Origin of the sequence: Candidatus Pelagibacter sp. HIMB1495, from assembly GCF_052047955.1 — a bacterium.
Classification (GTDB): domain Bacteria; phylum Pseudomonadota; class Alphaproteobacteria; order Pelagibacterales; family Pelagibacteraceae; genus Pelagibacter.
Map to the genome: position 1 here is coordinate 1,204,392 of NZ_JBNAIQ010000001.1, position 220,545 is coordinate 1,424,936.

Genomic DNA, 220,545 nt, shown 5'->3' on the forward strand with positions numbered 1-220,545 from the left:
AAATGGGACTATATTACTGTTATCTAGTTTACCTTCTTTATCTATTTCATTTTGCTCTCTTAAATCTATCAGAACTGTGTTCTCCTCTTTTTTAATCTTGTTAAACTCCTCTGGCTCAATTCCATTGTTTACTTTTTGACGGTTTAAATCAATGCCCAACTTAAGATTACTTGGAACTGCAACATCCATCATTTTGGGATCTGGTAAATTTAAATTATTCATAATATCCACGTACTCTTCTACTGATTTTACCTGTAATCTTGGATTGAATTGTCTTTCTTCTATAATAGTACTTACCATTTCTCCTTTGTAATCATGCGCAGGATAAACTAGAGTTTGATCAGGTAGTTTTAATAATTTGTTAAATATTGAATTATAAGAGTCTTTAGGATCTCCGTTTTGAAAATCTGTTCTACCAGTACCTCTAATTAATAATGTATCTCCTGTAAACACTCTATCACCCATCAAAAAACTAAAGCTCTCAGAAGTATGGCCAGGAGTGTATAAAGCTTGTAGATCAATTCCATCTATTTTGATTATCTCTTCATCTGATACTCTCATTGCAACTACATCGGCAGGAGTTTTATTACCCATAACAGTTACACAATTAGTTTTATCTCTTAGTTCAGCAATTCCAGAGATATGATCTGCGTGAATATGGGTATCTATCACCTTTACTAATTTTAAATCTAATTGATTTAACAAATTAATATACTGATCAACTTTTTCTAAGACTGGGTCTATTATTAAAGCTTCACGTCCCCTTCCAGATGCAATTAAATAAGTATAAGTGCTAGAAACACTATCGAATATTTGTCTAAAGATCATTTTAGATAAATATCAAAAACCAATAAGAAATTAAACCAGACAAAATAGTTGCGATTATATTTCTTGAAAAATAACCAACAATCACAGCAACAATTGCAGCAAATATTTTAGGGTCATCCATTTCAATGAACTGACCGTAGTCATTTATAAAAATTCCTGGAAATATTATTGCAGGAAACACGGCTGATGGAACATAAGCTAACACAGCTTTTATTTTATCTCCCAACATGTCTCGACTTACTAGAGCTACCATCGTCATTCTCGTAAAGTAAGTTAATATTCCTGCAACAATAATTGATAACCAGGTCATTTTATTTTTTTAACCTCAATATTAAAGCCGCAACAAACAAAGCGAGTATAGGTGAAATAATTATATAAGATCTAAATGGAGCATCATAAAATAATAACGAACTCAATCCACATACAATCATTACAATTAAGTGATCAAGTTTTTTTAAATCTTGTATTACAATAGCTATAAAAGTAAGTGGTATTGCAAATTTTAATCCAAGTTCCTCTGGAACAAATGAACCTAAAATGATTCCTGACAATGTAGCAATTTGCCAACAAACCCACATCGTGCAACCTGTACCAATCAAATGATAATGTAAGTATTGCTCTGATTTGTTTTTTTTAAAAAATTTATTAGATTCTGCAAAACCTTGATCTACAATAATATAAGAGATTAGTAATTTTTTTATTAATGATAATTTTTCTAAGTACTCTGATAAAACTGCCCCATATAAAAGATGTCTTGAATTTATAACGCCTACTGATGTTGCTGCTACCAATCCAGATGCACCACCTGATAATAATTGTAAAAAAACAATTTGTGATGCACCACCAAAGATAATAATAGACATCGCATAAACTAATAATGGGTCAAATCCTAATTCAACACCGATAGCTCCACAAATTATTCCAAATGGGATCACAGACAACATATGTGGAGAAATATCCAGCATACCCCTAGTAAATAATTGTTTTTTTGTAAGCATTTATTTGGGTTCTATTAAAAACAAACTATGTGATCAATATTTATCGGACGTTTAATCCCAAATTTTTCATCAATTTCATGTTGGTGGACGTGATGCGAATGAACAAAAACAGGAATTAATAAATCACTACTAGTTTTTAGAGTATATATAAAATTTGTCCCCCTAAACTTTCTATCAACCACTTCTAATTTTAAATTGCTTTTATCATCATGTTCTAGATCTTCTGGCTGTAACAATAACTGTACATTAGATCCTTTTGGATAATGTTTTGTAAAATTACCTTTGATTGTACCTAAATCATCATTTTCTAAAGTATTTTCATCAGTAACTTTTGCTGGAATTAATATTCCTCTGTTTAAAAAATTAACTACATCAACAGAATTTGGGAAGTGATAAACATTATAAGGATCATCAAATTGTTTAAGTTCTCCGTCTAAAATAATTCCACATTTGTTACCTAGATAGAATGCTTCGTAAGAGTCGTGAGTAACAATTATTGTTGTAATTTTTAAGTCTTTTAAGATTTGCTTTAACTTTACCTGTATTTCTTCTTTGAAACTTTGATCTATATTCGACAAAGGTTCATCTAGTAGTAACAAATCAGGATTTGATAACAAAGATCTAGCTAAGGAGGCTCTTTGAGCTTCTCCAGAGCTAATTTCATGTGGATATTTTTCTAAGATTTTTTCTAAATGAAGAAATTTAACTATTTCTTTAAAATTTAGACCTTTCTTCTTTTTTTTATTTCTCTCAGCTCCAAAATTAATATTTTCCAAAACATTGTAATGAGGAAATAGAGAGTTGTCTTGAAAAGCCAAAGATATATTTCTATCCTCAGGTTCAACATGGCTTTCTTTAGATGAAATTATTTTATTTTTTAAAATAATTTTACCAGACTGAATTTTTTCAAGGCCAGCTATTGTTCTTAATATTGTAGTTTTTCCAATTCCAGAGGGGCCTAACAAACAAACTATGTCTCCTTCATTTTCAATATTAAATGAAACATTGGTTACTTTATTTTTAGAGCTTGCAGCAAAAGTAACATTCTCGATTTCTAAAAAATTATTTCTCATTTTATTTATCTTTAAACATATACTTAGATGTAATTAAAATAAAAATACTTGCAATCATAATTAGTAATAATGAAGGTGCGGCGGCAGCTTCTAGTAAATCTTGTGAAGCAAATATATAGGCTTGGGTGGCAAATGTTTCAAAATTAAAAGGACGCATAATTAATGTAATTGGTAATTCTTTGATTATTTCGATTGATAATAATATAGCAATCAATAAGACTGAGTTTTTAAGATAAGGGATATGAATATTTAAAAAAGTTTTTAATTTTGAATAACCTAATAGATATGCACTTTCATCAATTGAATAATTAATTTTTAAATATCCAGATTTAATACCGTTGTTAGCTAAAGAATAAAATCTTACAAAATAAACAATTACTAAACCAATTATAGATCCAATAAAAATTTGTTTTATATCAAAAAAATAAAAAACATTTTCATCAAACCAAGAAATAAAAGTTATGAAAGCTACAGCTAATATTATTCCTGGTACTGCATAACCAGTAATTGAAAAAGTTGTTAAAATATTTAAAAACTTATTTTTACTAATTCTATTTCCATAATTTGATACAAAAGATAAAAATATTAAAATAAAACCTGATAAGAAAACTAAAATCAACGTGTTTGATAATAATTCAATAATATTTAGATCTATAAAATGTTTTGGAAATTTAATTGTCCAGTAAAGCATTTGCAAAACTGGAAATATAAAGCTTGCAAAAAATACAAATGAACAAAAAATAATTGCCATTAAAGATTTATAACCACTTAATTGTTTCAAAGTTTTAGTTTTAATATTTCCTTTAGCAGGAGAATGGTACTGTGCTTTTTTTCTGGATAAGTTCTCTAAATAAAATAATCCAAATATAAAAATTAGTAGAAAAAAAGATATTCTATTTGCTAAAGCCAAATCATCAAAAGATATCCAAGCATCATAAATTCCAGTGGTTAAAGTCGATATTCCAAAAAAAGATACTGCACCAAAATCTGATAAAGTTTCCATAGCAACCAAAGATAATCCAGCAATAATTGCTGGTCTTGCCGATGGTAAAATAATGTTAAAAAATGTTTTTTTTGTCGAAAAACTAAGGTTTTTACCTAGTTCTAGCAAATTTTGAGACTGATAATGAAATGAAGTTCTTGTTAAAACATAAACATAACCGAATAATGAAAATGAAATTGAAATTATAGCTCCTAGCATTCCATCAAATTTAGGTAAAACAGCATTATAATTTCTATCACCTAATAAGTTTTTCATAATTGAAAAAGCTGTTCCATAATTTTCAAAAAAAGCGGTTAATGAATATGCATAGATATAAGCTGGAACTGCAAAAGATAAAATCAACACCCATTTAAAAAAATTAACTCCAGGAAATTTATAAAACGAAACTAAATAAGCAGATCCTACACCGATTATAAAAGTTGTAATTAAAACTCCAATTACAAGAATTATTGAATTAGAAATATATTCAAACAAAAATGTGTTTTTAACTATTGATAAATACTCACTTGTTGGTTCAAAAAAACTAGTAAATACAGTTACAATTGGTATCGCAACTATCATAGAAATGAGCAAAGAGCTCAAAAACCAAATATTAATTTTATTACCCATTTTTAACGAAGTACTAATGATATAAAGTAGGGTAATAAACTTTATACCAAAAGTACTTAGTGTTAACCTCTTTTATTTCCAACCAGACATCAACATTACCTCCAATGCATCAGCCTGATTTTTTTTATAGTCTTCAACTTTTGTTTTTAAATCCTGTTTAAAATTTTCACCCATTTTTTTTATAAGAGGGTGTGGTTCAACACCTTCTATCATTGGGTATTCAAATGTATTGTTTACTATGTGTTGTTGTGCTTCTTTTGTTAAAAGAAATTCTAGTAATTTTTTTGCATTTTCAGGATTAGGAGAATTTTTTAAAATACCTCCACCACTTATATTCATATGTGTCCCTCTATCATTTTGATTTGGGAAATAAGGTAATACCTTTTGAGCAGCTCCTTTTTGATCTTCTCCTTTTTGACCGGATAACATCAAAGCATAGTAATAAGTGTTTGCTATAGCCAAATCAGCTTCACCAGCAGCAACAGCTAAAATTTGAGCTCTATCATTTCCTTTAGGATTTCTTGCAAAATTTGAAACTAATTTTTTTGCCCATTCTAAAGTTTGTTCTTTACCATTATTTTCAATTAATGATGCAACAAGAGATTGATTGTAAATATTATTAGATTTTCTAATTACAATTTTCCCTTTCCATTTTGAATCTGACAAACTTTCATAAGTTATCCCTTTTAAATCTTCTAAACTTACTCTTTCTGGTGAGTAGTAAATTATTCTTGCTCTTTTAGCGATACCTGTCCAATTGTCAGATCTAAAGTTTGCTGGCACTAAAGCTTCAATCTGCACTGACATAGAGTTCTGAAACATACCTTTTTCGTCAAACGCACCTAGTCTTCCAGCATCTGCTGTAATATATAAATCAGCTTTAGAGTCTTTTCCTTCTTCAGTAATTCTTTTTTGCAACGCTTTGTCTTTACCTGAAACTACGTTAACTTTTATACCTGTTTTGTTCGTAAACTTTTCATACAACTGAATGTCAGAGTCGTAATGTCTTGCACTAAAAACATTTACTTCACCTGCTATACTCATTTTGGCAAAGAAAAATAAAATTAATCCTAATAATGTTATTTTTTTCATTTATATCCTTTTCTTTACCCTAGTTTATTTGCGAATGAGAATTATTATCAATGCGAATGATTATCAATCGCATAAATTGACACATATTTCAATACTTTTTTTATTATTGTTAAATGTAGGAAATTTTTATTTCCAGTCGCCGATTTTGCTAAATAAGAAATTTCTAAATGCTTGAACTCTAGCAGTATTTTTTAATGACTGAGGGTAAACAAAGTGCGCTTCTGTTATAGGCCCTTCTACTTTCGGAAGTACTTTAATTACGTTGTTTGAGTTTGTTACTAGATATTCAGGAAGTGCCGCCAATCCTACCCCTGACTCTACAGCTAACAAAAGACCCATTACACTATTTACCTTCATGATTGATTTTCTTTTTTTACCATCATGCATTCCAATTTTTAATGCCCAATCTGGATTATAAACTGGAGAAGGTGCTCCTTTTCCAAACGAAATAAATTTATGTTTATTTAGATCATTTATTGTCTTTGGCATTCCATTTTTTTCTAAGTACTTATTTGATCCATAAATATAATATTTAATATCAACTAGCTTTTTTTGAATATAATTAAGCTGTTTTGGCCTTCTCATGAAAATTCCAATATCAGCCTGTCTTGTGCTTAAATCTAATTCTTTATCATCAAAGACTAATTCAATCTCAATCTCTGGATTAAGTCTCATAAATTCTTGAATTCTAGGGGTTAACCAGTGAGTACCAAAACTTCTTACTGTTGTTATAGTTAATTTTCCTGTTGGTTTATTTTTTTGATCACCTAGAGATGTTTCGACTTCTTTTAACTTGCTTATTACTTCATGTGCCGTTTTGAAAACATATTCACCGTTTTCTGTAAGAGTTAATCCTCTTGCATGTCTTTCAAATAGTTGTACTTTCAAATCTTGTTCTAGGGACTGTATCTGTCTACTGATTGCAGATTGGCTAAGGTTTAAATTTACAGTAGCATTTGTAAAACTTCCAGCTTCTGCGACTGCATGAAAAATTTTTAATTTATCCCAATCCATTATTTATTTACATCCACTAATACTCTTCCAGAAATTTCACCCTTTAAAATTTTAGGATAAGTTTCAATTAGCTCCTCTAAACCTACTATTTGAACTGATTTTTCGAGCAATTCAAAATCAATTAACTTCGAGGCTTCACCCCACATAAATTCTCTTCTTTTTATACTGCAATTTGCAGAATCCATTCCCCAAACCTTAATTCCTCTTAACATAAATGGAAGTAAATTGGTGTTAAGTTCGTTACTATTTGCATTACCACATACAGCTATAATTCCATTGGGCTTTGTTTGAGCAATTGCGTTTGCTAAAATTTTTCCTCCAACAGTGTCTACCACTCCATCCCATAAACCTTTATCTATTGGTCTTGGATCTTTATCAAATTCAGCTCTATTTATAATGTTTTTTGCTCCTAAAGATTTTAAATAATCTGACTTACTTTCTTTTCCAGATACTGCAGTTACATTGTATCCTAATTTTGTTAAAACCATTATTGCAACACTGCCAACGCCTCCAGTTGCTCCTGTTACCAAAACATCATTTACTTTTTCTCCAAGCAAAATACTTTCTCTTGCTTGAATTGCAAAAGCACTCATTAAAGAAGTTAAGCCTGCTGTCCCTAAAATCATTGCCTGCTTGCTGCTTAAGTTATCAGGTTTTTTTACTAAGAAGTCTGCATTAACTTTTACTATCTGAGAATAACCACCAAAAAATACTTCTCCAACTCTAAAACCAGTTAATATTACTTCGTCACCTGATTTAAATTTTGAATTTTCACTTTCAATTACTTTTCCTGAAAAATCTATTCCTGGTATATGTGGATACTCTTTTACTAATCTTCCACCATTCTTTAGAATCATTCCATCTTTAAAATTTAAATCTGAATATTCTACCTGAACAGTTACATCCCCGTGTTTTAAAAAACTTCTATCTAAAGATTTTACTTCTCTAGAAAAATTTTCACCTTCTTGATTAAGAACTATTGCTTTGAATTGATCAGACACTTTAATCTTTTAGCGTAGTGCTAATAAATCGTAAATATCTATTTTGAAAACTTAAATCTTCTTTAAATTGACCTAAATAATAATTTGTTACCGTAGTTGCTTGTTCTTTTTTAATTCCTCTCATAGTCATACACTGATGAGTTGAATCAATTGTTACTGCAACACCTTTTGCATCTAATGATTCCATTAAAGTATTTGCAATTTGCATTGTAAGTCTTTCTTGAGTTTGAAGTCTTTTAGAAAATACCTCAACTACTCTTGCGAGTTTACTTAAGCCTACAACTCTTTCTTTTGGAATATAGGCAACATGAGCTTTTCCAATAATTGGTGCCATGTGATGTTCGCAATGACTTTGAACAGAAATATTTTTTTGAACAACCATGTCATCATATCCCTCTACATCACCAAAAGTTTTATCCAAAATTTTATCTGGATCTTCTTTGTAACCTTTAAAATATTCTTTAAATGCTTTAACAACTCTTTTTGGAGTTTCTAATAAACCTTCTCTATTTGGGTCTTCACCCATCCATGTTAAAATTGTTTTAAAAGCTTCTTCAGCATCTTTGTCTGAAACTTGCTTATTTTCATTTAACTTGTTGTCAGTGTCTTTTACTAATTTCATAGCGCCTTTTTATACAGTAATTACCTAATTTTAAAATATTTATTATATCTAGATATGTGCTACATAATCACATTCTATGTTCAAAAAAAGAGAAAATATCTACGATATCGAGGAAGGAAATCTTCTTTCACCAAAATTTGATAATGATGGCTTAATACCTGTCATTACAATGTGTTCAAAAACCAAAGATATTTTAATGCACGGCTATATGAATGTTGAAGCATTAAAAAAAACAATTGAAACCAAAGAAGCTCACTACTTTAGTAGATCTAGAAAAGCAATCTGGCACAAAGGTAAAACAAGTGGCTTTACTCAAAAAGTAACTGAGATCAGAATAGATGACGATCAAGACTCAATTTGGTTAACAGTTGATATAGGAGACGGTGCTAGTTGCCATGTTGGATACAGATCATGCTTTTATAGATCTATTCCTATGGGACCAATTGATAATGGACGTAAAGTAGAAATGGAATTTCTTGAAAAAGAAAAAAAATTTGATCCTGAAGAAGTTTATAAAGGACAACCAAATCCTACTAAGATTTAATGAGTGAAAAACAAAAAAATGTTCTAGGCGAAGATCTAGAAGAATGCTCCAATGATCCATTAACAGGTTGGTTTCGTGATGGTTGTTGTAACACAGACGAGAATGATCATGGACTTCATACAGTTTGTGCTAAAGTTACTACCGAATGCTTAGAGTGGATGAAAGAAGCAGGTAACGATTTAATTACTCCACATCCTGAATTTGGGTTTCCAGGTTTAAAAGATGGGGATGGATGGTGTTTGTGTGCTAGTTGGTATGCAAGAGCAGTTGAAGCTGGTAAAGGATGTCCAATATTTCTGAAAAGAACCCACGAAAACACTCTTAAATATGTACCTATTGAAACTTTAAAAAAGTTTGCAATAGATTTGTCCTAATTTACATATTTCCATATCTTGGTCCACCACCACCTTCTGGTGTCACCCAAGTTATGTTTTGTGAAGGCTCTTTAATATCGCAAGTTTTACAGTGAATACAATTTTGCGAATTAATTACAAACTTATTAACATCATTTTCTTTCTGCACTTCGTATACTCCAGCAGGACAATATCTTTGTGCAGGTTCATCGAATTTTTCTAAAGTGTATTTAATTGGTAAATCAGGATCTTTAAGTTGTAAGTGGACAGGTTGATTATCAGCATGGTTAGTTCCTGTAAGATAAACTGAACTAGTTTTGTCAAAAGTTATAACATTGTCATATTTTGGATAATCTATTTTGGGCATTTGACTAGCAGGTTTTAATGTTTCATGATCTGCATGTTTATGTTTAAGAGTGAAAGGAAGTTTTCCTCTAAACAATATTTGATCAATACCCGTAAAGATAATCCCCAAAATTAATCCCCAACTAAAACTAGGTTTTACATTTCGGGCCTCAAATAATTCTTTATATAACCAGCTATTTTTAAATTTATCTTCATAAATAGATAAATCCTTATTTTCTTTTAAGTGTTCATTAATAGTTTCAGCTGCAATCATTCCACTTTTCATTGCGGTATGAGAGCCTTTAATTTTAGGCATATTTAATGTACCGGCATCACATCCTACTAATAATGCACCTGGCATAAACATTTTAGGTAAACTTTGAAATCCTCCCTCGATTAATGCTCTTGCGCCATATGAAATTCTTTTTCCTCCTTCTATTATTTTTTTAATTGCTGGATGAGTTTTAAATCTTTGAAATTCATCATATGGAGATAAATGTGGATTTTTGTAATCCAATCCTATTACATAGCCTAAAAACACTTGTTTATTTTCAGCGTGATACATAAAGCTTCCACCGTAAGTATTATTATCAAGTGGCCATCCAGCTGTATGCATTACTAGTCCTTCTTCATGATTTTTTTCCTCTATTTCCCAAATTTCCTTAAAACCAATTCCATATTGCTGGGGATCTTTTCCTTTACTCAGTTCAAATTTTTGAATTAATTGTTTTCCTAGATGACCTCTGCAACCTTCAGCAAATACTGTTACTTTTCCTAAAAGCTCAATGCCTGGTTCAAAACTATCTTTTTTGTTGCCCTCTTTATCTATACCCATATCTTGGGTAGCTACTCCTTTAACAGAACCGTCATCGTTATATAAAATTTCACTTGCTGGGAAACCTGGAAAAATTTCTACACCCAAAGCTTCTGCTTGTTCAGCTAACCATCTACATAAGTTAGCTAAACTAATAATATAATTTTTATGATTTTGTTGAACTGCTGGCAAAAGCCAAGTTGGCCAACTTAAAGATTTTGTTTTTCCTAAAAATAAAAATTTTTCTTTTGTTACTTTTGTTTTAATTGGCGAGTTAAGTTCTCTCCAATTAGGTAATAACTCATCTAGAGCTCTTGTTTCAAAAACATTCCCACTCAAAATATGAGCTCCTATTTCTGAAGCTTTTTCAAGCAAACAAACATTCAAATTTGAATCTAATTGTTTTAATTTAATTGCAGTCGCTAATCCTGATGGGCCACCACCAATGATTACAACATCATATTCCATAGATTCTCTAGACATAATCTAATTTTTAACTGTAAGGATTATTTTTGTATAGTGTTTAATTTGTTCAGCTCTTCCATGAACTGAGGCAAAGCTTCAAAGAGATCTGCTTCAAGACCATAATCAGCAACGCTAAAAATTGGGGCCTCACCATCTTTATTAATTGCAACTATAACTTTACTTTCTTTCATGCCTGCTAAATGCTGAATTGCTCCTGATATTCCAACAGCTATGTATAAATCTGGTACAACAACTTTTCCGGTTTGCCCAACTTGATGGTCATTGCTTATATAACCTGCATCAACTGCGGCTCTTGATGCTCCAATAGCTGCTCCAAGCTTATCAGCAATTTCAGTAATTAATTTAAAGTTATCTCCACTTTGCATTCCTCTTCCACCTGATACAACAATTCTAGCTGTACCAAGTTCAGGTCTATCAGATTTAATTTCTTCTCTTTTTATAAATTTTGTATTTGAAAATTCTTCACCAGCATCAATTTTCTCAATTGGTGCTGAGCCTCCTGAGCTTTCACAAGGTTCAAATGAAGTTGGTCTAATAGTTACACATTTTTTTGCATCATTACTTTTAACTGTTGCAAAAGCATTCCCAGCATAAATTGGTCTAACAAAAGTATCAGATGATATTACTTTTATAATGTCACTAACTTGTGAGGTATCAAGATGAGCTGCAATTCTTGGCATTAAATTTTTACCAAATGTATTTGCTGAACAAATGATATGAGAATAATTTTCTGCTAACTTAACCACAACCGGAGCAAAATTTTCTGCAGTGAAATTTTCATAGTGTGGTGCTTCAACGCTTAATACTTTTTTAATTACTGGAAGTTCTGATAATTGTTTTGATGCCTCTGCACTATCATTTCCAATTATCACAGCATGAACTTCACTATCAATTTGTGAAGCAGCTGTAGCCGCATTTAGTGTAAATGGTCTTAACTCTTTATTATTATGCTCTGCTATAAGTAAAACTGCCATTATATTACCTTTGCCTCATTTTTTAATTTTTGAACTAATTCTGCTACATTAGCCACTTTAATGCCCGCTTTTCTTTTTGGTGGCTCCTCTACTTTAATTTGCTCTACTCTTGGAGAAGTATCAATACCTAGATCAGATGCAGAAATTTCTTCAATTGGTTTTTTCTTTGCCTTCATAATGTTTGGAAGAGAAGCGTATCTTGGTTCATTTAATCTTAAATCGCAAGTTACAATAGCAGGAACATTTATTTCAATTGTTTCAAGTCCCTCATCTATTTCTCTAGTAACTTCTAGCTTATTATCTTTTACATCAATCTTTGATGCAAAAGTTGCTTGTGGCCAATTTAATAATGCACTCAACATTTGACCTGTTTGATTACAATCATCATCAATTGCTTGTTTTCCCATAAAAACTAAATCTGGATTTTCTTTTTCAACAATCTTTTGTAAAATTTTTGAAACAGCTAATGGCTCTAGTATTCCATCAGCTTTAACATGAATTCCTCTATCTGCTCCAACTGCTAAAGCCTTTCTAACAGTTTCTTGAGCTTTTTCTTCACCTACAGTTATTGCAACTACTTCAGTTGCCTTTCCTGTTTCTTTAATTTTTACTGCCTCTTCGATTGCATTGTCATCTGGTGGATTGGTTGACATTTTTACATTGTCTGTAACTACACCAGTGCCATCCTCTTTAACTCTGATTTGAACGTTGTAATCAATAACTCTTTTTACTGCTACTAAGATTTTCATTAAGCTCTCAACAAATTATTTTCTGAATCGTATGGACTTTCATCTAGAACGGTAGCGTCATACATTTCACCCAATATATCAACTTGTAATTTGTCGCCCACATTAGAACAATCAGGTTTTACCATTGCAAGAGCAATTGATTTATCTAATCTAAATCCAAACTCACCACCTGTTGCTCTTCCAACCACCTTGCCGTTTTTAAATATAGGATTATTTCCTAAAACATCAGCATCTTTAGTATTGTGAACTTCTAAAGTTACTAATTTATTATCAAAACCTTTTTCTCTCCATTTATTAAGTGCATCTAAACCAATAAAGTTTCCTTTATTTGGGTGAATAAATCTATCTAGTCCTGATTCATATGGAGAATATTCAATCGACAATTCTGTTCCAACTAATTTGTAAGATTTTTCAACTCTTAAACTATTCATTGCTCTGATACCGAATGGTTTAATTCCTAAATCTTTACCAGCTTCCATTAATTTATCAAAAATATGATTTTGATACTCGATTGGATGATGAAGTTCCCATCCAAGTTCACCAACGAAATTTACTCTCATGGCGTTAACTGGTGCATATCCTACATTCACATTTTTTGCTGTTAACCATTTAAAGTTATCATTAGAAAAATCATCTGTTGAAACTTTTTGCATTAGTTGTCTTGCTTTAGGTCCAGCTACTACCAGTACACCTGTACTATTTGTTAAATCCTCAAAAATTACAGATCCATCATCTGGCATCCATTTTTGAATCCAATCATGATCTAATCTTAAATTTGCTCCAGCTGATACTAAATAGTAACTATTCTCAGCTTCTTTCATAATTGTAAATTCTGAATGCACACCACCTTTGGTATTTAATGCATGGCATAGATTTATTCTTCCAATTTTTTTTGGCAGTTTGTTTGCAACTAAATAATCTAAAAATTCCTCTGCTTTAGGTCCTCTTATTCTGCATTTTGCAAAAGCAGTCATATCTAAAAGACCAACATTTTCTTTTACGTTTTGACATTCCTTTTTAATTGCATCAAACCATTTTGATCTTCTAAACGACCAATCATCTTTTTGTTCCATTCCATCCGTTGCAAAAAAATTAGGTCTTTCCCATCCAAATTTTTGACCGAAGACTGCTCCTAAATTTTTCATTCTTTCATAACATGGAGCTGTTCTTAAAGGTCTTGCTGCAGGTCTTTCTTCATCTGGATAGTGAACTATAAAAACATGACTATAAGCCTCTTCATTCTTGGCTTTTAAATATGATTTCGTTGCATAGTTTCCATATCGTCTTGGCTCAACTCCCAACATATCAATTGTTGGTTCACCATCTACAATCCATTCAGCAAGTTGCCAACCTGCACCACCTGCTGCTGTTATTCCAAAACTATGACCTTCATTAATCCAAAAATTTTTTAATCCCCAAGCAGGTCCAACAATTGGATTTCCATCAGGTGTATAACAAATTGCTCCATTATAAACTTTCTTAACTCCAACTTCTCCAAAAGCTGGAACTCTATGTATTGCTCCTTCAATATGTGGGGCTAATCTATCTAAATCTTCTTGAAATAATTCGTATTCAGAATTCTTTGATGGTCCTTCTACATAACATGCTGGTGCACCATCTTCATAAGGTCCTAAAATTAATCCACCCGCTTCTTCTCTCATATACCATCTACTATCGCTATCTCTTAAAACTCCCATTTCTGGTAAACCGTCTTTTTTTCTTTGTTGAATTAAAGGATGAGGTTCAGTCACGATATATTGATGTTCAACAGGGATAACTGGGATATCTAATCCAACCATTTCACCAGTTTGTCTTGCAAAATTTCCAGAACAAGAGATTACATGTTCACACTCTATTGATCCTTTATCTGTTTCAACAATCCATCCATCTTTTGTTTGTCTCATTGATAGAACAGTTGTGTTTCTATAAATCTCTGCTCCCCTATTTCTTGCACCAGTAGCTAAAGCTTGTGTTAAATCTGCTGGTTGAATGTATCCATCTTCTGGGTGTTGAATTGCTCCAACTAAATCATCTGTATGACATAGAGGCCAAATTTCTTTTACTTGTTGTGGAGTTAAAAATTTTACATCTACCCCAATTGTTCGAGCTACACCTGCGTACTGATGGTATTCATCCATTCTATCTTTTGTACTTGCCAAACGAATATTTGAAACAACACTAAAGCCAACATTTTTTCCAGTTTCTTCCTCTAAAGTTTTATAAAGATTTACTGCATACTTATGTAGCTGACCTACAGAGTAACTCATATTAAATAACGGCAATAAACCTGCTGCATGCCAAGTTGAACCTGAGGTTAATTCTTTTCTCTCAACAAGGACTACATCAGACCAACCTTTTTTTGCTAAATGATAAAGAGCACTGACACCAACTACTCCGCCACCAACTACTACTACTTTAGTTTTTGTTTTCATTTCGTGATTCCTACTAAATTTTTATTAGTAACGAAACAAAAATGTATCTGTGGATAATCAAATTGAGCTACCAAGTGGAATTGGACTTGAGACCATTGTGGTCAACCAGCAACCTTTTAAAACTCCTTCGTCTGTATATTTTTCAACCTGCCAATTGAACTTGTGATAAATTTTGTCCTTATCTAAAATGATGACCTCAAATTGGGCCCATTTGTCACTACTGCCAAGCTCTGTAATAGTGTGGCTTAGATGATTAATCATCATTTTATAGGAGTCTCCTTTGATCATTCGCTTAAAATTACCTAGGGGACCTGTTACTCTTTTGTTATTCGGGTGAGCAAAGGTCCAGGTTTGCTCTATCCCTCTATCTTTATATTCTAAATCATTTTGTTTGAGACCATTAAGTTGAATTTCAACAACTTCTTTTGGAGTAATATTTTTGCTTGGGTTTATCAACTCTGAATATGAATAAACAGTAGTTAATAATAGAATTAATAAAGTGCTAAATATTATTCGCAGTTTTTCTAACATCTTCTAAGAACTCTTGTCTTTTTGAGTCGCTTACAAAAGGTACTGCAAAATATCTTCGATAGGTAATGTTATATATGCCACACATATGAAATACCCCTCTTTTAAGTCTTCTAATCGGTAAATTTAAAAAAAATGTAGTGATAGCTAGTCTTGGTGAACCATATGTGCAAAAAATTACCGCTTTCTTTTTTCTTAAATTACCAATTGGATAACCATAGTTTCCAACTAGTTGCTTAAATCTAAATGCCCATGGTGGTGCCAACACTTTATCAATCCATCCTTCAACAATTGCTGGCATTCTAAAATTCCATATTGGTGCAACTAATACAATTGTATCACTCTCTTCTATTCTCTTACGATGATCTAAGACTTCAGCACTTGGGTCTTCTCCAGCAAATACAGGATCAAATTTTTCTTTGTATAAATCTACAACGTCTACTTTGTTACCTTTTAATTCAGAGTGTTTGATAAATTCATTTTTAATTGCTGCGTTAAATGAATTTTCATTATAATGACCGTAAACTAGGAAAATTTTTTTCATAATTTTTAATTAACAAAAAAAACCAAAAAAACTATAAAATTATTGTTTATTCTGAGGTTTTGTACTTGCTATTGTTAATTATATAGACAAATAAAATAGGCAAAATAAGTGTAAGTAAAGTTACAACAATTAACAATATCCCAAGCTCTGAGTAATCAGCAGTAGTTTGAATTTCTCCTGAAACTTTATCTTTTACTTCTCTAGTAACTGTAAAAATTTGATTTAAATATTTTGTCCCTAAAGCACTTGCTGAAAGAGCTAAATTTGTAAATGAAGCAAATACTGCAAAAAAAGTTGCTTTAAGATGTGAAGGGGCATTTTTAGCAATCCAAGCTAATAAAGGTATCATTGATACCTGACCTAATGGAGACTCTAAAGCTGTATTTAGTATCGCTATAAATTTAGCATCAACTACACCACCTGTTATTGAAGCGGTCCAATTATGAAATCCATAATACATTCCAACACTTGGCAAAAATAAAATTGCACCAGCTATACTTAATACAACAATAATTTTTGCAATTGAATTATTAGCCATAAACGGTCTCAATAAAACAATTCCAGCCAATGTTAAAATTGAAGCCAATAAAGACAAAATTGAAAAAAATTGTTCATTAAAACCAAGTTCATCAATTTCAAACCACGTTAGACCGGGACCAGGACCAGGCATTGCTCTAAATATAAATATAATTACTGCAGTACCAACAATTGTTAACCTTAAATTTTCTGGCAACTCTTTAATTAGCTTAAACATCAAAAATAAAATTATTACAACTGAACCGATAAAGACTATCTCTTGTGCAAAAGGAACTTTGAAGGATCCTATAGATAAAGTGAAAATAACAAATATTAGACTTCCTCCAAGTATCCACCAATTAATTTTAGTTTTCTTAGATCCTTTTTCCTCTTTAAATTCAAGTCCTTTAGATTTTAAATTTTGAATTTTCTTATTCCTTAAATATTTTGCTAAAAATACTCCTAAGATTGAAACAACTGGAATAACTAAAGCATACAAATAAATTTTACCGTATAGAGCAATTTTAGCAGCCTGTTCTAGGCTATCTACATCTCTAAATAAAATTACATTCACCAACGCAACTAAAACAGTACCTCCAATAATTGCAAAACGACCAAGGGTTTGCATTGTTGTATGCATAATTTTAACTTGATCTTTACTGTAATCATTTCCACTCTCATCAGTTAGTGGGACAGCTTCAACAGTCATAGCATCAGCAACAACATCTTGAATTACATAACCAACAGGTGCTAAAATTACGCTAATCACAAACCAAGTTTCAACTGTGAAAATTTCAGACATGTCTTCTGTATGAATTATAAGTCCATACATAATCAGCAAACTTAAAGCGATTAAAGAAGCGCCAAAATAAACCATATAATTTTTTCTATTCCATATAAGATCAACAAGGTGTCCTAAAGGCATTTTTAATGCCCATGGAATTCCAGCCCAAAACCCAAGTCCAGCTAAAAATGCTGCAGATAAATTTAAGTAGTCTTTAACAAAAAAAGTTCCAACTATTCCAGTTAATCCAGAAATACCAGCCGCAACATAAACCATCAAAGGAGGCAAATAAGTCCATTTAAATTGTCGACCCAAATCTAAAAAAGTGCTGTCTAAAAATTTTAAAATTTTATTCATTTAATTCATAAATATAAGCTAATTGTATAGATCCATCATTCAAATAAACATTGGTTGTAGATCTTCTGTATTCTTTTCCTTCAAAATCATCCAACATTTTTAAATTATTTTGAAGATTATCTGATTCAAGTAACCAGCCACTAACTTTTTCTCCTGATTTATCCAGTTGAATCACAGGAAAACCAATTTTATTTCCCCATCCTTTTTTAAATAGATTGCCTAAAACAAATCCCTGTTTCCAAGTACCTTCCAAATGTTTTAAATAATTTTCATTTGCTTCACCAGGTTGTAATGAACCATAGACAAATAAAGAATTGATGATCACGGTTAATTTAAGTTTTATAGTTACTTAACTTTATTTAAATTCAAAGTTTTCACAAAATAAAAACCAACTAACATTGAAACAACAAAAGTTATTGAGTAAATATTCAATAAAGCAACAGAAGTTATAGCAGGACCAGGACATAATCCACCTAATCCCCATCCAGCACCAAATAAAGCTGAACCTAATATTAATTGATTATTAATTGTTTTGTTATTTGAATAATTAAATTTCTCTGCAAGTAGTGGTTTTTCTTTTTTCTTAATTATATGAAACAAAGGAGACGAAACAACCAAAGCTCCCATCATCACAAATGCAAGAGAAGGATCCCAATTTCCAAATAAATCTAAAAAGCCTAATACTTTTGCTGGATTAACCATTTCAGATATCACTAAACCGATACCAAATATTATACCTGAAAGGAGGGAAGCTAATTTGTTCATAATAAATTTTTTATAAATACAGTTAATATTCCAACAATCATAAATGTAATTGTTGCAACAATTGATCTTAAAGAAAATCTTCCAATACCACTTATACCGTGGCCACTTGTACAACCACCACTGATCCGTGTTCCGATTCCAACCAACAAACCAGCTGCTATCATCAAGACATAAGAATTAGAAATACTAATGTTTATTCCTCCATTAGAAAATAAGGAATAAATAAATGGTGCAATAATTAATCCCAATAAGAATAATAAATTATCAAATTTATTTTCTTTCTCTGTTAACGCATTACTTGCAATACCACTTATTCCTACTAAACGACCGTTCAGTAAAAAAAATACCACTACTGCTAATCCAATTATCAATCCACCAGTAAAAGCCGGTATTGGTGTAAAATTTACTATGTTCATAAAATTAATTACTCAAAACAGGAAAAGCCTGTCTTACTTTTAAAAAAAATTTTTGATATTCCATTTTGGTACATTTGTTTTCTATATATTCTATATTATTTTTTTCTACAAGTGACTTGGCATTTTCATCTCTTATTCCAAGTTGTAACCATAATACCTTAGCACCAATTTTCACTGTATCTTCAGCTATACCAAAGGCTTCTTTAGAAGGTCTAAAAACATCTACAATGTCTATAGGATCTTTAATCTCTGTTATCGAAGCATACACTTCCTCACCTAAAATTTTTTTACCCTTAGCTGATGGGTTAACTGGATAAACTTTATAACCATATTCTTGCATATATTTCATTACAATAGTTGAGGGTTTTTTTAAATCATTACTGACACCAATCATTGCTATAGATTTAGAATTTTCTAAAATCCTCTTTATGTCGCTCATTTTATTATTTGTTTTCTTTTTTAATTTGTTCCTCGCAGAATTTTCTTGCTTCTTCCAAATCAGTAATTTTAGTCTCAGATAATTTTTGACTTCCGGCAATACAAGCATCCACTGCTCTTTTTAAATTATGATCTTTAAAATTTAATACAAAGTACATTCCAAAAATAACAAATAAAATAATGAGTATATTTTTTTTGTTCTTCATTGTTATTTATGTTTCCAATTTGGTTGTCTTTTTTCTAAAAAGGCCGAAATACCCTCTTTGGCATCCATTGCCATCATATTGACTGTCATCATTTTGCTAGTGTACGCATAGGCTTTTCTTAAAGGCATTTCTAATTGCTTATAAAAAGCCTGTTTTCCGATTTTAATGGTCAAATTAGATTTCGATGCAATTTTTTTTGCTACTTTTAAAACTTCATCGTTTAATTTTGATTTAGAAAAATGATCATTTATTAAACCAATTTCTTTTGCATAATTTGCTTTGATAGGCTCTCCTGTTAAAAGCATCTGCATCATTGGTTTACGATTAATTTTTCTACTAACAGCCACCATTGGTGTGCTACAAAACAATCCAATATTTACACCTGGTGTCGCGAATAAAGAGTCTTTAGTACTATATGCAAGATCACAACTTGCAACTAACTGACAGCCTGCTGCAAAAGCTGCGCCATGAACCTTAGCAATAACTGGTTTTTTTCCCTCAACAATTTGCAACATAACCTTGGAGCAAAGATTAAATAACTTTTGGTATTTGTCTTTATTTTTAAGACTTCTAACTTCTTTTAAATTGTGGCCAGCACTAAATCCTTTACCTCCACCCTCTATGATTATTACTTTAGTTTTTTTATCAGCATCTAATTTTTTTAATAATTTTAATAAATCGGAAAGATTTTTAAATGAAAGAGAATTATATGTTTTTGGTTCATCAATTATAATTGATGAAATCTCTGAATTAATTCTCTTTATTTTAATATTACTAATCATTTAATCAGTTAATCCATCGGATCTAGCCTGATTTCTTTCTATATGAATTGGTAAAACTTTACCATAAATTGCTTTTGAGTGTTCTGGTGTATTTACCCTATAAGGATCTAAGACATAAGCAGGAATACACATATACCTAGATTTTTGACCTTCTATTTTTGTAACTCTATGCAGAGTAAATCTTCCTTTAAAAATTTGAAGATCTCCAGGTTCTAATTTAAGTTGTCTAACTCTTGATCTATCTCCTTCTAATACTTTTTTAACCTCATCAAAATTTTCATTACCTGGTGCTCTAATATTTGGACAATATTCAAAAACACCTCCTTTTTCAGGTTTCTGGATCATCAAGCTTAAAGTGAATTCACAACTATCAAAATGCCAAGGAAGAATTCCATCTGGTTTCATAACATTGTACGCATGACAAGCTAAAGGGTCTGCCCATCTATAAATAGGAGAAATTCCTAAACATGCAGAAACAAATTTTAAAAGTTCTTCTGTTTCATAAAGATATTTCATTTCTGAATTTTTTGGAAAGCAATCTGAATTTAAATATCCATTATACCTTTCCATAAAATTTCTTTTTGGATGTTTTGCAGGTAAACTTGGATCATCTTTAGCATAAAGATATGCATTGATGCTTTCTTTTGACATATAAACTTCATCAAGTTGTTTTTCCAATTCTATATTCATTACCTCTAAAGATTTAGGCAAAATAAAATTTGGGATAGTTGAACAACTATATTGGTCTAATTCTTCCTTACATTTTTTAACTAAATTTTTAATGATTGGAGAATTTAAATCGTGAATAGGATATCTTTTTAAATCGACAATAGTACTTAATCTATCGTTCATTAAAAATTATTTTAATTTACCCTCTTCTCTCATTTGAGCTCTAATTTTAGTTGCCGAGATTTTTTGAGTTTCTTCATCTAAAACTATTTCCTCAATTTTATATCCAACACCTCTTCCGTAACAAATATTTGTAATATTAGGAACCAACATAATTTTAAATTGACCTTCAAACTCAGGATTTAATCTTTCTTCAATATTTTTTTTTACAGTTTCAAAATCAAATGGATTATCATCAACACCTTGTACATCTCTTATTTGAATACAAACTTGTCCTGTTTTTTTTATTATCTCTTTAAACAGTTTATAGTGCCCATCATGAAAGGGTTGCCATCTTCCTAACATTTGCGCTGTAGGTTTTTTATTATCCCATTGATATGTCATTTTTTTATCTCCTCAATTATTAAAGGTGCCCATTTCTTAGCATCCTGAGTTGTTACATGGTAGTCAAAGTTTTTTGGATTAACAAACATTTGGTTAGTATCTTCAAATCTACCTTTCTTTATTGTATCTACCCAAATTCTAAAATCTGCTGGAAACAAGCTTCTTGCCTCCGGTGTAGGAGCAACAAAATCTGCAATTACATAATGACCCTCAGCTTTTAATTTTAGAGCAAATTCAGCCATTCTTTTAGCTTGTCTTACTCTACCTTCCTCTGAAAAATCCCAATCATCAGCTGCTTTTCTAACTTCATCAGCATTTAATCTTTTTGCATTTAAATGAGGCGCCATTTCATTTGCTAAAGTTGTTTTACCTGCACCAGGTAAACCCATAACCAAAATAATTTTCATTAAATATCTTCTAACGGATGATGGGACATTAATTCAAGTGCATTTTCACCAATTAAGTATTGTTGCTCAAGCTTAACACCTTCTTTACCACCTACTTTTCCAATATAACTTTCTACTGTAATAGTCATATTTTTCTCAAAACAACCTTCCTTTTGACCACCATCTGTTGGGTATCTTATGAATGGCCATTCATCACAGAGTCCAATTCCATGAACCATACAAGAATATCTATTTCCATAATAGTCATCAGGCAAATTCCATGATTTTTTAATAAATTCCTTAAACGATAATCCTGGTTTAATTAAATTAGAATTGTAATCAATTTGTTCAACTGCCATTGAATATAGTTTTTTTTGATCATCATTAAATTTGTTTCCAACAACAAATGCACGAGATATATCTGCGCAATAACCATAGGGGCCAACCATGTCAGTATCAAAAGAAACAATTTCTTTATCTTGGATAATTTTATTACTGCATTCTTGCATCCATGGATTAGTTCTTTCTCCTGAAGCTAACAATCTACATTCAATCCACTCACCATAATTTTCTATATTCGTTTGATGGAGTATTGACCATAATTCATTCTCAGTCATTCCTGGTTTTAATTGTTCCTTCATCTTAACAATACCCATCTCAGCGACATCAATCGCTGATCTCATACATTTAATTTCATCATTTGATTTTATTACTCTTGCTTGTTCTAAAATTAATTTAGCATCAACCACTTGGATATTCTCTTTATTTAATGCTGAAACCGCAGGACCATTTAAAACATCAATAGCAATTTTTTTAGATTTAAAATATGAGTTTGATAAATCTTTAACTTCATTAACCCATTTTTTTAATTGTTGCTCTGATTGATCACCGTTACTAAAATAATCCCAAGTAATTACAGGTCTTAATTCATCAATAAGATTTAAATGCTCTGTTAATTTCTCACAATTGAAATACTCATAAAGTATTGTAGGACCATTAACTGGAATAAAGCAATATCTTGTTAAGTTATGCATATTATAAACACTCATGTTTACACTATCTAATGCATATCGAACATTTACCGGATCGAATAAAATACACGCTTCTAAATTATTTTTTTCTAATTCTTTTTTAACTCTATCTAAACGATAAGATCTTAGCTTATCAAAATCAATCTCGTCTTCTCTTAATCTTTTTTTGATAATAAAATTCTGTTTAGGTTTAAATTCTGGAACTATTTTTCTCTTAAATCTCATTTTGTAATTTTATAAATTCCTAACCATGCATTTACATTTTTACTAGCTATGTAATCTGATTTAAAGAAATCTTTTTCTTCCCATAATTCTTTGTTTTTAAATTCCTCTATTTTTGTATCAAAACTGTATTTCTTAAAAATACCCTCATTTATGGTGAAACCAATATAGCCACCTGGTTTGGTAATTCTTAAAAATTCATCTAAAGCATTATTTTTGACATGACCAAATGTGAAAGTTCCAACGCATAACACGCTATCATAAGTATTATCTGCTTCAGGAATTTCTTTGTTTAAGTCTAATTTACTTAATTTTTTGTAAAGGTTTTTTGGAGCTGAATTTAAAAGATCTTGAGATAAGTCTATTCCATGAAAATTATTAAATCCAAATTTCTCTAATTCTTGAGCAACTAACCCTGTACCACAACCCGCATCGAGTATTAATGCATTTTTATTTTGCTGATGTTTATTAAAAGCTGCGGCTGTTTCTTTTGGACCGGTATAGTTCCAATCAATCATGTCTTTATTATATTTGTTATTTTCTGCCCAATCTGCGTAATAACTCATCACGTCTTCTGTTTTGTCTAATTTATAAATGTTTAAATTTTTAGATACGTCTTTATCCTGATCAGACATTAACTTCTCATTTTTTGACCACTTGGATCATAAAGTGGTTCTTTAATAATTGAGCAATTAAATAAATCTCCATTTATCTCTACTTGAACTTTATTTTCGGATTTAATTTTATCCTGATCAACAAAAGTAAAAGCAACACTCTTATTTACAAAATGTGCAAAACCACCTGAAGTAACATAACCTATACTTTGATCTCCATTCATAACGGCTTCATTATTTGTTACATCAATATCATTGGTTTCAACAATTAAAGGTGTAAGTTTGTGTGAGGAGTTTTCCTTTTGTGCACTCTCTTTACCTATAAATTCTTTATCCCAATTTATAAAAGCATCTAATCCTGTTTCTTTAGCAGTAAAATCTGGCCTATAATCTAATGTCCAAGCTCCCCAATTTTTCTCAAGCCTCATCGACATTAATGCTCTTCCACCAAAGGGTTTAATGTTAAATTCTTTTCCAGCTTCAATTAGTTCTTCGTATAATTTTAGTTGATAATGAGGAGCTACATAAATTTCGTAACCAAGCTCTCCAGTAAATGAAATTCTATTTACTAATGCAGGAACTCCTCCAATAAACATTCTTCTAGAATCTCTAAATTTAAATTTTTCATTTGAAACATCGTCTCTTACAATTTTTTCTAAAACTTTCCTTGAGTTAGGTCCTGCAATAGACAAACCATGATACTCATCAGATCTATTAGAATAATTTAAATTAAATTTATCTAAATGACTTTCAAACCAACGTCTATGCATTTCTTGGGCAACACCAGATCCAAATACCATAAATTCATTTTCATCCAAGCAAGCAACTGTTAAATCTCCACACAATTTCCCCCTATAAGATAACATTGGTGATAAAGATATTCTTCCAGGTTTAGGAAGTTTCCCAGCCATTATGTGATCTAAAAATTTTCTAGCATCTGGGCCTTTGAACTCATGTTTTGAAAAATTTGCAACTTCTATCAAACCAACATTCTCTCTTACATTAATAACTTCTTTTGAAACATAGTCATGTGATCTTGATCTTTTAATTGTAGGTTCTTCATGAGCATCTTCTTTATTATTTGCAAACCACAAAACATTCTCTAATCCAAAACTATCTCCCATCACAGCTCCTTGATTAACAAATCGATCATAAAGTGCTGTTGTTTTTTGTTTTCTTCCTTTTGGTAAAGTTTCATTAGGAAATGTCATAATAAATCTTCGCTCATAATTTTCTGAAGATTTTATTGTTCCATATTGAGGGGATGCATAATCTCCAAAACGAGCAACATCCATTGCCCAAACATCAATTGAAGGTTCACCATCAATAATCCATTCAGCAATACATTTTCCAACTCCACCCCCTTGGCAAAAACCAGCCATCACACCAACTGCAACCCAATAATTTTTCATTCCAGGTACAGGACCAATCAATGGACTTCCGTCTGGACCAAAAGTAAAAGGTCCATTCACAATGTTTTTTATTCCTGCACGCTCTAATGCTGGCATTCTCTCAAAACCAATTGCTAATCGATCTTCAATATTATCTAATTTTGGCTCAAGTAATTCATGTCCAAAATTCATTGGAGTTCCTTCTACTTTCCAAGGAGTTGATTTTGGCTCGTAAGTTCCAAGCAACATACCTTTTCCTTCTTGTCTAAAATAAATATTTCCCTCAAAATCTGTTCCTATAGGTAATCGTTGATCTCCCATTGCTTCAATTTCTGGAATAGGTTCGGTGATTAAATAGTGGTGTTCCATTGGCTGAACTGGAAGATTTATTCCTGCTAATTGACCAACTTCTCTTGCCCATAAACCACCTGCATTAATTACTATTTCAGCATTAATGTTTCCTTTCTCAGTAAAGACATCCCAAGTTCCATCTTCTTTTTGCTTCGTGTCTTTAACAACTGTATGAGTGTAATATTTTCCACCATGAACTTTTGCGGCTTTTGCAAAAGCATAAGTAACTCCTGATGGATCAACTTCACCATCAATAGGATCCCATAATGCTAGCAAGTATCTAGACGGATCAATTAACGGATGTTTCTTTTTCACTTCTTCTAAAGAAATAAATTCTTGGTCAAGTCCCATGTATCTTGCTTTTGATCTTTCTCTCTTTAAATAATCAGCCCATACTTCATTTGATGCTAAGTAAAAACCTCCACTAGGTTTAAATCCTGTTGAATGACCGGACTCTTTTTCAATCTCTTTATATAAACCAATTGTGTAAGCCATCATCCGAGAGATATTTGGGTCAGAAGAAATTACATGAACATTTCCAGCAGCATGCCACGAAGAACCTGATGTTAATTCATTTCTTTCAAGTAAAATACAATCTTTTAATCCAAATTTAGATAAATGGTAAAGAATAGAACACCCAACTACACCACCACCTATGATTACAACTTTGGCATGCTTTTCCATTAATATTTAATTTCTTTATTTACTTTTTTTAAAGATTTATCAGTACCATGATGAAAATGTTTGCTCATGTCTGGCATGTATTTCATTGAAATTGGTTTTTTACCAATTGCAACAGACATTTCTCTAACATGATGAGCTTCAGCACCACAACATATACCAATAAAATTTATTTTGTTCTGAACACAATCTTTTGCAAATTCTGCCATTTCAAATCTGTTGCAAAATAAATTATCTAAAGCTACAGGAAATGCATTTCCACCAGGAATACAATCGCAACCATGATCAGTAATATTTAAAAAACCAGGTTCTTCCTCAGTAGTTCTGTAAGGGACTGGAAGCCCTGATACATGACAAGAAACTTTGTCTCTAACTTTTTTTAAAAGTTTCATCGTCATCTCTGGTCCTCTATAACAATTTAGACCAACTACATCGGCACCTAAATCTTCCATCATCTTACATGCATCTTCAGCACTGTGTCCTTCTCTAGTTTTATCTCCTCTGGGAATTGCAAAATTACAAACTGCTATTAGCCCAGCGTCCTTAATTGCTTTCAAAGCAATTTTCATTTCATCAGTCCAACTAATTGTTTCAGCAATAACAAAATCAACTCCAGCCTCTTTTGCCCAAGCAACTTGCTCCTCGTACATTTGTTGGCACTGCTTATGAGTATTTGCATCACCAGGATCAAACACGTTTGTGTTTGCAACATCTCCACAAACCATCAAATCTAAATCTTTAAATTCAGCTGCAGCATCTTTTGCAATTTTAAGAGCGCCTTTTTGCATTGGTTCTAACAAATGTTCTTTACCAATTATTCTTAGTTTTTCTCTATGACCATAATAAGTAAATGCTTGAACTACATCTGAACCAGCTCTGATAAACTCTCTATGTAATTGAGTTACTACTTCAGGATGCTCCAACACAACCTCAGGAACAAATGGACCTGCTGAAAGATAACCTCTTCTTTCCATTGCAAAAAGGTATCCTTCTGCACACATGATAGGACCCTCATTTAACCTTGTAATTAAATCTTTTTTCATAATTTATCCTTTCATTTTGTTAAATTTGTTGCAACCCATTTGTGAAACATCAAAGTAGGTGTATCCATTACAGGTGAAAAATTTCCACCATTGTAAGCTGGTGAACTTCGCCCTTTTTGCATTCCTTCAATTGCAGTTACATCTTCGTTCATAACTTCTTGCCAAAATGCAAAATTTTTTTCTCTAATCCTTTTAAACTCATCGCTCGAAGCGCTTTCATCTCCGATATAATATAATTCAAAGTGTTCTTTTGTCTGATTGTTTGAAATTGGTTCTAACCAAAATGCATAAAAATGATCTATGTGAATTCCCAACATTACATTTGGGTATAATGATACATATTCAGATTTTTCAGATACTTCACTTGGCCAATTAGGAAAACATTTAAATTTTATATTTCCATCGAACTGTTGTGAATATTTACCACTTCCTTGTCCAGAGAAATTAAAATTTTCATCTTCTATATGATAATGATCTGCAATATTTGAAACTCTATTCAGCTCTGGATGTATCCATGGCAAATGATAGCTTTCGCAATAATTCTCTATAGCAAATTTCCAATTACTATTTACGGTCATATTAAAGTAACCATTGTCAGAAGCATGTCTTATTAGTTGTTGATCTTTTTTAGAAATAAACTTAGACCATCTATCTTCTAAAGGTTTAATAAATTCCTCAAATGGTTTTGCGTTAAAATTTATGTTGATGAAAATTAAATCCATCCAAACTTTTGATCTTATTTCTTTAAGGTTGCTATTATTTTTATCAAATCCTTCTACATCATGTTTTCCTAATCCTCCTATATGAGGAGTAACAGTTAATTTACCATTAAAATCATAAGACCAGGAATGATAAGGACATCTTATTACATTTTTTAATTTACATTCTTGGTCAACTAATTTGAAACCTCTGTGACTACAAACGTTATGAAAAACTTTTATCTCATTATCTTTGTTTCTGACTATTAATATTGGAATATCTAAAAGATTAAATGGCTTTGCATCACCAGGATTTGGAACCGAGCTTGCAACACCAACCATCGTCCAATTATTTTTAAAAACTTTTTCTTTTTCAAATTCTAAATAATCGTCATTCAAATAACACTCATTAGGTAATCCATGAGCTTTCTCTATAGGATTTTTAACCACTTCTATTTTTTTAGGATCTAAGATTTCTGATAATTTTTTATTTAAATTCATAAACCTCCTTTAATTAATTAATTAAAAAATTAAATTAGGTTTAAAAATTACGACTCTCTAATAATGATTTGCTGAAAAACTGTTTTACAATTTAAAATATAAACAAACTCTTTGAAAAAAAAATTTGCTGAAAATTTCATTTAAAAACCATAACTAAATTTAATGAGTATTTAAAGACAATTTGACTTCAACTTATAATTGAATTTAATTTGCAATATTTCTCTCAATATGTTCAATTTAATTTTTAAATGAATCAAATATTGGGAGATATAATGAAAATTAAAAGAATACTTCTTTCCCTAGCAGTTGTTTTTGGTCTTACTTCTTTTGGAAGTGTAGCTAATGCTGCTTGTGGAAATATAACTATCGCTAATATGAACTGGGCCTCAGCAAACTTTATGGCTGAAGTTGATAAAATTATATTAGAAGAAGGTTATGGATGTTCTGTAGAATTGGTTCCAGGTGCAACAATGCCTACATTTACATCTATGCAAGAAAAAGGTGAGCCAGATGTTGCTCCAGAATTTTGGGCTAACGCTGCAATAGTTGCTTTGAATAAAGCTGTTGATGAAGGCAAAATGCATTCAATTAATACAGCTCCAATCACTGGTTTAGGTGAAGGTTGGTGGGTATTACCTGCTACTCTAGAAAAGCATCCTGAGCTAACAAGTGCTGCTGCAATTTTAGAAAGACCTGATCTGTTTCCTCACCCTGAGGATCCATCAAAAGGTGGTTTCCACATTTGTCCTCCAGGTTGGGCTTGTGAATTAATTAACAAGCAACACTTTAAAGCTTGGGGCATGGAAGAAAAAGGTTGGGCAATTGTTGAAACTGGTTCTGCTGCAGGACTTGATGGTTCAATTGCTAAAGCTGCTGAAAGAGGAGAAAACTGGTTTGGTTATTACTGGTCACCAACTTCTTTAGTAGGAAAATACAATCTTCAGTCTGTTGACATGGGAGAATGGGGTGGAAAAGAGAATTGGGATAATTGTCTTGTAAAACCTGAACAAGAATGTGGTACTCCTAAAAAATCTTCATGGGTAAAATCTGAAGTATTTACTATCGCTACTGACAACTACAAAAAAACTGCTGGTGCAGAAGGTATGAGTTACTTAGAGAAAAGAACATACCCAGGCCCAGTTATGAACTCAATGTTAGTATGGATGGGAGAAAACCAAGCTGAGGGTGCAGATGCTGCAATTGAATTCCTAAAAACACAAGAAGGTGTTTGGTCTAAATGGGTTTCAAGCGATGCTGCTGCAAAAATCAAAAAAGCACTTTAATTAAATAAACTTATCGAACCCGTTGTCAAACGGGTTCGATTTTAATAAAAAGATTTATGGATTTCTTTACTAAAATTCCAGTAATGGATAGAACAGCTCTTAGAGAGTTTAAGAAAGGAATCGACTTTAGTTTTAAAGAATTTTCAAGAGCCTATGGCGAAGGTATAGAAAGTTTTTTTGATCCACTTTTATATTTTTTAATCTGGTTAGAAAAGTTACTAATCAATAGTCCTTGGCCTGTAGTAATCGGTGTCTTTGCATTATTAGCTTGGATAGGTTCTAGAAGTATAAAATTAACTATAGGTACGGTGGTATGCTTTTTGATTATCGGTTATTTTGGAATGTGGAAAAATTGTATGGCAACTGTAGCCATAATATCTGTATCCACTCTTGTTTGTATAGCGGTAGGAATCCCAATTGGTGTTGTTATGTCTAAATCTCAAAGAGCAGAAAAAGCAATTTTACCAATACTTGATATGATGCAAACTATTCCAAGTTTTGTTTATTTAATTCCTATAATTATGCTTCTAGGTATCGGTAAAGTTCCAGGACTTTTAGCTGTTTGTATTTATGCCTTGCCTCCAATTGTAAGGCTAACCAATCTGGGGATCAGAGAAGTAGACAAAGAAACTTTAGAAGCGAGTGAGGCATTTGGAGCAACTCCAATGCAGAAACTTAAAACTGTTCAAATTCCATTGTCACTTCCAACAATCTTTGCTGGAATTAACCAAACAATTATGATGGCTTTAGCAATGGTTGTGATTGCATCTATGATAGGTGTAAAAGGTCTTGGAGTGCCTATTTTACAAGCAATTTCTAACCAATATTTAGCATTAGGAATGATGAATGGTTTAGCAATTGTAGCCTTAGCAATTATCTTCGACAGGGTCACTCAGCAGTACGGTCAAAGAATTCAAAAGCACAGAGGTCAGCTGAAGAAGTAACTTTGGCTCAAACGAATTTTCTAGACTCATATTTCAAAATCAATAAAGATCCGAATTATGAATTTTTCTTTGGAGATTGGTCCAAAAACAGATCTTGAAACTTTACCTCCATTAAGTGATGTCTATATCACTATGCTCCCAGGAGGAGATTATAAAGAAACAGCAGACAAAGCAGTGGAACTTGTAAAAAAAGGATTTAATCCAGTTCCTCATTTTCCAGCAAGATCAATGCATGATGATAGTGAGCTAAAAGATTATGTTACAAGATGCAAAGATGGAGGAGTGAAGCAAGCACTAATTATTGGGGGAGGAAGAGAGCCACTTGGAAAATTTGATAGTTCATTTCAACTTTTAGAAACAGGTTATTTTGAAAAAATGAAAATAGGAATAGCTGGACATCCTGAAGGGAGTCCTGATATATCCGATACAGATTTAGAAAAAGCAATGATAGATAAAAAGCCTTACGCTGATTATATAGTAACACAGTGGTTATTAGATCCTCAGCCTATCATTGATTTTATTTCTAAACAAAGCGTACCAGTGCATGTTGGAATCACTGGGCCTTTAAAAATATCTAGCTTAATTAAATTTGCTAATATTGTTGGGGCAAAAAATTCCTTAAACTTTCTTAAATCTAATTTTAGTAAGGCGTTAGATTTATTGAAACCTAAAGACCCTAATGATTTAATTGGGAAAGTTAAATCGCACACTGATAACTTCCACATTTATACATTCGGCGGCTTGAAGGAAACTAACAAGTGGTTGAGGGAGAATAGTTATGTCTAATGAATTTGACTATACTAAATTAAAACATGTTACTTCTGTTGATCAGTCAGACAGAGAAGTACCATACAACTTAAGACAAAGTGGACCAACAAAAGTTGAAATGTTAATTTCAACAAGGGTAAGAAAATCACCTTATTGGCATTTATCAATGCAGGCAGGTTGTTGGAGAGCAACTGTATACAATCGTATTTATCACCCAAGAGGTTATGTAAAACCTGAAGATGGTGGTGCTATGGTTGAATACGATGCTATCGTAAACCATGTAACAATGTGGAACGTTGCTGTTGAAAGGCAAATAAGAGTTAAAGGTCCAGATGCAGAAAAATTTACTGATTATGTGATCACTAGAGATGCAACTAAAATTTCACCAATGAGAGCAAGATATGTAATTTTATGTAATGCTTATGGTGGAGTTTTAAATGATCCAATTCTTTTAAGAATTTCTGAAGATGAATTTTGGTTTTCATTATCAGACTCTGATATTGGTTTATATCTTCAAGGTGTAAATGCAGATGGAAGATTTGATTGTAAAATTGAAGAAATTGATGTCAGTCCAGTTCAAATTCAAGGTCCTAAATCAAAAGCATTAATGAAAGATTTATGTGGAGATCAAGTAGATTTCGATAATATGCCTTTCTACGGATTAGCTGAAGCAAAAGTTGGTGGAAGAGATGTTGTGATTTCACAATCTGGTTTCTCAGGAGAAGCTGGTTATGAAATTTATCTAAGAAACTCTACTTTATATGCTGAGGATATGTGGAATGCTGTACTTGAAGCTGGAAAAAAACACAGCTTAATGGTTATTGCTCCTGCTCACCACAGAAGAATTCAAGCAGGAATTCTTTCATGGGGACAAGACATGGATCAACAACACAATCCGTTCCAATGTAATTTAGGTTATCAAGTTTCTTTGTCTGGAAAAGGAGAATGGAACAAAACCGCTGATTATGTTGGTAAGGCTGCGCTAGAAAAGATGAAAGAGGAATTAAAAGCAGGTAAAAAACCATACAAACTCCAACTAGTTGGTATGGAATTAGGTGGTAAACCTATTGATAATTATGCGCCTGACTTTTGGTTAGTTTCTCCTGAAAGTGGTGGAGATCCAGTTGGATTTTTAACATCACCATGGTGGCATCCTGAAAAGAAAACAAACATTGCAATGGGATATGTTCCTTTTGATGGAACATTAAATGCAAATGGTTTTCCAAAAGGAAAAGTAGGAACTAAATATAAAGTTCATCTACCTGCAGAATATTCAGAAACTCCAGGAACGCCTGTTGATGCTGTAGTAGTGGATATTCCATTCAAAGAGTCTTTCAACGCAAACACAAGAGAAGTTGTAAAAGGCTAAATTTATTTAGGGGGAGTTATTTAAACTCCCCCAAATTTCAATGACAAAAGGGTTTTTAATAGCAATTTGCATTATTATTGCGATTGCTTTAATAGTATTTCCATTAATTGTTTCATATAAAGCTCAAAAAAATAAAAGAGATAAAAATTAATGTTTGGTGAATTTTTAAATATAGTTTTCAAATCAATAAAATTAGATAAAACACTTTATTCTGATAACAGAAATTTTGGTGAAGCTTCCATATATTTTGCAGGCTTAATAATGATTTTAGATGGAGTTGCTGGCGCAGTAGCAGCTAACACTGTCATTAAAACAGCAATAGGAATGTCGGGTCTAACAGCAATTGTCACTTGGTTGATATGGGCGATCTTTATTTTTGTAATAGGTGTTAAACTTTTTCCAGATAAACAAACCAAAGTATCATTTAAAAAAGTTTTAACCGCAGTTGGTTTTGCTCATGCTCCTGGTTTACTAAGATTTTTTGCAGTAACTCCAGATTTAATGATACCTATAATTTTTCTTACTCAATTTTGGATTTTTGCAGGTTTAATCATTTCAACAAAAGAAATTTTAAATTTAAAATCTAATTTTAAATCTTTTGGTATAGTCTTATTATCTTTTTTGATAATAGCTTTTCTATCAATCACGTTCGTGATGAGTAGAATGAATATGCTTCCAACCAATCAGATTAGCTAGATTGGAAAAATAGTCTTTGAAACTCTACAAGATTTACAAATTTTAAAACCAGTTAAGATTAAATTTTGAGATACACTCTCATCCTCTTCTTTACACTCATCACAAATATTATTTAAATCTTCACTGTTATCTTGATCCTTAATTTCATCAAAATTATCAGTCATTATCTGTTAGGCCTGCACCTGCCCCACCTTGTTTTAAACTCTCAGATTCTTCAACAAAAGTATCTTCAGATAATTTATACAAATTCTTCCACTCTTCCTCCGTAAAGTTATCAATATTTTCTAGAAAACTGATCTCTAAATGATTTGCAATAGACGGAAATTCGTTATTAGGAATATTAGAATAGATATTTAAATTTAGATTTAAAATAATTTCTTTTTTATCAAGATTTATATGAATTTTTTTACCAATAATTTCTGATGCTCTACTTACAAAAGCTAAAAATATTGAAGGGTAAGCAACATTATTTAATTCAATTTTTTTTAAGAATTCTAGAGATTTTGATTGATCTAAAAAACTAACTCCAAGAATAATTGGACAATAAGATTTTGCTGGAGGTTGATTTTTTTCTAATATTAAATTTAAATTTTGAAAACTATTTTCTTTCCTTTGAGAAAAATATTTATTTATATGTTTAATACCTGGAAGACCAAAGGACTCTAATAGTCTTACGCACTTTGCTGTTTCTTCAGCAATTCCCCATGAATATCCGCTAGCTTTAGCTGCTCTTTTAACAGTGGTTTCGATTTCACTTAATGATTTCATGTTAAATGTTGGTTTTATAAACCCACTGCTCATCATAATTTTTTAATTCATGAGGTAATGGTGCTCCTTGAAACATACAAATTCTTAACCACTTGTCAGATCTTGGGTCAAATTTTAACGCCCCAAAGAAAGATAGCTTCAATCTCAACATATCTATAGGCATTATGTTTTTACCAATTGTATTATCTTGAATTTCTGAATAAGGAAATTTTTCAACTATAAAAACCCTTCTAATAACATGTCTTAAATCAGAGTTTTTTATTAAAAAGTCAGATACGGTTTGACTATTTTTAGAAATCAATAATATTTCGTAAAGTTTTTTTATATCCCTAGCTATGGCTAAAGGTTGTTCTAATTCAGAACCATGTTCTTCAAATCTATCAGCTAATCTTGGCTCTTCTTTATTTTTTGAGATAAACCAAAAATTTTGATTATTTTCTTTTTTTTCAAAATTTATTTCTAATACATTTGGATATTTTTTCTCAATTATATTTCTTAAATCTTCAACAGTCCGATGAGTTGGTATGTTAAAATATTTTTCTTCATCAGAGCTCATTTCTTTTACTAAAGGTTCAGTTATTTCACTATATGGTTCCATCATAATGGATACTATGTATTCAATACATTCTTCACATGTTTCTTTATCAAGCCACTTATAAATACTGTTGAAAGGATATTCTCTTGTAAAATCAAAATCATTCTCAATGAATTTCAAAAATTTTTGAACATCTTTTAGTAAATTATTAATTTTTTTTTTTTGATATTCACTATCAGTGTTCCAACTTGTAATGTTTGTTAGTGATTTTTTTACACAATCAATAAAAAGTTCACTATCCTTTTTATTTACATTTTGAATTTCTCTAATTTTTTTTAAAGCTATTTCTCTACTTAAGATCCAGTTATTTAAAAGTGTTGGATGATTAACAATAAAAGGTGCCATTCCTAATCCAGTAGAATTTCCAATACCTAGATTTTTAGAGATTCGCTCGTCTAGTTTGACTGCTTTTTTTGGATTCTTATGATAAGCAACATGATTTACTTGGTCAAAAGTGAACTGTCTTACAAGATAAACCAGCATCATTTCTAATCTAAATGGTCCGTTAATTTCCTCACGATTTTTTATTCTAAACCTATCTGCTAAACCAAATTTACCAGATCCATAAACAGCAGTAGTTCTGTATAAATAACCGACTTTTGACAATAAATTTAAATCTGGTTGTAATCCTTGACTTAAACTCTCTGTTACATGATTAAATAATCGTACAGATTTATTCGCTCTTGATAATGTAAGTTCTTTATAAGAAAGTCTTCCAACTTCTTGTTTGGGAACTTCATTTTTCAATCTTTCAATATCTTTTTTACCTGGTACTCCATCATGAAGAGTAAAAGCCGCATCCCATTTAGTAGCTATAACTCTGTCTGATCTTTCCTCATCTTTAATATGATTTGCAAAACAAACTAAAGAATAAACTCTTTTGTCTTTTTTAAACGAATATACTGCTTCACCATAACCATTTTCATCTAAATTAAACAAATCTTGTTTATATTCCCAGTCTTTAAATTCATTCAAAAAACTTCTTAAAAAAGATAATTTAGATTGATGAAAAGATCCCAAACGAGATAACTTCATAATAGTATTTGGATCTCTTAGTTCTACTTGCATAACTTAAATTGATTTATAAAAATTGTACCAATTATTTCCTAGTATCCCATGTGTCTCATCATCTGAAAATCCAATCTTTTTGAGACCTTTTTCTATATTTGCAAATCCTCTTGTGTCTTCAAACCAATTAGGTTGTTTTGGAAAGCCTGGTTTATTTTTTGATCCTTCTCCGTAATTTTTAGTTTTGGTCCAAGTGCCATTTCTCATCCACTCAACTACGCTGTCGGGTTGATCAAGACAAAGATCTGACCCTATACCAATTTTACTTGCTCCCATAATTTCTGCAGTCTTTGCAACCATTTCACAAAAACTATCAAGAGTACAATTAGTATTTTCTTTCAAGTGATGTGGATATAAAGATAAACCTAACATTCCTCCACTATCACTGAGCATCTTAAGCAAATCTGAAGACTTGTTTCTTTTTGCAGCATGCCAAAAAGAAGGGTTTGCATGTGTAATCGCAATTGGTTTTTCACTTATTTCAATTGCATCCATTGTACTTTTTTCTGCAGAATGAGACATATCAACAACGATGCCTACTCTATTCATTTCTTTTATTGCTTCTCTTCCAAAATTAGTTACTCCGCTATCAATTTTTTCATAGCAACCAGTAGCAAGAAGAGATTGATTGTTGTAGGTTAGTTGCATAAATCTGCATCCAAGTTCGTGAACTTTTTCAACCAAACCTATGTCATCCTCAATTGGTGAACAATTTTGAAAACCAAAAAATATTGCAGTTTTGTTTTCAAGTTTTGCTTTTTCAATATCTTTAAAATCTTTTCCCAGAAATATAAGATCAGAATTAGCTTCGAAAATTTTTTCCCACTTATTTAATTCTATTAGTAGTTCATCATAATCTTCATGATAAACTATGGTTACATGAACTGCATCTAAACCTGCAGCTCTGTTTGTTTCAAAAATTTTTCTAGACCAATTGCAATATTGCAAATTATCGATTTTAAAATTCATAACGAAATAAGATTAATCAATCTAAATTGAAATACTATTAATTTTATTGAAATTTTTGATTAATTTTGAAATAAACAAGAGAGCCATTTTCATGAAAAAAAATACTAATAAAAAAGTTTCAATAGTTATGGGTAGTCAATCAGACTACAAAACTATGCAATTAGCAGAAAAAACTCTTAAACAATTAGGTGTCTCGTTTGAAACTAAAATTGTTTCTGCTCATCGTACCCCAAAGAGAATGTACGATTTTGCATTAAAGGCAGAAAAAAATAATATTGGGGTAATTATTGCTGGAGCTGGTGGATCAGCACATTTGCCAGGAATGATTTCTGCATTAACTCAAATTCCAGTTTTGGGTGTACCGATTGAAAGTAAAAAATTAAAAGGTTTAGATAGTTTGCTTTCGATTGCTCAAATGCCAAAAGGGATTCCTGTCGGTACTTTAGCAATTGGAGAAGATGGCGCTATTAATGCTGCATTACTTGCAGCTGAAATAATGGCTATTAATAATTCTTCGATCAAAAATAAGTTAAAAAGTTGGAGATCAAACCAAACTAAATCTGTTAAAAGAGCTCCAAAATAAAATGTCTAATATTACTCTTGGGATCATTGGGGGCGGCCAATTAGGAAGTATGCTTGCAATTGCTGCAAAAAAATTAGGGATAAAGATAATAATTTTTTGTGATGATTTGGAAGCACCAGCTCAAAATTTTTGTGACGAATTTATTGGTGCAAATTATGACGATAAAGAAAAAATAAATGAATTTGTAAACAAAGTTGATATCGTAACTTATGAATTTGAAAACATTCCATATGAAACGTTAAATGATATCAACAAGTTAAAACCAGTTTTACCAAAACCTTCAGTAAATAGATTAATTCAACATAGGTTAGCAGAAAAAGATTTTGTAAATAAATTAAATATAAGAACAACTAGATACGTCTCAGTTGAAAATCAATCTGATATTGATGTCCTTGAAGATTTTTTACCAGGTATAATTAAAACTACAACATTAGGTTATGACGGTAAAGGGCAACACCCTGTCTCATCATCAGAAGAATTAAAAAATCTTAAATTAGATTTATCAAGAGGATATATTTTAGAAAAATTAGTCAAACTTAAAAAAGAGATATCAATTATTATAACTAGGTTTAGTAATAATAAATATGAAATCTATGAACCTATAGAAAATACCCATGAAGATCAGATCTTAAAACATTCTAAGATACCTGCAGATATAAATGAAAAAATATTTTATCAATCTAAAGATTGGGCAATACTTATTGCTGAAGAACTTAAATATGTTGGCACTCTATGTGTGGAATTTTTTATAGATAGAAATGATAATCTTTATGTAAATGAAATTGCTCCAAGGGTTCATAATTCTGGACATTTAACAATTAATGCTTTTAATGTAAGTCAATTTGAAAATCACATCAGAGCTGTTTGTGGACTTGAACAGATACCTTTAAAAAAATTATCAAATGCAAAAATGATAAATTTACTAGGAGATCAAATATCTCACTATAGAAATTCTCCAAAACTTAAAGATAATGAATTCTTTTTTGATTATTTAAAAAAAGAAATTAAACATAAAAGAAAAATGGGTCATATCACTATTCTGGAATAATATGTTAAAATCAATTGAAGGAAATTTTGATGATCCAGAAGTTCACAAACTTTTAACTAAGCATTTTGTTGAGCTTAGAGCTGCCTCACCAGAGGGAAGTGCTCATGTTTTAGACATCCCTGGTCTTAAAGTTCCATCGATTAAATTCTGGAGTTTATATAACAATGATCAATTAATGGGATGTGGTGCATTAAAATTTTTAGATGAGGGTCATGGAGAATTTAAATCAATTAGAATTCATGACAATTTTAGAAAAAAAGGTCACGGTGTTATTGTTATTAATCATCTAATAAGTGAGGCAAAAAAATTAGATATTAAAAGATTAAGTATTGAAACAGGTGCTGGAAATTTTTTTATTCCTGCTAGAAAACTCTTTAAATCTTGTGGTTTTGAGCCTTGTGAACCTTTTGCTCATTATAAAGAAGATGTTAATTCTGTTTATTTGACTAAATTGATTGCTACAGATTGACAATAAGATCGAATAATTTCTCTATTTTGTTGACAAAACCCATTAAAATCTAAACAAAGCCAAAATTACTTAATTATAATTTTTAAGTAATAATTAATATAACAAAAAGTAAGAAGAAATAATATGAGTCTAACAGGTAAAGTAAAATGGTTCAATCCAACCAAAGGTTTTGGTTTTATTGAAAGAGAAGACAAAGAAAAAGATGTGTTTGTACATGTTTCAGCAGTAAGAGATGCTGGTATGAACGGTTTAGATGAGGGTCAAGCTTTGACTTTCGATGTTGAAGATGGTCCTAAAGGTCCTTCAGCAGTTAACTTAAAAACTGCATAATTTCACACTTCCTATTGGCTGAAAAAATTTTATTTTTTAGTAAATAATTTTATTCAGCCAGTACCAAATCTTATAAAAAACAACTTTTAGTCAAAAAATTTAATTATATAAGTTGTATTTAAAATAATAAAAAATTTATGATCGGAATTTTAGGTGGAATGGGTACTCAAGCTGGTCTTGATTTTTGTAATAAGCTTGCAGTATTAAATAGAGGGAAAATTGATCAAGAGTATCCTTTATTTGTTTTGTATAATAAATCAAATATTCCTGGAAGACCAGAATCTATAGGAACTCAAACAAAAAACTTATCAAATCTAAATACAAACAAATCTAATAAAACAAAATATAATAAAGTATTAAAAAGTCTTCTTGAAGGATGTAAGTTATTAGAAAAGAATAAATGCAAATTTATTGTTATTCCATGTAACACAGCACATTATTGGTTTGATGATCTACAAAAAAAAATCAATATTCCAATTATAAATATGCCAAAAGAAGTTTTTAAATTTACAAAAAAGAACTGTAAAAAAAAATCAAAAGTTGGTTTATTGGCCACTGAAGGTACTTTAAAAACTGGAGTTTATAATAAGTTTTTTGATCAGAGCTATCAATTAGTTAATCCATCTGAAAATCTTCAAAAAAATTCAGTAAATAAGGCAATCAAGTTTGTAAAAATGGGCAATGTTAGAGCTGCCGAAAAAGCTATCAAACCAGCTATAAAATATTTGCTAAAAATGAAATGTAAAAAAATAATTTTAGGTTGTACTGAGTTGCCAATTGCAATATTCGCTTTTAAATCATTCAAGAATATTAAATCTTCAAAGATATTTTTAGATCCAAATTTAATTCTTGCGCACTCTGCAATGCAGAAACACAAAAGATAAACAGTGACATCTAAAATTGATAAGCCCTACGTTTTAAGAGTTGCAGAACTAATATATTCTAAAATTATTGAGATAAAAAACCAAAATCCTGAAGTTAATAACATCCAAGCATTTGAGATTTTCATGACAACAAAAGATTATGATTTTATTAGCTCAGGAGAATTTCATGAAAATTGGATATCAGAATTAAAAGATAACAATTTTATTGATAAAATTACTGGTAAGAAAATTAATGAAGAAACATTAAGACTTTTAGATATTCAAAAGGATTCTATGGTTAAATTTTTGCTTAAAATACCAAAATTATACTACACAAAAACCCATTTCCCTCTGGAATTATCTCAAAGAGCCTTTAATCATCTTTGGAGAGTTTGTGAAAGTTACGAAATGTGGTGTAAAGAAACTAAGCAAAAAAATTTGATTAAATTAAATTTAATTGATTAAATTTAAAATTAATAACTACAGTGATTAAGGTATTCCCATTTATATTTATTTTACTTTGGTCATCAGCATTCATAACTACAAAACCAATCATTGATTACAGCGATCCTTTTGCTGCATTAGCCTTTAGATTTGCACTAGTAGCATTTGGTTTTTTAATTTATTCTATTTATTCAAAGCAGAAAATAATTGTAAGTAAAAAAAATTTTTTACAATCTTTTTTTAGTGGAGTTCTTTTTCATGGGTTTTATTTAGGAGGTGTTTTTTATTCAATTTCTATTGGAATGCCCACTGGCCTTGCTGCTTTAATTGTAACTCTTCAGCCAATACTAACTAATGCATTAAGTGGACCAATACTTAAAGAAAAGGTTTCTATTAAACAATGGATAGGTGTTTTACTAGGATTTATTGGAGCATCATTGGTTCTCGGTTTTGAAATTGGGTCAAAAATTCCAACTGCTGGATTAATTGCAACCATTATAGCTTTGATAGCAATAACAAGTTCAACTCTTTGGCAAAAAACAATAAGCAACAACCTACCCTTGTCAGTAAGTAATATGAACCAAGCACTTGGGGGTTTTTCATTTCATTTAATAATTATAATTTTTTTTGCTGATCCTTACATTGAATTTTCAAAAACATTTATAATTGCAATGAGTCATCAAATTTTTTTAGTGTCCTTTGGAGCATTCACAATACTTATGTTCTTAATTAAAAAAAATTCCGCAAGCAAAACAGTTTCGATATTTTTTTTAATTCCTCCCACATCTGCGTTCATGGCATGGTTATTTTTAAATGAGAAATTATCTAATTTAGATCTTTTAGGATTTTTTATAGCTACTATTGGTGTTTATATTGCTACTAGAGATAAATAATTACTTTGCAATATATCCAAATTCTAAAGATGCGTCTGTTATTGAGTGATAAAGAGATTCACCAAAGCTTCTTAATCCAAATATTCTAAATTTATCTGGATCATCATCAAGCATATCAATAGTTACAGACATTCCGTTATAAGTAGAATTTAAACATTGATTTTTTTCTAACTCGCCAAAATTAAATGGGCATCCTTTTTTTAAAACTTCTTTAGCCTCCTTACCTTCAATTTCAATTATTGCTTTTGAATGAGATATGTCTGTTATTGCAAATTCATTATCATTAAATTTTTGCTCTATTTCATTTAAAGTGTCCTTTTTCTTAGAAACTAAAATCCAATTTCTTGGACCGTTCCAAAGTATTCTTGTGTTATCATTGGAGCTAACTAAAGATGGATTGTCTCTTAAATTTAGACCATCTACCTGTATATTGTCTAATGATGAGTTTGAACTTTTATACTGAACTATCTGTACAATTAATAAATTAGTAGTTTCAGATATTGAAAGTAAATTTTTTTCATCTTTACCTTCAAAATCTCCAAATTGACCTTTTGTATGCACATTATTTAAAGCTGAAATTAAACTCATGATCTAACTCTTTCTCCTTTTGGATCAACATAATGTGATGAAACTATTTCTACTGGAATAACTTTGTTTTTTAATGGAGACATTACAAATAATTTTTCTCCAATCATATTTTTTCCATCTTTTAATATTGCTAGTGAAAATGGATTATCATGCTCAACACTCCAACATGAGGCTGAGATATGACCTAATTTTTTATTCGGCAAAGGAGCGTTAGCGTCTTTAACTAAGTGTGAACCTTCTGGAATACTAGTTTTTTTATCCAATGGAATAACACCTACAATTCGCTGTCTATCTTCAGCCACAAAAGCTGATCTTTGTAGTGATCTTTTTCCAATAAAATCTTTCTTTTTACTCAATAACCCTTCTAAAGCATTGTCGTAAGGAATTGTTCTTCCATCTAATTCAGAACCTGCAACATGCCCCATTTCAATTCTAAGTGTAGACAATGCTTCAGTTCCATATGGTTGAATTTGAAAATCTTCTCCAAGTTCAATTATTTTTTCCCACATAAATCTTCCGTTATCAGACTCAACATTAACTTCGTAAGCTAATTCACCTGAGAATGAAATTCTGAATATTCTTGCTTTAATTCCAAATAAATCACCCTCGACATACCCCATAAATGGAAGACCTTCATTAGATACATCTGTTTTAGGAAACAATTTCTGTAATAAATCTCTTGATTTAGGACCAGCTATGGCAGCTCCTGCCCATTGCTCAGTTGTTGAAACTACATTTACATTAAGTTCAGGCCAAACAAGTTGCAAATAATACTCTAAATGCGAAAGCACATTTGCTGCTTGAGCAGTAGTTGTTGTCATGTGATAGTGGTTTTCTGAAATTCTAGTAGTTGTACCATCATCCATCACTATCCCATCTTCTCTTAACATCACTCCATATCTTGCTTTTCCAACAGGTAACTTTAACCATGCATTTGTGTATACTCTGTTTAAAAATTCAGCAGCATCAGGACCCTTAACGTCGATCTTACCAAGTGTTGTTACATCACAAACACCAACATTTGTTCTTACATTTTTCGCTTCTCTTTTTGAAGCTTCGAACAAAGTTTCGTTTCCTCTTTTGTAGTATCTTGGTCTTAACCAAACTCCTGCATCAACAAAAACAGCGTTATGCTCTTCATGCCAATTGTGAATTGGAGATTTTCTTATTGGTTTTGAGTGCTTTCCTACTTCTCTACCAACAATAGCACCTATGGAAATAGGTGTATAAGGAGGTCTAAAAGTTGTGTGGCCAACGGACGGAACAACTTTATTTTCAATCTCAGATACTAATTGTAATCCATTTAAATTACTTGTTTTTCCTTGGTCTGTTGCCATACCTAAAGTGGTATATCTTTTTACATGTTCGATTGATCTATAACCTTCTCTTAATGCAATTTCTACATCAGAAACAGCAACATCATTCTGAAAGTCTAAAAATCTTTTATAACTTTTACCTTTTGGTAACGGAACACACCAAAACTTATCGTGTTTAGAATATTTTTTTTCAACTACATTTGGAATAGATATTTCATTATCTTTCTCAGTAATTTTTTTTGATAATTCTTTTCCTTTTTCAAAGGATGTTTTTAAAGTTTCTTCTAGTGTAAATACACCATTAGCAGCTCCCAAAGTTGTTTCATTTTGTTTTGAAACTCCTGGAACAAACGCGTCTATCTCTTCATTAAATTTAGTTTTATTTCCTGATTGTGATGCCAAATGAATTGTAGGTGTCCAAAATCCAGAAACACATATACAATCACAAACTATATTTTCTATTTTGCCAAGTGTTTTCTTATCTTCAGAAATAGTTGCTACATCAGCTGATTTTACTTTTTTATAACCTTGTGCTGCAACTACTACATATGAATTTTTAATATTAATTCCTAAATTTTTTGCTTCATCTATAATTTCTGATTGTGGATTTGATCTTGAATCTAAAACTATAGGCTCAACTCCATGTTTTTTAAATTCAATTGCAGTTTCATAGCCACTATCATTGTTTGTAAATACTAAAGGTTTTTTTCCAACCAAGACACCATAAACTTTTAAATATTCTTTAGCTGCAGATGAAAGCATCACTCCAGGAGTATCATTATTTCCAAAAACAATTGGTCTTTCAATTGAACCAGATGAAATTAGAACTTCTTTTGCTCTAATATACCAAAGTCTTTTGTTTGGATGATATTTTTTAGTTTTGGGTAAATGATCACTAACTTTTTCAGACATTACTAACATGTTGTGATCATAGTATCCAAAAACTTGAGATCTATTTTTTACGGTTACATTTGGCATCTCTTTCAATTCTGAGATGATACCGTCTGCCCAATCTTTTCCAGATTGGTTACCGATATTCACATCACTCGTTAATAGTGAGCCACCATATCTTGGTTTATCTTCAGCTAAAATAACTTTGGCTCCATTTTTGGCAGCAGAATAAGCACTCGCTAAACCTGATGGTCCAGATCCAGCAATTAAAAGATCGCAATACTCATATTTATGCTCATATCTCTCTTTATCGTGTTTTGTTGATGCTACTCCTAATCCAGCTGCTTTTCTTATAAATGGCTCATAAATTTTATACCAAAAGCTTTTTGGCCACATAAAAGTTTTGTAATAAAATCCTGCGGGTAAAAATATTTTTAAAAAATTATTTATTGCTCCAATATCAAAGTTAACACTTGGCCAACAATTAACACTGTTTGCCTCTAATCCTTCAAATAATTCTTGTTCAGTTGCTTTAATATTTGGCTCCGTTTCACCATTTCTATAAAGTTGAACAACTGCATAAGGTTCATCAACTCCTGCACCAAAAAACCCTCTGGGTCTGTGATATTTAAAACTTCTACCAACTAAATGAACACCATTTGCGAGTAAAGCTGAAGCTAATGTATCACCCTCATAACCAAAATAAGATGTACCGTTGAACTTAAAAGAAATTTTTTTATTTCTATTTATTAAGCCACCTGTTTCTATTCGATAACTCTGATTCATTAAGCAATTTCTTCGTTAGCTTTGTAAGTTTTAAAAATTTCGTGTGTTGCAGTATCTCTTTCAACTTTAATCCATTGTCTGCAACCAGATAAATGCTGCCAAAGTTCTAAATGTTTTCCTCTGGGACTAACTCTATTGTATACGAAATTATCCCATTCTTGATCTGTAACTTCTTTATTTAGTTCTGGTCTTTTAACAGTAGCATCTCCACCATAAGAAAATTCATTTTGAGATCTCATTCCACAATGTGGGCATTTAATATGTAACATTTATGAAATCCAAGTTTTTGTACCAAGACCTTTTTCATCGATAAGATGACCAGTACTAAATCTATTCAAACTGTATCCTGCATTTAATTCATGAACTCTATCTTGAGCAATAGTATGTGCAAATGTCCATCCTGATGCTGGAGTTGCTTTAAAGCCTCCGTAACACCATCCACAATTTAAATACAAACCATCAATGTGTGTTTTATCAATTATTGGTGAACCATCCATTGACATGTCCATGATCCCACCCCAAGTTCTTAGCATTTTTAATTTACTTAAAAATGGCATCATCGCAATTCCTTCAGTTAAAACGTGTTGTAATGTTGGAAGATTACCTCTTTGAGCGTAACTATTGTAACCATCGAGGTCTCCACCCATTACCATTTCACCTTTGTCTGATTGACTAATATAAAAGTGACCTGCACCAAAAGTTACAACTTTATCTAAAACTGGTTTCACTGGTTCAGAAACACAAGCTTGTAAAAGATGAGTTTCAATTGGCAAAGTCATATTTAATTTTTCTGCTAAAATATTTGTGCTACCAGCAACGCATAGACCTACTTTTTTTGCTTTTATATTTCCTCTAGATGTTCTAATCCCTTTTATTTTTCCTGCAGAAACATCAAAACCTGTAACTTCACAATTTTGAATTATATCTACTCCCATCGAGTCTGCTTGACGAGCGTACCCCCAAGCAACTGCATCATGACGAGCAGTTCCAGCACTTGGTTGCATCAATCCACCAAAGATAGGAAATCTTACGTTGTCTGAAAAGTCAGCCATTGGAATTAATTCTTTTACTTCTTCTCTGTTTAAAAGAACCGCATCAATTCCGTTTAATCTCATCGAATTTCCTCTTCTTGCGTATGCATTCATTTGTGCATCTGAGTGTGCAAGATTAATTATTCCTCTTGGAGAAAACATTACATTGTAATTTAAGTCCTGACTCATCTTCCTCCATAGATCCATTCCAAACTCACTGAAAAGACCATTCTCATCATGCATGTAGTTTGATCTGATAATTGTAGTGTTACGTCCAACGTTTCCACCGCCAATCCATCCTTTTTCAATGATGGCTACTTTTGTAATTTGATGTTCTTTAGCTAGATAATATGCGGTAGCTAAACCATGACCACCACCCCCGATGATAACAACATCGTACTCTTCTTTGGGATTTGGATCTTTCCAAGCTAAATCCCAATTTTGATGGCCTGTTAATGCATTTTTAACCAAGCTAAAAATAGAATACTTTTGCATATTAGAATTTTATATTAATGAATTTAAATAGTTCTTATTTTTTTTATATATATATTTTAGAAGTTTCGAAAAATCTCAAATAAGATAATTATTATGCAAAAAAATTTACAATAAAGGATAACGAATGAGCGAAGTAAAATCAGATATACAGATAGCTAGAGAAGCTAAAATGCAACCAATAAATGATATTTTAGCAAAGATAAATGTACCTGATGAAAGCTCTGCGTTTAGTCCTATGGGCAGACATATTGCAAAAATAAATTTAGAATATTTAGAGCAACTAAAAGACAAGCCGGATGGAAAATTAATTTTAGTAACTGCTATTACTCCAACTCCAGCAGGAGAAGGAAAAACTACAACTTCGGTTGGATTAAATGATGGTTTAAATAAAATTGGAAAAAAATCTATCGTATGTCTTAGAGAACCAAGCTTAGGTCCTTCTTTTGGTATGAAAGGTGGAGCAGCTGGTGGAGGTTATGCTCAAGTCGTTCCAATGGAACAAATAAATTTACATTTCACAGGTGACTTTCATGCAATTACTTCAGCTCATAATTTATTATCAGCGTTAATCGATAATCATATTTATTGGGGAAATAAACTGGATATCGATGTTAGAAGAATTGTTTGGAAAAGAGTTATGGACATGAATGATAGATCGTTAAGATCCATAAATATAAACTTAGGTGGTGTAGCAAATGGTTTTCCAAGAGAAGATGGTTTTGATATTACAGTTGCATCAGAAATAATGGCAATCTTTTGCTTATCAAATGATTTGGAAGATTTAGAAAAAAGAATTGGAAATATAACTATTGGTTATACTAGAGATAAAAAACCAGTTTATGCGAAAGACTTAAATGCTCAAGGTCCTATGACAGTTCTTTTAAAAGAAGCTATCAGACCTAATGTTACACAAACCTTAGAAAACAATCCTGCAATTATTCATGGTGGTCCATTTGCGAATATTGCTCATGGTTGTAACTCCGTTATCGCAACTAAGACTGGTTTAAAATTAGCAGACTATGTTGTAACTGAAGCGGGATTTGGTGCTGACCTTGGTGCAGAAAAATTCTTAGATATTAAATGTAGAAAATCAAATTTAAAACCAAGCTGTGTTGTAATTGTTGCAACTATAAGAGCTTTAAAAATGCACGGTGGTGTTGCTAAAGATGATTTAAAAAATGAAAATGTTGAAGCTTTAAAAAAAGGGTTAGTAAATTTAGAAAGACATATTCAAAATGTTAAAAAATTTGGTTTACCTGTAGCTGTAGCAGTTAATCATTTTATAAAAGATACTGATAATGAAGTGAAAGCACTTATAGATTTTTGTGATAATTTAGGTGTTAAAGCTAGTCTGTGTACTCATTGGGCAAATGGTGGTGAAGGTACAAAAGAATTAGCAGCTCATGTTTCAGAATTATGTGAAAAAGATGAAGCTAAATTTCAATTTTTATACGAAAGCAAAACACCTTTGTTTAAAAAAATAGAGACTATTGCAAAAGAAATATATAGAGCAGATGAAGTAATCGCTGATACAAAAATTAGAGATCAACTTAAGAATTTTGAAGAAGCTGGATATGGTGATTTGCCAATTTGTGTTGCTAAAACTCAATACAGTTTTTCAACAGATCCAAATCTTAAAGGAGCGCCGACAGGTCATGCTTTACCAGTAAGAGAAGTAAGGCTATCATCAGGTGCAGAGTTCATTGTGGTTATTTGCGGTGCAATCATGACTATGCCTGGATTACCAAGGGTTCCTGCAGCTGACTCTATTAAACTAAATGAAAAAGGCGAGATTGAAGGATTATTCTAAATTAAGATAATCTAACCAATTCTCTAATTCTCTCATTCTGGAAATTTTATCTAATTTTTTGTTTTCTATTTCTATATTTTTAATGTGATCATCAATATGATTTTGGTCTTTAAAAGCACCACGTTCTATAAGTCTATCTTTTCTAAAAATAATTAAGTTAATCATCTTGTTGTAAGTAATTTCTGGATGATACTGAAGGCCCCACACATCACAATTTCCAATTTTAAAATTTAAACCTTGAACGTAATTAATTGGGTTCGAAGCTAGCAGTGTTGAATTTTCTGGAAGAGTTACAACTTCATCAAAATTAAATGCAGGGGTATTAAACTTTTTATTTTTGTTTTTATACAATGGATGATTTAGTCCATTTTCATTAATTTCAATATCTCTTGCAATCCCTCTGTGTGACCCCTTCTCAGCCTTTTTTACTTCACCACCAGCGGCGGTTACTGCAACTTGCATCCCCCAACAAATCGCTAGAACTTTTTTAATTTTTTTCTGACACTCTTTCATAAATTCTATTTGTCTTAAAATTTCAGGTGTCTTGTTATAAATATTTAAACTACTTCCACCCCAAATAAGACCATCATAACTTTCTAATGGATCAATATTCTCGCTTATATTTTCATCTGAAGATGGATTAACTACATCTATATTTAGTTGATCAGTAAAATGAGAAAGACTATGTCTTAAGCTTTCTGTATGAGTTTGAATACCTGCTTCTGTAAAACTTTGATTTTCCTCTTGTAAATTACCTTCTACTACCAAAATTTTCTTCATTAAAATAACTCTCCTGAAATACTTTTTTTATACATTTCTTTTAAATCATCTTTTGTTATTTTTTTTGGATTGCCTCCTGTAGATGGATCTTCAAATGCCATTAAAGAGAGTTTTTCTAAATCAATTTCATTACAGTCCATAACATCTGAAAGTTTATGAGGGATGTTTAATTCTTTGCGTAAATTTAATATCCATTCTAAAAAGCTTTCAAATGTACTATTTAGATTAAGATAATTACAAATAGATATAATTCTTTTTTCAATAACTGATTTATTGAAAGTTAAAACATAAGGCATAAATATCGCGTTACTTAAACCATGATGTACATCAAACTGTGCATTTATCGGATGACTTAGAGAATGTATTGCACCAAGACCCTTTTGAAAAGCAGTAGAGCCCATGCTAGATGCTGCTAACATTTCAGATCTAGCTTCTATGTTCGTACCATTTTTATAAACCTCTATTAAAGAATTTTTAATTAACCTCATACCCTCAAGCGCGATACCATCTGCCATTGGGTGAAATCCAGGTGCACAAAAAGCCTCGAGATTGTGAGCAAGTGCATCCATTCCTGTTGCAGCTGTTATTCTTGGTGGAAGATCTTTGGTTAAATTTGGATCTAAAATTACAATAGAAGGTAAAATTTTTGGATGAAAAATTATTTTTTTTATTCCTGTTTCTTCATTAATGATGGCTGAAGCTCTTCCTGTTTCTGAGCCTGTTCCTGCGGTAGTTGGAACCGCTATAATTGGAGAAATTTTATTTCCATCAGCTCTTGTCCAATAATCACCTATATCTTCAAAATCCCATATAGGTCTTTTTTGACCACACATAAAAGCTATTCCCTTTCCGACATCTAATGCACTACCTCCACCAAAGGCAATTACTCCATCACATTTTTTTTCTACATATAAAGAGACCCCATCCATTACGTTTTTTCCAGTTGGGTTTCCTGAAAATTGTGAAAATACTTGTAAATGATCAAAGTCTTTTTTTAATTTTTCAATTACTTTTGAAGTCATTGGTAGATTTAAAAGATCCTTGTCAGTTACAAAAAGTGGACTTTTAATTTTTAAGCTCAAACAGGCGTTTGCAAGATCTTCTATTTTGCGTGCTCCAAACCAAATAGTAGTAGGATAATTCCAATTCATAAAAAAATTATAATTAAGCAAATTATATAGTTATTTTGTATAATTTAATAATAGAAAACCATCTGTAAATTAAAGATTATTTTTTTTCGACAAATAATTATTGAAATTTTTGTTTGTAATCAATTTCAAAAATACATAGTCTAGAAATCATACACAATAAAAGGAGTATAAATGAAAAAGATTATTATCTCATTAATAATGACATTTGGAATAATCTCTTCTACTTCATTTGCTGGTACTTTAGTAATAAACACAGATACATCTGATGCAGCACCTAAAGCAGCTTTTGAATATATCATTAAGAAATTTGAAGATGAAAATCCTGATGTCACAGTAAAATGGAATGTTTTTGACCATGAAGGTTACAAACAATCTATTAGAAATTTTTTGAACACTGATCCACCTGACGTAGCAAACTGGTATGCAGGAAACAGAATGTTACCATTTGTAAGAGCAGGTTTGTTTGAAGATGTTTCTGATATCTGGTCAGATTCAGGATGGGTTGATGGAAACTTAAGTGAAAATATGGAGCATGCTAAAAAATCCATGACAATTGGTGGCAAGCAATGGGGAATTCCTTATACCTACTATCAGTGGGGAGTTTATTACCGAAAAGATATTTTTAATAACTTAGGTATTAGTGTTCCAAAAACTTGGGATGAGTTCGTTAAAGCTTGTGAAACAATTAAAGCAAGTGGAGTAACACCAATAACTATTGGATCAAAATATCTGTGGACTACTGCAGGAGTATTTGACTACTTAAATTTAAGAACTAATGGATATGAATTCCATATGGATCTTACTTTAGGAAAAGTTCCATACACTGATGCGAAAGTTCAAGCAGTTTTTGATAAATGGGATGAGTTGGTTAAACCTGGTTACTTTTTAGAAAATCATGCTGCTCTAAGTTGGCAAGAGGCTCTAACCCCAATGATTAATGGTGAAGCTGCAATGTACGTTATGGGTAATTTTGCAGTTGCTCCTTTAAAAGAAGGTGGTTTAAATGATGATACTTTAGGATTCTTTCAATTTCCTGAAATAACTCCGGGTATTCCAATGGCTGAGGAGGCACCTACTGATACAGTACATATACCTTCAAAAGCTAAGAATAAAACTGATGCAAAACGTTTCTTAATATTTATGTCTCGAGCTGATGTACAAGAAGAGATTAATAAAATATTAGGTCAGCTGCCTATTAACAAAAACTCTGGTGTTAAAGAAGGAGATCCTTTCTTATCAGCAGGATTAAATATGCTTAATAATGCTTACGCAATGGCGCAATTCTACGATAGAGATGCTCCAGCTCAAATGGCATCAGAAGGTATGAAGGGCTTCCAAGAATATATGTCTAATCCAGACAGAAGACAAAAAATCTTGGAAAGATTAGAAAAAGTACGTCAAAGAGTTTATAAATAAACTTTTAAATTAACTTAGGGGCTTGTTGGCCCCTAAGTTTAAAAATCGATTTCATCAATTTTTAAAATAGAACTAAATGCAACTAAATAATTCAAAAGCAAAAAGAATTACTTGGTGGCAAAGAAATCAAATTAAAATAAGCCCATGGATTTTTTTAGCTCCAGGTTTAATATTTTTTTTCATTTATGTAATAGCTCCAATATTTGTATCTATTGGTATATCTTTTTATCAATGGGATGGCCTATCCCCTTCGATATATGTTGGTCTACAAAATTATATTGAGCTACTAGATGATGAATATTTTTATATTTCACTTTGGAATAATCTTAAATGGCTAATATTTTTCATGCTAGCTGTTCCGATTGGTCTAGGGTTAGCGATATTTTTAAATCAAGTTGTTTTTGGAATAAGATTAGTAAAATCTCTATTTTTTTTCCCATTTGTTATATCTCAAGTGGTTATTGGTCTAATATTTACCTGGTTTTACCAACCAAATTATGGAGTCATTGCACCCTTTCTAAATTTCATTGGGTTAGAGGGATTTTCAATTCTTGCAAATGAAGATACTGCTACTTATGGGATAATATTTGCAGGTCTATACCCTCAAATTGCTTATTGTTTAATTTTATATTTAACAGGACTTAATAATATTAACCCTGAACAAATTGAAGCTGGAAGAATGGATGGCGCTAAAGGGTTTCATTTATTTTGGAACATAGTACTCCCACAGCTTAGACCCGCAACTTTTCTAGCAATTGTAGTTACTGTAATTGGTGCACTAAGAAGTTTCGATATGGTAGCAATAATGACTCAAGGAGGTCCTTATGGATATTCAAATGTCTTGGCGTACTACATGTTTGAGCAAGCTTTAAGTGAATATGGTTACAGAATGGGATACGGGTCAGCAATAGCAACTGTTTTATTTACAATAATGATGTTTTATATTTTGTTTTTCATATACAGAATGTATCGAAATGAAAGAGAGGATAATAACTAAATGTTCCCTACTCCTATTCATCAAAGACCAGTTGTAAATCAATATATTTATAAAATATTTTTACCTATCTCATTAATAATTTGGCTGATACCAATATTTGGTATTTTAATGACATCTATCAGAGGCCTGGGAGATATTACAGCTGGAAACATGTGGGGAACACCAAGTGAATTTTTACTTTTTTCAAATTTACACGATGTTTTTACTAACACTCCAATGATTAAATATACTCTAAATAGTTTTAAAGTAACTATACCAACAATGTTAGGAGCAGTTGCTTTAAGTTGTATGACTGGCTTTGCTCTTGCAAACTATAAATTTAAGACAAATTTAACAATATTTTTTATTTTTATAGCTGGAAACTTTGTTCCATTTCAAATTTTAATGATACCAGTTAGAGATCTTACTTTTAAGATTGGTCTCTACAACACCATTACAGGATTAGTATTATTTCACGTAGCTTTTCAAACAGGCTTTTGCACACTTTTTATGAGAAATTTTATTAAAGCTCTACCTCAAGAACTTATTGAAGCTGCAAGAATGGATGGAGCATCTGAATTTAAAATATTTTGGAAAATAGTATTACCTTTGACTAGACCAGCTATAGCAGCACTTTGTGTATTAATTTTTACATTTATTTGGAACGATTATTTTTGGGCAACTGTCTTAATACAAGGTGATCATGCAATGCCTATTACTGCTGGATTAAAATCATTGAATGGTCAATGGATTACAGCTTATCACTTGTTATCAACTGGATCCATTGTTGCTGCTATACCTCCCGTTGTTATGTTTTTCTTAATGCAAAAACATTTTATTGCTGGATTAACTCTTGGAGCAACTAAAGGTTAGTATGATTAAAGTTACATTTATTGGAGCAGGAAGTACTGTATTTATGAAAAATATACTTACAGATATTTTGCTTGAAAAAAATTTCAGTAACTGTGAAATAGTCTTGCAAGATATTGATGATACAAGATTAAAAACTTCAAATTTGGTTGCAGAAAAAGTTGCGAAATCAATAGGTGTAAATCCAAAAATTATAATTGAAAAAAATCAAAAAAAAGCACTCAGTGGAGCTGACTTCGTAATATTAATGTTTCAAATAGGAGGTTATGAGCCTTCCACAGTTATTGATTTTGAAATTCCAGCAAAGTATGGATTAAAACAAACTATTGGTGACACTTTGGGAATAGGTGGAATCATGAGAGGATTGAGAACTGTCCCAGCTTTATTATCAGTTGCAAAAGATATGAATGAAGTTTGTCCGAACGCAACTATGTTGCAGTATGTTAATCCTATGGCAATTAATTGTTTAGCATTGTCTAAGTTTGCACCTGAGCTTAAATATGTTGGACTTTGTCATTCTGTACAAGGAACTGCTGAAGATTTAGCGAAAGATATTGGCGAGGATATTAAAAATATTAGTTATGAATGTTCGGGTATCAATCATATGTCATTTTATACTAAGTTTGAAAAAATTAATCCTGATGGAAAAAAAGAAAATCTTTATCCTAAAATTTTTAAGGCTGGAGAAGAAAAAACATTTGGTACCAATTGGGATGGATGCACTAATGAGGTTAGATATAAAGTTTTAGAAAAATTTGGATATTTTGTTACAGAATCATCCGAACACTTTGCGGAATATACTCCTTGGTTCATTAAAAATAACAGAGAGGACTTATTAAGTGAATTCAATATTCCAATTAATGAATATATTAGAAGGTGCAAAAAACAAATTAAAGAGTGGGATCAACAAGAGCAAAATTTATTAGATGGAGAAAAATTTGTTTGTGAGAAGTCTTTAGAGTATGCTTCACGGATAATTGTATCAATTGTAGAAGGAAAAGAAGACACAATTAATGGAAATGTTTTGAATAACAAGTTGATTTCTAATTTACCAGATGATTGTTGTGTTGAAGTGCCATGTAAAATAAATAATGAGGGAATTAACCCACAAAAAGTTGGGAATTTACCTATGCATTTAGCAAACCTAATGAAAACTAATATAAATGTACAACAATTAACTGTTGAAGCTTTAAGAACTAAAAAGAAAGATACCATATATCATGCAGCTATGTTGGATCCACTTACTTCTTCTTTATTAAGTTTAGATCAAATAAGTTCTATGGTAGATGAGTTGTTAATAGCTCACAAAAACTGGATACCAGAATTTAATTAATATGAAAAATAAATTTCCAAATGGTTTTTTTTGGGGAACTGCAACTGCAAGTTACCAAATCGAGGGTGCTGTTGATAAAGATGGAAAAAGCAAAAGTATTTGGGATACTTTCACACATACACCTGGAAAAATAAAAAATAATGAAAACGGAGATACTGCTGTAGATCATTATCATAGATACGAAGAAGATATTGAGTTGATGGCTAATATAAATCTAAATTCCTATAGATTTTCTTTAGCATGGACTAGGATTATTCCGGACGGGATAGGTAAAATAAATCCAAAAGGAATAGATTTTTATTCACGGTTAATTGATAAATGTTTAGAAAAAAATATTGAACCTTTCATAACTTTATATCATTGGGACCTTCCTCAATCTCTGCAAGATAAAGGAGGTTGGGCAAATAGAGACATGACAAATATATTTGCAGATTATTCGGAGGCTGTTGTTAAAAATTTTGGAGACAGATGTAATCATTTTATCACATTTAATGAACCAGCGGTTTTTACAATTTATGGGTATGTAGATGGTTATATGGCTCCAGGATACAAAGATTTAGAGAAGTATTTTGCATCAATACATAATGTTAATCTTGCACATGGTAAAGCTTTTCAAACAATGAAATCTTTAAATAATAATATTAAAATTGGTTGTTCATTTAATATGGCACCCTGTATTCCTGCTACAAAATCAAGTGAAGATCTTCATGCAACCAAATTATTTGATACTTATTGGAATAGATCGTTTGCCGACCCTATGTATCTTGGGAAGTATCCAGAATTATTAATTGATGATGTCTCAAAACATATTCAACAAGATGATATGAAAACTATTTTTCAAAAAAATGATTTTATAGGATTAAATCACTATCAACATTATAGAATTAAAGCTGATAAGAATAATTTACTTAAAGCAAGAGGAGCAGTTAATGATGAATTACCTTTTGGTCTTGAAGATAAAGATACAAAGTTAACTCTTATGGGATGGGAAATTGTTCCAGATGCTTATTATGATCAAATTATGGATTTAAAAAATAATTATGGGAATCCAGATATTTATTTAACTGAAAATGGTGCTGCATATCCAGATTTAATTGAAAAAAATGGAGAAATTAATGACACGGATCGGATTGATTATTTTAAAAAATATTTAACTGCTGTAAAAAAATCTATTGATGATGGAGCTAAAGTTAAAAGTTACTTTGCATGGACATTCATGGATAATTTTGAATGGGCATTAGGATTTGAAAAGAGATTTGGAATAGTACATGTAGATTTTAAAACTTTAAAAAGAACACCTAAAAAATCATATTATTTTTTCAAAAAACTTGTGGTAGAGAATTCCATTCCACTAGACTTTTAATTTATTAAATCCAAATATAAAGCTGCTGACCAAGAAAAGTTATTAGCACCATAAGGAGTTCCTGATTTACAACTGTAATATTCGTGAAAATTCTTTTCATGTATTATATCTAATGTATGTGATTTGATTTTGTTGGCAAAATCCAAGTCTTTTTCCAATAATCCTTTGTATAAAATCCAATTACAATTAATCCAAACAGGTCCTCTCCAATATCTTATCTCCTCAAAATATTTGCTATCAGGCTTTATTGAAGAAAAGAAATATTTTTCATTAGAATTATACTTTTTTAAACTTTGAATTACTGAGTTATTAATTTCTTTATCTTGAATATCTGCAAACAAAATAAAATAATTTGTAATAGAAGGGATATCTAATGATTGCTTATTTAAAACATCGTATGAATAAAACGAATTATCTTTTTGATTATACAGACTAATCAATTTACTTTCAGTTTTTGTTATTTTTTTTTGAATTGATGTACATTCAATATTATTTTTTGATGCAATATCGACTAGATCTTTACAAGCTTTCAGAAACAATGAATTAAAACCAATATCAACAACATTAAACATTGAAATATCATAGAGTTTTTCAGGATTATATTTTTCATTTCTGAACTGATTTAAAAGAGTAATGTAACAATCATAGTCTCTTTTAAGTGGTCGTACATCACTACTTGAAACATCTAAATCTCTTCTTTTGTATTCAAGATTTTCTTCAATTAAAATTTTACTTAAAGGAAAATCCCATAAAGGTGAATTATCTGTGCCACTTTCCCATGGATGCAATATAGAAACTAAACCAGTATCGTTTGGGTCTCTATAATTATAAAACCATTCTAAATAATTTTTTGTTTTTTTTACTAAATTCAAAATTCTTCCCATTTCACTAGAACTAAATTCATGTTTATCCAACATTAATTTTAAAATACTTGAAACTATAGGAGGTTGAGTTATTCCAGATGATGGAATTTTTTCACCACACTGCCACGTATTATGATTTGGAAAATAATTTTCATCCTTATGATGAAATAAAATATGAGGAATCATACCATCAGACCATTGTCCATCGAACAACTTTTCTAGCTCAATTATTGCGTATTCTTTATTAAAATAAGAATAACCGAGTGCTATATATGCTGAGTCCCAATTCCATTGTGCTGGGTATAACTTATTATTTGTAGGCAGAGTATATCCCTCACGCCTATTATTTAATAAAATATTTTCGGCTTCTCTTTTTAACATACTCATTAACCCTTAACGCTCCCTGATGTTAATCCACTAACTAAATATTTTTCAAAATAAACAAAAATAAATAAAATTGGTAAGGTTACAACTACTGAACCAGCCATCAAATATTGTCTAGGCGTTTCAGCTCCAACATTTAAAAACTGTATCGCTCTTGATAATGTAAATGAGCTAGGGCTATCTAAAAACATCAGTGAAAATAAAAATTCATTCCAAGCAATCATAAATACATATAATGCTACAGAAGCAATTGCTGGCAAACTTAAAGGTAAAATGATTTTAACAATTATTCCAAACCAATTTTGTCCATCCATTATACCTGCCTCTTCAAGTTCTTTTGGTATGCTTTTGAAATATCCTTGGAGCATATAAATTGCCACTGGCAGTGTTGTAGCAGTATAAATAATCAATAATCCAAATACAGAATTTCTTAAACCTAACTGGCTAAAAACAGTGTAGAGAGGAATTACGAGCACTATCGCAGGAAACATATATATAATTAAAATAGATGTAGACAAAAAGTGTTTTCCAAAAAAGTTTAATCTTGCAACTGCATAAGCTGCTGGGATCCCAAGTAATAATGTAATTATAACCGTACCTACTGAGACAATTGAACTATTAAGCATATACTTACCAAAATTATATTCTGTAAAAACTACAATATAGGATTTGAATAAGATTTTTATATCTTGTGTTAAATCAACACTGAAATCTAAAGGATTAATTAATAAAAGAGCTTGAGTTTTGAAACTTGTTACTAACATCAAGTAAAATGGGAACAAAATTACAAAAGAAAAAAAGATTATTCCAAATAAAGTTAAAAAATCAAAAAATATAATTTGTGCTGAAAAATCGTAACTAAAATGTTTCTTGTTATAATTAAAAAGCTTATTAACAAAAAATAACAGGATCAGAAATGTACCTATATAATGCCATATAGGTAAAGAACTATTAATAAAATAATCAACTAAAACAAACACAGATGCTAATAAAATTACTTTAAATAACTTGTTTAATTTTTCACTTAAGAAAATTGAAATAATAGAAATTATAATTCCACTTAAAAAATAAAAATTGAAGTTTAAAGTTTTAAGTTCAATTCCTTGTAATGTCGAAAGAATTTTCCAAATAGAAATTAGAGAAAATAAAAAAAATGAAGAAATTAAACTGAAAGTAATAATTGATTTAACTCTCATTGGCTCTTTTTCCTATCAGTTTAAAATAAATTAACATGAAAAATAAAAGTAATATTACAATCACCATTGATACTGCCGATCCCATACCAATGTTTCCTATTGAAAATCCCTGTTCATAAACATTAATTGGAAGTGTTCTGGTACCTGATGCACCACCTGTTAATAGAAAAATATCTTCAAACTTGTTGAAATTCCAAATAAATCTAATCATAAACAAAATTGAAATCACTGCTGTAATCTGCGGCAATGTTATATTCATAAATTTGGTGTAAGGACCTGCTCCATCAATATCTGCCGCCTCATAAAGTTCCTTAGGAACTGCTTGAAGTCTTGCTAAAATAAAAAGGAAAGCCAAAGGAAAATATCTCCAGATTTCAAATATAATAACAGTTGTTAACGCTAATCTTAATTTAAATTCAAAACCGAAAACAAAAATAGATACATACTTTTGACCTAACAAATTTATTGGCTTATCTATAATATTATAATTCAGTAGCAGGTTGTTTAAAGTACCACTATTAGGATCTAATAAAAGCTCCCAAGTAAATGCCAAAGCCACAACTGGAGCTACATAAGGAAACAATAAAGTACTTCTAACAAAGCTACGACCTCTGAACTTTTGATTTACCATTTGGGCTGACAAAATTCCAAAAACAATTGCACCCACTGTTCCAAAAAAAGTATAATAAAATGTTGTTAATAATAAATCTTTAAATTCATAGTTTGTGATTACTTTTTTAAAATTTGACAAAGTAAAATCACTTGTCAAAAGAATGTTATCTGCTTTTCCTTTTAAATTGGGTTTATTTAATTTAAATTGTTTTTTATCAATTTTTTCACCATTTTTTGTTTCAAAAAAAATTACAAATTGCTCTCTGTATTTTTTTGACCAATTACCAAAATCACACTGAACTTTATTTGATAGAAACTTACATCTCTGATCTAAATCAATTGGTTTAACATTACTTGGGAATTTATCCTGGAATTTAACATGTCTAATATCTTGAATTAAGGAACTATTTCTTAATTTATAAATAATCTTAATTTTTGTATCTTCGTTTTTAATTGATTTTACTATTTTTTTGGCTCGTGGCTCTGGAATTCTTATATCTTTTAATTGAACTTCTTTAAAACTAATCCAAACATTTGAGAATATTGGAAATAATACTATTGCAAATACGATTAGAACCGCAGGCAAAGTTAAAGCATAGGCAGTTCTTTTTTCTATTTTTGAAAGTGAATTACTCATAAAAAAAGCGGATAATTAATATTATCCGCTTTTTTAAAAAATTAAAATTAATTGAACTGTTTTAATGCAGTATTGATCATATCTACTGCTTCATCAACATCGATTTGATCATCAATATACAATCTTGTGATACGGTTTAAGAATTGAGAATTGATAATTTTAGAAGCTCTAGAAAGTTCGCCTTCTTTAACTCCCCATCTACTCGCAGTATCTAAACCAGCAACAATATTATTGATAACATCTGCTGAGTACAAATCCGTCAAAGCAGCTTTTCTATCAACACCGACTGGTAATTTACTCCAAGCTTTAGTGAAAGCCTCAGGATCAGTTGAGTTACCTCTTCTTACAGGAAACTTACCTTCTGGTGCAATTGATAATGTACTCGTATAACCTTCATCCATTGAATACATTATAAATTGTTTTGCTTCATCAGTGTCAGCATCTGCCGTTATTCCAAAGTATCTCACATCTGCCCAAGCTGCACCTTTTTTATTACCTGGTCCACTAAAGTTAGTAATAAAACCAGTTTTTGATGCTAACTCGCTTGATGTTGGATCGTCATTAATTGTTGGTGGTGCTGAATCTCTTAAACCAGCAAGTTCATCCATAATGAATGGAGACCAAATAATCATTGGAGTTTTTCCAGCAAAATAAAGTTCTCTTGACTGTTTCCAATATAATTCACCTTCAGGACTTGCTTTAGCAATTGTTTTATAAAACTCTAAAGCTCTTTTTAATTTCCAGCCTTGATTTTTTACTCCACCTTTTTTTACAACATTCACTCCGTTAGCCAACAAAACATGTTCTAAAACTTGACTCATAAAGTTTTCATCTGTTTTAGTTGCAGCTACAAAACCAAACATATCGTCAGATGATAATGCATTTACTGCTTTAACGATGTTTTCATAACTAGTTGGTGGTTCTAGGCCAGCTTTTTTAAATAGATCTTTTCTATAAACGATCATTTGTGTCCAACCATCTACAGGAACAGCAGCTATCTTAGTTCCTTTTTTAGCCATGTTCAAAGCACCTGGTGCAAATGTTTTCTTGCCTAATTCTTTAACTACATCATTGTTAGCATCAACATCTAAAATTCCTGCTTCAGCCCATGGTAACACATATTGTAGTGTATGATAAATTACATCAGGTAAATCACCTGCTGCAGCCGCAGCTGTTGCTCTTTTACCTAATTCTTTTTCATCGATTGGAATAACTTCAACTGCAATACCAGTTTTTGCTTCAAAGGCTTTAGCCATATCTTCTTGCTTCGCCATTCTTGCTGGTTGAGTTTCAGTTGTCCAAAACTTGATATCTGCAAAAGCAACATTGTTTATAAAAAATGTTACAGCAGATAATAATATTAAAGTTTTTTTAAACATAATTACCTCTTGTTAATTATTTTTTTTAAACCTTAATATTTTTTAGAAAAAATTTCTTATGCAATAGTGTCATCCCTGTTATGGGGTAATTTTAAAAACTATAAAAAAAAACCTTTATTTAAAGGCTAAATTATTGCTGTCGAATAAATGGCATTTGCTCAGATCAAACCCCAAACTAAGACTATCTCCAACGTTGACTTTACTGGCACCATCAGTTTGGACTACTAATGGCTCCCCCTCTTTTTCTAGATATAAAAAAGTAGATGAACCTAATTTTTCAATCACGAATACCTTACTCTCCCAACATTTTTCACCACTATTTATTAAGATATGCTCAGGTCTGATACCAATCTTTACATTATCTCCAGGTGAAACTTTATCTGAAGTTTTTGGAACAATAATTTTTCCTTGTCCTGAAATTTCAACTTCTGTTCCAGAATTATTGGAACTTATAACTTTAGAATTAATAAAGTTCATCTTTGGAGAACCAATAAATCCACCTACAAACAAATTTTCAGGTTCGTTGTAAAGTTTTAAAGGTGATCCTTTTTGAGAAACAATACCTTGATCTAACACAACTATATCATCTGCAAGTGTCATTGCTTCTGTTTGATCGTGAGTAACGTAAATCATTGTTGCATTTAATTGATCATGCAATTTAGCTAATTCTACTCTCATCTGAACTCTTAAAGCTGCATCTAAGTTAGACAAAGGTTCGTCAAATAAAAATACTTTTGGTTTTCTTGTAATGGCTCTACCAATTGCAACTCTTTGTCTTTGTCCGCCTGATAATTGTTTTGGTTTTCTCTCTAAGTATTCTTCAATTTGAAGAATTTTAGCAGCCTCCATAACTCTTTCTGTAATTTCTTCTTTAGATTTTTTTTCAATCTTTAATCCAAAAGCCATGTTATCAAACACAGTCATATGTGGATATAAAGCATAAGATTGAAAGACCATTGCTATGTTTCTTTCCTTTGGTGGAAGATCATTCACAACTTGTCCGTCTATTGAAATTGTTCCTGAGTTGATCTCCTCTAAGCCAGCTATCATTCTTAACATTGTTGATTTACCACATCCACTTGGCCCAACCAATACAGTGAAAGATTCACTTTTAATATCTAAAGACACGTCTTTGATCACATGCGTAGATCCAAAAGATTTATTTATGTTAGAAATATTTATCTCTGCCATCTTGAGTTAATAATTATATTGTAATTTTATTTTTAATTTGTTTATATTTAGAAAGCATATTTATAAACTGGAGAAAACACAATGAGTAAAATTGCAATTATTGGAGCAGGACCTTGCGGTCTATCAATGTTAAGAGCATTCGAACACTTAGAAAATAAAGGTGAAAAAATTCCTGAAATAGTTTGTTTTGAAAAACAAGAAGATTGGGGAGGTTTGTGGAACTATAATTGGAGAACAGGTAGTGACCAATATGGAGACCCAGTTCATAATAGTATGTACAGATATTTGTGGTCAAATGGCCCTAAAGAATGTTTAGAGTTTGCAGATTATTCTTTTGATGAACATTTTGGACAACCAATTCCTTCTTTTCCGCCAAGAGAAGTTTTACAAGATTATATTCTTGGGAGAGTAAGCAAAGGCAAAATTAAAAATAAAATAAAACTAAACACAAGAGTTACAAATGTAACTTTCAGTAATGAAAAATTTGAAATTACTTATCAAGACAAAGCTAAAGACGAAATTTTAAAAGATACATTTGATTATTTAGTTGTATCAACTGGTCATTTCTCAGTTCCTTTTATTCCTGAATACAAAGGAATGAATTCTTTTCCAGGAAGAATAATGCACTCACATGATTTTAGAGATGCAGAGGAATTTAGAGGAAAAGATGTGATAGTTTTGGGAAGCAGTTATTCAGCTGAAGATGTTGCTTTACAGTGTAATAAATATGGAGCTAAAAGTGTGACTATTGGATATCGAAATGCACCTATGGGATTTAAATGGCCTAAAGGTATGAAAGAAGTTCATTATCTGGATAGATTGGAAGGAAAAAAAGCAATTTTTAAAGATGGTACTGAACAAGATGCAGATGCAATAATCTTGTGCACAGGATACTTGCATCACTTTCCATTTTTAGATGAAAGCATAAAGTTAAAAACACATAACAGATTATATCCTCCAAAATTGTATAAAGGAGTTGTTTGGCAAGATAATCACAAACTTTTATATCTTGGTATGCAAGACCAATTCCATACTTTTAATATGTTTGATTGCCAAGCTTGGTTTGCAAGAGATGTGATTATGGGGAAAATTAAAATGCCAAGTGCTGATGAAATCAACAAAGATATCAATAAATGGGTTGCGATGGAGGAAAAATTAGAAAACCCAGATCAAATGATTGATTTTCAAACTGAGTACACAAAAGAACTTCATGATATGTCTGATTATCCAAAAATAGATTTTGAATTAATTAGAAAACATTTCAAAGAATGGGAACATCATAAAGTAGAAGATATTTTAACTTACAGAAATAAATCATTTTCATCACCTGTCACAGGTTCTGTAGCACCTATACACCATACTCCATGGGAAACTGCAATGGACGACTCGATGAAGACGTTTTTAAATAAATAATTAATAGTTAACTTTTAATTTTTTATTTTTTGTGACTGCACTTAATAGTGCATGCATAAGTGGTATTTTATTTTTATTAATTTTTTTCAATATGTAGGGTGCAATCTCTTTAGCCAGATCTGCGCCCTCAACTGTATCATTTTTCATAAATTTATTTTTTGCAATTTTAAAAGTATAGCCTTTTCCTAAATATTCACCCATTTTACTGTTTCTTCCTCCAACTGCACTAACATATAAGTCACCCACTCCAGCTAACCCATGAACTGTTTCTTTTTTACCTCTAAAATATTTTATTAAATATTCCATTTCATCTAATGATTTTCTAAATAAAGCTGAAGCAGTATTTTCACCTTCACCCGATCCAATAATCATTGAATATATGTTTTTAATTGCAGATGAAAATTCAACTCCTTTTACATCAGTTGAATATTCTGTTTTGTAATATTTAGTTGAGATTAATTTTCCTATATTTTTTGCAATATTAATATTCTTGTTAGCTATCACGGTGTAACTTTTGATTTTTTTTGCCAACTCTTTTGCTAAACAAGGTCCTTTTAATACTGAAATATTTAAATTTTGATTTCCTTTGTTTAGCTGCTCCGACATAGTAATAATTTTTTTATTATTTCGATCATATTTAAGACCTTTGGTCAAAACGAGAATAGAAACTTTTCTCTTTATATTTTTTAAATGCTCTCTAATCATTTCAATTCCAATAGAACTTACTCCAACAACAACTAAGTCCCATTTTTCATTAAGTAAGTCTGATGAAAATTTTTTGACCGAAACTCTTTTAGACAACTTAAGTTTTAATGCTGGATGAAATTTATTTTTTTTTAATAACTTCTTTTGAAGATCTTTACTGTATGGTTCAGTCAAAGTTACTTGATGATTATTGTCAATCAAAGGAAATGTAAATGCAGCACCCATCGCACCAGCGCCAATTACTAAAATCTTATTCATAGATTATACTAAGCTAAAGTCTTTTTAATTGCTAATTTCCAACCATTTAAAAGATCTATTCTAAAATTTTGTTTCATTTTAGGATTAAATATTCTGTCTTTTTTCCACATATTTTTAATTTGATTTAAAGATTTATATTCTCCTATTTGATATCCAGCTAACAAGGCTACGCCCAAAGCAGTTGTCTCTAATATTTTTGGTCTAACAACTTTTAAATTAATAATGTCAGCTAAAAATTGTGTAAACCAATTATTTGCAACCATTCCACCATCTACTTTAACTATTTTTGGTTTCAAACCATCTTTATTCATTGAATCAAACAAATCAAAACTTTGATAACCAACTGATTCAACTGTCGCTCTCACTATACTTTTCCAATCACTATCTCTTGTTAGTCCTGTAATTACTCCTCTAGCATCTGGTCTCCAATAAGGTGCTCCCATTCCGCTAAAAGCTGGTACAACAAAAACACCGTCATTAATTTTAGATGATTTTGAAATCTTTTCAGTTTCAGGTGCTTTTTTGATCAATTTTATTTTATCTCTTAACCATTGTACTCCTGCACCAGCTATAAAAATTGAACCTTCTAAGGCGTAAGTATTTTTATTATTTAATCGATAACAAATAGTAGTCAGTAATTTATTTTTTGAATTAATTTTCTTTGGACCGGTATTCATAATAACAAACGCACCAGTACCATACGTGCTTTTTATAGATCCTTTTTCAAAACAAGTTTGTCCAAATGCTGCGGCCTGCTGATCACCAAGAACTGCAGAAATTGAAATTACAACTCCTGTAATTTTTTTATCTGTTTTTCCAAAATTATCTGCTGAGTTCTTTACCTCTGGTAAAATTTTTTGTGGAATATTTAGTTTTTTTAAAATTTCTTTATCCCATTTATTGTTATTAATATTATACAGCATTGTCCGACTTGCATTAGATGCTTCGGTTAAATGCTGCTTACCTTTTGTTAATTTCCAAATTAAAAATGTATCTACAGTCCCAAACAATAAATCATTTGAATTAAGAAGTTTTTTTGAAATTTTAACATTGTCTAAGATCCATTTAATTTTAGTTGCTGAAAAATATGGATCTATAAATAATCCAGTTTTATTTCTAAATAGATTTTCATAATTTTTTTTCTTAAGCAGTTTACAGTAATCTTGAGTTCTTCTATCTTGCCATACAATTGCATTATAAATTGGATTTCCTGTTTTCTTATTCCACAAAATTGTGGTTTCCCTTTGATTTGTAATTCCAATTGTAAGTATGTGACCTTTTAATTTTTTTGCTTTATTTATTACTTGTTTTAAACCTTTAAGTGTTGTGGACCAGATCTCATTCGGATCATGTTCTACCCATCCATTTTTTGGAAAATATTGTTTAAATTCAAATTGTGAAACAAAAACAATATTACCTTTTGTATCAAATAAAATTACTCTTGATGATGTTGTTCCTTGATCGATAGAAATAATAAATTTTTTCAATGGACTAAGCTATACCTAAGTGTTTTTTTCTTTTCTCAACCCAAGTTCTGATTAAATTATCAAAAATCAATCCTATGAAAGCAACACAGATACCTAGGGTTAAGCCTATTCCAGCTCCATTTTTATCTGACAAAGCTTTTAAAATATATTGCCCAAGATCTTCTGTTCCAATAAAAGCTCCAATAATGACCATAAATAAAGCAAATACGATTGTTTGATTTATTCCAAGCATCATATGTGGGAAAGCTAATGGAAATTCAATCTTAGTTAATCTTTGAAATTTATTAACACCAGACATCGTTGCTGCTTCGTGCAAACCAACAGGCACACTTCTTAACCCTTCAATAGTATATCTGGTTGCTGGAATTGTTGCGTAAACAATTACAGCAATTAAAACTGAAGTATCTGTAATTCCAAATAACATCATTACTGGAATTAAGTATACAAACGATGGGAATGTTTGAAAAATATCACAAACCCCTAACATAAACGCTGCAGATTTTTTATTCTGGAAACATAAAGTTCCAACTGTGAAACCTATTAAACAAGAAACAACTACTCCAAAAGTTGCCATGTACAACGTAACCAATGCTCTATCCCACCATGGACTTAATGCTATAAATAAAGTTAAAGCAGCAACAACTAATGCTGATCTAATTCCTCCAATTAGATAACCAGCTCCTACAGCTAATACTAAAGTGGCAACAGCTGGCATTCTTAAATATAAAGCTCTCATTGGTTGAAGCACCTCTGTAATTAACCATGTATTAAATGCTTTTATATAAACAAAGAATGTATCAAAAATCCAATCAACACCCTTGTTCCAAAAATCAGCTGTCGAAAATCCTTTGTTGTGTGGAACTTCAAATAAATAATTAAATGTATCTTTAAAAATAAATGTTCCAATATAAGCAAGAATAGCTCCAACAATTATTGATCCACCAAAAAATATAATATTTTTATTTCTTTGGAAAAAAGTAAGATTACCGAAATAATCTTGTTGTTGATTTGCCCACGCTAATGACATTTTATCTAATAGAATTGCGATCAAACTAATACATAAACCTGCTTCAAGAGCGAGACCAATGTTAAGTTGGTTTAAAGCAAGCAATAGATTAAATCCTAATCCTTTAGCACCAATAAATGCAGAGATTACTGCCATAGAAAAACAAACCATAATTACTTGGTTAACTCCGATTAAGATATCTCTTCTTGCGGTTGGAATAAGTACTTTAGTCATCAGCTGCCAGTTTGTGCATCCACTCATTCTTCCTGCTTCGATGACTTCTGGAGGAACTGCTCGTAGTCCAAGAATAGTTAATAAAATCATTGGTGGAACTGCTACTACCATTGTAATTATTACAGCTGCATGATCACCAACGCCAAATAAAACAAGTGCAGGAACTAATACTGCATATTGAGGCATAGTTTGCATCACCAAAAGAATTGGATACAAAGCATTTTCAACTCTTTTACTTTTGTAAGCAGCAATACCTAAACTGATACCGAATGCAAATGACAGAGGAACAGCCACTAATATAAAAGAAAGTGTTTGCATTGAAGGTTTCCACTGACCAAATATTGAAATATAGACCATTGTTAAACCTGCAAATAAAGCAAGTCCTATACCACTCAGTTTATATGCAAGTATTGTTGCTCCGGCTGCAACGATAGTCCAAGGTAAACCTGGTAATTCTAACCAAGGATAAGCATCAATAAAATCCCAGCTGGTGAATGCTACTATAGTTTCTAATCCACCAAGCAAAATTTCTCTAATCAACTCAATCAAAAACGTCATAAAAGACGTTAAATTTCTACTAATCTCTAATAAAAGCGGTCTTGTTTTAAACTCTTGAGTATCTTCATTCCAAAACTCCATTGGCATCCACTCGTTCATTAAGAAAAATAAAGAGTCGTTTATCCAAATAGGCAACCAACCAAGTAGAGGTGGTAATCTCCAAAACACATCAAACGCATAATATCTGACTTCTTTACCTAGAAAAAAATAAACACTTTGGTTAGGATCTTTTACAAATTCTGCTTGGCCTCTTATAAATTTATAAGTTTCAGGAACATCTATTGCAAAACAGAGAGCAAAAAATACAACCAGCAAAAATATCCATTGAAACAACTTTGGGTATTTTTTTAAATATTCCATGGTCTAGCTACTATTTTTTCTTCCTCCAAAAACTGTATCAATGATTGTTGAAGGTTTTATTGAACCAATAATATTGTTATTAGAGTCAACTACACCTACAATTTTTTCTTGAGTAAGAATTTTTTCTGCAACATTTTCGATAATGTCATCTTTTGAAACTTTTAAATCTCCTAAATTATCTTTATTTGAACTATCCATTACATCCTCAATCACTAAAACTTTTTCTCTTGGAACTTCTTCAGTAAATTTTCTTACATATTCTGTAGCTGGATTTAAAACAATGTTAGCAGGTGTATCTAACTGTTCTATAACACCATCTTTCATGATCGCAATTCGATCTGCTAATTTTAAAGCTTCATCAAAATCATGAGTAATAAACATAATTGTTTTTTGTAATTTTTCTTGCAATCTTAAAAACTCGTCTTGCATTTCTTTTCTTATTAGTGGGTCTAATGCTGAAAACGGTTCGTCTAAAAACCAAATATCAGGTTCGACTGCTAAAGATCGAGCAATCCCAACTCTTTGTTGTTGACCTCCTGAAAGCTCTCTTGGAAAATAATTTTCTCTTCCATCAAGTCCAACTAGTTTAACCATTTCCATTGCTCTACTAATACTATCTTCAGTCTTAATACCCTTTATCTGAAGTGGGAAAGCAATATTTTCTACGACTGTTTTATGAGGCAACAAGGCAAAGCTTTGAAAAACCATTCCCATTTTGTTTCTTCTAAGCTCAATTAATTCTTTATTATTCAATTGAAGTAGATCTTGACCTTCTATGAAAATTTTTCCTCCAGTTGCGTCTGTTAATCTTGAAATACATCTTAGTAATGTTGATTTACCTGAACCAGATAAACCCATTACTACTAGCATTTCTCCTTTTGCAACTTCAAACGAAGCGTTGTTAACTCCAACTATGCATCCGTTTTCTTGAAATGTTTTTGCATCTACATTACCGTTAGATTCTTCAAGCATTTTTTTGGCATTCTCACCAAAAATTTTATAAACTGACTCACACTTAATAACAGTCTCAGACATAAATCTTCTCAAAGTTATATGAAATTCAATAAAATTTAAATGTTAATTATTGTAACCTTTCATCATTAAAAATTCTTAATATAATAAACTCTAGTATCAATACCTGTACTTAAAAAACTCAAAGCTTCACCACTAACAGTAATAGTTTCATCTACCCCAACATTGTTTCCACTTACTGTAAAACCTGCATAACACTTGCCTTTTTCTTGATCCCATTTGACAAAAGTTTCATCAATTTTATTTCCGTTGATCGTGTAAATCTCGTGTGCTCTAAAATTTAAAAAATTTGCACCCATAATTGCTCGTTGTGGAATTAATTTCGTAGCTTTACATACTTGCTCATATACCTCATCAGTTAATCTATAGTGGTCAGTTCCATCGAAGGATACCAAAATTCCTGAAGGTAATTTAGATATTAATTCACTTAGTTTTCTTTCTTCAGCAATTCTTTGTTCTTCCAATTTCATTTTTTCTACAAGCTCGTCTCCCCCTCCAAATATTCCATTTAAAACAGCAAAAAAAGCTATCACTATTGCAGTAACAATAACTAAACCAATAAATTGCTTTGTTGAGTTTGAATTGTCTTCAGTTTTATTTAAACTATTTTCTTTTGACATTACTCTTGTAACTTTCCGTTTACCCAAGTGCCTGATTTTTGTTTTCCATCTGCCCAAGTAAATGTTCCTTGTCCATTCATAAAACCTTTGGACCATTCACCGTCATAAGTAGATCCATCTGGAAAAGTTAAAACTCCTTTTCCGCTCCATTGACTATTTTTAAATTCACCTTTGTAAATATATCCGTTTGGCCATGTCTCAACTCCTTGACCTTCTTTTTTTGTTGCAACCCACTCACCTTCATAAGTTGTCTTATCGGTATAAATCCATTTGCCAAAACCATTTTCACAGTTTCCTTCTTTACATCCTGTACTTCGAGCAAATGCAGATGAGTTAATTAAAGAAATTAAAAATATGAAAATTAGAAATTTTTTCATTTTGTCACTTTACACAAATTAGAATAAAAAAAAATCCCCCCCAAACAAGTTGGGGGAGATTTTAATTTTTTTAACTTTTACCCTTATTTAGTAAAAGGTTTCCAAACTGACTCGTTGTCAGCTAACCATTTTTTAGCTGCATCTTCGTGAGTCATTTTATCAACATCAACTAAAGCTGCCATCGCACCAATGTGACTTGTTGAGAATGACATCTTTTTAAATGCTGCTGCTGCGTCTGGGTGAGTTTTTGGGAAATCCTCATGAACTGCTTTTTTCAAGTATCCATCAGGAGAACCACATTTACCATCACCACCATCTTCTGGTCTGCAACCTGCTGTGTATGGAGGGAAGTCAATAAATGTAAAACCAGCACCATCTGTAAAGTTTGGTGTCCAGTTAAAGATTATAGTTCCTCTTCCTTCTTTTTCAGCCGCTGCTAATTCAGCCCAAAGTGCATCTGCACCTCCAGCAAATTTAACCCACCAAAGATCACCTAAACCTAAAGCTTCAACTCTTTGAGGAATTAAATCACCATGCCAACTTTGAGGTCCTTCCAACATTCTTCCTTTTCCATCTGGAGAGTCAGGTGTTGTAAAGTTTTTAGCACAGTCTGGATTTTTTAAAGCTGTCCAATCTGGTAGACCTGGGCATAAACCTTTTTCAACAACCCAGTTTGGGTAACCCATATCTTCAAGAGTTCTTGCCTCATGATCACCCCAGTCAAGTAAACCACCTTTATCTAGAGCAGTAGTAAATGACTTACCGAATGCAGACTCCCATACTTCGTGAGAAATAGTTACGTCTCCAATTCTGATTGATTCATAAACTGCTTGTGAGTCAGCGTTTACATATTTTACGTTGTTACCCATGCTTTCAAAAATTCCACCAATAACGTAAGCCATTACAATTTGAGATGACCAGTTATGAGTTGGGATTACGATGGGCTTTTTGCTATCAGCGTTAGAAATTCCTGAGAAACTTACTACAGAAATAACTAGAGCAGATAATAATGACATTATTTTTTTCATTTTTTTCCCCTCTATTAATATTAATAACAACACTCTATGTTAAAACGAATAGCTAGGTAAAGAATTATTAGTTCTAAAAAATATATATATATTTAATCAATAAAAATGGTGATAAAAAATATATCAATATTAAAAAATTTTAAAAATGTTTGGAACAAGTAAAGACATTAAAAATCCTGGACTAAATATTTTACCACCTGGAGTTGAACGACATATTGTAAATGGCGGTGCTCTTACTGCTTTTCAAATTTTTCCAGATGATGAAATTGAAATAATCAACGATGAAGGAAATCAAATTTGTGAAATAATTTGTTTTAATAAAGATGGAAAGTCAGAATTAGGAATTTTAAATTTAAAAGAAAATAGTCAAAAAAATTTCATAAGAGATATTTTAAGTGGAAAAGATGAAACAATCTTAGCAACAAATTATCAATTAAAAAAAAGAAACTTAAATATAAAAGAGTCTAAATCATCAATAGTTTTTGATCTTGATACAAAAGCTGAAGAAAAGATAAAACTTAAATCAAAAGATAAATGTTATGCAATCTTTGCTGCACCAGGTGAAGATATGGATGTTACCAAACAAAATCCACCAACAGATTTAACTATATTTATTAAAAGAGCGAAGGTAATAAATGATAAAGAGTTAAGTGTTATCCCTGATCCAGTTTTTGAACCACTTTATGAAGAAAACATAGATAAAGAAACTTCAACATCTTACCAAGTTAAAGAAGGAGATTATATTCAAGTTATAAGTCCAACTGGAAGACAATGTTCAGACTTTGTAGCATTTGATACAAAAAAATTAGAAAAAGGAATAGAAAAAGGATTGGATTGGCAAACAACTAGAACTTTTATGGGAAATACTTTTCCTGGTCCTGGATTGCATTCAAAATTTTATGATACTGATCATGAACCCTTGGTAGAGGTAATAAGAGATACAGTTGGTAAGCATGATACTTTTAATCTTGCATGTACTTCAAAATATTATGAAGATGCTGGTTACTTTGGTCATCCTAATTGCTCTGACAATTTAACTGAGAGTATGTCTAAATATGGAGTTCAAAAACAAAAAGGATGGCATGCAATTAATCTATTTTTTAATACATCTGCTGCTGGATTAAACTCAGTAATATCAGATGAATCTTATTCTAGACCAGGTGACTATGTAATGTTTAGAGCGTTAAAAGATTTAACAATTGGTACTACGGCTTGTCCTAGCGATATTGATGCTTGTAATTCATGGAATCCTACTGAAATTTTTGTTAGAACTTATGACAAAAATAAAGAATTTAGAAAGTCATTTGCTTTTCGGATGAAAACAGATTCAGAAAAAAAACTAACTAGAAATTCAGGTTTCCACGAACGAACATCTCGACTAACTAGAAATTATGTTGATGCAAGAGGTTTTTGGCTTCCAAATGATTATACAAAACACGGAATAGTAAATGAATATAATGCCTGCAGAAACGATGCGGTATTAATTGATTTATCTTCACTTAGAAAATTTGAAATAATAGGTCCAGACGCTGAGGAATTATTAAACTACACACTTACTAGAAACATCAAAAAATTATCAGTTGGCCAAGTTGTCTATTCTGCAATGTGTTATGAAAATGGAATGATGTTTGATGATGGAACATTGTTAAAATTAAGTGAAACAGGATTTAGATGGATATGTGGTGATGAGTATGCCGGAGAATGGCTAAAAGAAATAGCGAAGAAAAAAAATTTTAATGCAAATATTAAAAATTCAACCGACCAAATTAGTAATGTTTCAATACAAGGTCCAAAAAGTAGAGAAATTTTAAAAAAGATAATTTTTACACCACCCACTCAACCATCTATTGATGAGCTTGGTTGGTTTAGATTTACAATTTGTAGAATTGAAGAATTACAAGGTATTCCGCTAATCGTTTCTAGAACAGGTTATACAGGTGAACTTGGTTATGAAGTATGGTGTCATCCAAACCATGCCCCTGAAGTTTGGGATAAATTAATGGAAGCAGGAAAAGATGACGGTTTAATACCTGCTGGTTTTGCTGCTCTTGATAAACTTAGAATAGAAGCTGGGTTAATTTTATTTGGAAATGAGTTTGATGGTCAACAAGATCCCTTTGAAGCAGGGATAGGTTTTGCGGTTCCTTTGAAAACTAAAGAAGAAGACTTCATTGGTAAAGAAGAATTGATTAAAAGAAAAAATAATCCTCAAAAAAAATTAGTTGGCTTAGAATTAATTGGAAAAGAAATTGCAGGTCATGGTGATTGTGTTCATATTGGTAGAGCTCAAGTAGGTATTGTTACAAGTGGATGTCTATCATCAACTCTAAATAAAAATGTAGCTCTTTGTAGAATAGATGCTCAATATTCAGAAATTGGAACTGAAGTTGAAGTTGGAAAAATTGATGGTCACCAAAAAAGAATTGGTGCAAAAGTTGTTGGCTTCCCATTCTACGATCCAACTAAATCAAGAGTAAGATCTTAAAAAATGCCAAAAGAAAAAAAGACCCTTTTAGATTTTTGGGAAGAACAAATGAAACAATCCCATACCTCTAGTAATTATTTTTTTAGAAAGTCACCTTCTCACTACCACATGATGTTATTAGTTATGTCTGCTTTTAAAGAAGGAACAAAACTATCTGTTGAAGAATTAAAAACAAAATTATTTAAAACATCTAGGCCTAAATCAGCTTTAATAATTACAGAGGCTTGTGAAAAAGGATTCTTTAAACTGGAAAAAACTTCAACTGACCAGCGAATTAAAAATATAGTCCCAAGTGAGTCATTTATAAAAGAATTTAATAACTATTTAGAAACACTAAAAAACATCAGTTATTAATTAATTTTTTGACTAATATAAAAAGTATCTAATTTTTATATATAATTTTTACTTCTATAAATAAGTATATTAATTAACATTATCAAAAAATAATGTTTTGATATGACGACATTACCTTCAAAAGCAAAAGTAGTGATAATCGGTGGTGGAATACACGGTTTAAGTACTGCATGGAAACTTTCAGAAACTTACAAAAATCCTGGCGACATAGTTGTATTAGAAAAAAAAGATACAGCTGCTGGTGCAAGTGGAATTGCATGTGGAGTTGTAAGAAATAATTATTTTCAGCCAGCAATGAGAGAATTGATGGCTCATTCAGTTTCAGTTTGGGAAAGTGATCCTAAAGCATTTAAATATAATCCAGTTGGGTACTTACAAATATCTCCAGAAGTAATGCATGAAGATGTTGCAAGTATATATGAACAACAAAAAGCAATTGGATATGAATCAGTTTTTATTGAAGGTGAAAAAGATTGCACAAATTACATGAAGGGAATTTTTGATGATTGGCAGGCTCAAGGTATCACTTCTGTGCTTCATGAGAAAAAAGGTGGATATGCTTTTAATAAAGATTCAATTAAAGCTTTAGAAAGTAAATCTACATCTAATGGTGTCCAAGTTATGAAAGGTGTAAGGGTAACTGGTTTTAAAAAAGGAAGTAACAGTCAAGCAGTAACTGGTGTTGAAACTGACAAAGGAACTATTGAGTGTGAACAAGTAGTTGTTGGTGCAGGACCATGGGCAAGAGATTTTTGGAATATGTTAGAGTTACCAAAGACAGCTCACATAAAAGGTAAAGATGGTAAGATGCATGAAACTGATATGTGGACTTACTGGATGCTTCAAGAAGGAGTTATCGGTGTTGAGCCAGATTTCTTAAAAACAAATGATGGCAAACAACCACCTGTAGTTCACGTTGACTCGACAGCACCTTTATATTCTGACAAAACAAAAAAATTGTTAACAGATAAAATTTGGGGAATTTATTATAAACCTGATATTGAAGGCTTAGGTGTTCAAGGTGGAACTTCTCCTTACATTGTTAAAAAACATTTTGATCAAGTAAATGTTGATCCTTATGGAATTGAATCTCCAGAGTATCAAACAACAGACGCTTTTAGTGAAATGTGGTGTTCAGCACTTGCGCATTGCCAAAAAAGATTTGAAGGAAAATCAGACTTATACAGAAAAGGACCATCAGGTGGTTTAGGATGTATGACACCTGACTCTTTTCCTATCTTCGATAGATTTTTTGAAAACGTTTACATGATTGCTGATGCTAATCACGGATATAAAATGATTGGTGTTGGTGAACTAGTTGCAAAAGAAATTCTTGGTACTGAAAGTGATTTATTGAAGCCGTTTAGATTCAACCGTTACGAGAAGGGTGAACTTCATCCTACTTCTAACAGTCCGTTCCCTTGGAGTTAAACTCTAAGCCTAGACACGAATAAAGTTTTCAGCTACGCTTGAATAATTAATAATTCATTGAGGGGTGAAAATGACGGATCTAGAAAAACATGTTAACCAGCCAGGTAGAGCTAAACTAGTAAAAAAAGTTCGAGAGAAAATTAACGAACTTGGAATAACTTATATTTATTATCAATTTATTTCTGTAACAGGAAGAGTCGTAGGTAAAGGTATACCTGCAGATCACTGGGAAAGAACAGCAGAAAAAGGATTTCAATTAGTTTACGGAGCAACAGCAAACTTATTTTTAGATCGTCATAATAACTACATTGGTTATGGTCCAGAAGCTATGGAGCTTGTTGGAATACCTGATCCAGATACTTTTGTACAATTACCTTGGGACAAAAGAGTTGGAAGAGTTTTTGTAACATGTTTTAGAAACAGGGAAGAAAGACAAAATCCAGGCGGTCACTTAACTTCAGACTGCAGAGGAAATCTAAGAATTTTCATGGATGAATTTAAGAAAAAACATGGTCTAGAATTAAGAGTTGGTACTGAGCCTGAAATGATGTGGTTAACAAAAAATGAAGATGGCACCCCAACAGGTAAAGGTTTTTCTAAGCCATTCTGTTATCACATTGATCAATTTGAGTCGTTGAGACCAGTATTTATGAAGGTAATTGAATACGCAAAAGCAATGGGACTTGATATGATTCAAGGAGACCACGAAGATGCACCAGGTCAATTAGAATTAAACTGGACTTATGATAACGTCTTAAGAAACGCAGATAGATTATCAACATACAGACAAATTTGTGCTCAAGTTGCAAGGGAACATAACTTGATAGCATGCTTTATGACTAAACCTTTTATGGGAGTTTCTGCAAGTGGATGTCATACAAATATGTCTTTATGGAAAGGTGGAAAAATTAAAGTAAACAAACTTGGAAACAAAAATCTTCCAGGCGTTGAAGAAGTGTTTAGTTACGTTGAAGGTGGAACGAATACTTTTATGCCTGATACTAAAGACATGCAGTTGCCAGGTAAAATTGGTTTACAATCAATTGCAGGTATCATGGAACACTTGCCAGCACTAACAGCATTAGGATCTTCTACAGTTAACTCTTATAGAAGATTATGGGATCAAGGTTTCTGGGCGCCAGTTTATGCTGACTGGGGATACCAAAATAGAACATGTGGATTAAGGGTTTCTGCACCAGGTAGATTTGAATACCGATCTGTAGACTCTATGCATAATCCATACTTATTAGGTGCAGCCTTACTAAAAGCATGTGATCATGGAATTAGTAAAAAATTAAAACCAGCTGCTCCTGAGTCTAGAAATATTTACGAAGCTCAAAAGGCTGGTAAAGATGTTAAGAAACTTCCATTAAGTCTTGGTGAAGCTTTGGCTAGACTTGCAGAGGATGAGGTAATTAAATCTGCAATGCCGGATGAAATGTATAAAGTTTTCCATTGGTACAAAAACGATGAGTGGGAAAGATTCTTGGGTGCTACAACTCAATGGGATCTGGATACTTATCTTGATTGCTTACCGTAGGTCATAAAATAATAGAAAGGGTATAAAAATATGTGTGGGATTGCAGGATTAATTCATAGAGGAAAATCCTCAAATGTTGGAAGCGAATTACAAGGTATGCTTCAAGCGTTAAAACATAGAGGTGAAGACTCAACTGGATATGCTTTGTATGGAGATACAGATGGCAAAAATTTCATCATGCGTTTTAAAGTTGGTGAGAACGTTGGAGAAGGAAGTTCGTCTGTTATGGAAGATGTTTCTGTATATGATGAAAGAAAAAAAGTTGTAGATCAAACTCTAGCTGAGATGGGAGCAAAAGTTCTTAAGGAAGAAAGAACACTTCCTTACTCTTTAAGATATGAGATTGATTACAACACAAAAGATTTGTTAGATTTTTCTCAAAGAATAGAAAGTATTCCAGGTGTAGAAATTTTATCTATGGGTAAATCATTAGAAGTTATTAAAGATTTAGGTAACGCAAAAATGGTTTGTGATAGATATAGTCTAGATAAAGTTGTTGGAACTCATGCAATAGGTCATGCTAGAATGGCGACTGAGTCTGGTGTTGATATCAAATCTGCCCACCCTTTCTGGGGCTATCCTTTCAGTGACGTTTCTGTAGTTCACAATGGTCAATTAACGAACTATTGGAACAACAGAAGAGTGTTGGAAAACAAAGGAATGAGATTTATGTCTGAGTGTGACTCAGAATTAATCGCAGTTTATCTTGCAGAAAAAATGAGGGATGGTGCAACTTTAGAAGAAGGCATGAAAGAGAGTTTAACTGGTTTAGACGGTGTATTTACTTATTTTGTGGCTACAAAAGACTCTCTAGGAATGGCTAAAGACACTATGGCTGCAAAACCTCTAGTTTTATATGAGTCAGATGATTTAGTTGCAATGGGATCAGAGGAGATAGCTATTAGATCAGTGTTACCACAAGAAATAGACACATATGATCCATTTGATGGGGAGGTTAAAGTATGGCAAATCTAAAAACAGTATCAAAAAAATCTAAAGCCCAATCAATGGGTATGCATACCGAAGTTCTAACAGGGAGAACTCAACAAAAATTCTTTAACCCAGACGAGGCAGAGAATTTTTATTACTTCGGTACTTATGACGTAGACTTTAACAAAAGAACTGATCTTGATGTTAAAGATATGACTGCTGCAGAGGCTAATAAAGAAATTGATAATTTAATGAGCCAAGGTTACGGAACAATTGTAATCAAAAACCCTCAAGGAAAACATAGTTTGGGTGTGGGTATTCTTAATAAATTAAATTTAATTTTTGAAGGAAGTTTAGGTTATTTTGGAATTGGTTCGTGTGATGGACCAATTGTTAGAATCAATGGAAGAGTTGGTTGGTCTTGTGCAGAAAACTTGATGGCTGGTAAAGTTGTAATTGAGAAAAACGCTGGATCTTGTTTTGGTGCAGCAATCAGAGGTGGAGATTTAATCTGCAAGGGTAGCGTTGGTGCTAGAACTGGTATTGATATGAAAGGTGGAACTATCATTATAGGTGGTGACGCTGGTGCTTTTACTGGTTTTATGATGCAAAGAGGAAGAATAATAATTCTTGGAGATGTAGGAATTAACCTGGGCGACTCAATGTACGATGGGACAATATTCGTAGGAGGAGAAATTGGATCTTATGGTAGTGATGCTGTAGATGCTGAATTAACAGCAAGCGACCAAGATTGGCTAAAAAGAAAATTAAAAGTTGCTGAAATTGGTGAAAATTTTGACGTTAGTAAAATGAAAAAAATTGTAGCTGGTAAAAAACTTTGGAATTACGATAATTTAGAACCTACAGAGAAGAAGGGAGCAATTTAATGCCTAAGAAAAAAAGTAAAAAGAATGGTAAAGGCGTTGGTGGAAAAGCTGACGTTCATGTTCATGAAGAAGGTAAAAGAAATAAAAGTCTACTAGGACACAATGCTATTTTTACTCCTGAAGTAATAGACGACATTCACATTAAATCTCAATTAGGAAGATACAGAATGCGTGGAATGGCATTAATGAAAAAAATTCCAACATTCGATGATTTGGTATTTTTACCTGGAACACTTACAAGATTTGTAATCGAAGGTTATAGAGAAAAGTGTGAAACTAAAACTGTAATTGGTCCAAGATGTGAAAACCCAATTGAATTAGATATACCTGTTTACATTACAGGAATGAGTTTTGGTGCACTTTCATATGAAGCAAAAACAGCTTTAGCAAGAGGAGCTACTATGGCAGGAAGCGCTACTTGTTCAGGTGAAGGTGGAATGATACCAGATGAAAGAAGATATTCAGAGAAATGGTATTACCAATGTATTCAATCAAGATATGGTTTCAATCCACATCATGCTCAATTAGCAGATGGAATTGAAGTGTTTATTGGACAAGGACAAAAAGTTGGTATGGGTGGACACTTAATGGGTCAAAAAGTAACTGACCAAGTCGCTGAAATGAGATCATTACCCTCTGGTATTGACCAAAGATCACCAGCTAGACACCCTGACTGGTTAGGTCCAGATGATTTGGCTCTAAAAGTTGAAGAGTTAAGACAATTAACGAAAAATAAAGTTCCAATTCAGTTAAAACTTGGTGCATCTAAAGTTTATGATGATGTGCGTATGGCTGCAAAATGTGATCCTGACTCTATTTATTTAGATGGTATGGAAGGATCTACTGGAGCAGGACCACACATTGCTGCTGCAAATACTGGAATTCCAGGAATTGCTGCTATCAGAGAAGCAAGAAGAGCAATTGATGATGTGGGTAAAACTGGAAAAGTAACGTTAATCTACGCAGGTGGTGTAAGAGATGGTGCTGATATGGCTAAAGCTTTAGCTCTTGGAGCTGATGCAATTGCTATAGGTACTGGATCAATGATTGCACTTAACTGCAACAAAGATATTCCAGAAGCTGATTTCGAAAAAGAAATGGGTGTAAAAGCTGGGGAGTGTTATCACTGCCATACTGGAAGATGTCCAGTTGGTGTTGCTACTCAGGATCCAAAATTAAGAGCAAGATTAAATCCTGATGATGCAGCGTTGAGAGTATATAACTATCTACACTCAATGACTTTGGAAGCTCAATTATTAGCTAGAGCTTGTGGTAAGACGAATATTCATTCGTTAGAACCAGAAGATTTAGCGGCTTTAACTTCTGAAGCTTCTGCATTAGCGAAAGTTCCACTTGCAGGTACAAACTACACTGTTGGTGTTGATAACTATCACAAAATATAAGGGGTAACGATGGCTAAAAAGAAAACTAAAAAAACTAAATCGAAAGCTAAAGTTTCAAAAGTTAAGTTTGGAGTAAAAAAACAAACTGCTAGAGAAAAAATGATAGGCCAGTCGATTGGTTATAGATATGACGTTAACCTGTTGCCTGATTATAAAAAAATAACTCCATTCTTAAAAAAATATATTGAGGCAATGGGATGGGATGATTTAAATTGGTTGGAAGATGTACACATGGGTTACGAAGAAGGAAGACCTGCTGTGTTTTGCAGAAATGCAAATGGATGGGTAACAATTCCAAAATCAATTAAACTACCTAACAATCAACAAGACAGAGACATGATTGCAAGAGAGCTTTTAGTTAAATTTCAAATGTCTCCAAAACATCCTCTTGTTGATTTGAAAAAAGCATACCTAAAATTTTAAATAACAATCAATAGTTGATTTAATTCTAAAAACCTAGTGACCACACTAGGTTTTTAGTCTCTCTTTATATTTGTAACTAACCTAATAATTTTATAGGGTTTAGAATAACAAATATGGGGAGAGAATATGACTGATCAGTTAGCTGCTCTTACTACCATATTTACAGAGTTCTACTACTGGGTAACAGTGGTGCTGATGTTCTTAATTCACGTTGGATTCTGTATGTATGAAGTTGGAGCTTCTCGATACAAACACCATCAACATACTCTTATGAAAAACACAATGCTGATACCTTTGGTAACAGTAACTTGGTTTTTATTTGGTTGGTGGATTTACTGGGCTTTTCCAACAGGACCTGGATTAGCACCTTCAATAATGAATGAGAGTACTGCTCTAATCACAGACGAGTCTGCGTTTAGTGCTACTTGGTATACAGCTACAAGTGAACTTATGGCTATCAATCTAGGAGATCACATTTCTGGTGTCTTCTGGGCTGCTTTCCTTCTGTTTTCTTGGACAGCTGCTTCTATCGTTTCAGGAGCAATCATTGAAAGAATTACAACTTTTGCATTTGGTATTCTAGCAATTGCAATCGGATCTGTATTTTGGACAATTGATGCTGCTTGGGGATGGCACTTTGATGGATGGATGTTAAAACTTTTAGGATATCATGATGCATATGCATCAGGAGTAATTCACGCAATTGCAGGTGGATTTGCTTTAGGTGTTCTTGTGGTTTTAGGTCCAAGAATTGGAAAATTCTCATCAAGTGGTGAACCTAGAAACATAGGGCCTAGAAATCCTTGGTTAGTAACAGTTGGATTGTTTTTAATTTATACTGGTTTCTGGGGATTTTATGCTGCATGTAACATTCCAATTTTCGACTTAGGTCCAGAATATGGAATGGAAGGTATATCTTATTGGACAGCTACAAACATTTACGTAACTCCTACTACACTTAGTGGTATTACCTTTAACTTCTTAATGTCATTATCAGGAGGATTACTGGCTGGATATTGGATTGCTAAAGGTGATCCTTTCTGGACTTACTCTAGTGGACTAGCAGGTGTTATCTGTGCTTCAGCTGGAAATGACTTATATCATCCAATTCAATCAATGATCATTGGTATGATCGGTGTTGTGATTGCATACAAACTACATTACTGGGTTGAACGTAAGTTCAAAATCGATGATGCGGTTGGTGCAGTAGCAGTTCACGGTTATGCAGGATTTATTGGTCTTGTAATTTGTGGTTTTGTTTTATGGGGATACCCTTCATCTGGTTATAGTGTAGGTGCTATGTGGGATGGAACTACTTATGCAACAATCAATCCTCTTGGACAGTTCATCGGAGCAATAATTATGTTTGTTGTTCTTGGACTAATACCAGGCTATGTCATAGCTAAAGTGCTTCACGGTATGGGTAAATTAAGAATCCCTCGAGAAGTAGAAATAGCTGGACTAGATTATGAAATGATGGAGGCTGCTAAAGAAGATGAGAAAGCAGTTTCATCTGCAACCAGGTAAAGGAGAAATATATGGCTACAGTAACAAACTGGATAGATCACCTTAACAAGCCAGCTGAAGAGGTAGTTGGGGCTGTTTACCCTGGTGCTGGATCTAGTGAAGGTATACTGGTAATCATTGCTATAATTTTATGGATTGGTTGGCACGTGTTAACTGCAAAATCTGAAAGTGATGAACTTTCAAGATTAGCAAAGAAGAGACATGGTGCTAATGATCATAAAAGCAATATTACCGATTGGTAATTAAAATAAAAATTTGGGCGCTGTTTTAATTAATAGCGCCCTTTTTAATCTAAATTTTTTATGACAGATGAAAATGAAGAATTAAGACCCTCAAAAATGAGAGGAGTTGCATTTCCTAAAGCTAAATACGGTGTAATTTTAGCAATAATAATTATTATAGTTGTAAATTTGATTTATTATAAAGAAACTATCTTATCTTTTTTTAAATAATTATGTTAAGCTAGTTAATGGCTAAAAACTTATTTAAAATTGCAAAACAAAAAAAAATTAAATATTTTTTAATTAGCTTTGTAGATCTTTTTGGAGTTTTAAGATCAAAACTTGTTCCAGCTCATGCAATCAAAGAAATGCAAACTGCAGGTGCGGGTTTTGCTGGTTTTGCAGCATGGCTAGATATGACGCCAGCAGACTCTGATATGTTTGGGATCCCTGATCCTGATAGCTTGATTCAATTGCCATGGAATAAAGAAGTTGGATGGTTAGCATCTGATTTATGGATGAACGGTAAACCAGTGGAAGCATCGCCAAGAGTAATGTTAAAAAATCAAATTAAAAAGCTTAAAAAACAAAATTTAACAATGAAGTCAGGTGTTGAATGTGAATATTTTTTAATATCACCTGATGGAGAGTCAATTGCAGATCCAAGAGATACTCAATCAAAACCTTGTTATGATCAATCTGCATTGATGAGAAGATATGATTTAATTAAAGAAATTTGTGACTGTATGATTGAAATGGGATGGGGTCCTTATCAAAATGACCATGAGGACGCAAACGGACAGTTTGAAATGAATTGGGATTACTCTGACTGCTTAAAAACTGCAGACAGACATACCTTTTTTAAATACATGGTAAAAACAATTGCTGAAAAACACGGATTAAGAGCAACATTCATGCCTAAACCTTTTAACAATTTAACAGGTAATGGGTGTCATGCTCATGTATCAGTTTGGCAAGGTAAGAAAAATAAGTTTCTAGATAAATCTGATAAACTTGGATTGAGTAAAATTGCATATAATTTCTTAGGTGGAGTAATTAAAAATGCATCATCGTTGTCGGCATTTTTTAATCCAACAATTAATAGCTACAGAAGAATTAATGCACCACCTACAAAATCTGGAGCATCATGGTCACCAAGCAGTATTTCTTACACTGGAAACAACCGAACACATATGATTAGAATTCCTGATCCAGGAAGATTTGAATTAAGGTTAATGGATGGATCTGCTAATCCATATTTATTACAAGCTAGTATTTTGGCTGCTGGCTTAGATGGTATCAAAAATAAAATCAATCCCGGCAATCCTTTGCATTGCAATATGTACGAAGACTTTGCAAAATATCCTGACTTACCAAAATTACCAGATGAGTTAGATCAATCACTTTCTCAATTAAAAGATAATAAAAGTATGAATGAAGCTTTTGGATCAGATGTTATTTCAAGTTATATAAAATTAAGAGATACAGAAATTAAAGAATTTAAATCAAAAGAAAGTTTTGATAAGGCCAAAGCAGTCACTAAATGGGAAAAAGATAACACATTAGATTGTTAGTTTATGAGTATTTTATCTAACGGTCATCAATGGAAATTGACTGAATTTGCTGATAATAAAAAATATTCATTTGATAGAGATCAAATCTTAAGCTCATTAAACTCAACAGATATAGATGATGCTTACAATTCTATCTCAAAATGGGAAGGATACTCCCCTACACCCCTAGTTAAATTAAACAAATTATCTAAAGAATTAAATTTAAAAAATATTTTTTATAAAGACGAAAATAAAAGATTTAATTTAAAATCCTTCAAAGCCCTAGGAGGAGCTTATGCTGTTGAAAAAGTTACCAAAGGAAATAAAGAAATAGTCGTAGCGACTGCTACAGCTGGAAACCATGGTAGGTCTGTTGCTTGGGGTGCAAAAAGATTAGGTTTAAAATGTAAAATTTTTATAAGTGAATTTGTAAGTGATGCAAGAGGCAAAGCTATGGAAGCACTTGGTGCAGAAGTTATAAAAGTTAAAGGCAATTACGAAAATTCTTTGATTGAATGCATAAAACAATCTACAGAAAATAATTGGCAAATTGTTCAGGATGTTGCTTGGAAAGATTATATGCTAGTGCCTAAGTATACAATGGCTGGTTATTCAGTAATGATGAAGGAAATAGCTGAACAAATTAAAAATGAAAAAATTTCTCATATTATTCTACAAGCTGGTGTTGGTGGTATGGCTGGTGCAATGGTGGCTGGGATAGCGAGATACCTAAATAATATTCCTACGATAATTGTAGTAGAACCAGATAGTGCAGCTTGCGTAATGGAAAGTATTAAAACTGGAAAAATTGAAAAAATTGATATTAAACGAGAAAGTTTAATGGGCGGGATGTCGTGTGGAGAAGTGTCACTTGTGCCATGGGAAATCTTAAAAAACTCAGTTAAACATTGTATAAGTTTACCTGACGATGATATTGCAAAAACTATGAAATTACTTGGAAATGCAAGCTTTAGTGAAGAGAGTATAATTGCAGGTGAAAATGCTGCACCAGGTGTAATTAGTTTAATTGCAAGCTGTGAAGATGAAACAATTAAGACAAAAATTGATCTTAATGAAAATTCTAATGTATTAATTTTTGGTTGTGAGGGTGATACCGATCAAGAAATGTATCAAAAATTAGTAAATCAAAAATAATTATAATGAAAAGCACTGGAATATTTTGGATTAGAGAAGATTTTAGAATTGATAATAATCCAGCTCTTTCCTTTGCAACTAATAATCATGAGAATGTGATTGCGTTATATATTTATAACAATAATGAATTTGACAACAAAAGAGAAGCTCAGAAATGGTGGTTATTTAAATCATTAGAGTCAATAAAAACAGAACTTTCAAAATTTAAAATCAATCTAGAAATTTTAAAAGGTGATGAGTTAGATATTTTTTCAAAGCTTAAAAAAAAAGATAATGTATGTATCTATTGGAATAAAATTTATGAACCAGATGTTATATCTAAAGGAAAAAAAATAAGAGATCTATTTATAAAAAAAGAAATAGAATACAAATATTTTAAAGGAAATATTTTAAATGAATTTCAAGAAGTAACTAAAAATGATGGTACACCATTTAAAGTATTTACACCTTTCTGGAGAACTGCTGAACAAATTTATCTAAATCAACCTCCAAGTAAAAATTATACTGTAAAAAAGAAAACTAAAGACATCAATTTTTTTAAGAATTCTTTAGATCTCAAAAATATTTTACCAAATAAAAAATGGTATGAAAAATTTGATAAATATTGGAAAGTTTCAGAAAAAGATTCTCAAAAGATTCTAAAAGATTTATTAGAAAATAAAATTAAAGATTATGGGACTAATAGAGATATCCCTTCCATAAATGGTACTTCTAGGTTATCCCCATATTTAAAATTTGGTCAAATTCATGTGAATACAATTTGGAAAAAGTGTAGTGAGCTAAAATCAAAAGGAATAGGATATAGAAAATATATAAACGAACTTGGTTGGCGAGAATTTTCTCATAGTCTAATTAATTATTTTCCTGAATTCTTAAAAGGTAACTTTCGAAAAGAATTTGACAAATTCCCATGGGTTAAAAATGAAAAATTTTTGAAAGCATGGAAAAAAGGTATGACAGGGTATCCAATAGTTGATGCCGGCATGAGAGAATTATACGAAACTGGATGGATGCATAATAGAATTAGAATGGTTGTAGGATCCTTTTTAGTAAAACATTTGAGAATTAATTGGATAGAGGGAGAGAAGCATTTTAGAAACTGCTTACTTGACTTTAATAAAGCTAATAACGTTGCACAATGGCAATGGGTTGCTGGTTGTGGAGCTGATGCTGCACCATACTTTAGAATTTTTAATCCTATTCTTCAGGGTGAAAAATTTGACAAAGAAGGTATTTATGTAAAAAAATGGGTTCCTGAATTAAATAAAGTTCCTGCAAAATTTATTCACAAACCTTGGGAAATGGAAGTCAAATATCAAGAAGCTATTAAAACAATTATAGGTAAAGATTATCCACAACCAATAGTTATTCATGAAAAAGCAAGAGCTGCTGCATTGGATGCATTTCAATCTCTGAAGAAAAAATAACTTATTCTCCCAAAAAATGATGAATTATAGATCTTTTTTGAGACTCTAACCTGTGTTCAAACAGATAGAGACCTTGCCAAGTACCCATTAATAATTCTTTATTTTTGATACTAAGAGTAATTTGATTATTCGTTAATGCAGATTTGATATGAGCTGGCATATCATCTTTACCTTCAGTTGTATGAATATAAAGCGAATTATCCATTGGTACTAACTTGTCAAAATATTTAATCAAATCAGTTTGTACATCTGGGTCTGCATTCTCCTGTACAACTAAAGACGCACTTGTATGCTGAATACTTAAATTTAAAATTCCATTCTTAAAATTATTTTCATTTATCCAATTAAGAGTTTGATCTGTAAATTCATATAACTTTTGACCATTAGTGTTTATTTGAAGATTAAAAAATTCTTGTTTCATGAATTTATCACTTTAGATGTTAATTCGTATAATCTACTAATTGTTCTCTCAAATGGTTTTTCTAATAGTTTTGATGATGTAATTTTATCCAAACTTTGATTAGCTGTTACTGCAATTGGAACACTATTATCATAAATTATATCTAATAAAGTTATAAATCTTTGTTGTTGGTTAGAATTAAAATTATCAAACTGTGGTATTTGATCGATTACTATAAAAACACAATTTTTAATAATTTCTAAATAATCTTCTGCACCTAAATTCTGGTCACATAATGTTTTAAAATCAAATCTAGCCACGCCTTCATAAAAATTTTCTATTTTAAAATTTCTTCCTTTTACATTAATTATTTTCTCAGTTTTATTTTTATCTTTAGTAATAGTTCTAAAAAATTTATTTATTTTAAAATTGGTTTCTTCATCAAGTGGAAAAAAGTATCTATCTTGAGAATTATTAGATTTTCTATAGTCATCTTCTATTACAAGTTCGTATTGAAAAGATTGATCCTCCATTATTTTTATAAATGGTTTGAACTGATCTCTTTGAAGACCATCTTTGTAAAGCTCAGAGATTTTAGTATTGGAAGTTACAATTATTTTTATATCTTCTTTGAAGATTTGATCAAATAATTTTCCTAAAATCATAGCATCAACTATGTTAGTTACCTGAAACTCATCAAAATAAATTAATGATGCTTTTGATTTTAAATCTTTAACAAATTCATTAATAATATTTTCTTGATTACTACCTTTTCTTTCATGAACAAAATCATGGAAACTCAACATAAACTCATTAAAATGTAATCTTAATTTCTTGTGATCTAATTGATCAAAAAAGAAATCTAAAATCATTGTTTTGCCTACACCAACATCTCCATATAAATAAAACCCCTTTTTAAAAGATTGGCTTTGAAAAATTTTTGATATCAATGATTTGAAATTACCCTCATAATATTCTTGTAATTTTTTTATTAAATCTATCTGACTAGGATTAATTTCTAAATTTTGTTTTTTGCAGTGAGATATAAATTCTTTTTCAAAAGGTAAGGCCATTAACTTCTTTTAGTTTTAAAATCGATACCATATTCTGATCGTGGTCCTTTTCGTAAACCAAATGGTCCTGGAATAAATATTGTCATTGGTTTTGTGCCTGGTTCTAAATCAACTCTATGAAAAGCATTTGCTGATCTAAAACCAATGTATCCAGGCTTTCGCCAAAATCTTCCATTTTTTGTTGTTTCCCAGTACCCTCCTCTTAAAATTATTGTAATGTATGGGCATAAATGGTTATGCACCCCATCACCATGATCATCATCTAACATTTCATGAATTAATATATTAAATGGAAACCATTTGGGTCTATTTCTGAATATCACATAATATCTATTCATCCACGGTTTTGCTTCTTCAAATTTTGGGTGCGATGGTCCTCTATCTAGAACTACTTTTTTTCTTCCGATCTTTTCTAAAAATTTCAAGATCATATTTAATTGTATTGTACGATAGATCCGTTTCTAACTACATACAAATTATTATTAAATATAAATGGTTCTGAAACAATGTCTCCAGAAACTTTTTCTACGTTTAAAACTTTTCCTTCACTTAAATCAGCAATTATTATTTTTCCATCAGAATTTGTTAAATATAGATTGGTATTACCTATAACAAAGCCAACTGGTTCAATTTCTTTTCTTTTTTTAATTTTATAATTTTTAAAAAGATCTGTAATTCTAAGTATGTTGCCTTTGTTTTTTTCAACCACATACAAATATCCATCATTAGAAACTGTAAAAATCAAATTGCCAGTAATTATTGGAGTAATATTTGAATTTAAATCATTTATCCAATTAACAACTCCTGTTTTAACATCTACTGAATAAAATTCATTTTTATTATTTGAAAAAAATATAGAATTTCCATCTGATACTAATTTTGATACTTTAAGATCATATGTTTCATAAATGGTATTGCTACTTTGAGTTGGTAACTGCCAAGTGATTAATCCATTTTCAATATCAACTGCTGTGATATCTCCAATTGAGTTGCTAAACACTACCATTTCATCAATTACAATTAATGAATATTTTGCATTTGATATTGTAAAAGAGTCTTCTGTTTGTAAATTCCAACATTCAGATCCATCTTCAATTTCATAGCATCTCAAAGTATTTTTATAATCAACAACAAAAATTTTGTTTCTATAACTTTTAATATCTGAATTAAATGGATAGCTATTATTTTTTGTCCAATTCAATTCACCAGTTTCAAGATTAATCGAATAATATTTAGCAATACTGTCTGTAATGAATACATTTTTTTCTTTAATTGCAAAATTTAACTTTGGTCTTAATTTTTTTTCTGACTTGGTGTAATGATTTTTTTTCCATAACACTTTTTTATTATTATCGTATCTAATAATTGTACCTTTTTTATCAAAAAAAATTAATCCATCTGATAAAAAAATCGGTTTGTAATTAAGATTATTTATTTCATCTAACTTTGAAAATTTATAATTACCTATTTTTTCTAATTGACCCTCATAACTTTGAGCACCGTAGTTATTGGTATTATCTATTATTTTGTTGGTTGTTCTTAATCCAGATAAATCAAGTTTCACTTCTTGATTAAATTCAGAGGCTTTTACCTCTTCATCTGCAAATATTTTTTTTACATTTTCTTTTTCTGATAAATCTTTTTCCTTATCTTTCCAAATTCTTGAATTTTCATTGAAAGAACAATTATTTAGAAGAAAAAATGTAATAAATAATGCTAATAGTCTAATCACTCAAATCTCTGTTTAATCTTTTCTCTGATTCTATTCTTATATCTGGATTTGGATTTTCTAAAGTCGTTATTTGTTGAAAAAATTCTTTTGCTTTTTGTTTTTGATCTTGTGCATAAAAATATTCGGCCATTAAGTATAATGCGTGCGATTTCCATACACTTTCTGAATTAATTAATGGATTTAGCATATTTAGTAAATCAGCTTCATTTGCCTGATTTGCATTAAATAGTGCCTTTTTATAGATAACTAAATTTTTAATTTCTTTATCTAGTGATGTTTCGTCAATTATGACATCAAATAATTTATTAACCTCGCTTTGATCAGAAAGAAGATTGTTATCAATTATAAAATAAAGAGAGAGCGGAGAATAAGTTGGATCTTTTTGATTAATTATCTCCAATAATTTATTTAAAGTTGTCTCTTTAGCACTTTCAGAATGATCAATAGTAATTGCATTAAAATTATCAGATATCTGTCTTTTTTTATCAGTTGTGTATTTATCGTAACTGTAAACACCTATTACAACCAAAACTAAAACAATAACTGAGGAAATTAGAACCTTTTTGTTATTAACAAAAAAGTTCTTAATTTTTTCGTTTCTAGTATTTGCATTTATTATTGATAAATCTTCATCCATATCAAATCATGTTCCTTAGCACATATTGGAGAATTCCTCCATTTTTATAATACTCCAGCTCATTTTTAGTATCTATTCTAGATAAAGTCTTCACTTTTTTAATTTCTCCAGAGATATATTTGATCTCTATAACAACTTCATCAGAAGGATTTATACCTTTTTCAATATCAACTACACTTATTAGTTCTGAACCAACTAAATTTAAGCTTTTTCTATTTTCTCCATCTTTAAATTGCAGTGGTAAAATTCCCATTCCAATTAAATTTGATCTATGAATTCTTTCAAAGCTTTCAGCAATAACAGCTTTTACTCCTAAAAGTTTAGTTCCTTTAGCAGCCCAATCTCTCGAAGAGCCAGTTCCATATTCTTTACCACCTATTACTACTAAATCAGTTCCTCTTTTTTTATACACAACAACTGCATCATAAACGGGCATTACTTTTTCTTCAGGATATAATTTTGTAAATCCACCTTCAGTTCCTGGTGCCATTTCATTTCTAATTCTAATATTAGCAAAAGTTCCTCTCATCATAACTTCATGATTTCCTCTTCTTGAGCCATAAGAATTATAATCTTTAGGTAAAATTTGATGTTCCATAAAATATTCTCCAGTTGGACTATCTTTTTGTATGCTTCCAGCTGGTGAAATATGATCTGTTGTTATCATATCACCCAATATTAATAACGGTCTTGCATCTTTAATTTCTTTAAATCCTTCTGGCTCATCAGACAAACCTTCAAAGAATGGAGGTTTTTTTACATAAGTTGAACCTTCATCCCATTTGTAAATACTGCTTTTTTCAGTTTTAATTTGTTGCCATTGAGTAGGGCCGTTGGATACATTTGAGTATCTTTGGATAAACATATCAGCATTCAAAGATTGTTTTAAAGTATCTTCTATTTCTTGATTTGATGGCCAAATATCTTTCAAAAATATATCTTTCCCATCTTTACTTTTTCCAAGAGGGTCTTTGTATAAATCAAACTCCATATGTCCAGCTATTGCGTAAGCAACCACCAATGGTGGAGAAGCTAAATAGTTTGCTTTAATATGTGGAGAAATTCTTCCTTCAAAATTTCTATTTCCTGATAGTACAGAAACGGCGTGAATATTTTCTTTTTGAATCGCTTCAACTATATTTTCAGGTAATGGTCCTGAGTTTCCAATACAAGTAGTGCATCCGTATCCAACTAAATTAAAACCTAATTGATCTAAATAAGTATTTAAACCAGCTTTTTCTAAATAGTCAGTCACTACTTGAGATCCAGGTGCTAATGATGTTTTGACCCAAGGCTTAACTTCTAATCCATGCTCAACAGCTTTTTTAGCAAGCAAACCTGCTCCAATTAAAACATTTGGATTTGAAGTATTGGTACATGAGGTTATAGCAGCAATTAAAATTGAACCATCTTGAATTTCATAATCAGTATTTGAAACTTTTGATATTGATTTTTTATCTTTATTAGTTGCTTCAGATAAAACTTTTTTAAATGAAGTTGATGCATCGGTTAACAAAACTTTATCTTGAGGTCTTTTTGGCCCAGAAATAGTTGGTACAACCGTAGACATGTCTAATGAAATTACATCAGTAAATTCTAAATCATTACTTGCCCACAAACCTTGTTCTTTTGCATATTTTTCAACTACGTCAACAGTGTGCTGATCTCTTCCTGAAAATTTTAAATATTTTAAAGTTTCATGATCTATTGGAAAAAAACCACAAGTAGCACCGTATTCTGGAGCCATATTTGCAATAGTTGCTCTATCTGCAAGAGTTAGATTTTTTAAACCATCTCCATAAAATTCTACAAATTTTCCAACAACACCTTTATCTCTTAACATTTTAACCACTGTCAAAACAAGATCTGTTGCCGTTGTACCTTCGGGCATTTTATTTTTAACTTCAAAACCAATCACTTCAGGTATCAACATAGATATAGGTTGGCCTAACATTCCTGCTTCTGCTTCAATACCACCTACTCCCCAGCCTAAAACAGAAAGTCCATTAACCATCGTTGTATGGCTGTCTGTGCCGACAAGTGTATCTGGAAATATATATTTCTCACCTTTAAATTCTTCAGACCAAACTACTTTAGATAAGTATTCTAAATTTACCTGATGACAAATTCCTGTTCCTGGAGGGACAATTCTAAAATTATCAAAAGCTTGTTGTCCCCATTTTAAAAATGAATATCTCTCACCATTTCTATTGAATTCAATATCTACGTTTTTTTCAAATGAATCTGCTTTTGCAGATTGATCAACTTGAACAGAATGATCAATTACAAGATCAACTGCTGATAATGGATTAATTGTATTGGGATCTTTATTTTTTTCTTTAACAGCCTCTCTCATTGCAGCTAAATCTGCAACAGCAGGAATTCCTGTGTAATCTTGAAGCAAAACTCTAGCAGGTCTATATGCAATTTCAGTTTTTGATTTTTTTGTTTTCAGCCAATTTTTAATTGCTTCTATTTGAGATTTTGTAACACTCAAATCATCTTCGTATCTTAATAAATTTTCTAATAAAACTTTTAGAGATTTTGGAAGTTTATTAATTCCATCTAGCCCATTTTTTTCTGCTTCGCTTAATGAATAATAATTATACTCTTTGTTGTTGATGTTAATTTTTTTAAGAGAATTATAAGAATTTTTATTTCCTGGTGTCATATTTTATAAATAAAAAGTTATTATGCTTGTTAAAAGAAGCAGTGACATAGCATAATTAAAATAATTAATAAATTTCTGATTTGTCGCAAATTTCCTAAAGAATTTACCCAAAAATGTCCAAAGAGTTATACTCGTTACAGAAACTAGTAAAGCCATAACAAGAATTTGAGTCGTATAACTCATAAATGTTTCTCCTGGGTTTATATAAGTAGATACAAGAATTATAGATGCAATTACACCTTTTGGATTTAGAAACTGAAAGATAAAAGTTTCATGAAATTTAATCGGATTTTTATTTTTATTTTCTTGATTTGATGGACCTGAAAAAGAAATTTTATAAGCTAAATAAATCAAAAATAGAGTTCCTAAATATTTTAATATTTCTTGAATTAAAGGATAAAGCTTAAATATATTTATCAAACCTAAAGCTAGGCATAATAATAAAAATGGAAAACCTAGTGTAACCCCGATTATATGTGGAAGTGTTCTAACTATACCAAAGTTAAAACCAGAATAAAAAGCTACAAAGTTATTAGGACCAGGTGTAAATGCAGCAACAATTCCAAATAAAGTTATCGAAAGAATTTCAGGATGCATTGCTAAGCAATTGGTAAACCATTCTCAGCTTTTTGTGACGGGTGTACTAAAGTAACTTTCCCTTCAGCATCTATTGCTCCTAAAACTAATACTTGTGAAACTACACCAGCAATATTTTTCTCAGGAAAATTACAAACTGCAATGACTTGCTTTCCTTTTAAATTCTCCTCATTATAATAATGAGTAATTTGAGCTGATGATTGTTTGACGCCAATTTCACTTCCAAAATCTACTTCAACTACTAAAGATGGCTTTCTAGCCTTTTCATTTTTTTTAACTGAAATAACAGTGCCAACTCTAATATCTACTTTGTCAAAAGTGTCATAGGTAATTTGCTCTTTAATCATAATATAATATAGTGTTTTAAGTATATGAGTATAGATAACAATTTATATGAAAAATCAATCAAGATTTTAACTGACTTAATTGCATTTAAAACTATCTCAGGCCAAGATAATAGTAATTTGATTGATTATTGTGAAAACATTTTAAATAACATCGGAATAGATACTTTCAAAGTTTACGATGATGATAAAAAAAGAGTTAATCTTTTTGGAACTTTAAAAGCAAAAAATCAAAGCACAAAAAAACCAATCATTCTATCAGGACACACTGATGTGGTTCCAGTTTCTAAAGGTTGGAGCACCGATCCATTTGTTGCAACAATTAAAAACGATAAACTTTATGGAAGAGGATCATGTGACATGAAAGGATTTATTGCTTGTACACTCGCTTATGCACCAATATTTAAAGAAAGTAATTTAGATAGAGATTTACATTTCTGTTACACTTTTGATGAAGAGACTGCATGTATTGGTGCTCCTCTGTTGATAGAGGAATTGAAAAAAAGAGATATCAAAAATGGAATTTGTATAATTGGAGAACCAACTACAATGAAAATAATAGATGCTCACAAAGGTATGAATGAATACACAGTTCACTTTGGAGGACTAGCAGGACATAGTTCAAAGCCACATTTAGGAGTAAATGCTGCAGAATATGCTACTAGGTATGTTGGAAAACTTTTAGAAATAAGAGAGCAGTTAAAAAAACGAGTTAAAGAAAATAGTATCTTTGATCCTCCACATTCAACCTTATCAATTGGGGGCATTAAAGGTGGTATTGCTCATAATGTTATTGCAGACAAATGTATTGTTGAATGGGAAACAAGGCCAGTTGTTAAAGAGGATGGGGAATTTGTAACAAATGAAATTGATAAATATGCAAATGAAGTACTTTTACCAGAAATGAAAAAAGTATTTCCAGATTCTTATATAAAAAAAGAAACGATTGGTGAAGTGGTTGGGTTTAACAGATTAGATGAATCTGAAGCATGTGAATTTGTATCAAATATAACTGGTGATAATTCAAGGGAAGTGGTTTCTTTTGGAACAGAGGCTGGTTTATTTCAAGAACTAGGTATTAGTACAGTTGTTTGTGGACCTGGATCTATAGAGCAAGCTCATAAAATTGATGAGTTCATAGAATTAAATGAAATGAAAAAATGCCTTAAATTTTTAGAAGGTGTAAAAGATAAATCAGTAAATTAACTCCAACCACCCACAGCTTTTACTTCTAAAAATTCCTCTAAGCCGTGTTCACCTGCTTCTCTACCAATACCAGAGTGTTTAAAACCTCCAAAGGGTGCATCAACTGCAATACCAGCTCCATTAACATCCACCATTCCAGATCTTAATTTTCTAGCAACTCTTTGAACTTTTTCAGAGTCTTGAGTTTGAATATAGTTCGTTAATCCATAAGAAGTGTCATTTGCAATTTTAATTGCCTCTTCTTCTGTTTCAAATGGGATAACAGATAGAACAGGTCCAAAAATTTCAGTTCTTGCAACATCCATATCATTATTTACATCTGCAAATACAGTTGGTTTAACAAAGTAACCTTTGTCTAATCCATCAGGTTTACCTGTTCCTCCAGCAACTAATTTTGCTCCTTCATCAATACCTTTTTGGATTAAAGTTTGAATTTTATTGTATTGAGTCTCTGAAATAACTGGACCTATATGTTCTCCTTCTTTTTTAGGATCACCCACCTCAAAGCTTTCAGTATATTTTTTTAATCTCTCTATAGCCTCATCATACATTGATTTTTCAACCAACATTCTTGTTGGAGCATTACAAGATTGTCCAGAATTTCTAAAACATCTTAAAGCACCTCTTTCAATTGCTTCTGGATCAGCATCTTTAAAAATAATATTTGCTCCTTTTCCACCTAACTCTAAGCTTACTCTTTTAAAATCTTTAGCAGCATTTTGAGAAATCAAAGCTCCAGCTCTTGTTGAGCCTGTAAAAGAAATCATGTTAATATCTGGATGGCTTGTAAGGGCATCACCTGTTGTTCCTCCATCACCATTAACTAAATTAAACACACCTTTTGGAAATTTTACTTCATCAATAATTTCAGCAAGTATCATTGATGAAAGTGGCGCTAATTCTGATGGCTTTAATACCATTGTGCAACCTGCAGCAATTGCTGGCATTACTTTTAAACAAACTTGGTTCATTGGCCAATTCCAGGGTGTTATTAATGCACAAACACCTTTAGGTTCATAAATTAATCTTTGGTTAGGAGCGTGTTCTCCCAATGGTTTTTCAAATTCGAAATTTTTCAAATATCTGATAAATGATTTAATATGACTTGCTCCTGTTCCTGCTTGTAATTTTGTAGCAAAATCTTTTGGTGCACCCATTTCAAGAGTTATAGCTTCTGCAATATCTGCCCATCTTTTTTTATAATTTTCATAGAGTTTTTCTAATAATGCGATCCTTTCTTCTTTAGAAGAAAAAGCCCAAGACTCGTATGCATCTTTTGCTGCAGCAACTGCTAAATCAACATCTGCTTTATTTCCCAAAGTAATTACAGCACAGTTATCTTCTGTAGCTGGATCGATTACTTTAATTTCTTCAGTACTGTTTGGTTTAACCCAAGCACCATTAATATAAAAATTTTTTTTATCTAACATGATTTAAAATTATCCTTTCCTTATGATTTTGCAAATAAATTTGTTAATTCGTAAACTATTGTTGCAGCTGCAAGAGATGTAACTTCAGCATGATCATATGCTGGTGAAACTTCTACTACATCAGCTGAAACTAAATTTAATCCTGACAACCCTCTTAAAACATTTACCATTTCTCGTGTGGTCATTCCTGCTATCTCTGGTGTTCCTGTACCAGGTGCAAAAGCTGGATCCAATACATCAATATCTATAGATAGATAAAGTGGATTATCTCCTACTCTTTTTCTAATCCTTTCTGCAATTTTATCTGTTCCTTCAGTTTGAAATTCATCACAGTGAATTATTTTAAAACCAAAACTTTCATCATTTTTTATATCATCTCTGCTGTAAAGAGGTCCTCTTATTCCAACATGCATTGAAGCATCATCTAAAAATAATCCTTCTTCTCTTGCTCTTCTAAAAGGAGTTCCATGTGTATATGGAGCGCCGAAATAAGTATCCCAAGTATCTAAATGAGCATCAAAATGAACTAAAGAAACTGGTCCTTTATTTTTTTTATTAATTGCTCTTAGCAATGGCACTGCAATTGTATGATCACCACCTAAACTAATTATTCCACCTACTTTATTTAATAGATCAGTTGCTCCCTCCTCTATTTGTTTAATAGCTTCATCAATACTAAATGGATTGCATGAAATATCTCCAGCATCAGCAACTTGTTGAATTTTAAAAGGCTCCACATCATAACTTGGATGATAATTTGTTCTTAAATGTCTAGATGCTTGTCTTATACTCTGAGGACCAAATCTCGCTCCTGGTCTATAACTGGTTCCAGCATCAAACGGGACACCAACAATCGCTACATCACAGCTCTCGACATCTCTTAATTCTGGTAATCTTGCAAAAGTACTTGGACCAGCATATCGAGGTACTTTTGTTCCACTTACCGGTTGAATAGGGTTTTTGTTTCTTTCTTTTGTCATTTTTTAATAATCTAAGATAATATTATCTAATCTAATTCGTCTATAATAAATTAATGAAAATTATTATTTTATTCATCTTAATATTTCAGTTTTCACAGGTAAATGCTGATGAAATATACAATCTAATCAAAATTCCGAACTTACAAATCTATAAACTAAAAAATGAGAACAATATCCGTTATTTAAATGCAAAAGGAGATTTTAAAATAGGAGCAGATGACAACATTGCTTGCAATAAGACAAATCAAGAAAATCTTAATACAAAATTTCCAATCATTGAAAGAAATATTAAAAGATATAATTCTAAATTTCTTAAAAAAATAGATTTAAAATATGTTGTATTTTGTGAAGGTTTATTTATTTCGAACATCAATACTGGTGGAATACCAGATAACAAAAATAGAACTTTAATATTAGATATAAACTTTAACGAAAAATACTTTGAAAGAATGATTCATCATGAAATTTTTCACATGATTCAAAATAGTTATGAGAATGATTTTAATGATAAAAAATTTTCTTTATTTAATAATTCTGATTTTAAATACGCTGAATGCTCCACTTGCTCAGATAGATTAAATTTAGATTTATATAAAAATACCAATGGTTTTTTAACAGAATATTCCAAATCAATTCCATCAGAAGATATGGCTGAAATCTTTTCTTTTTTAATGGTTAATAAAAATTTGATTGAAGAGAAAATAAAAAACGACCCTATATTAAATAATAAGGTAAATTTTATTAAATTAAATATATCTAAAATAGATGCAAATATTTTATGATTAAAACAATTAAGGCATCAAAATCAGAAAAAATTTTATTTATTTTTTTAATAGTCTTAGCCGTTTCTGCTTTTTCATCTTTTTTTTTATTAAAAAATAAATGTCTATTTATAGACAACAATGATTTAAAAAAATTAAACTTTAAGAACCCAAATAATATCGCTGTAATGAATTTAGAATGTGGAAACGTTATTATTGAGTTATATCCTGACATTTCTCCAAAAGCTGTCGAAAGATTTAAAACGCTAATTGAAAAAAAAATGTATGATGGTTCGGCATTCTATAAAGTTGTTGAAAATACTTTAGTTCAAGCTGGTGATATTGAATTTGGGAATATTAAATATTTAGATTACTCAAAAATTGGAAGTGGAAAATCAGGATTGGGATTATTGAAATCAGAACTTAGTGACGATTTTGAATTTACTGAAGGTAGTGTTGGATTTGCAAGATCAACAGAATTTGACTCTGAAGATAGTGAATTTTTTATTACCTTGAAAGATATCCCAATTTATCAAGGAGAATACACTCCACTTGGAAAAGTAAAGTTTGGTCTAGATATTCTTAAGAAAATTAAAACAGGTAATAAAGCAATTTATGTACTTAGACCTGATTATATAAACACTTTTAGAATGTTAGAGACTAATTAACTAAAGGTTTTCCGGTTGAAAGAGTATGTTTAATTCTATCTTGGGTTTGATTGGTTTCTATCAATCTCATAAAAGAATCTAACTCTAACTTATAAAGATCATCTTCTGATAAAGTTTTATCTAAATTTGTATCACCACCACTTAAAACATTTGCAAGTTCAGTTCCAACATGCATTCCATGATCTAATATTATTTTATCATTATATAATTTCTCTAAAACTTTAATCATCTTTTCTTTCAAAGGTTTTCCAGATAAATTAAATTTACACTCTTCTGGAGGAACAAAATCGTTATTTTGATGAATAAGTTTTCTCGCCTCTTCAAAAAGACTATTTCTATTCATGATTTTTTTATCCTCAGGTTTTAAGTATTTTAAAGGCTCAGCTTCTACAGGAGAAGTTGCAGTTTTTGCGTATCCAATAATATCAAATACTTTTAAAGGAGCATAATCAGGATCAGATTTTGCTTCTTCCGTTTGTGACCACCTCCATAGCATTTCTTTACATCCGCCTCCAGCTGGCACTAATCCAACAATTGTCTCTACAAGACCAACCACAATGTTTGTGTGTGATGCAACAAAGTTACTTTGAACCAAAACTTCAAAACCACCACCTAAAGTAAGACCAGAAGGTGCAGACACTACCGGGTACTTAGAATATTTTAAAATTTTGCAAGTATCTTGGAAGTATTTAATAAATTTTTCTATAGATTTGAAATCATTCTTATCTGCAAAATTCATCGTGTAACTCAAATTCACACCTGCAGAAAATTGCATGCTTTCATTCATAACAATAAGTGGTTTGTCAGTTGCATTTTTTAATGCATCCATTGAATCATAATCTAGTGCACAAGCTTTTGTAGTAAACTCGACAATATTAAAATCTTTAAAACGATGAATTTCAGCAGAATTATTTTTATCTACTTTTATTGCTGTTGGTCTAATTTTTCCTAGTGTTTCAATATCAGTATATAATTGTCTTTCTCCATAAAAGTTTTCATCTTTTGACTTAGATAAGTTTTCTAAAAATTTATTATTTTCAAAATTATCTATCCTTGAAAAAAAGTTTTCTACTCCAATTGATTTTAACATTTCAAAAGGACCCATTGCCCAATTGAAACCAAGTCTCATTGCTTCATCTATATCGTTGAATTTGTCTGTAATTCCTGGAACTAGAGAAGATGCGTATTTAATTATTTTAGAAATTACTTCCCAAGCATATTCTCCATATTTATCTTTTCGATTAATTAAATTATTAATATCTACAGTCTCAACTCCTAAATCTATTTTTTTTGAGGTTAGATATTCACCTGTTTCTAAATTGATAGCTTCTAATACTTTTTGGTTTCCACTTTTATTCATTCTGTAAAAACCACCTTTTCCTTTACGTCCAGTATAACCAGTATCAATCAATTTTTTTACTAACGGAATTTCTTTTGCAACAATTTGAAATTCATCATTTTCAGAAAGCTCCTTAATAAAGCTTTTTAAAACATCAGCCATCAAATCAATTCCAATCAAGTCATATAAGCCAAAAACTCCTGTTTTAGGTATACCCATTGGTCTTCCAAAAACTGCATCAGCTTCTTCAATTGATAATTTCATTCTAAATGCTTCTGTCATTGCTACCTGCATTGCATAAACACCTATTCTATTTCCTAAGAAACCAGGTGTATCATTACAAACGATCGCACCTTTACCTAATTCAATTTCACAAAATTTTTTAAGAGAATTGATTTTATTCAAATCATTATTTTCATTTTTTACAATTTCTAATAATCCCATGTATCTAACTGGATTAAAGAAGTGAGTTATGCAAAAATCCTTTTTTTCTTCTTCAGTTAATTTTTCTGACAAAACTTTAATTGGGATAGATGATGTGTTTGATGAAACAATTGCCCCCTGTTTTCTGTTCTTAAATATTTTTTCATAAATATTGTGCTTTATATCAATTCTTTCAACAACAGCCTCAACAACCCAATCAGCTTCTTTTACTACATCGAAATTGTCATTAATATTTCCAACTTTAATATTTTCAATTTTGGTTTTATCTAAAAGTAATGGAGGTCTTGATTTGTGAATTCTGTCTCTAGCTTTTTCAGATATTTCTGTCGTTAAATCTAAAAGAGTTACAGGTACATTTGCGTTACACAGGTGCGCTGCAATTCCACTACCCATCGTACCAGATCCAATAACAACTACTTTTTTAATATCCATAATAAATAAACTTCTATTGAATTAATCAAAAACTTGAAATAAGACAAATTTCCTGATTAATTAAATGGGTAAGCTATATAAATTAACACAATATTAAAGAGAAAAATGTATAATTCAGTAATAGCTGGTTACTCCAGATCACCTTTTGCAATGGCAAATAAAGGAAAATTAATAGATGTAAAACCAGTTAATCTGCTAGCTGAAGTAATAAAAAATCTTGTTTCACAATCAAAAATTAACCCAAAAGAAATTGATGATGTTGTTATTGGTTGCGCTTTTCAGGTTGGTGAACAATGTTTTAATATTGGAAGATTGGTAACTTTTTTATCAGATCTAGATATGAGAGTTCCTGGTATGTCTGTAGACAGATGGTGTGGATCTTCAATGGAGGCAATTCATATAGCAGCAGGAAAAATAGCAATGGGATCAGGTAAGATATTTATTTGTGGAGGTGTTGAAAGCATGACTAGAGTTAGAACTGGCTTTGATCCTTTACCCTACCCTTATTCTGATGAAGAAAAACAAAATCCACATTTATATTTATCCATGGGAATTACTGCTGAGAATGTTGCTAAAAAATATGATATTTCAAGAACAGAACAACAAGAGTTCTCTTTAGAAAGTCATAGAAAAGCAAATGAAGCTCAACAAAAAGATAAATTCAAAAGTGAAATTACTAAGATAGGTGATTGTGAAACAGACGAAAATATTAGACCCAATAGTACAATGGAAAAACTAGATAGTTTAAAGTTAGTATTTGATCAAAATGGAACGGTAACAGCTGCAACTTCATCTCCTCTAACTGATGGAGCTGCTGCAACACTGATATGTGAAGAAAATTTTGCTAAAGATAATGATTTAGAAATTCTTGGTAGAATAAAATCCACTGCTGTTGAAGGATGTGATCCAAACTATATGGGCTTAGGACCAATTTCAGCAACTAAAAAAGCTTTGGATAGAGCTAAAATTTCAATAAAAGACATTGATATTGTGGAGTTAAATGAAGCTTTCGCATCTCAATCACTAGCTTGTATCAAAGATTTAGAAATAGATATTAATAAAGTAAATTTAGATGGGGGTGCAATTGCTTTAGGACATCCTTTGGGAGCAACAGGTGCAAGGATAACAGGAAAAGCTGCGCAACTTTTAAAAAGAGAAAATAAAAAATACGCTCTTGCTACTCAATGTATTGGTTTAGGAATGGGAATTGCAACAATAATTGAAGCAATTTAATTTTATCTATTAATTCCTCTTAATCTTTCAGATCTTCTTCTTAATAATTCTGCACTAATTAAAATTAAAGTTGAAAGAATAATTAAACATGTAGCAACAGCTAAAATTGTTGGACTAAGCTGTTCTCTCAAACCAGTCCACATCTGCACTGGAATTGTAGTATTTTCTAAACCAGCAAGAAATAAAACAACAACTACCTCGTCAAATGAAGTCACAAATGCAAATAGACCTCCTGAAATTACACCTGGTAATATTAAAGGAAGAGTAATTTTCATAAAAGTGTTTACAGGGTTACTACCTAAACTAGCAGCAGCTCTTGTTACACTATGATCAAATCCTGATAATGTTGCAGTTACTGTGATTACAACAAATGGAGTTCCTAGTATTATATGCGCAAACACTATTCCTGTATGCGTTGCTGCTAAGCCAACTTTTGCCATGAAAAAGAATATTGCAACACCTGATATAATTAACGGAACAATCATTGGTGAAATTAAAGTAGCCATTATAATTCCCTTATAAGGCATATGCCTACTGCTTAAACCTAGTGCAGCCAATGTCCCAAGTATTATCGATCCTATTGTTGCAAATATTGCAATTATAAAACTATTTTTTGCAGCTAGTCCCCATGGGTTTTTGGTTCCATATACCATATCTTTATACCATCTTAAAGAAAAGGCATCAGGATCAAGATTTTTCATTCCCTCAGAAAAAACTAAAAATTCTTCAGCATTAAATGATAATGGAAATATTACGAATAAAGGCGCAACTAAAAAGAAAAATACAAATGCACAAATAGCTAAATAAACATAATGCCAAATTCTATAACGCGTTTCTGTATAACTTGGTAATGCCATGTTTATCCTAATTTAATATTATCAACTCCAACTAATTTGTTATAAATCCAATACACAACTAAAACTCCAGTTAACAACATCAATCCCATTGCAGATGCAAAGCTCCAGTCCAAAGTTGTTTTCATATGGTATGCAATCTGGTTACTTATCAAAGTTCCAGAGGCACCTCCTACCAATGCTGGAGTAATGTAATATCCTATTGCCAATATAAATACCAACAAACATCCCGCTCCTATGCCTGGAATAGTTAATGGGAAATATACTTTCCAAAATGCAACAAAAGGTGTTCCACCTAAAGATTTTCCAGCTCTCATTAAACTAGGAGAGATTGTTTTCATGACGCTGTAAAGTGGAAGAACCATAAAAGGTAACAATATCTGTGTCATCGCCACATAGGTACCAACTTTATTATACATCATTTCAGGCCTGTTATCGTCTGCAACTAATCCTATCATGACAAAGAAATCGTTAACGACTCCTTGTTGCTGTAGTAAAATCATCCAACTTGCAGTTCTGACTAATAATGAAGTCCAGAATGGGAGAAGAACACAAATCATTAATAGATTTGAGTACTTCATTGGTAATGTGGCTAATAAATGAGCAATAGGATAGCCCATTGCAAAGCAAAATAGAGTTACGAAAAAAGCAATTTCAAGCGTTCTTAGCCACAAAATTCTATGAATTCGTCTATCTTCATCTACTTGAGCGATGCTTCCATCAGCAGCATAATACATATCCATACCTTTTAGATATTTAGCTAATGTATATGGTGGCGCTGTTCTTTTTATAGCTTGCCAGTACTCGACTTTTCCCCAATTTTTATGAACCTTCATCATCTGTTCTTTGAAACTAGCGTTTTCATCTATCTTTTTTCTTTTAATATTTCTAAACAATCTTTTGGTTGTTGAATTAAAACCATTTTTTTCTTTATTTAATCTTTGACCAAGTTTTCCATGTTCTTGTTTTTCAACAAGGGCTTTGTAGTCATAATAAAAAGCAGAAAAAACTTCTTCAGGAGGTAGTTCTTGTCCATCCCAATTTTCCATTTCCTTAAATGTTTTAGGAAGCATGTTGGTTATCATCTTGTCATCAATACTTCTCGTAAACATTTCTCCAATTGGAAATATATAAGTGATGACTAAAAATAATAATAAAGGAGCAACTAGAAGGAAGGCTTTAATCTTATTCTTCCGTTCAGCTTTCTTCAAACTGACTTCTAATGGTATTCCGTCAGTTGTTAAAATTTGTTTTGTTTCAGAGCTCATAAAAAAATAGGGCGGTTAATTAATAACCGCCCTAAATATATTATATAAATTCAGTGATTAAAACTGAAATTATAGGCCTGCTTTGAAAGCTTCCCACTTCTCACCAATCTCTGTTCCATAGTCAGCCCAGAAGAATGGGTCTACTAAGAAATAGTTTTTAGTGTTAGCAGGAGCAGTTGGCATTTGAGGCATCATTTCTGTTTTGCCATCTTTGTACCATGGCTCACCAGCAGTGATTACATCAAGAGAAGATTTTCTCCATGGAGCGTATGCAATGTACTTCGCGCTACCAGCTAACATCTCAGTGTTAGTCATCATAGCTAAAGCTTTTTTAGCATTCGCTTCATCTGGACCACCCTTAACTAAAGCAAAGTATTCGTAGTCAAGACCTTGACCATCCCATACTTGTTTAATTGGAGCACCTTCACCAACTTCAGCATTGAAGAATCTTCCGTTCCAACCAGTTGCCATAACAACTTCACCAGCAACTAATAATTCAGGTGGTTGAGCACCTGCAGACCAGAATACACATCCACCATTTGGATCTGTACATAATTCTCTAATTTTGTTTAATGCTCTGTCGATTCCACCGTCTTCTAAAAGTTTTCTGTAAACTCTAGTTCCGCCGTCACCTAACTTCACACCATCCGCAGCTAAAGCAATTTCTAAATTAGTTAAAGCACTAGTGTAGATTGCTCTTTTGCCTGGGAATTTTTTAGTGTTAAAGAAGTCCTTAATTTTTGTAGGAGCTTTTGAACCACTAAATTTTCTTGTGTCATAAGCATAGTTCCAAGAATATAAGATGTTTCCTACAGCACATTCACTAGGCATTTCTGTGAAGAAATCTTCACTTGCAGGAGTTCCATCTGGTGCAGCTGGGAAGTCTTTGTCAAAATCAAATTTAACAAATAAACCTTCATCACATCCGTTAATTGTATCGAATGCAAATAAGTCGATGATATCCCAAGTAATAGCACCCGCTTCTTTTTGTGCTTTAATTTCTGATAAACCACCAGAGTAATCAACCCAGTTGATTTCTACTCCAAGTGCCTTAGCAGTCGGATCACCATACCCTAACTTTTGAGATTCTGTATAAGCTCCACCCCAAGATGCAACAGTAACTGCAAATGCTGATGAAGTTATTGAAAGAGCAAAAGAAAGAGCAAGTAACAATTTACTTAATTTTTTCATTATTCCTCCGTTTAAACGTTAATATAAATTAATTTATATAATGAAAGTACACCAAAATGAGCAAGTGAAGTCAACAGCTCATTTTATCTAATATTATTTTGAATTTTTAATAGAAACTATTTAGGATCTAAAGCTCTAGCATCAACACTGTTCCAACCAATATTAATATCCTCTTTTACTTTTAGCTCAAGATTTGAGGTACTGTTTGGTACTTTTAAAATAAATTCAGAACTACCAAGTAAGTCCAGTCTTACTCTTGTGTGGTCACCATGGTAAATTACTTCTTCTATTTTACCGGTAAACATATTGTCCATTTTGTTTGTTGGATTTATTAAAGCTCTTTCTGGTCTTAAAGATACTGTAGTTTTTTCACCTTTTGATTTTACAGAAATAGGATTAGCTAATATTTCTGCATTACCTAATTTTACCTTACATGTATCCTTATCAATATCAGATACTTCGCCATTAAAAGTATTATTTTCACCTATAAACTCAGCAACGAAAGAGTTTACTGGTTTCTCATATAGTTCTGCTGGATCAGATAACTGTTGAACTTTTCCGTCGTTAAATACAGCTATTCTGTTTGACATAGTAAGAGCTTCACTTTGATCATGAGTAACGTAAACAACAGTAACACCAATACTTTCGTGGATATGTTTAATTTCATACTGCATACTCTCTCTTAAATTTTTATCTAAAGCACCAAGTGGCTCATCCATTAAAACAACAGCTGGATCAAACACAAGTGCTCGTGCAACAGCAACCCTTTGTTGTTGTCCTCCAGAAAGTTGTGCTGGCATTCTAGACTCAAATCCATTTAAAGAAACCATCGACAAAGCTTTATCTACTTTTTTATCAATTTCATCTTTTTCAACTTTTCTTACTCTTAAAGGAAACGCTAAATTTTCATAAACTGTCATGTGTGGAAATAGTGCATAATTTTGGAACACCATTCCAATTCCTCTTTTGTGAGGTGGAATGTTTGAAATAATATTTCCGTCTAATAAAATCTCTCCATTAGTTGGAGTTTCAAATCCAGCTAACATCATTAAACAAGTTGTCTTACCTGAACCAGATGGTCCAAGCATCGTTATAAATTCACCTTCAGCAATATCTAATTGAAGATCTTTAACGACGAGTACTTTACCGTCATAACTTTTATCTACTTTATCAAATTTTACGAATTCTGGATTTTTAGACATAAAGTTGATTATTAAACATTTGTGAAAGTAGATTTCAATAGTAAATTAACTCTTGATATGAAGCTCTTTTGGAAAATTACAAAATAACTCTGAACCGTTTTCTGTAACCCTAATAGCTTCTGACGCCTCAACACCCCAGTCACCAAATTGCATCACGGCAATCATATGAAAACAAACATTAGGCTGAAGAACTGTCTTGTCTCCCTTATATATATTAAGAGTATGCTCTCCCCAATCAGGAGGATAACCTATTCCTATTGAATAACCAGTTCTTGATCTTTTTTCGATACCATATTTATCGAGTATTTTCCAAAAAGCTTGAGCAACATCATCTACGGTATTTCCTGCTTTAATTGCGCTAATACCAGAGTTTAAGGCTTCAATAGTTTTATTCATCGTATCAATTTTTAATTGATTGGGTTTTCCAAGTAATACCGTTCTAGCCATTGGCGCATGATATCTTTTATAAACTCCAGAAAGTTCAATAATTGTTGCTTCTCCCTCAACAAATTTATCTTGAGTAGCAGTCAAATGTGAAGCAGAAGTACCTTTTCCTGTTGGAAGAAGAGTTGCGATACTTGAATATTCACCACCAAATTCCTCTGTTCCATAAAAAAGTGCTTTTTGAATTTCACCAACTGCATCACACTGCCTTACACCAGGTTTAATAACTTCCATTGCAGTTTTCATTCCTTGTTCTGAAATTTTTGCTGCAGACTTCATGTAATTTATTTCTGCGTCAGATTTTGTAAATCTTGCCCAATTCACCAATCGATCACTGTCTTTGATTTTGGCATTTGGCAAACCTTGTTTTATTTTTTCATAACAAAAAGCTGTAAAATAGTGAGCATCCATCTCTAAACCTATTGATAGATTATCCCATTTTCTCTCTTTAATTATTTCAACTAATCTATCGTAAGGATGTTTTGGCCAAGTATGGATGTACTCTTCATCATAAACTAAAATATTTTCATCTTTTAAATAAGTTTTTATATAAGCGCCACCTGCATCTTGAGCTCTTACAAAACATAATGGTTCGTCTGCATTTACATGAACGATTGCACATTGAGCATAATAGAATGACCAGGCGTCATAACCAGTTAGATAATATAAATTATTAGTATCATGAGAAATTAAAAGTTCGATGCCTTTTTCTTGCATCATTTTTTGAACTTTTTTTAATCTTTGTTTATATTCTTCTTTAGTAAATGACACTAGTTTGCCTCAAATAGTTTTCCAAATCCCTCAACAGAGTTATTTTTATTTATTTTTACAAGTGTATCCCAAATTAATGCTTGATTGCTAGATAAAACTATTGTGTTTAATTTTTTTTCAAGTTTATCAATAATTGGTAATACAGGTAATGCTGTACACGAAACAAACAAAGCCTCTGCCCCATTTAAATCAATTTTAGATAATACTTCATATAAATAATCTTGATCTACTTTACCAATGTCATAATCAGCCTCGATATCAAAGTAAGAATTAGAAGTAATTTCAAATCCCTCAGTTTTAAAATATTCTAAGACCTCATCATTTAGTTTTTTACTATATGGTGTGAACAAAGAAATTTTTTTTATATTTAATTTTTTTAAAGCTTTAATTGCTGCAGTGCTTGGCGTTGTAACATCAGCCATTGGTTTTGCTGCTTTTACTTTTTGTTCAATAGAATTATATCCAGCTGCAATGGTCCCAGAGGTACAACCATAAACAACACAATCAATATCTTGATCTGGTAAAATATCTTTTGCAACCTCAGTTACTTTATTAGACATTTTAATCAGGTTTTCTCGAGTTAATGGATTGTAACACTCAATACGGTTTACAAAAAAATCAATTTCCCTGTCTTTTATGACATTAATGAAATCTCTCTCAATCATAAAATCACTTGCAAGAGCTATTAAGCCAACTCTTGGATTTGATTTATTAATGTATTTTGGATCTATTTTTGTTGAATTCATATTTTAAAAGATGAATATATCAGAAGTTCTTTAATAATCATTAATATTAAATTAACGACATGAATTTAAAAGATACCTTCATTGCATCGCTGGTTCCGATTTTTTTAGGCTTTGGTTTTGTCATTGCAAAACCAGCATTTGAATCTTTTCCACCAATTTTATTAATGGGTTTAAGATTTATATTTGCAGCATCAATTTTAGTCTGGTGGTTTCCAATACCAAGAGGATATTTATTAAAAATATTCATAGCATCTTTAATAGCTAATACTTTACAGTACAGCATCACTTACTCTGGTTTAGACTTAATTGATGCATCTTCAGCAGTTTTGCTGGTACAAATGGAAGTACCGTTTGGAGTTATTTTTGCTTACTTTATGCTTAAAGAGAAACCAACTGTTAGAGCTTTAATTGGTATTGGTATAGCGTTTATTGGTGTTTACGTTTTAACTGGATCACCAAATTTAGATGGAAAAATTATTGGTATTGGATTGACCATACTAGGCTCTGCTATTTGGGCTCTTGGACAAGTAATTGTGAAACCTTTGAGTAAAGAAATTAATCCTTTAGCATTGGTTGCTTGGATGGCATTATTTTCTGGTCCAATTTTAATTCTATTATCAGCAATCATTGATGGAAATACTATTGAATATTTTGCTAACGCAGAAATTAATCATTGGATAATTGCAATCTACATTGGTTTTATAATGCAGCCTGTAACATATGGTTGTTTTTATTATGTCATAAAAAATAATCCAATTTATAAAGTTCTGCCAATTGTAACTATGGGAATTCCTCCAACAGGATTATTAGCTGCAATTTTTCTTTTAGGAGAAGAACCAACAAAAGAATTGTTCATTGGTGGAGTAATAATAATTATTGGTGTCATATTAATAGTTTTTACAAAAAATAAAAAAGAAGAGGTAAAATAATGAAGATAGGTTTTATTGGTCTAGGAAATGTAGGTGCTAAACTTGCAGGAAGTTTACTGAGAAATGGATTTGACTTAACGGTAAGAGACATAGACCAAAATTTAACAGATAAATTTAAAAATTTAGGTGCAAAAGTTTCAAATTCTGGAAAAGAACTTGCGGAACAAGTTGATCTTGTAATTACTTCTTTGCCATCTCTAAAAGTAAGCGCAGAAGTTATGGAAGCTGAAGATGGAGTACTTCAAGGCCTTTCTGAAAATAAAATCTGGCTTGAAATGAGTACTACTGATGAAGCTGAGGTAAAGAGAATTGGAGAAAAAGTAATTGCAAAAAATGCTATACCTTTAGATGGCCCTGTAAGTGGTGGTTGTCATAGAGCTGCAACAGGAAATATTGCAATTTTTGTAGGTGGTGAGAGAAAAGCATTTGAAAAAATTTTACCTGTCTTAACAGTCATGGGTAGAAAGGTGTTACATACTGGTGAATTAGGTACAGCAAGTACTCTTAAAGTAATTACAAATTATTTAGCTTCAGTACATCTAGTTGCTTTAGGAGAAGCTTGGACAGTTGCAAAAAAATCTAATCTAGATCTTGAAAAAACATTCAAAGGAATTGCTGCATCATCAGGAAATTCATTTGTTCACGAAACAGAAAGTCAGGTAATTTTAAATGGATCTTATAATATAAATTTTACAATGGATTTAGTTTTAAAAGACACAGGCTTATTTGATGATCTAGCGAAAAAGTTAAATTCTCCACTAGAGATATCTCCAAAAATTGTTGAAATATTTAAAGATGGACAAAAAAAATATGGGTCTAGAGCTTGGTCTTCTATGATTGTAAAAAGAATGGAAGATTTAAACAACATAGATTTTAGAGCCAAGGGTTTTCCAGAAGAATTAGTTGATAATGAGCCTGAGGAAAAAGGATATGAAATTTAAATATTATGCTAAAATAAATTCATGCTAGATAAAAGAAAATTTTATATTGATGGTGAATGGGTAGATCCAATTAAGAGGAATGACTTTTATGTTATCAATCCATGTAATGAAGATCCTTGCGCAGTAATTTCTCTAGGATCCACTGAAGATACAAATAGAGCTGTAAAAGCTGCAAAAACAGCATTTGAAACTTGGAAAGAAACCTCAAAAGAGGAACGAATTAAATTATTAGAAAAATTATTAACTATTTACAAAAAAAGATTTAATGAAATGGCAGAAGCTATTTCATTAGAAATGGGTGCTCCAATGGATTGGTCGAATGATGTTCAAACAGCATCAGGAAGAGATCATTTAGAAGATTTTATACTAAGACTTAAAAATTTTAACTTTGAAGAACATTTTGATGAAAAATCAAATAATCATATTTGTTATGAGCCAATTGGAGTTTGTGGATTAATAACTCCTTGGAATTGGCCAATAAATCAAATTGCTCTTAAAGTTGCTCCGGCATTTGCAACTGGTTGCACAATGATTTTAAAACCCTCAGAAATTGCTCCTATATCGGGAATGTTGTTTGCTGAAATGATCCATGAAGCTGGTTTTCCTAAAGGAGTTTTTAATTTAGTAAATGGTGATGGAGCTGGAGTTGGAACAGACATTTCAAGTCATCCAGATATTGATATGGTTTCTTTTACTGGTTCAACAAGAGCTGGTAAATTAATTTCTAAAAATGCTGCTGATACAATTAAAAGAGTTTGTCTTGAACTTGGGGGCAAAGGTGGAAATATTGTTTTTGCTGACAGTTACAAAGATGCAGTGAGAGATGGTATCAGAAATGTAATGAGTAATTCAGGTCAATCTTGTGATGCACCTACAAGAATGTTGGTTGAAAAATCTATTTATGAAAGAGCAGTAAAAGAAGCTGTTGATGAAGCAAACAAAATTAAAGTAGATCAAGCAACTAAAAAAGGAGATCACATTGGCCCTGTAATTTCAAAAGTTCAATACGATAAAATTATAAGTCTTATTGAAAGTGGAATTTCTGAGGGAGCAACATTAGCTGCTGGAGGACCAGAATTGCCAAATGGTTTAAATAAAGGATATTTTATTAAACCAACTATTTTTACAGATGTTACTAATGAGATGAGAATCGCAAAGGAAGAAATTTTTGGGCCTGTTTTATCAATTATTCCGTTTGATACTGAAGATGAAGCAGTGAAAATTGTAAACGATACTTCTTATGGTTTAGGAAATTATCTTCAAACTGATGATAAAGAAAAAGCACATAGAGTTGCAAAAAAATTAAGATCAGGATGTGTTTATATAAACGGTAATGCAGCTGATGTTGGGACTCCTTTTGGTGGTTACAGACAATCTGGAAATGGTAGAGAAGGAGGAGTTTGGGGATTGGAAGAATTTTTAGAAGTAAAAAATGTTACAGGTTGGAAATAAATTTTAGAACCATCGAACTTTATTGTTTTCACATACCCTTTTTAATTTGTTTGGAAAATCAGTTATTATCCCATCAACTCCATACTTGATCATTCTTAACATTTCTCTCTCACTATTTACTGTCCAAACATTTACACCCAGGCCTAAATCATGAGCCATTTCTACGTTCTGTTTAGAAACATCTCTATAAAATGGACACCAAACATGACCAACTTGTTTTTTAACTATTTTAGGTATCTCAAAAACATTAAATTCTTGTTTAGTATTAAGCCAAGGAGAATTTGGAAATACAGTCTTGGGTTTTGTTTTTAAATTAGTATGCAAACTAATATGACCTCTTAAAACATCTGGCATTTGTAGTTTGCATTCCTTTAAAATTCTCCAGTCGAATGAGGATATTAAAATTTTTTCAAAATAATCGTATTTTAACAATGCTTTTTTAATTATACTGATCATATCTTTTGGACTTGGAGTTAAATTTTTCTCTTCAGGTGTTGATTTTATTTCTAAATTTATGAACATATTTTCTTTAGGATATTTTTTTATAAGATCAAATAGCTCATCTAATTTGATGATCCTTTGATTTTTAATTGATTTCTGATCTTTAAATCTTTTTCCATAAGATGTTGTTTTGTCTAATGTACCAATATCGTAGTCTAATAATTCCTGGAAATTTAAATCATATATTTTAATTTTTTTATTTTTAATCCATTCTCCATTTTGATCTTTAGTAAAGTAAGGATTAAGATAAAAATCATGAGCAATTAATGGTATTTTATCTTTCGATATCAGTACATCTGTTTCAAACGCAAAAAAGTTATTATCAAAAATATATTTAAATCCTGATAAGGAATTTTCAGGCATATCACCTCTCGCACCTCTGTGACCATATATTTTTATGTAGTTTGGTTTTGAGAGTATCAAATCAATCAATCCTATTTTGATTTGTAGTACTGAATAAATGTATTTTAGTCTCCTCTAAGTCTAAGCCTACCTCCTCACCAGAAACATCTTTATCAAGAATTCCAGGCACACTAACAACAACCACTTCATTAGAGGATTTTATTCTACAATGTACAAGAGTGTTGGAACCTATCAATTCTATAAATTCTACGTTTACTTTAAATTTTCCATTTGTATTTATAGTTAAGTGCTCTGGCCTTATTCCAAAAAAAACTTCTCCCTGATGTGAAGAGTTTACATTTAATTTAAAGTCAGCAATTTTTACTTCACCGTCCTTAACTGTACCATTCAATATATTCATTGCCGGGCTTCCAATAAATTGTGCAGTAAATAATGTTTGTGGTTTTTGATAAACATCTAACGGTGTTCCAATATGTTCAACATTTCCTTCATTCATCACAATCATCTTGTCTGCTAGTGTCATTGCCTCTACCTGATCATGAGTAACATATAAAGAGGTTACATTTAATTTTCTTTGAAGTTTTTTAATTTCCAATCTCATTTGAACTCTCAATTTAGCATCTAAGTTTGATAAAGGTTCGTCAAAAAGAAAGACATCTGGTTTTCTTACTATTGCTCTTCCCATGGCAACCCTTTGCCTTTGACCACCTGATAATTGATTTGGTTTTCTTTCTAGTAGATCACTTAATTCTAAAATTTCAGCAGCTTCATTTACTCTTGATATAATTTCATCTTTGGGTGTTTTTTGAATTTTTAAACCATATGACATATTTTCAAAAACCGTCATATGTGGATAGAGAGCATAATTTTGAAATACCATTGCAATGTTTCTTTCCATTGGCTCAAGATCATTCATTTTTTTTCCATTAATTATTATTTTCCCACTATTGATCTCTTCAAGACCAGCAATCATTCTTAATAGAGTTGATTTCCCGCATCCTGATGGCCCAACTATAACTATCAATTCTCCATCTTTGATATCAGCACTTAAATCATGTATGACATTGTTCTTCCCATATGATTTTTTTATATTTTGTAAATTTATCTTAGCCATATCTTTTATTTTTCACTTTCTAGTAAACCTTTAACAAAAAATCTTTGCATAGTTATAACTATTAAAACTGGAGGTACCATTGCCAGAATTGAGGTTGCCATGATTGTTGGCCAATGACCAAAGTCGTCACCACCTGGTATCATTTGATTAATACCCATCACAATCGTATTCATATTTGGATCAGTTGTCATCAATAGAGGCCATAAATACTGGTTCCATCCATATATAAATAAAATAACAAATAAAGCTGCAATATTTGTTCTACTTATAGGTACTAAGATATCTATGAAAAATTTCATAGGTTTCGCTCCATCCATTCTAGCAGCTTCAACCATCTCGTTTGGTATGGTCATAAAAAATTGTCTAAATAAAAAAGTCGCTGTAGCTGATGCTATTAATGGAAATATTAATCCTGCATAACTATTTAATAGATTCAATTTCGCTGCAATCTCATACGTAGGCACGATCCTTACTTCTACAGGTAGCATCAATGTTAAAAAAATTAACCAAAAGAAAAATTTTCTCCCAGGAAATCTAAAATAAACTATTGCAAATGCTGAGAGTAAAGAAATTGTAATTTTTCCTATAGTAATTCCAAGCGCCATTACCGCTGAATTAAACAACATTCTTAAAACTGGAATATTTTTTTCATATCCTTCTGCTGATTTCTCAGTTAAAGCATAGGTATAATTTTCAATAAAATGAGACCCAGGTAAAAGTGGGAGTGGTGGCTGAATGATATCCTGTTGAGTGACTGTCGAAGCAACAAAAGTTAGCCAAACTGGAAAGAAAATAAAAGCAATTCCTATAATCAAACCTAGGTGAGACATGAAATATCCTTTTTTATTTCTTTCAATCATCAGTAATGAACTTTTCTTTCTATGTATTTAAACTGAATAACAGTTAACAAACCAACAACTACTAATAAGATAACAGATTGTGCTGCACTAGATCCTAAATCTTGACCAACAAAACCATCTGAATAGACTTTATAAACTAAAGTTGTGGTTGATTGTTCGGGTCCCCCAGATGTAATTGTGTGAATTACACCAAATGTTTCAAAAAAGGCATAAACGATGTTAACAACTAATAAAAAAAACGTAATTGGTGATAACAAAGGAAACACTATTGTTCTAAATCTTTTCCAAAAACTTGCTCCATCAATTGCTGCTGCTTCTATGATTGATTTTGGAATTGCCTGTAATCCTGCAAGAAAGAATAGAAAATTATAGCTTATTCTTCCCCATGTCGAAGCTAATACAACTAATCCCATTGCTTCTTCACTATTTAAAGCATGGTTCCAATCGTAACCTAATAAACCTAAATACCAAGAGACAACACCAACTCTACTTGAAAATAAAAACATCCACAACACGCCTGCAACAGCAGGAGCTACTGCGTATGGCCAAATTAAAAGTGTTTTATAAACCCCAGCACCTTTAAAAATTCTATCAGCTAATAATGCAAAATATAAACCAAGTCCCATTGATAGAACAGAGACACTTGTGGAAAAGAAAATTGTAGTTACAAAACTTGATAAATAATAACTGTCACCAAATAAAAATAAAAAATTTTCTAACCCAACAAATTCTGAACTTAATCCAAATGGATCAGGTAGATACAATGAATTTGAAATAGCTTGTCCCGCAGGATAGAAAAAAAATATTATAGAAATTATTAATTGTGGTGAAATTAATAAAATGGGTAACAACCATCCTCTAAAAAAAACTTTTTTTTCCATATGAAAAATCTGGGGGTTGGATAACCCCCAGATAGATTAAACTATTTACTTATTAGCTTTTTCAAATCTTCTTAAAAGAGCATCTCCTCTTTTAACAGCACTATCCATAGCTACTTGAGCTGATTTGCTACCAGTCCAAATTGCTTCTAACTCTTCATCGATAATACCTCTGATTTGATCAAAAGAACCAAGTCTCAAACCTTTTGAGTTATCTGTTGGTGCTTTTGCCATCATTTGTTTTCCAGCAATATCCGTACCAGGATTTGCATTGTAAAAACCATCTGCAGCTGTCTTTTCACTTGCTGCAATTGTGATTGGCAAATAACCAGTATCTTGGTGCCATTTAGCTTGGATATCAGTTCCTGATAGGAAATTAATAAAAGCTGCTACACCTTTATACTCGTCTGCAGAGTGACCAGACATTACCCATAATGATGATCCTCCAATGATAGTATTCTGAGGAGCTTTTGTTCCTGCATGATAAGGCAAAGGTCTGATTTCAAAATCAAATTGAGCTTCTTTTTTTATACCAGCATATCCAGCAGAACTTTCTGTAAAGAACATACACTCACCTGCTCTAAAGTTTGCTCCACCTTCGTTTCTTCTTCCAGCATAAAAGAATTTACCCTCTTTAGCCCAGTTACCCATCATTTCTAAATGCTTAACGTGTAATGCACTATTGAAAGATAGAGATGTGTCTAAACCTGCAAATCCATTTGCTTTACTTGCAAAAGCAACATTATGGTAAGCAGAAAAGTTTTCTAAATGTATCCAACTTTGCCAAGCAGTAGTAAGACCACAAGAAGTTCCTGCTGACTTTGCTTTATCAAGTGCCATGCCAACATCTGACCAAGTAGCAAGACTCATGTTTGGATCTAATCCAGCTTTTTTCATCAAATCTCTGTTAACCCATAAAACTGGAGTTGAAGAGTTGTACGGCAATGAAAGCATTTTACCATCTGTTGTAGTGTAATAACCTTTAACAGGTGGAATGTATGCATCAGGATTAAAACCTAAGCCAGACTCAGCCATTACTTCGTAAACTGGTTTAATTGCACCTTTTGCAGCCATCATAGTTGCAGTTCCAACTTCAAAAACCATAAGTAAATGTGGTTGTTGCTTTGCTCTGAATGCAGCAATACCAGCATTTAAAGTCTCTGAGTAATTACCTTTTCTAGTATGAATTACTTCATAATTATTTTGACTTGCATTAAATTTTTGAACTTGCTCGTCCAAAAGTTCTCCTAGTCTTCCACCAAATGCATGCCACCACTCAATTTGAGTTTTTGCAAACACAGAAGTAGTAGAAAGCATTAGGAAAATACTAAATTGAATAAATATTTTTTTGATATTCATTTTTTCCCTCTCGTTGTTTTTTTATAAAGACTACAAAAAAATTTTAAAGAATTCCAAAATTTATTTAGAGTTATTCAGTGTGTGGCAAATTTTAATTTTAATTTCTACTTCAGGTTTAATTGCTCTTTAAATATTTTAATCTTCCTATAATTTCATCACGATCCATGTAATATCCTTGGAGATGTCTGTGACCAGAATTTGGATCAAATTCAGTTCTCCCATGAAGCAATCTTCTATTGTTGAAAGTAAAAATATCTCCTGGCCCTAATCTAAATTTAATTTGAAATTTATCATCGTGTAATAAATTTCCAAATCGATGATGAGCTTTATAAACTTTGTCCATTAAATCAGGATGGCAATCTAAGGCATCCATAGTTGCAACACTAAATCTAATGTCGTGATAATCATTATCTTTAGTTAAAGAAATTGCTGGCGCATAATAACTTCTTACTGACTCTTGTGTATAATCCATATCTCGAAATTTGAGGTGAACATTAACTAGTGTATCAAAGATTTCCTTTTCATTTTTTCTTAAATAATCAGCAACTGCAAATCCATCTACAGCTGAAGAATCTCCACCATTTGCAGAATTAACCAGGCAGTGAAGGAATTGATAACCTGGAGGTGTTTCAAACCAAGGTAAATCCATATGATTTCTCAAAGCATGTGCTGTATAAGCAGAATTATTTGGTTTTGGAATATTAATTACCTCAAATGGAGTTTTAAAAAAAGTTTCTCTAGTATGACTAATTCTATTTAAAACTTTAAACCCAGAGTTCTCATCTGTCGGTGCATTTTTTACAATTGCAATTCCAGTATGATGCAAAAGTTCCAACCATTTTATCAAGCCTTCATCTGAATTAACGATTTCATCATGATCAATTTCTACAGATTTTAAATGATCTTGAAGAGAATTGTCCCAAAGCTTGTAGGGTGATTTGTATTCTAAATTGTTCTTAATTGTATAACAATTTTCTCTCAACCATTTTTGATCATAATAACTAACATGATCTCCTTCACTCCATTCAATTTGAAGTTTACCATCATTGTTCAAAGAAAATTTTTTAGGATTTATATCTTTAGATACTTTGAGAATGTTAAACATTCTATGACGAGAATCTTTATCGTGTGCTGTAGGACAATTATCTCTTAACCACAAATAATTAAACTTGCTTTTTTTTCCATCACTCCAATCAACTTCTAAATTAGTAGAATTTTTAGTTATATTTTCAATTTTATAATTTTGTTCCATCAACTTTTATAATTTGAATTTTCGCGATCTAATTTTCTTAATAATGCAGCCCACTCTGTTTTTCCATCATAATTATAGTCATCTGAACTACTCATATTGTCCCAAAAATAAGCAGCTTTTTGTTTGTCTATTTCATGTTTAGTTAGTCCCATAGATAAGTTTTTAACCTGAACAGTGCATGCTTGTTCTAAATAATAAGCTCTAAAAAATGCTTCTGCAGCAGTTTTACCTACCGTGTAGTATCCATGATTTCTTGTAATTAAAATATCGTGCTTCCCTATAAGATTTTCAAATTTTTTTCCAAAATCTTTATCCTCAACAAATTCGTAATCGATATATCCAATTAAATGATTTAAATAGACTGCTGCTTGTGAAAGATGCATCAAACCTTCTTTGGTTCCTCCAACTGCCATAACATCATTAGCATGTCCGTGAACATAAAAGTTAACATCAGAACGTGAATTAAAAATCCATTGTGCAAGATTGATACAACCATCATTTAACCATGGTCCATCTGAATTTATTTTTCTACCATCTTTATCAATCTTTACTAAAGATGATGCTGTAATCTCTTCATAAAACATTCCATAAGGATGAACAAAAGAACAATCTTTATCTTCAGCTGATCTAGCCCCAGCACATTGATTAGCTAAATCTGTCATCCCATACATGTGTAAAATTCTATAAAGAGCTGATAGTTCACATCGAACATCATGATCTGATTTGGTCATAGATTAAATGATTATTTAAATGACTAACAAAATCAAACAAAATCGAATTTTTAAAAATCAATTATAAGTTGTATAGAAATTGTTTTACATTATGCTCTATGAACTGTTAGAACTTAATTGATGTCAAAAATCGAAATCAACAACGTATATAAAATCTTTGGTAATAATCCAAAATCAGTACTTCCAATGGTCAAGGAAGGTTCAACTAAAGATGAAATATTAGAAAAAACTGGGCACACAGTTGGATTAGATAATGTTTCTCTTAAGATTGAAGAAGGTGAAACGTTTGTTTGCATGGGTCTTTCGGGCTCAGGAAAATCTACATTAATTAGACATTTAAATAGACTTATAGATCCAACTGATGGTGAAATTTTGGTTGAGGGCACAAATGTGATGTCGCTTGATAAAGAAAAGCTAATTGAGTTTAGAAGACACAAAATGAGTATGGTCTTCCAAAGGTTTGGTTTATTCCCACATAAAACAGTTTTACAAAATGTTGGATATGGTTTGGAAATGCAAGGTAAGTCTGAAGATGAGAGAAATAAAATCTCAATGGAAAAAATTGATGCTGTTGGATTAAATGGATTTGAAAATCAATATCCAAATCAATTATCTGGAGGAATGCAACAGCGAGTTGGTTTGGCAAGAGCATTAGCAACAGATACGGATATAATGTTGATGGATGAAGCTTTTAGTGCTCTAGATCCACTAATAAGAAGTGATATGCAAAAACAACTTATTGATCTTCAATCAGAATTAAAAAAAACAATTGTATTTATTACTCATGATCTTGATGAGTCATTGAGATTAGGTGACCATATTGGAATTTTAAATTCAGGAAAATTAGTACAAGTTGGAACGCCAGAAGAAATTATAATGAACCCTGCAGATGATTACGTAAAAGCTTTTGTTAAAGATGTGAATAGAGCAAAAGTAATCAAAGCAAAAATAATTATGAAAAATTTAAATGAGTCTGAAAATATAGATAAATCAAACGTTATTAAAGTAAATGAAGATCAATTTATTGAAGAATTTTTACCTCAAATAGTTTGTTCAGACTCAAATTGTGAAGTAGTTGATAAGAACGGTAATATTAAGGGTTATATTACTAATCAAGAATTACAATCTTCTTTAACTAAATCTTAAAATAATATTATTTAGCAAATCTTTTATATTTTGGAAGTTTGTCATTGATTTGATAAAAATCTGACTTTGAACCTACAAATATATTTCTAAAAGTTTTTAGTTTTGTTTTACCATCAAACATTCCTGCAGAAATTGAAACATTGTCAGATTTATCAACTTTATAAAATATACTTGCCCCACATTTATTGCAAAAACCTCTCTTGGAATTCTTAGATGACTTAAACCACTTTAAAGTAGTTTTGTTTAAAAATTTAAGTTCTTTGTCTTTAATATTTGTATAGGCTCCAAATACACCATGAGTTTTTCTGCATTGCACACAATGGCAATTAGATACACTTCTTAGTTTATTAAGTGTTTTAAACTTTACACCTTTGCATAAACAACTGGCTGTTAATACTTTTTTCATAAAAAACTTATTATATGATATTAATATTAAATTAAAAAATTAAATGTCAGTTTTTCTTAAAAGCTTCAATATCACAAAGAACTGGGTTGATTATAACAATCATATGAACATGGCTTATTATGTTTTGATATTTGATGAAGCATGGGAAGTAGCACTTGAAAAATTTAAAATGGGAGCAAGTGCAGCAAAAAATCTAAATAGAAGCACTATGGTTGTCGAGACAAACACTAAATATCTTAATGAGGTCAAAGAAGGAGAATCTGTTGATATAAACCTTACTTATTTTGACCATGATAAAAAACGATTACATTTAAAAATGGAAATGATTGCAAAAGAGACAAAAAAAATCTCGGCATCAATGGAATGGATATCTCTATATATTGATCTAAGCAAAAGAAAGGTAACAGAATTCGAAGAAGAAAAGTTGAAGTTGATGGCTGCTTTTGTAAAGGAAAATGAAGCTGAATTTTCAAGTGAAAATCTTTTGTTCTCTTCAAAACTGAAGAAATAATTAAATATTATTCATTATCTTATTTTGGTATAGGTGCAAAATGAGTACCGATAATAACTCTAAAGGAATTGTTCTTATTATTATTGCAATGACTTTATTTGCAATGCAGGACTCACTAATCAAATTTATATTTGAAAAAGCAGCATTATATGAAATTTTTTTTGGCAGATACTTTGTTGCTGCAATTTTACTGTTTTGCTACATCAAATTTAAAAAGCAAAAGGTTAGTTTAAAAACCCACTATCCAATATTAACTTTGGTAAGGGTAGTTTTACACTTTTTGGCTTTTTCAGCGTTTTTTATTTCTCTTACTTACATGCCATTAGCAACAGCTAATGCACTTTTTTTCTCCTGCCCTTTTTTTGTATCAATCTTTGCCAAATTTTTTTTAAAGGAATTTATTGGTATTAGAAGATGGTCTGCAATTGTATTTGGTTTTATAGGGGTGTTTATAGTTTTAGATCCGAATTTTTCAGACTTTGAATACAAAAGTCTACTTCCAGTTGGATGTGCATTTTTTTATGCAGCCTCTATGACAATTACAAAATATACCTCTGACAAAGATGATGTAAACACTCAACTATTTTATTTCTATTTAATTGCGCTCATATTATGTGGAGCTATTTATCTCTTTATGGGCAATGGTCAGTTTAACAATTCTAATTTTGATCCAACAACTCAATTTATTTTTAGAGAATGGTTTTCTAACTTTGATTACACATGGAAATTTATATTATTTTTTGGTGTAGCAGCATCAATTGCTTTTCTTTGTATATTTTCTGCATACATAGTTGCATCTCCATCGGTTGTTTCTTTATTTGAATACTCTCTAATTATAATGTCGATGATACCAGGGTATTTCCTATTTAACGAGATTCCATCTGGAAGAACATTTCTAGGTGTTGCGTGTATAATAGCAGCTGGAATATACATATATTTAAGAGAGAAAGTCAGAGAGCAATACATTGCAACAGAAACACCTGTTAGAAGATGACCAAAAATTATATACCCACAATTAACATATCATCACTTATCAAAAATAATTTTGAGACCCTGAGTGCGTTAAAAACAATTAAAGAAATTGAGAAAGCTTGTGTAAATATAGGTTTTTTTCAAGTGACGGGACATGGTCTTAATTTGAAAGAAATTAATAAAATATGTGAAATAGGAAACAAGTTCTTCAATTTGTCAGACAGTAAAAAAAGGAAATTATCACCAAAAAAATGGAATAAAAAAAATAACAATCTTTACAGAGGTTATTTTCCAAATGATGTAAATGGAAAAGAGGGTTTGGATATAGGAGATTTAAAAATTACTAAGAAATATTCTTCAAAAACCAGAAACCAATACATTGAATATTTAGATCTTAATAAATGTTTTAACAAAACTTCTATTGAGGCCTTGAATAAATATTTTGAAAATATTTACAATTTAAGTGAAACTTTGTTTAAAAGTGTAATAAAATTAAATAAACTTGATCCAAATATTTCAAACAAAGCTTTTTCAAGGTTAAAAACTTTAAGTACTTTAAGATTTAATTATTATCCAAATCAAACAAGGCCAGTGGAGATATCAAAACAAGATGGAGTTGCACTTGGATGTGAAACGCATGTAGATAGTGGAATATTTACAGTTCTATACCAAGATAAAAAAGGCGGTCTTCAAGTACAGAATAGAAAAACGAAAAAATGGTATGATGTACCATTTAATAAAAAAGCTTTAGTAGTAAATACAGGAAGGGCTTTAGAGTTTTTAAGTCAAGGTAAATTTAAAGCTACAAATCACAGAGTACTATGGAATAAAAGCAAGAGACTTTCCGTTCCATTCTTCTTTGAGCCCTCTTATGACTTTAAAATGAGTAAATCTTTCCTTAATTCAAAAAAATACTCTAACACAGGTCAGATTTACGAAAAATTTCTAAATCAATCTTTAAAAAAATTTATTGAATATCAACGTTAGAATAATTTAAGTCGTTGAAAATTTATTATTTAATTTTATAAACAATTTAGTTTGATGTCTAAAGTATTTGATTTATTCATAATAGGTGGCGGTATAAATGGAGCTGGTATTGCAAGAGATGCTTCTGGAAGAGGTTTGTCTGTATGTTTAGCAGATAAAGGAGAAATAGGAGGAGCAACTTCTTCTTGGTCAACAAAATTAATTCATGGTGGCCTCCGTTATTTAGAAAATTATGAATTTAAATTAGTAAGAGAGTCTCTTAAAGAAAGAGAGATTGTTTACAAAATTGCAAAACACATTTCAAAGCCAATTCCATTTATTATTCCTCATACTGATAAAATTAGACCAGCATGGTTAATTAAATTTGGTTTGCTTTTGTATGATAATTTGGGTGGGAAAACTAGTATTCCAAAATCAAAAACATTAGATCTTAATAAAAAATTTCCAAATATTCTTAAGGAGAAATTCAAAACTGGTTTTCAATATTACGATATTCAAATTGATGATAAAAAATTAACAAAACTAAATGCACAAGATGCAAAAAAAAATAAAGCCAAAATACTAGAATACAATAAAGTTAAAAAAGCTGAAATTATTAATAATGAATGGGTCATTAGTCTTCAAGATAGAAAAAAAATAAAATCAAAAGTTTTAATAAATGCATCAGGACCATGGATAAATGAAACTTTGCATAAAAATATAAAAATAAAATCTAAAAATAAAATCAGATTAGTTAAAGGTAGTCACATAATTACAAAGAAATTATACAAAGAAGATGTTGCATTTACATTTCAAAATACAGACAAAAGAATAATTTTTGTAATTCCCTACAAAAAGAAATTTTCATTAATTGGAACAACTGAGGTGGAAGTTAAATCTCCAGAAAATACTGTAATATCAAAACAAGAAACTCAATATTTAATTCGATCAGTAAATAATTATTTAAGAAAACAAATCAGCAAAAAAGATATAGTTGATACTTATTCAGGAATAAGACCTCTAATAGAGGATTTTAAAGAAGCCTCAAAAGTTACAAGAGATTATGTTTTTGATTTACAAATTGTAAAAAAATTACCACTTTTAAACATTTATGGAGGAAAACTTACTACATACAGAAAGCTGTCTGAAAAAGTCCTATTAGATCTTAAAAAGTTTTTACCCAAAACAAAAAAAGGTCCATGGACAGATAAAAAGAAGCTTTTTTAGATTTCCACTGCTATTAAAAAGTGATATCGTTATTTTATAAAGCGATACATAACTCGTCGTTAAAATCAAAGATTTACGAAAGTGGGATCGGTCGTCTTTAAATTAACTTTTAAAGGAGGCTTTATGAAATTTGGTTATTTTTGCAATACCACTAATTGGACACACAAACCATTTCATCAATTATTAGACGAAACTAAAGAAATCACAGAATATTGTGATCAAAATAATTGGAACTCTATTTGGTTTACTGAACACCACTTTAATCATGAAGGAATGGAGTCATGCACTAACCCAATAATGATGGGAGTAGATGCAGCTGCAAGAACAAAAAATATTAGAATAGGACAAGCTGCAAATGTAATTACATTTCACAATCCTATAAGATTGGCAGAAGATATTGCTACACTAGATCAACTTTCAAAAGGGAGAGTTGAGGTTGGTGTTGCTAGAGGAATTTATGGAAGAGAAGCAATTAATTTGAACAAAGAAGCTGATCTTAAAGATCAGGCAAAAAACTTTAGATTATTTGCTGAAACATTAGAAGTGCTAAAAAAAGCATGGAGTGAAAAGTTTTTTAGTCATCAAGGTGAGTTTTATACATATCCTTCTCCAAATTATGTTTGGCAACATGATATGAGCCCACCAAGTGAAGAATTTATGAATATGAAAGACAACACGATGAAAAAAATTAGTGTTTTGCCACAACCTTTTCAGAAACCTTATCCTCCTATTCATCAAGTAGTTGATGGAATTAGATCAATTGAGTGGGCAGCTGAGAATAATATTAATATTATAATGTGGATACCAACTGTAAAAGCTCTAAAGGCAAAATTTGAAGCTTATAAGAACAAAAGATCTGAGGTAACCAAAAAAAATATTCCTTTAGGTGAAGGTGTATCTCTTGTTAGAGATATGTTTGTAGCTGATACAATGGAAGAAGCTAAAGAAAAAGCTGGTGAACACATGGTAAATTATATGCGTTGGGTTTGTCATTGGCGTGGCCTAGGTAATCATATGGATCCAGGTGAAGAACTTCCAGAAACCAAAGGTAAGCTAGATTTATTAAATTATGAATTTTTACACAAAAGAAATATGTTATTTGGAACGCCTGAATATGTTATTGATAAAATTCATGAATTAAAATCTGAATTAAATTTACAAAACTTGCAAGTTTGGTCAAACTTTCCTGGTGTGAAACATAAAGATTGTATGAAAAGTATTAAACTTTTTACAGAAAAAGTGATGCCTCATTTTCAAGATGATTTAGGAACTGAAGTTAAAAAAGTTTCGTGATCAACTCCAAAAGAAAAATAAGCGGTGGTCAGGCTGCCGTTAGAGCTCTTAAAAGAGAAAAAACTAAACACGTTTTTGGTTTAATAGGTTCTGCAACAATGGAAATGTTTGATGCTCTTTATCATGAAAAAAGTATAAAATTTATTGGAGTTAGAGATGAGCGAACTGGAACACATATGGCTGATGGATATGCAAGAGCATCTAATAAGCATGGCGTAATTATTGCAGGTCAAAATGGACCAGGTGCAACAAATTTAGTGACTGGGGTAGCGCAAGCAAAAGCCGCTTTCTCTCCTGTAGTTGCGATTGCAGGTTCTTACTCAACAAAAGATAAAATGGAAGATGCTTTTCAAGGCCTAGATCAACAATCCTTGTTTACTCCAATTACAAAAAAGACTTGGACTGTAAAAAATTCTAAGATTGTTCCTAAAGTAATTGGCGATGCATTTGATTTATCAATGAAACCAAGAAGAGGACCTGTTTGTATCAATCTTCCAAGAAACATATTGGCGGAAAAAAATACTTACAATATTAATATAAATAAACCTTCGTTCTCAAGTGAAAGTAATCTTAAAGTAAATAAAGAGAGAATAAATAAAGCAACTAAATTGCTACTGAAATCAAAAAATCCTACAATAATTGTTGGGGCTGGAATTAAATATAACTCAAAATATAGAGAAGTTATTAAATTGGCAGAATTGCTTAATGTTCCAATTGTTACAGCCGCAGGTCATGGAGATGCCATACCATTTAGTCATAAATTAAATGCAGGGCAAATGGGGCCAAGAGGCAATCCTGTTGCATCAAGATTAGTCAAAGAAGCAGATATTATTTTAGCTATCGGTACTCGACTAGGATTCAATTCAACATTTTACTCTTATGAAAATATAAATAAAAAAGCAAAAATAATTCAAATTGAATTAGAAAAAAAAATGATTGGAAAGTATTTTCCAGTATCAATAGGAATTCATGCAGATGCTGCAACAGCCACTGTTCAATTATATAAAGAAATTAAAAAAGAAAAAATCAAATTAGATGTAAAAAAATGGACTGATTTGTATTTTAAAGAAAGAAAAGAATTTTTAAATAATAGAGAAAATGAAAATTTAGGAAAAAATTTTCCAATCCAACCAAAAGGTTTGTTTAAACAATTAAGAAAAGTATTACCTAAAAATTCAGCGATCACTTTAGATGCAGGAACCTTGTGCTTACAAGCAACAGACGCTTTAGAATACTATGATCCCCCTTCTCTATTTACACCTTTAGATTTTGGCCTAGTTGGTTTCTCTTTCGCTTGTGGACTTGGAGTTAAAGTTGCAAAACCCAAAAAAACAGTTGTAAGTTTGATGGGCGATGGTGGTTTTGGAATGACTATTTCTGAATTAAGCACAGCTGTTGAATATGGAATAAATACAACAACTATAGTGATGAATAACCAAAGTTGGGGAGCCGAAAAAGCTTATCAAAAAGATTTTTTTGGTAAAAGATATTTAGGTGCTGATATAACAAGTCCATCTTTTGATAAAGTTGCAGAATTATATGGGGCAAAAGGATTTAAAGTTAAAAAAGTTTCTGAAATAAATGAAGCAGTTAGAGCTGCAATTAAAAGCAATAAACCTTCTGTGATTGATGTTGATGTAGATCCAAATGCATTATACAGTTTTAGAAGAGATAGTTTTCAACATAGAATTAAAAAATGAAATTAGAACTAAGAAAATTTACAAAATTTGTAGACAAAACTTTTATTGAAGGAGGCAAGGAAGCAAAAGAGCCTGTATTATTAGTATCTGTTGCTGCAGTTTTTAAAAATCCATGGCATGGTCAAGGATTTGTTGAGGACTTAAGACCAACTATTTTAGATCTAGCTCCTAAGTTAGGTGATTTACTTGTTCCAGAATTAATAAAAGAAATAGGATCTCCAGAAAAAATACTAGCATATGGTAAAGCAGGAGTAGTTGGACTGGATGGAGAAATAGAGCATGCATCTGCTTTTATTCACACTTTGAGATTTGGAAATAAATTTAGAGACGCTGTGGGAGGTACATCTTATTTAAGTTTTACAAACACAAGAGGACCAGCAGGATCAAAAATTTCTATTCCCATGATGCATAAAACTGACTCTGGGTTAAGACCTTATTATCTAACACATGAATTTACTATACATGATGCACCATTTAATGATGAGGTGGTAATTGCGATAGGTGGAGCATCTACTGGAAGGGCACACGCTAGAACAGGTGATCGATATCAAGATATGAAAGAAATGGGAATTGAACCCAAATAAATCTTGATGACCACTGGAACTACTGCTTCTGGAACTTTTTACTCATACATAAAAAAAGACCAAGAAATTCCAATTGTATTTGTTCATGGTGTAGGTTTAACCCACGAGATTTGGAAACCTCAATTAGATTTTTTTAATGATTATAGTACTCTTGCATATGATATTCTTGGTCATGGAAAATCATCTTTAGATAAGGAAATAATTTCATTTGATGACTTTTCTGATCAATTAATTGATTTAATTAACCACCTTAATATAAAAAAAATTCATTTGGTTGGTTTTTCAATAGGTTCTTTGATTGCGAGAAATTTTGCTATTAATCACAGTTCACATTTACAATCACTAACTCTTTTATGCTCAATATATAAAAGGACCGAAGAGCAACAAAAAATTGTAAATCAAAGATTTGAACAAGCAAAGAAAGATCTTAAATTGTCAAGACAAGCTCTTAAAAGATGGTTTACAGACAAGTATATTGAAAACCATCCAAGTATTTATGATAAAATTAGCTCTATTTTAGCAGCTAATAATATGGATCATTTTCTGAAAGTTTATGAGCTGTTTGTAAAACATCAAAATGATGAGGATTTTAATAAAATTCAAAATCACACTTTAGTTATGACTGGAGAATATGACATTGGCTCTACAGTTAAAATGTCTCAAGAATTAAATGCTTTAATACCAAAAAGCCAATTAAAGATAATCAGGGATGGAAAACATCTTTGTGGTATTGAGTGTGCCGATGATGTAAATTCATCTCTAAACAATTTTATCAAAGAAAATGAGTAAACTTAAAAAATATCAAATGTATATTGATGGACAGTGGGTCGATGCTGAAAACAATAAAACATTTGAAACTTTAAACCCTGAAAATAATGAACCTTGGGCAATTGTTCCCGAAGCAAGTGCTAATGATACTGATAAAGCAGTTAAAGCTGCGCAAAAAGCATTCGAAGGTGAATGGCCTAAATTACTTCCTAAGGAAAGAGCAAAATTTTTAAGAGCTATTGGGGACCAGTTAAGAGAAAATGCAGAAATGCTCGGGGAAATAGAAACAATAGATACAGGAAAATTGTTTAGAGAAACAAAAAAACAAGCAATCTATATTGCAGAATACTATGATTACTACGCAGGTTTAGCTGATAAAGTTGAGGGTACAGTTTTGCCAATTGATAAACCGAATATTCAAGCAATAACCACCAGAATACCTATAGGTGTGGTGGCAGCCATTATCCCTTGGAACTCACAAATGTTTTTAACTGCCACTAAATTAGCTCCAGCACTTGCAATGGGAAATACAGTTGTAATTAAATCATCAGAACTAGCACCTGCGGTATTATTTGAATTTGCCAAATTAATTGAAAAAACTGGGATACCCAAAGGAGTAGTAAATGTCATAACTGGATTCGGAGACCCATGTGGAAAAACTTTAACAACGCATGATTTAGTTGAAAAAATTGCTTTCACAGGTGGACCAGAAACCGCAAGACATATAATTAAAAATTCAGCAGAAAATCTTTCTGAAGTAAGTTTAGAACTTGGAGGAAAAAGTCCAGTAGCTGTTTTTGATGATGCCGAGCAAGAAAATGCAATTAATGGAATTACAGCAGGAATTTTTGGAGCAAGCGGTCAAAGTTGTATAGCTGGTTCAAGACTTTATATTCAAAAAGGTATCTATGACGAATTTTTAAACAAACTTTCTGAAAGAGCTTCTAAAATAAAAATAGGAGCACCTATGGATCCTGAAACTGAAATGGGCCCATTGAGTAATTTTAAACAATTAGAAACAATAGAAAAAAATATTAAAGAAACTATTGATCAAGGTGGAAAAATTAAATGTGGTGGTGAGAGACATTCTTTTTCAAATAAAGGTTATTACTTTCCACCGACTATAATTGAATGTGATAATCATAATTTACCTGTTGCAGAAAATGAATTATTTGGACCTGTTTTATCAGTAATGAAATTTGATACTGAAGAAGAGGTTGTCTCAAAAATGAATGACAATCAGTATGGATTATCTTCTGGAGTATATACCAGCAATTTATCTAGAGGTATGAGAGTATCAAAAGCAATTAGAGCTGGAATAACATTTGTTAATACTTACAGATTAATTTCACCTTCAGCTCCATTTGGAGGTATCAAGGATAGTGGATACGGTAAAGAGGCAGGAATTGACTCAATTAAAGATTACACAAGAGTAAAAACAACTTGGTTCTACACATCAGATGAACCATCTTTAGACCCATTCTCTATTAGATAATAGTTTAAAATAAGCCAATTTTGTCATTGAATATTCAGATTATTCATACTTAAATTAGATTTTATAAATTGTTAACAATAAAGAGGAAGATAATGAGAAAACTATTTATCGCTGCATTTATGTTTGTATCAAGCTTTGGTTCAAACGTTATGGCAGACGGACATTCGATCAAAATGGGAATCATTTTAGGATTTACAGGTCCTATTGAATCTCTTACTCCAGCTATGGCTGCATCTGCAGAGCTTGCATTTAAAGAAGCTTCAGATTCAGGTTCATTACTTGGTGGAAAAAAAATTGAAGCAATGAGAGCAGACTCAACTTGTGTTGACTCAGCAGCAGCAACAGCAGCAGCTGAAGGTTTAATTTCAGGTGGTGTAGCTGCAATTATGGGAGCTGACTGTTCAGGTGTAACAGGTGCTATTGCAACAAATGTTGCTGTACCAAACGGTGTAGTAATGATTTCACCTTCAGCAACTTCTCCAGGATTAACTACTCTAGATGATAATGGATATTTCTTTAGAACTGCTCCTTCAGATGCTAGAGGTGGTCAAATCTTAGCTGACATTACTAAAGACAGAAAAGTAAAAAGTGTTGCAATTACTTATACTAACAATGACTATGGAAAAGGTTTAGCTGATGTTTATAAAGCAGCAGTTGAAGCTCATGGTATTAAAGTTACAACTGTAACTGCTCATGAAGATGGTAAAGCAGATTACTCATCAGAAGTAGCAACTCTTGCTTCTGCTGGTGGTGATGCTGTAGCAGTTATTGGTTATCTTGACCAAGGAGGAAAAGGAATTATTCAGGCTTCTTTAGACTCTGGTGCATTTGATACTTTCGTTTTATCAGATGGTATGATTGGTCAATCATTAGTTGATGCATTTGGTAAAGACTTGAGCAAATCATTTGGATCTCTTCCAGGTTCTACTGGCAAAGGTGCTGGTGTATTTGCAGAAGTTGCAAAAGCTGGTGGTATAGATTCATCTGGTCCTTACACTGGAGAGTCTTATGATGCAGCTGCTTTAATCGTTCTTGCAATGCAAGCGGGTAATTCTGCTGACAGAGCATCTATTGCAAAAAATGTAATGGATGTTGCTAACGCTCCTGGTACTAAAATCTACCCAGGTGAATTAAAGAAAGGTCTAGACTTACTAGCAAAAGGTAAAAAGATAAACTACGAAGGTGCTACTGGAGTATCTTTTACTGAAGTTGGTGAAGCTGAAGGTTCTTTCTTAGAACAAGAAGTTAAAGGCGGAAAATTTAAAACTAAAAAACAAAGATAATTTTTTTATCTTGTTAAAAACCCCAGTAATTTTTTATTACTGGGGTTTTTTTATAAACCACTTATAATTCTAAAAATTCCAATTATTGAGATAATTATTAAAAAGTAAAAAACTACTTTTCTATATAGCGCTTCCTTGCTTTTAACAAAAAATTTGTCACCTATAAAAACTCCTAATGGCAAAACAATTATTAAAGGAATTGTTCTGTAAATTGTTGTCATGTCGACAATATCTGCAAAAAAACTCAACACAAACGCATAAATATCTGTAAAAAAGAATAACGCTGTTAAAGTTCCTCTAATTACTGCAGGCTCAATACAAGTGACTAATAAAAATAAAGCAGCAGGCATACCGCCCAGTGTCGTTAATCCATTAAGGGTACCAGATACAATTCCAGTAAAAACTTTTGTTTTATCCTTATTAAGTCCTTTGTTTGTATACCCCCTCATTAATAAGATTGAGAAAAAAATAATAATTATACAAATCGATAAATGAGTAATTTCTGGAGAAAGATATTTAAGTAAAAATAATCCAAAAGGTGAACCTATTGCCATACCAATTAAAATTTTAAAAACCATATTCCAGTCAATTTTTTTCCAAACATATGGGACCATAAAGATACTAATTAAAACTTCGAGGATTAAAATGATTGGAACAATTTCAATGGCAGGAATTACAAAAGAAAAACCAGAAATACAGGTTGCTGAAAAACCAAATCCATTGAAGCCTCTTATAATAGAAGCAATAAAGACAGTAAAAATAATGAAAGAAAATTGAAAAAAAGTTAATTCAAAATAAGATAACCAATTCATTATATATTTTTTTTATAGTCAGCTCTAATTATTGAATACAAAATTAAAATTAAAAAAGGGATACACATAAAATTTACAATTTTCCAACTCAACAATGAAATTAAAATTCCAGCTGAAAGACTACCAATAGCTGTTGCAGAAAAAACTATTAGATCATTAAATCCTTGAGCTTTAAATTTTTCTTGCTCATTGTAAGTGGTTACTAATAAGCTAGTTCCTGAGATATACAGAAAATTCCAACCTATTCCCAAAAATATCAATGATGCAAAATAATTTATGAAAGTTTGCTCAAATAAGCTTAATGATATTGTCAAAGCATAAAAAAAAACTCCCATGTACATTATATTTGAAAAACCAAATCTCTTTATTAGGTTACCCGTGAACAATGATGGAAGAAACATTCCAAGTACGTGAAATTGGATAACCAGTCCAACTTTGTCTATACTTAATTTATGGACATAATGCATACTAATTGGAGTAGCTGTCATTAAAAATGCCATAACCACATAACCAAAAGTAGCAGCTACCATTGCTTGTAAAAATTTTGGATCTAAGACAAGTTCTCTATAAGTCCTCACTTTATTATTTGTTGAAGTATTTTTGTTAGTGATTTTTGAATTTTTATAAAAACTTAAAAAAATTGCAGGCATAATAGTAAGACATGCTAATGCAATATACGATCCAACATAAACATGATCACTAATTAAATCTTTTGTTTTATTTGCTAAAGTAATTCCTATAAATGCAGAGACAATCCCAGCTAACAAAAGCATAGAAACTGCCTTGGGTGCTTTATCTTTTTCAACTGTTTCAGCTGCTGCAAATCTATACTGATGAATGAAAGCCATTCCAGTACCAAGTAAAAAACAAGAAAATGAAAATATTATGAAGCTATTAATAAAGATTGAGTAAGCAGCAAGTAAACAAGCTAAAGAGCTACCTATAGATGCCAAAACAAAACCTAAACGTCTGCCAATAATTGACATAACTTTCGCAGCAAAAATAGTAGAGATTGCTATACCAACTACATAAATTGAAGGAGGAAAAGTAGCTAATGATTTAATAGTTGAAAGCTGACTTCCGATTATTCCACTTAAAAAAACTGTTACATTGGCTGCTGTGAAACCAAAAACTTGGCTTGAAATAAGAAGAGAAAGATTTCTGTTCATTAAAACATATACTTGTCAGCCATATACATAGCCCAAGCAATAGCAGCACCTAAAATAATATATTTCATGTTTAATTATTTTATTTCTATTTTTTCTGGAAGTATACCTTTAGGTCTGTACCTCATTATGAATAACAAACCTAAACCCATCAATAAAAATCTAAAATAAGGAACACTTTCAATAAGATGAGCTTTGATAGCATTTGTTTCAGGAATACCTGCTGTAAAGAAGTTAATTAAAAACATTGAAATTGGTGCTGCTTCGATCCATAAAAACCATACAACAAAGCCACCTAAAATTGCACCAAAGTTGTTTCCACTTCCTCCAACAATTACCATTACCCAAATTAAGAATGTATATCTCATTGGTCTATAACTTCCTGGTGTAAATAATCCATCCTGAGTTACTAGCATTGCTCCTGCAATTCCAACAATTGCTGAACCTAAAATAAATATTAGCAAATGTTGTTTCACAACATTTTTACCCATAGCATTTGCTGCTTCTTCATTATCTCTTATTGCTCTCATCATTCTTCCCCATGGAGAATAAAGAGCTTTCTGCGTAAGAATTAAAAGTATTATAACGACAACTAAAAATAAACCTGAGTAACAAAGTTTAACAAATATTGAAGAGCCTTCTATTACGAATTGATTTAACGCTGCTTGTCTTTCGGATAAATCAGTAATTAGATCTAACTTACTAGATTTAAACTTTTCTACTAAATTTATAAACCAATCAGTGGTCTGCAGATCGACCTCATATGGAGCTGGCCTCTTTAAGCCAATAACATTTTTAACACCTCTAGTTAACCAGTCCTCATGCTTAATTATTGCTATTACAATTTCTGAAATCAATAGTGTTGCAATTGCTAGATAATCAGCTCTCAAACCTAAAGCAACTTTTCCAACTATAAACGCTAAACCTCCAGCAAATAATGCACCTACGATCCAGGAGAAAATAATAGGTAAACCAAATCCACCGAGAAAACCAGTAGTTGCAGGATTTACAGCTTCAATTTTTTCAATACCTGGTTCCGCTGTAACTCTGATAATTATGATAGCAGCAATAATTAGAGCTGCAATACTGTAAGTTCTTAGTTTTGATTTTTCAAAATTTTTCAAAATAAATCTGATAACTAAAACCATTACAATGATGAGCCATAAGCACATTAAAATATCAAATCCACCAGCTCTCCATGCTTCTTGAACGGGATCGACTGAAATAATTACTGCAGCAAGACCTCCTAAAGCTGTGTATCCCATTATTCCAAAATTTATTAAACCAGCATAACCCCATTGTATGTTTGCACCCATGGTCATGACTGCTGAAATTAAGCAAAGATTAAATATTGATAATGCAATATTCCATGATTGAAAAATTCCAACTAATAGAATTAGAACCATCATGATACTGTATGCTGCAATAACGTTTAGATTTTTTCTCACAATACTTTCCCTTTGAATATCCCTGATGGTCTATAAAGTAATACAATCACCAAAATTGAAAATGAAACTGCAAATTTGTAATCGGTTGAAAGTAATTGAATTAGGCCTTCTGGTTCCATACTTTCAGGTAATATGTACATAAAAAATTTCTTATATGCATATGTTAATAAAATTTCTGAAAAAGCAATCACATAGCCACCCAAAAATGCACCAAAAGGATTTCCAATTCCTCCAACAATTGCTGCAGCAAAAATAGGAAGCATATTATTAAAGTAAGTGAAAGGTTTAAAACTTTTATCTAAACCATACAAAGCTCCTCCAATAGTAGCTAAAATTCCTGCAATTACCCAGGTTACCAATACTATTTTCTTAGGATCTATTCCTGAAAGCAAAGCAAGATCTTCATTATCAGAGTAAGCTTTCATGCTTTTTCCTGTTTTAGTTTTATTTAAAAACCAGAACAATAAAGAGACTAAAACTATTGTAACAAAAATAGTAATGACCTGAGTAGATTTAAGGGCAAGTCCTTCGTTTAAACCTGTCATTTCTTTAAATTCTCTAGCCTTGATAATGAATTTTTCTCCATCAAAAAACCTTCTATCTCCTGGACCTATTATAATTCTAACAACTGCTTGGGTCACAAACATCACACCGATACTAACCATAGCAAACTGAACTGGAGGACTTTTTTGAGTTCTGTAATACTTAAAAACAAATTTATCGATTGTAAGCATGTATAAAATCATAAAAAAAATACCAAATGGAAGTGCAATTAAAGCTGTAGGCAGAACTCCAAGAGAAATACCTAAAGATTGAAAATACCAAGTGAATAAAATTGTCATCATGGTTCCAAATGACATCATGTCTCCTGTTGCAAAATTAGCAAATCTCAGAATTCCATAAATTAAAGTAACAAAAATTGCACCCAAAGCTAATTGAGAACCGTAAGTAAGTCCTGGAATAAAAATATAATTTAGTAAAAGAATTATTGCATTAATAAGATCCATATTATCCTCCTAAGAAAGAGCTTCTTACTCTTGGATCGTTCAATAATTCTTTGCCTGTTCCTGAATAACGATTTTCTCCAGTAACTAATACATAGCCTCTATCAGAAATATTTAATGCTTGTTTAGCATTTTGTTCTACCATTAAAATAGCAACATTAGTTCTTTTTACTTTAACGATATGATCAAACAATTCATCCATAACAATTGGTGATACCCCTGCAGTTGGTTCATCTAACATTAGTACTGTCGGTTTAATCATTAACGCTCTTCCAAGTGCTACTTGTTGTCTTTGACCACCAGATAATTCACCTACCATTTGGTTTCTTTTTTCTCTAAGGATTGGAAATAGTTCATAAATTTCCTCAATAATATTTTTTATCTCAGAGTTTACTAAAAAGGCGCCCATTTCTAAATTTTCCTCAACTGTCATTCCCGCAAAAACATTTTTTGTTTGAGGAACAAATGAAATTCCTTGTTTAACTCGATCCTGTGGAGAAAGTTTTGAAATATCTTTACCATCAATTTTAACTGATCCAGATTTTAAATTTAATAAACCTAACATTGCTTTCATAGCTGTAGATTTTCCAGCACCATTAGGTCCTAGAATAGAAACAATTTCTCCTTTGTTTACTTCAACAGAACAAGAATTAATTATATCTGGTCCATTTCCATAACCACCAGTCATCTCTATTCCTTCAAAATATGCCATTAAACTTCATCCTTTAATTTTGATCCTCTGCCAAGATAACTTTCTATTACCTTTTCATCTTTTTTAGCTTCATCAACCGTACCCTCAAATAAAACCGAACCTTCAGCCATAACAATTACGGGATCACATAATCTTCCTATAAAATCCATATCATGCTCAATCATACAAAAAGTATAACCTTTTTCTTTATTTAGCTTTTCGATTGCAGTACCCAGATCTTTTAATAAAGTTCTATTTACTCCTGCCCCTACTTCATCCAATAATACTAATTTTGCATCAACCATCATAGTTCTTCCAAGTTCTAACAATTTTTTTTGACCCCCAGAAAGATTTCCTGCAAGCTCATTTGACAAATGCCCTAGATTTAAGAATTCAACTACTTCTTTTGCTTTTTCTTTAACTTCTGCCTCCTCTTTTGCAACTAACCCTGGCTTAAATAATGCTGTCATTAGCTTTTCACCTGATTGATTTCCTGGAACCATCATCAAGTTTTCTAGAACAGACAAATTTGAAAACTCATGAGCTATTTGAAAAGTTCTAAGTAATCCTTTTGAAAATAATTCATAAGATGGAACATCTGTGATATTTTCTTCATCAAATGTTACACTCCCACCTGAAGATTTTAAATTTCCTGCAATTAAATTAAATAAAGTTGTTTTGCCAGATCCGTTTGGTCCAATTATACCTGTGATAGTTCCTCTTTTAACTTTTATAGAGCAATCAGAAACTGCAGCAAGTCCTCCAAAATACTTTGATAAATTATTTATCTCTAAAATATTATCAGACATTTATTTATCTAATCTTTTGTAAATACTATTTAAAGTTTTCTCTAATGATTTATAAAAACCAGATTTTGACAATTCATTTACACCCTGTTCATTTAATCCCTTAGGTGTTTGCGACTCTTTAACTAACTCTCTTAAGTTTTCTTTAGAATGTATAACTGCATCTTCTGACAAAGCTAAAAACAAAGAAGTTATATATTTTTGAGCATTATTTCTTTTTACTCCTTTTTTAACCAACCAATCAGACATTACTTTTTGCATTTCATAAAAAGGTGCCATCATTCCAGAAGTAGACCAAAAGTTTATTGAAGATTTTTCATTTTTGATTTCTACAGTAGTTCCTAAATGATTAAAAAAAGCTTTCACTTTTGAATTTGGAGGACAAATTGGAACTGGTCCTTTCTTTAATGATATTGGTGGCAAAGGAATTGCTCTTACTATTTTTGCTTTTACTTTAATGGCTTTTTTTAACTGTGATAGAGTTATTGTAGATATAAAGCTAACAATTGTTTGACTAGACTTAAATTTTAAATCTTTAATTATCTTCTCTCCCACCGTAGGTGTAATAGATAAAAATACCCAAGTAGATTGATCAACAATTTGTTGATTATCTTTAGCAATAACTATTTTTTTGAACTTTTTTTTTAAACTTTTGGCAATCTGCTTATTCCTTGGAGAAATTATTATTTTTTTATATTTAAGGTTAGATTTACATATTCCAGTTATTACTGAATATGCAATTTTACCTGTACCAATAAAACCTAAAATCATAATATTTTGGTTACTTTATATTGATTATATTGAATTAATTAACAAAAAAAGATCCTCTAATTCTCAACAATTCTCTGCTTAATTCTTTATTTTCTTTGAAAGGTTTTCTTCCATGAAGCCAAAAATAATTATTTGCAATTATAGAGCAACCAACCGGTAACTTTGTAATTACTTTATTTTCACTTCCTTCCAGAGCATCAGATAATCTCTGTAAAAAATTGCCTTGTTCCATGTTTTTTGGTTCAGGAAATTGGTCAATATATGAAATATGTGGTCTTCCTTTATCATCTGAAGAAAAAACTGGATGCTCAACTTTATAATCTACATTTTTACTCTTAGGTGAGCTCCAAAGAAAATCTTGTTTACCCACAGGATCATTTGATAGTGCTTTGCAATGTTCCCAATCATCTAAATGCAACATCGCAGTCTCTCCACCCTCTACATTTTCCTCTTCTAACTTTGTCATAATTAACCAATCAGTAATTTCTTTAACATAAGTTCCATCTGTATGAAGATCCATATTACGGTAAGCTTTTCTTAAATAAGAGTCACTCGCGTCTTCGTGTTTAACATGAAAACGAGCATAGTATTTTCCTGCCATTGAATCATGGTTAGGATTTCCAATTAAATAGGCAATAGCTGTTGATAATTTTACTAAAAATTTATCATTAATTTTTGGTGAAATATTTTTTGGTCCAATTATAAAACAACCAGTTGAACGATCTCTAATTATTGAGTTCATTAATTTACTAAGTTTATTTTCTGTTAAATCATCTAAACTTTTTGCTATTGTAAACCTTGTAAAAGGCTTTAGTTCTAAAGCTGTTAAGTCAAATTTATTAAATGGAAAAACTAATTTCTTAATAATCTCATCAGTAATTTTAATATTCAAAATTCTTTTTGATTTATCATGTTCTTGAATTTCTAAACCAGGTATTTTTTCCATAAGAAACCTTAAGTTAAGTTTTTTAATAAATCAATTTTATTTAGAAATAATTAACTAATATTGCCATACTTATGGCAGAGAAAATTGTGGGATAAACATAATTTTTTTTAGAAATAAAAAAAACAGTTAAGGATAGTACAACAACAACAAATCTTACTAAGTAACTAGAGTCATCCATTATTCCAACTGGAAAAATTATTGTTCTTGCAATTAGGGCTGCTAAAGTTGCATAAGCTAAACAGTTAAACCATTTAAATATCTTAGAAGTTTCTTTTATACCTTCTGAGCTTATTGCTCCAAGAAATCTTGATAAGAAAGTTGCAAGGGATGTCACCAAAATTGCTAAAACAATACTAGTTGACATTTTTTTCTCCTATTAAGTAAGCGATAGTGCCACCAACTACTCCACCTAATAAAATAGACCATTCAGGTGAAAAAAAATAAAAAACAGGTCCCAAAATAATTCCAAGTAAAACTGATAAAGTTACTTGTCTTGTTTTTGACGCTCCTACCATCATGCATAAAAAATATACAGGATTTAAAATAGCTAAACCCATCATCATTTCTTTGTTTAAATATTCTGAAAAATAAAAACCTATTAAAGTCCCAATTACAGCAACACTCCAAGTAGCGCTTCCAATCCCTATCCAATAATCAATTCTATATTTTTCTGGAATAGTCTTATAATTACTCTTCATAATCAACCAAGCTGATACAGCTATGAAATGGCATGAAAAATAATATTTCCACTTTGGTTGATCTTCATGCATCATTAATGGAAACAAAGAAACAGCCATTGGATATAAACGAGCATTAACAAACCAAACTGCTAAAAAAATATTTAACAAAGAAGCGCCAACCAACAAAGACTCTGCCATAACTAGAGATCCTGGCAATGCATAAGTCAGCATGGTAGAAAAAATACTTTCTTGAATATTGAAGCCAAGATTTTTTAAAAGAGCTCCTATAGCAATAAAACAACAACCTAAAGCTATTGCTGGGCTATCGTGAGCTAGTATTGATTTGTAGCCTTTAAAAAAAAAATCTTTATTTATCATTAGCCACCAAGGAATAGTCTACCAACATCAGGGTTTTGCAATAACTCATCCCCTTTGCCAGCAATTGCAGTTTGTCCAGATACTAATACATATCCAATGTCTGCAAATTCTAGTCCTTTTTTGGCATTTTGTTCAACTAATATAATAGTTTTCTTTTCATTTTGTTGAAGATCTCTCAAAATTTCAAAAACCATGTCAATATATCTAGGTTCTAAACCAATTGAAGGTTCATCAACTAATAGAACGGATGGTTTCATAACTAAAGCTCTAGAGATTTCTAACAATCTTCTTTCACCACCTGATAAAACTTTAGCAGGCTGATTTCTTCTATTTCTTAATCTCTCGTATTTTTCTAAAATTCTTTCAGCTTCTTCAAAAGACTCCTCTGTTTTATCTTTAATATATCCACCCATTAACAAGTTTTCTTCAACTGTCATATCTGGAAATACTGAATTGTCTTGCAAGATATATGCAATTCCAACTGATTTTAATTTTTCAGCTGGTGTAAGATTTGTAATTTCTTTTCCTTCTATTTCAATTTGACCAGAGAAGATATTTGTAAATCCATAGATTGAGTGAAGAATTGTAGATTTACCGGCTCCATTTGGTCCTATCAAGCATAGAGATTGTGCTTTGTTCACAAATAAATCAAAATTGTGTAAAATTTCCATTTTACCATACCCAGCATTTAAATTTTTAATTGTCAGATGTATTTCATCTGGAGATAGTTTTTTTAAATCTTCTGGTGTTGGAGCTTTTCCTAAAACTTCATATTGATTTGACATTATTGGGCTCCTAGGTATGCATCGATAACACGCTTATCGTTTTTAATTTCATCTGGTGAACCATTTGCTAACATTTTACCGTGCGCTAAACAAAATATATTCTCCGCTAATTGCATGATCACTCTCATATTGTGTTCAATAACCAAGAGAGTGATACCAAAATCTTGATTTACTTTTATTAATCTATCAATAATTCCATTGATTAAGGTTGGATTAATTCCTGCTGTTGGCTCATCTAGTAAAAGCATTTCTGGTTCATTCATTAATGCCATGGCAAGTTCTAGGAGTTTTTGTTGTCCAAAAGATAAATCTCCTGCTCTAAGTTTTCTCTTTTGATATAAACCAACAAAATTTAGTAAATTTTCTGCTTTTTCTGTAAGCTCTTGAGGTATTTTTGAAAACAGTTTTAATAAACTTTCATCACTACCTTTATGGCTAATAAGCATATTATCAATACAGTTTAGTTTTCCATAAATTCTTGTTTGTTGAAATGTTCTTAATAATCCTAACTTTGCTATTACTGGAACAGGAAGTTCAGAAACTTCTTTTCCATTAAATTTAATTGAACCCTGGTCAATTGGATAAGTGCCTACAATTGAATTAAACAAAGTTGTTTTTCCTGACCCATTTGGACCAATCAATCCTACAATTTTACCTTTTTCAACTGACATGGAGATATCAACATTAGCCTTTACTCCTCCAAAAGATTTACTAACATTGTTAACTTCTAAAATACTCATTTTATCTCTACCTGAGCCTTTCGATCAGCTTCATCAACTACTTCTCCAAATCTGTGAGGATATTTTTCTCTCAACCATCCCATTAATCCCTCAGGGAAATAAATCACAATCACCACAATTAAAACTCCCAAGGCTACATACTGCCAGCCTAGGAAGAACGTCCAAAATCCTTCTTTAAAAATATGGAATATTGTTGCACCGATAACTGGTCCCCAAAGAGTTCCTTTACCACCTAATATTGCCATCAAAACCATGAACACTCCCATTTCTCTTCCATCAAAAGCAACGTCTGTAGAGTCGATATATCCAACTAGTCCACCCATTATTCCTCCTGCAAGACCACAGAAAAATGCAGAAATCATCCAACCAATAATTTTATATTTCATTGTTGCAATTCCCATAGCTTCAGCCTTGTCTTCATTATCTCTGATTGCATTAAGGATTAATTTAAATCTAGTAGAGTAAATTGCTTTAACTGCAACGAATGTAAGTATCAAAACTAAGAAACTTAAAAAATAGAAGAACTCTCCTCTAGCTTCTAAGCCTCCTACGTTAGGAAAAGGTGGAGTAGTAAAACCTTGCCCTGCTCCAATAATTTCAATTCCTCCAGAAATTTCACCAGCAGCTACTCCTAATCCTAGAGTACAAATAGCAAAGTAGTGACCTCTCAATCCTAAAATTGCATAACCAATTAAACCTGCAACAATAGTTGGAACTACTGCGGCAACAACAAGTCCCATCGCCATACCTTGGAAAAATTGGGTAGGAGTATGTACAAATGTTTTTTCACCACCACTTTCTGTCCATTCTGCTAATGGAAAAAACATTCCAACCTGAACTGAAGCACACAAATACATACCCAGTCCATAAAACAAAATATTTCCAAATGTATTGTAGCCCATTTCTCCTCCTTGAATATTCCAAGTAGTTGCAAGAACAATTAGAATGCAAAGAATTGATAATTGTACTTTAAATGCTGGAAATATAAATGGTGCTGCTAAACCAAATATTAAAATTCCTATATAAAGTATTAAATTATTTTTGTTCATATAGACTATTAATTTTTTCTCTGAAATTTTGATCTACTGTAAAATAATGACCATCTTCATCATGTACACTTGAGCCTGATGAATGATATTCATCTAAGTGTTTTTTAAATTTATCAATGTCAACTTCAACTGTTTGACCTTGATTATCATTGATTTTAACTTTCCTCATTTTAAGTACTCTCTCTTTCTTGAAAGTTTAAATCTTCGATAAACTAAAATTAATACTAGTAATAAAAATACTGATCCAATTCTAAATTCTGTTCCTAAAATATAATCTGCAAATTCTTCAAAAACTCCTAATCCCATACCTGACATTGCAACACCTGGTAAATTTCCTAAACCAGCAACAATTACAATCATAAAAGATCTAATCGTATAAGGTAATCCCATATAAGGGTGGATAGTAAATGTTATAGAAATCAAGGCCCCAGCTACGCCACATAAAGCAGCATTAATTCCAAAAGTTGCTGCATATACTTTTTCAGTATCTACACCTAAAATTTTTGCAGCACGTGCATTTTGAGCAGTTGCTCTAATTGCTCGTCCAAGCTTAGATTTTTTCATATAAATTACTAAGCAAACTGCAAATAAAATACTGATAAATGCTGAAAATATTTTTGAATTAGGAAGAACAACATTATTATCAAACAACATTGTTGTACCGTAATGAGAGTTTGCAAGAACAACATCTGCACCAAATGCAAAGTTCATTAATTGCATGAATAAAATACTTATTCCAAAGGTAGCTAAAATTGAGATGAATAAGTCTCTATCAACTACTTTATTTATCACCAGTTTATAGATCGCAATACCTACGAAATACATTATGATTGGAGCAACAATTACTCCCCATGCTGGATGAATACCGTAAAGATACATAAAGTATGCAATGTATCCTCCTAAAATAACAAGATCTCCTTGAGCAATATTAATTATATTCATAACACCCCATTGAAGTGCCATTCCATAAGCAATTAATGCGAACAATACTCCTAAAAGAATACCATCCAAGCAAGCTTGAACAGTTATCATTGGGTATTGAAATACAAGAAAATCCATAAAATCTTTTTTGGTTTATATAAAAAAAAGCCCCCTATTACCAGGGGGCTCAATTTTTAATTATTATCTTTCAGACCACTTAGGCATTGGATGAATTAACTTAGCAGATGCCCATTTTAATGGAGCAACAACTTTGTTTTCACACTTACCAGCATCATCACACATTACTTGGAAAAGTACCATTGGCTTATCAACGTTCTGACCGCCAGGTGCAAATTTAATATTTCCATAAAATGTTTGCATGTTAGTAGCTGCAAGAGCATCTCTTACTTTCTTTTGATCAAAAGAATTGGCTCTTTCAAATGCATCTTTGAACACCAATAACGCAGCTGAAGACTCAGCAGATTGGTATGGTGGATCATATCCAAACTCTTTCTCAAAGTCTGCAGCATAGGTCATTCCATCTTTAAAGAAATCATCTTTATAAGTTAGAGATTTATGCCATTGAGAAGCACATAGTGCATACTGAGAATTAGCGCCATGTTGTTTTGATAATTTCGCTGCATCACAGTGAGTCATAGCCAACATCGGAACATCAACCTTCATTTCAGCAATTTGTCTTACTGCAGTCAATGCACCTTTAGTATGACCTGATACAACTAAAACATCTGGTTTCATTTGTTTAACTTTAACCAAAGTTGCAGCCATATCATTTAACTCTTTAGGCAGTTTGTCATCGATGATGATTTCAGATCCAGTTCTTTCTGCGGCATCTAAAATACCTAATCTAACATCTTGTGAAAAAGCATCTTGTTCAAAAGCTTGAGCAATTCTAACTGGTTTTCCACCATTTAGCTCAACTGCTGTTTCAATCGCTACATCAAGATATAAGTTTGCTGGAGCTAGTACCGCAAATAGATATTTGTAACCTTTAGTAAACAAAGATCTAGATGCACCATTTGCCTCAACCATTGGAACACCATATTTTTCAGTTACAGGTGCAATCGCTTTTGTCAAACCTGAACTGTATGGGCCAAGCATAAACTCAACACCATCTTGTGAAATTAATCTTTCTGCAAGCTGTGCAGCTCTCTTAGGGTTCGACTCATCATCATAGTAGATAATGTCAAACTTATAAGTTTTTCCACCAACTTTAATACCACCCATGCTGTTAATTCTGTCAACGGCCATGTTATAACCATTTTGAGTATGAACACCATTAGATGAGTATTTACCAGTTAAGGAAATTGCAGCACCTAAAATAATTTTGTCACCAACTACCTTTGCAAAAGATGCAACAGAAGTTGAAAATAAAATTACTAATGCAGAAACAAAACTTAAAATTATTTTATTTAACTTCATTTTATTTCCTCTTTAATTAATTAATTTATTATCAATTAAATAAATAAATTGAATACAATGCAAGTGGCAATAAAGACTTAGTTTAGGTTTAATATTGTTGTGTAATAACTATAATTCCAGCGATAATAACTAAAACACTCGCTGAAATTGTATTAATTGTTTTAGGATTTGCTGTAATCCATTTAATCAATTTTTGTGCAAGTATTGCATAACCAATCAAGGATAAAAAATCTAATACAATGTAAGTTGTAATTAAAATTATAAATTGACTTAAAAGATTAGAACTAAAATCAATAAATTGTGGAAATATAAAAGGAAAAAACATCCATGCCTTAGGGCTAGTTCCTGCAACTAAAAACCCATCTCTAAAAAAAGATAAATTACTTTTTGTAATTTCTTCCTTATCTTTTAAGTTTTTTGGGCGAGATTTATAAATATCATAAGCAAGATACAAAATGTAAAAAACTCCAATCCATTTGAAAATATTAAGAATTAATGAATTTTCTGAAAAAAAAGAACCTATTACAAAAATTACCAAAGTCGCTTGAATTAAATTTGCAGTAACATCACCAAGTGCTGACCAAACACATTTCCCTACACCATAATTCATTGAATAAGAAATTATAACTATTCTTGGAGTGCCCGGAGTAATGAACAAAAAAATGATGATTTGTAAGTAGAGTATAAATTCTAAAGGAAGCATATTCGTAAAGAGAAGATAGTCCTTAAAAACCGGGAGCTAAAGATGGCTAAGAAGGACTATCTAGGTGATAATATCAGAGGGTAAAAAAAATGCATTAAATTTTTTTTTCAAATATAAAGGGTTTATGAAAAAAAAAGGGTACACCCCGGTTACCAAAGTTAAAAATCCTGAACCCAGCATTGATGACCCGGACTGGATAATTTGGGCAGCTTGGGCAGACCGGATTACTTTTGAAGAAATTGAGAAAAAAACAGGCAAGCGAGAGTCTGATGTAATTAAAATTATGAGAAGATCTCTAAAACCTTCTTCTTTCAGATTATGGAGAAAAAGAGTAAATCAAAAAAGCATTAAGCATAGGAAAAAATTTGAATATTCTAGAAAAGAAATCACTAGTAAAATTAAAAAAGGTGACTATCTATAAATTATGAAAAAAATTACTATGTATACTGGCCCCCTATGTAACTATTGCGAGGCTGCAAAAAGATTATTAACAAGAAACAATGCTCCATATAATGAAATTGATATTTCAAAAGTTGAAGGTGCAATGGATGAAATGATTAAAAAAGCAAATGGAAAAAGAACAATTCCACAAATTTTTTTTGATGAGCAACATATAGGTGGTTATGACGAAGTAAGAGCTCTAGAAAAAGAAAATAAACTTCAAGACTTGCTAAAAAATTAAAATTATTTTTAAACTTTCGGTTTAAAAACTAAACAGACACCATTGTTACAATATCTTTTTCCAGTTGGTTCTGGACCATCATCGAATATATGTCCATGGTGACCACCACATTTTTTACAATGATATTCTGTTCTGCCATAACCTAAATGATAATCTGTTTTTGTTTCAAATACATCTGGCAAAGATTCATAAAAGGATGGCCAACCAGATCCACTTTCATATTTAGTATTTGAATCAAATAATTTCTCACCACAATTTGCGCAATGAAAACTTCCTTCTCTTTTTTCATGATTAAGTTCACTTGATCCAGCAAGTTCTGTGCCTTCCTCAAACAAAATTAATTTTTGTTCTGCTGTCAGGTTTGGATTAATTTTTTTTGTCATCTAAATATATTTAGCACAAGTTTGATGCAACAAAGAGTGCAATTCTACTAATTTTTCAAAATCTTTATTGTATCCTCCTCCTAAAACTCCACAAAAAGGTATTCTTTTTGAATAAAAATTTTCTATTACTAGCTCATCTCTCAATTTTACACCTTGATCGGAAATTTTTAATTTTCCTAGTCGATCATTAAAATGAATGTCTACTCCAGCAATATAAAACACAAAATCAAAATTTTCTTGATTTAACTCTGTTAAATAGTGCTTTAAAGTTTTGATGTAAGTATCATCTTCTGTGTTGTCTTCTAGCTCTACATCTAAATCACTAATAGATTTTTTTGCAGGATAATTAGTTTTTGAATGCATACTAAACGTAAAAACATTTCTATTTTCTCTAAAAATATCTGAATTTCCATTTCCTTGATGAACATCAAGATCTACAATTAAAATTTTATTTGCTAGGCCCCTGTTAAGTAAATAATGAGCTGCAACTGCTACATCATTAAATACACAGTAACCGGCACCACCATTGTAATTAGCGTGGTGACTCCCTCCAGCCGTATTACAAGAAATTCCATAATTTATAGCAAGTTTTGATGCCAGCACAGTCCCCCCTGTTGCAACCAAAGATCTCTTAACAACACTGTCTACCAAAGGAAAACCTATTTTTTTAACACCATCTTTGTCTAAAGTTTTATTTGTAATGTCTCTTATATATTTTTCAGAATGAGCAAATTTTAATGTTTCAGATGAGCATGGATAAGGTTTATGAAACTTTTTGACTACATTTTTTTTAATTAAATAATTTGCAAGTTCACTAAATTTATTTATTGGAAATTTATGATCATCTCCAATTTTTGCAAAATAATCTTCGTGATTTACAACTGGTAACTCCATGGTTACTCTAAAACTCTGATTGGCTTTCCATTAACACAAGCCTCTAATCCCTCGATCATTTGATTGTAAAAAATACTGTAATTTTCTGCTGTTACATATCCTATATGCGGAGTTAACAAAGCGTTAGGTAAAAATCTTAATTTATTATTTTCAGGCAAAGGTTCTTTTTCATAAACATCGATTCCAGCTCCAGCAATTACATTAGTTGATAATGCTATAATCAAATCATCTTCATTAACTATTGGACCTCTTGAGGTATTAATTAAAAAAGCTGTCTTCTTCATATTGTCTAACTCTTTTAATGTTATGCAATCTTTGTATCTCTCTCCACCTTGCACATGAATGGATAAAACATCTGAGTTCTTAATTAAATCATCTTTGCTACATGGCAAGACATCGAGCTCTTTGCATTTATCTAAACTTAAATTTTCACTCCAAGCCATAACTTGCATTCCAAAAGCTTTTCCAATTTTTGCAACTTCACTCCCTACTCTTCCTAATCCTATTAATCCTAATATTTTTCCTTTTAGCTCAACACCAATAGTAGTTTGCCAATATCCTTGATACATATTATCAAACTCTTCTTTAAAGTTTCTAGCTAAACCAAGAATTAGTGCCCAAGTAAGTTCAGGAGTAGGATTGATATTAATATCTGTCCCGCAAACTATAACTTTTCTTTTTTTAGCAGCTTCTAGGTCTATAGATCTATTTCTTAATCCACTCGTGATAACAAATTTTAAATCACTTAAATTATCAATTAGATTTTTTGTAATTGGGGTTCTTTCCCTCATTATCAAAAGAGCCTCAAAATCAGCTAATTGATCAATAGCATCTGCCTCATCTACAAAAGGTTCACTGAAAATTTTAAATTCATATTTTCCAGATAATTTTTCTAAATCAACAAATTGTTGAGCAACATTTTGGTAATCATCTAATATAGCAACTTTAAGCATTTTTAATTTTTTTGTTTGATAAAAATAGACCTAATATAATTAAAATAGATCCAATTAAATGAAAAAATAAAAATTTTTCGTTAAAAAGTATGATTGCAAAAATTGTACTGAATAAAGGAATTAATGATAAAAAAATTCCTGCCCGGTTAGCTCCAATAATCGCAACAGCACCTGCCCAACAATAGTAAGAGCCAATACTTGGAAACAAAGCAATATAAAATAAAATATAAAAAAAGTTACTATTTATCTCTACAACTTTATCTTGAATTATATCGATAAAAAATAGAGGCAAAAGAAATATTAGGCCAAACGTGCATATGATTTGTACAAGGGTAAGTAGAGAAACATCAAAATTTCTTTTTCTTAAATATGCTGAATAAACTCCCCATGCAATTATCGCACCTATCATAAATAAATCTCCTTTATTAAAATTTAAAGAAAGCAAAATATTAAGATCCAATCTTGTGATAATAGCTAAAATACCTAATACAGAAATAAACAGGCCTGATAATTGAAAAATATTTGTTTTTTCAATTTTTAACAAAAAACAAACTAAAATTATTGTAACTGGTATTGCAGTATTAAAAAGAGATGCATTGATTACTTGGGTATGATTTAAAGCATTATAAGTAAATGAAGTAAATATACAAACACTCGTAAAACCAAGGATAAAAAATAAAGATAAATTTTCTCTAATTTTATACTTTAATTTAAGTATTTCCTGATACGTAAAGGGAAATAAAATTATCCATACAAGACACCATCTTAAAAATGAAAGAGTATTTGGTGGTATGTTTTGCAAATATGCAAACTTAGCAATTGTAAAATTACCTGCCCAAAATAATGTTGCACATACCAACATTAAATATGCTTTGGCGTTCTGACCCACTTAGCTAAATCTTAACGAACTATAAGGTTTTAAATCTAAGTTTGTATTTTCGTTCGCAATCATTCCTGAAACAATCTTTCCAGAAATTGGGCCTAAAGTCCATCCTAAATGATGATGTCCAAAACAATAATAAACATTTTTATAATTTTTTGATGGCCCCATGACAGGTAAAAAGTCTGGTAAAGTTGGTCTAAATCCTAACCACTCATCCTCATGCTCGGGTAAATCACCAAGCATATATTTTGCATTATTAATTAAATTTTTAACTCTAGATTTTGACAAAGGATTTTCTAATCCACCAAATTCAACTGTACCAACTACTCTTAATCCTTGTTCCATTGGTGTAATTCCAAAACCACGGTTTGAAAATATTACTGGTCGGCTTAATAAATGATCACAGTTTTTAAAATGAACATGATATCCTCTTTCAGTATCTAGAGGAATTTGTTCATCTAAATTGTCAGTCAATTTTTTAGAAAAAGCGCCACAAGCAATTACTGCTTTATCAAAAACATAACTTTGTGTTTCAGTTTTAAAAATAGGTTTTTCTTCATCAAATTTTATATCTTTAATATTTACTTTGTTAAACTTTCCACCTTTTTGCAAAAATAGATCAAATAATTTTAAAAGGATTCTTTTTGGATTTCGAGCATGTCTCGCATAAGGATAGTAAACTCCAGCATGATAGAAAGGTTTAATATGGGGTTCTAAATCATGAATTTCAGCTTTATTAACTAGTTGCTGCTTTACTCCCAATTCATCTCTAACTCTTATTTCTAATTCCCTACTTTTTAGATCTTGATCATTCCAGATATAAAGTATTCCTTTGTTTTCCACTAATCCTTCAAGATCTATTTCATCAAATAATTCATCATACGCTGGTAGAGCTAAATCTAAAATTTGATGCATATTTTTTGCAGTATGCATCATCTTAGTTTTTGTAGTGTTCATGATAAATTTCATGAACCATGGAATCATTTTTGGAACGTAATTCCATTTTAAAGCTAGAGGACCAGTTGAACTTAATAACATAGCCGGAACATCCGCTAAGACATCAGTTCTATTTAAAGAAAGTGAAGCATAAGGCGAAAAATGTCCTGCATTTCCATAAGAGGCTGCTTGGCTTCCTGGATTATCTCTATCAAATATTGTTACATTAAATCCCTTTTTTTGAAGGAACAATGCATTTGATACACCTTGGATACCTGCACCAACTATTCCAACCTTAATGTTCTTATTCATAAGAACGTTATACAATTAAAAAATTAAAGTTTCATAGTGACAAATTATGCTTAATTAAAATAAATATTTTAAGCAATCATCTGTTTATGATTTATCTTGGCGCTAAGAACAATACCAAACCCGATCATAGTTGCTAACATAGAGGAACCTCCATAGGACATTATTGGTAATGGAGAACCCACAATTGGCAATAAACCCAAGACCATCGAAAGATTTACAACAATATAAATGAATATTGCAAAGGCAAATCCAAAACAGAATAACCTTGAAAAATTGCTTCTTGAGATAGCACCTATTCTCAAAATTCTGATAATGATAATTGAATACAAAACCAATAATCCTACTGATCCTATAAATCCAAACTCTTCAGAAAATAAAGTGAATATAAAATCAGTATGTTTTTCAGGTAAAAAATCCAAATAGCTTTGTGTGCCTTTTAAAAAACCTTTGCCCTCTAAGCCACCAGAACCTATTGCTATTTTTGACTGAATTATTTGATAACCAGCGCCCAATGGATCTCTATCAGGGTCTAAAAAAGTCAATATTCTCAATTTTTGATAAGGCTTTAAGAAAGAAATTACAAAAGGTAGTGATATTAAAAAAACTATAAAAGAATAAATAAAATATTTTATCTTAACGCCTCCCAACCATAAAACAATTAGTCCACTTGATGCAATGAGAATTGAAGTTCCTAAATCTGGTTGTGAGAGCACCATAATAATTGGTATTAAAATAATAGTTATTACTGTCATGATACTTGTAACTGAGTTTACATTTTCAATTTTAACCCTGTGATAATATTTTGCTAAGCAAAGTATAATTGCTATTTTCATTAACTCGGATGGCTGTAAATTAAAAAAATATAAATCCATCCATCTTCTTGAGCCTGATGATTTTATTCCAAAAAAAGAAACATAAATTAGTAAAAGAATTACAGATATATAAAACAAGTATGAAAAGTTGTGCCACCATCTAATATTAAAAAACGCAATTAAAATCATTAAAGGGAAAAAGACTACCATTTTACTAAAATGACTTTTTGTATGAAATAGAATTTCTCCTCCATCTGTTGAATACATCACAAATAAACTTAATATTGAAAGTAAAAATATACTTATCAGTAAAATATAATCTAACTCTTTAACCTTTTGCCAAAAAGTAAGTTCGTTATTTAATCTATCGTGTTGAAACATCAAATTTCTATTTCCTCAAAATTTTTTTGTTTATTTCTTAAATCGTTTCTATCAATTATTAATTTGAACAATTCTTTTGCAATTGGTGCTGCAGTTTTACTTCCTGAGCCACCATGCTCAACTATAATACTTAATGCGTATCTTGGATTAATACACGGACCATAAGCAACAAATAATGCGTGATCTCGGTCTTTATAAGGTATTTGCTCAATTTTAAGATCAAGTTCTCTTTCTCGCATGCTAATTCTCTTAACCTGCGCAGTTCCAGTTTTGCCAGCAAATTGATATTTTGGATCGTCTATTCTAGATTTGTATGATGTACCGTATAATTCATTAGTTGAACTAAACATGGCCTCTTGAACAATTTTTATATTTTTGGGATTCTCAAATAATTTTTTTTCTTCAGAAAATAAAGACTCTTCTTCAAATTTATTTTTAGCTTCTTCGAAAGAAACAGTATTATTATCAACTATTATTCTTGGTTTTATAGAGTAACCTCCATTAGCAATCTGAGCTGTCATAAGGCATAATTGAAGTGGAGTTGTTTGCGTATAACCTTGACCTATTCCAGTTATTAATGTTTCTCCAAGCACCCATCCTTTTCCAAGATTATTTTTTTTCCATTTAGTGTTTGGAAATAAACCTGATTTTTCAAGATCAAAATAATCTCCTAACACTTTTTTACCAAGTCCAAATTTTTCAGCTGTAACATTTAATCGATCTACTCCTAGTAATCTTGCAACTTCATAAAAATAAGTATCACATGATTGTTTCATTGCATTTTTTAAACTTACAAATCCATGGCCTTTTTCTTTCCAACAGTGAAAGGTCTGTCCATAGAGCTCCATCTTACCAGTGCATTTAACTTTAAAACTTGGACTAACAATTTTATTTTCTAAAGCAGATAAAGCTACAATTGGTTTTATTGTAGATCCTGGTGAATAAAGTCCAGCAAGTGTCTTGTTTACTAGTGGTTTTAATGGATTATTTCTAATTAATGACCAATCGTCATTACTTATTCCAAATAAAAATTTGTTTGGGTCGTAAGATGGAGAAGAGTACATTGCTATGATATCGCCAGTATAAATATCCATTACACTTATAGATCCAGCGCGATCATTTAAAAGTTTTCCACAAGCTTTCTGAACCTCCGTATCAACAGTTAATCTTACTCTTAAACCTTGTTTGCCTTTTTGATGTTCAAGTTGATTAATTCTTTTCCCATAAGCATTTACTTCATACCTTTGGATAGCATTTGTACCAATTAAGTAATTTTCTAGAGTTTTTTCTAGACCTAATTTTCCAATTTTCATGCCTGGAACAAATCTTTCTTGAACAGTTTCATTAGCTAAAATTTCTTCTTCATTAGGTTGACTGACATATCCTAGAATATGAGTATAAGTTTCGCTAAAAGGGTAATTTCTTGAAATGGTCATAACTGGTTTAACACCAACTAAGTCATATAAATAATTATTTATTTTTAAAAAATCACTCCAAGATAAGTTTTCAGAAACAATAATACTTTCCCAAGGTTTTAATTTATTTTTTGATTTTACAATTTTTTCTATTTTTTTATCACTCAGGTTAAGTAGAGTTTTTAATCGAGTTAACAAATAATTGAAGTTTTCAACTTGTTCTGGAATTATATGAAGTTGATATACTTTTAAATTTCCGGCTATAACATTGCCAAAGTAATCCACTATATCACCTCTTATTGGTGGCAACTTCCATTCTCTAATTCTATTTTTATCTGAAAGAGTAAGATATTTTTTATTTTCGTTAACTTGCAGAGAAAAAAGTCTAGCTATAATTCCTGTAAAAATAATTACTTTTGCAGCACCAATAATAAACATCCGTCTATTAATTACGTCTGTTTTTCTAATACTTGAATTACCGCTAATCATTCTGTTTATTTGAAATTTTGCTATTTAAAATGTTAAATAAAATAAAAAAAAATGGGTAAAATAGAAAAGTAAAACCAGAGTTTATTAAGTAGTCCATATAATCAACCTGATATAAAAATACTAAGTCTAAAATTATTACTTGAATTGAATTGATAAGCAAAACAGCAATAATAAATGAAAGCCAATCATTTATAAATTTTGGACTTAGTGTAATTTGTCTAATATATGAGGTAATGGCACAGATTAGTAAGTAACAAAAACTGCTTATTCCAATTGGAATACCAATTACTACATCGTTAATAATTCCTGCTAAGAAAATTGAGAAATATCCTAGGTAATCTGGATTTCTTAAAGTCCAAAAAAAGATTAAAATGAAAATGAAATTGAATGAAAAATAATCTAACTTTAAATAATTAAAATCAAATTCATTAAACACTGAAAAAAACAAAAGAATAATCGGCAAATAAGAGAGGAATGATCTAAAAAATGTACTTTTATTCAATGAAGCCATTATTGACCCTTCCCTATTTTAAATTCTACAATCTTTACAAAACTTAATTGTCCAAAATCAGAAAAAAAACTTAGTTGATCGGAACTATTTGTTATTTTACCAACTGGAATACCTGGTTTAAAAATACCAGCAAGACCAGAGGTATATACAACAGCCTCATTTTCAATCTGATTTTCTTTGTACTCATCTTTGGTATATTCGATTACTCCATGATCCTTACCAGTTCCAGAGGCTACAGCTTGTAGAAATGGGGGCTGAATTACTACTGGTATTTTGCTATTTAAATCTGACAGAAGTAGAGCTCTTGAATTTGAATAATTTACCTCAATAATCTGACCGACCAAATAATTTCGATCCATTACTGCCATTCCCATTTTTACATTGTCTTTAGTTCCTCTATTCAAAACTATTGATTTTAAATATGGACTTTCTCTATCAATTAAAACTCTTGCAAATATATCTTCTGAATTTATGCTTTCATCAATCAACTCTCTAAGTCTTTTATTTTCAGCAGTTAAAATAGTATTTAATACTTTAATCTCATCTGTATTTTCTATTTTAATTAATTGGTTTTGATGATTTTTATAAAAATCAAGGTGTGATTTAATTTTAGATATTACCTCTTCAATTTTATTTTCTGGTACAGACACAACATAAGAAGATCTATATATTACTTCGTTAATTCCTAACTTAACAAGTTGAATTGGTTTAAAATTAAAATTGCTTAAAATTATTATAACAACAGATAAAATAATTAAGCTTATAAGCGAAAACTTTTGTTGATCTTTCTTTTTTAAAAAAACAGATCTTAAGGCAATTACAAAGTCATCTCTGCCTTTTACCATCTTTTAATATTCAGATAACATAGTAGAAAAAGTTTCTTCTTGATCCAAAGCTTTACCAGTTCCAACTGCAACACAAGACAATGGATCATCAGCAACATGCACTGGTAAACCTGTTTCTTTTGAGAATCTTTTGTCAATATTTTTTAATAAAGCTCCACCACCTGTTAAAGTAAGACCCATATCTACTAAGTCAGCAGATAATTCTGGAGGAGTATTTTCCAAAGCATCTTTGATTGCATTAACCATTTCTTTCAAAATATCATTAAGTGCTTCAGCAGTATCTTCTTCGGTAATGTTTACTTCTTTTGGAGTACCTGATCTTAAATCTCTACCTTTTACAGGATAAGTATTAGTTCCTGTTGGAATAGCTGTACCCATTTCTTTCTTAATTTTTTCAGCAGTAGTGTCTCCAATCAGTAAATTGTATTCTTTTCTCATGTAATTTACTATTGCTGTATCCATAGCATCACCAGCAACCCTTAGGGATTTAGAATAAACCAGTCCACCTAATGACATGACTGCTATCTCACTGGTACCACCACCTATATCAACAATCATCGATCCTGTGGCTTCAGAAATTGGAAGTCCGGCTCCAATAGCTGCAGCGATTGGTTCTTCAATTAATTGAACTCTTCTTGCTCCCGCAGCTAATGCGCTGTCTTGAATTGCTTTTCTTTCAACTGGTGTTGAACCAGTTGGTACACATATTAAAATTCTAGGATTAGCAAAAGTACTTCCTTTATGAACTTTTTTTATAAAGTGTTTGATCATCTCCTCTGTAACTATAAAGTCTGCTATAACACCATCTCTTAAAGGTCTGATAGCACTAATATTCCCAGGTGTTCTTCCAAGCATTGTTTTGGCTTCATCTCCAACAGCTAAAACATTTTTCTTTCCACCTTGATCAACAATTGCAACGACAGATGGTTCGTTAAGAACAACACCTTTTCCTTTTAATACCACTAGTGTATTTGCTGTTCCAAGATCAATTGCCATATCTTGGCTCCATACTTTTTTAACGCTATCGAATAACCCCATTATATTCCCCTTACCTTTTGACTTTCTTGCTCCATTGGAGCTGTTTTATCTCGTTTAATTATCATTTTATTTAAAGCATTTATGTAGGCATTTGCAGAAGCAACTAAAGTATCAGTATCTGCCGCTTGACCCACGGTAGTTTTTCCATTTTCCTCAATTTTTACACTTACGGTTGCTTGAGCATCAGTACCTTCGGTTACAGCATGCACTTGATAAAGCTGTAAATTTACATCATGAGGATAAAGAGTTTTTATACATTTAAATATTGCATCAACTGGTCCATCCCCAGTTTCTGAAGCTTGTTTTACATCTCCGTAAACATCTAAAGTCATCTCTGCTTTTTGAGGTTCTCCTGTACCAGCAAATACTTTTAATGATTTCAAGTTAATTGCACTAACTTTATTATCAACAATTAAACTATCATCAACTAATGCAATAATATCCTCATCATAAACATGTTTTTTCTTGTCTGCTAAAACCTTAAACTTTGCAAATGCATTTCCTACTACATCATCTGTTAAATCTGGATAACCCAAACTGTTTAATTTATCTTTAAAAGCATGACGTCCAGAATGTTTGCCCATTACTAATGAGGTTTGTTTAACTCCAACACTCTCTGGAGTCATAATTTCATAAGTCTGTCTATTTTTTAACATTCCATCTTGATGAATGCCTGCCTCATGTGCGAATGCATTTTTTCCAACAATTGCTTTATTATATTGGACTGGAAATCCAGTAGCATTTGAAACTATCTTTGATGCCTTGCTTAATAAAGTTGTGTTAATTCCAGTATCGTAAGGCATTAAGTCTGGTCTTGTCTTAATTGCCATTACAACTTCTTCTAATGCAGCATTACCTGCTCTCTCACCTAAACCATTTATAGTACATTCAATTTGTCTTGCTCCTGCTTGAACGCCAGCTAAAGAATTAGCTACCGCTAAACCTAAATCATTATGACAATGAGTAGATAAAATTGCTTTATCAATGTTAGGAACTTTATTTAAAAGCGTTTCAATGATTGTTGTGAACTCAGAAGGTATTGTATAACCAACAGTATCAGGAATATTAATTGTTGTTGCTCCATTTTTAATTGCAAGCTCAACTGTTTTACACATATAATCCATATCAGTTCTTGTCCCATCTTCACATGACCACTCAACATCATCAGTAAATTTTCTTGCATAAGAAACGTGTTTTCCAATTGACTCATAAACATCTTCAGGTGACATATTTAATTTATGCTTCATATGTAATGGACTTGTAGAAATAAAAGTATGTATTCTAAATCTAGGAGCATGCTTTAGTGCTTCATATGCTCTATCAATATCTTTTACTGAATGTCTAGACAATCCTGCTGGTATAGAATTTTTTAAAATCTTACTAACTTCAGAAACTGACTCAAAATCTCCTGGTGATGCTATAGGAAAACCCGCTTCGATAATATCAATTCCCAGTTCATCAAATACTCGAGCAATCTGAATTTTTTCTTCCAAACTCATTGATGCGCCAGGTGATTGCTCACCATCACGCATAGTTGTATCAAATATAAAGACTCTATCTTTGTCGCTCATAATAAAAATTTTTGGAAAATCTATAATACAATCTATAAGAGAGATTGCAAAATAATTAGTATAAATAGCTAAATTTTTTCGTGTATTTTAGGTGATACAAAAATTAATTATAAATAGACTCAATTTTAGGCATCAAGTGTAAAAGTTCCATTGTGTATTCATGGCTAGGGTTCAAAAATAAATCTTCAGTATTTGAAACTTCACATAACTTGCCATCTTTTAGAACTCCAATTCTATCACACATTTGTCTTACAACCGGTAAGTCATGGCTAATAAATAAAATTGTTAAATTTAATTGCTCTTGAAGATCTTTTAACAAATTTAATATTTGCGCTTGAATACTAACGTCTAGTGCAGATGTGGGTTCATCACAAACTAAGAGCCTTGGCTGTGTTGCTAAAGCTCTTGCAATAGAAATTCTTTGTCTTTGACCGCCAGAAAATTCATGTGGATATCTATTTGCTGATTTTTGAGTCATTTCAACTGAGTCCAATAAGTCATTTATATAATTATTTAGATCTGAGTTAGAAATAGAAGGATTGTGAAGTGTAATAGGCTCAGCAATTATATCTTTTACTTTCAATCTACCATTTAATGATGAATAGGGATCTTGAAATATCATTTGTATTTGTTTCCTAAATTTCATTAATTCTGATCTATTTTTTATTTTTGTAATGCAAGTTTTATCAAAAAATATATCTCCTGAAGAAGGTTTAAATAAATTCACAATCATTTTTGCAATAGTAGATTTTCCGCTTCCACTTTCGCCTACTAGTCCAAATGATTCACCTTCTTTTATTTCAAATGAAACATTATTTACAGCTAATACAGAATTTTTAGAATTTTCTGTAAAAAAATTATCATCAAAACTTTTATTGAGATTTTTTACTTGTACTAAATCTTGATTGATAATTTGTTTTTTAGTCCATCTATTCAATATTTTGATATTATTTTGTTTATTTTTATTTTCTTTTTCTACTATTACAAATCTAGAAATTTTCTTATTCGTAGGTGGAACCGAACTCACAAGACTCTTGGTATAACTTTGTTGAGGAGTTGTTAAAATTTTTTTTGTCTCGCCAATTTCGACTAAATCTCCGCTTTTCATCACAGCTACACGATTAGCTGTTTCTGCTATTACACCCATATCATGAGTGATTAAAATCACAGCTAAATTTCTTTCTTTTGTTAGTTTTTTAATTAAATCTAAAATCTGTGATTGAATGGAAACATCTAGAGCAGTAGTAGGTTCATCGGCAATTAATAATTCCGGTTCACAACATAAGGCCAAAGAAATAACCACTCTTTGTCTCATTCCTCCTGAAAACTGATGAGGATAATCGTTAAATCTTTTTTCAGCATCCTTAATTCCAACTTCCTTTAATAAATTAATAGATTTATTTTTTGCTTCCTCTTTGTTTAAATTTAGATGAGTTTGTATAGTTTCAATTAATTGATCACCAACTGTTAATATTGGATTTAAAGATGTTTGTGGGTCTTGAAATATTAATCCAATTTTATTTCCTCGATATTTAATTATACTCTCTGAATTTTCATGAATATTTAAGTTTCCCAAAATTACTGAGCCGCTCGATACTTTTCCTGGCTCATCAATTAAATTAATTATAGCGTTTCCAACAGTACTTTTTCCAGAACCAGACTCTCCAACTAATCCTAAAATTTCACCTTTATTTACCTCAATATTAACGTTTTTGGCTGCGTAAACAGTCTCTTTACGCATTTTATAATCAACACTTAAATTATTTATTTTTAAAAAACTCATTTTTTTAATTTTGGATTTAAAGTGTCCCTCATCCAATCTCCTAATAAATTAATTGAAAAAGCTAAAATTACCAAAAAAATTGCTGGGAAAAATGTAATCCACCATTCTCCTGAAAATAAAAAATCATTACCTAATCTTATTAAGGTTCCTAAAGAAGGAGTTGTTGGAGGAACCCCAACACCTAAAAAACTTAAAGTCGACTCTGCCAAGATAGCAAGGGCTAAACCAATTGTTCCAATGACCATAACAGGTCTCATGATGTTTGGAAGAATATGTTTAAACATTATCACAATGTTTGAAATACCAATAATTGTTGATGCAGATACGTAGTCTTTATTTTTTTCAACTAAAGTTGCTGCTCTTGATACTCTAGCAAATTGTGGCCATTCAGAAATCCCAATAGCAAAAATCAAAACATAGATCGCCATTTCATCATGCATTTCTCTTGAAATTAATCCTCTTGCAATTCCATCAACCAAGAGTGCCATCAATATACTTGGTACAGTTAACTGAACATCTGTTAGCCTCATTACTACCATTTCATATTTGCCACCAAAATATCCAGCTGTTAATCCTAAACCAACACCAAGAACTAGACTAAATATAATTGCAGCAAAACCAACAATAAGAGATATTCTACATCCATATAATATGGTTGATAACATATCTCTTCCTTGACCATCTGTTCCTAAAATAAATTGTGCCAAACCATCTTCTGTCCAAGAAGGGGGTGTAAATGCATCCATTAAGGATAAAGATGATGGATCAAAAGGTGTATATGGTGTTAAAAATTCAATAAAAAAAGAACAGAAGAAAATTATGAATAAAATAGCCGAAGATATAATTGCTGTCGGAGATTTAATAAAGCTGTGATAAATGTCACTATCCTTAATTCTTTCCCATCTTGTCATATTTAAATTATTATCCACTTGCAGTGTCTCCCTTAATTCTGATTCTCGGATCAATGAAATAATAAAGAATATCTACAATAAAATTTATCATCACAAAAACAAATGCGATAAAAACTAAATATGCTGACATGATTGGTATATCTACAAACTGAACAGCTTGGATGAATAAAAAACCCATACCAGGCCATTGAAAAACAGTTTCTGTTATAATTGAAAACGCAATTAAGGTTCCAATGTTAATTCCAGCAATTGTTATTACAGGTATCAAGCCATTTTTTAATGCATGTTTGTATTTAATGCTTTTCTCACTTATTCCACGAGCTCGAGCGAATTTTATATAATCAGTTTGTAAAATTTCCATCATCTCGGCTCTTACTAACCTGATAATATAAGTCATTTGAAAAAGGCTTAACGTAACTGAAGGAAGTATTATTGCTTTAAGACCTGAAACTGTCAAAAAACCTGTTGTCCAAAATCCTAAATCAACCACTTCTCCTCTTCCAAATGAAGGTAACACTCCCAAAATTACAGCAAATAAATATATAAATAATATACCTATTACAAATGTGGGGAGTGACACTCCAAGTAAAGATACTGCCAAGATAAAGTCACTCAAGAAACCTTTCCTGTGAATACCTGTATAAACACCTAATAAAGTTCCAGTTATCAATGCTATTAGAGCCGAAATTACTACAAGTTCAATTGTAGCAGGCAATCTTTCGGTGATTAGTTCAGATACTGGTCTTCTTAATTGATAAGATATACCAAATTCGCCCTTAGATGCATTAACCACAAACCTAGAGAATTGAATATGGATTGGATCCATTAATCCTAGAGTTTCCCTTAATTCAGCTCTTTCTTCATCAGAAGTTTCCTCCCCAACCATATTGTTTATTGGGTCTCCAACAAAATTAAAAAGAGAGAAAGAAACAAAGGCAACTACAAGCATCACCAAAGCTGATTGGAATAGTCTTTTAAAGAAATATTTTATCAAGTTAAGAGGATTTAATGTTCACAAGCCCTTTAAATAACTAAAGGGCTTGTAATAATTTTTAATTATTTAGAACCGTAAACTGCAGTTTTAAATAATGGCTCATTGTTAGGTCTTATAGGAACACTAACATTGTTTTTAGAAGCCCAAGAAATTACTTGGTGGTGTAAAGGTAGATAAGAAATATCATCTTTTACAATTTTCCAAGCTTTTGCAATTGCAGCATTTCTTTTTTCTAAATCTACTTCACCTTCCATTACTCTAATTGCAGCATCTACTTCAGCGTTACTAAAGTTAACTCTATTCCAACTAGCACCTGTTTCATATAAGTAATGAAAAACGTAGTGACTATCTAAAGTTGGAACACCCCAACCTAGCATGTAGAAATCACCTTGATTATCTTTTAGCTCCTTGAAGTGTTTACTTTTTGTTTGAGCAAATAAATTAACTTTAACACCTACTTTACCCAACATTCCAACAACAGCTGTACAAATAGCTTCATCATTTACATACCTGTCGTTAGGACATCTTAACTCAACTTCAAATCCATTAGGATATCCAGCTTCAGCTAATAATTTTTTAGAAGCCTCTGGATCATAAGGTAATCTTTTATCAAGTTCAGCTGTATAACCATTTACACCTGGGAAAGTTATTATACCTGCAGGTTCACTTAAACCTCTCATAACTTTCTTCTTAATGGCTTCAATATCAATTGCTTGATAAAGTGCTTGTCTAACTTCTTTTTTCTTGAAAGGATTATCACCTGTATTTCCTGTTCTTAACTTATCTGCAGCTTGATCCATTCCTAAGAAAATTGTTCTCATTTGAGCGGTACTTTCAACTTTAGTATTTGGAGAAAAACCAATTCTTGCTAAATCTTGCACCGGTGCATCTGTTACTATATCAATCTCACCTGACAATAACGCTGCTACTCTTGTTGCAGCATTTTTAATAGGTAGTAATTCAATTGAAGAAAGACCTTTATCTTTCATCTCACCCCACCAGTATTTATTTTTCTTAAAAACTGTCTTAGTGTTAGGTTCTCTTTTAGTTATTCTAAAAGGTCCAGTACCCATAGCATTTACAGCAGAAAATGTTTCTTGCCCAGCGTCCCAATTTTGAGGTGATGTTGCAAAATTTTTCTCAGACCAAGCTTTGGACATTATAAAAATGTTTGACAATTGATTTAAAAGAATTGGATTTGGTTTACTTGTTGTAATTTTAACAGCATAATCTCCAACTGCTTCTACACCAGATATGGTGCTAATATATTCTTTAAAATCAGATGTTCTTTGTTTGGCTCTTAAGATACTAAAAACCACATCCTCGGATGTCATTCCTGAACCATCAGAAAATCTAGCGTCTTCTCTTAAAGTAAATATCCAAGTGTTTGGATCAGTTGTTTTCCATTTCGTAGCTAAAGCAGGTCCTATTTTCATATCCAAACCTCTTTCAACAAGTGCTTCATAAACTTGTCTAGATACTTGCGTAGTTGGACCCTCATTTTGTGCATGTGGATCTAGTGTTAAACTGTCTCCTTGCATAGACCATTTAATTGTTTGAGCTGATGCAGAAGAAAATCCAAATACTAAAACCAAAGACAATATTTTGATTATATTTTTAATATTCATTTTAACCCTCATGTTTTAAATTTATTTAAAAAGTATAAGTTAAATAATTAGATTATAGTAGTGATAATTTAGCAATGAAATTTAGCTTTTATCACTATCAACTAATTTTTTCTTACTAATCCAAGGCATCATAGCTCTAAGCTCTGCACCAACCTTTTCAACAGAATGCTCAGCTAATTTTGCTCTAGTTGCTAAGAAGTTTTTTTGACCAGTTTTACACTCATCCATCCACTCTTTAGTAAATTTACCTGATTGAATATCTGACAAAACTTCTTTCATTCTTTTCTTAGTTTCTTCCTTATTGATAATTCTTGGACCAGATTGATACTCACCATATTCAGCAGTATTTGAAATTGAATAATTCATATTTGCAATTCCACCTTCATAGATCAAATCAACAATTAATTTAACTTCATGAACTGTTTCGAAATATGCCATCTCTGGTTCATACCCAGCTTCAACTAAAGTTTCATATCCATTTTTAATTAGTTCAACTAAACCACCACATAAAACAGTTTGTTCACCAAATAAATCTGTTTCAACTTCGTCTTTGAAAGTAGTTTCAATAATACCTGATCTTCCTCCACCTACTGCTGAAGCATAGGAAAGAGCTAAATCTCTTGCTTTACCAGATCCATCCTGATGAACTGCAAACAAACATGGAACTCCACCACCTTTTTCATACTCACTTCTTACTAAATGACCAGGTCCTTTTGGGGCAACCATAAATACATCTAAATCTTTTCTTGCTTTAATTAAATCATAATGAACGTTTAAGCCGTGAGCAAAAGCGATACTTGTTCCTTCTCTAACTCTTTGTTCAATATGGTTTTTATAAATTTCAGCTTGTAATTCGTCTGGAGTTAATATCATAACAACATCTGCCCAAGCAGCTGCATCAGATAAATTCATCACTTTTAAACCTTTTGATTCAGCTTTAGCAACACTTGATGATCCTTCTCTTAAAGCAACAACTATCTCTTTAACTCCGCTATCTTTTAGATTAAGTGCATGAGCATGACCTTGGCTTCCATAACCAAAAATTGCAATTTTTTTATTTTTAATTAAATCTACATCTGCATCTTTTTCATAAAACATTTTCATAATTTATCTCCTATTAATTAGTTAAAAATTTTTGCACCTCTTGTCATTGCAACTGCCCCTGTTCTTGAAGTGCTTATAAGTCCCAAGGGTTTTAATTTTTTGCTCATTTTATCAATCTCTCTTCTAAGTGCTGTTATTTGAATAACTGCAGATGATTTTGTTTCATCCAATACTACTGGGTTAAATTTTTTACAAGCATTTAAACATTTTTCAATTTTATTTTTTTTTCCTACAATTTTGAATAAAGCCATCTCTTTAAAAATAACGTCTTTATCGTCTCTTTTGAATTCAGCAACTTTGTGTACAGGTACTAATTTGGTTAATTGTAGTCTAATCTGTTCAATTACCTGTGGTGTTCCAGTTGTTACAATTGTTATTCTTGATATGTTTTTGATAGCATCAATTTCTGCTACTGCCAAAGACTCAATATTGTAACCTCTTCCAGAAAATAGGCCGACTACTCTTGCAAGAACACCCGCCTCATTATCAACCCAAACCACAAAAATATAAGTATCTGATTTTTGTTTTATAGATGGAGAGCTATAAGCTGACTTAGATTTTGGCATTTTGATTATACTAAGGCTTTGCCTTTTCCTTTAATTTTATTCTCTTCTTGATCGTTCGGTCCAAGTATCATTTGATTATGAGGTTTGCCTGAAGGTATCATTGGAAAACAGTTTTCATTTGGATCGACATGACAATCAAAAATAACAGGACCATTATGATCTACCATTTCTTGAATTTTTTCATCTAGCTCTAATGGATTATCAGCCTTAATTCCTTTACAGCCATAAGCGTCAGCCATTTTCATAAAATCTGGTAATGCTTCTGAATAACTCTCAGAATAATTCTTTTCATGAAGCAGCTCTTGCCATTGTCTTACCATTCCCATGTACTGGTTGTTCAAAATAAATATTTTTATTGGTAAGTTATATTGAACAGCTGTAGACATCTCTTGCATTGTCATTAAAACTGAAGCTTCTCCTGCAATATCAATAACTAATTTTTCTGGATGAGCTACTTGAACTCCAACAGCTGCTGGTAATCCATAACCCATAGTTCCTAATCCACCTGAAGTCATCCATCTATTGGGTTTGTTAAATTTATAATGTTGAGCAGCCCACATTTGATGCTGACCTACTTCTGTTGTTACATAAGTATCTTTATTTTTTGTTAATTCATAAAGTCTTTGAACAGCATGCTGAGGTTTTATGCTATCTTCACTATTAATAAAATTTAAAGAATTTTTATTTCTCCATTTTTGAATTTGTTCCCACCATTTTGCAATATTAGGTTTATTTGATTTACCATTACCATTTTTCTTTTTAACAATTGTTTTATTTACTTTATCAATTACTTTCGTTACATCACCTACAATTGCAAGATCTACTTTAATAATTTTGTTAATTGATGATGGATCAATATCAATATGAACTTTTTTTGAATTAGGTGAGAACTCATCAATTTTTCCAGTGATACGATCATCAAATCTTGCACCAATGTTTATTAATAAATCACAGTCATGCATTGCATTGTTTGCTTCATATGTTCCATGCATTCCGAGCATTCCTAAAAACTGATTATCATCTCCAGGATAAGCACCTAGACCTTGCAAAGTTGAAGTAATTGGAAATCCTGTTAGTTCAACAAATTTTCTAAGAGCTTCACTTGCTTTTGGTCCTGAATTAATTACCCCTCCACCACTATAAATTATTGGCTTCTTTGCTTTATTAATTAAATTAATCAATTGGTCAATTTCGTCAGCTGAAAACTTATTGTGAGATTTGCCATTTAAACTTTTTTCTTTTTTTGGTTTTTTATATTTTGCTTTTGCAAATTGAATGTCTTTTGGAATATCAATTAACACTGGGCCAGGTCTTCCAGTTGTAGCAACTTTGAATGCTTCATGCATAACATCTGAAAGATCATTAATATCTTTTACTAACCAGTTATGCTTTGTACATGGTCTTGTTATTCCTGTTGTATCACATTCTTGAAATGCATCCGTACCAATTAGGTGTGTTGGAACTTGACCCGAAATACAAACCATTGGAACTGAATCCATATATGCATCTGTTAAAGCAGTAACAACATTGGTGGCACCAGGACCTGATGTAACTAGAACAACACCAGGTTTTCCAGATGATCTAGCATAACCTTCTGCTGCATGACCTGCACCTTGCTCATGTCTTACAAGAATATGTTTAATGGATGGATGATTTTTTAATTCATCATATATTGGAAGTACAGCACCACCAGGATAACCAAAAATATGGTTTACCTCTTGGTCCTCAAGACACTTAAATACGATTTCTGCTCCAGTTAATAATTTTGGCATTTCGCAATCTAGCTGAAGTTGTGCTGATTGGTCAAGGTTAAGTATAGAAAATTTAAATTTTTTTTAAAAATTTATTTATCTCAGATGGATTCAGTTTAAGCCAATCACTCATGTGTCCTCGGGCCCATGTGCTTTGTCTTTTGGCGTATTGTCTAGTTTTTATTGATATTTTTTCTTTGATTTCATCAATTTTTTTTTCTTTTGCTAAATATTCCTGAATTTCATTTATTCCAATTGCTTTGCGTGCAGTCATCTGATCATTAATTTTTAGTTTTAGAAATCTTTTAACCTCATTCACAGCGCCCATTCTAATCATTTTCCCAGTTCTTTGATGAATTCTTATAACTAAATCTTCACGAGGGTAATCGATATAAATTTTTAAAAAATCCTCGTCTAAATAATTTGATTTAGTATTTTTAAACCAATCATGAAGAGATTTTTTTGTAAATTTTTTAACTTCAAAAGCTCTAATTGATCTTTGAGTATCCGTTGGATTAATTTTATTTTTCGAAAGAGGATCTAGCTTTAATAATTGCTTATAAAATTTATTTTGGCCAATTTTTTTGTTTAGATTTCTAATTTGATTTCTAAACTTGACTGGAATGTTTGGAATTTGAACCAAACCATCAGTTAATGCTTTAAAATAAAGTCCAGTACCTCCAACAAGAATTGGAATTTTCTTTCTTTTTTTAACTTCAATTATTTTTTTATTTGCAATTTTAAGCCAATCACCAGTTGAAAAACTTTTCTTTGCATCTTGGAAACCATATAGATGATGTTTTATTGACTGATAATTTTTTGGGCTAGGTCTTGCTGACAAAATTTTAAGTTGCTTATAAACTTGCATACTATCTGCATTAATAATTTCTCCTTTAATTTTTTTTGCAAGTTTAATTGCAAAACTTGATTTTCCAGATGCTGTAGGTCCTGAAATTAAAATTATCTTGGATTTTAAATCCATTACTAATCTAATTTAACACCAATATATCTTCGTTGATTTTGATTGTTATAAATTGCAATTAAAATAGTTTTTTGATTTGAGTTTATTGCTTTTTGAGTGATATCTCTTAAATCATCTGCTGATTTAATTTTTTTCTTTTGAGCTTCAATAATAACACTATTTATCTCAATTGAATTTACTAAAGGACTGTTATTAGCCATATTGGTAATTACTAATCCTGTAGTTTGGTTTGGTAATTTACGGTTTTTTATATCCTCTTTAGTTAAAGGTCTTACTGATATTCTTAAACTCTCTACAATTTCATCTAAATTATTTTCATCTTGTTTTGGATTTTCACTTACTTTGAAGTCATCAGAGGTTTCTAATCTTCCCAACAAAACCTTTTTAGTTATTTCTTTTTTATTTCTCCAAATTTTTACATCTACATTTTTTCCAACTTCTGTTCTTGCAACAATTGCTGGCAACTCTTTCATTTGCTTAATCTCAACTCCATTAAACTCTAAAATAATATCTCCAGCCTGAATTCCTGCTTTTTCAGAAGGACTATTTTCAGCAACACTTGCAACTAAAGCACCTCTTGGTTTATCTAGTTCTTCAACCTCAGCAATTTCTTTTGTTACATCTTGAATTCTTACACCTAGCCAACCTCTTTTTGTTTCACCAAACTCTATAAGTTGTTTAATTACTTGTTGAGCACTATTGGATGGAATTGAAAATCCTATACCAATAGAACCATTTCTTCCTAAGATGGCTGTATTAATTCCAATTACATTTCCTTCCATGTCAAATAAAGGTCCACCTGAATTTCCTGAATTTATTGATGCATCTGTTTGAATAAAATCTTCATATCTTGATAATCCAATTGATCTATTTCTTGCTGAAATAATTCCAGCAGTTACTGTCCCACCAAGACCAAATGGATTTCCAATTGCTAAAACCCAATCACCAATTCTTGCTTTGTCTGAGTCTCCAAAGCCAACTGGTTTAAATTTATCTTCTGTATCTAATTGTAATACCGCAATATCCATCAAAGGATCAGCACCAAGCACTTTTGCTTTATATTCTTGGTCTCCGTTAACTCTAACAATAATATCATCAGCATCCTGAATTACGTGATTATTTGTAACCACCACTCCCTTCTCGTCAATAATAAATCCAGAACCCAAAGCTGCTGATTTTCTCTCTTGAGGTGTTCCAAATTCTTTAAACATATCTTCAAATGGAGATCCTGGAGGGAATTGAAATGGAAAAGAGTTATTATTTGTAACCACAGTAGTTGACGTAGAAATATTTACCACAGAAGGCATTAATTTTTCTGCAAGATCTGCAAATGATGCTGGAACAGGCCTAGAGTTTGATTGTAATGAAAAACTTAGAGAAAATATAATTGTTAAAACAATGAATTTTAATTTTTTCATATTAACTTTTAATAAAATAAATAATCACAAAGCCTATAACTGCAAAAATAAGTCCTCCTGATCTTAGTTGACTATCTTTAACAAGTTCAAGTTTTTTAAGCATACTTTTCATTTTTGCTGGAAATAAGGCATATAAAATTCCCTCTATAAATAAAAAAAGACCAAAAGCTATGACTAGCTCATTCATCTAAAAACTATTGTTTAATATCAGGATTTATATTTCCAAAAAATTTGAAAAATTCACTATCAGGAGACAAGATCATTGATGTTTCTCCTGCATTAAATGCCTTACCATAAGCTTGCATAGATCTATAAAAAGCAAAAAATTCAGGATCTTTTCCGAAAGCTTCAGCGAAAATTTTGTTTCTTTCTCCGTCACCTTCTCCTTTCATAATTTCTGATTGTTTTTGAGCATCTGCTAATATCACGGTTACTTCTTTGTCAGCAGTCGAAGTAATTGTTACTGCCATCTCAGCACCTTTTGCTCTAAATTCCTTTGCTTCTCTTTCCCTCTCAGTCTGCATTCTTCTATAAATTGCATCACTGTTTGCTGTAGGAAGATCAGCTCTTTTTATTCTTACATCTACAATATTTATTCCAAAATTTTGAGCTTCATTATTAACACCATCTTTAATCAAAGACATTTGTTTTGATCTATCTTGTGATAGCAAGGTTTGTAATTCTTCTTGACCCAAAACATTTCTAATTCTTGAGTTTATAATCGTAGATAATCTTGATCTTGCAACCCTTTCGTCTCCAACTGAAATATAAAATTTCAAAGGATCAACTATTTGAAATCTCGCAAAAGCATCAACAATTAACCTTTTTTGGTCAGATGCAATTACTTCTTCTGGGGGGGTATCTAAATTTAAAATTCTTTTATCCAAGTAAACAACGTTTTGAATGAATGGAATTTTAAAGTTTAAACCTGGTTTCATTATAATTCTTTTTGGATCACCAAACTGAAGAATTATCGCTTGATTTACTTCTTTGACTATAATTACTGATAGGAATGCTACAACACCAATCAAAACTAGTATTCCAGCAATTATTTTTCCAGCTTTCATTTAATTTGTCTCTTTCTTTTTAAGCTCTGGTAATGGTAGATATGGCACAACACCTGAACCAGATTCTTTATCTATAATAATTTTGTTTATATCTGCTAGGACGGTTTCCATTGTCTCAAGAAACATTCTTTCTTGAGTAACTTCTTTTGCTTTAGCATACTCATTGTAAATAGCTAAAAATCTACTAGCTTCACCCTCTGCCTTAGCAACAACTTCTTTTTTATAAGCTTCTGCAGCTTGTAAAATTTTCTGTGCTTCCCCTCTTGCTCTTGGGATCACATCGTTTGCATAAGCTTCAGCTTCGTTTTTAGATCTTTCCATATCTGCTCTTGCAGCTTGAACATCTCTAAATGCATCAATTACTTGATCGGGTGGGTCAGCTTTTTGTGTTTGTACCTGAGTAATTTGTACTCCACTTTCATAGTCATCTAAAATGCTTTGAATAATTTCTTGAGTTTCAATCTCAATACTTGATCTACCTTCTGTTAATATTGGTTGAATATCACTTTTAGCAATTACTTCTCTCATTGCTGTTTCTGCGGCTGCTTTAACAGTTCCTACAGGGTCCTGAATTTTAAATAAAAAATTTCCAGCATCTTTGATAACCCAAAATACCGAAAAATCGATATTTACAATGTTTTCATCACCAGTAAGCATTAAACTTTCTTGAGGAACATCTGCAACTCCTCCACCTGTAGAAAAACCACTATCTCTTTCAGACCTAAATCCAATATCGATTCTATTTACTTTAGTTACTTTTGGAGTTTGAACAGTCTCAACTGGAAATGGAATATGGTAGTTCAATCCAGGTTGGGTAGTTTTAACAAATTTTCCAAATCTAAGAACAACCCCTTGTTCATCAGGTAATACTCTATAAAGTCCACTTGCAAGCCATACAAAGGCTAAGACTAATAAAATTAATCCAATAGACTTTCCACCTGAAGATTTTCCACCAGGTAAAAACTTTCTTATTTTATCTTGAAACTCTCTTATGATTTCATCTACGTTTGGTGGTGTTGGTCCTCTTCCTGAACCATTGCCGCCACTACCACCCCCTGGAGGTGTTCCCCATGGGCTTCCGCCTCTGCCTCTGAAATCATCCGACATATGTCAAAGTATATAGTGTCTTTATCGCAAAAAACAAGTAAGGATAGTTTTATGTCAGATAAAAAGACAGAACTAAGTGACGCAATGAAAAAGAAGGTGGAGCCTAGAGTTTTTACAAAAAATCCAATTTTAGGAACTAAGTTTACAATTGCAATCTCGAGTGCAAAAGGTGGTGTAGGTAAATCTACATTTGCAACGAATCTTGCCTTGGCTTTAAAAAAAGTTGGATGCAAAGTTGGATTGTTAGATGCTGATATTTATGGCCCTTCAATTCCAAAAATGTTTGATATTAATGAAAAGCCAAAAAGTGACGGTCAAAAATTAGATCCCATAACAAAATATGACATTCAATGTATGTCAATTGGATTTTTAGCAGATCAGCAAACTCCGATGATTTGGCGTGGTCCAATGGTGACGAGTGCAATTAAAACTTTTACTCAGAAGGTTAATTGGAAAGATTTAGATTTTATAATTGTTGATATGCCTCCAGGAACTGGTGACACTCAATTAACTTTTTCACAAGAAATTAAAATGGATGGTGCAATCATAGTATCAACTCCACAAGAAGTTGCTCTTTTAGATGTAAAAAGAGGAATTAAAATGTTTGATAAACTTGGAGTTAAAATTTTAGGTTTAGTAGATAACATGAGTTTTTTTATTGGAGATGATGGAAAGAAATACAAAATTTTTGGAGAAGGTGGAGTAAAAAAAACAGCAGAAGAATTTCAAAAAGATTTTTTAGGTGAAATACCAATAAATCCTGATGTTGGAAATTCTGGTGATCAAGGTAAACCAATAGTTGAGTCAAACCCAGAGCATCAAATTTCAAAAATATATCTAGATTTTGCTGAGAAGATTAAATCAACTTATCTTTAAGATCAAAAGCAGCCATTAATTCATTCCATTCTCTTTTAGATAGACCTGAGCTTTCAACATCTACATTTTCACCTTTAATAAGTTTTTGAATTATAACTTTTCCCTTAGCAGAAACCTCTGTTCCTCCTACTCTGTAATCCATAAATGCATCATAAGTTATCGGTACCCATTTTTTAACAGTATCTAACATTATGTCTGCATAAACTCTAATTTCATACTGAGCGTGACTATCAGCTCTTAACCTTAAAAAGTTCATTAAATTTAATAAATCAGTTTTCCAATACCACTGGGTATAAGTATTTAATGTTAGGTTCATTCTTGCAAGTTCTCTTGCTAATCCTTTTTTATTCTCGTCAATTGTTGAACCATCATATCTTTCATTGAGCATTGTTTCATAATTGTCATAAGTTCTCTCTGCATCACTTTTCAAAAGTTCTAAAACTTCCTCTGCTTGTTTTCCTTCAAGGACATCTCCTCTTCCTTGTCGATTGCTAGTAGATTGTGCTGCTAAATTTTCTTTAGCTGGTAAATAAAATTCTTTATCTAAAATTGAATATCTTGCAGAGTATTCATTTACGTTGGCAGTTCTATGTCTGATCCACTGCCTTGCAATAAATATTGGAAGTTTAATATGATATTTTATTTCACACATTTCAAATGGCGTGCTGTGCCAATGTCTCATCAAGTATTTTATTAAACCTTTATCTGTTGAAACTTGCTTTGTCCCTTTTCCATAAGATACTCTTGCTGACTGAACTATAGACGTGTCATCACCCATATAATCAACTACTCTTACAAATCCATGATCTAATGCTGGTAGCGCTTCATAGAGTATTTTTTCAAGCTCTGGAGCGGTAACTCTTTTAGTTTGATTACTTTGGGATTGCTGGTTTTTTATTTCTGCTGATTGTTCTTTTGTTAATTTCATGATTGTTATTGAATCTGTTGTAATTACTTTTATATTATTAATGTTGGATTTCCAACTACGACGATAAACGAATTTCGTAATAACCATTGCGGACGTGGGGGCAGTACCCACCACCTCCACCATTACAACTTACGGGGGTGAACTAGAATCGACGGGTGACTAAAGGCTATTCTTTCGTTCGGGATTGTTCCACCGTAACGGGCTAATTTATAATTGCTAACGAAAGTTACGCACTTGCTGCATAATTAACTTAGTTAATTAAGCACGGGGTCCGGGGCACCTGGCAACAGAACGCCCCTTACTTTAAATTGATGATAAATTAATTTTTTTTGAGTATTTTTTTTTAGGTGAATTTTTTATCACTGCTTGTGCACAACGCATAACACCTCTCTTTTTATCAAATGTCATTTTTGGCTCTCCATATAAAGTCCAACCATTTGACAATGCTTCAGTAACACGGTGACAAAATTTTGATGTGTCATCATCTGTAATAAATCTATATCCCTTCATAAAATTCTCTCTATTTATCTTTTAATTCGGCTTGTGCGGCAGCCAATCTTGCTACAGGAACTCTGTACGGAGAACAAGAAACGTAATTTAATCCAGCTTTTGAGCAAAATAAAATACTGTTAGGATCACCACCGTGTTCTCCACAAATTCCAAGTTTAATATTTTTATTTTGACTTTTTCCCTTTTCAACAGCTATTTTGATTAAATCTCCAACTCCATCATCTATCGAAATAAACGGATCAATTGAAAAAATTTTATTATCTATATAATCATTTAAAAATTTTCCACTATCATCTCTGCTTATTCCAAATGTAGTTTGAGTTAAATCATTAGTTCCAAAACTAAAAAATTCAGCATGTTTTGCAATATCTTTGGCTTTTATAGCTGCTCTAGGAAGCTCAATCATCGTACCTACCATAAACTCAATTTTTAATTTGTGCTCTTTTTGAACTTCACTTGCAATTCTAATTACTAAATCTTTCATAATTTTTATTTCTGCTTCAGTAGATATTAATGGGATCATAATTTCTGGAAAAGCAGATTTAATTTTTTCTTTTTTGAGCTCTGCTAGAGCTTCAAATATTGCTCTACATTGCATTTCATATATTTCAGGAAAAGATATTCCAAGTCTACATCCCCTATGACCCAACATGGGATTTTGTTCATGCAATTCATCAATTCTAGACTCTACTTCTTTTACTGGAAGATTAACAATATTTGCAACTTCATTAATCTCTTTATCTGTTCGAGGCAAAAACTCATGAAGAGGTGGATCTAACAATCTTACTGTAACTGGCAATCCACTCATAATTTTAAATATTTCTATAAAATCCTTTTTTTGATGAGGCAAAAGTTTTTTTAATGCAATTGATCTATCCTCTTTAGTCTTTGATAAAATCATTTCCCTTACTGATAAAATTCTTTCTTCATCAAAAAACATGTGTTCTGTTCTACAAAGACCAATTCCTTCAGCTCCAAAATCTTTTGCTGTTTTAGTATCTTTAGGTGTTTCAGAATTTGTTCTAATATTTAATTTTCTAAAACTATCTGCCCAAGTCATTATCTTGGAAAAATCTCCAGATATCTCTGGTTTAACTGTTGCCACACTTCCTGATATAATTCTACCAGTTGATCCATCTATAGTAATGACGTCCCCTTCTTTAATTTCCATTGAAGATGTTTTAAATGTCTTCATCTCATAATTTATATCAATTTCACTTGAACCAGATACGCATGGTCTTCCCATGCCCCTTGCAACTACTGCAGCATGACTCGTCATTCCTCCTCTGGCCGTCAAAATTCCTTTTGCAGCATGCATTCCTTGTATATCCTCAGGTGACGTTTCTACTCTTACTAAGATAGTGTCTTGCATCATCGATGTTAATCTTTCAGCTTCCTCTGAAGTAAATACCACTTTCCCACTCGCTGCACCTGGTGAAGCAGGTAAACCATTTGCTATAACATTGATTGTACTCTTTTCATCAAGTGTAGGGTGCAAAAGTGTATCTAAAGAATTTGGATCAATTCTTAATACTGCTTCTTTTTTTGATATTAATTTTTCCTTAACCATATCAACTGCAATCTTTACCGCAGATTTTGCAGTTCGTTTTCCTGATCTAGTTTGAAGCATCCACAGTTTATTATTCTCAACTGTAAATTCTACATCTTGCATATCTTTATAATGTTTTTCCAATTTTTTTAAAATTTTTTTTAATTCTTTAAAAACTTTTGGCAAAGACTCCTCCATTGAAGGTTCTTCAACTTTAGCATTTTTTCTTGCCTTCTTAGTTATATATTGAGGTGTTCTTGTACCAGCAACAACATCCTCACCTTGTGCATTAATTAAGTACTCACCATATATCTCGTTTGATCCATCTGATGGATTTCTTGTAAATACAACTCCAGTAGCACAATCATCACCCATATTACCAAAAACCATTGATTGAACGTTGACTGCTGTTCCCCATTCTGCTGGTATTTGATTTAATTTTCTATAGACTTTTGCTCTATTACTTTCCCATGATAAAAATACAGCGCTAATTGCTCCAAATAGTTGTTGAAACACATCTTGAGGAAATTCTTTTTTTGTTTTTTCCTTTACTGTTCTTTTAAAATCTTCAATTAAACCATCCCAATCATTTTCATCTAAGTCCGTATCTAACAAAACACCTTTTGTTAATTTATAATTTTCAATTAACTCTTCAAAATGATAACCCTCAACACCCATCACAACGTTTCCATACATTTGAATAAATCGTCTATAACTATCTTTGGCAAATCGCCCATTGGAAGTTTTCAAAGCTAACGCGTTTACTGTTTTATCATTTAAACCTAAATTAAGAATTGTGTCCATCATTCCTGGCATAGATACTCTAGCACCCGATCTAACCGATAATAACAAAGGATTTTTTAAGTCTCCAAATTTTTTAGAAACATCTTTTTCTATATTTTTTAATTCTTTTTTAATTTGAGAAATTAAATTTTTATTCAATTTTTTCTTGTCTTTATAAAAAATCTCACAAACTTTAGTAGATATTGTAAAACCAGGAGGAACTGGCAAACCCATTCTGCCCATTTCAGAAAGATTAGCACCTTTGCCACCTAAAAAATTTTTTGGATTTTTAATACTTCTAGATTGTTTCGAATTAAAGTTTAATATGAGTTTCGTCATTAGCTAGACTCGATTAAGGAAAAGTTAACATAATTGTCGAATGTTTTACACATCATTTGAATTAGTTCTAGCCTATTTTTCTTAATTACCAGATCATCCTCATTCACAATTACATTATCAAAAAAATCAAATACCTCTCTTTTAATACTTGCTAAATTGTCCAATGTTTGAACAAAATTTTCATCATTATTAATACTAGAAAAATATTTCCTCAATTCATTAATTTTTTTAAATAAATTTTTTTCAAGCTCAGTTTTAAAAATACCAGGGTCGGTTGTATTGGATAATTCGATTTTATCTTTTTTTAGCTCACTTTCTAGTATATTTGATGCTCTTTTATAACTTGCAATAATATCTATTCCGTTTTGTTTATTTATTACTTTATTTAAATTTTTTGCTTTATTAAAAATAATTACAGATTCATCTAAGTTATAAGAACTTATTGAAGCTTGTATTATATCGTTTCGGATATTTTCCTCCTTCATATAATATTTCAATCTCTCTAATAAAAAATCTAGTAATTCTTTTTGTAAAGATTTATTCTCAAATTCAAATCCTTGATCCTGATACAAAATTGAAGAATAATTTATTAAATCTCTAATTTTAAAATCTTTTTTATTTTCAATCATAATTCTAACAATCCCTAATGCTAATCTTCTTAAGGCAAAAGGATCCTTGGAACTTGTTGGTTTTTGGTTTACACCAAAAAATCCAACTAAAGTATCAATCTTGTCAGCTAAGGATAAAGCAATGCTATAAGGTTTTTTTGGAATTTTTGTTCCAGATCCAACAGGTAAATATTGCTCACTAACAGCAAGTGATATTTCTTTATCAAAACCTTGCTCATTTGCAAAATAACCTCCCATAATTCCTTGAAGTTCTGGAAATTCACCAACCAATTCAGATAACAAGTCTACTTTGCTTATAGATGCTGATAATTCTACTTTTTCTTTGCTAATTAATAACTCGTCAGAAATGTTAGCACCAAGCTTTCTCATTCTTTGAGCTTTATCAAAATAATTTCCAAGACCTTTGAAATAATTCATTAATTTTAAATCAGAAATTTTTTTGACCATGTTTTGAGCTTTATCTTTCTGCCAGAAAAATTCTGCATCACTTAATCTTGCTTCAACTACTCTTTCATTTCCTAGTTTAATTAATCCTTTTTTATCTTTATTGTTTGCTACTACCAAAAATTGATTTGTAATGTTTCCTTTTTTATCAAAAGTAGGAAAATACTTTTGGTGATATTGCATGGTTAGTATTAAAATCTCTTTGGGTATATTTAAAAATTTTTTATCAAATTCACAAACAATTACGTTAGGTTGGTCAGTTAAATCGACTACTTCCTGAAGAAGCTTGGGATTGCTATCAATATTTATATTTCTTTTTTTTAAAATAATATCGAATTTTTTTTCTATTAAATCTTTTCTCTCAACGTGATCGATCAGTATATCCATTTTTTTAAAAAAATTTTTATATGTTTTAAAGTCTGAAAATAGTTTTTTCTTTTCTTCAAATTCTTTATCTATAAATGTCGAGTTAGATGAAATGAAATGATGAAATTTAAAATTTAGTTTTTTTTTATCAAAGATGGATAAGATAGATTTTAACGGCCTACCCCATAATAGTTCATAATTTGACCATTTCATTGATTTTTTCCATTGAATTTTATTCAGTATTTGAGGTATGGCTCCTTCTAATAAAGTATGAGTATCTAATTTTTTTGATCTAGTTTTGTAAAAATAGAACTCACCTTTATCTGTTTTTTTTATAAACAATTCTTTTTTTGAAACAGCATTTGATCTCGCAAATCCCTCTAGCGCAGCATCCGGAGACTTTGTACTTGGACCTTTTATTTCTTCAGATTTTAAAACTATCTTCTTTTCAACCCCCTCAAACAAAATTAACAACCTATTGGGTGTTGAGTAAGACGAACTTTTTTTAAATTTAATAGATTTTTCTAAAAAAAATTCATTAAAACTTTTTAGTAAATTTTCTCTTAAATTTTTTTGTAAATTTGAAGGTATTTCCTCACTAAACAATTCTAAGAAAAATTCAGACATTATTTTTGACTATCTAACCAAATACTAGCAGCTGCTTTTGTAATATCTCTTATTCTTGCAATATATCCTGCTCTTTGAGCAACGCTAATTGCTCCACGTGCATCTAATATATTAAATACATGACTTGCTTTTAAACATTGATCATAAGCTGGTAGTGAAATTTTTTTTTCAACTAATGACTTTGCTTCCAACTCGTGCATATCAAACATTTTAAAAAGTGACTCTACATTTGCATGTTCAAAATTATATGCCGAAAATTCTCTCTCAGCTTGATGAAATACTTCTTTATATTTTACACCATCATCATTCCATAACAGATCGTAGACATTTTTTTGCTGCTGAATAAACATACATATTCTTTCTAATCCATATGTAATTTCTACAGAAACAGGTTTGCACTCAAATCCTGCCATCTGTTGAAAATAAGTAAATTGAGTAATTTCCATGCCATCACACCATACCTCCCAACCAAGACCAGCAGCGCCCAATGTTGGACTTTCCCAGTCGTCTTCTACAAATCTAATATCATGATCTGAATGATTAATTCCTATAGATGATAAACTATTAAGGTAAAGTTTTTTAATATTTTCAGGTGAAGGTTTTATAAGAACTTGAAACTGATAATAATGTTGAAGTCTATTTGGATTATCTCCATACCTTCCATCTGTAGGTCTTCTTGATGGCTGCACATATGCTGTCTTCCAAGGTTTAGTCCCTAATGACCTCAATGTAGTTGCTGGATGAAATGTACCTGCTCCTACTTCTATGTCATAAGGTTGGAGAACTACACATCCCTTTTTGCTCCAAAACTTTTGAAGATTTAAAATTGTATCTTGAAATGTAAGAATTTTTTCTTTTGATTTAGAAACCATATCTTTGCCAGATTGATCTTTCATCTAAAATATTTGCAAATTGGTCAATATGATTTGAAGATGAAAGTTTTTGACTTAACCACCCTTTTGTTTTTTCAAATTTTTTAATTACAACATCTTCACCATACTTTTCTTTTAAGATTTCATGTGCATCTCCTATGCCATCTATTAATCCTAATTTCTTAGCTCTTGAACCTGACCAAAATTCACCAGAAAATAATTCTACTTCTGTTTTATTTAATTTTGCTCCACGACTTTTTTCAACAACATTTATGAAATCTTGGTGTAAATCTAATTGAATATTTTTTAATCTTTGAATGTCTTCTTCCTTTTCTTCCATAAAGGGATCAAGTGTGCTCTTATTCTTTCCAGCTGTGTGAACTCTTCTCTCAACGCCTATTTTCTTGATTAATTCAGTAAAACCAAATGATGAATATATAACCCCTATAGACCCAATAATTGAACTTGAATTTGCATAAATTTCATCTCCAGCACATGAGATAAGATATCCCCCAGATGCAGCAACATCTTCTGCAAAAAAAATAACTTTCTTATTACTTTTTTTAGCTTGCTGACGAATAAAACTATAAATTAAATGTGACTGTACAGGTGAACCTCCTGGAGAATTGATTGATATTGCTACTGCAGCAGCTTTTTTTAGTGAAAAAGCTTTTTTAATAATTTCTTCCTGTCCTGCAAAATCAATACCTTGCTTAAATTTACCAGCATTACCAATGACGCCATTTAATTTAATATGTGAAACAATTTTTTTCTTTTTTAAAAAGGAGAACATATTTATCTCTTACAGAATATTTAGTTGATTATAAAGACTACTTATAATTGAAGAAATAGGTGCGTCAAATGATAAGTAATAAATATAGCTTATTTATATTAATTTAAAATTATTATGGGAACTGTAGTACAGCTTAAAAACCAGATAAATAATTCATATTTCCAATTGAAGGATTCTGTTGAAGAAAAACTAGCTTTGACTGAAGAAAGAATAAAATCCAAATTAACTAGTGATGTTCAATTAGTTCAAAAAATGACTAATTATCATATAGAGACTGGTGGCAAAAGACTAAGGGCTTTATTAACATTAGGAAGCGCTAAGTTATGTGGTTACTCAAAAGGTTCAAGAGACGTAAATTTAGCAGCTTGTGTAGAACTTATTCACAGTGCAACTTTGATGCATGATGATGTTATCGATGAAGGTGAGATTAGAAGAGGTAAAGAAACTTTAAATAAAATTTGGAGCAATCATTCCTCGGTTTTGATTGGAGATTATCTCTTAAGTAGATGTTTTGAGATGATGGTTGAAGATGGAAACTTAGAGGTATTAAAATTATTATCATCAACTTCATCTAAAATTGCCCAGGGAGAAGTATTACAACTACAACATAATAATGAAGTTGATATGCTTGAAGAAACATATCTAAAAATTATTTCTGCCAAAACTGCAGAACTATTTGCTGCTTCAACAAAAGTAGGCGCAATTTTAGCTGAAGTAGAAAATAAAGAAAAGGATGCGCTAGAATTTTATGGAAGGAATTTAGGGTTAACTTTTCAAATTGCAGATGACACATTAGATTATAATTCTGAATTAAAGTTGTTTGGAAAAAAAATAGGAAAAGATTTTTTTGAAGGAAAAGTGACTTTACCAATAATCTTGCTTTACCAAAAATTAGAAAACAATGAAAAAAATAAGCTAAAAGAAGTATTTAATAAAAAAGAAAGAACAAAAGAAGATTTTAATAATATTATATCTTTGATTAATAAATATAAAATTATAAATGAGTGCTACCAAAAAGCTCAGCACTATATTAATTTAGCATCAAATTCTTTAAGTGTGTTCAGGGATACTAAAGAAAAAGAAATTCTTAAAAAACTTACATCTTTCAGTTTAGCGAGAAATTTTTAAGGACTTAATAAAGCTTTATTCCATAATCCATTCTGGCTTTTTGTATAGAGTAATCTTTCATGAATTCTATTTTCTCCATCTAGCCAAAACTCTATATTTTGTGGATTTAAATTCCACCCAGACCAGTGTTTTGGTCTAGGAACTTTTGTTTCATCAGAATATTTATTTTTATATACCTTAATTGAACTTATCAATTCATCTCTATTTTTTAATTCTTGGCTCTGATTTGATGCCCATGCACCAATTCTACTTTCATATGCTCTGGAAGAATAATATTCATCTGCAACATCATCAGAAACTAATGATACAGTCCCGGTAATTCTGACTTGTCTTAAAAGACTTTTCCAATGAAAACACATTGAAGCGTTAGGATTTTCCTTTAGTTCATTACCTTTTCGACTATTTAAATTAGTGTAGAAAACAAATCCATCTTTATTAAAATCCTTAAGGAGCACCATTCTGACTGATGGAACATTATTTTTACTTGAAGTTGCTAGCGCAACTGCATTTGGATCATTTGGTTCAGTCTGTTTGGCTTTTTCCATCCATATTTCAAATAATTTAATTGGGTCATCTAAATTTAAAAAGCAGCTGTTAATACCAAGTCGGTTTTTTTCATTCATAATTTAAACAAAATAATCTATATAATATAAATAATGTCATTTAACACTTTTGGAAAGCTATTTCGTTTCACAACTTGGGGTGAATCTCACGGTCCTGCTATTGGTTGTATAGTTGACGGTTGTCCTCCAAACATAAATCTAGATGAAAAAGATATTCAATTAGAATTAGATAAAAGAAAACCTGGACAATCAAAATTTACCACACAAAGAAAAGAAGACGATAAAGTCCAAATACTTTCAGGTGTATTTGAAGGAAAAACTACTGGCACACCAATTTCTTTAATTATTTATAATAAAGACATGAGATCTAAAGATTATGGAAATATAAAAGATAAATTCAGACCAGGGCATGCGGACTTTACCTATTTCAAAAAATACGGAATTAGAGATTACAGAGGTGGAGGAAGATCTTCAGCTAGAGAGACAGCTTCAAGAGTTGCGGCTGGTGCTATAGCTAAACTAGTACTTCAAAAAAAATTAGGAAAAAAATTTAAAGTTATAGGTGCTGTAACTCAATTAGGAATCTTAGGATGTGATACATCACAGTGGAATGATAAAACTATTTCAAAAAATCCATTCTTTTGTCCAGATAAGTCTATGATTAAGTTATGGGAAAAATATTTACTTGGTGTAAGAAAATCAGGGTCATCATGTGGTGCTGTAATAGAGGTTAGAGCAAGAGGTATTCCTGCAGGTCTTGGTGCGCCTATTTATTCAAAATTAGATTCTGATATTGCATCAGCGTTTATGAGCATTAACGCAGTTAAAGGAGTGAATGTTGGTACTGGAATGAATTCTGCACAACTAAGTGGCGAGCAAAACTCTGACGAAATATCATTAAAAAATAATAAATTAAAATTTAACTCTAATAATGCAGGCGGGATCTTAGGCGGAATTTCTTCTGGGCAAGAAATAATAGCATCATTTGCAGTTAAACCTACATCTTCAATTTTAACTACAAGAAAAACTATTAATAAATTCGGAAAAAATACCACAATATCAGTTAAAGGGAGACATGACCCTTGCGTAGGAATAAGAGCTGTTCCAGTTGGAGAAGCTATGATGAATTGTGTTTTATTAGACCACTACCTAATGAATCAGGCTCAGTGCGGATAAATAATTAGTTTTTTACTACTCTAATTGAATCCTTATTAAATAAAACTTCTAAAACTTTTTTTGTAATTTGTGGACTATTAAGTCCAGCAATATCATACATATTTTTTGGATTATCTTGCTCTATGAATTCATCTGGAAGAGTCATGGATCTAAATTTTAACCCTTTATCAAATATCCCTTTTTCAGCTAATAAATTTTTAACATGGGAACCAAATCCTCCTATAGAACCTTCCTCAATTGTAATCATTAATTCATGTTCTCTTGCAGATTTTAAAATTAAGTCTTCATCTAAAGGTTTTGCAAATCTGGCATCTATAATTGTCGTTGAAATACCCTTTGATTTCAATTCTTCTGCAGCTACTTTACATTCTTCAAGTCTAGTTCCTAAGCTCAACAAACAAACTTGAGTTCCTTGCTGAACAATTTTTCCTTTACCTATCTCTATTTTTTCCTCTATTGAAGGAAGTTCAACTCCAATACCTGTTCCTCTTGGATATCTTATTGCACAGGGTTTATCATTAATATCAACAGAAGTATTAATCATTTTTACTAACTCAGCTTCATCACTAGCTGCCATCACGATAAAATTTGGTAAAGTTGACAAATAAGTAATATCAAAAGACCCTGCGTGCGTTGATCCATCTGCGCCAACTAATCCAGCTCTATCAATTGCAAATCTTACAGGTAAACTCTGTATTGCTACATCATGCACTACTTGATCGTAAGCTCTTTGAAGAAAAGTAGAATAGATAGCGGCATAGGGTTTATAACCTTCTGTTGCAAGACCTGCAGCAAATGTAACTGCATGCTGTTCAGCTATACCAACGTCAAACATTCTTTTTGGAAATTCCTTGCCAAAGATATCCATACCGGTTCCACCTGGCATTGCTGCAGTTATTCCAACAATCTTACTGTCTTTTTTTGCATGCTTAACAAGTGTATTTGCAAAAACTTTTGTATATGCAGGTAAATTAGAACCACTTTTTTGTTGCTCTCCAGTTTCAACATTAAATTTTGATACTCCATGATAGTGATCGCTAGCTTTTTCAGCATAAGAATATCCTTTTCCTTTTTGAGTTTTAATATGTATCATAATTGGACCCTCATGCTTTGAGTCTCTAGCATTTCTTAAAATAGGGACAAGTGTGGAAAGATCATGTCCATCTATTGGTCCTGCATAATAAAAACCAAGTGAGCTAAATAGTGTTCCACCGGTGACAGCAGAACGAAAAAAATCTTCTGCCTTACCAGCTTTAGCACTAAATCTTTTTGAAAAAGCTGAGGTGATTAATTTTAAAGTTTCTCTTAAGCTAAAATAGATTTTTCCAGTAAATAACTTTGCTAAATATGTTCTCATTGCTCCTACTGGTTTTGCTATAGACATGTCATTATCATTTAATATAACGATCATTTTAGTTTTTGATGCGCCAGCATTATTCATAGCTTCATATGCCATACCAGCACTAATTGCGCCATCTCCAATAACAGCTATCACATTTGAAGATTTATTTTCTAATTTATTTGCTTCAGCTATGCCAAGTGCAGATGATATAGATGTGGAACTATGAGCTGCACCAAATGGGTCATACTCACTCTCAGATCTTTTAGTAAAACCTGATAAACCGTTGCCTTGTCTTAAGGTTGTAATTTTTTGTTTTCTTCCTGTTAAAATTTTATGTGGGTATGCTTGGTGTCCTACATCCCAAATTAGTCTATCATTAGGTGTGTCAAAAACATAGTGCAGAGCTACAGTCAGCTCAACAACCCCTAGACCTGCACCTAAATGTCCACCAGTTTTAGATACTGCACTGATCATCTCTTCTCTAACTTCATCAGCTACTTGTTGTAAATCATTTTCAGAAACTTTTCTTAAATCAGATGGAAAGTTAATATTATCTAAAAACTTGTAATTATTTTTCATTTATTTCTATTCAATATAAATTCTAATGTATCGTTTAAATTTTCTGATTTTGAACCATAAATTTTTAAATTTCTATTAATATCTGAAATAATCTTACCACAATATTTGATTGAAGCATCATAACCTAGCAAACTTATAAGCGTAGCTTTGCCTTTTTTTTGATCTTTTTTTGTTCTCTTCCCAGCAATTTTAGAATTACCTTTAAAATCTATTAAATCATCTGCTATTTGAAAAAGAAGACCAATATCAGAACCAAGACTCTCAAAAAATTTTATTTCCTTTAGACTTTTCTCCTTAATGATTGCTGGTACTGCACAACAAAAACTAAAAAGTTTTCCTGTTTTTTTAATTTCCATTTCTATAATTTGTTTTTTTGAAACTTTCTTTTTTTCAAAATCTAAATCTAAATATTGACCACCCGCTATACCCAAATGTCCTGAACACATAGAAAGTTTATCTACTAATTTAACTTTAATTTTGTCCCTCAACTTTATCTTGGAACTAATTAAAATTTCAAAAGCCATTGTTAATAATGAATTTCCAGCGAGGACAGCTGTCGACTCACCAAATTTAATATGAGTTGATGGTTTACCTCTTCTCATATTATCATTATCCATGCATGGTAAATCATCATGAATAAGAGAATAAGCATGAATACATTCTACAGCAGCGCCTATAGCAATTAATGTGTGATAGTTAATTGAGAATAACGATCCAATATCAATTAATATTTTAGATCTAATTTTTTTTCCTCCAGGAAATAATCCATACTTCATTGCATAAATTAATTTGGAATTTTCTTGTTCCTGAATATATTTTTTCAAGAATAAATTGGTATCTTTTGCAATTTTATTAAGTTGATTTTTCACTTTCTCTTAATGATATCCTTAATTTTTTTATTTGTATTTTCACTAATAGATCTTAAATTTTTTTGAAATTTTTTTTCAATTAAATTATTTAATTTTAGTAACTCTTGATAGCTTTCTAGAGAATTGTCTAGGTCATCTTTTTCTTCTAAAGACTTTATCATTTGATTTGCTTCATCTGTTAACTCTTCAAGCGTTCTATTATCATAATCGAGTGGTAAATTTTTATCTTTCATATATTAATCATTACTATTACATGAAAAATATTCAATCAAACATCAAAAAAGCGAAAAATTACTTAGATAAAAGTCATTGTGTAGCTGTTCCAACAGAAACTGTTTACGGACTCGCAGGCAACGCATACTCGGACACTGCTGTTAAAAAAATTTTTAACCTAAAAAGAAGACCTACTAACAATCCACTAATTGTTCACTACTATAATTTAAAAAAAATTTCAGAAGACTGCGAGATAAATGATAATTTTATTAAACTTTATAAAAAATTTTCTCCAGGACCAATAACATATATATTGAAGCTCAAAAAAAATTCTAAAATATCTAAGTTTGTAACTAATAATAAAAAAACAGTTGCTATACGATTTCCAAAACATCCTCTATTTAGAAAATTACTCAAAAATTTAAAATATCCAGTTGCAGCACCAAGTGCTAATATTTCTTCAAGATTAAGTGCTGTAAAAGCAGAAGACGTCAAAGATGAATTTGGCAACAAAATAAAATTTATTTTGAATGGTGGTGTTTGTAAAATTGGTGTCGAGTCTACAATATTAAATATAACAAATAAACCTAGATTACTAAGATATGGAGGATTGAGTGTTTCAAAGATTAAAAAAACTTTGAATCAAAAAATAATAATTAATATAAATTCAAAAGATAAAATTTCTCCTGGTCTTTTTCCTTTACACTATTCTCCAGGATTACCTTTAAGAATGAATGCAAAAAAAAACAAAAAAAATGAAGCTTTTGTACTCTTAAAAAAAAGAGAAAATATATCTAAAGATATTTATTATTTAAGCAAAACAAGTAACTTAAATGAAGCTGCCAGAAACCTGTATAGTGTTTTAAGGAAAATAAAAAAAGATAAATATAAATCAATAGCTGTAGAAAAAATACCAAATGAAGGAATTGGAAAAACAATAAACGACAGACTCAAGAGAGCATCAAACTTCAAATGAAAAACTCAATAGAAGTCATAAATCTATCAAAATCATATAAGACTAAAAATGCAGTTAATAATATAAATTTTAAAATTAATGAAAATGAAATAGTAGGACTGTTAGGTCCAAATGGTTGTGGAAAAACAACAACAATCGGAATGATACTAGGATTGTTAAAACCCACAAATGGCCAAGTATTAATTAACGGTAAAAATATTGAAAATAATAAGATTTCAATTCTACACAAAATGAATTTTATTTCTCCCTATATTGAATTGCCTAAAAAATTAACAGTAAACCAAAATTTAATTGTGTATGGGAAACTATATAATATTCAAAATTTGAATGAGAGAATTAATTTTCTCTCAGAAAAATTAAGATTGGGAGATCTTTTAGATAAAATTACAGGAGAGCTGTCATCAGGACAAAAAAATAGGGTCAGTCTTGCGAAAGCATTAATTAATGATCCTACTGTGCTCTTGTTAGATGAGCCAACTGCTGCTCTAGACCCCGAAACAGCAGATTTTATTAGAACCTTTTTAGAAAAGTATAAAGAAGAAAAAAAAATATCTGTTTTGCTGGCTTCTCATAACATGGATGAAGTAAAAAGATTATGTAATTCTGTTATGATGATGAAAGATGGTACTATCGTAGACAGTGGTACTCCAGAAGATTTAATAAGAAAATATGGACAAAAAAACCTCGAAGAAGTTTTTTTAGAAATTGTTAGGAAAGATAAATGAATATTACAAGAATATATGGATTATTTTTAAGGCATTTTTATTTAATTACTAGGTCGTTCCCAAGAATACTTGATTTAATATATTGGCCCTCCATACAGATAACTCTTTGGGGTTTCATTTCCAATTTTTTTGCAGCACACAGTTCATACTATAGTGGAGCTGTTGGAGTTATATTGTCTTGTGCAATTCTTTATGATTTTCTTTTTAGAACAAGCATTGGTTTTAATATGTTATTTTTAGAAGAAATTTGGAGTAGGAATTTTACTAATTTATTTATTGCTCCAATGAAAATTAGTGAAATAATTACTGCACTTGTAATCACCGCTTTAATAAGAGCTTTAATCGGATTAATTCCAGCGATACTTTTAACCTCACCATTATTTGGCATATCTATATTAAACTTGGGATTACCATTAGCTTTTCTTTTTTTAAGTTTGTACATTTTTGGAATTACTTTGGGGCTTTTTGTATCAGCTGGGTTGCTAAGATTTGGGCCATCTTTTGAGAATATTGCATGGTCTACAATGTTTTTATTGGCACCTTTTGGCTGTATCTATTATCCAGTTGAAATTTTACCTGAAATATTTCAATCAATAGCTTTCGCATTGCCATTAGTTTATATATTTGAAGAAACCAGAAATATCTTAGTCAATGGAATTGTTAGCTATGAAAATATTCGTATCGCACTTTCATTAAATGCATTTTATTTCACAGTTGCTATAGCAACTTTTTATTTTTCGTTTGATAAAGCTAGAGAAAAAGGGACATTAATTAATATTGGAGAGTAAATGGTGCGCCTGCAAGGAGTCGAACCCTGAACCTCCAGAGCCGAAATCTGGCGCTCTATCCAGTTGAGCTACAAGCGCATTTAGTATTAATATTATATTTTATGGAAAAAAGCATTAATTTTATAGTTGAAGAAGAAGAAAAGAATTTAAGAGTAGATGTATTAATTAACAAAAGAGACGAAATTATTAGTAGAACCAGAGTTAAAAATTTAATTTTAAAAGAAAAATTAAAACTAAATAATGAAATAATTAAAAGTCCATCTAAGAAAGTTTCGATTGGTGATGTTGTAAATCTTACGATTCCAGAACCAGAGATTGCATCTCTAAAGCCTTATGATTTTAAATTAAATATTGTTTATGAAGATTCTGATTTATTAGTCATCGATAAACCTTCAGGAATTATAATGCATCCTGGAGCAGGCAATTATGACAAAACAATTGTAAATGCATTGATGCATTACGATAAAGAATCTTTATCAACTATTGGGGATGAATTAAGACCAGGAATTGTCCATAGAATTGATAAAAATACTTCAGGTTTAGTTGTTGTGGCAAAAAATAATGAGACCCATGAAAATTTATCAAAACAATTCAGTAAGCACACAATTATTAGAGAATACCAACTTTTAATATGGGGAAAGCTAAGACCATCTTTTGGTAGGATAGAAACATTTATTACTCGTAGTTCAAAAAACAGACAACTTATGGAAGTGAGCAGTTCAAAGGGTAAGAAAGCTGTAACAAACTATAAAACAATTGAAATTTTCGAAAATAAAAAAATACCTACATTAAGTTTAGTCGAATGCAAATTAGAAACTGGCAGAACTCATCAAATCAGAGTGCACATGAACTATAAAGGAAATAGTTTAGTTGGTGATGACAAATATAAAAAAAAATATAAAAAATTAAAAAACGTTGATTTTGACATTCAAAATTCAATTACAAATTTAGACAGACAATTTCTACACGCAAAGACTTTAGGCTTTGTTCATCCTAGAACTCAGAAAGAGCTGATTTTTACCTCAATTTTGCCTCAAGAACTAAATAATATTTTAAAAATGCTTAGAAACACTGAAGAATAAATTATTGAAAATTAAGTATAATTAACTAAATAAACTCTGCTATGAACACAACTATGAGCAACAATCTTCCTACACTATCCAATGAGGGTGGTCTTTCTGCATATTTAGAACAGATTAAAAAATTCCCAATGTTGGCCGCAGAAGAAGAATATATGTTAGCCAAAAATTGGAAAACAACTGGAAATATTAAAGCTGCTGAAAAATTAGTAACTAGTCACTTAAGATTAGTTGCAAAAATTGCTATGGGATACAAAGGCTATGGTCTGCCAATTAATGAAATGATTTCAGAAGGAAATGTTGGTTTGATGCAGGCTGTTAAAAAATTTGAACCTGAAAAAGGTTTTAGATTAGCAACTTATGCTATGTGGTGGATTAAAGCATCCATCCAAGAATATATTTTAAGATCTTGGAGTCTTGTAAAAATTGGAACAACAACTGCTCAAAAAAAATTATTTTTTAATTTAAAAAAAATTAAAAACCAAATATCCCCTGAAACTGAAGGTGATTTAAGGGACGAACACGTAAACCATATTGCCAACAAACTTGATGTTAGTAAAGAAGAAGTTGTTTCAATGAACAGAAGACTTTCTGGAAAAGAGTTTTCATTGAATGCTCAAGTTGGAGAGGATGGTGATGAATGGCAAGACTGGTTAGTAGATAAAGAGCTTGATCATGATTTAAAATTTGCTCAACATGAGGAAATGGAGCAAAGAAAAGACTTATTAAAAGATTCTATTACAGTGCTTAATGATAGAGAAAGAGAGATATTGTATTCAAGAAGACTTAATGATGATCCAACTACCCTGGAAGATTTAAGTAAAAAATATAAAATTAGTAGAGAAAGAGTTAGACAAATAGAAAATAAAGCATTTGAAAAACTTCAAAAACAAATGCTACTTCTTGCTAAATCTAAAAATTTATTACCTGCAAATTAAGCTTCAAAAGGATTTTCAATTAAAATAGTATCATCTCTTTCAGGACTAGTAGAGACGCTTGATATTTTTGCACCTATAAAATCTTCTACTGCAAAAATATATTTTTTTGCATTATCAGGTAATGAGTCCATATTTTTAATTCCACTAGTAGATACTTTCCAGCCTGGAAAAGATTTGTAAATTGGTTTTATTTTAATTTGATCTTCTACAGCAGCAGGCAAATAATCTAATTTTTCTCCATCTAGTTCATAAGCAATGCACATTTTAATTTCATCTAATTCATCAAGAACGTCCAATTTTGTTAAAGCTATACCATCTATACCTGAAACTTTAATTGTTTGTCTTACTAGAACACCATCAAACCACCCACATCTCCTTTTTCTACTTGTAACAGTTCCAAATTCTTTTCCACGTGTGCCCAAAAGTTCACCTACTTCATCAGTTAGTTCTGTTGGAAAAGGTCCTTCCCCTACTCTTGTTGTATAAGCTTTTGTAATTCCTAAAACATAGTTTATTGAATTAGGACCACAGCCTGTTCCAGTAGCTGCGCTCGAAGCAACTGTATTAGATGAAGTTACGAAAGGATAAGTTCCATGATCTACATCAAGTAAAATACCTTGGGCACCTTCAAATAAAATTTTCTTTTTTTGCTTTTTAAATTGATCAATTTTAAGCCATACAGGCTGTGAAAATTTTAATATTTTAGGAGCAATTTTGAGTAAATCAGATTTAAGTTGGTCTTTTTCAAAAATTTTTTTTCCAAGTCCTTTTCTGATTGCATTATGATGTATCAATACAGAATCTAATCTTTGATCTAAATTTTTTTCTGATCTTAAATCCATAACCCTTATTGATCTTCTTCCTACTTTATCCTCATAAGCAGGTCCAATTCCTCTTCTGGTAGTTCCTATTTTACTTTTTCCTGCTGTATCTTCTCTAATTTCATCCATTTCTCTATGGAAAGGCAAAATCAGATTTGCAGACTCTGATATTATGAAGTTATTTACATCTACTTCTACGCCTTTAGATTTAATCTCTTCAATTTCTTCCAATAAAGCCCAAGGATCTACAACAACACCATTACCAATTATTGATATTTTACCTTTTCTAACAATGCCAGATGGAAGTAATCTTAACTTATAAGTAACGCCATCAATAACAAGAGTGTGGCCCGCATTATGACCACCTTGAAATCTAATAACTACATCTGCCTGTTCAGATAACCAATCAACAATCTTACCTTTTCCTTCATCACCCCATTGAGATCCAACAACAACTATGTTTTTCATTAATTAAATTTTTTATTTACTTTTATAGAAGTGAGATGATTAATTGGACCATGACCTCTTCCATAATTTGGGTTTGTTTTAATAGCTGAATTTACATACTTAATTCCAAGCTCACAAGATTTCTTTGCTGGTTTTCCACACGATACAAATGTAGTGACTGCACTTGATAAAGTACAACCTGTACCATGAGTATTATTTGTTTTGTAACGCGTACTATTAAAAATCTTAATATCTTTTTTGTTAACAAAAACATCCTTAACTATTTTATTTTTTGAATGTCCACCTTTAATAAGTACATTTTTAGCTCCAAATTCCATAAGTTTATTTGCAGCGTAAATCATATCTTCAACAGATATGATTTTTGTTTCAGTCAAAATTTCAGCTTCAGGAATATTAGGAGTAACTAGTGAGACTTTTTTTATTAATTCTGATTTTAATAACTTAATTGATTTATTATCTATTAATTTGGCACCACCTTTTGCAACCATGACGGGGTCTAAAATAATACTTTTAACTTTAATTAAATTTAAGGCTTTAATTACCATCTTGATAACATTAGATGAGTGTAACATTCCTATTTTAATTGCATCAGGCTTAATATCTTTAGAAGTAAAAACTATTTGATTGAAAATTTCTTTTGGATTGATACCTACTATTGATTTCACACCTGTAGTATTTTGAATTGTAACTGCAGTTATAGCTGTCATTGCATATGAACCTAGAGCTGTAACAGTTTTGATATCAGCTTGTATACCAGCTCCACCAGATGAATCTGAACCAGCAATAATTAAAATTTTCGAATTTGGTTTCAATTTATTTTATTTTTTTGGATATCATGTTTACACATCTGGATAAAAGTATTTTATTATCACTTTCTGCCATCACTCTAATTTTAGACTCTGTTCCTGATTTTCTAACTAAAACTCTTCCTTGACCAATAATTAATTTTTCTGCGAGTTTTATAACTTTTTTTATTTCAGGTTTATTAATAATATTTTTATCTTTAACAGTTATATTTTCTAATAATTGAGGGGTTTTTTTAAAACTCTGAAAAAATTCACTCGTTTTTTTACCTTTTCTCAGAGCAAAAAGAACTTCTAAAGCTACAAGCAACCCGTCTCCAGTCGTTGCAAATTTACCTAAAATAATATGTCCTGATTGTTCACCACCTAAATTAAATTTATATTTTTGCATTTTTTCTTTAACATATCTATCGCCTACATTGGCTCTTAAAAATTTTATTCTGTTAAATTTTAAATATTTTTCTAATCCATAATTCGACATTAGCGTTCCAACAACACCACCTTTTAGCATTTTTTTATTTTTCCATCTTGTTGCTAAAGCAGCTATTATTTGATCACCATCTACAATGTTACCTTTTTCATCACACATTATAATTCTATCAGCGTCACCATCTAAAGAAATGCCAATATGAGCTTTATATTTTTTTACAGCTGTTTTAATTTTTCTTGGAAAAGTTGATCCACAATCTTTATTAATATTCAAACCATTTGGGTTTACACCTATTGCTATAACTTTAGCACCTAATGATTTTAGTAACTCAGGCCCCGCTTTATAACCAGCACCATTGGCACAATCTATAACAATTCTTAATCCTCTTAAATTGAACTCTTTTGTGAAATTTTTTTTCAATATTTTAATATATTGTTTAGTTCCTGTTTCTAATCTTTTAACTCTTCCTAACTTTTCAGGACTGGAAAGGTTATTTGATATTTTTTTATCTATGAGAGCTTCTATTTTTTTTTCTATTTTATCTGATAATTTCATTCCATCAGGACCAAATAATTTTAATCCATTGTCGTAATGAGGATTATGAGAAGCTGTAATCATAATACCCATATTGGCCTTCATTTCTTTTGTAAGCATAGCCAATCCATTGGTTGGTAAAGGGCCCAAAGTGTAAACATGCATGCCAGCAGAAGCTAAGCCAGAAACAAGCGCAGGTTCGAGTGTATATCCTGATAATCTTGTATCTTTTGCTATTATTGCTGTTTGTTTTTTTTTCTTTTGGGATTTAAAATATGTGCCACTAGCTAGTCCAAACTTAAAAAACATATCTCCATTAATATTTTTGCTATTAATAGCTCCTCTTATTCCATCTGTTCCAAAATATTTTTTTGCCATTATTTATTTGTTATTTCTTTAAAAACTTTAATTGCTTGCATAACCTCATTAACATCATGAATTCTCAAAATCTGAACTCCTTGTGTCATCAAATATAATGATGACGATATTGTTCCTCCAATTCTAGTAAAGCTATCATTTTTTTTTGCAATATCTTTAATAAATCTTTTTCTAGAATTTCCTACAAGTATAGGAAATCCTAATGAATGAAAAATAGAAACACTTCTAATTAAATTCATATTATGTTTCAGTTTTTTTCCAAATCCAATTCCAGGATCTAAAATTATATTGTTATGTTTAATACCTTTAGATCTTAGAAGTTTTATTTTCTCCTCAAAAAAATCGTAAATATCTAGTAATTCATTATTATATTTTGGATTTTTTTGCATATTTTCAGGTGTTCCAAGTGTGTGCTGAATAACGAAAGGAACTTCATTTTTTTTTAATACGTTTATTGTTTCTGGGTCAAAACTTAAACCTGAAACATCATTAATTAGTTTTACTCCTAATTTAATTCCATTTTTCATTATTTCAGATTTTCTAGTATCTAAAGAAATTGGAATTTTTTTTACAATAGATTTTAAGATTTCATTAATTCTTTTCCACTCATCTTGTTTATTTACTGTCTTTGAACCTGGTCTTGTTGACTCTCCTCCTACATCTATTAAATCAGCACCATCTTTATATAGTTTAAAAGCATGACTTATTCCTGTTTGTTTTGTATTAAATTTTCCTCCATCAGAAAAACTATCTGGAGTAAGATTTAAGACACCTAGTATATTTGGAATCTTTTTAAATTCTAAATTAGAAAAATTTTTTTTTTTAGTTTTAATTTTTTTTAAATCCAAATTAACTTTTTTCTTTAAATTATTTGGTAAATATTTTATTTGATTAACGGAAATTTTTTTCTTTGATTTTCTAGTTATTATTTCAATATGATCAAACGATATTTCTTTAATTTGATGTAAAGGTATAGTTTTTTTTTTACTAACTAAAATTCTTGACTGATCACCATAATAGAAATTACACGCTCTTGTGTAATATCTTTGCATTATAAATTAATGAACAATTTTTGGTTTTAGACCCATGGCTCCTAAAGCTGAGTCATGATCATCTTTTGAATCTTGATTTTCTAGAATTTTATCTTTTGGATACAAATTTTTATTGATTATATTTTCAATCTCTTCACCTGTTAAGGTTTCATAGGTAATTAATGCCTTAGCAATTTTATGTAAATCGTCTATTTTATCAGTCAATATTTTTTTAGCTTGATTATATCCCTCATCCACAAGTTTTCTAATTTCTTTATCAATTTTTTGAGCAACTTCTTCTGAAACAGATTGAGTTTGAGTAACTGATCTTCCTAAGAAAACTTCCTCTTGATTTTCCCCATATTCAACTGGACCCATCTCCTCACTCATACCATATTTAGTTACCATGGCTCTTGCAAGTTGAGTAGCTTGATTAATATCTGAGCCACTTCCTCCACCTGCTCCTGTAGAAATGTTATCTTTTCCAAAAATTAATTCCTCTGCAACTCTTCCTCCAAAACAAACTGCTAGTCTAGCTTTTAGATATTTGATTGAATATCCGTGTTTATCTCTCTCTGGTAAATTCATAACCATTCCCAAAGCTCTTCCTCTTGGAATGATAGTGGCTTTGTGAATTGGATCATAACTAGGCATATTAAATGAGACTAAAGCATGGCCACCTTCGTGATAAGCAGTAAGTTTTTTTTCATCCTCAGTCATCACCATCGATCTTCTTTCAGCACCCATTAATACTTTATCTTTTGCCTCTTCAAATTCTAATAAAGTTACAATTCTTTTATTTTTTCTAGCTGCTAATAAGGCAGCTTCGTTGACTAAGTTAGCTAAATCTGCTCCTGAGAAACCAGGTGTCCCTCTTGCTATAGTTCTTAAATTAACGTCTGGTGCCATCTTAATTTTTTTCACATGGACTTTTAAAATTTTTTCTCTTCCAATGATATCTGGGTTTGAAACAACTACTTGTCTGTCAAATCTCCCAGGTCTCAATAGCGCTGGATCGAGAACGTCAGGTCTATTTGTTGCTGCAATTATAATTACACCTTCATTAGTATCAAATCCGTCCATCTCTACTAATAATTGGTTTAAAGTTTGCTCTCTTTCATCATTACCTCCACCTAAACCTGCACCTCTACTTCTTCCCACTGCATCTATTTCATCAATAAATATTATGCACGGAGAATTTTTTTTACCTTGTTCAAACATATCTCTCACTCTAGATGCTCCAACACCAACAAACATTTCAACAAAATCTGAACCTGAGATAGTAAAGAAAGGAACTCCTGCTTCACCTGCAATAGCTCTTGCTAACAAAGTTTTTCCTGTTCCTGGAGGTCCGACCAATAAAGCACCTCTAGGTATCTTTCCACCAAGTCTACTAAATTTTTTAGGGTCTTTTAAAAATTCCACAATTTCTTCTACTTCTTCTTTTGCCTCTTCTACTCCAGCAACATCATTAAATGTTACTTTGCCTTTAAGTTCATTCATCATCTTGGCTTTTGACTTACCAAATCCCATTGCTCCACCTTTTCCACCTTGCATCTGTCGCATGAAAAAGATCCAAACTGCAATCAATAAAAGCATTGGAAACCAAGAAAGTAATACACCAAATAAAGATGGCATTTTTTCTTCTAAAGGAGCTGCTGAAATACTTACTCCTTTATCTGATAATTTTTCAATTAAATTTGGATCGTTTGGAGCATAAGTTGAAAATGAGTTTCCATTTGAGTAAACACCCTTAATGTTGTTTCCCTGTATCTCAACCTTTAAAACTTCTCCATTTTCAACTGAACTTAAAAAATCTGAAAAAATTATTTGATTTCCTCCTCTAATATTTGATTGAGGATTTTTAAACATGTTATAGAGACCAATAGTTAAGAAAACTATTATTCCCCACATAGCTAGATTTTTAAAATTCATAAAGTTAAGATAAGAATTATTACAAATTAAACAAGTGACAAAATAACAATAAATTTAAGGATATTAACGCTCTTTCTGCACAATTACAGTTCTGTTTATTTTTTTTATAACACAATTTCCAAGTGTAGATTTAAAAGAAGTTTTACTTTCTAGATTTTCCAAAATATTGATAATTTTTTTACCCCTAGGTGGAAAATATTTTTTCCCAACTAATTGTAAGATCTTTGAAAATGACCTGAACAAAACTTCTTGAGGAAATTTAAAAAATTCTTCTTTTAAAACAACTTTATTTTGAGAGATAATCGAATTTTCTCTTAAGTTTTTTTCACAAAAGAACTGGATTGATTGGTCAACACTTTTTAAATTATAAATTGATAATTTAAACTTACTTTTATCTAAACCTTCACTTTCAAGATTTTTAATTAAATTTCTTATTCTTACTCTTGTAAAAATTTTATCTTCATTAGAAGGGTCTTCTACATATTTATTAAACACTTTTTTTGAGATGTAGATTAAATCTTTTTTTTCAACGTTTATTAGAGGTCTTAATATATTTACATTATTAATCAAAGTCGTTTTGTCTAAAGATACAATACCCTTTAAACCACTACCTCTTATAAGCCTAATTAAAAAATTTTCATAAACGTCATCTTCATGATGACCAAGTAAAATGTGATCAATTTTAAATTTTTTTGATTGGTTAATTAAGAGATTATATCTTTTTTTTCTTGCAAGAGATTGGATATTGTTTTTGGGTTTTTTCCCATTCCATTTTAAAATATCTAAATCTATAGAAAAATCCTTCAAAAGATTTTTTACAAATAAAGCTTCAACAGATGAATTATTTCTCAATTTATGGTCAACCAAAAAATATTTGATTTTTAAAGATTTTTTAATTGAATAAATTTTTGAAAAAAAGGCTAAAGCAAGACTATCTGAGCCACCTGATACAGCAACTGTGAAATTGTTATTTAAATTTAAATTTTTTTCAAATTTATTATAGATTTTATAAATTCTTTTATCTCTTAACTTATTAAGAAGTTGTTTATGAATCTTGCTTGACGCATTCAAATTTTTTAGACTCATATTTTGCTTTTTGTATTACAGACTGATTTGCATTCGGATATTGCAACTCTACACCATTAATCATCTTACAGCCTTGATCTTTTTCCCCAATTTGAACCATTGAAACACCAAGTTTTAATAAATTTATTGGAGCTTTTTTGCCTTTTGGATATTTTTGATATCCTTCAAGATAAGCTGAAGCAGCATCAGTATAAAGCTGTCTTATTCTAAATGTTTCTGCATACCAATATTGAGCACTGCCTGCTAATTCATCTTCCGGATTTGATAATACAAATTCTCTAAAAGCTCTTTCGGCTGTACTGTAGTCTCCAACTTTTAGGAAGCTTGTTGCAAATTCATATTGTTCTTTTGGAGTTAAATCTATTGGTAAAATTTTATCTTCAGCTTGAAAAGTTTCTTCTACAATAGAAGCTGTAGTATCAACTGATTGAATCTGTTGATTCTCATCTGAAGTTTCCATATCTTTATAAGAAATTGTACCTAGGTCTTGTGGCTGTGAGCTACCAGGAAGAATTTGCTTTTCAATCTTTGGCGCAGAACTCAGTTGTTGATTATTGTCAATTACATTAACAGAACTTAAATCATTTTCTATATCTTGAAACCTTATCTGATTATCAGATTGTAGCTTGGATACTCTATTTGAAAGTTTATCAAGCTTAAAATTAATTTCCTCAAACTTATTAGTAAGTTCTCTAAACTGCTCTTCTACCTCTGATAACTTCAGCAGATGCCTAGTCAAAACATCTTCGGAGTTATTATCAAGATTTGATACTGATTGATTATTTGTGTTACTTTCTATTTCAATTGATCCAGAATAAACGGCTCTTTCAAGAGTTTTTAAATCTTTTTTAATTAAATCTAAAATTTCATAAATATTGTGGTTATCTGAGTAAGCAATTCCTGAAAAAAAGAAATTTAATAATATTATTAAATTAAATAATGTTGATCTGAAAAGTGATCTCATTAAATTTTTATATGATTATAAAAAGGCAAAAAAAAGACCCTAAAAATTTTCGATTTTAGGGTCTTTTTTAAAAATTCTTTAATTTGCTTTAACAGTAACTGATCTTCTGTTTTTAGACCATGCTAAAGGATTTGATCCTGAATCAACAGGTCTTTCTTTACCATAACTGATTACTGTAATTCTGTCTGATGAAACACCATAAGTCATTAGGTAATCTTTTGCAGCATTAGCTCTTCTTTCACCAAGTGCTAAGTTATATTCTCTTGTTCCTCTTTCATCTGCATGACCTTCTAAAACTACAGTGATGTTAGAATTTTCTCTTAACCAAGCAGCTTGAGCCCTTAAAGTTTCTCTTGAAGCTGTAGTTAATATAGATTCGTTAGTTGCAAAGAACACTCTATCAGCAACACCATCTGCTAAATATTTTACGCTATCCGTTCCAACGTAAACATCACCTTGCATCTGACCTGCAATTTTTTCAATCTTAGTTACTTCCTCTTTTTTAGTTTCTTCTTTTGGTGCCTCTTTTTCAACGGCTACTTCTTTTTTTGTTGCACACGCTGTTAAAATTATTCCAGCAGAAATAACTAGTAACGTGTTTTTGAAAATTTTGTTTAATCTCATTAATTTGCTCCTTGCTGCTTTTTCAAATACTATTTTTTTCACAACTAGATAGATGTTTCAACCCAAAAAATCAAGAAATTTCATCGTATTTAGAGATAAATTCATATTAATTACTTAATAAAGACGACCAAGATGGGTCGGATGCGTCCGTCTCGGTTATTATCAATCTTTCATTGTACCCAGTTAAATCAATAGACCATAACTTGGCAGAAAAACCTTCACCTTTAGAATTAGTTTTTGTTTCTCTATAAAATATCAAAACTCTTCCATTTGGTGACCAAGATGGGGCCTCTTGATAATAGTTTTCTGTTAACAATCTTTCACCAGTTCCATCTGTTCGCATCACTCCAATATAAAATTTTCCTTTATGTAATTTTGTAAATGCTATTAAATCACCCCTAGGAGACCAAACTGGTGTTCCGTACAAACCATTACCAAAAGAAATTCTTTTCACATCACTTCCATCATTTTTCATGACATAAATTTGTTGGTAACCACTTCTGTCAGAGTTGAAAGTTATATATTTTCCGTCTGGAGAATAAGAAGGTGATGTATCAATTGAAGGATGATTGGTTATTCTCTCTACCAATCGAGTTTCTAAATTCATCGTATAAATATCTGATTTTCCATCTTTTGCAAAACTCATGATTATTTTTTTTCCATCAGGTGAAAATCTAGGAGCAAATGTCATTCCAGGAAAATCTCCAACTACTTCTTGTGTTCCTGTTTCAATATCTAAAAGATAAACCCGTGGCATATTTTTAAAATAAGATAAATAAGTAACCATTTGACTTGCTGGGTTAAATCGTGGAGTAAGCACAAGCTCATTTCCTAAAGTTAGAAATTTATTATTAGCACCATCTTGATCCATGATAGCTAATTTTTTTATTCTTTGCGTTTTTGGTCCTTCTTCAGCCACATAAATAATTCTTGTATCAAAATATCCTTTTTCTCCTGTTAATCTCTCATACACTTTATCTGATATGATATGCCCAACTCTTCTCCAATTTGTTGGTACCGTTGTAAAAGCTAAAGCCATCATCTCTTTTGCAGCAAGCACATCCCAAAGTCTAAACTCAACTCTTAATTTATCATTAATAAAATTTACTTTACCCGTAATTAGAGCTTGAGCTTTAATTAAATTCCAATCTTCAAATCTTGGTTTTAAATTTGCTATATCTGGTGCTTGTAAAAATGCTTTTTTATCTAAAGGATTAAATAAACCTGAAGTTCTTAAATTATTTTCAACAATTAATGATATTTCAGATCCAATGTTCTCTTTATTTAAAATTTGTTCAAAATTTTTTCTAGATGTTTCGTCTATTGATAACGGTGAGACTGCAAGTGGAAGAGGGTTTAAGTTTCCCCTCGTAATATCAACTTCAATTAACGCTAAAGTTTTTATTGGAAAAAAAACAAAAATGAAAATTATAAATTTTTTAATCATAAATTATTTATACTAACCTCCTAACATCTCTCTTGCATCAAAATTTAATTGTAATTCTTTCCATCTCTCATAGCCAGAAGCTGGAACTCTTAAAGGCTGACATAATCTTACCGCTCTTAAGGCACTTTCTGCTAAGACTTTATAAAAACCTTGTCCAGGTTTATTCATTCTAGCATGATCTAATATCTCAGTTTTGGTGACTGAACCATCTGGTTTGAGTTTTAATTTTATTCTAACTAGTAAATTTTCATCATATGGCAAACCTAAAGGGATACTCCAACAACCAAATATTTGGGCTTTCAAAGCATCTTCCTCACTTAGAGTAAGCTTAGAGTTTTCTAGGTTTCTTACTTGATCTTGTGTAACATCATTATTGGTTTTCACTTTTTCTGCTGTTTCTTCTTTTGATTTATCTATCAATGCAGCAATGTTATTTGGATCAAATAAATCTTTTTTTTCAAACTCAGATACTTGCTTTACTTCATTATCTACCTTTTCTGGATTTTGTTTTTTTTCCTCTTTAGTCTTTAATTTTTTTACCTCTTTATCTGGCAAAGGGACAGCTTCAGGATTTTGTTTTTCTATTGTTTTGTTTTTTTTCTCTGAGACAACAGTTTTGGTTTTAGTTTTTTTTACTTTTTTAGGTGGAGCTTGTTCTGAGACAAGTTTTTTTTCTTTTTCTTTTACTTTTTCAATAATTTTTTTTGCTTTAGGAGCAAAAGGAATATTTGTTTCTTCTGTTATTTGAATTAATTCAACAGAGACTATGGGTGGAATGTCTATTGGTTTTTTTGATAGAAAAGGCAAACTTAAAGCTGTAAGGACAACTAAAGATATGTGTAAAGCTGAGGATATAGCTATACTACTACTCTTCACTGTAACTACCTTTGTTTAAGAGGTTCGGAGATTAGCGCAACCTTTGTAAAACCAGATCCAGATAATAAACCCATTATCTCTAAAACTCTTCCATAGTTTATTGTTTTATCGCCTCTTACATAAATTCTTGTGTCAGTTCTATTTTTTGAAACAGCTAAAACTTTAGCAATTATATTGTCATACTCTACTTTTGATTCTTGAATAAAAATTTCACCTTTCGCATTAATAGAAAGTGTTAAAGGTTCTGTTTCCTCAGGCAAAGAATCTGCTGAACTCTCAGGTAGATCAACCTGAACACCTACTGTTAAAAGCGGTGCAGTTACCATGAATATAATTAATAAAACCAACATCACATCAACAAAAGGTGTGACGTTAATCTCACTCATTGGTTCCTTTGATGAGCGATTTAATTTAAAAGCCATTTAAATTATTGTTAAAAATCTTTTTGAAAAATTCTCTAATTTTTCTGAATATTTTTTTGCGTCTGTATTAAATTTATTATATGCAACTACTGCAGGTATCGCAGCTAACAGTCCTAATGCAGTTGCAAATAATGCTTCGGCTATACCAGGTGCAACTATTGCAAGACTAGTATTTCTTGAAATTGCAATTGATTGAAAAGAATTCATAATACCCCAAACAGTCCCAAATAATCCAATAAATGGAGCAGTTGAGCCTACGGTTGCTAAAAATGTAAATCCCTTTTCAATTTTTGACATTTCCTTTTCTATTCCTCCTTCAAGGAACGCAGTCATTCTTTCACTTAAATTAGTTTTAGATTTTTTCTTTAGTAAGTTTTCCATGGCATTTTGGAATACCAAAGACATTGGGTCTTCTAAATTATTTGGTAAACTGTTATAAAAATTTTCAGCAGATTTAGAGTTCCAAAATTTTTCTTCAAACTCTTCTGAAGATTTATTTATTTTTTTAAAAAGTCTATATTTTTCTATAATTACTGCCCATGAGTATACTGAGCAAAGTATTAAGCTAATCATTACTGCTTTAACAATTATATCTGCTTTTAAAAATAAACTAAAAAGTGAAAAATCTGTATTTGTGCCAAGATCTATTGCTTTTGCGGCTATGTCTGCTTCCATAATCACTCATCACACTTAATTGTGTCATGAATTTGACTACAAAAATTTAAAGATTAGTCATTTTTGTATGTTTCATGAAAATAACTAGCTATTAAAATTGCATCAGCTTTATTAGAATCTTTTTTTTTTGATAAATTTGACGAAAAATAGGGAAATATTTCAATAGCTCTTGTCCTGCTGGCATCTTTTTCTGAGTTAATTAAATTAAAATATTTTTTCCATTTTGCTGGTCTTACAAAATAAATTGGCAACTGCATCGCGCTGCAAATACCTTTTAAAATTCCGAAAGATTGACCAAAATTAAACATACTTGTAACCCCTTGTCCTGGCATAGCTGAAACTTGCTCTATAACAACTTTAATATTTTTTTTTTCGTATGTTTTTATTTTTGAAGATATTTCATTAAATATTTGAGATCCATTGACTTGTTTTTTATTTTTTTTTCCTTCAGTCATTGTTGGCATCTCAAGGACATCTTTGATTGTTCCATCCTCTAAAAAACATATAGATCCTGAAATTCCTGGATCAATTCCAATTATTAACATCAAAAATTTCCTAAATTTACGTTTGAAAAAACGTTCTGAACATCATCATCATCTTCTAGATTTTCTAAAAAATCAATCACACTTTCTTTCTCATCATTTTTAATATCAACACTATTTATAGGGACCCATTCAATATCTGTTGAAATAAAGTTTGCTATTTTATTTTCTAAATTTTTTTTAACATTATATATTTCATTTGAAACACATTGAACTTCATGAAATTCTTCGTGGGAAATGCATTCCTCTGCACCAGCTTCTATTGCTAACTCAAAAATTTTATCATCTGATATTTCATTTTTATCAATCTTTATTATCCCAAGTTGTTTAAAGTTATGAGATGCTGATCCTTGCGTACCTAGACTTCCACCAGATTTTTGAAAAATAGTTCTCACATTAGAAGCTGTTCTATTTTTATTGTCTGTTAAAGTTTCTACAATTACAGCAATTTTCTTTGGTCCAAATCCCTCATACCTCAAATTTTCAAAATTTGCTCCAGATGCAGCAGAAGATTTATCTATTGCCCTTTCTATATTATCTTTTGGCATATTTGCTGATCTAGCAGCCTGTACTGCTGATCTTAATCTCGGATTCATTGCAGGATCCTTGTCTCCAAGTTTTGCAGCTACTGTAATTTCTTTAGACAATTTTGAAAAAATTTTTGAACGTTGCTTGTCAGCTTTTCCTTTTTTATGTTTAATACCCGCCCAATGAGAATGACCTGCCATATCTAAATTAAAAATTTTTTAATTTTTCTCCAAATATATAACTATTAATACTTTTAGCTAAACCAGTATTTATATCACAATCAACAATAACACCAGACAAAGTCCCTTCTCCAACTGCAGGAAAATGTTTAACCGAGTCTTTTTTTAAAAATCTGTTTAATGAATTCTCTTTATCCATCCCAATTACAGAGTCGTAATCTCCACACATGCCTGCATCAGTTTGGTATCCAGTGCCATTGTTTAGTATTCTAGCATCATTAGTTGGTACATGTGTGTGAGTTCCAACAACCAAAGTTGAATGACCATCAAAAAAATGACCTATGGCATTTTTCTCACTGGTAATTTCACCATGAAAATCAACCACTAATAAATCGTAGTCTTTTTTTAATTTATATTCACTTAAAAATTTTTTTGAAGTTTCAAAAACATCTTCACACTTTTTCATAAAAACATTTCCCATAAGGTTGAGTACCCCAACTCTTATATTTTTATCTGTTTTGAAAATTTGAAAACCTCGACCAGGTGCAGGCTCAAAAAGATTTTTAGGACGTAACAATCTCTCTTCTTTTTCTATATATTTCATGATTTCTTTTTGATCCCAAACATGATTTCCTGTTGTAATTACGTTAACACCACAGTTATAAAAATCTTTGCAAATTTCTTCTGTCAAACCAACACCTTGGGCTGCAGCATTTTCACCGTTAGCAATAACAAAATCAATTTTTTTTGATTTAATTTCACTAAGTAAGCTGCTCGTAAGTTTAGAACATCCAGAAATGCCAACAACATCGCCTAAAAATAAAATTCTCAAAATATCAAACCTCTTTCAGTAATTATTAAATCAAGCTTCTTATCATAATTATTAACTGGTACCTCTTTTAATTCTTGGAAAGAAAAAGCAAATCCAACTTTAAAGACCTTTTTTTTAATTTCAATTTTTTCAATATAACGATCATAAAAACCACCACCATAACCTAAACGGTTAAATTGCTTATCAAAAGCTAATAGTGGAACTAGTAATATATCTGGATAAACTTTCTTTTTAGAAAATGGTTCAATAATTCCGTATTTGTTTATCTTTAATGGATTATCTTTAGACCATTCATAAAAGTCCATTTGGTTATTTTTCTTGATGATCGGTAATGAAGTAATTTTTTTATTTTTACTAAATAAATTTAAAACTTCTAAGTCATCTATTTCATGATTGCATGGATAATATCCTCCAACAATTCTTATTTTAAGATTATTATCACTTAGGAATTTAATTAATTTTAAAGAATTGATTTTCAAATTTTCTTGAAAACTTTTTTTTCTAAGTGATGTTATCTTTCTTCTTAATTTAGATTTATTCACAAATTTATTGAGGTAAATTTTCTTGTCTTGCTTTTTCCACAAAACTTGAAATTTTCTCTGCAGCAGTATCAATTAAATCTTCATATTTTTTTTGATTAGTTTCAATCTCTATTTTTAATTTATCATGATTTAAATTTAACTCTTTTATTTCTTCTTCTTTTTTATCTTTATATTCATATATTAGAGTTTTTAATTCTTTAAATTTATTTGATAAATCTTTTAATTCTTGTTTCTTTTGTTCAACTTTCTTTTTTGTTTCGTAGTATTCATCCATTATTTTAACTGCTGTAATTAATAAAAGTTTATTCTCCCCTAAATTACCAAGATCGTTTTTTAAATGATTAAATTTTTGGTTTATTTGTATTAACAATTCCTCTAGATGTTCCTCTTGTCCATCATCACAAGATAGTAAAAACTCTTTATTATTGAATTTAATACTTACATTTGCCATTTATCAATCTCTTCCAACAAAGTATCTGTTTCTTGATTTAATTCATCAATTTTTTCAGAGAACTCTATTTGTTTTCTTTCTTCTGCCTTTTCTTTACTTCTGAACTCATCTAATCTTTTGGACAAAATTTCGTTCTGATCTATTAGCTCTTTATATTTTTTTTCTAACTCGTTTTTTTCAATCTCTAATTGATTTTTTTGTAAGTTAAGATTTTCAATATTATTTTCCAAAACCGGATTAGTTAGATCTAAATTTTTTAATTCCTCTAAAGCTAGATTAAGTTTTTTTTCTTTTTCGTTTATAGAATTCATATATATATACTTATAATATTAAATAGAATCTTCTTAGTCTAGTCAGGATAATTTTGAGTAAAATACATAACGATTTAGCAAATTGTATCAGATTTTTATCTATTGATGCAGTTCAAAAAGCTAATTCTGGCCACCCTGGGATGCCAATGGGTATGGCAGACGTTGCGACTGTACTTTTTAGGTATTTTTTAAAATTCAATCCACAAAATCCAAATTGGATAAATAGAGATAGGTTTGTTTTATCAGCCGGACATGGCTCAATGCTTCTTTATTCTTTATTATACTTAACTGGTTATAAAAGTATTTCTTTAAATTCGATTAAAAAGTTTAGACAACTAAACTCTATTTGTGCAGGTCATCCAGAGTATCATCCAAAAACTGGAATTGAAACAACTACTGGTCCACTTGGACAAGGAATAGCTAATGCAGTTGGATTTGCAATAGCTGAAGAAATCCTCAAAAAAAAATTAGGTAAAAATCTAATTAATCATAAAACTTATGTTCTAGCTGGCGATGGTTGCTTGATGGAAGGTATTAGTCACGAGGCAATGAGTTTAGCTGGTCACTTAAAATTAAAAAATTTAGTGATGCTTTTCGATAATAATAATATTTCAATAGATGGTCCAACAAGTCTTGCTGTATCAGACAATTTTAGAAAAAGATTTGAAAGCTATGGATGGGATTATGTATTAATTGATGGTCATAATGAAAATCAAATTTACAGAGCTTTGAAAAGAGTTCAAAATGCAAAAAAACCAACAGTAATTTCTTGTAAAACAAAAATTGGATATGGTTCTCCAAATAAATCTGGCAAATCGTCTTCACATGGTAGTCCTTTGGGATTAGATGAAATTAAATTAGTAAGAAAAGTACTTAAATGGAAATATAAACCTTTTGAAATTCCAAATAAGTTATTGAACCAATGGAGAGATATAGGAAGAAAGGGTCAGTTAATTGAAAAAAAATGGAACAAATTAACTAAAAAACAAAGTCAAAAATTCAGTCTGATCAAAACAGATAGCTTTAAAAATGTTTTAAATTCAGAAAAGAAACTTGCAATCAAAGAACCTAAAAGCTTAGCAACAAGAAAATGTTCTGAGCTAACTTTAAGTGCATTAACCAATTCAAATAATAATCTTATTGGTGGTTCTGCAGATTTAGCTGGATCAAATAATACAAAAACAAAAAAACATAAAATTATTACACCAGGAAATTTTGATGGAAATTATATTCACTATGGTGTCAGGGAACATGCGATGAGTGGGATAATGAACGGAATCGCACTCCATAGTAATTTTATTCCTTATGGTGGAACTTTTTTAATATTTTCTGATTACTGCAAACCATCGATAAGATTGTCGGCTCTAATGCAACAAAGAGTTATTTATGTAATGACACATGATTCAATTGGCTTAGGTGAAGATGGACCGACACATCAACCAATTGAGCAATTATCTGGTTTAAGATCAATTCCAAACCTAAATGTGTTTAGACCTGCAGACAGAATTGAAACAATTGAATGCTGGGAGCATGCTTTAAAAACTACAAAGACTCCAAGTGTGTTGTCTTTAACTAGACAAAATTTAGATCCAATCAGAAAAAAATATTCCTCAAATAATAAATGTTCACTTGGCGCTTATGAGGTGCTTAGAACAAATAAGAAAATTAAATTAACAATTTTGGCAAGTGGTTCAGAAGTAAATCTTGCAATCGAGGCTAGTCATAAACTTGCAAAAGATAAAATTTATTCTAAAGTTATTTCAGTACCTTGTATGGAGCTTTTTGATAAACAAAGTAAAACTTATAGAAATAAAATACTAAATGAAACCAAAAATAAAATCTCTATAGAAGCTGGTTCAAGTGATTGTTGGAAAAAGTATGTTGGTGAAAATGGAAAAAATTTTGGAATTAATGAATTTGGTAAAAGTGCACCTTTTAAAGAAATATATAAATATTTTGGGCTAACAAAAGAAAATATAACTAACAAATCAAAAAATTTAATTAAAAATTAATTATGACAATTAAAGTTGGAATTAATGGAATGGGTAGAATTGGTCGAATGGTAGTTCGGTCAATTATAGAAAGCCAAGATAAAAAAATAAAAATACAACACATAAATAATAGATCAAATTCTGAGACTACTTGTACATTAATAAAATATGACTCAATTCATGGTAGATTTGATGCTGATTTAGATTTTGATGAAAATCACTTAATAATAAATAATGAAAAAATTACATTTTCACAGGAGTCTACTATTGAAAAAATAGACTGGAAAAAATTTGATGTCGATTATGTTTTTGAGTGTACAGGAAAATTTAATTCTAAAGAAAAACTTTTAGCTCATATTAAAAATGGAGCAAAAAAAGTAATAGTATCTGCGCCATGTAAAAACGCAGATAAAACAATTGTATTTGGTGTAAATGAAAAAGATATAACCAGTAAGGACCAAATAATCTCAGCCGCATCATGCACCACAAACTGTTTGGCTCCAGTTGTACATACACTAAATGAAAATTTTGAAATTGAAAAAGGGTTCATGACCACTATCCATGCATTTACAAGTGATCAGAGAATTCTGGACAATTCACATAAAGACCCAAGAAGAGCAAGATCAGCAAGTCAATCAATTGTCCCAACATCTACTGGTGCATCAAAAGCAATTGGCCAAATAATTCCTAGCTTGAAAGGTAAATTAGAGGGAGTTGCAATGAGAGTACCTACCCCAAATGTTTCACTTGTAGAATTAGTTTTCTGTACAAAAAAAAATATCAACAAAGAAAATATAAATAAATCATTTGAATTAGCATCAAAAAATAATCTTAAAAATGTACTAGAAATCACTCATGAAAAGTTAGTATCAATAGATTTTAATCATAACTCTGCATCTGCGATTGTTGATGGATCTCTTACCAATGTTGTTGGAGACAATATGGGTAAAATTTCAGCCTGGTATGATAATGAATGGGGTTTTTCAAATCGTATGTGCGATATTGCAGAATTCATTCATCAAAATTCTTAATGCAAAGTGTCTCCAAACTAACAAACCTACAAGGTAAAAAAGTTATTTTAAGATTGGATTTAAATGTCCCTCTTAACAATGGTGAGATAACTGATACAACGAGAATTGACAAAATTCTTCCAACAATTGAATTTTTATTAGAGCAAAATTCAAAAATAGTTATCTTATCTCACGTTGGTCGACCTAAAGGAAAAGTAATTAAAGATCTTTCGTTAAAACCAATTCAAAAAGATATAGAAAAAAAACTAAATGAAAAAGTAAAACTTATTGAAAAAAATATTTATGAGATAAAAAAAGATATGTTTGATAATTTTAATGAAAAAATTTTATTAATTGAAAATATTAGATTTTATCCAGATGAGGAAAAAAATGATACTAATTTTGCAAAACATTTAGCAAGCTTAGGTGATATTTATGTAAATGATGCTTTTTCATGTTCACATAGAGCGCACGCATCTGTTTGTGAAATTTCAAAATTTTTACCATCTTTTTCAGGGTTGCAATTAGATTTAGAGATTAGTGCATTAAAAAAAATTACATCTAGCATAACTAAACCTGTTACTTGTATAATAGGAGGATCTAAAATTTCTACAAAAATTAATATTATTAAAAATTTAATTCCAAAATTTGATAACATAGTAATTGTGGGTGCAATGGCGAATAACTTAATTGAACACAATGGATACAATATAGGAAAATCTCTTAAAGAAGAAAATGTTAATTCTATAGTTAATGAAATACTCTCATATTCAAAAGAAAAAAATTGTAATATAATTTTTCCAGAAGATGTGATAGTGGCAAATGATTTAAATGGTCAGCCTAAAATTAAAGAATTGAATCAAATTAAATTAGATGAAATGATTTTGGATATAGGTCCAAAAACTGTTGAAAGTATATGCAATATTATTGATAAAACAAAAACCTTATTATGGAACGGTCCTGCTGGATATTTTGAAAATCCTAATTTTGCTAATGGAAGTGCTACAATTGCAAAAAAAATAGTTGAAAAAAATAAAGAAGATAAAATTTACTCTGTTGTAGGTGGTGGTGATACCATTTCATTAATTAATTCTTTAAATGCTGTTAAAGACTTTAATTTTGTTTCAACTGCAGGTGGAGCATTTCTGGAATATCTTGAAGGAAAAGAACTTCCTGGTATAAGCGCTTTAAATTGACATGTCAGAACTAAATAAAATAGCTCTCAAAATACTTTCAAATGGCAAAGGAATACTTGCAGCAGATGAAAGTAACGGAACTATGACGAAAAGACTTGAGGCTGTTAATGTTGAATCTACACCAAAAAACAGACTCGCTTTTAGAGAAACTCTTTTTAGTTCAGAAAGTATGAAAGATTGTATCGGTGGTGTGATCTTATACGATGAAACAATAAAACAAATTTCAAATTTAGGTAAATCGATTCCTGAATTAATCTCTGCTAGTGGAGCAGTACCTGGAATTAAAGTAGATACAGGTGCAAAAAATTTAGCAAACTCTCCAGAGGAAAAAATTACAGAAGGGCTAGACGGGCTAAGAGAAAGATTAAAAAAATACTATGAGCTTGGTGCAAGATTTACAAAATGGAGAGGTGTTTATTCGATAAGCAATAACTATCCTAGCAAACTTGCAATTCATTCTAATGCTCATGCACTTGCAAGATATGCCGCTTTAGTTCAAGAATGTGAAATGGTTCCTATAGTGGAACCAGAAGTTTTAATGGATGGCAATCATTCAGCTGATGAGTGTTTGGAAAAAACTTCAGAAGTTATAAAAAAATGTTTTGAGGAATTAATTATGCATAAAATTGATTTATCAGGGATCATATTAAAACCAAATATGATTTTAGCTGGAAGTAATTCAAAAAACAAAATCTCTAATGAAGAAGTTTCAGACAAAACACTTGAATGTCTCAAAAATTCAGTACCGACAGAAGTACCAGGAATTGCTTTCTTGTCTGGAGGTCAATCCGAAATAGAAGCAACAGAAAATCTCAATTTAATTAGCAAAAACAATAGTACAAATTTTATAATGACCTATTCATATGGTCGAGCTTTACAACAAAGTGCACTTAAATTTTGGTCTAAAGACATCACTAAAACCAACGAAACACAAGATGTGTTTAATCATAGGGCAAGAATGTGTACTTTAGCTGCTCAAGGAAAATGGACAAACGATCTTGAGAATAAATAAAAAAAAATTTATTTATCTTATCTCTCCAAATAAAATAACAAAGAATTTTTACCAAATGCTGAATGAGGTATTAAAATCAAGTAAAATAAGTTTTTTTCAAATGAGATTTAAAAAATACTCATTTAAAAAAAAATTTTTGGTAGGAAAAAAGATCAGACAATTATGTAAAAAAAATAATGTAAAATTTATTGTTAATGATGACCCGGTTCTTGCAAAAAAATTAAATGCTGATGGATGTCATTTAGGCCAAAAAGATATGAATATTAAAGAAGCCAAAAAAATAATTGGAAATAAAATTATTGGAATAACATGTCACAACTCAATTAAAATTGCAAAAGAAGCAATTAAAAATAGAGCTAATTACATTGCGTTTGGTGCTTTTTTTCCAACAAAAACAAAAAAAGCTAAATACAGGGCTAATATAAAAACTTTGAATAAAGTAAAGAAATTAACAAATATTCCCATCGTAGCTATTGGTGGAATAACAAATGAGAACTATAAAAAACTTTTATTGAACAATGTAAATTTTTTAGCTATTTCAGGCTACATTTGGAATAATAAAAAATACAAACCTACAGAAGCTATAAAGAGTTTAATATGAAAATAAATGCAAGTGAAATTAGAGTTGGAATGCTCTTGGAATATAAAAATGATCTTTGGCAAGTTTTAAAAACACAGCATGTAAAACCTGGAAAAGGAGGTGCATTTGCACAAGTAGAAATGAAAAGTGTTGGCAAAAATACTAAACTAAACGAAAGATTTAGATCTAGCGAAACTGTAGAGAAAGCATCACTAGATGAAAATAAATACAATTATCTATATGAAGATGATGCTAATTATTTTTTTATGGAACCAAAAACCTTTGAACAAATTGAAATTAAAAAAGAAATTATTGGAGAGCAAGGTAAATTATTAACTGAAAATCTTGAGGTGTCTGTAAGTTTTTATAATGAAAATCCAATTTCAGTAGAGTTACCAAATCAGGTACAATGTAAAATAGAAACTACTGATGCAGCATTAAAAGGTCAAACAGTATCTTCCTCTTATAAACCAGCCACTCTAGATAATGGTTTAAATATTCAAGTTCCACCGTTTATAGAGGCAGGAGACGAAGTTATTGTTGATACTCGAAATTTAGAGTACGTAAAAAAAATTTAAAATGATATCCATATCTTCAAATCTTAACTTGATGATAAAGGCTGCTGAAAAAGCATCTAAATCTGTGATAAGAGATTTTGGAGAGGTGGAAAAATTACAAGTTTCAAAAAAAGGCCCTTACGATTTTGTTACAAAAACAGATAAAAATGTAGAAAAAATTTTAATAGAAGAATTATCTAAATCAAAAAAAAATTATTCTTTTATAACAGAAGAAACTGGCAAGATAAATAACAAGGACAAGAAAAATTTTTGGATTCTAGACCCAATAGATGGGACAACTAATTTTCTTCATGGTATTCCACACTTTGCTATTTGTATTGCTCATATTTCTAACAACGAAATTATTAGTGGATTAATTTTTGACCCAATAAAAGATGAAATGTTTTTTTCTGAAAAAAACAAGGGAGCATATCTAAACAATCAAAGACTAAGAGTGTCAAAAAAAAGTTCCACCGAAGATTGTTTATTTTCAAGCAACCATGAAGGTACAAAATTTAGTGACCTAAATATGAGATGTAGTGGATGTGCAGCGCTTGATCTAGCATATGTGGCCTCTGGAAGACTTGACGGTTTTTTTCATAATAAAATTAATATTTGGGATGTGGCAGCTGGTGCTTTAATGGTTGAAGAAGCAGGTGGAATAGTTAACGAAATTAACAAATTTGATATAAAAAATATTGATATCCGAGCTTCAAGTAGTGCAATTAACGATAAAATGCTTAAAAAACTAGTTAACTTTTAATTGTTTTAAAAAATTCTTTTGCTATAAGTCTCCGCATGAAAAAAAATATTCATCCAAACTATCATACTATTAAAGTTGAAATGACAGACGGTACACAATTTGAAACAAAATCAACTTGGGGTGCTGAAGGTGATTTGCTTAAACTTGAAATTGATCCAAAATCACACGCTGCTTGGACAGGTGGAAAACAGAAATTAATGGATAAAGGTCGAATAAGTAAATTTAATAAAAAATTTCAAAACTTTAAATCAGAAAAGAAAAATTAAATGTCAAATGCACCTCTAATGCCAATGGCTACCGCTGTTTGGTTGGTAGAAAATACAACTCTAACATTCAAACAGATTGCAGATTTCTGCAGACTACACGAGGTAGAGGTACAAGGTATAGCAGATGGTGAGGTTGCGAAAGGGATTAAAGCTTATAATCCAATTATATCAGGACAACTTTCTAGAGAGGAAATAGAATTATCATCTAAAGATGAGAATAGACCACTACAAATCAAAAATAGTGACATTGAGATTTCAAATGATGAAAAGAAAATAAAAAAATATATCCCTCTTTCAAAAAGACAAGACAAGCCAGATTCTGCATTATGGCTTATCAGACAACATAATATTTTAAAAGATTCACAAATAGCAAAATTGGTTGGAATTACAAAAAATTCTGTAACTTCAATAAGAAATAAAAGTTACTGGAATTACAATAATCTAAACCCAAAAGATCCTGTAGCATTAAATTTATTTTCTCAAAAAGATCTGATAGACGCATTAGAAAAAGCCGAAAGAAGAATTAAGAGAGAGAAAAAAGAAAAAGAAAAACAAAATAAAGTTAGTCAATCAAGCATATAATGAACAAAACTAATAGACATAAATTAATAAAAGTGATAACAAACCACTTTTTTGGAGGTAGTTATTAAAATAGAAGTTAAAGATAATAATGTTGAACAAGCATTAAGAGTATTAAAAAGAAAACTGCAAAGAGACGGTTTCTTTAAAGTTATTAAATTAAAAAATACATACGAAAAACCTTCTGAAAAGAAAAAAAGAATTCTTCAAGAAAACATTAAAAGAGTTAAAAAGTTAAATAAACTCAAGAATAGAATTTAAATATATCGCGGGGTGGAGCAGTCTGGTAGCTCGTCAGGCTCATAACCTGAAGGTCGGCGGTTCAAATCCGTCCCCCGCAACCAATTTAGCTATAATTTAAAATTAGATTTTTTGCTATCGATTAGAAATGCTCTGACTGTTTCAACAGTTAGCTGATTAAAAGACTTACCAAACTTTTCAATTTTTTCAATTAAAGTTGGTGGAATAGTGATTATGTGACATGCCAATTGTTTAGCTTGTAAAAAATTATATGGTTCTCTCACACTGGCCCATAAGATTTCTACATTTTTAAATTTTCTTGCTAATTTTATACTTTTAACAAATTCTGGAATTGGATCTTTACCATTGTCCCCTGCTCTTCCAGCAAAAATAGATATAATTACATTTGTTTTCTTATTTATTACTTTAAGTATTTTTGCAGTTTGCTTAGCTGAGTATACTGCTGTTATATTCAACTTAATATTTTTACTATTTAATTCTTTAATAACTTTACCTGAAAATTTATTTTTTGAATTGACTATTGGAACTTTGACATAAACATTTTTGCCCCAAGAATTTATTTCTTTTCCTTGTTCAATCATAGATTTTTGATCATCGGCAAAAACTTCAAATGAAATTGGTTTATTTTTACAAACTTTAAGTATTTGTTTAGAGTATGATTTATAATCTTTTGCTCCAGCTTTTCTCATTAAGCTTGGATTTGTTGTAAATCCTTTTACAATTTGTTTCTTATTAAATTTTTTAATTGAAGATAAATCTGCAATGTCACAAAAAATTTTTGTATTCATCAAATCTACAAATTCTTTGTAATATCTTCAGTCATTTTTTTTGCATCTGCAAATAACATCAATGTATTTTCTTTATAAAATAAATCATTATCGATTCCCGCATATCCAGGGGATAAACTTCTTTTAACAAACAATACTGACTTACATTTTTCCACATCTAAAACTGGCATTCCATAAATTGGGCTTTGTGGATCTGTTTTTGCTACAGGATTAGTAACGTCATTTGCACCAATTACAAATGCAACATCTGCATTTGCAAAATCGTTATTAATCTCCTCTAATTCGAATACTTCATCATATGGCACATTTGCTTCTGCTAACAATACATTCATGTGCCCGGGCATTCGTCCTGCAACCGGATGAATAGCGTATGAAACTTTAATATCATTTTTCTTTAAAGTATCTACCATTTCTCTAAGAGCATGTTGAGCTTGCGCAACTGCCATTCCATATCCTGGAACAATTATAACTGATGAAGCATTTTTCATTAAAAAAGCTGCATCATCTGCATTACCACTTTTTACTGGTCTTTGTTCTTTACTTTGACCTTCGGTTACTTGATCAGTAGCTCCAAAACCTCCTAATATAACATTAAAGAATGATCTATTCATTCCTTTGCACATAATATATGAGAGTATTGCTCCTGATGATCCAACTAAAGCACCAGTAATAATCAGTGCTGTATTTTCCAAAGTAAATCCAATTCCTGCTGCAGCCCAACCAGAGTAAGAATTCAGCATCGAGATTACAACCGGCATATCTGCACCACCAATAGGAATTATAATTAAAAATCCTATTAAAAAAGAAACTGCAATTAATAACCAAAATAGATTAGATGATTGTGTCGAACAAAGATAAATTGTTAATATTACAATAAATATTAACAATAAAGCGTTTAATAAGTGCTGACCTTTAAAAGTTATAGGCGCACCTGACATTATTCCTTGTAATTTTAAAAAAGCAATGACAGAACCAGAAAAGGTGATCGCACCAACAGCTGCTCCTATTGCCATTTCGATTAAACTTGCAAGCTTAATATTTCCTGGCGTTCCAAGATTAAAGGCCGCAGGATTTATAAATGCTGAGATTGCAACAAATACCGCTGCAAGTCCAACCAAACTATGAAAGCCAGCTACTAATTCTGGCATTGCAGTCATTGGGATACGATATGCTATAAATGCTCCAATACTTCCACCAATTGCTAAAAATATTAGAACATAAATAAATCCTGATGAAAAATTTCCGACAGAAAGAAATGTAACTGTTACAGCAATAACCATTCCTATTATTCCAAATAGGTTTCCTTGTCTTGAAGTTTCAGGAGATGACAAACCTCTTAAAGCTAAGATAAACAAGACACCAGATAGTAAGTATAAAATTGCAGATAAATTTGCTGACATTGGTTATTTATCCTTTTTCTTTTTTTTATACATAGCCAACATTCTTTGGGTTACTAAAAATCCACCAAAAATATTAACTGCTGCTAAAATGATCGCTAAAAAACCATAAATACTAGATGAAGAAAACACTTCTCCATCACTCCCCGATAAAGCTGCAATGATTGCACCTACAATAATTACTGAAGAGATTGCATTTGTAACTGACATCAATGGTGTATGTAACGATGGTGTTACGCTCCATACTACATAATACCCAACAAATATTGATAAGATAAATATGCTTAGCCTGAATATAAAAGGATCTATTTCCATAATACTATTTAATAAGTGTTTTCTCTATTATTTCATCATCTAAATTAATATTTATCTTCTTATTTTCTTTATCATATAAATTGGAGACAAAATTAAATACATTTTTTGCATACAAATTAGAAGCTGATACTGGCAATTTGTTTAATATATTTGCATCCCCTAAAATTTTAACACCATCTTTTTCAACAATTTTGTCAACTTCGGTATAAGAAGTGTTTCCTCCTTGAACCGCTGCTAAATCATAAATTACTGAACCTGGTTTCAAATTTTTAAACATTCCCTCTTTAATTATTTTTGGAGCTTCTCTACCTGGAATTAAAGCAGTACAAATTATTATATCAACTTTTTTTAATGTCTCTGTTAATAATTCTTCTTGTTTCTTTTTAAATTCATCTGAAGCTTCCTTCGCATAACCACCTTCAGTTTCTAAATTTTCAGATCCTTCAACAGTTAAAAATTTACCGCCTAAACTTTCAACTTGTTCTTTAGATGCCATTCGTACATCAGTAGCAAACACAACAGCACCCATTCTTTTAGCCGTTGCAATTGCTTGTAATCCAGCAACACCTGCTCCAACCACCAACACTTTTGCTGCAGGAATAGTTCCTGCTGCAGTCATCATCATTGGAATTGCTTTTTCATAGACTTGGAAAGCCTCCACAACAGCTTTATAACCAGCAAGGTTAGCTTGTGATGATAAAATATCCATTGATTGTGCCCTTGTTATTCTTGGTAATAATTCTAATGAAAAACAATTTATTTTTTTTGACTTTAAATTATCTAATTTTTCTTTATTCAAAAAAGCATTTAATGAACCGATTAAAGTTTGATTTTCTTTAAATAATGACAACTTTTCATCATGTGGTAATCCTAATTGAATAACAACCTCAGAATTTTTAATTATTTCATCTTCATTATCTAAAAAATTAACACCTAGATTTTTATAGTACTCATCACCAAAACCTAAGTTGGTTCCATAATTATTCGGTAAAGTTAAATTAAACCCTAAACTAATATATTTTTTTGCTATTTCAGGAGTTATAGCTATTCGCTTTTCAATATTGTGATCTTCTGAAATTGAAGCTAAATTCATAAAAAAATAATTTAAGTTGTTATAAAAGAAATATTGCCATTAAAATTAAAACTGTAAGTACGGCAACTGTTCCCCACAAAACAAATTTAGTAAAATTATTCCAAGTATTTTTATGGTTTTCATTATCCATAAAACTATTTCTGTCTTGCTTTAAATTTTGGGTTTGTTTTGTTAATGACGTAAACCCTTCCTCTTCTTCTAACAAGTTTAGAGTTTAAATCTCTTTTTTTTATAGATTTTAGTGAACTTTTAATTTTCATAGATTATTTATTATGCCTGGCAATGACCTACTCTTCCATGTCTTAAGACAAAGTACCATCGGCGCAGAAAGGCTTGACTTCCGAGTTCGGAATGGGATCGGGTATTACCCTTTCGCAATAATTACCAGGCACAGCTTTATACTTAAAAAATTACTTGTGGTAAAGTAAAAATACACAAAAAATAAATATAATTTGGCGATTTTGCAATTAATTAAGAATTATTAACTTTTCGAGACTCCAAGCTCCAAATTAAAAAAGGAGCATATAAAATTAGCAAAATACTTAACCAATTATTAAAAAAATTACCAGTTGGTGCAAATGGCCAAATATATATCAGTATACCCGACATAACACATACTTCAAAATCATTAAAAAAATATCCTTTTTTATATTTATGAAACATATGAATAATTACATAATAACAAAAATAAAATGTGACCAATAAAAGAAACAAAAAACCTAAAATTCCAATTTCAGATAAAATTTGAATATACGTATTATGGGGATGTGGAGAACATGATAAATGACTTACTTCATATCTCGGATCATCACAATAGTGTCTAAAATTTTTAACACCTACTCCAATTAACTTGTTATCTAAGAACATTTTGTAAGCTGTAATATAATGATGGGTGTGTTGTTTTGAAAAAATATAAATTTCTTGTTCTTTCTGTTGATCTTCTAAGCTGTTTAAATTCATTTGATTTAAAGTTAAATCAATAATTCTTTCTTTGGCTACTGGATTTATATAACTTATTATTATAATTAATAATAAACTGGATAATAAAGTGAATAATCTAATATAAAGTAATTTATTAGAAAAAATTATCACAAAAATTGCTGATAAATTAATAAAAAAAAATGCAACTCTTTCGCCACTTAAAAAAATAAGAGACTCTGATAAAATAAAAATTAAAACTAATATAGAAAAAAATATATTTTTTTTGTTAAAGTAAAAAATAGATAAACCAAAAAATAGAGGCCAAAGTCTAGTTAAATAGCTTCCCATAATTTTTTCATCTCCAAATAAACTGCTTATTCTTGATCCACCATATAATCCAAATATATTTTCCCCAAAAAAATATTGATAATATCCATCAATAACTAATATTAAAAAAGACAGAAAAATATTATAAAAGAAAAACTTAACGAATGTTTTGTTAAATTTTAAAAATGTTACAATTGCAATTATAAATATTCCATATCTAAAATAAAAAAAAGATATTTTTAATGAATCTATATGAAAGTTATTTATTAAAGAGTTTATTATTAAATAAAAATAAAAAACTAAAAAAATATAAAAATATTTTTTTTTAAAAAAATTAAAATTATTTCTCTTGTAACAATAAGTTAAAAAAATTAAGGCTATCAAAGATATCGACAAATCACTTAAAAATGGACCAGAAATTAGAAAAAAAGGTAATAAAGAAAATAAAATTGTTGGAATGCTAAAAAAAATTAACTTTTCTTTTTTTGAGTAAAATTCCATAATTTAAGATAGAGTATTTTATATTTACTTTAAAAATTAAGTTTTTAATATATAGAAAATTTATATTACTATAAACTTTAATAAACTAAGTTTAATTATAAAAATAAATAT

225 protein-coding genes, 2 tRNA genes, 1 rRNA gene and 1 other RNA gene (1 of these 229 cut by a window edge) are annotated in these 220,545 nt (G+C 31.0%); 75 read left to right on the top strand and 154 right to left on the bottom strand.

The window, feature by feature from the left end; genetic code table 11:
• From ACTTAW_RS06540 to folE, 9 genes are all read right to left on the bottom strand, one after another.
• Positions 1 to 828, bottom strand: partial view of an MBL fold metallo-hydrolase gene (locus tag ACTTAW_RS06540; RefSeq protein ID WP_440647622.1) — the 5' portion only. It extends 189 nt beyond the left edge of the window; 828 of the gene's 1,017 nt are visible here — the first part of the coding sequence; its start codon is at positions 826 to 828; its stop codon lies beyond the left edge, outside the window.
• 1 nt (position 829) lies between these two features.
• Entirely contained in the window at positions 830 to 1,138 is a 309-nt protein-coding gene (locus ACTTAW_RS06545) for an AzlD domain-containing protein (RefSeq protein ID WP_075506129.1), read from the bottom strand.
• 1 nt (position 1,139) lies between these two features.
• Entirely contained in the window at positions 1,140 to 1,826 is a 687-nt protein-coding gene (locus tag ACTTAW_RS06550; protein WP_262590458.1) for an AzlC family ABC transporter permease, read from the bottom strand.
• 14 nt (positions 1,827 to 1,840) lie between these two features.
• On the bottom strand, positions 1,841 to 2,899 hold the full coding sequence (locus ACTTAW_RS06555) for an ABC transporter ATP-binding protein (RefSeq protein WP_440651611.1): 1,059 nt from the start codon (positions 2,897 to 2,899) through the stop codon (positions 1,841 to 1,843).
• 1 nt (position 2,900) lies between these two features.
• Positions 2,901 to 4,511: an ABC transporter permease gene (locus tag ACTTAW_RS06560; protein WP_440651613.1), complete on the bottom strand. Its 1,611-nt coding sequence runs from the start codon at positions 4,509 to 4,511 to the stop codon at positions 2,901 to 2,903.
• 72 nt (positions 4,512 to 4,583) lie between these two features.
• The gene (locus ACTTAW_RS06565; protein ID WP_440651615.1) at positions 4,584 to 5,603 is read right to left on the bottom strand and encodes an extracellular solute-binding protein; all 1,020 of its coding nucleotides are present in this window, start codon (positions 5,601 to 5,603) and stop codon (positions 4,584 to 4,586) included.
• Positions 5,604 to 5,729: 126 nt separating this feature from the next.
• Positions 5,730 to 6,617, bottom strand: a complete 888-nt coding sequence (locus ACTTAW_RS06570) for a LysR family transcriptional regulator (RefSeq protein WP_075506134.1) — start codon at positions 6,615 to 6,617, stop codon at positions 5,730 to 5,732.
• Positions 6,617 to 7,618 (bottom strand): MDR family oxidoreductase, encoded by a 1,002-nt coding sequence (locus tag ACTTAW_RS06575; protein WP_440651617.1) that lies wholly within the window; start codon positions 7,616 to 7,618, stop codon positions 6,617 to 6,619. The genes ACTTAW_RS06570 and ACTTAW_RS06575 overlap by 1 nt, the downstream gene beginning before the upstream one ends.
• Position 7,619: 1 nt before the next feature.
• Positions 7,620 to 8,240, bottom strand: a complete 621-nt coding sequence (folE, locus tag ACTTAW_RS06580) for a GTP cyclohydrolase I FolE (protein ID WP_075506136.1) — start codon at positions 8,238 to 8,240, stop codon at positions 7,620 to 7,622.
• A gap of 76 nt (positions 8,241 to 8,316) precedes the next feature.
• Here folE and hisI point away from each other — a divergent pair, with 76 nt between their 5' ends.
• Together hisI and ACTTAW_RS06590 are read left to right on the top strand one after the other, a co-directional pair.
• A complete protein-coding gene (gene hisI / locus ACTTAW_RS06585; protein ID WP_075506137.1) occupies positions 8,317 to 8,784 on the top strand; it encodes a phosphoribosyl-AMP cyclohydrolase in 468 nt (155 codons plus the stop codon).
• Complete coding sequence (locus ACTTAW_RS06590) at positions 8,784 to 9,158, top strand: DUF2237 family protein (RefSeq protein ID WP_072090395.1); 375 nt, start codon at positions 8,784 to 8,786, stop codon at positions 9,156 to 9,158. The genes hisI and ACTTAW_RS06590 overlap by 1 nt, the downstream gene beginning before the upstream one ends.
• Before the next feature lies 1 nt (position 9,159).
• On the opposite strand, the gene ACTTAW_RS06595 is transcribed toward ACTTAW_RS06590, so the two are convergent.
• From ACTTAW_RS06595 to ACTTAW_RS06695, 21 genes are read right to left on the bottom strand one after another with little or no spacing between them, the layout of a single operon-like run.
• Entirely contained in the window at positions 9,160 to 10,779 is a 1,620-nt protein-coding gene (locus ACTTAW_RS06595; protein ID WP_440651619.1) for an electron transfer flavoprotein-ubiquinone oxidoreductase, read from the bottom strand.
• Between the two features lie 23 nt (positions 10,780 to 10,802).
• Positions 10,803 to 11,756, bottom strand: a complete 954-nt coding sequence (locus ACTTAW_RS06600) for an electron transfer flavoprotein subunit alpha/FixB family protein (protein ID WP_075506139.1) — start codon at positions 11,754 to 11,756, stop codon at positions 10,803 to 10,805.
• Positions 11,756 to 12,505, bottom strand: a complete 750-nt coding sequence (locus ACTTAW_RS06605; RefSeq protein WP_440651621.1) for an electron transfer flavoprotein subunit beta/FixA family protein — start codon at positions 12,503 to 12,505, stop codon at positions 11,756 to 11,758. The genes ACTTAW_RS06600 and ACTTAW_RS06605 overlap by 1 nt, the downstream gene beginning before the upstream one ends.
• The gene (locus tag ACTTAW_RS06610; protein ID WP_440651623.1) at positions 12,505 to 14,937 is read right to left on the bottom strand and encodes a GcvT family protein; all 2,433 of its coding nucleotides are present in this window, start codon (positions 14,935 to 14,937) and stop codon (positions 12,505 to 12,507) included. Before ACTTAW_RS06610 ends, ACTTAW_RS06605 begins: the two co-directional genes overlap by 1 nt.
• A gap of 57 nt (positions 14,938 to 14,994) precedes the next feature.
• Entirely contained in the window at positions 14,995 to 15,468 is a 474-nt protein-coding gene (locus ACTTAW_RS06615; protein ID WP_440651625.1) for a hypothetical protein, read from the bottom strand.
• Complete coding sequence (locus ACTTAW_RS06620; RefSeq protein WP_440651627.1) at positions 15,440 to 16,009, bottom strand: NAD(P)H-dependent oxidoreductase; 570 nt, start codon at positions 16,007 to 16,009, stop codon at positions 15,440 to 15,442. The genes ACTTAW_RS06615 and ACTTAW_RS06620 overlap by 29 nt, the downstream gene beginning before the upstream one ends.
• 46 nt (positions 16,010 to 16,055) lie before the next feature.
• Complete coding sequence (locus ACTTAW_RS06625; RefSeq protein ID WP_440651629.1) at positions 16,056 to 17,666, bottom strand: hypothetical protein; 1,611 nt, start codon at positions 17,664 to 17,666, stop codon at positions 16,056 to 16,058.
• Positions 17,659 to 17,991 carry a gamma-glutamylcyclotransferase family protein gene (locus tag ACTTAW_RS06630; RefSeq protein ID WP_262590442.1) on the bottom strand — a complete coding sequence of 111 codons (333 nt, stop codon included), beginning with the start codon at positions 17,989 to 17,991 and terminating at the stop codon, positions 17,659 to 17,661. Before ACTTAW_RS06630 ends, ACTTAW_RS06625 begins: the two co-directional genes overlap by 8 nt.
• A gap of 20 nt (positions 17,992 to 18,011) precedes the next feature.
• Positions 18,012 to 18,431: a DUF6691 family protein gene (locus ACTTAW_RS06635; protein WP_440651631.1), complete on the bottom strand. Its 420-nt coding sequence runs from the start codon at positions 18,429 to 18,431 to the stop codon at positions 18,012 to 18,014.
• Positions 18,428 to 18,847 (bottom strand): YeeE/YedE family protein, encoded by a 420-nt coding sequence (locus tag ACTTAW_RS06640; protein WP_440651633.1) that lies wholly within the window; start codon positions 18,845 to 18,847, stop codon positions 18,428 to 18,430. The genes ACTTAW_RS06635 and ACTTAW_RS06640 overlap by 4 nt, the downstream gene beginning before the upstream one ends.
• Before the next feature lie 4 nt (positions 18,848 to 18,851).
• Entirely contained in the window at positions 18,852 to 19,286 is a 435-nt protein-coding gene (locus tag ACTTAW_RS06645; RefSeq protein WP_440651635.1) for a CoA-binding protein, read from the bottom strand.
• A gap of 4 nt (positions 19,287 to 19,290) precedes the next feature.
• Positions 19,291 to 19,491, bottom strand: coding sequence for a hypothetical protein (locus tag ACTTAW_RS06650; RefSeq protein ID WP_440618199.1), 201 nt, complete (start codon positions 19,489 to 19,491; stop codon positions 19,291 to 19,293).
• Positions 19,492 to 19,493: 2 nt separating this feature from the next.
• The gene (locus tag ACTTAW_RS06655) at positions 19,494 to 20,273 is read right to left on the bottom strand and encodes an enoyl-CoA hydratase (protein ID WP_440651637.1); all 780 of its coding nucleotides are present in this window, start codon (positions 20,271 to 20,273) and stop codon (positions 19,494 to 19,496) included.
• Positions 20,274 to 21,125: a HalD/BesD family halogenase gene (locus tag ACTTAW_RS06660; protein WP_440651639.1), complete on the bottom strand. Its 852-nt coding sequence runs from the start codon at positions 21,123 to 21,125 to the stop codon at positions 20,274 to 20,276.
• 6 nt (positions 21,126 to 21,131) lie between these two features.
• Positions 21,132 to 21,506, bottom strand: coding sequence for a cytidyltransferase (locus ACTTAW_RS06665; protein ID WP_075506148.1), 375 nt, complete (start codon positions 21,504 to 21,506; stop codon positions 21,132 to 21,134).
• Complete coding sequence (locus ACTTAW_RS06670; protein WP_440634391.1) at positions 21,503 to 21,913, bottom strand: AAA family ATPase; 411 nt, start codon at positions 21,911 to 21,913, stop codon at positions 21,503 to 21,505. Before ACTTAW_RS06670 ends, ACTTAW_RS06665 begins: the two co-directional genes overlap by 4 nt.
• Entirely contained in the window at positions 21,913 to 23,148 is a 1,236-nt protein-coding gene (locus ACTTAW_RS06675) for a M24 family metallopeptidase (RefSeq protein WP_440651641.1), read from the bottom strand. Before ACTTAW_RS06675 ends, ACTTAW_RS06670 begins: the two co-directional genes overlap by 1 nt.
• On the bottom strand, positions 23,145 to 23,780 hold the full coding sequence (locus tag ACTTAW_RS06680) for a class I SAM-dependent DNA methyltransferase (protein ID WP_440651643.1): 636 nt from the start codon (positions 23,778 to 23,780) through the stop codon (positions 23,145 to 23,147). Before ACTTAW_RS06680 ends, ACTTAW_RS06675 begins: the two co-directional genes overlap by 4 nt.
• Positions 23,780 to 26,185, bottom strand: coding sequence for a GcvT family protein (locus tag ACTTAW_RS06685; protein WP_440651645.1), 2,406 nt, complete (start codon positions 26,183 to 26,185; stop codon positions 23,780 to 23,782). The genes ACTTAW_RS06680 and ACTTAW_RS06685 overlap by 1 nt, the downstream gene beginning before the upstream one ends.
• A complete protein-coding gene (locus tag ACTTAW_RS06690; protein WP_440634387.1) occupies positions 26,185 to 27,225 on the bottom strand; it encodes a homocysteine S-methyltransferase family protein in 1,041 nt (346 codons plus the stop codon). Before ACTTAW_RS06690 ends, ACTTAW_RS06685 begins: the two co-directional genes overlap by 1 nt.
• An 11-nt stretch (positions 27,226 to 27,236) precedes the next feature.
• On the bottom strand, positions 27,237 to 28,424 hold the full coding sequence (locus tag ACTTAW_RS06695) for an aromatic ring-hydroxylating oxygenase subunit alpha (RefSeq protein ID WP_440651647.1): 1,188 nt from the start codon (positions 28,422 to 28,424) through the stop codon (positions 27,237 to 27,239).
• 272 nt (positions 28,425 to 28,696) lie between these two features.
• Here ACTTAW_RS06695 and ACTTAW_RS06700 point away from each other — a divergent pair, with 272 nt between their 5' ends.
• From ACTTAW_RS06700 to ACTTAW_RS06720, 5 genes are all read left to right on the top strand, one after another.
• Positions 28,697 to 29,707, top strand: a complete 1,011-nt coding sequence (locus ACTTAW_RS06700; protein WP_440651649.1) for a glycine betaine ABC transporter substrate-binding protein — start codon at positions 28,697 to 28,699, stop codon at positions 29,705 to 29,707.
• Positions 29,708 to 29,763: 56 nt separating this feature from the next.
• Positions 29,764 to 30,651 carry an ABC transporter permease gene (locus ACTTAW_RS06705; RefSeq protein ID WP_440651651.1) on the top strand — a complete coding sequence of 296 codons (888 nt, stop codon included), beginning with the start codon at positions 29,764 to 29,766 and terminating at the stop codon, positions 30,649 to 30,651.
• Positions 30,652 to 30,708: 57 nt separating this feature from the next.
• Positions 30,709 to 31,437, top strand: a complete 729-nt coding sequence (locus tag ACTTAW_RS06710) for a methylenetetrahydrofolate reductase (RefSeq protein ID WP_440651652.1) — start codon at positions 30,709 to 30,711, stop codon at positions 31,435 to 31,437.
• Positions 31,430 to 32,788 (top strand): aminomethyl transferase family protein, encoded by a 1,359-nt coding sequence (locus ACTTAW_RS06715; protein WP_440634385.1) that lies wholly within the window; start codon positions 31,430 to 31,432, stop codon positions 32,786 to 32,788. Before ACTTAW_RS06710 ends, ACTTAW_RS06715 begins: the two co-directional genes overlap by 8 nt.
• 150 nt (positions 32,789 to 32,938) lie before the next feature.
• Complete coding sequence (locus ACTTAW_RS06720) at positions 32,939 to 33,484, top strand: hypothetical protein (RefSeq protein WP_440614125.1); 546 nt, start codon at positions 32,939 to 32,941, stop codon at positions 33,482 to 33,484.
• Here the strand turns inward: ACTTAW_RS06720 and ACTTAW_RS06725 are convergent.
• The 4 genes from ACTTAW_RS06725 to ACTTAW_RS06740 are packed head-to-tail and all read right to left on the bottom strand — an operon-like array spanning position 33,481 to position 36,884.
• Positions 33,481 to 33,648 carry a hypothetical protein gene (locus ACTTAW_RS06725; protein ID WP_262590424.1) on the bottom strand — a complete coding sequence of 56 codons (168 nt, stop codon included), beginning with the start codon at positions 33,646 to 33,648 and terminating at the stop codon, positions 33,481 to 33,483. The two genes, ACTTAW_RS06720 and ACTTAW_RS06725, sit on opposite strands and share 4 nt — an antisense overlap.
• Positions 33,641 to 34,252: a DUF3726 domain-containing protein gene (locus ACTTAW_RS06730; protein ID WP_440651654.1), complete on the bottom strand. Its 612-nt coding sequence runs from the start codon at positions 34,250 to 34,252 to the stop codon at positions 33,641 to 33,643. Before ACTTAW_RS06730 ends, ACTTAW_RS06725 begins: the two co-directional genes overlap by 8 nt.
• A 1-nt stretch (position 34,253) precedes the next feature.
• Complete coding sequence (locus ACTTAW_RS06735; protein WP_440651656.1) at positions 34,254 to 35,915, bottom strand: hypothetical protein; 1,662 nt, start codon at positions 35,913 to 35,915, stop codon at positions 34,254 to 34,256.
• A gap of 3 nt (positions 35,916 to 35,918) precedes the next feature.
• A complete protein-coding gene (locus ACTTAW_RS06740; protein ID WP_440634381.1) occupies positions 35,919 to 36,884 on the bottom strand; it encodes a membrane dipeptidase in 966 nt (321 codons plus the stop codon).
• Between the two features lie 91 nt (positions 36,885 to 36,975).
• On the opposite strand from ACTTAW_RS06740, the gene purE reads away from it, so the two are divergent.
• The 7 genes from purE to ACTTAW_RS06775 all read left to right on the top strand — a co-directional run bounded on the left by purE (position 36,976) and on the right by ACTTAW_RS06775 (position 41,514).
• Complete coding sequence (purE, locus tag ACTTAW_RS06745; protein ID WP_262590420.1) at positions 36,976 to 37,467, top strand: 5-(carboxyamino)imidazole ribonucleotide mutase; 492 nt, start codon at positions 36,976 to 36,978, stop codon at positions 37,465 to 37,467.
• A gap of 1 nt (position 37,468) precedes the next feature.
• The gene (locus tag ACTTAW_RS06750; protein ID WP_440651658.1) at positions 37,469 to 38,515 is read left to right on the top strand and encodes a 5-(carboxyamino)imidazole ribonucleotide synthase; all 1,047 of its coding nucleotides are present in this window, start codon (positions 37,469 to 37,471) and stop codon (positions 38,513 to 38,515) included.
• A 1-nt stretch (position 38,516) separates the two neighbouring features.
• Positions 38,517 to 38,984, top strand: a complete 468-nt coding sequence (locus ACTTAW_RS06755; protein ID WP_440614119.1) for a GNAT family N-acetyltransferase — start codon at positions 38,517 to 38,519, stop codon at positions 38,982 to 38,984.
• 123 nt (positions 38,985 to 39,107) lie between these two features.
• On the top strand, positions 39,108 to 39,314 hold the full coding sequence (locus ACTTAW_RS06760) for a cold-shock protein (RefSeq protein WP_075506166.1): 207 nt from the start codon (positions 39,108 to 39,110) through the stop codon (positions 39,312 to 39,314).
• 137 nt (positions 39,315 to 39,451) lie between these two features.
• A complete protein-coding gene (locus ACTTAW_RS06765) occupies positions 39,452 to 40,198 on the top strand; it encodes an aspartate/glutamate racemase family protein (protein WP_440651660.1) in 747 nt (248 codons plus the stop codon).
• Positions 40,199 to 40,201: 3 nt separating this feature from the next.
• A complete protein-coding gene (locus tag ACTTAW_RS06770; RefSeq protein WP_440634377.1) occupies positions 40,202 to 40,642 on the top strand; it encodes a hypothetical protein in 441 nt (146 codons plus the stop codon).
• 20 nt (positions 40,643 to 40,662) lie between these two features.
• Positions 40,663 to 41,514, top strand: coding sequence for a DMT family transporter (locus ACTTAW_RS06775; RefSeq protein WP_440651662.1), 852 nt, complete (start codon positions 40,663 to 40,665; stop codon positions 41,512 to 41,514).
• Here the strand turns inward: ACTTAW_RS06775 and ACTTAW_RS06780 are convergent, their stop codons facing one another.
• The 4 genes from ACTTAW_RS06780 to ACTTAW_RS06795 are packed head-to-tail and all read right to left on the bottom strand — an operon-like array spanning position 41,515 to position 46,621.
• Positions 41,515 to 42,102: a sarcosine oxidase gene (locus ACTTAW_RS06780; protein ID WP_440651664.1), complete on the bottom strand. Its 588-nt coding sequence runs from the start codon at positions 42,100 to 42,102 to the stop codon at positions 41,515 to 41,517.
• Positions 42,099 to 45,095 carry a sarcosine oxidase subunit alpha family protein gene (locus tag ACTTAW_RS06785; RefSeq protein ID WP_440651665.1) on the bottom strand — a complete coding sequence of 999 codons (2,997 nt, stop codon included), beginning with the start codon at positions 45,093 to 45,095 and terminating at the stop codon, positions 42,099 to 42,101. The genes ACTTAW_RS06780 and ACTTAW_RS06785 overlap by 4 nt, the downstream gene beginning before the upstream one ends.
• Positions 45,095 to 45,364 (bottom strand): sarcosine oxidase subunit delta, encoded by a 270-nt coding sequence (locus tag ACTTAW_RS06790; RefSeq protein WP_075506172.1) that lies wholly within the window; start codon positions 45,362 to 45,364, stop codon positions 45,095 to 45,097. Before ACTTAW_RS06790 ends, ACTTAW_RS06785 begins: the two co-directional genes overlap by 1 nt.
• On the bottom strand, positions 45,365 to 46,621 hold the full coding sequence (locus ACTTAW_RS06795; protein WP_440614112.1) for a sarcosine oxidase subunit beta family protein: 1,257 nt from the start codon (positions 46,619 to 46,621) through the stop codon (positions 45,365 to 45,367).
• A gap of 124 nt (positions 46,622 to 46,745) precedes the next feature.
• On the opposite strand from ACTTAW_RS06795, the gene ACTTAW_RS06800 reads away from it, so the two are divergent.
• Positions 46,746 to 48,431 carry a formate--tetrahydrofolate ligase gene (locus ACTTAW_RS06800; RefSeq protein ID WP_440614111.1) on the top strand — a complete coding sequence of 562 codons (1,686 nt, stop codon included), beginning with the start codon at positions 46,746 to 46,748 and terminating at the stop codon, positions 48,429 to 48,431.
• Here ACTTAW_RS06800 and ACTTAW_RS06805 read toward each other — a convergent pair.
• Together ACTTAW_RS06805 and ACTTAW_RS06810 are read right to left on the bottom strand one after the other, a co-directional pair.
• On the bottom strand, positions 48,423 to 49,211 hold the full coding sequence (locus tag ACTTAW_RS06805; RefSeq protein WP_440651667.1) for a type 1 glutamine amidotransferase: 789 nt from the start codon (positions 49,209 to 49,211) through the stop codon (positions 48,423 to 48,425). The genes ACTTAW_RS06800 and ACTTAW_RS06805 overlap by 9 nt on opposite strands.
• On the bottom strand, positions 49,211 to 50,362 hold the full coding sequence (locus ACTTAW_RS06810; protein ID WP_440651669.1) for an iron-containing alcohol dehydrogenase: 1,152 nt from the start codon (positions 50,360 to 50,362) through the stop codon (positions 49,211 to 49,213). Before ACTTAW_RS06810 ends, ACTTAW_RS06805 begins: the two co-directional genes overlap by 1 nt.
• 171 nt (positions 50,363 to 50,533) lie before the next feature.
• On the opposite strand from ACTTAW_RS06810, the gene ACTTAW_RS06815 reads away from it, so the two are divergent.
• The 5 genes from ACTTAW_RS06815 to ACTTAW_RS06835 all read left to right on the top strand — a co-directional run bounded on the left by ACTTAW_RS06815 (position 50,534) and on the right by ACTTAW_RS06835 (position 56,320).
• Entirely contained in the window at positions 50,534 to 51,778 is a 1,245-nt protein-coding gene (locus ACTTAW_RS06815) for an ABC transporter substrate-binding protein (protein ID WP_440614108.1), read from the top strand.
• A 76-nt stretch (positions 51,779 to 51,854) separates the two neighbouring features.
• Positions 51,855 to 52,775 carry a carbohydrate ABC transporter permease gene (locus ACTTAW_RS06820; protein ID WP_440651671.1) on the top strand — a complete coding sequence of 307 codons (921 nt, stop codon included), beginning with the start codon at positions 51,855 to 51,857 and terminating at the stop codon, positions 52,773 to 52,775.
• Positions 52,776 to 53,627 carry a carbohydrate ABC transporter permease gene (locus tag ACTTAW_RS06825; protein ID WP_440651673.1) on the top strand — a complete coding sequence of 284 codons (852 nt, stop codon included), beginning with the start codon at positions 52,776 to 52,778 and terminating at the stop codon, positions 53,625 to 53,627.
• A gap of 1 nt (position 53,628) precedes the next feature.
• Positions 53,629 to 54,957 (top strand): alpha-glucosidase/alpha-galactosidase, encoded by a 1,329-nt coding sequence (locus ACTTAW_RS06830; protein WP_440651675.1) that lies wholly within the window; start codon positions 53,629 to 53,631, stop codon positions 54,955 to 54,957.
• A 1-nt stretch (position 54,958) separates the two neighbouring features.
• Positions 54,959 to 56,320, top strand: coding sequence for a GH1 family beta-glucosidase (locus ACTTAW_RS06835; protein ID WP_440651677.1), 1,362 nt, complete (start codon positions 54,959 to 54,961; stop codon positions 56,318 to 56,320).
• On the opposite strand, the gene ACTTAW_RS06840 is transcribed toward ACTTAW_RS06835, so the two are convergent.
• The 5 genes from ACTTAW_RS06840 to ACTTAW_RS06860 all read right to left on the bottom strand — a co-directional run bounded on the left by ACTTAW_RS06840 (position 56,317) and on the right by ACTTAW_RS06860 (position 62,582).
• Entirely contained in the window at positions 56,317 to 57,570 is a 1,254-nt protein-coding gene (locus ACTTAW_RS06840) for an MGH1-like glycoside hydrolase domain-containing protein (RefSeq protein WP_440651679.1), read from the bottom strand. The two genes, ACTTAW_RS06835 and ACTTAW_RS06840, sit on opposite strands and share 4 nt — an antisense overlap.
• Entirely contained in the window at positions 57,570 to 58,763 is a 1,194-nt protein-coding gene (locus ACTTAW_RS06845) for a carbohydrate ABC transporter permease (RefSeq protein ID WP_440634371.1), read from the bottom strand. The genes ACTTAW_RS06840 and ACTTAW_RS06845 overlap by 1 nt, the downstream gene beginning before the upstream one ends.
• Positions 58,753 to 60,012 carry a carbohydrate ABC transporter permease gene (locus tag ACTTAW_RS06850; protein WP_440651681.1) on the bottom strand — a complete coding sequence of 420 codons (1,260 nt, stop codon included), beginning with the start codon at positions 60,010 to 60,012 and terminating at the stop codon, positions 58,753 to 58,755. The genes ACTTAW_RS06845 and ACTTAW_RS06850 overlap by 11 nt, the downstream gene beginning before the upstream one ends.
• Before the next feature lie 47 nt (positions 60,013 to 60,059).
• Positions 60,060 to 61,391 (bottom strand): ABC transporter substrate-binding protein, encoded by a 1,332-nt coding sequence (locus tag ACTTAW_RS06855; RefSeq protein ID WP_440651683.1) that lies wholly within the window; start codon positions 61,389 to 61,391, stop codon positions 60,060 to 60,062.
• Positions 61,392 to 61,505: 114 nt separating this feature from the next.
• A complete protein-coding gene (locus ACTTAW_RS06860) occupies positions 61,506 to 62,582 on the bottom strand; it encodes an ABC transporter ATP-binding protein (protein WP_262590405.1) in 1,077 nt (358 codons plus the stop codon).
• 81 nt (positions 62,583 to 62,663) lie between these two features.
• Here ACTTAW_RS06860 and ACTTAW_RS06865 point away from each other — a divergent pair, with 81 nt between their 5' ends.
• Entirely contained in the window at positions 62,664 to 63,995 is a 1,332-nt protein-coding gene (locus tag ACTTAW_RS06865) for an NAD(P)-binding domain-containing protein (protein ID WP_440651685.1), read from the top strand.
• Here the strand turns inward: ACTTAW_RS06865 and ACTTAW_RS06870 are convergent, their stop codons facing one another.
• The 7 genes from ACTTAW_RS06870 to ACTTAW_RS06900 form a co-directional block, all read right to left on the bottom strand.
• Complete coding sequence (locus ACTTAW_RS06870; RefSeq protein WP_440651687.1) at positions 63,996 to 64,958, bottom strand: 2-dehydropantoate 2-reductase N-terminal domain-containing protein; 963 nt, start codon at positions 64,956 to 64,958, stop codon at positions 63,996 to 63,998.
• Positions 64,959 to 64,966: 8 nt separating this feature from the next.
• The gene (glpK, locus tag ACTTAW_RS06875) at positions 64,967 to 66,445 is read right to left on the bottom strand and encodes a glycerol kinase GlpK (RefSeq protein ID WP_440651689.1); all 1,479 of its coding nucleotides are present in this window, start codon (positions 66,443 to 66,445) and stop codon (positions 64,967 to 64,969) included.
• Positions 66,446 to 66,449: 4 nt separating this feature from the next.
• Positions 66,450 to 68,603 (bottom strand): ABC transporter permease, encoded by a 2,154-nt coding sequence (locus tag ACTTAW_RS06880; protein WP_440651691.1) that lies wholly within the window; start codon positions 68,601 to 68,603, stop codon positions 66,450 to 66,452.
• A 3-nt stretch (positions 68,604 to 68,606) separates the two neighbouring features.
• On the bottom strand, positions 68,607 to 69,638 hold the full coding sequence (locus ACTTAW_RS06885) for a quaternary amine ABC transporter ATP-binding protein (RefSeq protein ID WP_440651693.1): 1,032 nt from the start codon (positions 69,636 to 69,638) through the stop codon (positions 68,607 to 68,609).
• Between the two features lie 65 nt (positions 69,639 to 69,703).
• Entirely contained in the window at positions 69,704 to 70,255 is a 552-nt protein-coding gene (locus ACTTAW_RS06890) for a hypothetical protein (protein WP_262590399.1), read from the bottom strand.
• Complete coding sequence (locus ACTTAW_RS06895; protein ID WP_440633621.1) at positions 70,255 to 70,632, bottom strand: MORN repeat-containing protein; 378 nt, start codon at positions 70,630 to 70,632, stop codon at positions 70,255 to 70,257. The genes ACTTAW_RS06890 and ACTTAW_RS06895 overlap by 1 nt, the downstream gene beginning before the upstream one ends.
• Positions 70,633 to 70,715: 83 nt before the next feature.
• Entirely contained in the window at positions 70,716 to 71,660 is a 945-nt protein-coding gene (locus ACTTAW_RS06900; protein WP_262590397.1) for an ABC transporter substrate-binding protein, read from the bottom strand.
• Positions 71,661 to 71,805: 145 nt separating this feature from the next.
• Between ACTTAW_RS06900 and gcvT the strand changes: the two genes are divergently transcribed.
• The 14 genes from gcvT (at position 71,806) to ACTTAW_RS06970 (ending at position 86,996) form a co-directional block, all read left to right on the top strand.
• A complete protein-coding gene (gene gcvT, locus ACTTAW_RS06905; RefSeq protein WP_440651695.1) occupies positions 71,806 to 74,145 on the top strand; it encodes a glycine cleavage system aminomethyltransferase GcvT in 2,340 nt (779 codons plus the stop codon).
• Positions 74,146 to 74,148: 3 nt separating this feature from the next.
• Positions 74,149 to 74,499 carry a hypothetical protein gene (locus ACTTAW_RS06910; protein ID WP_440647519.1) on the top strand — a complete coding sequence of 117 codons (351 nt, stop codon included), beginning with the start codon at positions 74,149 to 74,151 and terminating at the stop codon, positions 74,497 to 74,499.
• A 102-nt stretch (positions 74,500 to 74,601) separates the two neighbouring features.
• Complete coding sequence (locus ACTTAW_RS06915; protein WP_440614090.1) at positions 74,602 to 75,930, top strand: NAD(P)/FAD-dependent oxidoreductase; 1,329 nt, start codon at positions 74,602 to 74,604, stop codon at positions 75,928 to 75,930.
• Positions 75,931 to 76,000: 70 nt separating this feature from the next.
• The gene (locus ACTTAW_RS06920; protein ID WP_440651697.1) at positions 76,001 to 77,470 is read left to right on the top strand and encodes a glutamine synthetase family protein; all 1,470 of its coding nucleotides are present in this window, start codon (positions 76,001 to 76,003) and stop codon (positions 77,468 to 77,470) included.
• A 30-nt stretch (positions 77,471 to 77,500) separates the two neighbouring features.
• On the top strand, positions 77,501 to 78,445 hold the full coding sequence (locus tag ACTTAW_RS06925) for a glutamine amidotransferase (protein ID WP_440651699.1): 945 nt from the start codon (positions 77,501 to 77,503) through the stop codon (positions 78,443 to 78,445).
• Positions 78,433 to 79,287, top strand: coding sequence for a GXGXG motif-containing protein (locus tag ACTTAW_RS06930; protein ID WP_262590392.1), 855 nt, complete (start codon positions 78,433 to 78,435; stop codon positions 79,285 to 79,287). Before ACTTAW_RS06925 ends, ACTTAW_RS06930 begins: the two co-directional genes overlap by 13 nt.
• On the top strand, positions 79,287 to 80,690 hold the full coding sequence (locus ACTTAW_RS06935) for an FMN-binding glutamate synthase family protein (protein WP_262590391.1): 1,404 nt from the start codon (positions 79,287 to 79,289) through the stop codon (positions 80,688 to 80,690). Before ACTTAW_RS06930 ends, ACTTAW_RS06935 begins: the two co-directional genes overlap by 1 nt.
• Positions 80,691 to 80,699: 9 nt before the next feature.
• Complete coding sequence (locus ACTTAW_RS06940; protein WP_075506197.1) at positions 80,700 to 81,113, top strand: hypothetical protein; 414 nt, start codon at positions 80,700 to 80,702, stop codon at positions 81,111 to 81,113.
• Between the two features lie 126 nt (positions 81,114 to 81,239).
• Positions 81,240 to 82,640 (top strand): ammonium transporter, encoded by a 1,401-nt coding sequence (locus tag ACTTAW_RS06945; RefSeq protein WP_440651701.1) that lies wholly within the window; start codon positions 81,240 to 81,242, stop codon positions 82,638 to 82,640.
• A gap of 11 nt (positions 82,641 to 82,651) precedes the next feature.
• Entirely contained in the window at positions 82,652 to 82,882 is a 231-nt protein-coding gene (locus ACTTAW_RS06950; protein ID WP_440614087.1) for a hypothetical protein, read from the top strand.
• A gap of 60 nt (positions 82,883 to 82,942) precedes the next feature.
• Entirely contained in the window at positions 82,943 to 83,092 is a 150-nt protein-coding gene (locus ACTTAW_RS06955; protein ID WP_262590388.1) for a hypothetical protein, read from the top strand.
• A gap of 17 nt (positions 83,093 to 83,109) precedes the next feature.
• Positions 83,110 to 84,435 carry a type III glutamate--ammonia ligase gene (gene glnT / locus ACTTAW_RS06960; protein ID WP_440651703.1) on the top strand — a complete coding sequence of 442 codons (1,326 nt, stop codon included), beginning with the start codon at positions 83,110 to 83,112 and terminating at the stop codon, positions 84,433 to 84,435.
• Between the two features lie 3 nt (positions 84,436 to 84,438).
• Positions 84,439 to 85,569: a diaminopropionate ammonia-lyase gene (locus ACTTAW_RS06965; RefSeq protein ID WP_440651705.1), complete on the top strand. Its 1,131-nt coding sequence runs from the start codon at positions 84,439 to 84,441 to the stop codon at positions 85,567 to 85,569.
• 5 nt (positions 85,570 to 85,574) lie between these two features.
• Positions 85,575 to 86,996 carry a cryptochrome/photolyase family protein gene (locus tag ACTTAW_RS06970; RefSeq protein ID WP_440651707.1) on the top strand — a complete coding sequence of 474 codons (1,422 nt, stop codon included), beginning with the start codon at positions 85,575 to 85,577 and terminating at the stop codon, positions 86,994 to 86,996.
• A 1-nt stretch (position 86,997) separates the two neighbouring features.
• Here ACTTAW_RS06970 and ACTTAW_RS06975 read toward each other — a convergent pair whose 3' ends face one another.
• From ACTTAW_RS06975 to ACTTAW_RS07010, 8 genes are read right to left on the bottom strand one after another with little or no spacing between them, the layout of a single operon-like run.
• On the bottom strand, positions 86,998 to 87,417 hold the full coding sequence (locus ACTTAW_RS06975) for a secondary thiamine-phosphate synthase enzyme YjbQ (RefSeq protein ID WP_440651709.1): 420 nt from the start codon (positions 87,415 to 87,417) through the stop codon (positions 86,998 to 87,000).
• Complete coding sequence (gene zapE / locus ACTTAW_RS06980; protein WP_440651711.1) at positions 87,414 to 88,469, bottom strand: cell division protein ZapE; 1,056 nt, start codon at positions 88,467 to 88,469, stop codon at positions 87,414 to 87,416. The genes ACTTAW_RS06975 and zapE overlap by 4 nt, the downstream gene beginning before the upstream one ends.
• Positions 88,469 to 88,900 (bottom strand): hypothetical protein, encoded by a 432-nt coding sequence (locus tag ACTTAW_RS06985; RefSeq protein WP_440614082.1) that lies wholly within the window; start codon positions 88,898 to 88,900, stop codon positions 88,469 to 88,471. Before ACTTAW_RS06985 ends, zapE begins: the two co-directional genes overlap by 1 nt.
• A gap of 2 nt (positions 88,901 to 88,902) precedes the next feature.
• Positions 88,903 to 90,201, bottom strand: coding sequence for an outer membrane protein assembly factor BamB family protein (locus ACTTAW_RS06990; protein ID WP_440651713.1), 1,299 nt, complete (start codon positions 90,199 to 90,201; stop codon positions 88,903 to 88,905).
• Positions 90,194 to 90,838, bottom strand: a complete 645-nt coding sequence (locus ACTTAW_RS06995; RefSeq protein ID WP_440651715.1) for a hypothetical protein — start codon at positions 90,836 to 90,838, stop codon at positions 90,194 to 90,196. The genes ACTTAW_RS06990 and ACTTAW_RS06995 overlap by 8 nt, the downstream gene beginning before the upstream one ends.
• A gap of 1 nt (position 90,839) precedes the next feature.
• Positions 90,840 to 93,509 carry an aconitate hydratase AcnA gene (gene acnA / locus ACTTAW_RS07000; protein WP_440651717.1) on the bottom strand — a complete coding sequence of 890 codons (2,670 nt, stop codon included), beginning with the start codon at positions 93,507 to 93,509 and terminating at the stop codon, positions 90,840 to 90,842.
• A gap of 3 nt (positions 93,510 to 93,512) precedes the next feature.
• Entirely contained in the window at positions 93,513 to 94,106 is a 594-nt protein-coding gene (locus tag ACTTAW_RS07005; protein WP_262590378.1) for a LysE family translocator, read from the bottom strand.
• A gap of 2 nt (positions 94,107 to 94,108) precedes the next feature.
• A complete protein-coding gene (locus ACTTAW_RS07010) occupies positions 94,109 to 94,450 on the bottom strand; it encodes a tRNA-binding protein (protein ID WP_440619473.1) in 342 nt (113 codons plus the stop codon).
• Between the two features lie 27 nt (positions 94,451 to 94,477).
• Here ACTTAW_RS07010 and argE point away from each other — a divergent pair, with 27 nt between their 5' ends.
• Positions 94,478 to 95,656, top strand: coding sequence for an acetylornithine deacetylase (gene argE, locus ACTTAW_RS07015; protein ID WP_440651719.1), 1,179 nt, complete (start codon positions 94,478 to 94,480; stop codon positions 95,654 to 95,656).
• Here argE and ACTTAW_RS07020 read toward each other — a convergent pair.
• Both ACTTAW_RS07020 and speB read right to left on the bottom strand, forming a co-directional pair.
• A complete protein-coding gene (locus tag ACTTAW_RS07020; RefSeq protein WP_440651721.1) occupies positions 95,653 to 97,086 on the bottom strand; it encodes an aldehyde dehydrogenase family protein in 1,434 nt (477 codons plus the stop codon). The genes argE and ACTTAW_RS07020 overlap by 4 nt on opposite strands.
• A 20-nt stretch (positions 97,087 to 97,106) precedes the next feature.
• Positions 97,107 to 98,066 (bottom strand): agmatinase, encoded by a 960-nt coding sequence (speB, locus tag ACTTAW_RS07025; RefSeq protein ID WP_440614075.1) that lies wholly within the window; start codon positions 98,064 to 98,066, stop codon positions 97,107 to 97,109.
• A 53-nt stretch (positions 98,067 to 98,119) separates the two neighbouring features.
• On the opposite strand from speB, the gene ACTTAW_RS07030 reads away from it, so the two are divergent.
• Both ACTTAW_RS07030 and ACTTAW_RS07035 read left to right on the top strand, forming a co-directional pair.
• Positions 98,120 to 98,848, top strand: coding sequence for a putative zinc-binding metallopeptidase (locus ACTTAW_RS07030; RefSeq protein ID WP_440651723.1), 729 nt, complete (start codon positions 98,120 to 98,122; stop codon positions 98,846 to 98,848).
• Positions 98,845 to 99,495, top strand: a complete 651-nt coding sequence (locus tag ACTTAW_RS07035; RefSeq protein WP_440618137.1) for a peptidylprolyl isomerase — start codon at positions 98,845 to 98,847, stop codon at positions 99,493 to 99,495. The genes ACTTAW_RS07030 and ACTTAW_RS07035 overlap by 4 nt, the downstream gene beginning before the upstream one ends.
• Here the strand turns inward: ACTTAW_RS07035 and ACTTAW_RS07040 are convergent.
• Complete coding sequence (locus ACTTAW_RS07040; protein WP_440651725.1) at positions 99,488 to 101,710, bottom strand: 3-hydroxyacyl-CoA dehydrogenase NAD-binding domain-containing protein; 2,223 nt, start codon at positions 101,708 to 101,710, stop codon at positions 99,488 to 99,490. The two genes, ACTTAW_RS07035 and ACTTAW_RS07040, sit on opposite strands and share 8 nt — an antisense overlap.
• Positions 101,711 to 101,815: 105 nt before the next feature.
• Here ACTTAW_RS07040 and ACTTAW_RS07045 point away from each other — a divergent pair, with 105 nt between their 5' ends.
• Positions 101,816 to 102,943: a thiolase family protein gene (locus ACTTAW_RS07045; protein ID WP_440651727.1), complete on the top strand. Its 1,128-nt coding sequence runs from the start codon at positions 101,816 to 101,818 to the stop codon at positions 102,941 to 102,943.
• A gap of 2 nt (positions 102,944 to 102,945) precedes the next feature.
• On the opposite strand, the gene ACTTAW_RS07050 is transcribed toward ACTTAW_RS07045, so the two are convergent.
• The 6 genes from ACTTAW_RS07050 to ACTTAW_RS07075 form a co-directional block, all read right to left on the bottom strand.
• Entirely contained in the window at positions 102,946 to 103,800 is an 855-nt protein-coding gene (locus ACTTAW_RS07050) for an ABC transporter permease (RefSeq protein WP_440614070.1), read from the bottom strand.
• A 2-nt stretch (positions 103,801 to 103,802) separates the two neighbouring features.
• A complete protein-coding gene (locus ACTTAW_RS07055; RefSeq protein WP_440651729.1) occupies positions 103,803 to 105,065 on the bottom strand; it encodes an ABC transporter permease in 1,263 nt (420 codons plus the stop codon).
• Between the two features lie 69 nt (positions 105,066 to 105,134).
• Positions 105,135 to 106,256 (bottom strand): extracellular solute-binding protein, encoded by a 1,122-nt coding sequence (locus ACTTAW_RS07060; RefSeq protein WP_440651731.1) that lies wholly within the window; start codon positions 106,254 to 106,256, stop codon positions 105,135 to 105,137.
• A gap of 116 nt (positions 106,257 to 106,372) precedes the next feature.
• Positions 106,373 to 107,458: an ABC transporter ATP-binding protein gene (locus ACTTAW_RS07065; protein ID WP_440651733.1), complete on the bottom strand. Its 1,086-nt coding sequence runs from the start codon at positions 107,456 to 107,458 to the stop codon at positions 106,373 to 106,375.
• Positions 107,459 to 107,503: 45 nt separating this feature from the next.
• Entirely contained in the window at positions 107,504 to 108,673 is a 1,170-nt protein-coding gene (locus ACTTAW_RS07070; RefSeq protein WP_440633646.1) for a M24 family metallopeptidase, read from the bottom strand.
• Positions 108,673 to 109,419: a maleate cis-trans isomerase family protein gene (locus tag ACTTAW_RS07075; RefSeq protein ID WP_440651735.1), complete on the bottom strand. Its 747-nt coding sequence runs from the start codon at positions 109,417 to 109,419 to the stop codon at positions 108,673 to 108,675. The genes ACTTAW_RS07070 and ACTTAW_RS07075 overlap by 1 nt, the downstream gene beginning before the upstream one ends.
• A 59-nt stretch (positions 109,420 to 109,478) precedes the next feature.
• On the opposite strand from ACTTAW_RS07075, the gene ACTTAW_RS07080 reads away from it, so the two are divergent.
• From ACTTAW_RS07080 to ACTTAW_RS07090, 3 genes are read left to right on the top strand one after another with little or no spacing between them, the layout of a single operon-like run.
• The gene (locus ACTTAW_RS07080; RefSeq protein ID WP_440651737.1) at positions 109,479 to 110,348 is read left to right on the top strand and encodes a DMT family transporter; all 870 of its coding nucleotides are present in this window, start codon (positions 109,479 to 109,481) and stop codon (positions 110,346 to 110,348) included.
• Positions 110,348 to 111,289: an NAD(P)-dependent oxidoreductase gene (locus ACTTAW_RS07085; RefSeq protein ID WP_440651739.1), complete on the top strand. Its 942-nt coding sequence runs from the start codon at positions 110,348 to 110,350 to the stop codon at positions 111,287 to 111,289. Before ACTTAW_RS07080 ends, ACTTAW_RS07085 begins: the two co-directional genes overlap by 1 nt.
• Before the next feature lie 21 nt (positions 111,290 to 111,310).
• Positions 111,311 to 112,741 carry an aldehyde dehydrogenase family protein gene (locus tag ACTTAW_RS07090; protein ID WP_440651740.1) on the top strand — a complete coding sequence of 477 codons (1,431 nt, stop codon included), beginning with the start codon at positions 111,311 to 111,313 and terminating at the stop codon, positions 112,739 to 112,741.
• A gap of 3 nt (positions 112,742 to 112,744) precedes the next feature.
• Here the strand turns inward: ACTTAW_RS07090 and ACTTAW_RS07095 are convergent, their stop codons facing one another.
• The 7 genes from ACTTAW_RS07095 to ACTTAW_RS07125 form a co-directional block, all read right to left on the bottom strand.
• Complete coding sequence (locus tag ACTTAW_RS07095; protein WP_440651742.1) at positions 112,745 to 113,665, bottom strand: glycerophosphodiester phosphodiesterase family protein; 921 nt, start codon at positions 113,663 to 113,665, stop codon at positions 112,745 to 112,747.
• Between the two features lies 1 nt (position 113,666).
• Positions 113,667 to 114,719, bottom strand: coding sequence for an ABC transporter ATP-binding protein (locus tag ACTTAW_RS07100; RefSeq protein ID WP_440651744.1), 1,053 nt, complete (start codon positions 114,717 to 114,719; stop codon positions 113,667 to 113,669).
• A 5-nt stretch (positions 114,720 to 114,724) separates the two neighbouring features.
• Positions 114,725 to 115,579, bottom strand: a complete 855-nt coding sequence (ugpE, locus tag ACTTAW_RS07105; RefSeq protein WP_440633654.1) for a sn-glycerol-3-phosphate ABC transporter permease UgpE — start codon at positions 115,577 to 115,579, stop codon at positions 114,725 to 114,727.
• Positions 115,579 to 116,460: a sn-glycerol-3-phosphate ABC transporter permease UgpA gene (ugpA, locus tag ACTTAW_RS07110; protein ID WP_440633655.1), complete on the bottom strand. Its 882-nt coding sequence runs from the start codon at positions 116,458 to 116,460 to the stop codon at positions 115,579 to 115,581. The genes ugpE and ugpA overlap by 1 nt, the downstream gene beginning before the upstream one ends.
• A gap of 45 nt (positions 116,461 to 116,505) precedes the next feature.
• Positions 116,506 to 117,816 (bottom strand): sn-glycerol-3-phosphate ABC transporter substrate-binding protein UgpB, encoded by a 1,311-nt coding sequence (gene ugpB / locus ACTTAW_RS07115; RefSeq protein ID WP_440633656.1) that lies wholly within the window; start codon positions 117,814 to 117,816, stop codon positions 116,506 to 116,508.
• 115 nt (positions 117,817 to 117,931) lie between these two features.
• Positions 117,932 to 119,068 carry a TauD/TfdA family dioxygenase gene (locus tag ACTTAW_RS07120; protein ID WP_440651746.1) on the bottom strand — a complete coding sequence of 379 codons (1,137 nt, stop codon included), beginning with the start codon at positions 119,066 to 119,068 and terminating at the stop codon, positions 117,932 to 117,934.
• Positions 119,068 to 119,799: a class II aldolase/adducin family protein gene (locus tag ACTTAW_RS07125; RefSeq protein ID WP_440651748.1), complete on the bottom strand. Its 732-nt coding sequence runs from the start codon at positions 119,797 to 119,799 to the stop codon at positions 119,068 to 119,070. The genes ACTTAW_RS07120 and ACTTAW_RS07125 overlap by 1 nt, the downstream gene beginning before the upstream one ends.
• A 120-nt stretch (positions 119,800 to 119,919) precedes the next feature.
• Between ACTTAW_RS07125 and ACTTAW_RS07130 the strand changes: the two genes are divergently transcribed.
• Positions 119,920 to 120,945, top strand: coding sequence for a quaternary amine ABC transporter ATP-binding protein (locus ACTTAW_RS07130; protein ID WP_440634329.1), 1,026 nt, complete (start codon positions 119,920 to 119,922; stop codon positions 120,943 to 120,945).
• 7 nt (positions 120,946 to 120,952) lie between these two features.
• On the opposite strand, the gene ACTTAW_RS07135 is transcribed toward ACTTAW_RS07130, so the two are convergent.
• Positions 120,953 to 121,351: a GFA family protein gene (locus tag ACTTAW_RS07135; protein ID WP_440651750.1), complete on the bottom strand. Its 399-nt coding sequence runs from the start codon at positions 121,349 to 121,351 to the stop codon at positions 120,953 to 120,955.
• A gap of 43 nt (positions 121,352 to 121,394) precedes the next feature.
• Here ACTTAW_RS07135 and ACTTAW_RS07140 point away from each other — a divergent pair, with 43 nt between their 5' ends.
• The 10 genes from ACTTAW_RS07140 to ACTTAW_RS07185 all read left to right on the top strand — a co-directional run bounded on the left by ACTTAW_RS07140 (position 121,395) and on the right by ACTTAW_RS07185 (position 132,150).
• Positions 121,395 to 121,862: a thioesterase family protein gene (locus ACTTAW_RS07140; protein WP_440651752.1), complete on the top strand. Its 468-nt coding sequence runs from the start codon at positions 121,395 to 121,397 to the stop codon at positions 121,860 to 121,862.
• Positions 121,863 to 121,902: 40 nt separating this feature from the next.
• Positions 121,903 to 122,856, top strand: coding sequence for a DMT family transporter (locus ACTTAW_RS07145; RefSeq protein WP_440651754.1), 954 nt, complete (start codon positions 121,903 to 121,905; stop codon positions 122,854 to 122,856).
• Positions 122,853 to 123,821, top strand: coding sequence for a 2OG-Fe(II) oxygenase family protein (locus ACTTAW_RS07150; protein WP_440651756.1), 969 nt, complete (start codon positions 122,853 to 122,855; stop codon positions 123,819 to 123,821). Before ACTTAW_RS07145 ends, ACTTAW_RS07150 begins: the two co-directional genes overlap by 4 nt.
• Before the next feature lie 54 nt (positions 123,822 to 123,875).
• Positions 123,876 to 125,027 carry a glycerol-3-phosphate dehydrogenase gene (glpD, locus tag ACTTAW_RS07155; protein ID WP_440651758.1) on the top strand — a complete coding sequence of 384 codons (1,152 nt, stop codon included), beginning with the start codon at positions 123,876 to 123,878 and terminating at the stop codon, positions 125,025 to 125,027.
• A gap of 123 nt (positions 125,028 to 125,150) precedes the next feature.
• Entirely contained in the window at positions 125,151 to 126,320 is a 1,170-nt protein-coding gene (locus tag ACTTAW_RS07160; protein WP_440651760.1) for an LLM class flavin-dependent oxidoreductase, read from the top strand.
• Entirely contained in the window at positions 126,317 to 128,020 is a 1,704-nt protein-coding gene (locus ACTTAW_RS07165) for a thiamine pyrophosphate-binding protein (protein WP_440651762.1), read from the top strand. Before ACTTAW_RS07160 ends, ACTTAW_RS07165 begins: the two co-directional genes overlap by 4 nt.
• Positions 128,017 to 128,604 carry an amino acid synthesis family protein gene (locus tag ACTTAW_RS07170; protein WP_440614051.1) on the top strand — a complete coding sequence of 196 codons (588 nt, stop codon included), beginning with the start codon at positions 128,017 to 128,019 and terminating at the stop codon, positions 128,602 to 128,604. Before ACTTAW_RS07165 ends, ACTTAW_RS07170 begins: the two co-directional genes overlap by 4 nt.
• 6 nt (positions 128,605 to 128,610) lie before the next feature.
• The gene (locus ACTTAW_RS07175) at positions 128,611 to 129,393 is read left to right on the top strand and encodes an alpha/beta fold hydrolase (RefSeq protein ID WP_440614050.1); all 783 of its coding nucleotides are present in this window, start codon (positions 128,611 to 128,613) and stop codon (positions 129,391 to 129,393) included.
• Positions 129,386 to 130,867 (top strand): aldehyde dehydrogenase, encoded by a 1,482-nt coding sequence (locus ACTTAW_RS07180; RefSeq protein ID WP_440651764.1) that lies wholly within the window; start codon positions 129,386 to 129,388, stop codon positions 130,865 to 130,867. Before ACTTAW_RS07175 ends, ACTTAW_RS07180 begins: the two co-directional genes overlap by 8 nt.
• A 92-nt stretch (positions 130,868 to 130,959) precedes the next feature.
• The gene (locus ACTTAW_RS07185) at positions 130,960 to 132,150 is read left to right on the top strand and encodes an ABC transporter substrate-binding protein (RefSeq protein ID WP_075506235.1); all 1,191 of its coding nucleotides are present in this window, start codon (positions 130,960 to 130,962) and stop codon (positions 132,148 to 132,150) included.
• 50 nt (positions 132,151 to 132,200) lie between these two features.
• Here ACTTAW_RS07185 and ACTTAW_RS07190 read toward each other — a convergent pair whose 3' ends face one another.
• The 17 genes from ACTTAW_RS07190 to ACTTAW_RS07270 form a co-directional block, all read right to left on the bottom strand.
• On the bottom strand, positions 132,201 to 132,962 hold the full coding sequence (locus ACTTAW_RS07190) for a sulfite exporter TauE/SafE family protein (protein WP_440651766.1): 762 nt from the start codon (positions 132,960 to 132,962) through the stop codon (positions 132,201 to 132,203).
• Positions 132,962 to 134,131, bottom strand: a complete 1,170-nt coding sequence (locus ACTTAW_RS07195) for an MFS transporter (protein ID WP_440651768.1) — start codon at positions 134,129 to 134,131, stop codon at positions 132,962 to 132,964. Before ACTTAW_RS07195 ends, ACTTAW_RS07190 begins: the two co-directional genes overlap by 1 nt.
• A 74-nt stretch (positions 134,132 to 134,205) precedes the next feature.
• A complete protein-coding gene (locus ACTTAW_RS07200; protein WP_075506298.1) occupies positions 134,206 to 135,537 on the bottom strand; it encodes a branched-chain amino acid ABC transporter permease in 1,332 nt (443 codons plus the stop codon).
• Between the two features lie 35 nt (positions 135,538 to 135,572).
• Complete coding sequence (locus ACTTAW_RS07205; protein ID WP_440651770.1) at positions 135,573 to 136,583, bottom strand: branched-chain amino acid ABC transporter permease; 1,011 nt, start codon at positions 136,581 to 136,583, stop codon at positions 135,573 to 135,575.
• 1 nt (position 136,584) lies between these two features.
• Positions 136,585 to 137,292, bottom strand: coding sequence for an ABC transporter ATP-binding protein (locus ACTTAW_RS07210; protein ID WP_262590337.1), 708 nt, complete (start codon positions 137,290 to 137,292; stop codon positions 136,585 to 136,587).
• Complete coding sequence (locus tag ACTTAW_RS07215; protein ID WP_440651772.1) at positions 137,292 to 138,080, bottom strand: ABC transporter ATP-binding protein; 789 nt, start codon at positions 138,078 to 138,080, stop codon at positions 137,292 to 137,294. The genes ACTTAW_RS07210 and ACTTAW_RS07215 overlap by 1 nt, the downstream gene beginning before the upstream one ends.
• The gene (locus tag ACTTAW_RS07220) at positions 138,081 to 138,848 is read right to left on the bottom strand and encodes a pyrroline-5-carboxylate reductase (protein ID WP_440651774.1); all 768 of its coding nucleotides are present in this window, start codon (positions 138,846 to 138,848) and stop codon (positions 138,081 to 138,083) included. It lies immediately after the preceding gene.
• 34 nt (positions 138,849 to 138,882) lie between these two features.
• Entirely contained in the window at positions 138,883 to 139,794 is a 912-nt protein-coding gene (gene glaH / locus ACTTAW_RS07225) for a glutarate dioxygenase GlaH (protein ID WP_440651776.1), read from the bottom strand.
• A gap of 40 nt (positions 139,795 to 139,834) precedes the next feature.
• Positions 139,835 to 140,158 carry an AzlD domain-containing protein gene (locus ACTTAW_RS07230; protein WP_440651778.1) on the bottom strand — a complete coding sequence of 108 codons (324 nt, stop codon included), beginning with the start codon at positions 140,156 to 140,158 and terminating at the stop codon, positions 139,835 to 139,837.
• The gene (locus ACTTAW_RS07235) at positions 140,148 to 140,852 is read right to left on the bottom strand and encodes an AzlC family ABC transporter permease (RefSeq protein ID WP_075506241.1); all 705 of its coding nucleotides are present in this window, start codon (positions 140,850 to 140,852) and stop codon (positions 140,148 to 140,150) included. The genes ACTTAW_RS07230 and ACTTAW_RS07235 overlap by 11 nt, the downstream gene beginning before the upstream one ends.
• A complete protein-coding gene (locus tag ACTTAW_RS07240; RefSeq protein WP_440614039.1) occupies positions 140,852 to 141,637 on the bottom strand; it encodes an ABC transporter ATP-binding protein in 786 nt (261 codons plus the stop codon). The genes ACTTAW_RS07235 and ACTTAW_RS07240 overlap by 1 nt, the downstream gene beginning before the upstream one ends.
• Positions 141,637 to 142,377, bottom strand: a complete 741-nt coding sequence (locus ACTTAW_RS07245; protein ID WP_075506243.1) for an ABC transporter ATP-binding protein — start codon at positions 142,375 to 142,377, stop codon at positions 141,637 to 141,639. The genes ACTTAW_RS07240 and ACTTAW_RS07245 overlap by 1 nt, the downstream gene beginning before the upstream one ends.
• Positions 142,374 to 143,426 carry a branched-chain amino acid ABC transporter permease gene (locus tag ACTTAW_RS07250; RefSeq protein ID WP_440618105.1) on the bottom strand — a complete coding sequence of 351 codons (1,053 nt, stop codon included), beginning with the start codon at positions 143,424 to 143,426 and terminating at the stop codon, positions 142,374 to 142,376. Before ACTTAW_RS07250 ends, ACTTAW_RS07245 begins: the two co-directional genes overlap by 4 nt.
• Complete coding sequence (locus ACTTAW_RS07255) at positions 143,413 to 143,595, bottom strand: hypothetical protein (protein WP_075506245.1); 183 nt, start codon at positions 143,593 to 143,595, stop codon at positions 143,413 to 143,415. Before ACTTAW_RS07255 ends, ACTTAW_RS07250 begins: the two co-directional genes overlap by 14 nt.
• Complete coding sequence (locus ACTTAW_RS07260; protein ID WP_075506246.1) at positions 143,592 to 144,485, bottom strand: branched-chain amino acid ABC transporter permease; 894 nt, start codon at positions 144,483 to 144,485, stop codon at positions 143,592 to 143,594. Before ACTTAW_RS07260 ends, ACTTAW_RS07255 begins: the two co-directional genes overlap by 4 nt.
• Before the next feature lie 63 nt (positions 144,486 to 144,548).
• Positions 144,549 to 145,787, bottom strand: coding sequence for an amino acid ABC transporter substrate-binding protein (locus tag ACTTAW_RS07265; protein WP_440651780.1), 1,239 nt, complete (start codon positions 145,785 to 145,787; stop codon positions 144,549 to 144,551).
• Between the two features lie 88 nt (positions 145,788 to 145,875).
• Positions 145,876 to 146,490 (bottom strand): LysE family translocator, encoded by a 615-nt coding sequence (locus ACTTAW_RS07270; RefSeq protein WP_440651782.1) that lies wholly within the window; start codon positions 146,488 to 146,490, stop codon positions 145,876 to 145,878.
• A 124-nt stretch (positions 146,491 to 146,614) separates the two neighbouring features.
• Here ACTTAW_RS07270 and ACTTAW_RS07275 point away from each other — a divergent pair, with 124 nt between their 5' ends.
• Both ACTTAW_RS07275 and grxC read left to right on the top strand, forming a co-directional pair.
• Positions 146,615 to 146,911, top strand: coding sequence for a TIGR03643 family protein (locus ACTTAW_RS07275; protein ID WP_440651783.1), 297 nt, complete (start codon positions 146,615 to 146,617; stop codon positions 146,909 to 146,911).
• 3 nt (positions 146,912 to 146,914) lie between these two features.
• Positions 146,915 to 147,172 carry a glutaredoxin 3 gene (gene grxC, locus ACTTAW_RS07280; RefSeq protein WP_075506250.1) on the top strand — a complete coding sequence of 86 codons (258 nt, stop codon included), beginning with the start codon at positions 146,915 to 146,917 and terminating at the stop codon, positions 147,170 to 147,172.
• Positions 147,173 to 147,180: 8 nt separating this feature from the next.
• Here the strand turns inward: grxC and msrB are convergent, their stop codons facing one another.
• The 23 genes from msrB to hflK form a co-directional block, all read right to left on the bottom strand.
• Positions 147,181 to 147,555 (bottom strand): peptide-methionine (R)-S-oxide reductase MsrB, encoded by a 375-nt coding sequence (gene msrB, locus ACTTAW_RS07285; protein ID WP_440651785.1) that lies wholly within the window; start codon positions 147,553 to 147,555, stop codon positions 147,181 to 147,183.
• Positions 147,556 to 148,449 (bottom strand): histone deacetylase family protein, encoded by an 894-nt coding sequence (locus tag ACTTAW_RS07290; protein ID WP_440651787.1) that lies wholly within the window; start codon positions 148,447 to 148,449, stop codon positions 147,556 to 147,558.
• A 2-nt stretch (positions 148,450 to 148,451) separates the two neighbouring features.
• Positions 148,452 to 149,402, bottom strand: a complete 951-nt coding sequence (locus ACTTAW_RS07295) for a D-2-hydroxyacid dehydrogenase family protein (RefSeq protein WP_440651789.1) — start codon at positions 149,400 to 149,402, stop codon at positions 148,452 to 148,454.
• On the bottom strand, positions 149,395 to 150,291 hold the full coding sequence (locus ACTTAW_RS07300) for a DMT family transporter (RefSeq protein ID WP_440651791.1): 897 nt from the start codon (positions 150,289 to 150,291) through the stop codon (positions 149,395 to 149,397). Before ACTTAW_RS07300 ends, ACTTAW_RS07295 begins: the two co-directional genes overlap by 8 nt.
• Positions 150,292 to 151,533 (bottom strand): NAD(P)/FAD-dependent oxidoreductase, encoded by a 1,242-nt coding sequence (locus tag ACTTAW_RS07305; RefSeq protein WP_440633686.1) that lies wholly within the window; start codon positions 151,531 to 151,533, stop codon positions 150,292 to 150,294.
• A 68-nt stretch (positions 151,534 to 151,601) separates the two neighbouring features.
• Positions 151,602 to 152,726, bottom strand: a complete 1,125-nt coding sequence (rodA, locus tag ACTTAW_RS07310) for a rod shape-determining protein RodA (protein WP_440651793.1) — start codon at positions 152,724 to 152,726, stop codon at positions 151,602 to 151,604.
• Positions 152,726 to 154,630 carry a penicillin-binding protein 2 gene (gene mrdA, locus ACTTAW_RS07315; RefSeq protein WP_440651795.1) on the bottom strand — a complete coding sequence of 635 codons (1,905 nt, stop codon included), beginning with the start codon at positions 154,628 to 154,630 and terminating at the stop codon, positions 152,726 to 152,728. The genes rodA and mrdA overlap by 1 nt, the downstream gene beginning before the upstream one ends.
• On the bottom strand, positions 154,623 to 155,141 hold the full coding sequence (gene mreD, locus ACTTAW_RS07320; protein ID WP_440651797.1) for a rod shape-determining protein MreD: 519 nt from the start codon (positions 155,139 to 155,141) through the stop codon (positions 154,623 to 154,625). The genes mrdA and mreD overlap by 8 nt, the downstream gene beginning before the upstream one ends.
• Positions 155,141 to 155,986, bottom strand: a complete 846-nt coding sequence (gene mreC / locus ACTTAW_RS07325) for a rod shape-determining protein MreC (protein ID WP_440651799.1) — start codon at positions 155,984 to 155,986, stop codon at positions 155,141 to 155,143. Before mreC ends, mreD begins: the two co-directional genes overlap by 1 nt.
• A 3-nt stretch (positions 155,987 to 155,989) precedes the next feature.
• Complete coding sequence (locus tag ACTTAW_RS07330; protein WP_440634269.1) at positions 155,990 to 157,024, bottom strand: rod shape-determining protein; 1,035 nt, start codon at positions 157,022 to 157,024, stop codon at positions 155,990 to 155,992.
• On the bottom strand, positions 157,024 to 158,595 hold the full coding sequence (locus ACTTAW_RS07335; protein WP_440651801.1) for a 2-isopropylmalate synthase: 1,572 nt from the start codon (positions 158,593 to 158,595) through the stop codon (positions 157,024 to 157,026). Before ACTTAW_RS07335 ends, ACTTAW_RS07330 begins: the two co-directional genes overlap by 1 nt.
• Before the next feature lie 103 nt (positions 158,596 to 158,698).
• Positions 158,699 to 160,378, bottom strand: coding sequence for a dipeptide ABC transporter ATP-binding protein (locus ACTTAW_RS07340; protein ID WP_440651803.1), 1,680 nt, complete (start codon positions 160,376 to 160,378; stop codon positions 158,699 to 158,701).
• Entirely contained in the window at positions 160,375 to 161,289 is a 915-nt protein-coding gene (locus tag ACTTAW_RS07345) for an ABC transporter permease (protein WP_440651920.1), read from the bottom strand. Before ACTTAW_RS07345 ends, ACTTAW_RS07340 begins: the two co-directional genes overlap by 4 nt.
• Before the next feature lie 10 nt (positions 161,290 to 161,299).
• Complete coding sequence (locus ACTTAW_RS07350) at positions 161,300 to 162,283, bottom strand: ABC transporter permease (protein WP_440651805.1); 984 nt, start codon at positions 162,281 to 162,283, stop codon at positions 161,300 to 161,302.
• A 62-nt stretch (positions 162,284 to 162,345) separates the two neighbouring features.
• Complete coding sequence (locus ACTTAW_RS07355) at positions 162,346 to 163,911, bottom strand: ABC transporter substrate-binding protein (protein WP_440651807.1); 1,566 nt, start codon at positions 163,909 to 163,911, stop codon at positions 162,346 to 162,348.
• A gap of 81 nt (positions 163,912 to 163,992) precedes the next feature.
• Positions 163,993 to 165,015 (bottom strand): ketol-acid reductoisomerase, encoded by a 1,023-nt coding sequence (gene ilvC / locus ACTTAW_RS07360; protein WP_440651809.1) that lies wholly within the window; start codon positions 165,013 to 165,015, stop codon positions 163,993 to 163,995.
• 17 nt (positions 165,016 to 165,032) lie between these two features.
• Positions 165,033 to 165,581, bottom strand: a complete 549-nt coding sequence (gene ilvN, locus ACTTAW_RS07365) for an acetolactate synthase small subunit (RefSeq protein WP_440651811.1) — start codon at positions 165,579 to 165,581, stop codon at positions 165,033 to 165,035.
• 5 nt (positions 165,582 to 165,586) lie between these two features.
• Entirely contained in the window at positions 165,587 to 167,353 is a 1,767-nt protein-coding gene (locus tag ACTTAW_RS07370; RefSeq protein ID WP_440651813.1) for an acetolactate synthase 3 large subunit, read from the bottom strand.
• A gap of 52 nt (positions 167,354 to 167,405) precedes the next feature.
• Entirely contained in the window at positions 167,406 to 168,314 is a 909-nt protein-coding gene (gene miaA, locus ACTTAW_RS07375) for a tRNA (adenosine(37)-N6)-dimethylallyltransferase MiaA (protein WP_440651815.1), read from the bottom strand.
• A gap of 2 nt (positions 168,315 to 168,316) precedes the next feature.
• The gene (locus tag ACTTAW_RS07380) at positions 168,317 to 169,732 is read right to left on the bottom strand and encodes a Do family serine endopeptidase (RefSeq protein ID WP_440651817.1); all 1,416 of its coding nucleotides are present in this window, start codon (positions 169,730 to 169,732) and stop codon (positions 168,317 to 168,319) included.
• Between the two features lies 1 nt (position 169,733).
• Entirely contained in the window at positions 169,734 to 169,919 is a 186-nt protein-coding gene (locus ACTTAW_RS07385; protein ID WP_075506268.1) for a DUF2065 domain-containing protein, read from the bottom strand.
• Between the two features lie 7 nt (positions 169,920 to 169,926).
• Positions 169,927 to 170,799 (bottom strand): protease modulator HflC, encoded by an 873-nt coding sequence (hflC, locus tag ACTTAW_RS07390; RefSeq protein ID WP_440651819.1) that lies wholly within the window; start codon positions 170,797 to 170,799, stop codon positions 169,927 to 169,929.
• Complete coding sequence (gene hflK / locus ACTTAW_RS07395) at positions 170,800 to 171,906, bottom strand: FtsH protease activity modulator HflK (protein ID WP_440651821.1); 1,107 nt, start codon at positions 171,904 to 171,906, stop codon at positions 170,800 to 170,802.
• Positions 171,907 to 171,957: 51 nt separating this feature from the next.
• On the opposite strand from hflK, the gene ACTTAW_RS07400 reads away from it, so the two are divergent.
• On the top strand, positions 171,958 to 172,782 hold the full coding sequence (locus ACTTAW_RS07400; RefSeq protein ID WP_440651823.1) for an Mrp/NBP35 family ATP-binding protein: 825 nt from the start codon (positions 171,958 to 171,960) through the stop codon (positions 172,780 to 172,782).
• On the opposite strand, the gene thyX is transcribed toward ACTTAW_RS07400, so the two are convergent.
• Positions 172,763 to 173,710 carry an FAD-dependent thymidylate synthase gene (gene thyX, locus ACTTAW_RS07405; protein ID WP_440651825.1) on the bottom strand — a complete coding sequence of 316 codons (948 nt, stop codon included), beginning with the start codon at positions 173,708 to 173,710 and terminating at the stop codon, positions 172,763 to 172,765. The genes ACTTAW_RS07400 and thyX overlap by 20 nt on opposite strands.
• Positions 173,711 to 173,714: 4 nt before the next feature.
• Between thyX and ssrA the strand changes: the two genes are divergently transcribed.
• Positions 173,715 to 174,013: a transfer-messenger RNA gene (ssrA, locus tag ACTTAW_RS07410) on the top strand.
• Here ssrA and ACTTAW_RS07415 read toward each other — a convergent pair.
• From ACTTAW_RS07415 to ACTTAW_RS07435, 5 genes are read right to left on the bottom strand one after another with little or no spacing between them, the layout of a single operon-like run.
• Positions 174,014 to 174,220, bottom strand: a complete 207-nt coding sequence (locus ACTTAW_RS07415) for a DUF1737 domain-containing protein (RefSeq protein WP_440651827.1) — start codon at positions 174,218 to 174,220, stop codon at positions 174,014 to 174,016.
• Between the two features lie 10 nt (positions 174,221 to 174,230).
• Positions 174,231 to 176,891, bottom strand: a complete 2,661-nt coding sequence (gene ppdK / locus ACTTAW_RS07420; RefSeq protein ID WP_440651829.1) for a pyruvate, phosphate dikinase — start codon at positions 176,889 to 176,891, stop codon at positions 174,231 to 174,233.
• The gene (glyS, locus tag ACTTAW_RS07425) at positions 176,891 to 178,957 is read right to left on the bottom strand and encodes a glycine--tRNA ligase subunit beta (RefSeq protein WP_440651831.1); all 2,067 of its coding nucleotides are present in this window, start codon (positions 178,955 to 178,957) and stop codon (positions 176,891 to 176,893) included. Before glyS ends, ppdK begins: the two co-directional genes overlap by 1 nt.
• Positions 178,957 to 179,853, bottom strand: coding sequence for a glycine--tRNA ligase subunit alpha (locus tag ACTTAW_RS07430; protein WP_440651833.1), 897 nt, complete (start codon positions 179,851 to 179,853; stop codon positions 178,957 to 178,959). Before ACTTAW_RS07430 ends, glyS begins: the two co-directional genes overlap by 1 nt.
• The gene (locus tag ACTTAW_RS07435) at positions 179,819 to 180,622 is read right to left on the bottom strand and encodes a S49 family peptidase (protein ID WP_440634243.1); all 804 of its coding nucleotides are present in this window, start codon (positions 180,620 to 180,622) and stop codon (positions 179,819 to 179,821) included. Before ACTTAW_RS07435 ends, ACTTAW_RS07430 begins: the two co-directional genes overlap by 35 nt.
• Before the next feature lie 114 nt (positions 180,623 to 180,736).
• Here ACTTAW_RS07435 and ACTTAW_RS07440 point away from each other — a divergent pair, with 114 nt between their 5' ends.
• Complete coding sequence (locus ACTTAW_RS07440) at positions 180,737 to 181,750, top strand: polyprenyl synthetase family protein (protein WP_262590301.1); 1,014 nt, start codon at positions 180,737 to 180,739, stop codon at positions 181,748 to 181,750.
• Here the strand turns inward: ACTTAW_RS07440 and pdxH are convergent.
• Positions 181,747 to 182,373: a pyridoxamine 5'-phosphate oxidase gene (gene pdxH, locus ACTTAW_RS07445; protein WP_440651835.1), complete on the bottom strand. Its 627-nt coding sequence runs from the start codon at positions 182,371 to 182,373 to the stop codon at positions 181,747 to 181,749. The two genes, ACTTAW_RS07440 and pdxH, sit on opposite strands and share 4 nt — an antisense overlap.
• Positions 182,374 to 182,406: 33 nt before the next feature.
• Here pdxH and aroC point away from each other — a divergent pair, with 33 nt between their 5' ends.
• Positions 182,407 to 183,489, top strand: a complete 1,083-nt coding sequence (aroC, locus tag ACTTAW_RS07450) for a chorismate synthase (protein ID WP_440651837.1) — start codon at positions 182,407 to 182,409, stop codon at positions 183,487 to 183,489.
• 4 nt (positions 183,490 to 183,493) lie between these two features.
• Here aroC and dxs read toward each other — a convergent pair whose 3' ends face one another.
• From dxs to ACTTAW_RS07465, 3 genes are read right to left on the bottom strand one after another with little or no spacing between them, the layout of a single operon-like run.
• The gene (gene dxs / locus ACTTAW_RS07455) at positions 183,494 to 185,410 is read right to left on the bottom strand and encodes a 1-deoxy-D-xylulose-5-phosphate synthase (protein ID WP_440651839.1); all 1,917 of its coding nucleotides are present in this window, start codon (positions 185,408 to 185,410) and stop codon (positions 183,494 to 183,496) included.
• Positions 185,407 to 186,279: a polyprenyl synthetase family protein gene (locus tag ACTTAW_RS07460; protein WP_440651841.1), complete on the bottom strand. Its 873-nt coding sequence runs from the start codon at positions 186,277 to 186,279 to the stop codon at positions 185,407 to 185,409. Before ACTTAW_RS07460 ends, dxs begins: the two co-directional genes overlap by 4 nt.
• Complete coding sequence (locus tag ACTTAW_RS07465) at positions 186,276 to 186,512, bottom strand: exonuclease VII small subunit (protein WP_440651843.1); 237 nt, start codon at positions 186,510 to 186,512, stop codon at positions 186,276 to 186,278. Before ACTTAW_RS07465 ends, ACTTAW_RS07460 begins: the two co-directional genes overlap by 4 nt.
• Positions 186,513 to 186,532: 20 nt before the next feature.
• On the opposite strand from ACTTAW_RS07465, the gene ACTTAW_RS07470 reads away from it, so the two are divergent.
• Genes ACTTAW_RS07470 through ACTTAW_RS07480 form a run of 3 tightly spaced genes read left to right on the top strand, consistent with a single transcriptional unit; the run spans position 186,533 to position 188,981 of the window.
• Complete coding sequence (locus ACTTAW_RS07470) at positions 186,533 to 187,468, top strand: L-threonylcarbamoyladenylate synthase (protein WP_440651845.1); 936 nt, start codon at positions 186,533 to 186,535, stop codon at positions 187,466 to 187,468.
• The gene (locus ACTTAW_RS07475; RefSeq protein ID WP_440614005.1) at positions 187,465 to 188,193 is read left to right on the top strand and encodes an ABC transporter ATP-binding protein; all 729 of its coding nucleotides are present in this window, start codon (positions 187,465 to 187,467) and stop codon (positions 188,191 to 188,193) included. Before ACTTAW_RS07470 ends, ACTTAW_RS07475 begins: the two co-directional genes overlap by 4 nt.
• Entirely contained in the window at positions 188,190 to 188,981 is a 792-nt protein-coding gene (locus tag ACTTAW_RS07480) for an ABC transporter permease (RefSeq protein ID WP_440614004.1), read from the top strand. Before ACTTAW_RS07475 ends, ACTTAW_RS07480 begins: the two co-directional genes overlap by 4 nt.
• 1 nt (position 188,982) lies before the next feature.
• Here the strand turns inward: ACTTAW_RS07480 and ACTTAW_RS07485 are convergent.
• Positions 188,983 to 189,059: transfer RNA gene (locus tag ACTTAW_RS07485), tRNA-Arg, on the bottom strand.
• Positions 189,060 to 189,082: 23 nt separating this feature from the next.
• Here ACTTAW_RS07485 and ACTTAW_RS07490 point away from each other — a divergent pair.
• A complete protein-coding gene (locus ACTTAW_RS07490) occupies positions 189,083 to 190,063 on the top strand; it encodes an RluA family pseudouridine synthase (protein WP_440647385.1) in 981 nt (326 codons plus the stop codon).
• A gap of 53 nt (positions 190,064 to 190,116) precedes the next feature.
• Positions 190,117 to 190,998, top strand: coding sequence for an RNA polymerase sigma factor RpoH (rpoH, locus tag ACTTAW_RS07495; RefSeq protein WP_262590531.1), 882 nt, complete (start codon positions 190,117 to 190,119; stop codon positions 190,996 to 190,998).
• Here the strand turns inward: rpoH and ACTTAW_RS07500 are convergent.
• The 18 genes from ACTTAW_RS07500 to ACTTAW_RS07585 form a co-directional block, all read right to left on the bottom strand.
• Complete coding sequence (locus ACTTAW_RS07500) at positions 190,995 to 192,287, bottom strand: adenylosuccinate synthase (RefSeq protein ID WP_440651847.1); 1,293 nt, start codon at positions 192,285 to 192,287, stop codon at positions 190,995 to 190,997. The genes rpoH and ACTTAW_RS07500 overlap by 4 nt on opposite strands.
• Positions 192,287 to 193,099 (bottom strand): bifunctional hydroxymethylpyrimidine kinase/phosphomethylpyrimidine kinase, encoded by an 813-nt coding sequence (gene thiD, locus ACTTAW_RS07505; RefSeq protein ID WP_440651849.1) that lies wholly within the window; start codon positions 193,097 to 193,099, stop codon positions 192,287 to 192,289. Before thiD ends, ACTTAW_RS07500 begins: the two co-directional genes overlap by 1 nt.
• A 1-nt stretch (position 193,100) precedes the next feature.
• Entirely contained in the window at positions 193,101 to 194,432 is a 1,332-nt protein-coding gene (gene glmM / locus ACTTAW_RS07510) for a phosphoglucosamine mutase (RefSeq protein ID WP_440651851.1), read from the bottom strand.
• Positions 194,432 to 195,484 (bottom strand): dihydropteroate synthase, encoded by a 1,053-nt coding sequence (folP, locus tag ACTTAW_RS07515; protein WP_440651853.1) that lies wholly within the window; start codon positions 195,482 to 195,484, stop codon positions 194,432 to 194,434. Before folP ends, glmM begins: the two co-directional genes overlap by 1 nt.
• 6 nt (positions 195,485 to 195,490) lie before the next feature.
• Positions 195,491 to 197,398: an ATP-dependent zinc metalloprotease FtsH gene (gene ftsH / locus ACTTAW_RS07520; RefSeq protein ID WP_440651855.1), complete on the bottom strand. Its 1,908-nt coding sequence runs from the start codon at positions 197,396 to 197,398 to the stop codon at positions 195,491 to 195,493.
• A 63-nt stretch (positions 197,399 to 197,461) separates the two neighbouring features.
• The gene (tilS, locus tag ACTTAW_RS07525) at positions 197,462 to 198,484 is read right to left on the bottom strand and encodes a tRNA lysidine(34) synthetase TilS (RefSeq protein WP_440651857.1); all 1,023 of its coding nucleotides are present in this window, start codon (positions 198,482 to 198,484) and stop codon (positions 197,462 to 197,464) included.
• Entirely contained in the window at positions 198,444 to 199,448 is a 1,005-nt protein-coding gene (ybgF, locus tag ACTTAW_RS07530) for a tol-pal system protein YbgF (RefSeq protein ID WP_440651859.1), read from the bottom strand. The genes tilS and ybgF overlap by 41 nt, the downstream gene beginning before the upstream one ends.
• Positions 199,449 to 199,526: 78 nt before the next feature.
• Positions 199,527 to 200,072, bottom strand: a complete 546-nt coding sequence (gene pal, locus ACTTAW_RS07535) for a peptidoglycan-associated lipoprotein Pal (RefSeq protein ID WP_440651922.1) — start codon at positions 200,070 to 200,072, stop codon at positions 199,527 to 199,529.
• Positions 200,073 to 200,178: 106 nt separating this feature from the next.
• Complete coding sequence (gene tolB, locus ACTTAW_RS07540; RefSeq protein ID WP_440651861.1) at positions 200,179 to 201,519, bottom strand: Tol-Pal system beta propeller repeat protein TolB; 1,341 nt, start codon at positions 201,517 to 201,519, stop codon at positions 200,179 to 200,181.
• Between the two features lie 12 nt (positions 201,520 to 201,531).
• On the bottom strand, positions 201,532 to 202,395 hold the full coding sequence (locus ACTTAW_RS07545) for an energy transducer TonB (RefSeq protein WP_440651863.1): 864 nt from the start codon (positions 202,393 to 202,395) through the stop codon (positions 201,532 to 201,534).
• Positions 202,396 to 202,400: 5 nt separating this feature from the next.
• Positions 202,401 to 202,817 (bottom strand): protein TolR, encoded by a 417-nt coding sequence (tolR, locus tag ACTTAW_RS07550; RefSeq protein ID WP_075506058.1) that lies wholly within the window; start codon positions 202,815 to 202,817, stop codon positions 202,401 to 202,403.
• Complete coding sequence (tolQ, locus tag ACTTAW_RS07555) at positions 202,818 to 203,492, bottom strand: protein TolQ (protein WP_440651865.1); 675 nt, start codon at positions 203,490 to 203,492, stop codon at positions 202,818 to 202,820.
• 53 nt (positions 203,493 to 203,545) lie between these two features.
• The gene (locus ACTTAW_RS07560; RefSeq protein WP_440651867.1) at positions 203,546 to 204,037 is read right to left on the bottom strand and encodes a crossover junction endodeoxyribonuclease; all 492 of its coding nucleotides are present in this window, start codon (positions 204,035 to 204,037) and stop codon (positions 203,546 to 203,548) included.
• On the bottom strand, positions 204,037 to 204,762 hold the full coding sequence (locus ACTTAW_RS07565) for a YebC/PmpR family DNA-binding transcriptional regulator (protein ID WP_440651869.1): 726 nt from the start codon (positions 204,760 to 204,762) through the stop codon (positions 204,037 to 204,039). Before ACTTAW_RS07565 ends, ACTTAW_RS07560 begins: the two co-directional genes overlap by 1 nt.
• 7 nt (positions 204,763 to 204,769) lie before the next feature.
• Complete coding sequence (locus tag ACTTAW_RS07570; RefSeq protein WP_440651871.1) at positions 204,770 to 205,573, bottom strand: TIGR00282 family metallophosphoesterase; 804 nt, start codon at positions 205,571 to 205,573, stop codon at positions 204,770 to 204,772.
• Entirely contained in the window at positions 205,570 to 206,115 is a 546-nt protein-coding gene (locus ACTTAW_RS07575; protein ID WP_440651873.1) for a 5-formyltetrahydrofolate cyclo-ligase, read from the bottom strand. Before ACTTAW_RS07575 ends, ACTTAW_RS07570 begins: the two co-directional genes overlap by 4 nt.
• 4 nt (positions 206,116 to 206,119) lie before the next feature.
• On the bottom strand, positions 206,120 to 206,566 hold the full coding sequence (locus ACTTAW_RS07580; RefSeq protein ID WP_440651875.1) for a cell division protein ZapA: 447 nt from the start codon (positions 206,564 to 206,566) through the stop codon (positions 206,120 to 206,122).
• Positions 206,554 to 206,877, bottom strand: a complete 324-nt coding sequence (locus ACTTAW_RS07585; protein WP_440618063.1) for a 5-formyltetrahydrofolate cyclo-ligase — start codon at positions 206,875 to 206,877, stop codon at positions 206,554 to 206,556. Before ACTTAW_RS07585 ends, ACTTAW_RS07580 begins: the two co-directional genes overlap by 13 nt.
• A 53-nt stretch (positions 206,878 to 206,930) precedes the next feature.
• Between ACTTAW_RS07585 and tkt the strand changes: the two genes are divergently transcribed.
• The 11 genes from tkt to ACTTAW_RS07640 all read left to right on the top strand — a co-directional run bounded on the left by tkt (position 206,931) and on the right by ACTTAW_RS07640 (position 215,175).
• Positions 206,931 to 208,889 (top strand): transketolase, encoded by a 1,959-nt coding sequence (tkt, locus tag ACTTAW_RS07590; protein ID WP_440651876.1) that lies wholly within the window; start codon positions 206,931 to 206,933, stop codon positions 208,887 to 208,889.
• A gap of 2 nt (positions 208,890 to 208,891) precedes the next feature.
• The gene (gene gap / locus ACTTAW_RS07595; protein WP_440651878.1) at positions 208,892 to 209,899 is read left to right on the top strand and encodes a type I glyceraldehyde-3-phosphate dehydrogenase; all 1,008 of its coding nucleotides are present in this window, start codon (positions 208,892 to 208,894) and stop codon (positions 209,897 to 209,899) included.
• The gene (locus ACTTAW_RS07600) at positions 209,899 to 211,074 is read left to right on the top strand and encodes a phosphoglycerate kinase (RefSeq protein WP_440651880.1); all 1,176 of its coding nucleotides are present in this window, start codon (positions 209,899 to 209,901) and stop codon (positions 211,072 to 211,074) included. Before gap ends, ACTTAW_RS07600 begins: the two co-directional genes overlap by 1 nt.
• Position 211,075: 1 nt before the next feature.
• Complete coding sequence (locus ACTTAW_RS07605) at positions 211,076 to 212,086, top strand: class I fructose-bisphosphate aldolase (RefSeq protein WP_440651882.1); 1,011 nt, start codon at positions 211,076 to 211,078, stop codon at positions 212,084 to 212,086.
• Entirely contained in the window at positions 212,073 to 212,687 is a 615-nt protein-coding gene (gene thiE, locus ACTTAW_RS07610; RefSeq protein WP_440651884.1) for a thiamine phosphate synthase, read from the top strand. Before ACTTAW_RS07605 ends, thiE begins: the two co-directional genes overlap by 14 nt.
• The gene (efp, locus tag ACTTAW_RS07615; RefSeq protein ID WP_440651886.1) at positions 212,684 to 213,244 is read left to right on the top strand and encodes an elongation factor P; all 561 of its coding nucleotides are present in this window, start codon (positions 212,684 to 212,686) and stop codon (positions 213,242 to 213,244) included. Before thiE ends, efp begins: the two co-directional genes overlap by 4 nt.
• A 1-nt stretch (position 213,245) precedes the next feature.
• Positions 213,246 to 213,986 (top strand): inositol monophosphatase family protein, encoded by a 741-nt coding sequence (locus tag ACTTAW_RS07620; protein WP_440651888.1) that lies wholly within the window; start codon positions 213,246 to 213,248, stop codon positions 213,984 to 213,986.
• Between the two features lie 35 nt (positions 213,987 to 214,021).
• Positions 214,022 to 214,252: a 50S ribosomal protein L31 gene (gene rpmE / locus ACTTAW_RS07625; RefSeq protein WP_075506043.1), complete on the top strand. Its 231-nt coding sequence runs from the start codon at positions 214,022 to 214,024 to the stop codon at positions 214,250 to 214,252.
• On the top strand, positions 214,253 to 214,834 hold the full coding sequence (locus ACTTAW_RS07630; RefSeq protein ID WP_440651890.1) for a cell cycle transcriptional regulator TrcR: 582 nt from the start codon (positions 214,253 to 214,255) through the stop codon (positions 214,832 to 214,834). It begins immediately after the preceding gene.
• A gap of 63 nt (positions 214,835 to 214,897) precedes the next feature.
• Positions 214,898 to 215,092, top strand: coding sequence for a 30S ribosomal protein S21 (rpsU, locus tag ACTTAW_RS07635; RefSeq protein WP_075484443.1), 195 nt, complete (start codon positions 214,898 to 214,900; stop codon positions 215,090 to 215,092).
• A 6-nt stretch (positions 215,093 to 215,098) separates the two neighbouring features.
• Positions 215,099 to 215,175 (top strand) — tRNA-Met (locus ACTTAW_RS07640).
• A 6-nt stretch (positions 215,176 to 215,181) separates the two neighbouring features.
• On the opposite strand, the gene ACTTAW_RS07645 is transcribed toward ACTTAW_RS07640, so the two are convergent.
• The 8 genes from ACTTAW_RS07645 to ACTTAW_RS07680 form a co-directional block, all read right to left on the bottom strand.
• Positions 215,182 to 215,880 (bottom strand): transaldolase family protein, encoded by a 699-nt coding sequence (locus ACTTAW_RS07645; RefSeq protein WP_440651892.1) that lies wholly within the window; start codon positions 215,878 to 215,880, stop codon positions 215,182 to 215,184.
• Between the two features lie 5 nt (positions 215,881 to 215,885).
• Positions 215,886 to 217,280, bottom strand: a complete 1,395-nt coding sequence (locus ACTTAW_RS07650; RefSeq protein ID WP_440651894.1) for an NAD(P)(+) transhydrogenase (Re/Si-specific) subunit beta — start codon at positions 217,278 to 217,280, stop codon at positions 215,886 to 215,888.
• 3 nt (positions 217,281 to 217,283) lie between these two features.
• On the bottom strand, positions 217,284 to 217,592 hold the full coding sequence (locus ACTTAW_RS07655) for a proton-translocating transhydrogenase family protein (RefSeq protein WP_440651896.1): 309 nt from the start codon (positions 217,590 to 217,592) through the stop codon (positions 217,284 to 217,286).
• Between the two features lie 4 nt (positions 217,593 to 217,596).
• A complete protein-coding gene (locus ACTTAW_RS07660; RefSeq protein ID WP_440651898.1) occupies positions 217,597 to 218,685 on the bottom strand; it encodes an NAD(P) transhydrogenase subunit alpha in 1,089 nt (362 codons plus the stop codon).
• A gap of 19 nt (positions 218,686 to 218,704) precedes the next feature.
• The gene (locus ACTTAW_RS07665; protein ID WP_440651900.1) at positions 218,705 to 218,815 is read right to left on the bottom strand and encodes an aa3-type cytochrome c oxidase subunit IV; all 111 of its coding nucleotides are present in this window, start codon (positions 218,813 to 218,815) and stop codon (positions 218,705 to 218,707) included.
• A 4-nt stretch (positions 218,816 to 218,819) separates the two neighbouring features.
• Positions 218,820 to 218,945 carry a type B 50S ribosomal protein L36 gene (gene ykgO, locus ACTTAW_RS07670; protein ID WP_008545413.1) on the bottom strand — a complete coding sequence of 42 codons (126 nt, stop codon included), beginning with the start codon at positions 218,943 to 218,945 and terminating at the stop codon, positions 218,820 to 218,822.
• Between the two features lie 14 nt (positions 218,946 to 218,959).
• Positions 218,960 to 219,074, bottom strand: a 5S ribosomal RNA gene (gene rrf, locus ACTTAW_RS07675).
• Between the two features lie 82 nt (positions 219,075 to 219,156).
• Positions 219,157 to 220,434 carry an O-antigen ligase family protein gene (locus ACTTAW_RS07680; protein WP_440651902.1) on the bottom strand — a complete coding sequence of 426 codons (1,278 nt, stop codon included), beginning with the start codon at positions 220,432 to 220,434 and terminating at the stop codon, positions 219,157 to 219,159.
• Positions 220,435 to 220,545: the final 111 nt, after the last annotated feature.

Coding starts and splice junctions, on each gene's coding strand:
- ACTTAW_RS06790 (WP_075506172.1), bottom strand. CDS start 45,364: ATGTTACATATTAAATGCCCACATTGTGGAATGAGATCTCAAAATGAA.
- glmM (WP_440651851.1), bottom strand. CDS start 194,432: ATGGCAAAAAAATATTTTGGAACAGATGGAATAAGAGGAGCTATTAAT.
- ybgF (WP_440651859.1), bottom strand. CDS start 199,448: ATGAGATCACTTTTCAGATCAACATTATTTAATTTAATAATATTATTA.
- ACTTAW_RS06910 (WP_440647519.1), top strand. CDS start 74,149: ATGCCAAAAGAAAAAAAGACCCTTTTAGATTTTTGGGAAGAACAAATG.
- ACTTAW_RS06650 (WP_440618199.1), bottom strand. CDS start 19,491: ATGAAGAACAAAAAAAATATACTCATTATTTTATTTGTTATTTTTGGA.
- ACTTAW_RS07470 (WP_440651845.1), top strand. CDS start 186,533: ATGAAAAATATTCAATCAAACATCAAAAAAGCGAAAAATTACTTAGAT.
- ACTTAW_RS06640 (WP_440651633.1), bottom strand. CDS start 18,847: ATGAACATAGTAAATTTTACACCAATACCGGCTTTTACTGGTGGATTG.
- ACTTAW_RS06615 (WP_440651625.1), bottom strand. CDS start 15,468: ATGTTAGAAAAACTGCGAATAATATTTAGCACTTTATTAATTCTATTA.
- ACTTAW_RS06850 (WP_440651681.1), bottom strand. CDS start 60,012: ATGAGTAATTCACTTTCAAAAATAGAAAAAAGAACTGCCTATGCTTTA.
- ACTTAW_RS06965 (WP_440651705.1), top strand. CDS start 84,439: ATGAGTATTTTATCTAACGGTCATCAATGGAAATTGACTGAATTTGCT.
- ACTTAW_RS06545 (WP_075506129.1), bottom strand. CDS start 1,138: ATGACCTGGTTATCAATTATTGTTGCAGGAATATTAACTTACTTTACG.
- ACTTAW_RS06730 (WP_440651654.1), bottom strand. CDS start 34,252: ATGAAATCATTAAGTGAAATCGAAACCACTGTTAAAAGAGCAGCTAAA.
- ACTTAW_RS06600 (WP_075506139.1), bottom strand. CDS start 11,756: ATGGCAGTTTTACTTATAGCAGAGCATAATAATAAAGAGTTAAGACCA.
- ACTTAW_RS06705 (WP_440651651.1), top strand. CDS start 29,764: ATGGATTTCTTTACTAAAATTCCAGTAATGGATAGAACAGCTCTTAGA.
- ACTTAW_RS07560 (WP_440651867.1), bottom strand. CDS start 204,037: ATGTTAATAATTGGAATTGATCCAGGAATTTCAGGATCTATATGTTTT.
- ACTTAW_RS07235 (WP_075506241.1), bottom strand. CDS start 140,852: ATGATAAATAAAGATTTTTTTTTTAAAGGCTACAAATCAATACTAGCT.
- ACTTAW_RS06725 (WP_262590424.1), bottom strand. CDS start 33,648: ATGACTGATAATTTTGATGAAATTAAGGATCAAGATAACAGTGAAGAT.
- ACTTAW_RS07205 (WP_440651770.1), bottom strand. CDS start 136,583: ATGGATCTTATTAATGCAATAATTCTTTTACTAAATTATATTTTTATT.
- ACTTAW_RS07185 (WP_075506235.1), top strand. CDS start 130,960: ATGAGAAAACTATTTATCGCTGCATTTATGTTTGTATCAAGCTTTGGT.
- ACTTAW_RS07600 (WP_440651880.1), top strand. CDS start 209,899: ATGCAAAGTGTCTCCAAACTAACAAACCTACAAGGTAAAAAAGTTATT.
- ACTTAW_RS07380 (WP_440651817.1), bottom strand. CDS start 169,732: ATGAAAAAATTAAAATTCATTGTTTTAACAATTATATTTTCTCTAAGT.
- glyS (WP_440651831.1), bottom strand. CDS start 178,957: ATGTCTGAATTTTTCTTAGAATTGTTTAGTGAGGAAATACCTTCAAAT.
- ACTTAW_RS06945 (WP_440651701.1), top strand. CDS start 81,240: ATGACTGATCAGTTAGCTGCTCTTACTACCATATTTACAGAGTTCTAC.
- pdxH (WP_440651835.1), bottom strand. CDS start 182,373: ATGAATGAAAAAAACCGACTTGGTATTAACAGCTGCTTTTTAAATTTA.
- hflK (WP_440651821.1), bottom strand. CDS start 171,906: ATGTCGGATGATTTCAGAGGCAGAGGCGGAAGCCCATGGGGAACACCT.
- ACTTAW_RS07565 (WP_440651869.1), bottom strand. CDS start 204,762: ATGGCAGGTCATTCTCATTGGGCGGGTATTAAACATAAAAAAGGAAAA.
- ACTTAW_RS07065 (WP_440651733.1), bottom strand. CDS start 107,458: ATGTCTAAAAATCCAGAATTCGTAAAATTTGATAAAGTAGATAAAAGT.
- ACTTAW_RS07175 (WP_440614050.1), top strand. CDS start 128,611: ATGACCACTGGAACTACTGCTTCTGGAACTTTTTACTCATACATAAAA.
- zapE (WP_440651711.1), bottom strand. CDS start 88,469: ATGGCCTTACCTTTTGAAAAAGAATTTATATCTCACTGCAAAAAACAA.
- ACTTAW_RS06570 (WP_075506134.1), bottom strand. CDS start 6,617: ATGGATTGGGATAAATTAAAAATTTTTCATGCAGTCGCAGAAGCTGGA.
- ACTTAW_RS07345 (WP_440651920.1), bottom strand. CDS start 161,289: ATGACAAGATGGGAAAGAATTAAGGATAGTGACATTTATCACAGCTTT.
- ACTTAW_RS07655 (WP_440651896.1), bottom strand. CDS start 217,592: ATGGAAATAGATCCTTTTATATTCAGGCTAAGCATATTTATCTTATCA.
- ACTTAW_RS06620 (WP_440651627.1), bottom strand. CDS start 16,009: ATGAAAAAAATTTTCCTAGTTTACGGTCATTATAATGAAAATTCATTT.
- ACTTAW_RS07270 (WP_440651782.1), bottom strand. CDS start 146,490: ATGCTTCCTTTAGAATTTATACTCTACTTACAAATCATCATTTTTTTG.
- ACTTAW_RS07335 (WP_440651801.1), bottom strand. CDS start 158,595: ATGAGCGACAAAGATAGAGTCTTTATATTTGATACAACTATGCGTGAT.
- ACTTAW_RS06840 (WP_440651679.1), bottom strand. CDS start 57,570: ATGAGTATGTTAAAAAGAGAAGCCGAAAATATTTTATTAAATAATAGG.
- ACTTAW_RS06555 (WP_440651611.1), bottom strand. CDS start 2,899: ATGAGAAATAATTTTTTAGAAATCGAGAATGTTACTTTTGCTGCAAGC.
- ACTTAW_RS06695 (WP_440651647.1), bottom strand. CDS start 28,424: ATGAATTTAAATAAAAAATTATCAGAAATCTTAGATCCTAAAAAAATA.
- acnA (WP_440651717.1), bottom strand. CDS start 93,509: ATGACACCAGGAAATAAAAATTCTTATAATTCTCTTAAAAAAATTAAC.
- ACTTAW_RS06805 (WP_440651667.1), bottom strand. CDS start 49,211: ATGAAGAAAATTTTGGTAGTAGAAGGTAATTTACAAGAGGAAAATCAA.
- ACTTAW_RS07245 (WP_075506243.1), bottom strand. CDS start 142,377: ATGAGTATTTTAGAAGTTAACAATGTTAGTAAATCTTTTGGAGGAGTA.
- ACTTAW_RS07020 (WP_440651721.1), bottom strand. CDS start 97,086: ATGTTAGATAAAAAAAATTTTTATATTAATGGTGCTTGGGTTAAACCA.
- ACTTAW_RS07400 (WP_440651823.1), top strand. CDS start 171,958: ATGTCAGATAAAAAGACAGAACTAAGTGACGCAATGAAAAAGAAGGTG.
- ACTTAW_RS06710 (WP_440651652.1), top strand. CDS start 30,709: ATGAATTTTTCTTTGGAGATTGGTCCAAAAACAGATCTTGAAACTTTA.
- ACTTAW_RS06610 (WP_440651623.1), bottom strand. CDS start 14,937: ATGAAAACAAAAACTAAAGTAGTAGTAGTTGGTGGCGGAGTAGTTGGT.
- ACTTAW_RS07125 (WP_440651748.1), bottom strand. CDS start 119,799: ATGACCAAATCAGATCATGATGTTCGATGTGAACTATCAGCTCTTTAT.
- ACTTAW_RS07650 (WP_440651894.1), bottom strand. CDS start 217,280: ATGTCAGCAAATTTATCTGCAATTTTATACTTACTATCTGGTGTCTTG.
- ACTTAW_RS06645 (WP_440651635.1), bottom strand. CDS start 19,286: ATGAGCGACATAAAGAGGATTTTAGAAAATTCTAAATCTATAGCAATG.
- ACTTAW_RS07680 (WP_440651902.1), bottom strand. CDS start 220,434: ATGGAATTTTACTCAAAAAAAGAAAAGTTAATTTTTTTTAGCATTCCA.
- argE (WP_440651719.1), top strand. CDS start 94,478: ATGAGTATAGATAACAATTTATATGAAAAATCAATCAAGATTTTAACT.
- ACTTAW_RS07415 (WP_440651827.1), bottom strand. CDS start 174,220: ATGAAGGGATATAGATTTATTACAGATGATGACACATCAAAATTTTGT.
- ACTTAW_RS07090 (WP_440651740.1), top strand. CDS start 111,311: ATGCTAGATAAAAGAAAATTTTATATTGATGGTGAATGGGTAGATCCA.
- miaA (WP_440651815.1), bottom strand. CDS start 168,314: ATGGATTTAAAATCCAAGATAATTTTAATTTCAGGACCTACAGCATCT.
- ACTTAW_RS06860 (WP_262590405.1), bottom strand. CDS start 62,582: ATGGCAGAGATAAATATTTCTAACATAAATAAATCTTTTGGATCTACG.
- ACTTAW_RS06800 (WP_440614111.1), top strand. CDS start 46,746: ATGAGCGAAGTAAAATCAGATATACAGATAGCTAGAGAAGCTAAAATG.
- ACTTAW_RS06785 (WP_440651665.1), bottom strand. CDS start 45,095: ATGAATCAGAGTTATCGAATAGAAACAGGTGGCTTAATAAATAGAAAT.
- ACTTAW_RS06985 (WP_440614082.1), bottom strand. CDS start 88,900: ATGATCTTGAAATTTTTAGAAAAGATCGGAAGAAAAAAAGTAGTTCTA.
- ACTTAW_RS07265 (WP_440651780.1), bottom strand. CDS start 145,787: ATGAAGTTAAATAAAATAATTTTAAGTTTTGTTTCTGCATTAGTAATT.
- ACTTAW_RS07055 (WP_440651729.1), bottom strand. CDS start 105,065: ATGAGCTCTGAAACAAAACAAATTTTAACAACTGACGGAATACCATTA.
- dxs (WP_440651839.1), bottom strand. CDS start 185,410: ATGAAAAATAATTACAAGTTTTTAGATAATATTAACTTTCCATCTGAT.
- ACTTAW_RS07150 (WP_440651756.1), top strand. CDS start 122,853: ATGACCAAAAATTATATACCCACAATTAACATATCATCACTTATCAAA.
- rpmE (WP_075506043.1), top strand. CDS start 214,022: ATGAAAAAAAATATTCATCCAAACTATCATACTATTAAAGTTGAAATG.
- glaH (WP_440651776.1), bottom strand. CDS start 139,794: ATGGAAAAAATACCTGGTTTAGAAATTCAAGAACATGATAAATCAAAA.
- ACTTAW_RS06605 (WP_440651621.1), bottom strand. CDS start 12,505: ATGAAAATCTTAGTAGCAGTAAAAAGAGTTATTGATTACAACGTTCAA.
- ACTTAW_RS07190 (WP_440651766.1), bottom strand. CDS start 132,962: ATGAATTGGTTATCTTATTTTGAATTAACTTTTTTTCAATTTTCTTTC.
- ACTTAW_RS06845 (WP_440634371.1), bottom strand. CDS start 58,763: ATGAGAGTTAAATCAATTATTACTTTCAGTTTAATTTCTTCATTTTTT.
- ACTTAW_RS07385 (WP_075506268.1), bottom strand. CDS start 169,919: ATGAATGAGCTAGTCATAGCTTTTGGTCTTTTTTTATTTATAGAGGGA.
- ACTTAW_RS07305 (WP_440633686.1), bottom strand. CDS start 151,533: ATGAATAAGAACATTAAGGTTGGAATAGTTGGTGCAGGTATCCAAGGT.
- ACTTAW_RS07160 (WP_440651760.1), top strand. CDS start 125,151: ATGAAATTTGGTTATTTTTGCAATACCACTAATTGGACACACAAACCA.
- ACTTAW_RS07035 (WP_440618137.1), top strand. CDS start 98,845: ATGATTAAAACAATTAAGGCATCAAAATCAGAAAAAATTTTATTTATT.
- ACTTAW_RS07170 (WP_440614051.1), top strand. CDS start 128,017: ATGAAATTAGAACTAAGAAAATTTACAAAATTTGTAGACAAAACTTTT.
- ACTTAW_RS07500 (WP_440651847.1), bottom strand. CDS start 192,287: ATGAAAAACATAGTTGTTGTTGGATCTCAATGGGGTGATGAAGGAAAA.
- ACTTAW_RS07340 (WP_440651803.1), bottom strand. CDS start 160,378: ATGAGTTTTTTAAAAATAAATAATTTAAGTGTTGATTATAAAATGCGT.
- ACTTAW_RS06835 (WP_440651677.1), top strand. CDS start 54,959: ATGAAAAATAAATTTCCAAATGGTTTTTTTTGGGGAACTGCAACTGCA.
- ACTTAW_RS07250 (WP_440618105.1), bottom strand. CDS start 143,426: ATGAACAAAAATAATTTAATACTTTATATAGGAATTTTAATATTTGGT.
- ACTTAW_RS06895 (WP_440633621.1), bottom strand. CDS start 70,632: ATGAAAAAATTTCTAATTTTCATATTTTTAATTTCTTTAATTAACTCA.
- ACTTAW_RS07040 (WP_440651725.1), bottom strand. CDS start 101,710: ATGGATATTAAAAAAGTAGTTGTTATTGGATCTGGTACGATGGGTAGT.
- grxC (WP_075506250.1), top strand. CDS start 146,915: ATGAAAAAAATTACTATGTATACTGGCCCCCTATGTAACTATTGCGAG.
- ACTTAW_RS07255 (WP_075506245.1), bottom strand. CDS start 143,595: ATGAGGAAAGTTAAAATCAATGATAATCAAGGTCAAACAGTTGAAGTT.
- ACTTAW_RS07645 (WP_440651892.1), bottom strand. CDS start 215,880: ATGAATACAAAAATTTTTTGTGACATTGCAGATTTATCTTCAATTAAA.
- ACTTAW_RS06660 (WP_440651639.1), bottom strand. CDS start 21,125: ATGAACGATAGATTAAGTACTATTGTCGATTTAAAAAGATATCCTATT.
- ACTTAW_RS07665 (WP_440651900.1), bottom strand. CDS start 218,815: ATGGATAATGAAAACCATAAAAATACTTGGAATAATTTTACTAAATTT.
- ACTTAW_RS06635 (WP_440651631.1), bottom strand. CDS start 18,431: ATGAACAAATTAGCTTCCCTCCTTTCAGGTATAATATTTGGTATCGGT.
- ACTTAW_RS07370 (WP_440651813.1), bottom strand. CDS start 167,353: ATGCCAAAATTATTAACTGGAGCAGAAATCGTATTTAAGTGTCTTGAG.
- ACTTAW_RS07240 (WP_440614039.1), bottom strand. CDS start 141,637: ATGTCAAATCAATATGAAGTTTTAGGAAAAGCTCCAACACCAGAAGAT.
- ACTTAW_RS06855 (WP_440651683.1), bottom strand. CDS start 61,391: ATGTTTAAAAAAACTTTAATATTATTATCTGCTGTAACATTTTTTATA.
- ACTTAW_RS06970 (WP_440651707.1), top strand. CDS start 85,575: ATGAAAAGCACTGGAATATTTTGGATTAGAGAAGATTTTAGAATTGAT.
- gcvT (WP_440651695.1), top strand. CDS start 71,806: ATGTTTGGAACAAGTAAAGACATTAAAAATCCTGGACTAAATATTTTA.
- ACTTAW_RS06735 (WP_440651656.1), bottom strand. CDS start 35,915: ATGCAAGTAGAACTAAGAGATCCAAATACTATTATGAAGTTATCTCGT.
- ACTTAW_RS06810 (WP_440651669.1), bottom strand. CDS start 50,362: ATGAATTGGAATTATCCTACTACTATTTGGTTTGGAGCACGCAAAATA.
- ACTTAW_RS06925 (WP_440651699.1), top strand. CDS start 77,501: ATGTGTGGGATTGCAGGATTAATTCATAGAGGAAAATCCTCAAATGTT.
- ACTTAW_RS06930 (WP_262590392.1), top strand. CDS start 78,433: ATGGCAAATCTAAAAACAGTATCAAAAAAATCTAAAGCCCAATCAATG.
- efp (WP_440651886.1), top strand. CDS start 212,684: ATGAAAATAAATGCAAGTGAAATTAGAGTTGGAATGCTCTTGGAATAT.
- ACTTAW_RS07605 (WP_440651882.1), top strand. CDS start 211,076: ATGTCAGAACTAAATAAAATAGCTCTCAAAATACTTTCAAATGGCAAA.
- ACTTAW_RS06920 (WP_440651697.1), top strand. CDS start 76,001: ATGACGGATCTAGAAAAACATGTTAACCAGCCAGGTAGAGCTAAACTA.
- tolB (WP_440651861.1), bottom strand. CDS start 201,519: ATGATTAAAAAATTTATAATTTTCATTTTTGTTTTTTTTCCAATAAAA.
- ACTTAW_RS06975 (WP_440651709.1), bottom strand. CDS start 87,417: ATGAAACAAGAATTTTTTAATCTTCAAATAAACACTAATGGTCAAAAG.
- ACTTAW_RS07585 (WP_440618063.1), bottom strand. CDS start 206,877: ATGAATTCTATAAACGAAAAAGAAAAAAAACTTAATCTAGCTTTAGAG.
- ACTTAW_RS06750 (WP_440651658.1), top strand. CDS start 37,469: ATGTCTAATATTACTCTTGGGATCATTGGGGGCGGCCAATTAGGAAGT.
- mrdA (WP_440651795.1), bottom strand. CDS start 154,630: ATGATTAGCGGTAATTCAAGTATTAGAAAAACAGACGTAATTAATAGA.
- ACTTAW_RS06685 (WP_440651645.1), bottom strand. CDS start 26,185: ATGGAAAAGCATGCCAAAGTTGTAATCATAGGTGGTGGTGTAGTTGGG.
- ACTTAW_RS06700 (WP_440651649.1), top strand. CDS start 28,697: ATGAAAATTAAAAGAATACTTCTTTCCCTAGCAGTTGTTTTTGGTCTT.
- ACTTAW_RS06675 (WP_440651641.1), bottom strand. CDS start 23,148: ATGAGATTTAAGAGAAAAATAGTTCCAGAATTTAAACCTAAACAGAAT.
- ACTTAW_RS07050 (WP_440614070.1), bottom strand. CDS start 103,800: ATGGCATTACCAAGTTATACAGAAACGCGTTATAGAATTTGGCATTAT.
- ACTTAW_RS06825 (WP_440651673.1), top strand. CDS start 52,776: ATGTTCCCTACTCCTATTCATCAAAGACCAGTTGTAAATCAATATATT.
- ftsH (WP_440651855.1), bottom strand. CDS start 197,398: ATGAATTTTAAAAATCTAGCTATGTGGGGAATAATAGTTTTCTTAACT.
- ACTTAW_RS06670 (WP_440634391.1), bottom strand. CDS start 21,913: ATGAAAATTATTTTGGTTATGGGTTTACCTGGTGCAGGTAAAACAACT.
- ilvC (WP_440651809.1), bottom strand. CDS start 165,015: ATGAAAATGTTTTATGAAAAAGATGCAGATGTAGATTTAATTAAAAAT.
- ACTTAW_RS07435 (WP_440634243.1), bottom strand. CDS start 180,622: ATGTTCTCCTTTTTAAAAAAGAAAAAAATTGTTTCACATATTAAATTA.
- ACTTAW_RS06870 (WP_440651687.1), bottom strand. CDS start 64,958: ATGAATAAGATTTTAGTAATTGGCGCTGGTGCGATGGGTGCTGCATTT.
- ACTTAW_RS07135 (WP_440651750.1), bottom strand. CDS start 121,351: ATGAAAAAAGTATTAACAGCCAGTTGTTTATGCAAAGGTGTAAAGTTT.
- glpD (WP_440651758.1), top strand. CDS start 123,876: ATGTCTAAAGTATTTGATTTATTCATAATAGGTGGCGGTATAAATGGA.
- ACTTAW_RS06715 (WP_440634385.1), top strand. CDS start 31,430: ATGTCTAATGAATTTGACTATACTAAATTAAAACATGTTACTTCTGTT.
- gap (WP_440651878.1), top strand. CDS start 208,892: ATGACAATTAAAGTTGGAATTAATGGAATGGGTAGAATTGGTCGAATG.
- ACTTAW_RS06655 (WP_440651637.1), bottom strand. CDS start 20,273: ATGATTAGTAATATTAAAATAAAGAGAATTAATTCAGAGATTTCATCA.
- ACTTAW_RS07195 (WP_440651768.1), bottom strand. CDS start 134,131: ATGAACAGAAATCTTTCTCTTCTTATTTCAAGCCAAGTTTTTGGTTTC.
- ACTTAW_RS07145 (WP_440651754.1), top strand. CDS start 121,903: ATGAGTACCGATAATAACTCTAAAGGAATTGTTCTTATTATTATTGCA.
- ugpB (WP_440633656.1), bottom strand. CDS start 117,816: ATGAATATCAAAAAAATATTTATTCAATTTAGTATTTTCCTAATGCTT.
- ACTTAW_RS06955 (WP_262590388.1), top strand. CDS start 82,943: ATGACAGATGAAAATGAAGAATTAAGACCCTCAAAAATGAGAGGAGTT.
- ACTTAW_RS06865 (WP_440651685.1), top strand. CDS start 62,664: ATGAGTAAAATTGCAATTATTGGAGCAGGACCTTGCGGTCTATCAATG.
- ACTTAW_RS06755 (WP_440614119.1), top strand. CDS start 38,517: ATGTTAAAATCAATTGAAGGAAATTTTGATGATCCAGAAGTTCACAAA.
- ACTTAW_RS07630 (WP_440651890.1), top strand. CDS start 214,253: ATGTCAAATGCACCTCTAATGCCAATGGCTACCGCTGTTTGGTTGGTA.
- ACTTAW_RS06625 (WP_440651629.1), bottom strand. CDS start 17,666: ATGAATAAAATTTTAAAATTTTTAGACAGCACTTTTTTAGATTTGGGT.
- rodA (WP_440651793.1), bottom strand. CDS start 152,726: ATGTTTCAACACGATAGATTAAATAACGAACTTACTTTTTGGCAAAAG.
- ACTTAW_RS06590 (WP_072090395.1), top strand. CDS start 8,784: ATGAGTGAAAAACAAAAAAATGTTCTAGGCGAAGATCTAGAAGAATGC.
- tilS (WP_440651857.1), bottom strand. CDS start 198,484: ATGAGTCTAAAAAATTTGAATGCGTCAAGCAAGATTCATAAACAACTT.
- ACTTAW_RS07120 (WP_440651746.1), bottom strand. CDS start 119,068: ATGGAACAAAATTATAAAATTGAAAATATAACTAAAAATTCTACTAAT.
- ACTTAW_RS07130 (WP_440634329.1), top strand. CDS start 119,920: ATGTCAAAAATCGAAATCAACAACGTATATAAAATCTTTGGTAATAAT.
- ugpA (WP_440633655.1), bottom strand. CDS start 116,460: ATGGAAAAAAAAGTTTTTTTTAGAGGATGGTTGTTACCCATTTTATTA.
- ppdK (WP_440651829.1), bottom strand. CDS start 176,891: ATGACGAAACTCATATTAAACTTTAATTCGAAACAATCTAGAAGTATT.
- ACTTAW_RS06885 (WP_440651693.1), bottom strand. CDS start 69,638: ATGTCTGAGACTGTTATTAAGTGTGAGTCAGTTTATAAAATTTTTGGT.
- aroC (WP_440651837.1), top strand. CDS start 182,407: ATGTCATTTAACACTTTTGGAAAGCTATTTCGTTTCACAACTTGGGGT.
- ACTTAW_RS06565 (WP_440651615.1), bottom strand. CDS start 5,603: ATGAAAAAAATAACATTATTAGGATTAATTTTATTTTTCTTTGCCAAA.
- ACTTAW_RS06795 (WP_440614112.1), bottom strand. CDS start 46,621: ATGCAAAAGTATTCTATTTTTAGCTTGGTTAAAAATGCATTAACAGGC.
- ACTTAW_RS07030 (WP_440651723.1), top strand. CDS start 98,120: ATGAAAATTATTATTTTATTCATCTTAATATTTCAGTTTTCACAGGTA.
- ACTTAW_RS07085 (WP_440651739.1), top strand. CDS start 110,348: ATGAAGATAGGTTTTATTGGTCTAGGAAATGTAGGTGCTAAACTTGCA.
- ACTTAW_RS07080 (WP_440651737.1), top strand. CDS start 109,479: ATGAATTTAAAAGATACCTTCATTGCATCGCTGGTTCCGATTTTTTTA.
- ACTTAW_RS06740 (WP_440634381.1), bottom strand. CDS start 36,884: ATGAATTTTAAAATCGATAATTTGCAATATTGCAATTGGTCTAGAAAA.
- msrB (WP_440651785.1), bottom strand. CDS start 147,555: ATGACAAAAAAAATTAATCCAAACCTGACAGCAGAACAAAAATTAATT.
- ACTTAW_RS07620 (WP_440651888.1), top strand. CDS start 213,246: ATGATATCCATATCTTCAAATCTTAACTTGATGATAAAGGCTGCTGAA.
- purE (WP_262590420.1), top strand. CDS start 36,976: ATGAAAAAAAATACTAATAAAAAAGTTTCAATAGTTATGGGTAGTCAA.
- mreC (WP_440651799.1), bottom strand. CDS start 155,986: ATGGTAAAAGGCAGAGATGACTTTGTAATTGCCTTAAGATCTGTTTTT.
- ACTTAW_RS07660 (WP_440651898.1), bottom strand. CDS start 218,685: ATGAATTTAGCTTCAATTTCAGAAGATCACAATATTGAAAAGCGAATA.
- ACTTAW_RS06915 (WP_440614090.1), top strand. CDS start 74,602: ATGACGACATTACCTTCAAAAGCAAAAGTAGTGATAATCGGTGGTGGA.
- ykgO (WP_008545413.1), bottom strand. CDS start 218,945: ATGAAAATTAAAAGTTCACTAAAATCTATAAAAAAAAGAGATTTAAAC.
- mreD (WP_440651797.1), bottom strand. CDS start 155,141: ATGGCTTCATTGAATAAAAGTACATTTTTTAGATCATTCCTCTCTTAT.
- ACTTAW_RS06935 (WP_262590391.1), top strand. CDS start 79,287: ATGCCTAAGAAAAAAAGTAAAAAGAATGGTAAAGGCGTTGGTGGAAAA.
- ACTTAW_RS06560 (WP_440651613.1), bottom strand. CDS start 4,511: ATGGGTAATAAAATTAATATTTGGTTTTTGAGCTCTTTGCTCATTTCT.
- ACTTAW_RS07475 (WP_440614005.1), top strand. CDS start 187,465: ATGAAAAACTCAATAGAAGTCATAAATCTATCAAAATCATATAAGACT.
- ACTTAW_RS07060 (WP_440651731.1), bottom strand. CDS start 106,256: ATGAAAAAATTAAGTAAATTGTTACTTGCTCTTTCTTTTGCTCTTTCA.
- ACTTAW_RS07005 (WP_262590378.1), bottom strand. CDS start 94,106: ATGCATCCTGAAATTCTTTCGATAACTTTATTTGGAATTGTTGCTGCA.
- ACTTAW_RS07180 (WP_440651764.1), top strand. CDS start 129,386: ATGAGTAAACTTAAAAAATATCAAATGTATATTGATGGACAGTGGGTC.
- ACTTAW_RS06890 (WP_262590399.1), bottom strand. CDS start 70,255: ATGTCAAAAGAAAATAGTTTAAATAAAACTGAAGACAATTCAAACTCA.
- ilvN (WP_440651811.1), bottom strand. CDS start 165,581: ATGCCAAAATCTAAGTCAGCTTATAGCTCTCCATCTATAAAACAAAAA.
- ACTTAW_RS07100 (WP_440651744.1), bottom strand. CDS start 114,719: ATGGCTAAGATAAATTTACAAAATATAAAAAAATCATATGGGAAGAAC.
- ACTTAW_RS06595 (WP_440651619.1), bottom strand. CDS start 10,779: ATGTCTAGAGAATCTATGGAATATGATGTTGTAATCATTGGTGGTGGC.
- hflC (WP_440651819.1), bottom strand. CDS start 170,799: ATGAAAGCTGGAAAAATAATTGCTGGAATACTAGTTTTGATTGGTGTT.
- ACTTAW_RS06720 (WP_440614125.1), top strand. CDS start 32,939: ATGTTTGGTGAATTTTTAAATATAGTTTTCAAATCAATAAAATTAGAT.
- ACTTAW_RS07430 (WP_440651833.1), bottom strand. CDS start 179,853: ATGAAAGATCAATCTGGCAAAGATATGGTTTCTAAATCAAAAGAAAAA.
- rpoH (WP_262590531.1), top strand. CDS start 190,117: ATGAGCAACAATCTTCCTACACTATCCAATGAGGGTGGTCTTTCTGCA.
- folP (WP_440651853.1), bottom strand. CDS start 195,484: ATGCAAAGATATTACACAAGAGCGTGTAATTTCTATTATGGTGATCAG.
- ACTTAW_RS07215 (WP_440651772.1), bottom strand. CDS start 138,080: ATGTCTGATAATATTTTAGAGATAAATAATTTATCAAAGTATTTTGGA.
- ACTTAW_RS06940 (WP_075506197.1), top strand. CDS start 80,700: ATGGCTAAAAAGAAAACTAAAAAAACTAAATCGAAAGCTAAAGTTTCA.
- ACTTAW_RS06995 (WP_440651715.1), bottom strand. CDS start 90,838: ATGGATGAAGATTTATCAATAATAAATGCAAATACTAGAAACGAAAAA.
- ACTTAW_RS07075 (WP_440651735.1), bottom strand. CDS start 109,419: ATGAATTCAACAAAAATAGATCCAAAATACATTAATAAATCAAATCCA.
- ACTTAW_RS07230 (WP_440651778.1), bottom strand. CDS start 140,158: ATGTCAACTAGTATTGTTTTAGCAATTTTGGTGACATCCCTTGCAACT.
- ACTTAW_RS06680 (WP_440651643.1), bottom strand. CDS start 23,780: ATGTCTGATCAGGATAAAGACGTATCTAAAAATTTAAACATTTATAAA.
- ACTTAW_RS07260 (WP_075506246.1), bottom strand. CDS start 144,485: ATGGATTTTCTTGTATTTCAATACCCAATGATAACTGTTCAAGCTTGC.
- folE (WP_075506136.1), bottom strand. CDS start 8,240: ATGAAATTAGTAAAAGACACTGACAACAAGTTAAATGAAAATAAGCAA.
- ACTTAW_RS06690 (WP_440634387.1), bottom strand. CDS start 27,225: ATGAAAAAAGATTTAATTACAAGGTTAAATGAGGGTCCTATCATGTGT.
- tolR (WP_075506058.1), bottom strand. CDS start 202,817: ATGGCTTTTAAATTAAATCGCTCATCAAAGGAACCAATGAGTGAGATT.
- ACTTAW_RS06765 (WP_440651660.1), top strand. CDS start 39,452: ATGATCGGAATTTTAGGTGGAATGGGTACTCAAGCTGGTCTTGATTTT.
- ACTTAW_RS07210 (WP_262590337.1), bottom strand. CDS start 137,292: ATGGCATATTTTGAAGGAATAGAGATGACTGGTGGTTATGGAAATGGA.
- ACTTAW_RS06815 (WP_440614108.1), top strand. CDS start 50,534: ATGAAAAAGATTATTATCTCATTAATAATGACATTTGGAATAATCTCT.
- ACTTAW_RS07220 (WP_440651774.1), bottom strand. CDS start 138,848: ATGATTTTAGGTTTTATTGGTACAGGTAAAATTGCATATTCAGTAATA.
- hisI (WP_075506137.1), top strand. CDS start 8,317: ATGTTCAAAAAAAGAGAAAATATCTACGATATCGAGGAAGGAAATCTT.
- ACTTAW_RS06780 (WP_440651664.1), bottom strand. CDS start 42,102: ATGAGTTTAATTTCAGCTTTAAATAATGTGCATACAAAAGGTCAATTT.
- pal (WP_440651922.1), bottom strand. CDS start 200,072: ATGAGATTAAACAAAATTTTCAAAAACACGTTACTAGTTATTTCTGCT.
- ACTTAW_RS06665 (WP_075506148.1), bottom strand. CDS start 21,506: ATGACATATCAATGGGATAATAAAAAACCTACAGCGCAAATGTTAGGA.
- ACTTAW_RS06760 (WP_075506166.1), top strand. CDS start 39,108: ATGAGTCTAACAGGTAAAGTAAAATGGTTCAATCCAACCAAAGGTTTT.
- ACTTAW_RS07295 (WP_440651789.1), bottom strand. CDS start 149,402: ATGCTTAAAGTTGCTATATTAGATGATTACCAAAATGTTGCTCAACAA.
- ACTTAW_RS07465 (WP_440651843.1), bottom strand. CDS start 186,512: ATGAAAGATAAAAATTTACCACTCGATTATGATAATAGAACGCTTGAA.
- ugpE (WP_440633654.1), bottom strand. CDS start 115,579: ATGATTGAAAGAAATAAAAAAGGATATTTCATGTCTCACCTAGGTTTG.
- tolQ (WP_440651865.1), bottom strand. CDS start 203,492: ATGGAAGCAGACATAGCCGCAAAAGCAATAGATCTTGGCACAAATACA.
- ACTTAW_RS06820 (WP_440651671.1), top strand. CDS start 51,855: ATGCAACTAAATAATTCAAAAGCAAAAAGAATTACTTGGTGGCAAAGA.
- ACTTAW_RS07355 (WP_440651807.1), bottom strand. CDS start 163,911: ATGAATATTAAAAATATAATCAAAATATTGTCTTTGGTTTTAGTATTT.
- ACTTAW_RS07200 (WP_075506298.1), bottom strand. CDS start 135,537: ATGATGGTTCTAATTCTATTAGTTGGAATTTTTCAATCATGGAATATT.
- ACTTAW_RS06830 (WP_440651675.1), top strand. CDS start 53,629: ATGATTAAAGTTACATTTATTGGAGCAGGAAGTACTGTATTTATGAAA.
- ACTTAW_RS06950 (WP_440614087.1), top strand. CDS start 82,652: ATGGCTACAGTAACAAACTGGATAGATCACCTTAACAAGCCAGCTGAA.
- ACTTAW_RS07290 (WP_440651787.1), bottom strand. CDS start 148,449: ATGGAGTTACCAGTTGTAAATCACGAAGATTATTTTGCAAAAATTGGA.
- ACTTAW_RS07440 (WP_262590301.1), top strand. CDS start 180,737: ATGGGAACTGTAGTACAGCTTAAAAACCAGATAAATAATTCATATTTC.
- ACTTAW_RS06900 (WP_262590397.1), bottom strand. CDS start 71,660: ATGAAAAAAATAATGTCATTATTATCTGCTCTAGTTATTTCTGTAGTA.
- ACTTAW_RS07045 (WP_440651727.1), top strand. CDS start 101,816: ATGTATAATTCAGTAATAGCTGGTTACTCCAGATCACCTTTTGCAATG.
- thyX (WP_440651825.1), bottom strand. CDS start 173,710: ATGAAATTAACAAAAGAACAATCAGCAGAAATAAAAAACCAGCAATCC.
- glnT (WP_440651703.1), top strand. CDS start 83,110: ATGGCTAAAAACTTATTTAAAATTGCAAAACAAAAAAAAATTAAATAT.
- ACTTAW_RS06550 (WP_262590458.1), bottom strand. CDS start 1,826: ATGCTTACAAAAAAACAATTATTTACTAGGGGTATGCTGGATATTTCT.
- ACTTAW_RS07275 (WP_440651783.1), top strand. CDS start 146,615: ATGAAAAAAAAAGGGTACACCCCGGTTACCAAAGTTAAAAATCCTGAA.
- ACTTAW_RS07580 (WP_440651875.1), bottom strand. CDS start 206,566: ATGGCAAATGTAAGTATTAAATTCAATAATAAAGAGTTTTTACTATCT.
- ACTTAW_RS07140 (WP_440651752.1), top strand. CDS start 121,395: ATGTCAGTTTTTCTTAAAAGCTTCAATATCACAAAGAACTGGGTTGAT.
- ACTTAW_RS07480 (WP_440614004.1), top strand. CDS start 188,190: ATGAATATTACAAGAATATATGGATTATTTTTAAGGCATTTTTATTTA.
- ACTTAW_RS07330 (WP_440634269.1), bottom strand. CDS start 157,024: ATGGGGTTATTCGATAGCGTTAAAAAAGTATGGAGCCAAGATATGGCA.
- ACTTAW_RS06880 (WP_440651691.1), bottom strand. CDS start 68,603: ATGGAATATTTAAAAAAATACCCAAAGTTGTTTCAATGGATATTTTTG.
- ACTTAW_RS07490 (WP_440647385.1), top strand. CDS start 189,083: ATGGAAAAAAGCATTAATTTTATAGTTGAAGAAGAAGAAAAGAATTTA.
- speB (WP_440614075.1), bottom strand. CDS start 98,066: ATGACAAAAGAAAGAAACAAAAACCCTATTCAACCGGTAAGTGGAACA.